Raw genomic sequence first — 225,422 nt, forward strand, 5'->3', positions numbered from 1 at the left:
TTCTCAAGGAACGGACGCTTCCTTCGGCCACCCTCTCGGGCTTCCTCCGGGCGCTTCCCTTCGGTCTTGCGTCTCCGACTCTATCAGACCCTTTCAGCCCCGATTTTCGCCGGTGCGATCCGGCCTTTCGGCTTTCTCGCGGTTCCAACCGTACCAGATCCGTTTCCGTCTCCGGCCCCCTGTTGGAGCAGGGTTCGGCCGCTTCGCTTTCGCTTTTCGACCTTTCCGACTTTATCAGATCCTTTTCGCTTCCAGCCCGTCTCTTGGCGAGGCGCTGCCGGCTCGAATTCGGTTCCGAGTTTTCGTCGGAGGGGTTTGCCTTTCGGCGTGTCCGCTACGTTAGCGGCATTTCCTGGCGGCTCATAATCGAACCGATCGGGCCAATGGACCGAAAGGCCGAATTTCGGCAACGCCGAAATAGACCCGTCAGGGAGTCGCGCTGAGTAGTGGTGATGGTGCCGCCTCGGGGTGCGCAGATAGCGCTGCCCGTGTCGAACGGCTCGGGCCACGTTAGGCGCTTGGCGGGGCCGAGTCAAGTAGCCGTGGTGGTGCGGCGGCGGGGGCTGTGGGGGCGGTAGGGGCTGACCGTGGGGTCGCCGTCGATCCAGTAGCGCCAGGGGTGGCCCGCGCCGTCGCCGCCGACGCCGGTACGGGGGCCGTTGCGCACCAGGGCACGGGGGGCCGGGGTGCCGTGGAGGATCGTGAGCGGGCTGTCGGTGGATGCGCAGACGTCGACGCCGTCCAGGGAGCGGTCGATGTCGAGGGCGGTGGCGAGGCGGGCCGGGCCCTTGGCCAGTTCGTCGGTGTTGCGGGCCTTGGGGCGGCGGCCGGCGGCCAGGGACCGGCCGGTCAGGATCTCGCCGGCGCGCAGCAGGACCGCGCTGGCCCTGTCCTCGGGGCCGCAGACCAGGTTGATGCTGAACCACATGCCGTAGATGAAGTAGACGTACGCGTGGCCGGGCGGGCCGTACATCGTGGCGTTGCGGGCGGTGCGGCCGCGGTAGGCGTGGGAGCCCGGGTCGCGCTCGCCGTCGTACGCCTCGACTTCGGTGAGGCGGAGCTCGATCGGGCCGTCGGGGCTGTGGCGCACCAGGGTGCGGCCCAGCAGGTCGGGGGCGACGTCCTGGACGGGGCGGTTGAAGAAGTCGCGCGGGAGGGGCATGCGGTCCGGTGCGTCGGTCATGGGTTCCGAGCGTAGTGGGGGTGGGTGGGGCGGTGGGTGGCTGTGGAGGAGGGGGCCGGTTGGTGCGAGGGGGTGCGGATCGGGCCATGATCGGATGGCTCTGCGGAGGGCGGGGCGTGACTGGGGAGGACCGGCATGGGGTTCAAGAAGGTGTTGGCGAGTCTGGGGGCCGGGGGCGCGTCCGTGGAGACGGTGCTGTTCGAGGAGAACGTGGTGCCCGGCGGGCTGGTGCAGGGCGAGGTGCGGATCCAGGGCGGGTCGGTGCCGCAGGCTATCCAGGGGCTGTCGGTCGGGCTGGCGGCGCGGGTCGAGGACGAGCCCGGCGGTGGCGGGGTGCCGCGGGACGTCGCGTTCGGCGGCCGGCGGCTGGGGGGCGCGTTCGAGGTGCAGCCGGGTGCTGTGCACACGGTGCCGTTCGGACTGGAGGTCCCGTGGGAGGCGCCGCTCACGGACCTCCTGGGGCAGGCGCTGTCCGGGGCGGGTACGGGGGTGACCACCCAGCTGGCGATCGCGCGGGCGGTGGACTCCCACGATCTCGATCCGGTGCGGGTGCATCCGGTGCCGGCGCAGCAGGCGGTCCTGGAGGCGCTCCGGCGGCTCGGGTTCCACTTCAGCGGCGCCGCTGTGGTGGCGGGGCAGATCCATGGAACGCGCCAACAGCTGCCGTTCCACCAGGAGTTCACGTTCGCGGCGCCGCCGCAGCACCGGGGGCTGGGCGAGGTCGCGTTGGCCTTCGTGGCCGACGGCCGGGAGATGGACGTGGTGTGGGAGATGGACAAGGGATCTCGGCCGTTCCACTCGGAGGCGGACAGCCACCGGTCGCGCACGGTGGGGATGGACGCGGTGGAGGGGACCGACTGGGCGGGTTGTCTGACCCACTGGCTGGCCGAGGTCGGCGGGCGGCGCAACTGGCTCTAACCTGGCCGGACAGAGTGTCAGCAAGCGACCAGGAGGTCCGAGGTGTCCGAGCTGAAGCGGCGGCCGCTCCCGCATGATTTCCATCCGCCGGTGGCGGAGTTCACGGTGGTGAGCGAGGAGGTGGAGCCGGGCGGGACGCTGCGGCCGGAGCAGGTCCACGCCGGGGGGAACCGTTCGCCGCAGCTGCGGTGGGAGGGCGCGCCCGCGGGGACCAAGAGCTACGCCGTCACCTGCTACGACCCGGACGCGCCGACCGGCAGCGGGTTCTGGCACTGGGTGCTCTTCGACATCCCGGCGTCGGTGACGGAGTTGCCGGCCGGGGCCGGTAGCGGCGCGATGAAGGGGCTTCCCCAGGGGGCGGTGCACGTCCGCAACGACTACGGGACGCGGGACTTCGGGGGTGCGGCGCCGCCGCCCGGGGACGGTCCGCACCGCTATGTGTTCACCGTCTACGCGGTGGACCAGGAGAAGCTGGGGCCGGATGCGGACGCCTCGCCCGCGGTGATCGGTTTCAACCTGCGGTTCCACGCGCTCGGGCGGGCCCAGTTGATCAGCGAGTACGAGGTGCCTGCCGCCGGCTAGCCCCTGTCGCCCGGCGCCCGCCGGTCCTCCGGCCCGCGGGAAATGCGTTGCGCCCCGGCGCCTCCGCTACGCACAGTGGTACGCGTACCGCCGCCTCCATGAGGCGGTGGGCAGCCGGTACCGCAGTGGCGGAGCGCCGGGGCGCTGGTGTGTGCGCCCCGTCTCCCCGTGCCTCCCGGGGCCCGGGGGGTGCTCTCGTCCGGGTTGTCCGTGCGCTCGGGGGCGTTCGGGCCGGCTGCCGTTCGCTCCGGGTTCCTTACGGGGGTCGGAACCCGGAGCGCACCCTTCTTCCGCGTCTTCCGCGCAGCCGCCGGGGCGGCTCCGCCCACGCTTCGGAACGCCTCCTCTTCATGCTGCCGTAACCCGTCATCTCCCTTGTGGCACACGGAAATTGCGTTGTCCGGGAATACCTGTCCCGGCACAGTGGAGCCACTTCGCCACGGCGGCGATCAGGGTCCGGGAGGTGGACGGGATGCGCGAGACGCTGGTGCTGAATGCGAGCTTCGAGCCGCTGGCGACGGTGTCGCTGCGGCGTGCGGTGGTGCTGGTGATGCAGGACAAGGCGGTCGTCGAGCACGTCCACCCGGGGATGCGGATCCGGGCGGCTTCGGTGGACGTGCCGGTGCCGCGGGTGATCAGGCTCAGCAGGTACGTACGGGTGCCGTTCCGAAGACAGGCGTCCTGGTCCCGGCGGGGCGTACTGGCGCGGGACCAGCACCGGTGCGCGTACTGCGGGAAGCGGGCGACGACCGTGGACCACGTGGTGCCGCGGTCGCACGGCGGCCGGGACACCTGGCTGAATACCGTCGCTTCGTGTGCGGAGGACAACCACCGCAAGGCGGACCGGACACCGGAGCAGGCGGGGATGCGGCTGCTGCGGCGCCCCTTCGCGCCGACGCCGGCGGATGTGCTGATGGCGGCCCTGGGCGGCTCCGTACGGGACGGGCTGCCGAGGGGGATTCCGCCCCTCGCCCTTTAGGCGACGCCTCGGACGGTCGGTGGCCGTCCGTCGACTCCCGTTATTTCAGGAGGAGTTGGATGATGGCCACCAGTCCGACCACGACGATCACGGCGCGCAGGGCGTTGGGCGGCAGTCGGCGGCCTATCCTCGCGCCGATCTGGCCGCCGAGTGCGGAGCCGACCGCGATGAGGAGCACCGCGGTCCAGTCGAAGTGGGCGACGAAGAGGAAGAAGACCGCCGCGACGGCGTTGACGAGGGCGGTGAGGACGTTCTTGAGGGCGTTGATCCGCTGGAGGTCGTCGCTGAGCAGGACGCCCATCAGGGAGAGGTAGATGATGCCCTGGGCGGCGCCGAAGTAGCCGCCGTAGACGCTGGCCAGCAGCAGGCCGGTGAACAGGGCGAGGCCGCCGTCGCGGTGGGCGGTGGTGCCGTTGCGGGCACGTCGGGCGCGGACCGCGGCGGCGAGCCGGGGCTGGACGACGACGAGCACCAGGGCGACGGCGATCAGGGCGGGGACGACCGCGTCGAAGGCGCTGGAGGGCAGTGCGAGCAGCAGGACCGCGCCGGCCAGTCCCCCGATGAGGGCGGCGGTCGCCAGGCGCAGCACCCGGCCGCGCTGACCGCGCAGTTCGCGGCGGTACCCTAGCGCGCCGCTGACCGAACCGGGCACCAGGCCGAGGGAGTTGGAGACGTTGGCGGTCACCGGCGGGAGGCCGACGGCGAGCAGGACGGGGAAGGTGATCAGGGTGCCGGAACCGACGATGGTGTTGATGGTGCCGGCACCCAGGCCGGCGGCGAAGACTGCGACTGCTTCCCAGGGGGACACACCCGGCTCCTCACGTGATCAGGGTTGCCACCCGCCGTGGAGGCCGGGGGCAACCCTGATCATGCACGAGGGACTCGACCGCGTCAGTCGATCGGGGGCGCCTGCCGCTCGGGACCGGCGGGCTTGGGGATCGAGACGCCGCCGCCCGCGGGGTTGAAGTTGCCGAGGGCGCCGCCGAGGCCCTTGAGCGCGTCGCCGATCTCGCTGGGGACGATCCAGAGCTTGTTGGCGTCGCCCTCGGCGATCTTCGGGAGCATCTGGAGGTACTGGTACGACAGCAGCTTCTGGTCGGGGTCGCCGGCGTGGATGGACTCGAAGACCACCCGGATCGCCTGGGCCTCACCCTCGGCGCGCAGCGCGGCGGCCTTGGCCTCACCCTCGGCGCGGAGGATCGCGGACTGCTTCTGGCCCTCGGCGGTGAGGATCTCGGACTGCCGGACACCCTCGGCCTGGAGGATCGCGGCGCGCTTGTCACGGTCGGCGCGCATCTGCTTCTCCATCGAGTCCTGGATGGAGGTCGGCGGCTCGATCGCCTTGAGCTCGACGCGGTTGACGCGGATGCCCCACTTGCCGGTGGCCTCGTCGAGGACGCCGCGGAGCGCCGCGTTGATCTCCTCGCGGGAGGTCAGGGTCCGTTCCAGGTCCATGCCGCCGATGATGTTGCGGAGGGTGGTGACGGTGAGCTGCTCGATCGCCTGGATGTAGCTGGCGACCTCGTAGGTGGCGGCGCGGGCGTCGGTGACCTGGTAGTAGATCACCGTGTCGATGTTGACGACGAGGTTGTCCTGGGTGATCACCGGCTGCGGCGGGAACGGCACGACCTGCTCGCGGAGGTCGATGCGGTTGCGGATGGTGTCGATGAACGGGACGACGATGTTCAGGCCGGCGTTCAGCGTGCGAGTGTAGCGGCCGAAGCGCTCGACGATGGCGGCGCTCGCCTGTGGAATGACCTGGATCGTTTTGATGAGTGCGATGAACACGAGCACCACCAGGATGATCAGGACGATGATGATCGGTGCCACAGCGACTCCCGGCCCTTCGTTGCTGGTCTTCCCGGCCAACGGCCGGCCTGTTGTTGATCAGTCTTTCAGAGGTGCGGGGCGTTGCGCACCGGGTTCGGTTCAGATGACGAGGGCGGTGGCGCCCTCGATGTCCACCACGTCGACCTGTTGGCCCGGTTCGTAGACCTTGTCACCGTCGAGGGCGCGGGCGGACCAGATCTCGCCGGCGAGTTTGATGCGGCCGCCGGCCCCGGCGTCGACCCGCTCCAGGACCGTGGCGGTCCTGCCCTTGAGGGCGTCGATACCGGAGGCGAGCCGGGGGGCCTGGCCGCGGTGGCGGTTGGCGATCGGCCGCACGACGGCGACCAGCGCGACCGACACCACCAGGAACACCAGGAATTGCACGACGGTGCCGCCACCGAGCGCTGCGGTGACGGCACCGGCGACGGCACCGACCGCGAACATCCCGAATTCGGGCATCGCAGTCATGACGAGCGGAATGCCCAGTCCCACGGCGGCGATCAGCCACCACACCCATGGATCCACGCGCACATGGTAGATCCGTCGGGTGCCCTTCGGACAGGGCGCGATCGGTCAGTGACGATCCGCTTCGACGGCGGAACTGTCAACGGCGGCCGGTCACTTGAGGGGAAGGCCCTGGGCGGTCCAGCGGTCGCTGCCGTTGCGCTCGACGACGAGCGGGAGGCCGAAGCAGTGCGAGAGGTTGCTGGAGGTCAGTTCCAGGTCGAGCGGACCGGCGGCCAGCACCTTGCCCTGGCGGATCATCAGGACGTGGGTGAAGCCCGGCGGGATCTCCTCGACGTGGTGGGTCACCATGATCATCGAGGGCGCGTAGGGGTCGCGGGCGAGGCGGCCCAGGCGGCGCACCAGGTCCTCGCGGCCGCCGAGGTCGAGGCCGGCGGCGGGCTCGTCCAGGAGGAGCAGCTCGGGGTCGGTCATCATGGCGCGGGCGATCAGGGTGCGCTTGCGCTCGCCCTCGGAGAGGGTGCCGAACTTCCGGTCCAGGAAGGCGTTCATCCCGAGGCGGTCGAGGAAGGCGCGGGCGCGCTGCTCGTCGATCTCGTCGTAGTTCTCGTGCCAGGTGGCGGTCATGCCGTAGGCGGCGGTGAGGACGGTCTGGAGCACCGTCTGGCTGCGCGGCAGCTTGTCGGCCAGGCCCATACCGGCGACGCCGATGCGCGGGCGCAGGTCGAAGACGTCGACGCGGCCCAGCTGCTCGCCGAGGATCCGGGCGGTGCCGGTGCTCGGGAAGAGGTAGCTGGAGGCGACGTTCAGCAGGGTGGTCTTGCCGGCGCCGTTGGGGCCGAGGATCACCCAGCGCTCCCCCTCCTTGACCGACCAGGAGACCTGGTCCACCAGAGCCCGTCCTTCGCGGACCACGGATACGTCCACCAGCTCCAGCACATCGCTCATGAGCGCACTGTCTCCCATTGCTTCTCGGTCGTCGTGTGCGCCGGTAGGCGCAGCCCCCCTGCAAACCTACGCCACTCGTTGTCGGTGCCGTTCCCTAGGCTGGGGACCATGCTCGATGAACCTCGCTCGGGACGGCTGGCGGCATGGGGAAATGCCCTTTTGGCCGGACTTGTCTCACCTGATGATGCCGCGCACCACATCGTGGACGACGACGCGGTGCACCGCGTCGCGGGCCTGCCCGGGGAGGACGCCCCGGTCGGCCTGACGCTCGCGCTGGGGCGGCTGCGGACGCTGGGGGCGGTCGGCCTGCGGGTGGCGCTGCCGGTGCCGGGGCATCCGCTGGGGCTCAGCGGCCCGCCGGAGCTCAACGCGCGGGCGCTGGAGGCCGGCGAGGCGGTGCTCGCGCACGGCGTCGCGCTGGGGCTGGTCCCGGAGGTGTTCGAGGCGGGTCCGCAGGGCGCCGCCGGTCCCGATGTGCACGTCGAGGTGGTCTGGCACTGCCTGCCGGCGCGCGAGGCGCCGCCGGCCGACGTGCCGTCGCTGGGCGAGGCCGAGCGGGAGCTGGCGGAGGCGCTGCGGGAGGCGACCGAGGTGCTCGCGCGGCTGGACGTGGCCGGGTCCGGCCCGGTGGCGGACGCCGCGCTGGCGGCGTACCGGGCGCGGGCGGAGGCCGGCCGGCAGGTGCTGGCGCCGGGCTATCCGCCGCGGGCGGTACGGGTGTTGGAGCTGGCGCAGCGGGTCGGCGCGCTGATCGACATCGCCCGGGGCGCGGGCGGCGACGGCCGGGAGCACGGCGCCGCGGTCAGTTCGTCCCAGATCGCGGCCCGCGCCGAGGCGTTGCGGCCGGTGGAGCGCACGGCCCGGCGGGCGCAGGTGGCGGCGTACAACTCCGCGGTGGAGGAGCAGGAGCGGCGCCGGGGGTGAACGGGAGGGCCCCGCCGGCCATGGGGCGGCCGGCGGGACCCGAGGAGAGCGCAAGGACCCAACGTCCCGCGTGGGCCCGGGTGTTGGCCCCGGGCCGGTGGCGTCAGAGGTTGGTGGCCAGGTTGCCGAAGGCGGAGTTCAGCACGCCGATGACGTTCACGCTGTTGCCGGAGACGTTCACCGGCACGTGCACCGGGACCTGAACGAGGTTGCCCGAGCCGACGCCCGGGGAGTTCACGGCCTTGCCGTCGGCGTGCGCACCGTCCACGGCGAACGCCGAACCGGCGGCGGCGCCGACGGCGAGACCGGTGGTGGCAAGGACAAGGGCGGCCTTTTTGACGGTGTTCATGGTGACGTGTTCCTCACGTGGTGGCACAGGGCCGAAAACGACGGTGATGGTGGAGGGCGGACCGGCCGCTCGGCCAGGGCTGGGCGGGGCCGGTCCTCAGTGACCCGCGCGGGCCGGTGCGTGGCCCGGCCTGGGGTCAGCTGCTCGGAGCGGGTGCTCCCACGGTCACTTGTTGAGGCAGGCGTTGCCGAAGACCGGGTTGAGCAGGCCGATCACGGAGACGGTGTTGCCGCAGACGTTCACGGGGACGTGGATCGGCGCCTGGATGACGTTGCCGGAGACGACGCCGGGGGACTGCACCGCGGCACCCTGGGCCTGCGGGCCGTCGTGCGCCGAGGCGACACCGGCGCCCGCCAGGGCGAGACCGGCCCCCGCGATCGTGATGGCCGCAACCCGCTTGATGTTCTTCACTTCTCTTGCTCCTCGTTGCCGATGCCGTGGCCAGCCGCCACGACTGCACTGGGAAACGGCCCGGCACGGAGCTGGGATACGCCAAACGGGCTACGTATACACGACAGTATGAATCTCTGACCCGCAGGGAGACGTTCGGCTAATCATTCTGGTAGGCCGTCAGCACCCGCCGCTCCCCCGTGCTGCGGGGCTCAGGCCCCGATGCCGTGCCGTACGGCCCACAGCGCCGCCTGGGTGCGGTCGGCGAGGTCGAGCTTCATCAGGATGTTGGAGACATGGGTCTTGACGGTCTTCTCCGACAGCACCAGCGCCCGGGCGATCTCGCGGTTGGAGCGGCCGTCCGCGATCAGGCCCAGCACCTCGCGCTCCCGCTCGGTGAGCGAACCGCCGCGCCCCTGGCCGCCGTTGCCGTCCTCCTGGGACAACAGCGCGCCGGCCACCTCGGGTTGGAGCAGCACATGCCCGGCGTGCACCGAGCGGATGGCGCCGGCGAGGGCGTCCGGGTCGATGTCCTTGTAGACGTAGCCGGCCGCGCCTGCGCGCAGGGCCGGGACGACGGTGCGCTGCTCGGTGAAGCTGGTGACGACCAGCACCCTGGCCGGGTTGTCGAGGGAGCGGAGCCTGCGGAGGGCCTCGATGCCGTCCATACCGGGCATCTTGATGTCCATCAGGACGACGTCCGGGCGCAGTTGCTCGGTGGCGGCGATGCCCTCGGCGCCGTCCGACGCCTCCCCCACCACCTCGATGTCGTCCTGGACCTCCAGGAACGTCCGCAGGCCGCGGCGGACGACCTGGTGGTCGTCGACGAGCAGCACACGGATCGCGCCGCCCTGGCCCGCGGCCCGTTCCGTACCGCCCTGCGGATGTTCAGCCACCGGGCACCTCCATCTCGACAGTGGTGCCCTTGCCGGGCTCCGATTCCACGGTGAGCGTGCCGCCCACCCCGCCGGCGCGGTCGTGCATCGACACCAGGCCCAGATGCCGGCCGGCCCGGCGGACGACATGGGTGTCGAAGCCCCGCCCGTCGTCGGCGACCCGCAGCAGGGCGCCCTGGCCGGCCCGGGTGAGGCTGACCTGGACCTGCCCGGCTCCGGAGTGGCGCAGCGCGTTGTGCAGCGCCTCCTGGGCGACGCGGAGCATTGCCTCCTCCTGGGCGGAGGGCAGGGCCCGCACGCCCTGGGCGGAGAAGGTGACGCGGGCGGCGTGGGCCCGGTCGAGGACCTGGACCTGGGAGCGGAGGGTGGCGACCAGCCCGTCCTCGTCCAGGGCCGCCGGGCGCAGCTCGACGACGGCGGCGCGCAGCTCGTCGGCGGCCTCGGCGGCCAGCGCGGCGACCTGGTGGAGCTCGTCCTTGGCGCGGGCCGGGTCGCGGTCGACCAGGGCGGTCGCGGCCTGGGCGGTGAGCCGGAGGGAGAAGAGCTTCTGGGCGACGGCGTCGTGCAGCTCGTGGGCGAGCCGGGCGCGCTCACCGGCGATGGTCAGCTCGCGGCTGCGCTCGTAGAGGCGGGCGTTGGTGAGGGCGATGGCGGCGTGCTGGGCCAGTATCCCCAGGAGGCGCTCGTCCTCCTCGGTGAAGCCGCAGCCGCCGGCGGGCTTGGGGCAGCGCTTGTTGGCCAGGAAGAGGGCGCCGAGGATCTCGTCGCCGTCGGCGACCGGGAGGCCGAGGAAGTCGGACATGTCCGGGTGGGCGTCGGGCCAGCCGCCGAAGCGGGGGTCCTGGCGGACGTCGGCGAGCCGCTCGGGGGTGGCGCTGTGCAGCATCGCGGCGAGGATGCCGTGCTGGCGGGGCAGCGGGCCGATGGCCTTCCACTGCTCGGCGCTGACGCCGTCCACGACGAACTGGGCGAAGCCCCCGTGGTCGTCCGGGACGCCGAGCGCGGCGTACTCGGCGTTCAGCAGCTCACGGGCCGAGGCGACGATCGTCTTGAGGACGTCGCGCACCTCCAGATGTCTGCTCATGGCCAGGATCGCGGTGCTCACCGCGGGGATGCCGGCCCCCGGTCCGTTGCTCATGGCTTCACCGTACCGGCGCGCCGCTCACCCCGTATCGGTCCGCCGACGCCCCGTGCCTAGACCCGCGGACCTAGGGCGAACGCCCCGCCCCGGGCCCCTGGACGCCGGATCCCGGCCACGTCGCCGGTCGAGGGCGTTCCGATTTATACCGCTATGCGTTGTTCGTGTCCCCTTATATAGAGGGGTCCCATAAGGAGGGGTCCGGTGGGTGGGATTCACGGGGAGGCGGGGCAGGGCGAGGCCCCGGGGAGTGCGCCTGGTCGAGGCAAATCAATCCTTGTCCCCTTATATAGGGACAGGTGGTGTGATGCGGGAGGGCGGCGGCGCAGCGTTCTCGCCGCGGACGCGGAGGGAATCGGCACGGATTCGGTGATCCACCTCGCAGGCCGCCGGTGCGGGCCCAGACTCATGGCATGCCCTCTTCCCCACAGGCGCACAGTGCGCCGACACCCCCGACGAAGCGTTGGACGCCGATCCACGGAGAGCCCTACCGGTCGGTGCCGTACCGGCCCGAGCGGATGCCCGCGGACGAGTCGCTGGCCCGCGCCGCCGCACTGCGGGAGCGGATGGACCGGCGGCGGACGGTGCGGCAGTTCGCCACCGACCCGGTGCCGGAGCAGGTGGTCCGGGACGCGCTCGCCTGCGCCGCCACCGCGCCGTCCGGGGCGCACCAGCAACCCTGGACGTTCGTCCTGGTCAAGGACCCCGAGGTGCGCCGCCGGATCCGGGCGGCCGCGGAGGCCGAGGAGCGCCGCTCCTACGAGGGGCGGCTGGGCGAGGAGTGGCTGGCGGCGCTGCGGCCGCTGGGCACGGTCAAGCCGCATCTGACCGACGCCCCGCATCTGATCGTGGTCTTCCAGCAGCGGCACTGGCTGGGCCCGGACGGCACCAAGCACAAGCACTACTACGTGGACGAGTCGGTGGGCATCGCGGTCGGCATGCTGCTGTCCGCACTGCATCTGTCAGGGTTGGCGGCGCTGGTGCACACGCCGAGCCCGATGCGGTTCCTCCAGGAGGTGCTGGGCCGGCCGGCCGACGAGAAGGCGTTCGCGGTGATCCCCGTCGGCTACCCGGCACCGGACTGCCAGGTGCCCGATCTGGTACGGAAGTCCCTTGACCAAGTGCTGGTCGAGGTCTGAGGGGACATAGCCCGCACACAGCGCACGCACAGGCTGTGCGATTGCAACTACTGCCGGCGAGATAAACCCCTACCCGATGTGACCCCGCGCATAGGGCACAGGTCACTTACGACCCTGGATAGTGGACCGGAGAACCCGCCACGAACTGGGAATATTCCCGGGCGGACGCGCTCGTGGCGGGCCCGGTCCCACTAACCGGGGTCGTACGTCACATCGTTGCTCGGCGAATTTTCGGCCGCTAAGAATGGCTCCCGTCGCTCGGCGCCGCGATCAGAACTCGGCGTTCTGCCGCCGCTCATTGGCCCGTGCGACGTCCCCCATCGGAAGAGGTCGTCCCGTCATGCCCAAGTCCGCCGTCTCCCGTCTGACCCCGACCCGGACCCACAAGCTCGCCGCCGCCGGTATCGCCGCCGCCGGTGCCGCTGCGCTGGTCTTCGCCGCCGTCCCGGGTGCGGACGCCGGCCAGGGCAAGACCCAGGCGGCCGCGGCCGGTCTGAACATCAAGCCGGTGGCCTTCAGCGCCGTCGACACCGCGGCCCGGGCCCAGCAGGCCACCATCGCCCAGCAGGCGGACGCCTCCGCCGCCCAGGGCAAGGCCGAGGCCGCCGCCGCCAAGCAGCAGGCCGAGGCCGTCGCCAAGGCCGAGGCGAAGGCGAAGGCCGAGAAGGAGCGCCAGGTCAAGGACGCGGTGAGCCGCGCCACCGTCCGCAAGGCGATCCCGGCCGCCGCCCCCAAGGCCGTGAAGACCTACCCGAACACCCTGGACGGCTGGATCCGCGAGTCGCTGGACGTCCTGGCCCAGCACAACATCCCGGGCAGCTACGACGGCATCTACCGCAACCTGATGCGCGAGTCCGCCGGCAACCCCAACGCCATCAACCTCTGGGACTCCAACGCCCAGGCGGGCATCCCCTCCAAGGGCCTGCTCCAGGTCATCGACCCGACGTTCCGCCAGTACCACGTCCCCGGTACCTCCTGGAACATCTACGACCCGGTCGCCAACATCACCGCCGCCTGCAACTACGCGGCCGACCGCTACGGCTCGATGGACAACGTCAACTCGGCCTACTGAGCCCGGCGTTCACCACGCGCCGCACCGACGCGCACAGCAGGAAGGGGCGGCACCCGAGTTCGGGTGCCGCCCCTTCCTGCTGTCGCGGTGCGTGCGCTAGTTGCGCATGACCTCCGGTTCGTGGCGGCGCAGCAGCCGTGCGACGACGAAGGCGAGCGCGACGCCGAGAGTGAGCAGGATGACCACGTCCATCACGTAGACGCCGGTCTGGTGCTTCCACAGCGGGTCGGGGTGGCCGATCTCCCACGGCAGCAGCACGTTCATGTCGGCCGTCGCGCCCAGCGCGGAGACGCCCCAGCGCGAGGGCATCAGCCAGGAGAACTGGGAGACGCCGACGGTGTCGAAGAGCTGGAAGAGGACGCCGGTGAAGACGACCTGGACGATGGCGAACATGACCAGCAGCGGCATGGTCTTCTCGGCGGTCCGGACCAGCGCGGAGATGATCAGGCCGACCATCATCGAGGTGAAGCCGAGGGCGATGATGGAGACGGTCATCTCGATGGCCGGCATCTTCGCGAAGATCAGGCCCTGGGACGGCATCGGCCGGGTGGAGAAGCCGATGGCCGCGAGGATCACGCCCTGGAAGGCGGTGACCACGCCCAGCACGAGGACCTTGGACATCAGGTACGCCGACCGCGACAGGCCGGTGGCCCGTTCGCGCTCGTAGATGACCCGCTCCTTGATCAGCTCACGGACCGAGTTGGCGGCGCCGGAGAAGCACATGCCGACCGCGAGGATCAGCATGATGGTGCTGGCGTCGCGGTTCGGCCGCATGCCGAACTTCTTCTCCGGCCCGTACCCGAGGCCGTAGTCGCTGGGGATCAGCAGCGAGACCACGCCGAGGACGGCCGGCAGGATCACCATCAGGGCGAGGAAGCCCCGGTCGGAGGCGAGCACCGAGACATAGCGCCGCATCAGGGTCCACAGCTGGGAGCCCCAACTCTGGGACTTCTGGATGCGGGCCGGCGGGGCCTGGACGCTGACCGACTGCGGCGGGGCGGCGTCCAGGTCCGCGGCGTACATCTGGTAGTGCGGGGAGCCGCGCCAGCGGCCCGCCCAGTCGTAGTCGCGGTAGTTCTCGAACGCCGAGAAGACGTCGGCCCAGGACTCGTACTGGAAGAAGTTCAGCGCCTCCTGCGGCGGGCCGAAGTAGGCCACCGAACCGCCCGGTGCCATCACCAACACCCGGTCGCACAGGGCGAGTTCGGCCACCGAGTGGGTGACGACCAGGACGGTGCGGCCGTCGTCGGCGAGGCTGCGCAGCAGCTGCATGACGTCGCGGTCCATGCCCGGGTCCAGGCCCGAGGTGGGCTCGTCCAGGAAGATCAGCGAGGGCTTGGTCAGCAGCTCCAGGGCGACCGAGACGCGCTTGCGCTGGCCGCCGGAGAGCGAGGTGACCTTCTTGTCCTTGTGGACGTCGAGCTTGAGCTCGCGCAGCACCTCGTCGATCCGGGCCTCGCGCTCGGACTCCGCGGTGTCGCCGGGGAAGCGGAGCTTGGCGGCGTAGCGGAGCGCCTTTTGGACCGTCAGTTCCTTGTGCAGGATGTCGTCCTGCGGGACCAGGCCGACGCGCTGGCGCAGCTCGGCGAAGTGCTTGTAGAGGTTCCGGTGGTCGTAGAGGACCTCGCCCTCGTTGGCCGGGCGGTAGCCGGTCAGCGCCTTGAGCAGCGTCGACTTGCCGGAGCCGGACGGGCCGATGACGCCCACCAGGGACTTCTCGGGGACGCCGAAGGAGACGTCCTTGAGTATCTGCTTGCCGCCGTCGACGGTGACGGTGAGGTGGCGGGCCGAGAAGGAGACCTCGCCGGTGTCGACGAACTCCTCCAGGCGGTCCTCGACCAACCGGAAGGTGGAGTGGCCGACGCCGACGATGTCGTGCGGACCCACCGGCGTGCTGCCGGACTTGGAGATCGGCTGGCCGTTGACGTAGGTGCCGTTGTGGCTGCCCAGGTCGCGGATCTCGAACCGGCCGTCGGGCGTGGCCCGGAACTCCGCGTGGTGGCGGGAGACCTGGAGGTCGGAGACGACCAGCTCGTTGTCGAGCGCACGACCGATCCGCATCACCCGGCCGCTGTCCAGGCGGTGGAAGGTGGTCGGGCTGCGGTCGCCGCCCTGGGCCTGCGGGGTCCGCCGCTCGGCCGGCGCGGACGCCTGCGCGGGGACGGCCTGCCGGGGCGCGCCCTGCTGCGGCCGCTGGGCCTGCGGCGGGGGCTGCCAGCCCTGGTGCGGCGCGACCGCGAAGGGCTGCGTCATGAGGGCGTCGTTCGAGGTCCCGGCAGGAGCCCCGGCGGGATCCCCGGCGGCGGACAGGGTCAGCCGCGGGCCGTCGGTGGCGTTGCCGAGGTGGACGGCGGTACCGGGGCCGATCTCCAGCTGCTGGATGCGCCGGCCCTGGACATAGGTGCCGTTGGTGCTGCCGTGGTCTTCCACGAGCCAGCTGTGGCCGGCCCACCGGACGGTGGCGTGCCGCCAGGAGACCCTGGCGTCGTCGAGCACCATGTCGCCCTGCGGGTCACGGCCCACGCTGTAGGACCTGGACGGATCCAGCGTCCAGGTCCTTCCGTTCAGTTCCAGTACGAGTTCAGGCACTCCATGCCCCATTACTTAGTCCCCCGAGTGACGCCCCCTGCGGGAGGTCTTGGGATGGCGAACATCGTGGGGAACTATTTCAGGCTCGGCGGGCGGACCGGAAACCGGGACGGGACCGGGCACGGGGCGCCACCGGCGGCATCCGGCGAACCCTCCCGGAGAGCCGGAATAGCCCGCTATGTCTGTGATGCCAGGAATGCTGGGCATTTGGCATACCCGATGAGGTACCGGATGCCCGCTTCGCACCCGAAAGCGCCATACCAAAAGGGGAGTTGGAGTGCCAGCCCGCTCCCCCGGACCGGTGCAATCGGGCGGCGGCGGACACGAGTCCATAACGATCGCCGCGGCCTGCGGTCCGGGCGCGCGGCCGCTGCGGCACCGGCCCGGTACCTCACAGCCCCCGGGGTCCGAACCCCGGACGCGCGTACGGTCACGGCGGCCCGCCGGTTACCGTAAAGGCACCATGAGCGCATCGCAGACCCCGCCTGCCTCCGCCGGACCAGGCGAAGACGTACCGACACTCCTCGTCAAGATCTTCGGGAAGGACCGGCCCGGCATCACCGCGGGCCTCTTCGACACCCTCGCCGCCTACGCCGTCGATGTCGTGGACATCGAGCAGGTGGTGACCCGTGGCCGCATCACGCTGTGCGTGCTGGTCTCCGCCCCCTCCCTGGGCCAGGGCGGCAGCGGGACCTCCGAGGGCGACCTCCGGGCCACCGTGCACAGCTGGGCCGAGTCGCTGAACCTCCAGGCCGAGATCATCTCCGGCCGCGGCGACAACCGTCCGCGCGGCCTGGGCCGCTCCCATGTCACCGTGCTGGGGCATCCGCTCACCGCGGAGTCGACGGCCGCCATCGCCGCCGCCATAACGGCCACCGGGGGCAACATCGACCGTATCTTCCGGCTCGCCAAGTACCCGGTGACGGCCGTGGAGTTCGCGGTCTCCGGCGCGGCCACCGAGGCGCTGCGCAGCGTGCTGGCGCCGGAGGCGGCGAAGCTGGGGGTGGACGTCGCGGTGGTCGCGGCCGGCCTCCAGCGCCGGGCGCAGCGGCTGGTGGTGATGGACGTCGACTCCACCCTCATCCAGGACGAGGTGATCGAGCTCTTCGCGGCGCACGCCGGGTGCGAGGCCGAGGTCGCCGAGGTGACCGCCGCCGCGATGCGCGGGGAGCTGGACTTCGAGCAGTCGCTGCACGCCCGGGTCGAGCTGCTGCGCGGACTGGACGCGTCCGTGGTGGACCTGGTCCGCAAGGAGGTGCGGCTGACGCCGGGGGCCCGCACCCTCGTCCGCACGCTGAAGCGGCTCGGCTACCAAGTCGGCGTGGTCTCGGGCGGTTTCACGCAGGTCACCGACGCTCTCCAGGAGGAGCTGGGGCTGGACTTCGCCGCCGCCAACACCCTGGAGATCGTCGACGGCAAGCTGACCGGGCGGGTCACCGGCGACATCGTGGACCGGGCCGGCAAGGCGCGGCTGCTGCGGCGGTTCGCGCACGAGGCGGGGGTGCCGCTGGCGCAGACCGTCGCGATCGGCGACGGCGCCAACGATCTGGACATGCTCAACACGGCGGGGCTGGGCGTCGCCTTCAACGCCAAGCCGGTGGTCCGGCAGGCCGCGCACACCGCGGTCAACGTGCCGTTCCTGGACACCGTGCTCTATCTGCTGGGAATCACCCGCGAAGAGGTCGAGGCGGCGAACACCCACGCCGAGTGAGCCGTCGGGAGAACGAGCCCGGTCCCGTCCCGGACGGCGAGGAGGCCCCGGTGCGCACGATGCGCACCGGGGCCTCCTCGTCGGTCGGCCCGGCCGTGGTGGGCGGCTCGCCGCCCCGGGCGGCTCCCGCTCCGGCCCGGGAGGGAGCCGGGTGGGACGGCCGGCCCACGGGCCGCGGGGGACTCAGGCGTGCGGCGACCAGAACGCGACGAGTCGGCCGACGCCGTGCTCGACCGCCTTCCAGGAGCCGTTGAAGGTCAGCACCGCCATCGCCGACGTCGGGAAGCCGCTGCGGTTCATCCGCGCCAGCAGATCGCCCTCGGCCTCGCCGGCCAGGGCGTCGGCGAGGGCGTGCACCCCGGGGTTGTGCCCGACGACCAGCAGGTCGCTCACCTCGTCGGAGGTCTCGTTCAGGATCGCGATGAGCTCGCCGAGAGAGGCCTCGTAGAGCCGCTCGTCGTAAACGGTCTTGGGGCGCTGCGGGAGCTCGGAGACGACCAGCTTCCAGGTCTCGCGGGTGCGGGCGGCCGTCGAGCAGAGGGCCAGGTCGGGGGCGACCCCGGCGCCGGCCAGCCAGCGGCCGGCGACCGGGGCGTCCTTGCGGCCGCGCTCGGCGAGCGGACGCTCATGGTCGCTGTCGTCGGACCATTCGGCCTTTGCGTGTCGGAGCAGGACAATCCGGCGGGGTGTATCGACGCTCATACGTCCCAGCTTCGCATGAAACCCGGCGCCCGGCGCGGGGTGTTGAGGCGCTCCGCTCGGCCGGGTGATGCGCTCTTGGACACCCGCGTACGGGGCTCGCGTCAGCCCCCGAGCCGGAGCACGCGGGCGAGGAACTCCAGCAGCGGCGCGAGGCTCTGCGAGGCCCGCGCCGCATCGGCCGCGCCGGCCTCGCCGGGATTGGCGACCAGCAGCATCAGGGCGGTGAAGGAGAGCACCGGCAGCACCAGTCCCCACCACGGCAGCGCCTTCCGCAGGCGGGACGCCTTCGCTGCGGACGGGTGGCTGAACGCGGTGGACATGGCGGTCTCCCGGAGAGGTCGCGGGCCGTGTGCGCCCGCGGAGCCGCGGCGCACCCACCGCCGTTCCGCGGTGTGACCATGACGCTACGGATCCCCGGCGGCCGTTCCCATCGGGGAAGCCACCCATTCATCCCTGAGACCGGCCCCCTAGGGGATGGGGGGACAACCCCACCCCGGGCCGGTGCCGCCGGTCATCGTGCGGCGATGCTCGCGATGACGGCGACGACGACGGTCACCCCGAGCATCAGGCCCAGGACTTGCAGCAGCTTCTTCTGGCCGCCTTGCGGATTCGGTTCGAGCACTGGCATGCGCCCAGTGTCGCACCCGCCCCCCGCACCTCCCCCGCCAGGGCTCGCGTTCGGGTGCGCGGGGCGGGGAACGGCGCCCTGACCGGCGGCCGCGCGCCCCCGGGCCGCGCGGCCGCCGGCCGTCACCGCTCGTCCTCGATGCGGCGGTTCCGGCCCGCCAGCACGCCCACCGCGATCTGCGGCACCATCAGCACGACCATCAGCCCGATCGGCAGCCCCCAGCCCCCGCTGTGCTGGTAGAGCGTGCCGACCAGCAGCGGCCCGGGAATGGAGATCAGGTACCCCACGCTCTGCGCGAAGGCGGACAGCTTGACCACCCCGGCCGGGCTGGCGGAGCGCATCCCGATCATCGTCAGGGCAAGCGGGAAGGCGCAGTTGGAGACGCCCATCAGCAGGGCCCAGACCCAGGCCCCGGCGGCCGGGGCCAGCCACAGGCCGGTGTAGCCGGCCAGTCCGCAGACACCGAGGGCGACCACCAGCGGCCCCTGGTGCCGCATCCGGGACGCCCACCGCGGCAGGACGAAGGAGAGCGGGACGCCGACCGCCATGGTGACGGCCAGCAGCACCCCCGCGGTGCCCGCCGAGACCCCGGCGTCGCGGAAGATCTGCGGCATCCACCCCATGGTGATGTAGGCGGCGGTCGCCTGGAGGCCGAAGAAGACGGCCAGCGCCCAGGCGGTCGGCGACGCGGTGATCCGGATGGCGGGCTCCGCGGCTCCCGGCGCGCCGCTTCCCGGTGCCGGTGCCGCGGCGGCGGGCCGCCTCCGGAGCACCGCCAGCCACGGCAGCACCGCGAGCGCGGCGAGCAGCGCCCATACGGTCAGCCCGGTGCGCCAACTGCCGCCCAGCGCGGCCGTCATGGGGACGGTGAGCGCCGCGGCGAGCGAGGTCCCCATGGCCAGCGCCATGGAGTACACCCCGGTCATCGCGCCGACCCGGTCGGGGAACCAGGTCTTGATGACCACCGGCAACAGGACGTTGCTGACCGCGATGCCGGCCAGCGCCAGCGCGCTGCCGGCCAGGAACCCGGGCGTACCGCCGGCGTACGGACGCACCGCGACGCCCACCGCGATCGCGGCCATACCGGCGCAGACGACCGCGCCGGGCCCCCAGCGGCGGGCGAGCCGGGGCGCGGCGAAGCCGAAGACCGCGAAGCACAGGGCCGGTACGGAGGTCAGCAGGCCGGCGGCCGTGCCGCTCATGCCGAGCCCTTCGCGGACCTCCTTCATGAGCGCGCCGAGGCTGGTGACGGCCGGGCGGAGGTTGAGCGCGGCGAGCACCAGGCCGGCGACCACGATCCGCGGCAGCCAGCGGCCGGCCGGGCCCGGCTCCGGCCCGCCCTCGGGTACGGCGCCCGCGGCGGGCCGGGCCGCACCGGTCCCTTCGGCGGGCGGAGCGGAGGAGGTCGTGGACCCGGCGGCCGGGCCGAGGGTGGCGAGGTCGTCGTCTGACATAGGGGCCACCATAGAATCATGGGATGAATACCTCCAGTCGTTATCGGTAGCCTCGACACAACCCCACGGCACCACGGACCCCGCCGGCCGGCCCGTGTCCGCCCCGCCGCCGTCCGTCCGGCCCACCGGCCCCAGCCCCCGGAGCCCCCCGATGCCCCTGACCTCGCCCCGCCGGTCCGCGCTGGCGGACCAGGTGATCGCGCAGCTGCGCGCCCAGATCACGTCCGGCGACTGGCCGGTGGGGTCCCGCATTCCGACCGAACCGGAGCTCGTCGAGCAACTCGGGGTGGCCCGCAACACCGTCCGCGAGGCCGTACGGGCACTGGCGCACAACGGCCTGCTCGACATCCGGCAGGGCTCGGGCACCTACGTCGCCGCCACCAGCGAGTTGGCCGGGGTGATGCACCGCCGGTTCGCCGACGCCGACCCCCGGCACGTCGCCGAACTGCGCTCCGCCCTGGAAACCGAGGCCGCCCGGCTCGCCGCGCGCCGCCGCACGGAGCAGGACCTGCGCCAGCTCGACGCGCTGCTGGAGCGCCGCGAGGGGGCCTGGGAGTCCGGCGCCGCCGAGGCGTTCGTGGACGCCGACGCCAGCCTGCACATGGCGGTGGTGGCCGCTTCCCACAACGACGTACTGGCCGCGATCTACGCCGATCTCGGCGGTGTGCTGCGCGAGTTCCTGCGGGCCGACGTCGGCACCGTCCTGCGCCCCGAGGCCCACATGGACCACTCCCGCCTGGTGGCGGCGATCCGTGCCGGGGACGGCGCACGGGCCGCCGCCGAGGCGAGCGCCCATCCCTTCGGGTGCCGGGGCCCGCTCACGGCCTGCGACTGACCTCGGGCCCCGGGCCCGTACCACGCGAAACTGCCCGCCCCGGGCAGTCCGGGACGGGCAGTTCGTCGAGCGCGACGGGCGTCAGGCGCCCATCATGTGCACGCCGCCGTCGACGTGGACGATCTCGCCGGTGGTCTTCGGGAAGAAGTCCGACAGCAGGGCCACGATGCCGCGGCCAGCCGGCTCCGGGTCGGCCATGTTCCACTGCAGCGGGGAGCGGGTGTTCCAGACCTCGGCCAGGTCGGAGAAGCCGGGGATGGACTTGGCGGCCATCGAACCGATCGGGCCCGCCGAGACGAGGTTGCAGCGCACGTTGCGCTCGCCGAGGTCACGCGCCAGGTAGCGGCTGGTGGCCTCCAGGGCGGCCTTGGCCGGGCCCATCCAGTCGTACTGCGGCCAGGCGAACTGGGCGTCGAAGGTCAGGCCGACCACCGCGCCGCCCTCCTCCGGCATCAGCGGGAGGCACGCCATGGTCAGCGACTTCAGGGAGAACGCCGAGACGTGCATGGCCGTGGCGACCGACTCGTAGGGCGTGTTGAGGAAGTTGCCGCCGAGCGCGTCCTGCGGGGCGAAGCCGATGGAGTGGACGACGCCGTCCAGACCGCCGAGCTCGTCGCGGACCAGGCCCTCCAGACGGTCCAGGTGCTCCTGGTTGGTCACGTCCAGCTCGATGACCTTGGCGGGCTTGGGGAGCTTCTTGGCGATGCGCTCGGTGAGCGTCGGCCGCGGGAACGCGGTCAGGATGACCTCGGCGCCCTGCTCCTGCGCGACCTTGGCCGCGTGGAAGGCGATCGAGGACTCCATCAGCACACCCGTGATCAGGATGCGCTTGCCGGCGAGGATTCCACTCATGCTGATCAGTGACCCATGCCCAATCCGCCGTCGACGGGAATGACGGCTCCAGTGATGTACGCGGCCTCGTCGGAGGCCAGGAAGCGGACCGAGGCGGCGACCTCCTCGGGCTGCGCGTAGCGCGCCAGCGGCACCTGCTTCACGATGCCCTCCCGCTGCTCGTCGCTGAGCACGCGGGTCATGTCGGTGTCGACGAAGCCGGGGGCGACCACGTTGACGGTGATGTTGCGGCTGCCCAGCTCACGGGCGAGCGAACGCGCGAAGCCGACCAGGGCGGCCTTGGAGGCGGCGTAGTTCGCCTGCCCCGGGGCGCCCATCAGGCCGACCACCGACGAGATCAGGACGATCCGCCCCTTGCGGGCCCGCAGCATCGCCCGGTTGGCGCGCTTGACCACCCGGAACGTGCCGGTCAGGTTGGTGTCCAGGACCGAGGTGAAGTCCTCCTCGGACATCCGCATCAGCAGCTGGTCGCGGGTGATGCCGGCGTTGGCCACCAGCACCTCGACCGGACCGTGCTTCTCCTCGATCTCCTTGTACGCCTGCTCGACCTGCTCGGCGTCCGTGATGTCGCACTTCACGGCCAAAAATCCCGCCGGAGGTTCGCCCGAGCGGTAGGTGATGGCGACCTTGTCGCCTGCCTCGGCGAAGGCACGGGCAATGGCCAGGCCGATGCCGCGGTTGCCTCCGGTGACCAGAACCGAGCGGCTCAAGAGATCACCCTTTCCGTGTCCTGTCCGTCTTGCGTTCGCTACGAAACTATCGGTCACGGGCCCCTTCCGAGGAATCGAGCCCACACAGGGGCGTGCCCCGGTTCACTGTCGGGTCTCCACAGAATCGCGGCCTGACGCGCCTCCCGGCCCGTCCGACGCCACCGGCCCCGGCCGCACGGTCCGCGGGGCGCGGCGGCGCCCCGGGCGTCGCCTCCGGCGCACGTCCGATCGCGGACGACGCGCCCCGGGCCGCCGCCCGGACGGTGGCGCAGGCCGTCGACAACCTCCTACCGGGGCGCGGGAGTTGGACCGCCCTCGACGCGGGGGCGGACGCCGCCGGGAAGGAGGGCGGAACGGGGCGGCGGCGGCCGCGCCCACCGGGCCACCGGATATCCCGGCGACCCCTTGGGACCGGCCTAATAGACTGTCGCCCTGTCCTCCCGTTTCGGGAACCACGATCGATCAGGGACGCCATGACACGCCTCGGCGAATCCGTCGCCCGCGCCAGCACACTGCTCTCCGCCGACCTCTCCTCGGACGACACCGTCCGGGAGCTGCTCCAGGAGACCCGTGAGCGGCGCTATCTGGACCTGACGGACCTGCCGGCCAAGGAGCAGGCCGAGCTGATCGCGTCCCGCACGGTCGAGGTGCTGCCGGGCGTGACGAAGCTGGCCGAGCGGATCGAGGAGCGCCGGGCCGCGGGCCAGGGCCTGCACATCAAGCTCGGGATCGACCCGACGGCCACCGACGTCCACCTCGGGCACGCGGTGCCGCTGATCGTCCTCAGCCGGTTCCAGCGCCTGGGCCACGCCGTCACCCTCATCATCGGCGACTTCACCGCCAAGATCGGCGACCCGTCGGGCCGTACGGCCGAGCGGCCGCCGCTGACCGACGAGGACATCGCGCACAACCTCGCCACCTACCGCGAGCAGGTCCGCCCCTTCTTCGACTTCGAGAAGGTCAGCTTCCGGCAGAACAGCGAGTGGCTGGCGCCGTACACCTTCCCGGAGCTGCTGGGGCTGCTCGCCCAGGTGCCGGCCTCGCAGCTGCTCCAGCGCGAGGACTTCCGCAACCGGCTCGCGGCCGGCTCGGGCCTGACCATGACCGAGCTGCTCTACCCGATCGCGCAGGGCCTGGACTCGGTGGCGCTGGAGTGCGATGTGGAGCTGGGCGGCTCCGACCAGCTGCTCAACCTCCAGATGGGCCGCAAGCTGATGGAGCTGCGCGGGCAGCGGCCGCAGCTGGTGGTGACCATGCCGCTGATCGAGGGCACGGACGGCACCGGCGCCAAGATGTCCAAGTCCAAGGGCAACTACGTCGGGTTGAGCGCGCCCGCCGACGACGTCTTCGGCAAGATCATGTCGGTGCCGGACCGGCTGATGGAGCCGTACCTCAAGGCGTGGACCGAGTGGACCGACGCCGAGATCACCCTCGTCCTGGGCCGGGTCGCCGAACGGTCGCTGCACCCGATGGACCTCAAGAAGGTCCTCGCCGGCGAGGTCGTCGCGGCGCTGTACGGGCTGGACGCGGCGATGGCGGCCCGGGCCGGTTTCGTGGCCCAGTTCTCCAAGAAGTCGTTCGCGGACGTGGAGTCGCTGCCGGTCGTGGACGCCGGTGAGCACGGTGCGCAGACCGTCGCTGCGGTACTGACCACGGTGCTGGAGTTCACCCCGAGCGCCTCGGCGGCGCGGCGCCTGGCGAAGCAGAACGCGCTGCGGCTGGTGATCGAGGGCGAGGGCGGCCAGTCCACGGTGGTGCTGGCGGAGGCCGACGCGGTGCGGCCGCTGGCCGAGGTGCTGGCGGAGAAGGCTGCCGACGTGACGGGCACCGCGTACCTCAAGGCCGGCCGCAAGCTGGCCCAGATCACCGGCCGTTAACGACCGTCACGGCGGGGTGTCCGGACCTACGACGTCTGCCGGACACCCCGTACGCCGTCGATACGACCCGGCCTCGTCGGGGCGGAGGGGGCGGCGTACCGTGGATTCTGACCGGAAATCGGGGAGAATCCGGCAGGACCGAGCAGGTGGTGGAACGTGATGCGGAAGCAGAGCGGCGGCGTCGAGGCCTTCCGGATCACGGGGGCCCGTCAGGGGCTGACCGAGGACGTGCGGGGCCGCCAGCGGCGGTATGTGATCTCGATGGCGGTGCGGACGGTGGCCGTGGTGCTCACCGCCGTGCTGTGGAACATCGAGCGCCCGATTGCCATCGCAACGCTCGTGATCGGCCTGGGGCTCCCGTACATCGCGGTGGTGATCGCCAACGCCGGCCGGGAGAACGTCCCCTCGCTGCCCTCGACGTTCGTCAAACCCACGCGGCAGATGCTGACTTCGGGCGACGCGGAATCCGTTGCGGAACGGCCGGCGGCGGACTCGACGGAGCCGCCCGGTGAACGCCGCTGAGCTTTGCTGAAGCCGATCGCCCAGCAAAGCTCAAGAAAAGCTCAGATCAATCGTGCGGTTCCGGTGCACCGCGCACCATCCCCCGTGACATACTGCGTACGCGCTCCGCATCCCCCGTCGGAGCGACGGACCGACGCCGGGCGGCTCCCCCCGTGGCTGCCCGGCGTCGCCATGTCCGCGACCGGGCCGGCGCCCCAGGGGCGCGAGGCCGGGACGTAGGGTTGAGGCGTGAACTCCCCGAACGCTCCCGAGAATGCCACCGTCTGTTCGGCCAAGGGCTGCCGCGCCGATGCGGTGTGGGTGGTGGCCTGGAACAACCCGAAGCTGCACACGCCGGACCGGCGCAAGACCTGGCTGGCGTGCGAGGCGCACCGGGAGCACCTGTCGCAGTTCCTCGCCGTGCGCGGATTCCTCAAGGACGTGGTGACGCTTGCGGAATGGGAGCGGCGGCCGTCAGCCTCCGATGGCTGACATGGGGCGCGCCGGCTGGAGGAAGGCCGGGTCGTCGAGACCGGAACCGGCCTTCTTGCCCCACATGGCGAGCTTCCAGATGCGGGCTATCTCCGCGTCGGGGGCGCCGGAGCGCAGCGCGGTGCGCAGGTCCGTCTCCTCGGTGGCGAACAGGCACGTGCGGATCTGGCCGTCGGCGGTGAGCCGGGTGCGGTCGCAGGCGCGGCAGAACGGGCGGGTCACCGAGGCGATCACGCCGACGCGGTGCGGGCCGCCGTCGACGATCCAGCGCTCGGCGGGCGCGGAGCCGCGCTCGTCCTGATCCTCGGGGGTGAGGGTGAAGCGGGTGCGCAGCGAGGCGAGGATGTCGCCTGCGGTGATCATGCCGTCGCGCTTCCAGCCGTGCTGGGCGTCCAGCGGCATCTGCTCGATGAAGCGCAGCTCGTAGGAGTTCTCGACGGCCCAGGCCAGCAGGTCGGGGGCCTCGTCGTCGTTGAGGCCGGGCATCAGGACGCTGTTGACCTTGACGGGGGTCAGGCCGGCGGCGCGGGCGGCTTCGAGTCCCTGGAGGACGTCGGCGTGCCGCTTGCGGCGGGTCAGTGCCTGGAACACGTCGGGCCGGAGGGTGTCGAGCGAGACGTTGACCCGGTCCAGGCCGGCGGCGCGCAGGGCGGCTGCGGTGCGCGCCAGGCCGATGCCGTTGCTGGTCAGCGACATCCGGGGGCGGGGGGTGAGCGTGGCGACCCGCTCGACGATGCCGACCAGGCCGGGGCGGAGCAGCGGCTCGCCGCCGGTGAAGCGGACCTCCTCGATGCCGAGGTCGCGGACGGCGATCCCGATCAGGCGGACGATCTCGTCGTCGGTCAGCAGATCGGGCTTGGCCAGCCACGCGAGGCCCTCTTCGGGCATGCAGTACGTGCACCGCAGATTGCACCGGTCGGTGAGCGAAACCCGCAGGTCAGTGGCGACTCGGCCATAAGTGTCGATGAGCACTGGGCCCCCTCCCCGAGAGTGTGGATCGGTCTGTCGATCAGTACATCGTCGAGCCTACGCGATGGGTCCGACAGTGAGGAGGCGTGAGAAGCACGAGGTGGGTGGGGCGCGGTCGTAGCTCCCTACGAGCGCACCCCGCCCGTGGACGGCTGGGGCGGCTCAGCGCCCGTGGGGGTGGCTCAATGGGCGCCGGTCCCGGTGAGCGAACGGACCTCCAGTTCGGCGTACTTCGCGGCGTCCGGTGCCTCCTTGGAGAGCAGGGAGCCGAGCCAGCCGAGGAAGAAGCCCAGCGGGATGGAGATCAGGCCCGGGTTCTCCAGGGGGAAGAAGGCGAAGTGGGCGCCGGGGAACATCGAGGTCTCCTTGCCCGAGACGACGGGCGAGAAGAGGACGAGGAGGACGGAGGAGAGCAGGCCGCCGTAGATGGACCACAGGGCGCCCTGGGTGGTGAAGCGCTTCCAGAAGAGGCTGTAGAGGAGGGTGGGGAGGTTGGCGGAGGCGGCGACGGCGAAGGCGAGCGCCACCAGTCCGGCGACGTTGAGGCTGCGGGCGAAGACGCCGAGGACGATGGCGACCGCGCCGATGCCGACGGTCGCCCAACGGGCCGCGGCGACCTCCTCCTTCTCGGTGGCCGCGCCCCTGCGGAGCACGTTGACGTAGAGGTCGTGGGCGAAGGAGGAGGACGAGGCGAGGGTGAGGCCGGCGACCACCGCGAGGATGGTGGCGAAGGCGACGGCGGAGATGACGGCCAGCAGGATGGCGCCGCCGGTGGAGCCCGCGCCGCCGCCGATCTCCTGGGCGAGCAGCGGGGCGGCGGTGTTGCCGGCCTTGTTGGAGCCGGTGATGGTGGCGGGCTTGAGGAGGGCCGCGGCGCCGAAGCCGAGCGCCAGGGTCATCAGGTAGAAGACGCCGATGATGCCGATCGCCCAATTCACCGATTTCCGGGCGGCCTTGGCGGTGGGGACGGTGTAGAAGCGGATGAGGATGTGCGGCAGGCCCGCGGTGCCCAGGACGAGCGCCAGGCCGAGGGAGATGAAGTCGATCTTCGAGGTGGCGGTGGCCCCGTATTTGAGGCCGGGCTCCAGGAAGGCCGCGCCCTTGCCGCTGTTCTCGGCGGCGGCGCCGAGCAGCGCGGAGGGGTTGAAGTGGAACCTCCAGGCCACCAGGAAGGTGATCAGCAGGGTGCCGGCGATCAGCAGGACGGCCTTGACCATCTGGACCCAGGTGGTGCCCTTCATGCCGCCGATGGTGACGTAGAGGATCATCACGATGCCGACCAGGATGACGACGAGGATCTTGCCGGCCTCGCTGGTGATGCCCAGGAGCAGGGTCACCAGGGCGCCGGCGCCGGCCATCTGGGCCAGCAGGTAGAAGATCGAGACGACGATGGTGGAGGTGCCGGCGGCGGTCCGGACCGGGCGCTGGCGCATCCGGTAGGCGAGGACGTCGCCCATGGTGAAGCGGCCGGAGTTGCGCAGCGGTTCGGCGACCAGGAGGAGCGCGACGAGCCAGGCGACGAGGAAGCCGATGGAGTACAGGAAGCCGTCGTAGCCGAAGAGGGCGATGGCGCCGGCGATGCCCAGGAAGGACGCGGCCGACATGTAGTCCCCGGAGATGGCCAGGCCGTTCTGGAAGCCGCTGAACTGCCGTCCGCCGGCGTAGAAGTCGTCCGCTCCCTTGGTCTGCCGGCCGGCCCAGACGGTGATGCCGAGGGTGGCGGCGACGAAGACCGCGAAGAGGGTGACGATCAGGGTGCGGTGCTCGCCGGCGCCGCCGGCGGCGAGGTGGTGGGTGAGGTTCATGCGCCGGCCCCCTGGACACCGGTCTGCTCGGGGCCGCCCTCCGGGGCGTCGGTCCGGGCCCCCGGGGAGGCGTCCGCCGGTGGGGCGGTGAGCGGGCCTTCCAGGCGGGCCTTGAGGGCCTCGGCCCGGGGGTCGAGGCGGGCGGCGGCGTGCCGGGAGTACCACCAGGCGATCAGGAAGGTGGTGGCGAACTGCGCGACGCCGAGCACCAGGGCGACGTTGAGATGGCCGGCGACCTTGGTGGCCATGAAGCCGCCGGCGTAGCTCGACAGCAGGACGTAGGCGAGGTACCAGAGGACGAAGGCCACGGTGAGCGGGAAGGCGAACGAGCGGTGTGCGCACCGGAGTTCGGCGAACTCCGGGCTCGACTGCACCTGGAGGTAGTCGGGCGGGGACTGGGGTCCCCGGTCGGCGTGGGGTGCGGTGGTCACGGAGTCTCCTGACGCTCGGCGAGCGGGTGCCGGGGCCGACGACAAGGCCCCGATAAGTGACGTGGGTCACGCATCGTAGGGCCGTCGGACGCAACGCGACAGACGGTGGTTGGTTGAATCCCCGAAGAAAATCGGAGGAACGGGCGCACCGGCCGCCACCGCCACGACAGCGCTTCGTTGGGCCGGTCATGACGCCGCCACCCCGACAGGACCCGCCGCCGCACACCCCTCGCCGACGCCCGTACGGGAGCGCCCGGCTGCCCGCGCCGATCGCCGTCCCGCCGTCGCGGCCGCGCCCGGGGGCGGACGCCCCGCGCTGGTACGGCCCGCGCGTCCCGCTGCCGCCGCTGAGCATGGGAACGCTGCGCCGCCAGACCTGACTACCCGTCACATCACCGCCCCGAAGGGGGTTTCCGTGCTCCCGCCGAGAGCCGCGTGAAGGTTCACATGGAGAGGCGCGCGGGGAGGCGCGCGGAGGTTCAACTGCACGGACGACGCCGGTCGGACCGCCGTCGTTGACGCGGCGGCCCGGGCCGCGAACCAGGCGCGGGAGATGCCGCGGTGCGGTCGGGCCCCGGGGTACGCGCCTCCGCCTTCAGGGCCCCGCGAGCGCAGGATCAGCCCGCGGAGTGCGCCACCGTCGTGCGCGCCCCCTGGGGAGCCGGGTCGGTCGGCTCGGCCGCCGCCGCCAACACCCCGACGGCCAGGGCGCATTGGGCGGCCGCGTAGGTGAACATGACCCAGAACTGGGGGGCGGGCAGCTGGGGCCAGCGGGCGATGCCGGTGGCGATCAGCGAGTCGGAGAGCAGGAAGAGCAGGCCGCCCGCGGCGGCCCAGAGGCCCGCCCGGAGCGCGCCGAACGCCATCGCGGTGAGCAGCAGGCTGTAGCCGGCCACCGGGACCCGCAGGTCGGCCGGCAAGTCGGGCCAGAGCAGCACCACGGTGGTGGCCAGGACGGCCGCGTACAGTCCGGCGGCCGCGGCGGTGCGCGACCTGCGGGGGCTGATCGGCCCGCCGTGCCGGGCGAACAGCACCAGGTAGCAGAGGTGTCCGGCCGCGAACGCGCCCATGCCGACCAGGAACGCGGTGCCGCCGCCGATCTGGAGGAGGGTGTCGCCGCCGCAGCCGAACAGCAGCGCCCCGACCAGCAGCGGCGGGCCGCCGCGGAGCAGGACGTACGCGGCGAGCAGCGGCATCAGGGCCGGCTTGGTGAGGTGGACGACGGTCTCCGCGAAGGCCGCGGGGCCGCTCCCGGGTGCGGCGGCGGTGTGTGCCACCAGGGCGACGAGGTGACCGGCGGCCAGGACGGCGAAGGCCGACAGCAGGACCCGTGCGGCGCGCGGCCGGGGCGTGAGCGGCCTCATGCGGCGGACTCCTTCGCGACCGGCTCCGCGACCAGATCGGCGGCGGGCTCCGCCGCCCCCGCCACCGCGGCGGCGCGGATCCGGGCCGGCTGCCAGCCCGGCCCGCGGAACACCCGCCCGGCGCGCTCGCTCCAGCTCTCCGCGCCCCGGATGTCGCGGGCGATGGCGGCGTACTCGTGGGTGGCGACCCGCAGCGGGTTGAAGCTGTCGATGTTCTTGGTGAGCCCGTAGACGGGCCGCTCGGCCTCGGGGACGAACGAGCCGAACATCCGGTCCCAGATGATCAGGATCCCGCCGAAGTTACGGTCCAGGTAGCCGCCTTGGGAGGCGTGGTGGACGCGGTGGTGCGAGGGCGTGTTGAACACGAACTCGACGGGGCGGGGCAGCGTGCCGATCCGCTCGGTGTGGACCCAGAACTGGTAGACGAGGTTGGCGCCGGAGGTGAAGGCGATCACGGCCGGGTGGACGCCCAGCGCGACCATCGGCACGTAGAACGGCCAGACCGTCCAGCTCGTCCACGGCTGCCGCAGCGCGGTGGTGAGGTTGAACTTCCGGCTGGAGTGGTGGACCACATGGCAGGCCCACAGCACGCGGATGACGTGGTGGCCGCGGTGCGACCAGTAGTAGAAGAAGTCCTGCGCCAGCAGCATCAGGAGCAGCGTCCACCACAGGACGGGGATGCGCAGCGGGGTCAGCTCGTAGACCGCGGCGTAGATCGCCACGATCGGGATCTTCCACAGCGCGTCGAAGACCAGGCTTCCCAGCCCCATGGTGACGCTGGTGACCGCGTCCTTCGCCGCGTACCCCTCGGCCTCCTCGTCGGGGTGCAGGCGGTAGCTCACCATCTCCACGACGGTGAGCAGGACGAAAGCGGGTACGGACCACAGCACGACATCGGGCAGGTGCGGCATGCCCCGCACCATAAGTGCGCCGACGGGCGTACCGCTAGGGGTAGTTACTCAGAAGTATGCGAGACACGGTGTCAGCTTCCGGGCGGGGCGTACCCGCGGTAGCCCCGTTCCCCCTCCGGGGTGGGCGTCGGCGGCGGTGCGTGGCGATCCGTCCGGTTCTGTCCCCCGGCGGTGCGGTGACTGTCAGCGGTGGCCCGTATCCTCAGTGACCATGCTCGAAGACCGCAGCGCAGCCGCCCCCTCGATCGCGCCGAAGATCGGCCGGCAGCCGGGCCCGCAGACGCCGCCGGCCGACTGGCCGGCCGCCTATCCCCAGGGATACGCGGTGGTCGACGTGGAGACCACCGGCCTGGCCCGCGACGACCGGATCATCTCCGCCGCCGTGTACCAACTCGACGCCCAGGGCGCGTTCCAGGACTCCTGGTACACCCTCGTCAATCCGCAGCGCGATCCCGGCCCGGTCTGGATCCACGGTCTGACGAGCGAGGTGCTGGCCGATGCGCCGCTCTTCCCGGAGGTGGTGCCGGAGCTGTCGGTGCGCCTGGCGGACCGGGTACTGGTGGCGCACAACGCCATGTTCGACTGGTCGATGCTGGCCCGGGAGTACGCCCGGGCCGCGGCGGTCGCGCCGGTGCGGCAGCGGCTGTGCACCATCGCGCTGTCCAAGGAGCTGGGCCTGCCGCTGCCCAACCACAAACTGGAGTCCCTCGCCGCGCACTACGGCGTCATACAGGAGCGCGCCCACCACGCCCTGGACGACGCCCGGGTGCTGGCCGAGACGTTCCGCCCCAGCCTCCAGCGGGCCGCGCAGCAGTGCCTGCGGCTGCCGCTGCTGAACTGCCAGCCCCTGACGGAGTGGTCGGACAGCCCGCCGTCCCGCCCGCGCGACACCGGCTCGTCGTACCGCCCGACGTCCTGGCGGCCGGCCCGCAAGCGCCCGGCCTGCCCGTACTCCAACCCGGGGCGCTACGAGCCCGGCGGCCGGCTGGTCCAGGGGATGCGGGTCGCCTTCTCCGGGGACACCTCCGTGGACCGCGATCTGCTGGAGGACCGGACGATCGAGGCCGGGCTGCACGTGGCGACCAGCGTGTCCCGGCTCACCAGCCTGCTGGTGACCAACGATCCCGACGCCCGGACGTCCAAGGCGGTCAAGGCCACCGCGTGCGGCACCCCGGTCATCGACGAGGCGGCGTTCATGCAGCTGCTCCAGGACGTGCAGCCGGCCGCACCGGCGTCCGGGTGAAGCCCGGCCAACACACCCGCCGGCGCCGCGCCCGGCGAGTGCCTCCGCCGCAGTCTGTGGCGCATGACACGTTGTGAGGTCTGCGGAAACGACTACGGCATGACGTTCGAGGTGCACGCCCAGGGCGCGGTGCACGTCTTCGACTGCTTCGCCTGCGCGATCCACCGCATGGCGCCGATCTGCGAGCACTGCCGGGTGCAGATCATCGGGCAGGGCGTGGAGGCCAACGGCCAGTGGTACTGCGGGGCGCACTGCGCCCGCTCGGCCGGGCAGGTGGGCATCGTCGACCGGGTCTGACGCCCGGTGCGGCCGCAGCGCGCGGTGGCCCTCGTCGTCCTCCGGCGGCGCCCCTCCTCGGGGTCGCTGCCGGGGACCCCGCGGGCCGGGCGCCCAGAGTCGCGAGGTACCGTCGCAGCCGTGTACCGCTTCCTGTTGTCCCGGCAGTGGGTGATCCTCACCCTCTTGGGCCTCGTCCTGATCCCCGTCATGATCAAGCTGGGGTTCTGGCAGTACCACCGCCATCAGCACAAGGTCGCGCAGAACGCGCAGATCGCGCACAACCTGACCGCTACCCCGGTGCCGGTCACCGACCTGGCCGCGGTCGGCCGGACCCTGCCGCACGGCGACATGTGGCGCCGGGTCACCGCCAGCGGAAGCTACGACACCGCGCACGAGGTCGTGGTCCGCCAGCGCACCGCCGCCGACGAGCAGTCCATCGGCTACTACGTCCTGACCCCGCTGGTCCTGGCGAACGGCGACGCCGTCGTGGTCAACCGCGGCTGGATCCCGGCCGGCAACGACCTCACCAAGTTCCCCAAGGTGCCGGCCGCCCCCAAGGGCACGGTCACGGTCACCGGCCGGATGATGGTCGACGAGACCACCGAGGCCAGCGGGATCAAGGACACCAAGGGCCTGCCGCCCCGCCAGGTCATGCTGATCAACAGCGAGCAGCAGGCGAAGCGGGTGGGCCGGCCGATGCTCGGTGGCTACATCGAGCAGACCGCGCCGGAGTCCAAGGACAACTCCCCGGAGCTGGTGCCCGAGCCGGACCACGACTCCATCGGCCCGCACATGGCGTACGCGATCCAGTGGTGGCTGTTCGCGGCGGCGGTGCCGGTCGGCTGGGTCGTCCTGGCCCGCCGGGAGCGCCGCGACCGGATGGCGGCCGCGGCCAAGGCCGCCGAACAGGCCGACGCGGAGGCCGACGGGCCCGCGGACGCGAAGACGGACGCGACCGCCGACGCGAAGGCGGACAGCACGGCGGAGGAGACCGCCGACGCGGAGCAGCCCGCGGCCGGCGAGCCGGTAGCCCGGACAGCCGCCCCCGCCGACTGACGCCCGCACCGCGTGGGAAGGGCCGCGGGGTGCACCCACGCATCGAGGACTACGCACTCATCGGCGACCTCCAGACCGCCGCGCTCGTCGGCCGGGACGGCTCCATCGACTGGCTGTGCCTGCCCCGCTTCGACTCCCCCGCCTGCTTCGCCGCCCTGGTCGGCGACAAGGACAACGGCCACTGGACGCTGGCCCCGCGGTCGCCGCAGGCCCGCGCCACCCGCGGCTACCGCGGGGACTCGCTGATCCTCGACACCGTCTGGGAGACCCCCGAGGGCAGCGTCCGGGTCACCGACTTCATGCCGCAGCGCGACCGCGCGCCCGATCTCGTCCGGGTCGTCGAGGGGCTGCGCGGCCGGGTCGAGATGCACGGGGTGCTGCGGCTGCGGTTCGACTACGGGCGGGTGGTGCCCTGGGTCCGTGCCGTCGAGGACAGCCGGGTCGCGGTCGCCGGCCCGGACTCCGTCTGGTTGCGCACCCCCGTCGGCGCCGTCACCTACGGCAAGGACTTCAGCACCCGCTCGGAGCTCACCGTCGCGGCCGGTGAGCGCACCGCGTTCGTCCTGACCTGGCACCCCTCGCACCGGCCCCGGCCCGAGCTGATCGACCCGTTCGCGGCGCTGGCGGACGCCACCGAGGACTGGCACGCCTGGGCCGCGCGGTGCCGCTACCAGGGCCGGTACCGTGCCGCGGTGATCCGCTCCCTGATCACCCTCAAGGGCCTCACCTACGCGCCCACCGGCGGGATCATCGCGGCCCTGACCACCTCGCTGCCCGAGGAGCCCGGCGGGGTGCGCAACTGGGACTACCGCTACTGCTGGCTGCGCGACGCCACCTTGACCCTGAACTCCCTGCTCACCGCCGGCTATCTGGAGGAGGCCGGGGCCTGGCGGGACTGGCTGCTGCGCGCGGTGGCCGGCTCCCCCGAGGACCTCCAGACCATGTACGGGCTGGCCGGTGAGCGGCGGCTGCCGGAGAGCGAGCTGCCCTGGCTGTCCGGTTACGACGGATCGCTGCCGGTGCGGATCGGCAACGCCGCCGTCGAGCAGTGGCAACTCGACGTCTACGGCGAGGTGTTGGACTCGTTCCACGCGGCGCGCGTCGCGGGGCTGCCGGCCGAACCGCACGCCTGGAGCATCCAACGGGCGCTGATGGACTACCTGGAGACCGCCTGGCGCAACCCCGACGAGGGCATCTGGGAGATCCGCGGCCCGCGCCGGGACTTCGTGCACTCCAAGGTCATGGCCTGGGTCGCGGCCGACCGCGCGGTCAAGGCGCTGCGGGCGCGCCCCCAGCTCGGCGGGGACGTGAACCGCTGGCGGGCGATGCGCGACGAGGTGCACCGGGAGGTCTGCACGCGCGGCTACAGCACCGAGCGGGGCGCCTTCACCCAGTCCTACGACTCCACCGAACTGGACGCCGCCACACTGCTGATCCCGCGGGTCGGCTTCCTCCCGGGCACCGACCCGCGGGTGGTCTCGACCGTCGACACGGTGCGCCGCGAGCTCTCCCTCCCCCATGGCCCCAAGGGCATGGGAGGTGCCCCCACCGGCCTGGTGCGCCGTTACCGCACCGAGGGGGCCGGCGTGGACGGCCTTGCGGGCAGCGAGGGCACGTTCCTGGTCTGCTCGTTCTGGCTGGCGGACGCGCTGCTGCTGACCGGGCGCCGGGCGGCGGCCCGGGCGCTGTTCGAGCGGCTGCTGACGCTGCGGAACGACGTGGGGCTGCTGGCCGAGGAGTACGACCCGGCCACCGGGCGGCAGTTGGGGAACTTCCCGCAGGCGTTCAGCCACGTCGGGCTGGTGGGGACCGCCTTCGCCCTGCACGACGAGGGGAGGGGGGCAGACTAGGTCCATGGATCTTGGACTCACCGACCGGACGTACCTCCTCACCGGCGCCACCCGCGGCCTGGGCTTCGCCACCGCCCGCGCACTGGTCGACGACGGCGCCAACGTCGTGCTCACCGGCCGCACCGAGGAGGCCGCCGCCGAGGCCGCCGCCTCCCTGGGCGAACGGGCCCTGGGCCTCGCCGCCGACAACTCCGACCCCGAGGCCCCGGCCCGCCTGGTGGCGGCCGCCCGGGAGCGCTTCGGGCGCTTCGACGGCGTCCTCATCAGCGTCGGCGGCCCGGCGCCCGGCACCACCGACACCACCACCGACGACCAGTGGCGGGCGGCCTTCGAGACGGTCTTCCTCGGCGCCGTCCGGCTCGCCCGCACCGCCGCCGCCGAACTGGACGAGAGCGGCGTCATCGGCTTCGTCCTCTCCGGCTCGGTGTACGAACCGATCGCCGGGCTCAGCATCTCCAACGGCCTGCGCCCCGGCCTCGCCGGCTTCGCCAAGTCCCTCGCCGACGAGCTGGGCCCGCGCGGCATCCGCGTCGTCGGCGTCCTCCCCGGCCGGATCGCCACCGACCGGATGACCCAGCTCGACGCGGCCTCCGGCGACCCCGAGGCGTCCCGCGCCCGCAACTGCGCCACCATCCCGCTGCGCCGCTACGGCGACCCGTCGGAGTTCGGCCGCGCCGCCGCCTTCCTGCTGTCCCCCGCCGCGTCCTATGTGACGGGGGTGATGGTCCCGGTGGACGGCGGGGCCCTGCGGAGTTTCTGAGCGCAGCGGGGCGCCACGGCCCCTCGGGCCCCGAACTCCGGCGCCCCTGCGGCCCGCGCGGTTCCTTCGCTCCGGGCCGGAACCTCGGGCGGAACCGCCTTCCCGAGAGGCCGCCTCCCCGCGGAAGGTGACATGACAAGATCGGACGGTCGATCTTGCGCGAGGAGACCCGAGAGTGAGCTACCCCCAGCAACCGCCGGCGTACGGTTACCCCGCCCCGGGCGGACCCCAGCAGCCCGTCCCGCCCCTTGGCCCGCAGCCTGCGGGAGGTGCCGTGCCACCGGGCGCCGGGCCGGGCGGGCCGGCCGGTTGGGGCGGCCCACCGGTCGCACCGCCCCCGCAGCGCAAGCGCAAGGGCGCGCTGATCGCCGTGCTGTCCGTGGTGGCCGTGCTCGTGATCGGCCTCGTGGTCGGTGGCCTGGCCTGGTCCCAGAAGAAGGACCAGGACAAGGAGATGGTGCCGTACACCCTCTCGCTCCCGCAGAAGATCCTGCGGGGCGACTACTACAAGAAGGGCGACGACTCCACCATCTGCACGGACTGCCTGACGTCCACCGACGGGATCGAGAAGCTGGGCATCCAGAAGGGGTTCCCCTTCGCCGCCCACTACGTGCAGAACCCGGCGAACGCACCGGCCGACACCAAGAGCCATCCGACGCTCAGCGTCCTCGGCATCGAAGGAAAGGTCACCAACCCGTCCGCCTCGGTGGAGGCGGCCCTGACGCGTATGCACAAGGACGACACGAAGAAGGCGAAGGACCTCGGGGTCAAGCTCACGGTCATCGAAGGGACGAAGGTGTCCGCCTACAAGGGCGACGGCTTCGACGGGACCATCATGAAGTGCGAGTCGTTCATGTTGCAGCCGAAGACCGGCCTCGACAACAACGTGATGGTCACCCGCTGCGTATGGGGCGATCCCAGTGCAGTGGGGATCGTGCAGCAACAGGGGACGGGTATCGCCTCCCACGTGATGGTGACGAACAATCTGACCGAGGCCACGCTCCTGATCCGGAGCGAGGTGCGGCACCCGAGCGCCTGACGCGGGCGCGGCACACCGCGTCCGGCGACTGAACAGCGGGGTGACACCGCGGTGTTGAGGGCGGCACCGTCCGCGGCGAGCGCCGCCGGCTCACCTCGCACACCGCGGGCGAACAGGTCCGCTAGCTCACTCGCTCCGCCCGATGCCGTACCGCCCGCAGCCGGACCTCCGTCGGCAGCTCTGCCAGGCCGGCCGAGGTGCGGGCGTGCACCACCACGTCTTCGGACAGCCGCAGCACCACGATCCCGGGGTCGGCGTGCGGGGCGAGGACCAGGAGGGCGCGCAGCTGCGGCGCGGTACGGCGGCCGGTCAGGGCGACGGCCGCGCGGTCGACGCCGTCCACCGCCGCGGCCTCGGCGGCCACGGCCGCCTCCAGCGCCCGACCGGTCACCACCGCGCCCTCCCCGTCGCCGCTGTCGACCAGCACCGTGCCGAGCCGGCGCCGCCGAAGCTGGGCCAGCAGCCACCACAGCAGCAACAGGACCAGTACGGCCAGTACGGCGATGACCGTCGGCCACCACCAGCCGCGGTCGGTGAAGCGGGTGCGGTCCGCGGCCGGGAGCGGCACCGCGTCCGGACGGGCCCAGGGCCAGCCGGCGGGCAGGGCGAGGTGCCGGCGGGCCGGCAGGCCGAGGCCGCCGAGCAGGACCAGTCCGCCGGTGCCGAACAGCAGCAGTCCGACCAGGCCGAGCAGCGCCCGGTTGACCGTCGCGCCAGCGGTGCGCATCGCGCCCTCACCTCCTCTTGGGGCGCCGGACCTCGACGGACAACCGCGGCCGGCACGTCAGACCGAGCTGTCGCAGGCCGTCGCCGAGCGCCACGGCGAGGTCGCCGCGGACCTCCTCCAGCTCCCGGAAGTGCACCACCGCCCGGGCCCGCGCCCGGTGGCGGCCGACGGTCATCCGCACGGACTGCACGCCGGAGACCTCCATGGCCCGGTCGCGCAGCACCAGCGCGGCGGCCGGCCGGTCGAGTCCGGCCCGGATGCCGGGGGTGGTGCGCCGCATCGGCAGCACCGTCCGCAGCCCCGGGGTGAGCGCCAGCACCAGCAGCCAGATCCCGAGGACCGCCGCGGCCGCCGCGGTGCCCAGCACCCAGGGGTCGTCGAGGTGACGGGTGGCCAGTTCGTGCGCCAGCCGGCGGCGCCAGGCCATCGCGGTGCGGCCGGCCCGCACCGCGGCCACGTCGTAGAGCAGCAGTCCCGTGGCGCCCAGCAGGACCAGCGCGACCAGGGCGGCCGGCACCCGGCGGGCCGACCAGAAGCGCCCGGCGGGCCCGCCGGCGACCGGTTCGGGGGCCACGGCGTCCAGTACCGACGCCGGCAACCCGCCCTCCGCACCCGGCCGTTCACCGGCCCCCGCCCCGCCCGCGCCGCGCCGCGCGCTCATCGCACCCGCTCCCGGCCCCGCGCCGTCAGCAGCGGCGAGTTCAGCCGCTCGACCCGCACCGCCACCTCGGCGACCGTCATGCCCGCCAACTCGGTGACGCGCTCGGTCACTTGACGGCGCACCTCGCCGCACTGCGCACCGATGGGGGCCGGGTAGCCCAGCTCCACGGCGATCCGCAGCCGGGCCTCGCCGAACGGCGGGTGGACCTCGCGGCGGGCCACCGTCACCGTGGCGTGGGCGTCGGTGGGCGCGCCCAGGGACACCGCACGCAGCGCCTCCCGGGCCGCCCGCGCGGCGATCTTGGCGACGACCCGGTCGGCGATCCGGGTCGCACCGCGCTCACCGGCCGGTACGTCGGCGGCAGCGGCGGACGGGGACACCGTCGCCATCCGGGCTCACCGCCGCCGGTCGTCGCGGTCGCCGGTCCGGGTACGGAAGAACTCCCCGCCCTCCAGGTCCCCGTCGAGGAACCTCCCGGCCATGAACCCGACGGCGCCCAGGGCCGCCACCAGGATGAAGGCCCCGAACCCGCCGAAGTACCCGGCGAAGCCCAGCGCCATCCCGGCCACGAGGCCGATCACGGCCATGCTCATCGTGCGCTCCTTCGCTTGCCGCTCCGGCCGGCCCGGTCACTGGATCCGCGGCTCCGCTGCCTCGTCCTCGTCGTCCTCGTCGGGCAGCTTCACATCGCTCACCGCGATGTTGACCTCGACGACCTCCAGACTGGTCATCCGCTCCACGGCGGCGATCACGTTCTCCCGGACCTCCCGGGCCACTTCCACGATGGCGAACCCGTAGTCGACCACGATCTCCAGGTCCAGCGCGGTCTGCACCTCACCGACCTCGGCGTTCACCCCGCGGGTGGCGCTGGACGCCCGCCCGCCGCCGGGCACCCGGTCGCGCACCGCGCCGAGGGTGCGGCTGAGCCCACTGCCCATCGCGTGCACGCCCACCACATCGCGGGCGGCGAGCCCGGCGATCTTCTCCACGACGTCGTCGGCGATGGTGGTCCGCCCACGGGTCGCGGGGTCGCCGCCGCCCCGCTTCACCGGCGGCTTCGGCGCCTCCCCGCCCGGCTGCTCCTCGGTCATCGCCGCACGCCCCTTCTGCCCCGCACCGCCGACCGGCCGCCTGACGGGGCGTCGGCGGGGCGCCCGCCCCGCACGGCGCCCATCGGCACACCCGAACCCACCGCGACGTTCGCACCCTTCAACCAACTCACCCCACTCGCACCGGACATCCCATTCGTCCCCTCGTTCCGCTCCCCACAGTAGGGGCGGTCGGCGGGGTGCGCTCCGGGGACGCGGCAGCGGAGTGCCGGCCTGCCGGGACGCACCGGCTGCGGCAGGCTGAGGAGGGGACCGGGAAGGGGTGACGCGGTGTCCGCGGACGAGGTGGCACGCGCCGTACGGGCACAGCTCGGCATCGGCCGGGTCCTGCCGCTCGGCGGCCCGGCGGACGGGGCGTGGATCACCGAAGGCGCGGCCCGCGCGGCGCTGCTGCGGGCCCCCGGCGCCCCACCGGGCGTCCGCCTGGGCACACTGCGGCTCTCCCTCGCCGCCCCCGACGACGCTCCCGCACCGGCCGTCCCCGCGCCGCCCAGCGCCCTGCCGCCGGGCCCGCTGCGCCTCACCGCGGACTTCGCCGCACCGCCCGGCCGCCCCCTGCCGGCGCTCGCCGCCCGGCTGCGCACGGCCCTGCTGGCCGCGGCGGAGGACGGCCTGGGGCTACGGGTGAGCGCGGTGGACCTCCGGGTCGGCGACCTGGTGGACGAGACGGCCGGGCCCGCCCCGGCGGACGTCGTGGAGGAGAGAGGGAGGGAGACCGGGGCAGGAACCGCCCCGGGCCGGGCCGGACGCCCGGGCGCGGAAGGCCCGGACGACCTCGCCGCCCGGGTGCTCGCCGTCCCCGGGGTGGCCCGTCTCGCCCCGGCCCCGGCCGGACGCTCCGGCCCGCTCACCCGCACCGGCGACGGGAGGCATGTCCTGGTCCAGCTGGTGACCGCCGGCGGTCACCGCCCCCTGGACGTGGCCCGCGCCGTCCGCCGGGCGGTGACCGGTCCGCCGCCGGCGCCAGCGTCGGCGGCGGTACTGGTCACGGCGGTGAGGAGCCGGTGACGTCCCGCGGGGATCAGTCCCCTATGCCGGCCAGGTCCCGCAGCCGGCGCGCCTGGGCGGCGCGCTCGGCCCGGCGCTGCTCCTCGTAGGTGCGGTCCACGGCACCGCCCAGCAGGGCCTTGGTCTCGATGACGGCGTCCCGGGGCGCGGCCAGCAGCGCCGCGGCCAAGTCGGCCACCGCGCCGTCGAGTTCGTCCCCGGGCACGACGACGTTGGCCAGGCCGATCCGCGCGGCCTCGTCGGCGTGCACGAAGCGCCCGGTGGCGCAGATCTCCAGCGCCCGGGCGTAGCCGACCAGTCCGACCAAGGGGTGGGTGCCGGCCAGGTCCGGGACCAGGCCGAGGCTCGTCTCGCGCATGGCGAACTGTGCGTCCTCGGCGGCGACCCGCAGGTCGCAGGCGAGGGCGAGCTGGAAGCCAGCGCCGATGGCGTGCCCCTGGACGGCGGCGATGGACACCAGGTCGGTCCGCCGCCACCAGGTGAACGCCTCCTGGTACTCGGCGATCGTGGCGTCCAGCGCTTCGTCCGTGCCGCGCGCCAGATCGAGGAACGACGGCTCGCCGTCGAACCCTTCGGGCGTGAACGCCTGGCGGTCCAGCCCCGCGGAGAAGGACCTGCCCTCGCCGCGCAGCACCACGATCCGCACGTTCCCCGGCAGCAGCGCGCCCGCCTCGACCAGCGCCCGCCACATGGCGGGGGTCTGTGCGTTGCGCTTCTCCGGATTGGCGAGGGTCACTGTGGCGATCGCATCGTCCACGGTGAGCCGCACACCGTGCTTGTCGAGCAGAGTCATGAGGGCGCCTCCGAGTCAGCCACCGCACCTTCGTGCGTAAGTGACTGAACGGTAACCTCCCGGCCGACTGCTCGGACGGCCGGGGGCACCGCAAGCACCCGGAGCCGCGGCCCTCAGACCGAGGCGGCCTTCTTGCCCCTCGTGGCTCCGCCGCGGCCGCGCAGGACCACACCGGATTCGGTGAGCATCCGGTGCACGAATCCGTAGGAGCGGCCGGTTTCCTCAGCCAGCGCCCGGATGCTCGCACCGGAGTCGTACTTCTTCTTCAGGTCTGCCGCGAGCTTCTCGCGCGCGGCGCCGGTTACCCGGCTGCCCTTCTTCAGAGTCTCGGCCACCCGTGCCTCCTCGTGGGAAGTGCGCTCTGGACTCTCATGATCACCCCTCCTCGGCTTCCTGGCCACCCATTCCGCAAGGTATGTGGGACTTCCTTTGCCGCCCCGCGGGCGCCCGGGGCGGTCCGCACTCCCTCTTCCGCGCGCCCCGGGACGCGCGGACGCGCCCTGGTGCGCGAGAAGTGCCAGGTCAGGTGGTATGTCGCGGAAAAGGCGACGGCCGGGCCCGAGGGGCCCGGCCGCATATTGCAGGCTCGCCGGTGTACGAGCCGTTCTCACTCAGATGATGGATCACCCGTGGGCCGAATGATCCAGCAGGCATGATCCGACCGGCGGCACCGGCGCCGCGGGGATCAGGCCAGCGCGACCAGGTCCGCGTAGTCCTGGCCCCACAGGTCCTCGACGCCGTCCGGCAGCAGGATGATCCGCTCCGGCGCCAGGGCGTCCACGGCGCCCTCGTCGTGCGTCACCAGCACCACCGCGCCCGTGAAGGTGCGCAGCGCGCCGAGGATCTCCTCGCGGCTGGCCGGGTCGAGGTTGTTGGTGGGCTCGTCGAGGAGGAGGACGTTGGCGGAGGAGACGACCAGGGTGGCCAGGGCCAGGCGGGTCTTCTCGCCGCCGGAGAGCACGCCGGCGGGCTTGTCGACGTCGTCGCCGGAGAACAGGAAGGAGCCCAGCACCTTGCGGACCTCGACGAGGTCCATGTCGGGGGCGGCGGAGCGCATGTTCTCCAGGACCGAGCGGTCCGGGTCCAGGGTCTCGTGCTCCTGGGCGTAGTAGCCGAGCTTGAGGCCGTGGCCGGGGCGGACCTCGCCGGTGTCGGGCGTCTCCACGCCCGCCAGCATCCGCAGCAGGGTGGTCTTGCCGGCGCCGTTGAGGCCCAGGATGACGACCCGGGAGCCCTTGTCGATGGCCAGGTCGACGTCGGTGAAGATCTCCAGGGAGCCGTAGGACTTGGAGAGGCCCTCGGCCGTCAGCGGGGTCTTGCCGCACGGCGCCGGGTTCGGGAAGCGCAGCTTGGCGACCTTGTCGGAGGCGCGCACCGCCTCCAGGCCGGCCAGCAGCTTGTCGGCGCGCTTGGCCATGTTCTGGGCGGCGACGGTCTTGGTGGCCTTGGCCCGCATCTTGTCGGCCTGGGAGTTGAGCGCCGCGGCCTTCTTCTCGGCGTTGGCGCGCTCGCGCTTGCGGCGCTTCTCGTCGGCCTCGCGCTGCTGCTGGTAGAGCTTCCAGCCCATGTTGTAGACGTCGATCTGGGAGCGGTTGGCGTCCAGGTAGAAGACCTTGTTGACGACCGTCTCGACCAGGTCGACGTCGTGGGAGATCACGATGAAGCCGCCGCGGTAGGTCTTGAGGTAGTCGCGCAGCCACGCGATGGAGTCGGCGTCGAGGTGGTTGGTGGGCTCGTCGAGCAGCAGGATGTCGGAGTCCGAGAAGAGGATCCGGGCCAGCTCGACGCGGCGCCGCTGACCGCCGGAGAGGGTGTGCAGCGGCTGGCTGAGGATGCGGTCGGGCAGGCCCAGGCTGGCGGCGATGGTCGCGGCCTCGGCCTCGGCGGCGTAGCCGCCCTTGGTGAGGAACTCCGTCTCCAGCCGCTCGTACTTCTTCATGGCCTTCTCGCGGGTGGCGCCCTGGCCGTTCGCCATCCGGTCCTCGTTCTCCCGCATCTTGCGCAGGACGGTGTCCAGGCCGCGGGCGGAGAGGATGCGGTCGCGGGCCAGGATGTCGAGGTCGCCGGTGCGCGGGTCCTGCGGGAGGTAGCCGACCTCGCCGGAGCGGGTGACCGAGCCGCTGGTCGGCATGCCCTCGCCGGCCAGGACCTTGGTGAGGGTGGTCTTGCCGGCGCCGTTGCGGCCGACCAGGCCGATGCGGTCGCCCTTGGCGATACGGAAGGAAGCGGACTCGATGAGGATGCGAGCGCCGGCGCGCAGCTCAAGGCCGGAAGCGGTGATCACGGAAAAACTCCAGGGCAGGAAGACGGCGGGTTGGACGGACGGTCCGAGAGCGGTCTACGCCGTCTAATGAACCCAGAGGAGAACTGCCATGCAGGCAAGTCTAACGGGACCGTGCAAGTAGTTTTCGGGCGTTGTCAGACCCCGCCGCGAGACTGTGAGGCAGGACACAGGAGTCCGGGCGGCGCGGCGCCGTCCGGCGGCGCGGGAGGGGTGGTGATCGACATGGCGGACGGGACGGCGACGGCCCCCGCACCGCTCCCGCGGGGCGCCCCGGGAGCCGTCCGGCAGGTGGCGGCGTCCGGACGCAGCGGCGGCGCGCGGTACGGCGGCCCGGAAGGGGCGGCGCGGCACGCCGAACTCGCCTACCGCGGCGGGGAGATGACGCCCGATCCGCAGCCCAAGGGCCCGGCGGCCCGTTCGGCGAGGCGGGGCGGCGGCGACGGGCCGCGCGGTGTGCGCGTCCTCGGCGACGGGCCCGAGGCGCACGGCGGGCGGACCCGGCGGGCCGAGGCGGAGCGCCTGGCGTCGCCTACGGGCCGGGAGCACGGTGCGCGACGCCGAGGGCGGCGTCCGGAGCTTCGGCGGCCACCGGCCGGGCGGGGCGGGGGCATGACCCGCCGGCGCCCGGCCGGGGTGCGCGGCGGCTTACGCGCCGCCGGTGTGGACCTGGAACGCCGCCCGGCGCACGGCCTTGGCGAGCGCCGGGTCCGGGTGGGCGGCGGCCAGCGCCACCAGCACCTGCACGGTCCGCGGGTGGCCGACCGCGCGGACCTCCTCCAGCAGCCGCGGCACCGAGCCCTGGACGGCCGAGTCCAGGTGCCGGACCAGCAGTTGGGTCTCGCCGTGGTCGGCGACGGCCGCCGCGGTGTCCACCCACAGCCAGGTCGACTCCTCGCGGGTGAGGACGTCCGGCGCGGTCTCGGGGTCGCCGCCCTCGTGCTCGAAGAGCCACAGCAGGGCGTAGGGCCGCAGCCCCGGCTCCTCGGCGATGGCGCGCACGGCCGGTTCGGCGGGCGCGCCGACCGCGCGCAGCGCCTCGAAGGCCAGCCCGCGCAGCAGCGCGTCCTCGCCGCGGGCGACGGTCAGGAGTTCCTCGACGGCGGCGCCGACGGAGCGGGCGGCGAGCCAGGCGCGGTATTCGGCGCGGGCCGGGCCCGGGGTGAGCCGGGCGCAGCCGCGCAGCATCGCCTCCGCGGACTGCTCGATATTGCCGGCCGGGCTCTGCGCGGCGACGCAGATCTGCTCCAGCTTGACCCACACCGACCAGTTGCCGAGCGGCGTCAGCTGCGCCTCCTGGCCGTGGTGGCGGCCCTCGTCGACGCCTGCGGGGGCGCCGTCCTGCGGCACCAGCGCGCCGACCGCGAGCAGTGCGCCCAGCGCCCAGTCCAGCAGCTCGGCGAGCGGCGCCCCCGCGGCGTCGCTCGCCGGTCCGCCGGCGGCGTCCGGGTCGGGCCCGTAGGGCACCTCGCAGCGTTCGGTGCGCAGTTCGGCGACGCGCTGGGTGAGCATGTCGAGCAGCACCGGCAGCCGCACCGGCCCGGCGGACAGGTGCAGCAGGGACAGCAGCTGCGGGACGGCCTCGACGACCTCGGCGACGGCCGACGGGCCGGCGTCGGCCGGGGCGGGCAGCGCCAGCGACCAGGCGTCGAAGAGCGCGACCCAGCCGCGCAGGGCGGCGATGTCGTCGCGGTCCCAGGCGCGCAGCCGCCAGCCGGGGCGGGCGAGGCCGTCGTGGAGCTCGACGAGCCCGGCGAGGCGGGCCCGGTCCCAGTCGGCGCGGACCTGGTGGGGCGTCAGGGCCAGGGCCTCGGCGGCGTCGGTGACGGCGGCCTGCGGGAGCGATCCGTCGGAACCGGCGCGGAGGCTGCCCGCGCGGTCGGCCCAGTGCGCGAGGCGGGCCGCGCCGGCCAGTGCGGCACGGGCCTGGCGGGCCAGTTCCGCGGGCGGCGGGGTGCCCTCGGGGGGCCTGGGCGCCGGGCGGGTGGCCCGGGTGCTCACCGCCCGGCGGGCGGCCGCAATCGGTTGTCGGGGGACGAGTCGGAGCCGGGAGTCGCGCGGTGTACGGGACGTCACAGGAGCAGTCTTGCTGCTGACGGCCCGAAAGCCCAATCGGAACCCTGCGTGCGGTCTGCCGGCCGCGCGCCATCCCGGTGTCCCGTCCCGGACAGGGGGAGTTGTCCGCCCGTACACCTCCCGGCCCGCGCGGCGTCGGCCGGCTCCGCCGTCCCGGCGTCACATCAGCGGGGTGAGGAAGCGGCGCAGGGTCTCCTCGTAGCGGTCGGGGGCGGCGTTCCACATCGCGGCGTGCGGGGCGTGCGGGACGGCCTGAAGCGTGATCAACTCCGGGCGGCGGGCGGCGAAGCGGCGGGAGGCGTCCCAGGGGGCGACGGTGTCCTCCGGGCCGTGGAAGAGGAGGACGGGCGCGTCGAGGGCGTCGGGGTCGACGGCGTCGGCGGGCCGGTCGACGGGCAGTCCGGTGTGGCCCTCGGCGGCGCGGACGGCCAGCGGGAGCAGGGCGCGCGGGATGCGCCGGGCGGCGGCCAGCGCGCGGACGGTGGCGTGCCGGTCGAGGACCGGGGAGTCCAGGACGAGGCCGGAGATGCGGTCCCGCAGCGAGGAGTTGACGGCGGCGCGCAGCGCCATGGTGGCGCCGGTGGACCAGCCGTGGAGGACGACCGCGCGGGCGCCGTAGCGGACGGCGTAGCGGATCGCGGCGTCCAGGTCGCGCCATTCGGTGTCGCCGAGGTGGTGCAGGCCGTCGGCGGTGCGGGGCGCGCCGGGGTCGTTGCGGTAGGCGAGGTCGAGGACGGGGAAGCGGTGGCGGTGCAGGAACGGCAGTACCACCATGGGGTGTTCGCGGGTGGTGCCCAGGCCGTGGACGGTGATGACCCAGGTGTCGCGGGCGCCGGGCACGAACCACGCGGGCAGCGCGCCGAGTTCGCCGGGGACGTCGACGTCCGCGGCGGTCAGGCCGAGCGCGTCGCGGGGGTTGCCGGCGTGCACCTGCGGGGTCAGCCGCATCCGGGAGCCGGGCCGCAGGGCGCCGTGGGTGACCCGCTCCAGGCGGCGGACGACGGCGTCGGCCGGGTGCGGGGTGCCGTGGACGACGGGGCCGACCACCGCATGGCAGCCGGCGCCGGTGAGGCCGTAGATGCCGGGTCTGAGGGAGGCCAGGCTGCGGGTGAGGACGATGTGGTCGCCGTCGGCGGAGTGGACGGTGAGCCGGGAGTCCCCGGGGAAGGGATGGCCCGGCGACGGTTTCAGGGCAACATCGCCGGCGTACCGGCCGGCCGCCACGGCCGCCGCCGCGGCACCGATCACGGTGGTGGCGGCCACCGCCGCCACGGTCCCCAGTCGCATCTCTCCAGTGTGCGCAGCGCCGCCGGACCCGGCCACCGGGCGCCGGGGCGGACGGCCGGACCAGCGGTGTTGTGCGGTGCCAAGGACCGTGCGGGGTGCGGGGACGGGGGCGTTCGGGGGCTACGCGGGGTCGTCACCGGGCTGGCCGTAACCGCGCAGCCGCTCCCCCGCGGCGGCGAGCTGGGCGGCCGACAGCAGGCTCGGGGTGTGGCCGGGCACGGAGACCGCGGTGAGCCAGACCCGGCACATCCACTCCAGTTGGGCGGTGCGGTCCAGCGCCTGGGCGAGGCCGGTGCCGTGGGCGATGGTGCCGTGGTTCTGGAGGAGCGCGGCCGAGCGGTCGCGGAGGGCCGCGGTCATGTTGGCGGCGAGTTCGTCGCTGCCGTAGAGGGCGTAGGGGGCGACGCGGACGGGGCCGCCGAGCGCGGCCGCCATGTAGTGGACGGGCGGGAGTTCGGTGACGAGGGTGGAGACGGCGGTGGCGTACGGGGCGTGGGTGTGCACGACGGCGGTGGCGGTGGTGTCGCGGTAGACCGCCAGGTGGAGCGGAAGTTCGCTGGTCGGGCGGAGCCTGCCGATGACCTGGCGGCCTTCGGGGTCGACCCCGGTGAGGTCGGCGGGGCCGAGCCGGTCGTAGGGGACGCCGCTGGGGGTGACGAGGATCAGGTCCTTGATGCGGACCGAGACGTTGCCCGAGGTGCCGACGACGAGGCCGTCGGCGACCGTCCGGCGGGCGGTGGCGACGAGCTCGCTCCAGGCGGCGGCGAGGTGGTCCGGGTGGTCCTTCATGGTCTCCTCCGGTGCGGCGCGGCGGGACGTGCGGATACGCACGAGGGCGGTGCACGACACCGTACGAGCAGGCCGGGGCACAGTACGCCCGGGCGTCATCTGCCAGGTATCCGCCATAGGGGGATACCTGCCCCCTGGGGGCGATTGGCCGGAGAACGACCGCCTTGCGTTGATCACCCATTAACGTCGTGTGAACTACACCCCTCACATGTCATCACCCAGGGGGACCCATGACCTGTGACCGCTCCACCCCCCGGACCAGGCTGGCGACCGCGATAGCGGTGGCGTCGCTGGCCGGCACCGCACTCGCCGAACACTCCGCCTGGGCCGCCGCGGGCGGCCGGCCGTTGGGGCACGACGTCTCCTCGTACCAGAAGCACATCGACTGGCGCGCGGCCCGCGCGAAGGGCGCCCGGTTCGTCTACGTCAAGGCCACCGAGTCGGACCGCTACCGCAACCCCTCCTTCTCCGTGCAGTACCGCGGCTCCCGGGCGGCCGGACTGCTGCACGGCGCCTACCACTTCGCGGTGCCCAACTCCTCGTCGGGCACCCGGCAGGCCCGCTACTTCCTCCAGCACGGCGGCCACTGGAAGCGGGACGGCTGGACGCTGCCGCCCGCCCTCGACCTCGAGCACAACCCGTACAACACCCGGCAGCCGTGCTTCGGGCTGAGCCGCGCGGCGCTGGTGCGCTGGATACGGGCGTTCAGCGACGAGGTGCGGCGCAGCACGGGCCGGCGGCCGGTGATCTACACCACGGCCCGCTGGTGGGAGCTCTGCACGGGCGGCAGCCGGGCCTTCGGCGCGACCCATCCGCTGTGGCTGGCGGACTATTCGGGGGCGGCGCGGCTGCCCGCGGGCTGGTCGGTCCTGAGCATCCGGCAGTACGCCGCGCACGGCCCGCTGCCGGGTGACCAGGACCGCTGGAACGGGACCCTGGCCCAGCTCAGGAGGTTTGCCAACGGATGAGACGGGTGTGGCGGCTGAGACGCCTCCGCGTGAACACTGCGGGGGTGTCACCGTGGCGCCCGGCCCAGTTCATCTTCCGTTCACCCGTCGTCCGTACGGTCCCGACGACACTGACCATCGAACGGATTGCCTGGGTGAATGGAACACATCACGCTTCTCATCGGGATCGTGATCGTCACGGCCTTGGTGTTCGACTTTACGAACGGCTTCCACGACACGGCCAACGCGATGGCCACCACCATCTCCACCGGGGCCCTGCGGCCCAAGACCGCGGTGGCGATGTCGGCGGTACTCAACCTCGTCGGGGCGTTCCTGTCCGTTGAGGTGGCCAAGACCATCTCCGGCGGCATCATCGACGAGAGCGCCGGCATCAGACCAGAAGTGATCTTCGCCGGCCTGGTCGGCGCCATCGTCTGGAACCTCGTGACCTGGCTCGCCGGCCTCCCCTCCAGTTCCTCGCACGCCCTCTTCGGTGGTCTCATCGGCGCGACCCTGGTGTCCGTCGGCACCGGCGGGGTGCACGGCGAGGCCGTCGTGATGAAGGTCCTGATCCCGGCGGTGGCCGCGCCGTTCGTCGCGGGTCTCGCCTCGATGGCGGCGACCCGGCTCACCTACCGGCTGGCCCGCGGCCGCGACGAGGCCGACACCGCCAAGGGCTACCGCGCCGGCCAGATCGCCTCGGCCGCGCTGGTCTCGCTGGCCCACGGCACCAACGACGCGCAGAAGACGATGGGTGTGATCACCCTCGCGCTGATCACCGGCGGCGTCGTCGCCCCGCATGCCGACCCGCCGATGTGGGTGATCGCCTCCGCGGGCCTGGCCATCGCGCTCGGTACCTACCTGGGCGGCTGGCGGATCATCCGCACCATGGGCAAGGGCATCACCGACATCCAGCCGCCGCAGGGCTTCGCCGCCCAGACCAGCGCCGCGGCCACCATCCTGGCCTCCTCCCACCTCGGCTTCGCGCTCTCCACCACCCAGGTCTGCTCCGGCGCCGTGATGGGCTCCGGGCTCGGCCGCAAGGGCGGCGTGGTGCGCTGGGCCACGGCCGGCCGGATGGTCGTGGCGTGGTTCCTGACGCTGCCGGCCGCGGCGCTGGTCTCCGCGGGGGCCGCGCTCCTCGTCGACCAGGGCACCTGGGGCGTGGCGGCCACCGCCGGCCTGGCGCTGGCGGTCTGCGGCGGCATCTGGGTCGCCTCCCGGCGCAAGCCGATCGACCACACCAACGTCAACGAGGGTCCGGCGGAGCCGGCCGGTGTCGTCACCGCCGCGCTCCAGACCGTCGCCCCGCCCCCGGCGGGTCCCCTCGCCCCGGCGGCCACCGAGGCGGCCGCGGCCACCGTGCCCGCCCAGGCCACCGCGGCCGTCATCCCCACCCAGCACGGCCCGGCCGACTCCCCCGCCCAGCCCGCGACGGCCTCCTCCTGACGGCCCGGCCGCACCGACCTTAAGGACAACGCAATGCACATCGACTGGGCAGCTCTCGGCGAGGTCTTCGGCGTCACCCTCGCGGTGACGGTGGGGCTCGTGGGCCTGTTCACCGTCGGCATCGTGGGCACCTCCCGCAAGCCGGCCGCGGACGGCGGGGCCTCGACCGCACCGGGCGCGGGCGCGCGGGCCGGGGCGCTGGTGGCCTTCGCGCTCTGCGCGGCGGCGGTGGCGTACGGGATCTATCTGATCGTCGCCGCCTGAGAACGACGCCGGCGAAGCCGGCGGGACGGGGCGTCCGGAGGGCGCGGCAGCAGCCGCGGCGCCGGGCGCCCCGTTCGTGCGCCGGGGCCCCTCTGTGGTCTTGGCCACAGGTCCCGCGGTGGCGCTGCGTCGCAGGTCAAGGGCGAGTTGACGGGCGTCGCGGGGCGTGGTGGACTGCCGGGGCCAATCGGCGACAGCAGAGGAAGTCCGGTGCGAATCCGGCGCGGTCCCGCCACTGTCACCGGGGAGCGCTCCTCCGACGAGGGCCACGGTCCGTACGTTTCCGTACGGGCGGGAAGGCCGGGGGAAGCGCCGATCCGGGAGCCAGGAGACTCTGGTCGCCGTCACGTCGAGCCAGGGCGCGGACCCTGAGTGAGGACATACCGCCATGCCCGGCTGCCCATCGAGAGCCTCTCTGCCCGTTGCCCACGGGCCCCTTCGGTGCCTGACGGCGGCCTGATCCGGTGCGCGGCGAACACGCGGGATACGCGTGCGGCGCGGTCCTGGGCTTCCTCGGTGATCTGATCGCGGCGGATCCGCGGCGCGGCCATCCGGTGGCCGCGTTCGGCCGGGCCGCGGCCGCCGTCGAACGCCGGCTGTGGCGCGACCACCGCGGCCACGGCGCGGCCCACGCGGTGCTGTGCGCGGGCGGCGCGGCCGCCGGCGCCGCGCTGCTGGAGCGTGCCGTGCGGCACCGCCCTGGCGCCCGGACCGCGTTGACCGCGGCCACGGTGTGGGCGGTCCTGGGCGGCACCTCGCTCGGCCGGGAGGCGCGGGCCGTGGGTGGTGCGCTGGCCGCCGGTGATCTGGAGGTGGCGCGGGAGCGGCTGCCGCATCTGTGCGGGCGCGATCCGCAGGCGCTGGACGGCCCGCAGATGGCCCGCGCGGTGGTGGAGTCGGTCGCCGAGAACACCTCGGACGCGGTGGTCGGCGCCCTGGTGTGGGGCGCGCTGGGCGGGGTGCCCGGACTGGTGGCGTTCCGCGCGGTGAACACCCTGGACGCGATGGTCGGTCACAAGTCGCCGCGCTACCGGCGGTTCGGCTGGGCCGCGGCCCGCCTCGACGACGTCGCCGGCTGGCCCGGCTCCCGGCTGACCGCCGCGCTGACGGTCCTGGCGGGCCCGGACCGGCGCGGTGCGCTGCGGGCCTGGCGGGCGGACGGCGGCGCGCACCCGAGCCCCAACGCGGGCCCGGTGGAAGCCTCGTTCGCCGGTGCGCTGGGCATCCGGCTGGGCGGCACCCTGGCGTACGGCGGGCGGGTGGAGCACCGGCCGGTGCTCAACGGTGGGGCGCGGCCCCCGAAGGTGTCCGATGTCGAACGGGCGGTGCGGCTCTCCCGGCGGGTGAGCGCGCTGGCGCTGGGCGTCACGGTTGCGGGACGGCTGGCGGCGGACGCCGTGCGGCGCGGGAAACTGAGCGGGAGGGGCGCGCGGTGAACGGGCGCGGGAAGACGGCCGGTGGGCTGCTGGTGGCCGGGACGACGTCCGACGCCGGCAAGAGCGTGGTGACGGCCGGGATCTGCCGCTGGCTGGTGCGGCAGGGCGTGAAGGTCGCGCCGTTCAAGGCGCAGAACATGTCGCTGAACTCGTTCGTGACCCGCGAGGGCGCGGAGATCGGCCGGGCGCAGGCGATGCAGGCGGCCGCGGCCCGGGTGGAGCCGACCGCGCTGATGAACCCGGTGCTGCTCAAGCCGGGCAGCGACCGCAGCAGCCAGGTGGTGCTGCTGGGGAAGCCGGTGGGCGAGTTGAGTGCGCGTGGCTACCACGCCGGCCGGCAGGAGCAGTTGCTCGGGACCGTGACCGACTGCCTGGCGGAGCTGCGGCGCACCCACGACGCGGTGATCTGCGAGGGCGCGGGCAGCCCCGCGGAGATCAACCTGCGGCGGACCGACCTGGTCAACATGGGCCTGGCCCGGGCGGCACGGATACCCGTGGTGGTGGTCGGCGACATCGACCGTGGCGGGGTCTTCGCGTCGTTCTTCGGGACCACCGCGCTGCTGGCGAAGGAGGACCAGGCGCTGATCGCCGGCTACCTCGTCAACAAGTTCCGCGGCGACGTGACGCTGCTGGAGCCGGGGTTGGAGATGCTGCGCTCGCTCACCGGGCGGCGCACCTACGGCGTGCTGCCGTTCGCGCACGGGCTCGGCATCGACGAGGAGGACGGAATGGGGGTCCCCCCTGCTCGAACGAAGTCGAGAGTTTGGGGGAGGGTCTCGCTGCGCGGGGCCGTACGGGAGTCGGTGGTGGCGCCGCCCGCGGGTGAGGACATCCTGCGGGTCGCGGTCTGCGCCGTCCCGCTGATGTCCAACTTCACCGACGTGGACGCGCTGGCCGCCGAACCGGGCGTGGTGGTGCGGTTCGTGGACCGGCCGGAGGAGCTGGCCGACGCGGACCTGGTGGTGCTGCCGGGGACCCGCGGCACGGTCCGGGCCCTGGAGTGGCTGCGCGAGCGCGGGCTGGCCGACGCGGTGGCCCGGCGGGCCGCCGAGGGCAGGCCGGTGCTGGGCATCTGCGGCGGTTACCAGATGCTGGGCGAACACATCGAGGACGAGGTCGAGTCGCGCGCGGGCGCGGTGGACGGGCTGGGGCTGCTGCCCGTACGGGTGCGGTTCGCCCGTGAGAAGACCCTCGCGAGGCCGGTGGGTCGAGCGCTGGGCGAGCGGGTGGAGGGCTACGAGATCCACCACGGGGTCGCCGAAGTGACCGGCGGGGACGAGGCGTTCCTCTGTGATGACCGAGGACAGAGCCTGGACGGCTGCCGGGTGGGCTCCGTATGGGGCACGCACTGGCACGGCTGCCTGGAGAGCGACGGTTTCCGGCGGGCGTTCCTGCGGGAGGTGGCGCGGGCGGCCGGCCGGCGCTTCGTCCCGGCGCCGGACACCAGCTTCGCCGCGCTGCGCGAGGAGCAGTTGGACCGGCTCGGCGATCTGATCGAGGAGCACGCCGACACCGGGGCGCTGCTGCGGCTGATCGAGGAAGGGGCGCCGGAGGGGCTGCCGTTCGTGCCTCCGGGGGCGCCGGACGTGCCGGGCGTCTCCGCGTGCGCGGAGCCGAAAGAGCCCGTACCGCCGCGCACTTGGCGGTCCCCGGAACAGCCCCGCGAAAGCAGAGCCGACGGCGAAACTGTTGCACAGCCTGCGGTCGGTGACGCATCTGATCACAGCGCCTCCTTCGAAAGGGGTACCCGTTAAATGGCCTCGGCCCCATACCCGTTCACCGCTGTTGTCGGCATGTCCGACATGCGGCTGAGCCTGCTGCTCAATGCCCTCTCGCCGGCCATCGGCGGCGTGCTCGTTCGCGGGGAGAAGGGCACCGCGAAATCGACGATCGTGCGCGGCCTCACGGCGCTGATGCCGCTCATCGACGTCGTCCCGGGCTGCCGCTTCGCCTGCGCCCCCGCCGACCCCGACCCCGGCTGCCCCGACGGCCCCCACGAAACGGGCGCCGCCGAGGACCGGCCCACGCGGATGGTCGAGTTGCCGGTGGGCGCGTCCGAGGACCGGCTGGTCGGTGCGCTCGACATCGAGCGGGCGCTCGCCGAGGGGGTGAAGGCGTTCGAGCCGGGACTGCTCGCGGCCGCCCACCGGGGAATCCTCTACGTCGACGAAGTCAACCTGCTCCATGATCATCTGGTCGACGTGCTGCTGGACGCCGCCGCCATGGGTGCCTCCTACGTGGAGCGGGAGGGCGTCTCCGTGCGGCACGCCGCGCGCTTCCTGCTCGTCGGGACGATGAACCCCGAAGAGGGCGAGCTGCGGCCGCAGTTGCTGGACCGGTTCGGGTTGACCGTGGAGGTCGCGGCGTCCCGGGACCCGGAGCAGCGGGTCGACGTGGTCCGCCGCCGGCTGGCGTACGACGACGACCCGGCGGGCTTCGCGGCGCGCTGGGCCGACGAGGAGCGGGAGCTGCGCGAACGGATCGCGGCGGCGCGGGAGTTGCTGCCGCAGGTGCGGCTCGGCGACAAGGCACTGCGGCAGATCGCGGCGACCTGTGCGGCGTTCGAGGTCGACGGGATGCGGGCGGACATCGTGATGGCCCGCACCGCGAGCGCGCTGGCGGCCTGGGCCGGGCGCACCGAGGTGCTGCCGGAGGACGTCCGGCAGGCGGCGCTGCTGGCGCTGCCGCACCGGCGCCGGCGGGCCCCGTTCGACGCGCCCGGGCTCGACGAGGACAAGCTGGACCAGGTGTTGGAGGAGTCCGGCGGGCAGGACCCCGAGGGCGACGACGATCCGGAGCCGGAGGGCCCGGACGGTGGTCCGGACGGGCCGGACGGCGGTCCGGAAGGGGGCCCCGGCGGCGGTCCCGGCGGGCTGCCGCCGCAGGAGCGCGGGCCGCAGGAGCAGTCGGGGGACGCCCCGCGCCCCGAAGTGCCTCAGCAGCAGGAGCCGGAGCGTCCGGCGCGGTCCGAGGAGTCCGAGCGGGCGCCGGAGGGCGAGCCCGCGACGTCCGGGCCGGCGCCGGAGCAGGCCGCGGTGGGCGCCACCGAGCCGTTCCGTACCCGGCGGCTGGACGTGCCGGGGCTGGGCGAGGGCGCGGACGGCCGGCGGTCGCGGGCGCGGACCGCGCACGGCCGCACCACCGGGGCGCGCCGGCCCCAAGGGGCCCTGGGCAAGCTGCACTTGGCGGCGACCGTGCAGGCCGCGGCGCCGCACCAGTGGGCCCGCGGGCGAAGCGGCCCGGGGCTGCTGGTGCGCCGGGACGATCTGCGGGAGGCGGTGCGCGAGGGGCGCGAGGGCAACCTGGTGCTGTTCGTGGTGGACGCGTCCGGGTCGATGGCGGCGCGGAAGCGGATGGGCGCGATCAAGGGGGCGGTGCTGTCGCTGCTGCTCGACGCGTACCAGCGGCGGGACAAGATCGGGATGATCACCTTCCGGGGTTCCGGCGCCGAGCTGGCGCTGCCGCCGACGTCGTCGGTGGAGGCCGGCGCGGCGCGGCTGGCGCAGTTGCCGACGGGCGGCCGGACGCCGCTGGCGGAGGGGCTGCTGCGGGCCCATGAGGTGCTGCGGGTGGAGCGGATGCGGGACCCGTCCCGGCGGCCGCTGCTGGTCGTGGTCACCGACGGGCGGGCCACGGGTGCATCGGCGGCGCGCAGCGCCGGGGACGATGGCCGGGCGACGGGCGGGCCGCTGCGGCGGGCGCACCGCGCGGCGGGGCTGCTGGCCGCCCAGGGCACCGCGTCGGTGGTGGTGGACTGCGAGGCGGGGCCGGTGCGGCTGGGGCTGGCCGGGGAGCTGGCCCGGGAGCTGGGCGGCACCGCCGTCACCCTCGACGAGCTGCGCGCGGACAGCGTCTCCGCGCTCGTACGGACCGTACAGGGCAGGCCCGTCCGCGGCGGCAGCGCCGACCGCGGCCGGGATCGACTGGATCGTCACAACAGGAAGGCCGCGTAATGCCGCAGGGACAGCCGTCCGTCGTCCCCGACGACGGGCTCACCACCCGCCAGCGCCGCAACCGCCCGCTGGTGCTGGTCCACACGGGCCAGGGCAAGGGCAAGTCGACCGCCGCCTTCGGGCTGGCGCTGCGGGCCTGGAACCAGGGCTGGCCGGTCGGGGTGTTCCAGTTCGTGAAGTCGGCGAAGTGGAAGGTCGGCGAGGAGCGGGCCCTGACGGTGCTCGGCGCCACCGGGGAGGGCGGCACCGTCGCCTGGCACAAGATGGGCGAGGGCTGGTCCTGGGTGCAGCGCGACTCCCAGTTCAGCAACGAGGAGGCGGCCCGGGAGGGTTGGGAGCAGATCAAGCGCGACCTGGCCGCGGAGACCTACAAGCTGCTGGTGCTGGACGAGTTCGCCTACCCGCTGAAGTGGGGCTGGGTGGACGTCGAGGAGGTGGTCTCCGTGCTGCGGGACCGCCCCGGCACCCAGCACGTCGTCATCACCGGGCGGGACGCGCCGGAGGCGCTGCGGGACTTCGCGGACCTGGTGACGGACATGACGAAGGTCAAGCACCCGATGGACGCGGGCCAGAAGGGCCAGCGGGGCATCGAATGGTGAGCACGTCGTGAGCGGTGGCACGGTCCCCCGGCTGGTGATCGCCGCGCCGTCCTCGGGCGCCGGGAAGACGACGGTGGCGACCGGTCTGATGGCGGCCTTCGCCGAGGCCGGCCTTGCCGTCTCCCCGCACAAGGTGGGGCCGGACTACATCGATCCGGGCTACCACGCGCTGGCCACCGGCCGGCCCGGCCGCAATCTGGACGCCTTCCTGTGCGGTACGGAGCGGATCGCACCGCTGTTCCTGCACGGGGCGGCCGGCGCGGACCTGGCGGTGGTCGAGGGCGTGATGGGGCTGTTCGACGGGGCGTCCGGAAGGGGCGAGCTGTCGTCGACCGCGCAGGTGGCGAAGGTGCTGCGGGCGCCGGTGGTGCTGGTGGTGGACGCCTCCTCGCAGTCCCGGTCGGTGGCGGCGCTGGTGCACGGCTTCGCGTCGTGGGACCCGGAGGTCCGGCTGGCCGGGGTGATCCTCAACAAGGTCGGTTCGGACCGGCACGAGGAGCTGCTGCGGGACGCCATGGAGTCCTCCGGGGTGCCGGTGCTCGGCGCGCTGCGCCGCACCGAGCAGGCCCGTACGCCCTCCCGGCACCTGGGTCTGGTGCCGGTCGCGGAGCGGCGTGCCGAGGCGGTCGCGTCGGTGCGGGCGCTGGCCGAACGGGTCCGCGCGGGCTGCGACCTGGAGGCGCTGCTGGCGCTGGCGCGGAACGTGCCGGAGCTGCCGGACCGGCCGTGGGACCCGGCCGAGGCGGTGGCGGCGGTGCCCGCCACCGGGGCCGGGCGGCCGGTGGTCGCGGTGGCCGGCGGGCCCGCCTTCACCTTCTCGTACGCCGAGCACACCGAGCTGCTGACCGCGGCGGGGGCCGAGGTGGTGCCGTTCGACCCGCTGCGGGACGAGCAACTGCCCTCCGGTACGCGGGGGTTGGTGATCGGCGGCGGTTTCCCCGAGGTGTACGCGCCGGAGTTGTCGGCGAACGCGCCGCTGCGGGCGGCGGTGGCGGCGCTGGCCGCGTCCGGGGCGCCGGTCTCGGCCGAGTGCGCCGGGCTGCTGTATCTCTCCCGTTCGCTCGACGGGCGGCCGATGTGCGGGGTACTGCCCGCCGACGGCCGGATGACGGAGCGGCTCACCCTCGGCTACCGGGAGGCGGTGGCGCTGACCGACAACGCGCTGGCGGCGGCCGGGACCCGGGTGCGCGGTCACGAGTTCCACCGCACGGTGCTGGAGCCGGGCGCGGGCGCGTCCCCGGCGTGGGGGGTGACGCACCCCCGGCGCGGTGTGGAGGGTTTCGTGTCGGGCGGGGTGCACGCCTCGTATCTGCATGTGCACTGGGCGGCCGAACCGTCGCTGGCCGGACGGCTGGTGGCGGGCGCGGTGCGGGACGCGGCGCCGGCCGCCGGCGGGGGCCGGTGAACAGGACGCCGGGCGGTGGGCGGCCGGGCGGGCCGACCGCGTGCACGGCGGAGCGGCACGGGCCGGTGCTCCTCGGCCGCGCGGCCGTCGCGGCATGACCGGTCCACGGCGGCCGGACACCGTCCTGGTCGCGGGGGTCGGGGCGCGGCGCGGTGTCGCGACGGCCGAGGTGGTGGCGCTGATCGGTGCGGCGCTGGCGGCGGCCGGGCGGCGGCCGGCGGCGCTGACCGGGCTGGCCACCGTGGCCGGCAAGGCCGCCGAGCCCGGACTGCTGGGCGCCGCGCGGCACTTCGGGGTTCCGCTGTGGTCGTTCCCGGCGGCGGCGCTGGCGGCGGTAGGGGTTCCGGCGCCGTCGGCCGCCGTGCGGGCCGCGGTCGGCACGCCGAGCGTCGCGGAGGCGGCGGCGCTGCTGGCCGCGGGGCCGGGTGCCCGTCTGGTCGCCGGCAAGCGGGTTTCGGCGCCGGAGGGCCGGCCGGGCGCGGCGACCTGCGCGCTGGCCGCCCCCGGCGATGCCGGCGGTGCGGCCGTGACCTCCGGTAAGGCCGACGCGGCCGCTGCCCCCGCGGCGGGGGTCGCTATCGTCGTCCCCTCCTCCGCCCCGTCCGGCCCGCCCCGGACCGACGCGCGGCGGAGTCCGGCGGCCGACGCCCCGACCAGCGCACATCCCGGTACCAAGGAGACGTTGTGACCACCCGTCCCGCACTGCTCATCGCCGGTCACGGCACCCGTCACGAGGGGGCGGCCGACGCGCTGCGCACGCTGGTGCGGCGGCTCGCCGAGCGGCACCCCGACGTGCCGGTCGCCGGCGGCTTCTTCGGCGCCCCGGCGTCGCCGCTGCCGCTGTCCGACGCGGTCGGCGACCTGGCGGCGCGAGGCGCGACCGACCTGGTCGCGGTGCCGCTGCTGATGGCGCCGACCGGGCCGATAGCGGAGGGCCTGCCGGACGCGATGGCCCGGGCGGCCGCCGCCCACCCCGGCCTCCGCTACGCCTGCGGGCCCGAACTGGGGCCGGATCCCCGGCTGTTGGGGGCGCTGGAGCGGCGGCTGGACGAGGCGCTGGGCGGCGGCGCGCGACGGCCCGAGGACCGGGTCCGCACCACGGTGCTGCTGGTGGGGCGGGGCGCGACCGCTCCGCACGCCAACGCCGAAGTGGCCCGGGCCGCCCGGCTGTTGTGGGAGGGCGGCGGTTTCGCGGGCGTGGAGAGCGCGTTCGTCACGCTGGCGGCGCCGGACGTACCGGCCGGGCTCGACCGGTGCCGGGTGCTGGCCGCCGCGGCGTCCGGTGGCGCGGGGCCGTGCCGGACCGTGGTCCTGCCGTACTTCTTCTTCGCCGGCGAGCTGCTGGAACGGCTGCGGATGCAGGCCGAGGGGTGGGCCGCGGCGCATCCGGGGACGGAGGTGCACTGCGCGGAACCGATCGGCGCGGCCCCGGAGTTGGCCGAGGTGGTCATGGCGCGCTACCGGGCGACGGTGGCGGACGGGGCGGCCTTCGGCGGACGGGCGGCGGACGCCTTGCCGGCGGCCTGCGCGACGGCCGGCGCGGGTGCGGGCGCGACGGACGCGGGGAGCCGGCGATGAGGGGCCCGACGCTGTCCACGCCCGGCACCGCTGCCGACTCCCCTGGTGTCACTGCCGGTTCCGCCGGCGCCGCCACCGGTTCCGAAGAGGTGGATCTGCGGCACCACGGGGACGCCGAGGTGCGCGGCGCGGATCTGACGGACCTGGCGGTCAACGTCCGCACCGGCACTCCCCCGGCCTGGCTCAAGGCCCGGATCGCCGCGTCGCTGGACGGCCTGGCCGCCTACCCCGACGGCCGTCCGGCGCGGGCGGCGGTCGCCGCCCGGCACGGGCTGCCGGCCGAGCGGGTGCTGCTGACGGCCGGCGCCGCGGAGGCGTTCGTACTGCTCGCGCGGGCGGTACGGGCCCGCCGGCCGGTGGTGGTGCACCCGCAGTTCACCGAGCCGGAGGCGGCGCTGCGGGACGCCGGGCACGAGGTCGGACGGGTGCTGCTGGCCGAGCGGGACGGTTTCCGACTGGACCCGGCGGCGGTGCCGGACGAGGCGGACCTGGTCGTCGTCGGCAACCCCACCAACCCCACCTCGGTGCTGCACCCGGCGGACGCCGTGGCCGCCCTGGCGCGGCCCGGCCGGACGCTGGTGGTGGACGAGGCGTTCATGGACGCGGTGCCCGGGGAGCGGGAGTCGCTGGCCGGGCGGGTGGGTGAACTGCCGGGGCTGGTGGTGCTGCGCAGCCTCACCAAGACCTGGGGGCTGGCCGGGCTGCGGATCGGCTATGTGCTGGCCGGTGCGGACACCCTCACGGAACTGGCGCGGGCGCAGCCGCTGTGGCCGGTCTCCTCGCCGGCGCTGGCCGCCGCCGAGGCGTGCTGTGCGCCGGCGGCACTGGCGGAGGCGGAGGCGGCGGCCGAGCAGATCGCCGCGGACCGGGCCCATCTGCTGGCCCGGCTGGGCGCGTTGCCGTCGGTGACGGTGGCCGGACCGGCGGCCGGACCGTTCGTGCTGGTGCGGCTGCCCGGTGCGGCGGCGGTCCGGACCGGGCTGCGGGCCCGCGGCTTCGCGGTCCGCCGCGGCGACACCTTCCCCGGCCTGGGCCCGGACTGGCTCCGGCTGGCCGTACGGGACCGGGCGACCACCGACCGGTTCACGGCCGCCCTGGCGGAGGTGCTCGGGGCGGCCCCCCGGTGACGACGGAACCCCTCGCCGGGGCGGCGCGCCGGGCCCCACACCCTGGCGGGCCCCGGCGAGGGGCGGGGTGCGCCGCGCGGGCCCACGCGGCGCACCCGGGCCGTACCCTCCGCCGGCGCCCCCACGGCACCGGTGGCGGGTACGGAGCCGGTCAGCCGCGCCCGTCCGGCGCGGCGTTGCGACGGCGGCGGGCGTAGACCAGCGCCCCGGCGCCGCCGGCGACCAACACGGCCGCGCCACCGGCGAGATACGGGGTCGCGGAGCTGCTGCCGGTCTCGGCGAGGTCGTGCCCGGCGGTCGAACGGGTGCCACCGGCGGTGGAGTTCACCTGGGTGCCGCCGGTCTGGCCGCCAGTGCCGGGCTGCTGGGGGTGCCCGGGTTGCGACGGGGTGCCGGGCTCACCGGGCCGGTCCGGGGTGCCGTGCGGGGTGGTGCAGGTGGCCTGGGCGAGCGTGACCTCGCCGTGCACCTGGGCCACGTTGAGTTTCAACGGATTGACGGAGACCCCCAGTCGGAGCGCGGTGGCGGCGGCGCTGTTCGAGGCGCTGTTCTTCCGCGACAGATCGAGCCGGACCTCCCCCACCCCGGGCACCTTGACCTCGGTGGTCCCGCCCGCGCGCAGCGCGACCCGCTTGCCCAGCACCACGACGTCGCCGAGCACCTGGGCCTCGGCCCGCGGCCGCCGGCCGGCGGCGCAGACGGCCCGGGCGGTGACCTGCTGGACCTCGACCAGCGGGGTCGCCGGGAGGCCGGGCAGCTGGACCCTGGCCCGGACGAGGTCGGCGTGGCCCTCGGCGGTCCGTCCGTCGGCGGTGGCGCGGGCGGTGGCGGCGTCGGCCCGCAGCAGGCTGACCGGTCGGCCCTGGTCGATGCCGTCCAGGCGGACGGTGAGCGCGGTCCGGTCGGCCGAGGCCGGGGCGTGGACCTCGTCGAGGACGGCCCGGACGGGGACGTCCAGGGTCTTGTCGAGCAGGCCGACGTCCAGGGCGGCGCGCAGCACCACCGCCCCCGAAGTGCCGTGGGTGCGGCCGTCGTTGCCGGTGGCGTGGGCGGCGGGCGCGGCGGCGAGGGCGACGGCGGGACCGGCCGTCAGGACGGCGGCGGCCAGGACGGCGCCGAGCCGTCCGGGCGCGCCGAAGGAGCCGGTGGAACTGGTGGGACTGGCGGACACGGGTGTGGAACCCCCACAGGAGAGATGGAGCCGCCGACCGCGCCAATGGGGGACATCACGCGGGCCGACGGCCTCGACCCGCACATCGTGTCCGTACGGAGGGTGAACGGTCAGCCACGTGCGGTCAGTTCACACCAAAGGGTGGTTTCCGTGCCCTTATTCGATTCCTTCCGGCTCCTCCGTCACGACGGCCACCGCACGCCCCGGCCGTACCGTTCCGACCGGGACCGGAACCCCGCGCGGGCCCCGTCGCTCGACCCAACGGCGCAGCGGCGCACGGCCGTTGGCGTCGTGGGCGGCACCGGCGCACGGGCCCGCCCGACCGGGGCGGCGGGCCCGCGCACGGCCCCCTTCGGGCCCCTGCGCCTCAGCCGACGACCTGCCCGCGCAGCATCACCAGCCGCGGCGCGGCCAGCACCCGGACATCGGCCCGCGGATCGGCCTCGTAGACGACCAGGTCCGCCGGGGCGCCCTCGGTGAGCCCCGGGCGGCCGAGCCACTCCCGGGCGCCCCAGGTCGTCGCGGAGAGCGCGGCCTCCACGGGCAGCCCGGCCTTCATCAGCTCGGCGACCTCGTCGGCGACCAGGCCGTGCGGCAGCGAGCCGCCGGCGTCGGTGCCGGCGTAGATCGGGACGCCGGCGTCGTAGGCGGCCCGCACGGTGTCGTAGCGGCGGGCGTGCAGCCGCCGCATGTGGTCGGCCCAGCGGGGGAACTTGGTGTCGCCGCCGGCCGCGAGCTGCGGGAAGGTCGCGATGTTGACCAGGGTGGGGACGATCGCGACCTGGCGCTCGGCGAAGAGCGGGATGGTGTCCTCGGTCAGCCCGGTGGCGTGCTCGATGCAGTCGATGCCGGCCTCGACCAGCGGGGCCAGGGACTCCTCGGCGAAGCAGTGCGCGGTGACCCGGGCGCCGAGCCGGTGCGCCTCGGCGATGGCGGCGGCCACCTCGCCGGGCGGCCAGCAGGCGGCCAGATCGCCGACCGAGCGGTCGATCCAGTCGCCGACGAGCTTGACCCAGCCGTCGCCGCGCCGGGCCTCCCGGGCGACATAGGCGACCAGGTCCGCCGGCTCGATCTCGTGCGCGTAGTTGCGGATATAGCGCCTGGTGCGGGCGATGTGGCGGCCGGCGCGGATGATCCGCGGCAGGTCGGGGCGGTCGTCGATCCAGCGGGTGTCCGAGGGCGAGCCGGCGTCCCGGATCAGGAGGGTGCCGGCGTCACGGTCGGTGAGCGCCTGCTTCTCGCTGGTCGCGGCGTCCACCGGGCCGTGCGCGTCCAGTCCGACGTGGCAGTGGGCGTCGACCAGGCCCGGCAGCACCCAGCCGGTCACCGTCCTGGCATCGCGTGCCAGGGTCGGCCGTTCGAAGGTGACCCGGCCGTCGATGACCCACAGCTCGTCGCGGACTTCGTCCGGCCCGACGAGGACCCTCCCCTTGAGGTGCAGCACCGCACCTTCACTCATGGACGTCATGTCCGCACTGTATGCGGGCGGCAAAGGCGGCGGCCACGGTGTGCGGACGGCCCGCCGCACACGGCCTTGCGGAGGGTTATACGAAATCCCCCCGCCGTATCCGGCGCCCCGTCTTACCGGACTTCCGCCATACCTTACGGTGCGCACTCCTCACACCTTCTCGCGCACCTTTAGCGAACTGCCTGCGGCATCTTCCGGCGGCAAATTCCAAATTCCCAAGAAGCACAGCTTCCCGTATCCGTATGCCCGCTCTCCCGATTCTCAAACGCCAAGATTTCGCTAGCGTCAAGACCCCTTATCCAGACGCCTCCAGTGAGCGTTATCGAGCTGTGACCGACTACACAGCGTGCCCGATTCGCCCCGAACTTCCGTGACGAATCGTGACATTCCCAAGCCATCTCGCGCGCTCGCGCGCCCCCGCGTGATAACACGAACGCGCTTCTCGCGTAACCCGGACCCGCGATGCAATTTGCTTTTCGCCTGGGTAAATTCAATTCCATGACCGCCGCACAAGCAGCCCATGCAGGTGCCCGAAGCGAAATCAGAGAAATACCGGAGGGCTACCGGCTCGACACCCCCCGGGCGGAGGACGGATCCGCGATCTGGCGCATCGCCCGCGACTCGAAGGTGCTGGACCTGAACTCGTCCTACAGCTACCTCCTGTGGTGTCGCGACTTCGCCGCCACCTCCGTCGTCGCCCGCGACGCGGCAGGCGAACCGGCCGCCTTCCTCACCGGCTACCTGCGCCCGGACCGCCCGGACACCCTCGTCGTCTGGCAGATAGCCGTCGACGCGGCGCACCGCGGACGGGGCCTGGCCGCCGCCCTGTTGGACGGGCTGACCACCCGTGCCGTCGACGAACTGGGCGTACGTCGCGTGGAGACCACGATCACGCCCGACAACACGGCCTCCAAGGCGCTGTTCACCTCCTTCGCCGAACGGCACTCGGTGCCGGTCGCGCACGAGGTCCTCTTCGACGCGGCGCTCTTCCCCGAACAGGGCCACGAACCCGAAGTCCTGCACCTGATCGGCCCGTTCGCGGCGCCGCCCGGCACCGGCCGCTGAGCCGGGTCGTGCGCGCGGCGCCCACCCCCAGACTTCTCCCCCTCCCGCACTCATCTCCCAGGAGCATGCTGTGACCATCACCCAGCCCGATCTGAGCGTCTTCGAAACCGTCGAGTCGGAGGTGCGCAGCTACTGCCGCGGCTGGCCCACCATCTTCGACCGCGCGCAGGGCAGCCGCCTGACCGACGAGGACGGCCACACCTACCTGGACTTCTTCGCCGGTGCCGGCTCGGTCAACTACGGGCACAACAACCCGGTCCTCAAGCGCGCCCTGATCGACTACATCGAGCGGGACGGCATCACCCACGGCCTGGACATGTCCACCACGGCCAAGCGGGCCTTCCTGGAGTCGTTCCAGAACATCGTCCTGCGGCCCCGCGACCTGCCCTACAAGGTCATGTTCCCGGGCCCGACGGGCGCCAACTCCGTCGAGGCCGCACTGAAGTTGGCCCGGAAGGTCAAGGGCCGGGAGGCGATCGTCTCCTTCACCAACGCCTTCCACGGCATGTCGCTGGGCGCGCTCGCGGTGACCGGCAACTCGATGAAGCGGGCCGGCGCCGGCATCCCGCTGGTGCACGGCACCCCGATGCCGTTCGACAACTACTTCGACGGCCAGGTCCCGGACTTCCTGTGGTTCGAGCGGCTGCTGGAGGACCAGGGCTCCGGCCTGAACAAGCCCGCGGCGGTGATCGTGGAGACCGTCCAGGGCGAGGGCGGCATCAACGTCGCCCGCGCCGAGTGGCTGCGCGCCCTGGCCGATCTGTGCGAGCGCCAGGACATGCTGCTGATCGTCGACGACATCCAGATGGGCTGCGGCCGCACCGGCGCCTTCTTCTCCTTCGAGGAGGCGGGCATCGTGCCGGACATCGTCACGCTCTCCAAGTCCATCAGCGGCTACGGCCTGCCGATGTCGCTCACCCTGTTCAAGCCGGAGCTGGACATCTGGGAGCCGGGCGAGCACAACGGCACCTTCCGCGGCAACAACCCGGCCTTCGTCACCGCGGCCGCCGCCCTGGACACGTACTGGGCCGACGGCCAGATGGAGAAGCAGACGCTGGCCCGCGGCGAGATCGTCGAGACGCATCTGAAGGCCCTGGTCGAGGAGCACCCCGGCACCTTCGTCGAGTACCGCGGCCGCGGACTGGTGTGGGGCCTGGAGTGCACCGACAAGAGCCTCGCCAACAAGATCGCCAAGCGCGCCTTCGAGCTGGGTCTGCTGATCGAGACCTCCGGCCCGGAGAGCGAGGTCGTCAAGCTGCTGCCGCCGCTGACGACCACCCCCGAGGAGCTGGACGAGGGGCTGCGGACCCTCGCCCGCGCGGTCCGCGACCACGTCTGACCGCTCCCCGCGTCCGTACACCGTTCCAGAGAAAGGCACCCGACGCACCATGATCGTCCGTTCGTTCCAGGACATCGAAGGCACCGACCGCCACGTCAAGGCCAAGACCGGCACGTGGGAGAGCAAGCGCATCGTCCTCGCCAAGGAGCGGGTCGGCTTCTCGCTCCACGAGACGATCCTCTACGCCGGCACCGAGACCTCGATGTGGTACGCCAACCACATCGAGGCGGTGGTCTGCGTCGAGGGCGTGGCCGAGCTGACCAACGAGGAGACCGGCGAGAAGCACACCATCACGCCCGGCGTGATGTACCTGCTGGACGGGCACGAGAAGCACACCATGCGGATCAAGGAGGACTTCCGCTGCCTGTGCGTCTTCAACCCGCCGGTCACCGGCCGCGAGGACCACGACGAGAACGGCGTCTACCCGCTGCTCACCGAGCCGGAGCCCGAGGCGGGCTGAGGTAACGGCGAGCAGATCCGGACCGCCGCGCGTCGTCACCGCGAGCCGCGAGGTGTTCCGTTCGAGAGGAGAGGAAGGCACCACCATGACCACCGCACCCGAGCGCACCGCCGACCTGTACCCGACCCGTGGGACCACCGAGGTCATCACCCCGCGGAAGGACCCGGTGGTGTGGTCGCAGCCCGGAGCGGAGGGGCCCTTCTCCGCCTCCGACCTGGGCGACTTCGAACGTGACGGCTTCTTCGCCATCCCGGAGCTGCTCACCGCGGAAGAGGTCGCGGTGTACCGCGCCGAGTTGGACCGGCTGGTGCACGACCCGGACACCCGCGCCGACCCGCGCTCGATCATCGAACCGCGGTCCCAGTCGGTCCGCTCGGTCTTCGAGATCCACCGGATCAGCGAGCTGTTCGCGCAGCTGGTCGCCGATCCGCGGGTGGTCGGCCGGGCCCGGCAGATCCTCGGCTCGGACGTCTACGTCCACCAGTCGCGGATCAACGTCAAGCCCGGTTTCGGTGCCTCCGGCTTCTACTGGCACTCGGACTTCGAGACCTGGCACGCGGAGGACGGACTGCCCGCCATGCGCACGGTGTCGGTCTCGATCGCGCTGACCGAGAACCACGACACCAACGGCGGCCTGATGATCATGCCCGGCTCGCACCGGCACTTCGTCGGCTGCGCGGGCGCCACCCCGAAGGACAACTACAAGAAGTCGCTCCAGATGCAGGACGCGGGCACGCCGTCGGACCAGGCGCTGACGACGATGGCGGACCGGCACGGCATCCGCCTGTTCACCGGCAGAGCCGGCTCGGCGACCTGGTTCGACTGCAACGCCATGCACGGCTCCGGCGACAACATCACGCCGTATCCGCGCAGCAACGTCTTCATCGTCTTCAACAGCATGGAGAACACCGCGGTGGAGCCGTTCGCGGCCCCGGTCCGGCGCCCGGAGTACATCGGGGCGCGCGCCCCGTTCGTCCCGGTCCGGTAGCGGCGCGCCGGTGCCCGGGCACCGGCGACGGTGGCGCGAGACGCATCGCGGCCGCCGCACGGCACCCTCTGCGGTGCGGTGCGGCGGCCGTCGCGTCTCCGCCGAGGCGACCTGACGCTACGTCAGTTGTCGGCCAGGGCCGGGTAGTCCAGGTAGCCTCTGTCGTCGCCGCCGTAGAAGCCGGCCCGGTCGGGGGTGTTGAACGGGCCGCCGGCCGCCAGTCGGCGGGGCAGGTCGGGGTTGGCGATGAACATCGCGCCGTAGACCAGCAGATCGGCCTCGCCCCGCTCGACCAGCGGCAGTTCCTCCAGGCCGGTGGGGCGGCCGTCGGTGACCGGGTTCAGCAGGAAGGTCCCGCCGAACCGCTTGCGCAGCCGGGCCAGCAGCTCCAGGTCGTGGACGTCGCAGGTGTGCAGGTAGGCCAGGCCCAGCGGGGCGAGTGCCTCGACCACCGCGGTGTAGGTGGCCTCCGGCGCGGGCTCGTCGATGTCGTTGAAGGTGTTGCCGGGCGAGAGCCGCAGACCGGTGCGGTACGCGCCGACCGCGTCGGCGACCGCCTTGACCACCTCGATCGCGAACCGTGCGCGGGCCTCGTCGGAGCCGCCCCACTCGTCGGTGCGCAGATTGGCGTTGGGGGCCAGGAACTGGTGGACCAGATAGCCGTTGCCGCCGTGGATCTCGACGCCGTCGAAGCCCGCCTCGATGGCGTTGCGGGCCGCGGCGGCGAAGCCCTCGATGGTCGCGCTGATCTCCTCGCCGGTCATCTCGCGCGGGGTGACGAAGTCCGTGGGGCCGTCCTGGGTGAAGCCCTGGCCGGCCGCCCTGACCGCGGACGGGCCGACCGGCACCAGCCCGTCGGGCAGCAGGGTCGGGTGGCCGATCCGGCCGCTGTGCCACAGCTGCGCGAAGATCCGGCCGCCGGCGGCGTGCACGGAGTCGGTCACCCGGCGCCAGCCGGCGATCTGCTCGGCGGTGTGCAGCCCGGGGGTGAGCGGGTAGCCGCGGCCGACCACCTCGGTCTGGGCGGCCTCGGTGATGATCAGGCCGGCCGAGGCCCGCTGGGTGTAGTAGGCGACCATCGAGTCGGTGGGGACGCCCGCGGCGGAGGCGCGGTTGCGGGTCATCGGCGCCATGACGAGGCGGTTGGCGAGCGGGATGCCGGCCAGGTCTATGGGGTCGAACGCAGTGGTCACTGACGGCCTTTCAGCGGGGTGTCACGGGGCATCAACTCGCCGGACGAGCTGAATCATTGGCCATTACATCAGCCGCCGTTTCCCGGGCCGCATGGCCCCCGGGCTGCGGAAACACCGCGGAAACCGCCCGGTCGTCGCACCGTCACGGAGCCAGCAGCGCCAGCGCCCGGGCCACGTCGTCGGAGGAGTTGTAGAGGTGGAACGCCGCCCGGAGCAGTCCGGCGCGGACGCTGACCCGCACCCCGGCCGCGGCCAGCCGCGGTTCGGCGTCCGCCAGCCCCGGGGCGGAGACGATCGCCGACCCGGGCGCGGTCCGCGGGGTGTGCCCGGCCGCCACCAGGCCGGCGCGGTACTGGTCGGCCAGTGCGACGTTGTGGGCGTGGACGGTCGCCACGCCGATCTCGGCGAGGAGTCCGAGGGAGTGCTCGGCGGCCACATAGCTGTAGTGGGCGTGCGGCTCGTCGTAGCGGCGGGCGGTGGCCGCCGGCCGGTCGACCGGCCCGTAGTTCGACTCCCCCGGGACCTCCCCGGCGGCCCACCCGGCGTGCACCGGCACCGGCCAGCCGGGGCCGCCGATGTCCCCCCGCTCCCCGCCGAAGACCATGAACGTCGTCCCGCGCGGGCACAGCAGCCACTTGAACGCCCCGCACACCACGTAGTCGAAGTCCGCGATCCGCAGCGGCAGCCACCCCGCGGCCTGGGTGACGTCGAGATACGTCCGCGCCCCGTGCGCCCGGGCGGCCTCCCGCACCGCGTCCAGATCGGCGATCCTGCCGTCGAGTGCGTGCACCGCGCTCACCGCGACCAGCGCCGTCTGCGGCCGGACCGCGTCGGCCAATGCCTCCCAGGGCACCGTCCGCACCGTGCACCCGGCCCGGGCCGCCAGCGGATTGACCAGCGAGCTGAAGTCCCCCTCGGTGACCAGCACTTCGGACCCCGGCGGCAGCGAGGCGGCGACGAAGGCGGACTGCACCGCGACCGAACTCCCCACCGCCACCCGCTCCTCGGGCACCCCCATCAGCCGCGCGAACGCCCCGCGGGCCCGGACCGCCGGCCCGAAGTAGTCGCGCCCCATCGTCCCGTGCGAGAACGACTCCTCCAGGGCAGCGCGGACCGCGGCGGCGCTCCGGGCAGGCAGCAGCCCACTGGACGCCGAGTTCAGATAGACCGTCTCGGGCGCGAACTCGTCCCCGCCCAACGCCGTGTGTCGCTGCATGGGCCCCACTCTGGCCGATCAACGGCCCCGCGTCCACGGGGAATCCGCCCCGGATGCGGGCCCGTTCCGGCCGGCGGCTCGGGGCCTGCCGGTCGTCACCTTCCCGTCTGCCGGACGGCAGACGGGAAGGTGACGACACCCCTAGTCCTGCGGGACGGCGCAGCCCCCGTCGCCGCAGACGTCCGCGTCGTCGGCGGCCAGCACCTGGACGGCCGAGTCGGCGTGGGCGCGCTCCAGGGCCTGGCGGAAGACGTCGGCGGGCTGGGCACCGGAGACGCCGTAGTGGCGGTCGATGACGAAGAAGGGGACGCCGGTCGCGCCGAGTTCGGCGGCGGCGCGCTCGTCGGCGCGGACGTCGTCGGCATGGGCGTCGGGGTCGGCCAGCACCCGCGCGACCTCGGCGGCCGGCAGCCCGGCGCCGACCGCGATGCCGGTCAGGACGTCGGGGTCGGCCAGCTGCCGGGCCTCGGCGAAGTTGGCGCGGTACAGCGCGGTGAGCAGCGCGTCCTGGACGCCGTGCGCCTTGGCCAGGTGGAGCAGCCGGTGCAGATCGAAGGTGTTGCCGTGGATCCGGTCCGACCGGTACCCGAGCCCCTCGCCGGCGGCCGCCTCGGCGACCCGGGCCTCCATCGCCTCCGCCTGCGCGCGGCTGACGCCGTACTTCGCGGCGAGCATGTCGAGGACCGGGACGTCGGTGGCCGCCGGCGCCTGCGGGTCCAGTTCGTAGGAGCGGTGGACCACCTCGACGTCCGCCCGCTGGGCGAACGCGGCCAGACCGGCCTCGAAGCGGGCCTTGCCGATGTAGCACCAGGGGCAGGCGATGTCCGACCAGATTTCGACGCGCATGGGGCTTGCTTGCTTTCCTCGGGGGTGGACCGACCGGGGGCCGGTCGGGGGTACGGAGGGGTGTAACGGTCGGGAGGGCGGGGTTATTCCGGCGGGCCCGGACGGTGCGCGGAGGTGGACCGGTCCGCTGCGCCGGTGGCGCGGGGGCCGCTGCGGGCGGCGGGCTTCGCGGTGCCGCGGGAGCGGCGGGGGACGGTGCCGCCCGTGGACGGCCGCACCGCCGGGCGGTTGCGGGTCATGACGCGGCGGAAGCCGGCCGGGGTGCCGGCGGGGCCAGCGTCAGGGTGAGCGCGAGGTGGGTGGCGTCGGGGGCCGGACGGCGGTCCGGGTCGGGGCACCAGCCCAGGCGCGTGTAGAAGGTGCGGGCGCGGTGGTTGTGCCAGAGCACGTCGAGGCCGGCCCGGGTGAAGCCGGCGGTGTGCCAGGCGCGCAGGCAGGCCGCGTGCAGGGCGCGGCCCACGCCGGTGCCCCAGTGGGCCGGATCGACGTGCAGTTGGTGGAGCGTGACGGTGGCGCCGGGCCCGCGCGCCGTCGAGGTGTGCGGGAGGTAGGCGGCGGCGCCGACCACGCGGTCGCACCGGATGGCGCAGAGCGCCGGGGTGCCGTCGCCGTGCAGGACGCGGGCCCAGGCCTCGCGCCGGCGGGCGTGCTCGGCTCGGGCGTCGAACGGCGCGTGCGGCACCCGGCCGCGGAGGTAGGCGGCGCGGGCGGCGGTGTGCAGGGCGGCGATCGGCTCCAGGTCGGCGGCGGTGGCGGGGCGGACCTGCGGGGTGGGGTGCGGATGGGGGTGGGGGTGGGGAGCGGTGGTGGTCACGGGCCGGGCTCCTCCCCCGCCGTCGGGGCGGCCGTGCGGGGTGCGGCCGGCGCCTCGGGCCGGTCGTCGACGCGGCGCGGCAGCCCCAGCGGATTCGCCTCGCGCAGCTCGGGCGGGAGGAGGACGGGCGGTGTGTCCTGGTAGACGACGGGGCGGAGCCAGCGCTCGACGGCGGTGCCGCCGACGGAGGTGGCGGTGGAGGTGGTGGCCGGGTAGGGGCCGCCGTGGTGCTGGGCGGGGGCGACCGCGACGCCGGTGGGCCAGCCGTCGACCACGACCCGGCCGGCGAGCGGGGTGACCGCGGCGAGCAGCCGGGCGCCGCGGCCCTCGGGGTCGGTACCGGCGCTCTCCGCCGCGGCGAGCTGGAGGGTGGCGGAGAGGGTGCCGGGCATCCGGGCGAGGACCGCGCCGGCCTCGTCCTCGCCGGCGTAGCGGGCCACGACGGTGACCGGTCCGAAGCACTCCTCCAGCAGGAGGTCGTGCGGGCCGGCGGCGGTCAGGCGGGCGGCGGGAACGGTGAGCACGGCGGCGTCGACGGTGTGCCCCTCCGCCTCCACGACGGGCGCCAACGGCAGCTGCACATCCGGCAGTTGGGCACGCTCGCGGACGCCGGCGAGGTAGCCGTCGCGCATCCGGTGGTCGAGCATCACGCCCGGCCCGGTGGCGCCGGCGGCCGCGGTGAGCGCCGCCAGCAGCCGGTCGCCGGCCGCGCCGTCGGGCAGCAGGACCAGGCCCGGCTTGACGCAGAACTGGCCGGTGCCCAGCGTCATCGAGCCGGCCAGCCCGGTGCCGATCTCCTCGGCGCGCTCGGCGGCCGCGGCCGCGGTGACCACCACGGGGTTGAGGCTGCCCAGTTCGCCGTGGAACGGGATGGGGCGCGGGCGGGCCGCGGCGGCGTCGTGCAGGGCGCGGCCGCCGCGGACCGAGCCGGTGAAGCCGGCCGCGGCGACCAGCGGGTGGCGGATCAGGTCCAGGCCGGCCTGGAAGCCGTGCACCAGGGTCACCGTGTCCGCCGGCAGTCCGGTGTCGGCGGCGGCCCGGCGCAGCAGGGCGGCGCACCGCTCGGAGGTGGCCGGGTGGTCCGGGTGGGCCTTGACGACGACCGGGCAGCCGGCCGCGAGAGCGCTGGCGGTGTCGCCGCCGGGGACGGAGAAGGCGAGCGGGAAGTTGCTGGCGGCGTAGACCGCGACCACGCCCAGCGGGATCTTGTAGCGGCGCAGGTCGGGACGGGGCGGGGTGAGCTCCGGGGCGCGGTGGTCGATCCGGACGTCGAGGAAGGCGCCCTCGTCGACGAGGTCCGCGAAGGACCGCAACTGATGGGCGGTGCGGGCGAGTTCGCCGGTGAGGCGGGCGGCGCCGAGCGCGGTCTCCGCGTCGGCGATGGCGAGGACGCCGTCGGCGTCGGCTTCGAGGAGGGCGGCGGCGCGGCGCAGCAGGGCGGCCCGCCGGCCGCGGTCGGCGAGCGGGCCACGGGCGGTATGGGCGGCGCGCACCGCGGCGTCCACCGCGTCCGCCGTGGCCTCCACGGCGACCCGCTCCCGGCGCTTCCCGGTTCGGGGGTCGAGGCTCCAGACTGGTGCTGCCACCGGTGCTGCTCCCGCTGCTGTCACCGTGCGTTCCTCCCGGGCGAGTTGGGGGCCGCGCGAACCGTGCCGCACACGGGGCGACGTTCTCTATGCTGAACGCTGTCCCAGGTGAGGAGCCCCTGGGACTCTAGGGCTGTCCGAACAGAGGGGTCAAGGGCGATGCCGGCTGCCGAGGGCGGAGGAGCACAGGTCAAGTCCGCGGTACGGACGGTGGAGTTGCTGGAGTACTTCGCGGGCCGTCCCGGCATGCACAGCCTCGCCTCCGTCCAGGAAGCCGTCGGCTACCCCAAGTCCAGCCTCTACATGCTGCTGCGCACCCTCGTCGACCTCGGCTGGGTGGAGACCGACGCCACCGGCACCCGCTACGGCATCGGCGTCCGCGCCCTGCTGGTCGGCACCTCCTACCTCGACGGCGACGAGGTGGTGGCCGCCGCCCGCCCCACCCTGGACCGGCTCTCCGACGACACCACCGAGACCATCCACCTCGCCCGGCTCGACGGCGTCGACGTGGTCTACCTCGCCACCCGCCAGTCGCAGCACTACCTGCGCCCGTTCACCCGGGTCGGCCGCCGGCTGCCCGCGCACTCCACGTCGCTGGGCAAGGCGCTGCTCGCCACGTACACCGACGACCAGGTGCGGGCGATGCTGCCGCCCACTCTGGCCGCGCTGACCGCGCACACGGTCACCGACCGCGAGCGGCTCATCGAGGAGCTGCACACGGTCCGCGCGCGGGGCTTCGCGGTGGACCGCGAGGAGAACACCCTGGGCCTGCGCTGCTTCGGCGTGGCCCTCCCCTACCGCAGCCCGGCCCGGGACGCGATCAGCTGCTCGGTGCCGGTGGCCCGGCTGACCCCCGGCCACGAACAGGCCATCAAGGACGCGCTGTTCGACGCCCGGGACCGGCTGGCACTGGCCACCCGGCGCCTGTGAGGCGCCCGGCGGCGCGGCCCCGTGCCCCGCACCGCCGGCCCGGGCACCGGCCGCTCCCCAGCGGCCGACACCGCGCGCCCCGCCGCCGGCGGGGCCGCCCGCCCGTTCACCCGATCACCGTAGGCCAGCAGGACCGCCCGGCCGCGGCGGGCTTACCTCGTGGGAGGAGGCGCGGAACTCCACGACTTCCCCAGTGGCGCACCGGTGCCACATCCGCGCTTCGCGGAGGTTGTTCCCATGCGTTCCACCCGACTGCTCACCGGCGCCGCACTGTCCGCCGCCGCCCTCGGCCTGGCCGCCACCGCGGCGTACGCCGGCGACTTCGGCACCATCGAGGTCTCCCCGGGCACGGCCACGGCCGGCTCGACGATCTCCCTCTCCACCACGGGGTGCGGCGCCAGCCGCTCGGCGAGCGTGGACACCACCGCCCTGGGAGGCGGCATGGTCGCCTTCGCCCCGGGCACCGCCAAGGGGGCACTGGAGGGCAAGGTGGCGGTCAAGTCCGGCACCAAGCCCGGCAGTTACGGGATCGGCGGCCACTGTGCCGACGGCACCCAGCTCGCCGGCACCGTCCGGGTCGGCGCGGGCGACGCGCCCGCCGACCCGAGCATGAGCCCCGGCGGCAAGAGCAGCGAGAGGGGGCACCCCGGCATGGGCCCGAGCGCGTCCCCCATGGCCCCCATGGAGAAGAGCGGCCCGGGCATGAAGGGCAAGGAGCACGCGGCCCCCACCATGCCGCCCAAGGGCAAGATGAAGACCGGTGAGGGCTCCACCAGCGAGGACGGCCTGAGCACCACCGAGATCGCGGCGGGCGCCGGTGTGGTGCTGGCCGCGGCCGCCGGCGGCGTCTGGCTGGTCCGTCGGCGCGGGGCCGGCGGCCGGTACTGACCCGGACCCCGCTCCCGGCCGGCCGTGCCCCCCGAGCACCCCGCAGCACCCGGTCCCCCGCCGCCGCCCGGCGGCGGGCGGCCGGCGCGGGCGGGCGCGGGACGGCGCGGCCCGGCGGGTGCGGGGCGCCGGCACCGGGTGGCGCTGGCCGGCGGGCTGCTGGCCGCCGCCACCGCCGCCGCCTGCGGCGCCGGGGCCTGGCTGATCGCCGACGGCAGCCGGGGCACCGCACCGCCCCAGCCGTCCGTCGCGCAGCGGTTCACCGGCCGGCCGCCGGACGCCGCACCGACCGCGCGACCGGCCGCGCCGCCCCTCCCGGCGGCCGCGCCGCTGCGGGTGGCGGTGACGTCACTGCGCATCGACGCACCGCTGACCCGCCTGGCGCTCGCCGCCGACGGCAGCCTCGCCCCGCCGCCGGCCGGCGACCGCAATCTGGCGGGCTGGTACGCCGAGGGCACCCCGCCGGGCGCCACCGGCACCGCGCTGATCGCCGGCCATGTCGACACCCGCGCCGGCCCCGCGGTCTTCTACCGCCTGGGCGCCCTGACGAAGGGGGACACCGTGCGGGTGCTGCGCGCGGACGGCCGGACCGCGGTCTTCACCGTCGACGCGGTGGAGGTCTACGACGGCCGGCACTTCCCCGACGAGAAGGTCTACGGCCGGGCCCACCGGCCCGAACTCCGCCTGATCACCTGCGGCGGCGGCTTCAGCCGGGCCCGGCAGGAGTACCTGGGGAACGTCGTGGTCTTCGCCCACCTGACCGGAAGTCAGCACGCGGCGGCCGGGTCCGCGCCGCTGCCCTGGGCCCGGCCGCCGGCCGACCGGTTCAGCGCCCGCAGCGCACCGCGCACCGCCGCCAGGTCCGCCGCGGTCGCCAACCCCGCGTGGTAGAGCCGCAGTTCGTCGGCGCCGAGCGCGGCCGCGTGCGCGGCGTCGGCGGCGAGGCGGTCGGGGGCGCCGCCCATCCCGGCGACCACGGTGAGGTTGGCGGCCACGGTCGTTCCCGCGGGGCGCGGCGCGAACGGGCCCAGTGCCGCGGCCCGCGCCGCCGCGTCCCCGGCGCAGCGCACCACCACCCCGTCCGCGAACGTCCAGACCGCCGCCGGGTCCACCCCGGCGTCGGGTCCGCACCGGTGCGGGGCGGGGTCGGCGTGCAGCAGCACCCGGAAGCCGTCCGGCGCGGCGTCCCGCACGGCGCGCACCACCGCGCGCTGCACCTCCCCCGCCGCCCGGTCCCGCCAGGCACGCACCGCGCCGGCGACGTCCGGGCCCAGCAGTTCCTCGACGGCGGCCCACTCCCCCGCCCGGCCACCGCCGTCCGGCACCGCCGCCCCGGCCCACACCGGCGCCAGCGCCCGCCGCACCGCGGCGGTCAACTCCGCGCCGTCCAGCCCCAGTTCCGCGTAGCCGTCCAGGCACACCCGGCAGCAGCACACCGACATCAGGTACTCCGCCGCGCCGCCCAGCCGCACCCCCGCGAGCTTGTCGTGGCCGTGCAGATGCGCCAGTCCGTACCACCCGCAGGACTCCAGTTCCACGCCGCGGGCGCCGGGCCGCACCGCCGCCTCGGCGGCGAGGCGGACGAGGTAGTCGCGCACCTCGGGGCGGGCGATGCAGGGCGCCCACGGGTACCGGTCGCCGTAGGCGTTGCGGACGACGGACGACGGGTGGTCCGCGCCCAGACGGGAGTTGTGGGCCAGCACGACCCAGCTGTGCACCTGGAGGCCGACCGCGGCGAGCGCCCGCGCGGCGGTGCCGAAGGGGTCCGGGTCCGCGACCCAGTCCTGGGCGTACGGGCGCAGGGCGCGGCCGGCCCAGCGGTCCGGGTCGGGCGGGTAGAGGGCCGCGGAGTGCCGGGCGGTGACGATGCGGTGGCGGGGGTGGCGCGGGGTGAGGGCGCGGGTGGAGTGGTAGGCGGCGGCCAACGTGACCTGCTGGACGCCCAGTTCGGCGAGGCGGGCGGGGGCGTCCGGGTCGCCGACCACGTCCCAGGGGTAGAGGAAGGCGGCGGCACGCATCAGGCGCCGCTCCCGGGCGCGGCCGCGGCCAGCGCCAGCCCCCGGTCGAGGAGGCGGGCCAGCTGTGCGACGTGCGCGGGCGCGGGGTCGGACAGCGGCGGCCGCACCCCGCCGACGGACGGCCCGCCGCGCAGCCCCACGCCCGCCTTGACCAGCGAGACGGCGTATCCCCTGCCCTGGTCGCGCAGTTCGACCAGCGGCCGGTAGAAGCCGTCCAGCAGCGCGGTGACGGTGGCGTCGTCGCCGGCGGCCAGCGCCCGGTGGAAGGCGCACGCGATCTCGGGGGCGAAGGCGAAGACGGCGGAGGAGTAGAGGCGGACGCCCAGGCCCCGGTAGGCGGGGGCGGTGAGTTCGGCGGTGGGCAGGCCGTTGACGTAGCAGAACGGCCGGCCGGGGGCCTCGGTGCGGACCGCGCTGATGATGCGCTGGAGGAGGTCCAGGTCGCCCAGGCCGTCCTTGAGGCCGAGGATGCCGGGGGTGGTGGCCAGGGCGGCGACGGTGTCCGGGGCGAAGACGGCGTTGTCGCGCTGGTAGACCATGACCGGCAGCGGGGTCGCGGCGGCGAGTGCGGTGTAGTGGCGGAGCAGGCCGGACTGGTCGGGCCGGACGAGGTAGGGCGGCAGGGCGAGCAGTCCGTCGGCGCCGGCGGTGTGCGCGAGGCGGGCGAACTCGGCGGCGAGCGCGGTGCCGTAGCCGGTGCCGGCGAGCACCGGGACCCGGCCGGCGGCCTCGTCCACCGCGACGGCGACGCAGGCGGCGTACTCGTCGGGGGCGAGCGCGGAGAACTCGCCGGTGCCGCAGCAGGGGAAGACGGCGCCCGCGCCGGCGTCGACACCGGCGCGCACATGGGCCCGGAAGGCGTCCAGGTCCAGCGCGCCGTCGGCGGCGTACGCGGTCACGGGGAAGAACAGCAGTCCGTCGAGGCGGTCGGCGAGCCGGGGGCGCGGCCCGTCGGCGGCCGGGGAAGGGGATGCGGCGGTCATGGGCTCTCCTTGGCATACGCGGGCGCGTGCTCATCTACGTGCATGACCGATGTCCAGGTGCCTGAACGGCGTCACGGTAGGGCCGCCGTCCCGGGTGGGTCAAGGGTCCCCGGCCGCCACCGCACAAGCCCTTTCGCGCACCCCGTCAACCGTCTTGACCGGCCGGGATCGGCCTCCCTAGCGTGGCCGGCCAGCTGAACCCGGATCGCGCACCCGACCCCACCGTCCCGCCCGAGGAGTACCGCCCATGACCGCACCCCGCACCGTTCTGCTCACCGGCGCCGCCGGCGGCGTCGGCACTCTGATGCGCACGCTGCTGCCGCCCCTCGGCTACCGGCTGCGGCTCTTCGACCAGCGGCCGGTCGAGGGCGAACCGGACGCCGTCACCGCGGAGTTGGCGGACGCCGAGGCGCTGCGCGCGGCGGTCCACGGGGTCGACGCCATCGTCCACCTCGCCGGCATCTCCCTGGAGTCGTCGTTCGAGAAGATCCTGCGGGCCAACATCGAGGGCACCTACCGGCTCTACGAGGCGGCCCGCGAGGCGGGCGTGCGCCGGGTGGTCTTCGCCTCCTCCAACCACGCCGTCGGCTTCGCCCCGCGCCCCCCGGACGGCTCCGCCGCCCTCCAGGCCGACACCCCGCACCGCCCCGACACCTTCTACGGCCTCTCCAAGTGCTTCGGCGAGGACCTCGCCGCCCTCTACTGGGAGCGGCACGGCATCGAGACCGTCTCGCTGCGCATCGGCTCCTGCTTCCCGGAGCCGACGACGGTGCGGATGCTCTCCCTCTGGCTGAGCCCGGCGGACTGCGCCCGGCTGCTGCACGCCGCGCTCACCGCCGAGGGCGTCGGCCACACCGTCGCCTACGCCTCCTCCGCCAACACCCGCCTGTGGTGGGACCTGTCCACCGCCCGCGCCCTCGGCTACGACCCGCAGGACGATTCCGAGCCCTACGCCGCGGCCCTGCTCGCCGCCCAGGGGGAACTCGCCCCGGACGACCCCGACCACGCCCATCTCGGCGGCACCTTCTGCACCAATCCGCCCATCTGGCCTCATTGACCCCGATACCGGGGCGAACCAGCCGAGCACGGAACCTCGCCAGGCCCTGTCGCGTCCTTGGGGAGACACCGCCTGTCCGACCCCGGTACACCGCGTTCGGGCAGGTCAGCACGGAACACGGAACGAGGTAACACACCATGGGCATCGTCAGCTGGCTCGTACTGGGTCTGGTCACGGGCCTGATCGCGAAGGTCCTGCTGCCCGGGCGGGACCCGGGCGGCCTGGTCGGCACCACCCTGATCGGCATCGCCGGCTCCTTCATCGGCGGTTGGCTCTCCACCCGCATCCTGGACCGCCCGATCCCGCGGGACTTCTACGACCCATCGATGTGGATCGCCGCGGTGGCCGGGTCCCTGGTCCTGCTGATCGCCTACCGGCTGCTCTTCGGCAGCTCCCGGGCGCGGCGCTGACCCGCCCGGGCACCCGCCGGAACCGCGCACACCCTCCTGGTCGTTAGGGCTGTCATGACCGCAATGACTCCTGGCTCGAACCTCCCGCTCACCGCCGCGCGGGTGGCGGTGACCGTCACCGCCCCCGCGCGGCTGGACGTGTCGGGCCTGCTGCTCACCGCCGGCGGCTCGGTGCGCTCCGACGACGACTTCGTCTTCTACAACCAGCCCACCGCGCCCGGCGTGAGCCACCACGCGGCGCCCGGCGGCGACACCATCACGGTGGACACCGCCGCGGTGCCGCCGGACATCGACAAGGTCGTGGTCACCGCGAGCCTGGACGCGCCCGGCACCACCTTCGCCGGCACCGAGCCGACCGGCACGGTCCGCGACGCGGACGGCGGCGGCGTCCTGGCCACCTTCACCCCGCCGCGGCTGGGCCCGGAGACCGCGCTGGTGGTCGTGGAGCTCTACCGCCGCGGCGGCGGCTGGAAGGTCCGCGCCGTCGGCCAGGGGTACGCGAACGGGCTCGCCGGCATCGCCACCGACTTCGGGGTGGACGTGGCCGAGCCCGCCCCCGCGCCCGGGCCGCCGGCCCCGCCGATGCCCGCGGCGCCCCCGGTCCCCCAGGCGCCCCCGGCGCCCGTGCCCCCGGCCCAGTGGGCACCGCCCACCGGTCCCCCCGCTCCGCTCGCCCCGCCGCCGGCGCCGCCGGGTCCCGCCCCGGTGCCCCCGCCGCCCGCGCCCGCGCCCGGCAAGGTCAACCTCGACAAGGGCCGGGTCAGCCTGCGGAAGAACGAGACCGTCTCGCTGGTCAAGGGCGGTCGCCCGCTGCTCACCGCGGTCCGGATGGGCCTGGGCTGGGAGCCCGCCCGGCGCGGCCGGAGCATCGACCTGGACGCCTCGGTCATCGCCTACGGCCCGGACCGCGGCAAGGTCGACAGCTGCTACTTCGGCAAACTCCTGATCCTGGACGGCGCCGTCCAGCACTCCGGCGACAACCTCACCGGGGACGGCGCCGGCGACGACGAGGTGATCACCGTGCACCTCGGCGGAATCCCCCCGCAGGTCACCGGCCTGGTCTTCACCGTCAACTCCTTCAGCGGCCAGAAGTTCTCCGACGTCGCCCAGGCGTACTGCCGGCTGACCGACGCCCAGACCGGCGAGGAACTGGTCCGCTTCGAGCTGACCGACTCCGAAGCGCGCACCGGCGTGCTGATGGCCAAGCTGATCCGCCGGCACTCCGGCGAGTGGGAGATGACCGCGCTGGGCAGCTTCGTCGACGCCCGCACCGTGCGCGGCATGGTCAAGCCCGCGGCCGCCGCGCTGTAACCGCAGGCAGGGGGTGCGGCGGGCCGCCCCGGCCCCTCGCACCCGCCGGCCCTGCTCCACGGCGCCCCGCACCGCCGCCGTCGGCCGGTTCCGTGCCCTGGTGCCGGAGCGCTCCAGGACCGAGAATTGTGTCGTCCGCATCGTCCAGCCCCCGCCCCGCGACACCCGCCCGCGTCCGGGACCCCGCCCCACGCCCCCTCGGTCCCTTCCTCCACGGCCAACGACGAGGAGCGTCCGATGACCCAGCAGCCGCCCCCGGCCGGCGGAAACGGCCGGCCCGCGCACCCGGACCACCCGGACGGCGCAGCCCGGCCGGACCTGCCCGACCGGGTCGCCGCCACCTACGGTCCGGAGGACCTCAGCACCGTCCCCGCGCTCACCGGCGGCTTCATCAACTTCGGCTACTGGGCCTGGCTGCCCGAGCCCGCTGACCGGCCGCTGACCGAGGAGGACCGGCTCCGCAGCGAGCAGGACCTCTACCGGCTGGTGCTGGACACCGTCGACCGGCCGCGCGGCCACACCGCCCTGGAGGTCGGCTGCGGGCGCGGCCTGGGCTGTGCGCTGGCTCTGCGGGAGTTCGACTTCGCCTCCGTGATCGGCCTGGACGCCCACCCGGACCAGATCGCCCGCGCCCTGGAGGCCAACGCCGCGCTGCTCGCCCACGGCGCCGGCCCCCGCCGGCTGGAGTTCGTGCTCGGCCCGGCCCAGCGGATGCCGCTGCCGGACGCCTGCGCCGACGTCGTCTACTCCGTCGAGGCCGCCCAGCACTTCCGCGATATGGCCGGCTTCGCCCGCGAGACGGTGCGGGTGCTGCGCCCGGGCGGCCACTTCGCACTGGCCACGTTCCTCGCCCGGGTCCCGGACGCGGTGCAGGTCCTGCCCGAGCTGCTGCCCCCGTACGCCGACGGGCTGGACGTGACGCACCTGGTGGACGACGTGGCCGCGACGTTCGACGCGGCCGGCCTGCGGGACATCGCGGTGACACCGATCGGCGACGGCGTCTGGGAGTCGTACGACCGCTATATGGCGCAGCGGGCAGAGCTGCGCGACAAGTGGCCCCGGCAATATCTGACGGCGTATCAAACGGGGCTGCTGGACTACTACTTGATCACCGCGACGGCCCCGGCCGGCTGACGCCGCGCCCGCGGGGGACGCGGCGCCGGCCGCCGCAGTGGAAGCGGCGCGCGCGCCCGGGGCTTCAGTCGGACTGCCGCGACCGCGCCTTGAACGCCGCCTTGCGCGCCTCCTTGGCGGCCTTCTTGTCCGGGTGCAGCTGCCCCATGGCCTCCAGCACATCGGCGGCGGCCGGGTGGTCCACCCGCCAGACCTCGTCGAAGAACCCGCTGTGCTGCTCGGTCAACCCCCGTACCAGCTCCTGGAGTTCGGCGGCGGCCTCGTCGTCGGGGTCGCCCAGCTGGGCCGCGATGGTGTCCACGGTCAGCCAGAAGACCATGTCCTGGGACGGCTCGGGGATGTCGGGCAGCCCGCGCTCGGCGAGCCAGACCCGGGCCAGTCCGCCCAGGTAGCGGTCGTCGAGCACCTCGCGCAGTGCCGGCTCGGCGTCGGGGGTGATCAGGGAGAGGGCCTGCTGGGCGGCGAGCCGGCGCAGCGGGCCGCGCTCGTCGTCACCGCGGGCGGCCGCGAGCAGGTCGCGGGCCGCGTCCAGCGGGGTGCGGGCGGCGAGCCACTGCTCGGACTCCGCCTGGGCCAGCACCTCGGGGTAGTCGGGCAGCGCCTCCAGCAGGGCGTCGGCGCTCTTGTCGGCGAGGTCGCCGACGGCCGGGGCGTCCACGCCGGCATCCAGCATCCGGGCGCGGACCGCCCAGACGCCGAGCGGGGTGAGCCGCACCATGCCGTAGCGGGCGACGTCCTCGTCCTGGAGCGGCTCGGCCGCCCGGACCGTCTCGCCGTCCTCGTCCAGCTCCTCGATGAGCGCCTCGTCGACCGGCCGGTAGGCGACCAGCCCGATCGGCTCCAGCACCCGGAACTGGTCGTCCAGCCGCATCATCGCCTCGGAGACCTCTTCGAGGATCTCGTCGGTGGGCTCGTCCATGTCGTCCGGGACGATCATGGAGGCGGCCAGTGCGGGCAGCGGGACGTCCTGGTCGGAGGCGTCGCTCAGGGCGCTGAGGAGGTAGAGGTTGCCGAGGATGCCGTCCAGCAGCTCGGCCTCCTCCTCCGGATTCCAGTCGAGGGCGTCCAGGTCCAGCTCGCCGCCCTCGGCGAGCTGGTCGGCGAGGTCGGAGAGGTCCGGGGCGACCGCGTCGGCGAGCACGGTCTCCATGCCGCCGAGCCAGATGTCCAGGATGTCCTGGGGGCTGCCGGAGCTGAGCAGAGCCAGCTCCTCGCCCGGGGTGGCGGTGCCGACCTGGGCGTCGTCGGGGAGGTCGTCGGCGTCCGCGTCCTCGGTCTCGGTGATCTCGACCAGTCCGGTGTCCACCGCCAGCTGCCACGCCTCGGCGGTGTAGGCGGGGCCGTCCTCGTCGGCGGCCAGGCCCAGGTGCTCGGTGGCGGCCGCGAGCGACTTCTCGACCAGCTCGCCGCCGACGGCGACCGGGACGCCGGAACCGGCCCAGCGGGCGAGCCCGGCGGCCCGGGCCATCAGCGGGGCGCTCAGCGCCTCGCGGGCCAGCTCCGCTTCGGAAGCCAGCCGCACCGGCGGCATGGTGGGGCGATCTGCGGACATCTGGCTCAGCTCCTCGGACGGACATCGGCTTGTGCGCCGCCCAAGCGTAGACGTAATCCTGCCCATCCCGGGCGGTTCACCTGCCCGTACGCCGCCGTCCACCCGGAGAACCTTGACAACTCCCTTGCGCGCACAAGAGATTGACGCGCGTAGCGCGGCGCCGGTTCCGGCCCGCCCCCCTCTTCTCCCCCCTTCTCCCGGAGGCATGGATGCCATCCCGTCGTACGCTCCGCAGACCGGCCCTCTACAGCGCGGTGGCCGTCGCCGCCCTCGCCGGCGGGCTGCTCAGCGTGCAGCCCGCCTCGGCGGCCGGCACCCGGATCCACGACATCCAGGGCACGACCCGGATATCCCCGCTGGCCGGGAAGCAGGTCGCCGACGTCCCCGGCACCGTCACCGCGATCCGGTCCTTCGGCTCGTCCCGCGGCTTCTGGGTGCAGGACCCGCACCCGGACGACGACCCCGCGACCAGCGAGGCGGTCTTCGTCTTCACCGGCACGGTGACGCCCCAGGTCGCGGTCGGCGACGCGATCGGCTTCAGCGGCACGGTCAGCGAGTACTACCCCGGCGGCAAGGACGCCGGCGGCCAGTCCGTCACCGAGATCACCGACGCCACCTGGACGGTCAGGGCGAGCAACCAGCCGCTGCCCGCCCCGGTCAGGCTCGACGCCTCCGCGATCCCGGCGGCCTACGCGCCCGACGCGGGCGGCCGGAGCATCGAGTCCCGCACCCTGCGACCCGCCAAGTACGCGCTGGACCGCCTGGAGTCGCTGGAGGGCATGCGGGTCGCCGTCTCCGACGCCCCGGTCGTCGGCCCCACCAACACCCACAACGAGCTGTGGGTGACCGCCACCCCGAACCACCACCGCACCGCCCGCGGCGGCACCCTCTACGGCGGGTACGCCGACCCCAACGGCGGCCGCGTCAAGGTGCAGTCGCTGGTCCCCTTCTCCCAGCGGCCGTTCCCCGTCGCCAACGTCGGCGACCGGCTGACCGGCACCACCGCCGGCCCGCTGGACTACGACAACTTCGGCGGCTACACCCTCCAGGCCACCGAGTTGGGCACGCTCACCGCCCGCACCCCGGCGCCCGAGGTCACCCGCAAGCAGACCGCCCACGAGCTGGCGGTGGCGACGTACAACGTCGAGAACCTCGCCCCGGACAACCCGCAGGCCAAGTTCGACCGGCTGGCCAAGGGGCTGGTGCACAACCTCGCCGCCCCCGACGTCGTCGCCCTGGAGGAGGTCCAGGACGACAGCGGTGCCAAGGACGACGGGACGGTCACCGCCGGGACCACCCTGACGAAGCTCACCGACGCCATCGAGGCGGCCGGCGGCCCGGCCTACCAGTGGCGCTCGATCGACCCGGAGAACGACCAGGACGGCGGGCAGCCCGGCGGCAACATCCGGGTGGCGTTCCTCTTCAACCCGCAGCGGGTGGCGTTCACCGACGTCAAGGGCGGCGACGCGACCACGCCGGTCAAGGTCGTCGACGACCACGGCCGGGCCGGGCTGTCCGCCTCGCCGGGCCGGATCGCGCCCACCGACGCGGCGTGGAAGACCAGCCGCAAGCCGCTGGTCGGCGCGTTCGCGCTGCGCGGCAAGCCCGGCAGCCGGGTCTTCGTGATCGCCAACCACTTCAACTCCAAGGGCGGCGACCAGGGCCTGGACAGCCGCTTCCAGCCGCCGGCCCGGACCTCGGAGGTCCAGCGCACCGCCCAGGCGAAGCTGGTCAACACCTTCGTCAAGGAGCTGCTGGCCAAGGACCCCAAGGCCGACGTGGTGGTGGCCGGAGACCTCAACGACTACCAGTTCTCGCCCGCGCTGAAGACCCTCACCAGCGGCGGCGTGCTCACCGACCAGGTCACCAAGCTGCCCCCGGCCGAGCGCTACAGCTACGTCTACCAGGGCAACTCCCAGGTGCTGGACCACCTGCTCACCAGCAGGGCGCTGACCCGCACCGACTACGACATCGTGCACATCAACGCCGAGTACGCGGACCAGACCAGCGACCACGACCCGCAGGTGCTGCGGATCAAGCCCTGAGCCGAGCCCCCTGCCTCACCCACGGTGAGCGACGCGTCACTCCACCGGCCCCTCCCCGGGCGCCGACCGGGCCCGGCGGTGCGGTACTGGGCTGGTAAGCACCGTTTCGGCGAGACAAAGGGAGTCATGATGCCGAAGTCGCAGAACCGTAAGTCGGGCAAGCAGGACCGGGCCGCCGAGCGGCGCTCCGAGCAGCACCGGCCGCAGTCGGAGGAGTCCGCCTCAGAGCGCACCCAGGACCTGAAGCCGCGGTCGCGCAAGGCTGACTGACGCGGGCAGAGCAGGGCAGGGCATGCTCGAACGGCCGCCGCACCTCAGGGTGCGGCGGCCGTTTCCGTCGTGTCGGGCGTGCGCGGGGTCGTGACGTGTGTGCGCGGGGCGCGGTCACCAGGAGGCCGGCACCGCCTGCTCCTCGGGCCCGGCCCCGTCCGCTGCGGCCGGCCCGGCGCCCGGACCGGCCGGCGCCACGTCCCGCACCAGCAGGGTGGCCCCGGCCACCGCACCGGGCATCAGCACCACCGCCGCGAAGGGGATCAGGAACAGCAGCACCAGCGGGGTCCCGAAGCCGATCGCCAGCCCCAGCCGCCCGCGCAGCAGCCGCAGCCGCGCCCGGACCGGGACGTCCCGGCGCTGCATCGCCGCCGTGGTCAGCTCGACGGTGAGGAAGAACCCCGAGACGCAGAAGCCGACGGCCGGGACGACGGTCTGCCCGACGACCGGCAGGAAGCCCAGCAGGAAGAGCAGCACCCCGAACCCGGCGGCCCGCAGCAGCACATGGGCCATGTCCCGCAGCGCGATGCCGATCTCCCGCCACAGCGGGCGGTCCGGGCCGGGCGGGCAGCCGCCCTCGCCCTCCTCGACGTGCTCCGACAGCGACTCGTAGAAGGGGTCGCCGATCAGCAGGGTGACGGCGGTGAACGTCAGCACCGACAGGGTCAGCCCGCCGGCCAGCAGCAGCGCCACGAACACCCCGCGCAGCAGCCCCTGCCAGGGCGAACCCCAGCCGTCGGCGAACGGCGTCGCCCAGGCGGCGAACTCGCCGGCCCCCAGGACCAGCGCGACCATCGCCCCGGCGTAGAGCACCAGCGCGATCAGGGCCGGGATCAGCCCGAACCCCCACCACCGGCCGTGCTGGGCGGCCCAGCGCACGCCCCGGCCCACGTACCGTATGCCCGCCACAAGATCACGCATGGCCGTCACCCTACCGGCGCCGGGCGGGAGTTGACCGGTTCGGGACCGGCCGCCCGATGGGTCCGGACGCGCGGGCGCCCCGGGCCCAGCGGGTCGGCCGGCCGGGCCCGGGGCGCCGGCTGCGCAGGCGCTGCCACTCAGTTGTGGCTGTGCAGGATCTCGTTCAGACCGCCCCAGACCGCCTTGTTCGGGCGGGCCTCGACCGTGCCGGTGGTCGAGTTGCGGCGGAAGAGGATGTTGTCGGCGCCGGACAGCTCCAGCGCCTTGACGATCTGGCCGTCGGGCAGCGTGACCCGGGTGCCGGCGGTGACGTACAGACCGGCCTCGACCACGCACTCGTCGCCGAGCGCGATGCCGATGCCGGACTCGGCGCCGAGCAGGCAGCGCTCACCGATCGAGATGACCTGCTTGCCGCCGCCGGAGAGGGTGCCCATCGTGGAGGCGCCGCCGCCGATGTCGGTGCCGTCGCCGATCACCACACCGGCGCTGATCCGGCCCTCGATCATGGAGGTGCCCAGCGTGCCGGCGTTGAAGTTGACGAAGCCCTCGTGCATGACGGTGGTGCCGGCGGCGAGGTGGGCGCCCAGCCGCACCCGGTCGGCGTCGGCGATCCGGACGCCGGCGGGCGCCACGTAGTCGGTCATCCGCGGGAACTTGTCGACGCTGGTGACCTGGAGGTGCAGGCCCTCGGCGCGGGCGTTGAGGCGGACCGTCTCCAGCTGGTCGACGGCCACCGGGCCGAGCGAGGTCCAGGCGACGTTGGCCAGCAGGCCGAAGACGCCCTCCAGGCTCTGGCCGTGCGGCTTGACCAGGCGGTGGCTGAGCAGGTGCAGACGCAGGTAGGCGTCGTGCGCGTCCAGCGGCTTGGCGTCCAGGGAGGCGATGACCGTGCGGACGGCCACGACCTCCACGCCGCGGACCGGGTCGGGGCCGACGGCCTTGCGGACGGCGTCGCCCAGCAGCTCGGCGGCGCGGTCGTCGGCCAGCTGCTCGGTGCCGGCCGGGCCGGGCGCGTCGACCAGCTGGGGCGCGGGGAACCAGGTGTCGAGAACGGTGCCGTCGGAGGCGACGGTGGCGAGCCCGGCGGCGACGGCGCCGGTGGTACGAAGAGTTGCAGCATCGGTCATGCTGGAAACCTAACCGGAGCCCGCCCGCCGAGGCGAACCGGTCCCCGGCCCCGGCCACCGGCCGCCCGGTCGCACGATCCGAACCGGCCGCCCCGCCCCGACCCGCCGGTCAGCGGCCGGCGCCCAGCACGCCCGCCAACCCCTCGCGCACCACGGCCGGTTGGAACGGCTGGCCGGTCAGCAGGTGCTGGAGCAGCAGCCCGTCGGTGACGGCCACCACCACCCGGGCGGTGGCCGCGTTGCCGATCCGCCGGCCGAGCAGCGCCACCATCTCGTCCTGGCACTCGGCCGCGATCGGCCGCACCGCCGCATGGCGCAGCGCGGCCAGATACAGCTCGTACTCCAACTCCACCCGCGCCCGGTCCCCGGCGAGGGTCTCGGCGACCAGCCGGGCCACCTCGTCGGCGAGCGGGACGGCGGGGTCGATACCGTCCACCCAGCGGGCGAAGTCCGAAAGCCACCGGCCGTTGGCCTGCCGCAGCGCGGCGACCAGCAGGTCGTCGAGGGTGGCGAAGTGGTACGTCGTCGAGCCCAGCGGGACGTCCGCCGCGGCGGCCACCGCGCGGTGGCTGAGCCCGGCGATGCCCCGCTCGCCGACCACCGCGAGGGCCGCGTCGATGATCCGCTGCCGTCGGTCCGGGTCGTAGCGCCGGGCCATCAGTGCGCACCGTCGAGGTTGAGCACCACCACGCCGGCGATGACCAGCAGCACCCCGAGGATCTTGAGCGTGCTGGTGCTCTCGCCCAGGAACACCATGCCGATCGCGGCGATCACCGCGGTGCCCGCACCGGACCAGATCGCATAGGCGGTGCCGATGCTCATGGACTTGAGCGTCTGGGCGAGCAGCGCGAAGGCGAGTACGTACCCGAACGCGGTGCCGAGCGAGGGCCACAGCTTGCTGAAGCCATGGCTGTACTTCATCGATGTGGTCGCGAGGATCTCGGAGAGGATCGCGCAGGCGAGCGTCACATAGGCCATGCGTACGAGCGTACACACCGATGCGTACGGGCGTACATAACGCCGGGCATGCCGGGCGGCGGACAACGGAAAACGGCCGTGCCCGCCGGGAGAACCGGCGGGCACGGCCGTGACATCGTGTGCGGCAGGGCCGCTGCGGGGTGCGTCAGACGTTGAACCCCAGTGCACGCAGCTGCTCGCGACCGTCGTCGGTGATCTTGTCGGGGCCCCACGGCGGCATCCAGACCCAGTTGATCTTCAGCTCGTTGACGATCCCGTCCGTGGCGGACTTCGCCTGGTCCTCGATGACGTCGGTCAGCGGGCAGGCCGCCGAGGTCAGCGTCATGTCGATGGTGGCGATGTTGGCATCGTCGACGTGAATGCCGTAGATCAGCCCGAGGTTGACGACGTCGATGCCGAGCTCGGGGTCGACGACGTCGTACAGCGCCTCGCGGACCTCTTCCTCCGAGGCCGGCTTGGTGGTGGTCGGGGTGTCGGTCATGCGGTCTTCGCCTCCTGGGAAAGGGCCTTGGCCGTGGCGTCCTTCCAGGCCATCCAGCTGAGCAGGGCGCACTTCACGCGCGCCGGGTACTTGGAGACGCCGGCGAACGCCACCGCGTCCTCCAGCACCTCCTCCATGGCGTCGTCCGGCTCCACCTGGCCCTTGGACTGCATCAGCTCCAGGAAGGTCTCCTGGATCTTCTGCGCCTCGCCGAGCTCCTTGCCGACCAGGAGGTCGTTGAGCACCGACGCACTGGCCTGGCTGATCGAGCAGCCCTGGCCCTCATAGGACACGTCCTCGACGGTGGTGCCGTCGAGCCGCACACGCAGCGTGATCTCGTCGCCGCACGTGGGGTTGACGTGGTGCACCTCGGCGTCGCCGTCCCGGAGCCCGCGCCCGTGGGGGTGCTTGTAGTGGTCCAGGATGACGTCCTGGTACATGGAATCCAGCTTCACGACTCAGTCAGTCCTCGTCCTCATCCGCTGTGTCTGCATGACCGCGGTACTCATCAACCGAAGAAGTTGCGGACGTGTTCCAGGCCCTCGACCAAGGCGTCGACCTCGGCCGGGGTGGAATACAGGTAGAACGACGCTCGCGTGGTCGCGGGAATTCCGTAGCGCAGGCAGACCGGACGCGCGCAGTGGTGCCCCACCCGGACGGCGATGCCCTGCTCGTCCAGCACCTGGCCGACGTCGTGCGGGTGGATGTCGCCGAGCGTGAAGGAGATCGTCGCACCGCGGTCCTCGGCCGTGCTCGGGCCGATGATCTTGAGGTCGGGGACCTCCAGCAGCCGCTTGACGGCGTACTCGGTGATCGCGTGCTCGTGGCGCTCGATGTTCTCCATGCCGATCGAGGTGAGGTAGTCCACCGCCGCACCGAGGCCGACGGCCTGGGCGATCGGGGGCGTACCGGCCTCGAACTTGTGCGGCGCGGGGGCGTAGGTAGAGGAGTGCATCGAGACGGTCTCGATCATCTCGCCGCCGCCGAGGAACGGCGGGAGGTCCTCCAGCAGTTCCTGACGGCCCCACAGCACGCCGATGCCGGTCGGACCGCACATCTTGTGGCCGGTGAAGGCCACGAAGTCGGCCTGGAGCGCCTGGACGTCCAGGACCATGTGCGGTGCGGCCTGCGAGGCGTCTATGACCACCAGCGCGCCGACTTCCTGGGCGCGCCGGACGATCGCCTCGACCGGGTTGACGGTGCCCAGGAGGTTGGACACCAGGGTGAAGGAGACCACCTTGGTGCGGTCGGTGATGACCTCGTCGATGTTCGTGAGGTCCAGCCGGCCGTCGTCGGTGAGACCGAACCACTTCAGCTTCGCGCCGGTGCGCTGCGAGAGCAGCTGCCACGGGACGATGTTGGAGTGGTGCTCCATCTCCGTGATGACGATCTCGGTGTCGCGGTCCACCCGGTAGGGCTCGTCGGCCCAACCGAGCATGTTCGCCACGAGGTTGAGCGACTCCGAGGCGTTCTTGGTGAAGATCACCTCGTCGCGGCTGGGCGCGTTGATGAAGGCGGCGACCTTGTCGCGGGCGCCTTCGTACAGCGCCGTGGCCTCCTCGGCGAGCACATGCACGCCGCGGTGGACGTTGGCGTTGTGACGTTCGTAGTAGGCGCTCAGGGCGTCGAGGACCTGGCGCGGCTTCTGGGACGTCGCCGCGTTGTCCAGGTACACGATCTTCTTCCCGTCGTGGACCTGACGGTCCAGGAGGGGGAAGTCCTTACGGATCGCCTCTGTGTCGAGGAGGCCCGGCAGCTGTGTCACGCGGTCGTACCACCCTTCACGTAAGCCTCGTAGCCCTCGGCCTCCAGCTTGTCCGCCAGCTCCGGGCCGCCGGACTCGGCGATCCGGCCGTTGGCGAAGACGTGGACGTGGTCGGGCTTGATGTAGCGCAGGATCCGCGTGTAGTGGGTGATGAGCAGGGTGCCCACCTGGCCGGTCTCGCGGATGCGGTTGACGCCCTCGGAGACGATCCGCAGCGCGTCGACGTCGAGGCCGGAGTCGGTCTCGTCGAGGATCGCGACGGCCGGCTTCAGCAGCTCCAGCTGGAGGATCTCGTGGCGCTTCTTCTCACCGCCGGAGAAGCCCTCGTTGACGTTGCGCTCGGCGAACGCCGGGTCCATCTGAAGGCGCTCCATGGCCTCCTTGACCTCCTTGACCCACAGCCGCAGCTTGGGGGCCTCACCGCGGATCGCGGTGGCGGAGGTGCGCAGGAAGTTGGAGACCGAGACACCGGGGACCTCGACCGGGTACTGCATGGCGAGGAAGACGCCGGCCCGGGCGCGCTCGTCGACGGACATCGCAAGGACGTCCTCGCCGTCGAGGGTCACGGTGCCGCCGGTGACGGTGTACTTCGGGTGACCCGCGAGGGAGTAGGCGAGAGTCGACTTGCCGGAGCCGTTGGGGCCCATGATGGCGTGCGTCTCGCCCTGCTTCACGGTCAGGTCGACGCCCTTCAGGATCTCGCGCGGACCGTTCTCGGCCTCGACGGAGACGTGCAGGTCGTGGATCTCAAGCGTTGCCATGGGTGACTCAGGACTCCTGGGTGACGGAGACGAGCACGTCGTCCCCTTCGATCTTTACGGGGTAAACGGGGACGGGGCGCGTCGCGGGAAGGCCGGACGGCTTGCCGGTGCGCAGGTCGAAGCTGGAGCCGTGCAGCCAGCACTCGATGGCGCAGTCCTCGACCTCGCCCTCGGCGAGCGAGACGTTCGCGTGCGAGCAGATGTCGTTGATCGCGAACACCTCGCCCTCGGTGCGCACCAGCGAGATGGGCGTGCCGTCGATCTCCACCCGCTTCGGGGTGTCCTCCTCCAGCTCGCTCAGTGCGGCGACGCGTACGTAACTCATGCCGCGGCCGCTTCCAACTCGGCTTCGACCTTGTTCATCAGGCGCTCCTCGACGTCCGGGAGGCCGATCTGCTGGACCAGTTCGGCGAAGAAGCCGCGCACGACCAGCCGGCGGGCCTCGTCGGCCGGGATGCCCCGGGCCATCAGGTAGAAGAGCTGCTCGTCGTCGAAGCGGCCGGTCGCCGAGGCGTGGCCGGCACCGACGATCTCGCCGGTCTCGATCTCCAGGTTGGGCACCGAGTCCACCCGCGCGCCGTCGGTGAGGACGAGGTTGCGGTTGAGCTCGTAGGTGTCGGTGCCGGTGGCGGCCGCCTGGATCAGGACGTCGCCGATCCAGACCGCGTGCGCGTCCTGGCCCTGGAGCGCGCCCTTGTACGTCACGTGCGAGCGGCAGTTGGGCGTGTCGTGGTCGACGAAGAGGCGGTGCTCCTGGTGCTGACCGGCCTCGGTGAAGTACAGGCCGTAGAGCTCGGCCTCGCCGCCGGGGCCGGCGTAGTCGATCCGCGGGTGCAGGCGGACCAGGTCGCCGCCGAAGGTGACGACCACGGACTTGAAGGAGGCGTCCCGGCCGACCAGGGCGTTGTGCTGGCCGCAGTGGACGGCGTCGTCGTCCCAGTCCTGGACGGAGACCACGGTCAGCTTGGCGCCGTCGCCGAGGAGGTAGTCGACGTTGGCGGCGAGCACACCGGAGCCGGTGTGGTCGATGACCACGACGGCCTCGGCGAACGCGCCGAGCTCGATGACCTGGTGGCCGAAGGCGGTGCCGCCCTCGCCGTGCACCTTGATCCGGATCGGCTCGCCGAGCACCGTCTCCTTCGGGACGGAGAGCACCGACGCCTTCTCGAAGGAGCTGTACGCCTGGGCGGCGATCCGGTCCACCGGCTTGCCGGCCTTGCCGACCCGCGGGTCGGCGCGGTCGACGAGCTCGTGGGTGACGCCCTCGGGCGCGGTGATGTCGACCTTCAGGTCGGGACCGCCGGCCGCGGCGGTGCCGTCGTGCAGGCCCTTGAGGCGGGCCAGCGGCGTGAACCGCCACTCCTCTTCGCGGCCGTGCGGCACCGGGAAGTCCGCCACGTCGTAGGACGGCGGGGCGCTCATCCGGGTGGCGACGGTGGACTCCGCGGCCACCGCGATGGAACCGGTGGTCGTGGAACCCGCCGGGATAGTCGTCTGAGCCTCAGCCATGGCTGTCGTCTAGCTCGCTTTCTGCGTTCTTGAGGGAGTCAGTCGCTGCGTGGGGACGCCGGTCAGCCGACCGCGCCTTCCATCTGCAGCTCGATCAGCCGGTTGAGCTCCAGCGCGTACTCCATCGGCAGCTCACGGGCGATCGGCTCGACGAAGCCGCGCACGATCATCGCCATCGCCTCGTCCTCGGACAGGCCGCGGGCCATCAGGTAGAAGAGCTGGTCCTCGCTGACCTTGGAGACCGTCGCCTCGTGGCCCATGGACACGTCGTCCTCGCGGACGTCCACGTAGGGGTAGGTGTCGGAGCGGGAGATGGTGTCCACCAGGAGCGCGTCGCACAGCACGTTGGACTTGGAGCCCGCGGCGCCCTCGCCGATCTCGACCAGACCGCGGTAGGAGGTCCGGCCGCCGCCCCGCGCCACCGACTTGGAGACGATGTTGGAGGAGGTGTTCGGCGCCATGTGGACCATCTTGGAGCCGGCGTCCTGGTGCTGGCCCTCGCCCGCGAAGGCGATGGACAGGGTCTCGCCCTTGGCGTGCTCGCCCATGAGGTAGACCGCCGGGTACTTCATCGTCACCTTGGAGCCGAGGTTGCCGTCGACCCACTCCATGGTCGCGCCCTCGTAGGCCACGGCGCGCTTGGTGACCAGGTTGTAGACGTTGTTCGACCAGTTCTGGATGGTCGTGTAGCGGCAGCGGCCGCCCTTCTTGACGATGATCTCGACGACCGCGGAGTGCAGCGAGTCGGACTTGTAGATCGGCGCCGTGCAGCCCTCGACGTAGTGGACGTAGGCGTCCTCGTCGACGATGATCAGCGTCCGCTCGAACTGGCCCATGTTCTCGGTGTTGATCCGGAAGTAGGCCTGGAGCGGGATGTCCACGTGGACGCCCTTGGGCACGTAGATGAACGAACCGCCGGACCAGACCGCGGTGTTCAGCGACGCGAACTTGTTGTCACCGACGGGGATGACGGTGCCGAAGTACTCCTGGAAGAGCTCCGGGTGCTCCTTCAGCGCGGTGTCGGTGTCGAGGAAGATGACGCCCTGCTTCTCCAGGTCCTCGCGGATCTGGTGGTACACGACCTCGGACTCGTACTGCGCGGCGACACCGGCGACCAGGCGCTGCTTCTCCGCCTCGGGGATGCCCAGCTTGTCGTAGGTGTTCTTGATGTCCTCGGGCAGCTCCTCCCAGGAGGCGGCCTGCTGCTCGGTGGAGCGGACGAAGTACTTGATGTTGTCGAAGTCGATGCCCGACAGGTCGGAGCCCCAGGTCGGCATGGGCTTCTTGTCGAAGAGCTTCAGCCCCTTGAGGCGCAGCTTGAGCATCCACTCCGGCTCGCTCTTCTTCGCCGAAATGTCGCGGACGACGGCCTCGGACAGGCCGCGCTTGGCGGCGGCACCGGCCGCGTCGGAGTCGGCCCAGCCATATTCGTAGTTGCCCAGGCCCTCAAGCTCAGGGTGAGCAGTCTCCGTGGGGAGCGTCATGCGGGGTTCCTCCCGGCCGTGCTTGCAGATGCTGTGGTGGTCTTGGTGGTGTGCTCACCCGTGCGGTGAGCGGCCTTGCCGGCGCCGGCCTTCGGGACGAAGGTCGTGCACACCCCGTCGCCGTGGGCGATGGTGGCGAGGCGCTGTACGTGGGTCCCGAGCAATCGGGAGAAGACTTCGGTCTCCGCCTCGCACAGCTGCGGGTACTGCTCGGCGACATGGACGACCGGGCAGTGGTGCTGGCAGAGCTGTTCACCGAGCTGTGGGTTGGGCGCACTGCGCGCCGTAGCAGCGTACCCGTCCGCGGTCAATGCCTTGGCCAGGGCCTGGGTGCGGGCGTCCGGCCCGGCGGCCTCGACCGCCTCGCGGTACCCCTCGGCCTGCGCGGCGAGCCGTGCGCGGGCGAACGCGGCGACCGCCGCCTCGCCCTCGGCGCCCCCGCCCGCGCTCTGCGCGATCCAGCGCAGCGCATCGGCGGCGAGGCCGTCGTAGGCCTGGTCGAAGGCGTCCCGGCCGCAGTCGGTGAGGGCGAAGGCCTTGGCCGGACGGCCGCGGCCGCGGGTGCCGTAGACCCGCTTCTCGCGGGGCTCCACGACGCCCTCGGCGACCAGCGCGTCCAGATGGCGGCGGACGGCGGCCGGGGTCAGCTCCAGGCGGAGGGCGAGATCGGCCGCGGTGGACGGGCCGTGGTCGAGGATGGAGCGGGCGACGCGGTTGCGCGTGCCGCGCTGCTCGTCGTGCGCGGGCGCGGAGGAGACCGGGCCGACGCCCTGCCGGGCGGCTGGCCCCTTCCGGCCCTCGCTCGCGTTTTTCACAACGCCATTGTTGCGTAATTCGTCAAAGCGATTCAAGCCTGTCCCATCTCGTGGACCGGTGGCCTCCATCACTAAGGGTTACCTAATTATCGGCGTGTCCGTCACGCTCCGGAACCACCGCCGGCCCGTCCGGAGCGCCTGCCCCGGATGCCCTCCGTAGAGGTTCCGGCCCCCGCTCCCGGCGCCCCGGCCCGCTCCGTAGACTTCCCGGCATGCCCAGCACCTCCCCCGGGGGCGACGCCCGCCCCTCCGGCCGCGAGCCCGCCGTCGAGGTCGTCGGCCTGGTGAAGCGGTACGGGACCAAGACCGCCGTGGACGGGCTCGACCTCACCGTCGCGCGCGGCACCGTGACCGCCGTCCTCGGCCCCAACGGCGCCGGCAAGACCACCACGGTCGAGACCTGCGAAGGCTATCGCCGCCCGGACGCCGGCACCGTCCGCGTCCTGGGTCTCGACCCGGTCGCCGACGCCGCCGCGCTGCGTCCCCGGATCGGCGTGATGCTCCAGTCCGGCGGTGTCTACGCCGGCGCCCGGGCCGCGGAGATGCTGCGGCACACCGCCACCCTGCACGCCCACCCCCTGGACGTCGACGCGCTGATCGACCGGCTCGGCCTGGGAAGCTGCGGGCGCACCCCCTACCGGCGGCTGTCCGGCGGCCAGCAGCAGCGGCTGGCCCTGGCGATGGCCGTGGTCGGCCGCCCCGAACTGGTCTTCCTCGACGAGCCGACGGCCGGACTCGACCCGCAGGCCCGCCGCGCCACCTGGGAGCTGGTGGAGGAACTCCGCGCCGACGGCGTCAGCGTGGTGCTGACCACCCACTTCATGGACGAGGCCGAGCGGCTCGCCGACGACGTCGCGATCATCGACGGCGGCAAGGTCATCACCCAGGGCAGCCCGGAGCAGCTGTGCAAGGGCGGCGCGGAGAACAGCCTGCGCTTCAGCGGCCGCCCCGGTCTGGACGTCGCCTCGCTCCTCAAGGCGCTGCCCACCGACAGCGCCGCCGCCGAACTGACCGCCGGCACCTACCGCGTCCAGGGCCGGATCGACCCGCAGCTGCTGGCCACCGTGGCCTCGTGGTGCGCCCAGAACGGGGTGATGCCCGACGCGATAGCCGTCGAGCGGCACACCCTGGAGGACGTCTTCTTGGAACTCACGGGCAGGGAGCTGCGCGCATGACCACCGCGACCGGTACGTTCGCCCCGCGGCCCGGGGCGGCCCCGCTGCCCCGGATGATCCGCGCGCAGGCCGCGCTGGAGACCAGGATGCTGCTGCGCAACGGCGAGCAGCTGCTGCTGACCGTCGTCATCCCGACGCTGCTGCTGGTGCTGTTCTCGGCCGTCCGCATCGTCGACACCGGCGCCGGCGAGCCGGTGGACTTCCTCACCCCGGGCATCCTGGGGCTGGCCGTGATGTCCACGGCGTTCACCGGGCAGGCCATCGCCACCGGCTTCGAGCGGCGCTACGGCGTGCTCAAGCGGCTGGCCGCCTCGCCGCTGCCGCGCTGGGGGCTGATGACCGCCAAGACCTGCGCGGTGCTGGTCACCGAGGTGTTCCAGGTCGTCCTGCTGACCGCGGTCGCGCTGGCGCTGGGCTGGTCCCCGCACGGCAACCCGCTCGCCGTCGTCCTGCTGCTCCTGCTGGGCACCGCCGCCTTCTCCGGGCTGGGCCTGCTGATGGCCGGCACCCTCAAGGCCGAGGCCACCCTCGCCGGCGCCAACCTGGTCTTCCTGCTGCTGCTCGTCGGCGGCGGGGTGATCGTCCCGCTGACGAAGTTCCCGGCCGCCGCCCAGCAGGTGCTCCAGTTCCTGCCGATCTCCGCACTCTCGGACGGCCTGCGGACGGTCCTCCAGCACGGCGCCGGGATGCCCTGGGGCGACCTGGGCATCCTCGCGGTGTGGGCGGTGCTCGGCCTGGGCGCCGCGGCGAAGTTCTTCCGGTGGGAGTGACCGCAGGTCAGGGCCGGACATCGGCCACCGGACCGCACGAACCGGACCCTCGTGAAAACGCGCACAAGCCGCCGCCTACGATGGCACCCGTGCCGAACACGCTGAATCCCCTTGAGCTGATCGCCCGCCGCTGGCAGCCCTCCGCGCGCCTGGTCGAGCGGGCGGCACTGGCCTCCGTCGTGATGGCCGTGATCATCGTCGTGACCGGCGGCGCGGTCCGGCTGACCGAGTCCGGACTGGGCTGCTCGACATGGCCCCAGTGCACGCCGGGCAGCCTCGCCCCGACCGCCGAGATGGGCATCCACGGCCTCATCGAGTTCGGCAACCGCCTGCTGACCTATGTCCTGTGCGCCTTCATCGGGCTGTTCATCGTGGCGGCACGGGCCCGCGCGCCGCGCCGCCGCTCGCTCACCCGGCTCGGCTGGGCGCAGTTCTGGATCGTGATGGGCAATGCGGTCTGGGGCGGCATCGTCGTGCTGACCGGCCTGAACCCGTACCTGGTCGCCGCGCACTTCCTGCTCACCACCGCCCTGCTCACGGTCGCCGTGCTGAGCTGGCAGCGCGCCAAGGAAGGCGACGACGCGCCGCGCGACGTGGTTCCCCGTCCGGTCCGGCAGCTGGCCTGGCTGCTCGTGGCGGCCACCGCCACGCTCACCCTGGTCGGCACGGCCGTCACCGGCTCCGGGCCGCACGCGGGCGATGCGCGCGAGGTCCACCGCATCCCGCTGGACTGGCAGGAGATCACCCAGCTCCACGTCGACTTCGTCTACATCGTGGTCGGGCTGAGCGTGGCCCTGTGGTTCGCGCTGCGCGCGGTCAAGGCCCCGGCCGCCCCGCGCCGGGCGGTACTGGCACTGTTCGGCAGCCTCGCCTTCCAGGGCGTCATCGGCTACACCCAGTACTTCATGGGCCTGCCCGAGATCGTCGTCGGTCTCCACATGCTCGGCTCGACCCTGGTGTGGATCGCCGTGCTGTACCTCGCCCTGTCGCTGCGCGACCGCGGTCCGCGCCCGGAGGACGCCCCCGGCACGCCGGCCGCCGACGAGGCCTCCGCGACTCAGGCGCCCCAGCCCGTCGCCTAGTCCGCCGCTGAAGTACCAGGAACAGGGCCCGTTTCAGGGGTCTGCGCGGGTCCGCGCAGGTCCGTCGGACGGGCCCTGGGTGCGTCCGCCACGAGCCGGTAGATCCGGCGGGCGGTGCCCGAGCCGACCAGCTCGGCGATCCGCCGCCCGTCGTCCGCGGCGCACAGCCCCTCGTCGGTCCACTCCCCCACGACGCGCGCCATCGCCCGCGTGAAGAGCCGGGCGGCGGTGACGTAGAGCTCGGGCAGCCCCCGCGCGCCCGAGGAGAACAGCAGCTTGCCGAACGGCGCCTGGCGCAGCGCCTCTTCGGGGTACGGACCGGTGTCCGCGTAGACATGGGCGTGCACGGCGGCGAGCTGCGCGGCCTGCCGGTGGTACGGCGGCCCGGGGAACAGGACGAGGTCGGCGCCGAGCCCGGTGGTCGCGCGCAGGAAGGCGGCGAGCGGTTGCGGGTCGGGGCAGTGGAGCTGGACCGGGAGGCCGGCGGCCACCGCGCTCCACAACAGGTGCCGGACCAGCACCGGTTCGCGCAGTCGCTGCCCGGGGCGGCGGCCGCGCAGCCAGCGGTCCGCGGCCCGCCGCACCTCGCCGGCGGCCGGCGCCCGCCCCTCGCAGTGGGCGGCGCCGGAGGCGAAGGCGGTGGCGTGCTGGGCGGCGGAGTAGAGCGCCTCGGCGGTGTATCCGAGGAACGCGTCGACGCTGCCCGAGGTGTCGGCGACCTGCTCGGCGAGCGGTTCCAGCCGGACGATCTCGTGGGCGGGGGCCGCAGCGGCGGCGGCGAGTTCGGCGGCCGAGGTGAGCTCGCCGGGCGCACCGGACTCCACCAGGAACGTGCCGATACCGGCACCGCGCAGCAGCATCCGGCCCGCGTGGAAGGCGCCCACCTCGCGCCGGCGGGCCAGATAGCGCACCGGTGGGCAGTGCGGCTCCAGTCCCAGCAGCGGGGGGCACCAGCGGCGTAGCGCCAGGCCGGTGCGGGTGTCGAAGTGGGTGGTGCCCGCGGGCGCCGGGCCCCGGGCGCCGAGCGCGCAGGCCAGATGGGTCTCGAAGGAGCCAAGGCCCAGTTCACCGTGGACGGCGCCGTGGCTGTGCTGGTCGATGAGCGGGGGGAGTGTGTCCATCCGCCTCTCCTCGCCGTCAGCCCGCCGGACGTGGCCGGTCCTTCGCGCCCGGTGAGCTTAACGGGTGGGCCGGTGGTGAGGTAGCGGACGCTGCGCCCCGGCGCAGCGCACCGGGGCGGGCGTCGGCGGTCAGGAGTTGGCCGGGCCGCCGATCTGGATGCCGGCCATCCGCGACCACTCGTAGCGGCCGGTGCGGACCTTCGCGGCCAACGCGCCGTCGAAGTCGTCCTGGAGGGAGAGGCCGGCCTGCTCGGCGGCCTTCTGGGCCGCGGGGTAGCTGTCGGCGACCAGATTGCCCCACTCGCCGTTGGCGCCGACCAGGGCGATCCGGGTCCGGCCGCGGCCGATGTGGGCGAGCTGGCCCTCGGCGCTGCCGCCGTGCGCGCTCGCGAAGGCCCGGATCTGCTTGGCGAGCCGGACCGCCTGCTTGTCGGCCCGCTGCTCCGCCTTCGTCGCGGCGGCGGAGCCCGCCGCCTGCTCGTCCGCCTGCTGGATGTCTGCCATGGTCAGCATGCTACCGACCGGTACGGCTGCTGTGGAGGTGATCCCCCACACCCCGTCAGCGCAGGAAGGGGTCCACCGCGACGGCGACGAACAGCAGCGACACGTAGGTGATGGACCAGTGGAACAGCCGCATCTCCTTGAGCTTCGCCCCGGTGATGCCGGCCTTGGCGCGGGCCTGGAGGGCGTGCGCCTCGCGGAGCCAGAAGGCGCCGCAGGCCAGGGCCACCGCGGTGTAGAACCAGCCGGTGTAGCCCAGCGGCTGGAGCAGCAGCGAGACCACGACCATCACCCAGCTGTAGACGACGATCTGCCGGGCGACGACCTTGTTGCCCGCGACGGCCGGCAGCATCGGCACGCCGACCCGCTTGTAGTCGTCGCTGACCTTCATCGACAGCGGCCAGTAGTGCGGCGGCGTCCAGAAGAAGATGACGAGGAAGAGGACGAAGGAGGCCCAGGAGACGGTGTTGGTCACCGAGGACCAGCCGATGAAGACCGGCATGCAGCCCGCGATGCCGCCCCAGACGATGTTCTGGGACGTCCGCCGCTTGAGGATCATGGTGTAGACCACGACGTAGAAGAGCAGCGCCCCGAGGGACAGCACCGCCGACAGCGGGTTGACCAGGTACCAGAACCACGCCGTGGAGCCGACCGTCAGGGCCGTCGCGAAGACCAGGCACTCGCGCGGCGAGACCATGCCCGTCACCAGCGGACGCTGGGCGGTGCGGTCCATCAACGCGTCGATGTCGCGGTCCAGGTACATGTTGTACGCGGCGGCGCCACCGGCGGAGAGGTAGCCGCCGATGCAGGTGGCCAGCACCAGCCGCAGGTTCGGCACCCCGCCGGCGGCCAGGAACATCACCGGCACCGTCGTCATCAGCAGCAGTTCGATGACCCGCGGCTTGGTCAGCGCGATGAACGCCTTGGTCCGGGCCCAGAACGGCCGGTTACCGGGACTCCCGGGGACCTGAGAGAGCCCCCCCGCAGGACGGGTTTCGACGGCCGTCACGCACACCCCTGGAAGTAACGTCAGCGGCCGCAGCCGCGGAGATAAGGCCAGCAAGCTCCGCCGGCAGTGAACACCCGGTCAAGGCTTGCGCTTACCACGCCACTTTAGACGTTGGCCATACGGCGGTTCTCGCGGGGGTGGGGTCGTGTTGGGCGCCCGGCCGCGGGGGCTCTCCCGGGGCGCCCCGCGACGGTTCGCCCGGGTCGTTCCCCGGCCGTCGGCCCGGCCTTCAGGAGGCGAACAGCCCGGGCGCCCGGCAGTCTGGTCCTAGGGCCTGTGGTCACCTTCCCGTCTTCCGGGCGGCGCCGCGGAATCCCGGGGCGCCGATCCGGTCGCGCCGAGCGACCGAACCGCCGTGAACGGACCGCCCGCCGAGTGAGCGCCGAACGCCCCGACTGAGCACCGACTGAGCGCTGAAATCGCCGACTGAGCGTCGAAAAGGAGGGCGCATTCACAGGGGTAGGCTCAACATCGCCTGGGCGGAAATTGCCGTCCGCGTTCGTCATGTGGAGAGGAGCCCTGACTCAGGGTGAGCACCAAGCCGACCACCACAGATTTCGAGTGGACCGAACTGGACCAGCGGGCTGTGGACACCGTCCGAGTCCTTGCCATGGATTCCGTGCAGAAGGTCGGTAACGGCCATCCGGGTACGGCCATGAGCCTGGCTCCCGCCGCCTATGTCCTGTTCCAGAAGCTGATGCGGCACGACCCCGCCGACGCGGACTGGACCGGGCGTGACCGGTTCGTGCTCTCCGCCGGCCACTCCAGCCTGACCCTCTACGTCCAGCTCTTCCTCGCCGGCTACGGCCTGGAGCTGGACGACCTGAAGAGCTTCCGCACGTGGGGCTCGAAGACCCCCGGCCACCCGGAGTACGGCCACACCACCGGTGTGGAGACCACCACCGGCCCGCTGGGCCAGGGCGTCGCCAACGCCGTGGGCATGGCGATGGCCGCCCGTTACGAGCGCGGCCTGTTCGACCCCGAGGCGGACCCGGGCACCTCGCCGTTCGACCACAGCGTCTACGTCATCGCCGGCGACGGCTGCCTCCAGGAGGGCATCGCGGCCGAGGCGTCCTCGCTCGCGGGCCACCAGAAGCTGGGCAACCTCGTCCTGCTGTGGGACGACAACCACATCTCGATCGAGGGCGACACCGAGACCGCGGTCTCCGAGGACACCCTCAAGCGCTACGAGTCCTACGGCTGGCACGTCCAGCGGGTCGAGCAGCTGCCCAATGGCGACCTGGACCCGGCCGGTCTGGCCGAGGCCCTCCAGGCCGCGAAGGCCGAGACCGAGCGCCCGTCGTTCATCGCGGCCCGCTCGATCATCGCCTGGCCGGCCCCCAACGCCCAGAACACCGAGGCCGCGCACGGCTCGGCGCTGGGCGACGAGGAGGTCGCGGCCACCAAGCGCGTGCTGGGCTTCGACCCGGAGCAGTCCTTCGAGGTCGCGGACGAGGTCCTGGCCCACACCCGCCAGGCGCTGGACCGCGGTCGCGAGGCCAAGGCCGAGTGGGAGAAGACGTTCGCCGCCTGGCGCACCGCCAACCCCGAGCGCGCCGCGGAGTTCGACCGGATCGCCGAGGGCGAGCTGCCGGCCGGCTGGGAGGAGCACCTCCCGGCGTTCGAGACCGGCAAGGCGGTGGCCACCCGTGCCGCTTCCGGCAAGGTGCTCCAGGCGCTGGGCGCCGTCGTCCCCGAGCTGTGGGGCGGCTCCGCCGACCTCGCGGGGTCGAACAACACCACGATCGACAAGACCTCGTCGTTCCTGCCGAAGGGCAACCCGCTGCCGGGCGCCGACCCCTACGGCCGGACCGTCCACTTCGGCATCCGCGAGCACTCCATGGCCGCGGAGATGAACGGCATCGCGCTGCACGGCAACACCCGCATCTACGGCGGCACCTTCCTGGTGTTCTCCGACTACATGCGCAACGCCGTCCGGCTGTCCGCGCTGATGCACCTGCCGGTGACGTACGTGTGGACGCACGACTCCATCGGCCTGGGCGAGGACGGCCCGACCCACCAGCCGGTCGAGCACCTGGCCTCGCTGCGCGCCATCCCGGGCCTGAACGTCGTGCGCCCGGCCGACGCCAACGAGACCGCCCTGGCCTGGCGCGAGATCATGCGCCGCTGGACCAAGGAGTACGGCGTGGGCGCCCCGCACGGTCTGGCGCTGACCCGTCAGGGCGTGCCGACGTACGAGGCCGACGAGAACACCGCGAAGGGCGGCTACGTCCGCTTCGAGGCCGACGGCGGCGCACCGCAGGTGGTGCTGATCGCCACCGGTTCCGAGGTGCAGCTGGCCGTCGAGGCCCGCGAGCAGCTCCAGGCCGAGGGCGTCCCGACCCGCGTGGTCTCGATGCCGTCGGTGGAGTGGTTCGAGGAGCAGGACCAGGCTTACAAGGACAGCGTGCTGCCGCCGTCCGTGAAGGCGCGGGTCGCCGTGGAGGCCGGCATCGGGCTGACCTGGTACCGCTACGTCGGCGACGCCGGCCGGATCATCTCGCTGGAGCACTTCGGCGCCTCGGCCGACGGCAAGTTCCTCTTCCGCGAGTACGGCTTCACCCCCGAAGCGGTGGCCGCCGCCGCCCGGGAATCGCTGGCCGCCGCGGCGCGCTGACGCACGTATACGAACACGTAGGAGATGCAGAACCCATGACGGACGCACTCAAGCGCCTTTCCGACGAAGGCGTCGCGATCTGGCTGGACGACCTGTCGCGCAAGCGCATCACGTCCGGCAACCTCGCCGAGCTGATCGACCAGCAGCACGTCGTCGGCGTCACCACCAACCCCTCGATCTTCCAGAAGGCGATCTCCGCGGGCGACGGCTACAGCCAGCAGCTGGCCGACCTGGCGACCCGCAAGGTCACCGTCGAGGAAGCCATCCGCATGATCACCACGGCGGACGTCCGGGACGCCGCCGACGTGCTGCGCCCGGTCTTCGACGCCACCGGCGGCCAGGACGGCCGGGTCTCCATCGAGGTGGACCCGCGGCTGGCGCACCACACCGCGGCGACCATCGCCGAGGCCAAGCAGCTCGCCTGGCTGGTGGACCGCCCGAACACGCTGATCAAGATTCCGGCCACCAAGGCGGGTCTGCCGGCCATCACCGAGGTGATCGGCCTGGGCATCAGCGTCAACGTCACGCTGATCTTCTCGCTGGAGCGCTACCGCGAGGTGATGGACGCCTACCTCGCGGGCCTGGAGAAGGCCAAGGCCGCCGGCCTGGACCTGTCCGAGATCCGCTCGGTGGCGTCGTTCTTCGTGTCCCGTGTGGACTCCGAGATCGACAAGCGCCTGGAGAAGCTGGGCACGGACGAGGCCAAGGCACTCAAGGGCAAGGCCGCCCTCGCCAACGCCCGGCTCGCGTACCAGGCGTTCGAGGAGGTCTTCTCCTCCGAGCGCTGGGCCGCCCTGGACAAGGCGGGCGCCCACAAGCAGCGCCCGCTGTGGGCCTCCACCGGCGTGAAGGACCCGGCGTACAAGGACACCCTGTACGTGGACGAACTGGTCGCCCCGGGCACGGTCAACACCATGCCGGAGGCCACCTTGGAGGCCACCGCCGCGCGCGGCCAGATCACCGGCGACACGGTGCGTGGTACCTACGCGTCGGCCCAGGCCGACCTCGACGCGCTCGCCGCCCTCGGGATCTCGTACGACGACGTCGTGCAGCTCCTGGAGGACGAGGGCGTGGAGAAGTTCGAGGCGTCCTGGAACGACCTGCTCAAGTCGACCGAGGCGGAGCTTGTGCGCCTCGCTCCTTCGGAGGGCTGATCCCTTGACCGCTGTTCATGGAGCCAATCCGCTCCGTGACGCCGCGGACCGGCGGCTCCCGCGCATCGCGGGGCCGTCGGGCCTGGTCATCTTCGGCGTCACGGGCGACTTGTCGCGCAAGAAGTTGATGCCCGCGGTCTACGACCTGGCCAACCGCGGCCTGCTCCCGCCGGGCTTCTCGCTGATCGGCTTCGCCCGCCGCGAGTGGGAGGACGAGGACTTCGCGCAGGTGGTGTACGAGGCTGTCAAGCAGCACTCCCGTACGCCGTTCCGCGAGGAGGTCTGGCAGCAGCTGGTCCAGGGCTGCCGCTTCGTCCAGGGCAACTTCGACGACGACGAAGCCTTCGAGACCCTCAAGGCCACCATCGAGGAGCTGGACAAGGCCCAGGGCACCGGCGGCAACTTCGCCTTCTACCTGTCCGTGCCGCCGAAGTTCTTCCCCAAGGTCGTCCAGCAGCTCAAGAAGCACGGGCTGGCCGAGCAGCGGGAAGGGTCCTGGCGCCGCGCGGTCATCGAGAAGCCGTTCGGCCACGACCTGGCCAGCGCCCAGGAGCTCAACCGGATCGTCCACGAGGTCTTCCCGCCCAACGAGGTCTTCCGGATCGACCACTACCTGGGCAAGGAGACGGTCCAGAACATCCTGGCGCTGCGGTTCGCCAACACCATGTTCGAGCCGCTGTGGAACCGCTCCTACGTCGACCACGTCCAGATCACGATGGCCGAGGACATCGGCATCGGCGGCCGGGCCGGCTACTACGACGGCATCGGCGCGGCCCGCGACGTCATCCAGAACCACCTCCTCCAGCTGCTCGCGCTGACCGCCATGGAGGAGCCCGCCTCCTTCGAGGCGGACGCGCTGGTGGCGGAGAAGTCCAAGGTGCTGGGCGCCGTCCGGCTGCCCAAGGACCTGGGCAAGGAGACCGTCCGCGGCCAGTACGCGGAGGGCTGGCAGGGCGGCGAGAAGGTCGTCGGCTACCTCCAGGAAGACGGTATCGACCCCAAGTCGAAGACCGACACCTACGCCGCGATCAAGCTGGGGATCGACAACCGCCGCTGGGCGGGCGTCCCGTTCTACCTGCGGACCGGCAAGCGCCTGGGCCGCCGGGTGACCGAGATCGCGGTGGTCTTCCAGCGCGCCCCGCACTCCCCCTTCGACCACACCGCCACCGAGGAGCTCGGGCAGAACGCCCTGGTCATCCGCGTCCAGCCGGACGAGGGCGTGACCGTGCGGTTCGGCTCCAAGGTGCCGGGCACCTCCATGGAGGTGCGCGATGTGTCGATGGACTTCGCCTACGGCGAGTCCTTCACCGAGTCCAGCCCCGAGGCGTACGAGCGGCTGATCCTCGACGTGCTGCTCGGTGACGCCAACCTCTTCCCGCGGCTGGAGGAGGTCGAGCTGTCCTGGAAGATCCTCGACCCGATCGAGGACTTCTGGGACCGGCACGGCAAGCCCGCGCAGTACCCGGCGGGCACCTGGGGTCCCGTGGAGGCGGACGAAATGCTCGCACGAGACGGACGGAGCTGGCGTCGGCCATGAAGATCGATCTGACGGAAACCACGGCCAGCGCGATCAACAAGGCGCTGGTCCAGGGCCGCCGCGCGGTCGGCACCCCGGCCATCGGCATGGTGCTCACCCTCGTCATCGTCACCGACGAGGAGAACGCCTACGACGCCCTGAAGGCGGCCAACGACGCCTCCCGCGAGCACCCCTCGCGGACCCTCGTCGTCATCAAGCGGGTCAGCCGGTCGCCGCGCGACCGCGCCAAGGCCCGGCTGGACGCCGAGGTGCGGGTGGGCACGGACGCCGGCACCGGCGAGACGGTGATCCTGCGGCTGTACGGCGAGGCGATCGACCACGCCCAGTCCGTGGTGCTGCCGCTGCTGCTGCCGGACGCCCCGGTCGTGGTCTGGTGGGCCGTCAACGCCCCGCTGAACCCGGCCAAGGACCCGCTCGGCGCGCTCGCCCAGCGCCGGGTCACCGACGCCTACGCCGCCGAGCAGCCCATCGAGGAGCTGACCGGCCGCGCCGACTCCTACACCCCCGGCGACACCGACCTGTCCTGGACCCGGATCACCCCCTGGCGTTCCATGCTGGCGGCGGCGCTCGACCAGGCGCCGTGCACGGTCACCTCGGCCGTGGTCGAGGGCGAGGAGTTCAACCCCAGCTGCGAGCTGCTGGGCATGTGGCTCGCCAGCCGGCTGGACGTGCCGGTCACCCGTACCGACTCGGCCGGCCCCGGGCTCACCGCGGTGCGGATGGAGTCCAGCGGCGGAACGATCGTCCTGGACCGCGCGGACGGTTCGCTGGCCACGCTCTCCATGCCGGGCCAGCCGGACCGCGCCGTGGCGCTCAAGCGGCGGGAGACCTCCGAGCTGCTCGCCGAGGAGCTGCGCCGGCTCGACCCGGACGACATCTACGCCGCCGCGCTGAAGTACGGCGTGGAGCGGTTGCAGGTAGCGGGCAAGGGGACGGCGGCCGCGGACGACAAGCCCGCTCCGGCGGGCGGCGAGGCCGCGGCCCAGGGCCAGGACGCTCCCGCCAAGCCGGCGGCGAAGAAGGCGGGCGCGAAGAAGGCGGCCGCCAAGTGAGCGCCCCCCAGGTCGTCGTCCACCGCGACAAGGAGCTGATGGCGAAGGCCGCCGCGGCCCGGCTGATCACCAAGATCGTCGATGCCCAGGCGGCCCGCGGCTCGGCCTCCGTCGTGCTGACCGGCGGGCGCAACGGCAACGGGCTGCTCGCGGCCCTGGCCGAGGCGCCCGCCCGGGACGCGATCGACTGGTCGCGGCTGGACCTGTGGTGGGGCGACGAGCGGTTCCTGCCGGACGGCGACCCGGAGCGCAACTACACCCAGGCCCGCGAGGCGCTGCTGGACAGCGTCCCGCTGGACCCGGCGCGGGTCCACCCGATGGCGCCCTCGGACGGCCCGTTCGGCCGTGACCCGGACGCCGCCGCCGAGGCGTACGCGGCCGAACTCGCCGCCGCGGCCGGCCCGGAGCACTATCGGTCGGCGGCCACCCCCGAGGGCCGCCCGGTGCCGTCCTTCGACGTCCTGCTGCTGGGCGTCGGCCCGGACACCCACGTCGCGTCGCTCTTCCCCGAGCTCCCCGGCGTCCGCGAGCAGGAGCAGACGGTGGTCGGGGTGCACGGTGCCCCCAAGCCGCCGCCCACCCGGATCTCGCTGACCCTGCCCGCGATCCGCGCGGCACGGGAGGTCTGGCTGCTGGCGGCGGGCGAGGACAAGGCCAACGCCGTGGCCATCGCGCTCTCCGGCGCGGGCGAGGTGCAGGCCCCGGCGGCCGGAGCGCGCGGGCGCAGCCGGACGCTGTGGCTGCTGGACGAGGCGGCCGCCGCCCAGCTGCCGCGCAGCCTCTACCCCCCGGCGTCCTCCTGAGCCGGGCGGCGCACCGTCACCACCGGAGCGCCGCGCAGACGCCGACGGCCCCACACCCCGCGCGGGGTGTGGGGCCGTCGGCGTACGGCATCAACGCCCGCGCAGCTCGCGGTACTTGGCGACCAGCCCGGCCGTCGAGGCGTCCAGGCCCGGGACCTCCGCGCCCTCGGTGAGCGCCGGCTCGACCCGCTTGGCGAGCACCTTGCCCAGCTCCACGCCCCACTGGTCGAAGGAGTTGATGTTCCACACCGCGCCCTGGACGAACACCTTGTGCTCGTAGAGCGCGATCAACTGGCCGAGCACCGACGGGCTGAGCTCCGACGCCAGGATCGTGGTGGTGGGGTGGTTGCCGCGGAACGTGCGGTGCGGCACCAGCTCCTCGGCGACGCCCTCGGCCCGCACCTCGTCCGCCGTCTTGCCGAACGCCAGCGCCTGGCCCTGGGCGAAGAGGTTGGCCATCAGCAGGTCGTGCTGGGCGACCAGACGCGGCTGGAGGTCGTCGACCGGGCGGGCGAAGCCGATCAGATCGGCCGGGATCATCTTGGTGCCCTGATGGAGCAACTGGTAGTAGGCGTGCTGGCCGTTGGTGCCGGGGGTGCCCCAGACGACCGGTCCGGTCTGCCAGTTGACCGGATTGCCCTGGCGGTCCACGGACTTGCCGTTGGACTCCATGTCCAACTGCTGGAGATAGGCGGTGAACTTGGAGAGGTAGTGGCTGTAGGGCAGCACGGCGTGCGACTGGGCGTCCCAGAAATTGCCGTACCAGATGCCCAACAGGCCCAGCAGCAGCGGGGCGTTCTCCTCCGGCGGGGCGGTGCGGAAGTGCTCGTCGACGAGGTGGAAACCGGCCAGCATCTCGCGGAACCGCTCCGGGCCGATCGCGACCATCAGCGACAGCCCGATGGCGGAGTCGTAGGAGTAGCGGCCGCCGACCCAGTCCCAGAACTCGAACATGTTGTCCGTGTCGATGCCGAACTCGGCGACCTTCTCGGCGTTGGTCGACAGCGCCACGAAGTGCTTGGCGACCGCTTCCGGCCCGGCCCCGAGACCGGCCAGCAGCCAGTCGCGGGCGGAGGTGGCGTTGGTGATCGTCTCGATGGTGGTGAACGTCTTCGAGGCGATGATGAACAGCGTCTCGGCCGGGTCCAGATCGCGGACCGCCTCGTGCAGGTCGGCGCCGTCCACGTTGGAGACGTAGCGGAACTGCATGTCCCGGTGGGTGTAGGCGCGCAGCGTCTCGTAGGCCATCGCGGGGCCGAGGTCGGAGCCGCCGATGCCGATGTTGACGACCGTCTTGATGCGCCGGCCGGTGTGGCCCTTCCAGTCGCCGGAGCGGACCCGGTCGGCGAAGATGCCCATCCTCGTCAGGACGTGCTGCACGGCGGGGACGACGTTCTCCCCGTCGGAGGTGATGACCGCCGAACCGGGCGCGCGCAGCGCGGTGTGCAGCACGGAGCGGTGCTCGGTGAGGTTGATCTTCTGGCCCCGGAACATCGCGTCCCGCAGCTCGGCCACCCCACTGGCCGCGGCCAGTTCGCGCAGCAGCCGCAGGGTCTCGTCGGTCACCAGGTGCTTGGAGTAGTCCAGGTGCAGATCGCCGACCTGGAGGGTGAGGCGCCCGGCGCGACCGGGATCCTTGGCGAACAGCTCGCGCAGATGCACCTCCCGCAGCTGCTCGCGGTGCTTGCTCAACGCGGTCCACGTAGGGCTCTGGTCGAGCCTGCTGCGGCCTTCTGCGTTCATTCGGACATCAGCCTTCTTCGTCTCGTAGCGACCCCGCCGCCCTCCAACTTAATTGATCAGGGCACGGTATGAGGTATCTGTCCGCTGTCGGGCGAAGCGCTGTCGCCGCTCCGTATGACCGGCAGCAGCGCCAGCGTGCCCAGCCCCAGGAGCACGGCGGCCACCAGTGCCGGGAAGTTGGGCCCCCAGGCCACGGCGGCCGCGCCGCCCAGCAGCGCGCCCAGCGGGACACCGGCGATCGAGACCGTGCGGAACGCGGAGCTGATCCGGCCCAGCAGCGCGGTCGGGGAGCGCTGCTGCACCACCGTGGTCTCCAGGACGTTCCACACCGTGCCGGCGAAGCCGAACAGGGCCAGCGCCAGGGCCGCGGGCCACAGCGCGCGCACCGTGCCGAACACCACCAGCACCGCGGTCTGCGCGAGGCCGGCCAGCAGCAGGGTCCGCAACTGCCCGCCGGCCGCGGCGATGACCCGCCCGGCCAGCAGCCCGCCGAGCACCGAACCGGCCCCGTACCCCGTCGTCACCACGACATAGCCGACGTCCCCGGCACCGAGCCAGTCCTTGACGACCACGACCAGCTCCGCGATCAGCGCCCCGATGCCGACGTTGCCCAACGCCACCGAGAGGCAGACCAGCCGCAGCACCCGGTCCTGCCACAACGCCCGTATGCCCTCGGCGATTTCGCGCCGCAGGGACCGCCCGGAGGCGGCCGGCGGCCGGGGCGGCGCGGCGGTGCGCAGCGCGGCCACCAGGGCCGCGGCGACCAGATACGTCGCGGCGTCGGCGGCGAACGGCAGCGCGGCGCTCACCCCGATGAGCACCGGCGCCACCGGCCCTCCGACGAACCGCCCGACGACCTCCTGCCCCGTCATCAGCCGGGCGTTGGCGGCCGTCAACGCCTCGCGGGGCACCACCGACGGAAGCAGCGTCGTGGCGGCGTTGTCGAACAGCGTCTGGAGGGTGGTGAGCGCGAAGGCCAGCGCCAGCACCAGCGCGATGTCCGCGGCACCGGCCGCCACCGCCACCGCGAAACCGGCCATCAGCAGCCCGCGCAGCAGATCGACCGCCCACATCGCCCGCCGCGCCTCGACCCGGTCGGCGACCGCGCCGCCGAGCAGCCCGAAGAGCAGCCATGGCGCGAAGCCGAAGGCGGTGACCAGCGCGATCAGCAGCGGATCGGCCGTCAGCGCCCGGGCGAGCAGCGGGAGCGCGGTGCCGCGCAGGGCGTCGCCGAAACGGGAGACCACCGCCGCGCTCCACAGCAGTCCGTACCCGCCGCGCCAGGCCGGCGCGCCGGCTCCCGCCGCACCGTCCGCTTCCGTCCGCGCCATGTCCGCCCCCGTACCGCGCGTCCCCGAGGACCCCCGAGCGGGATCCGCTCCTGTGCGCAACCGTACGGTCGGCCACTGACAACGGGCCTAGGGCAACCTCCCCATCCCTCCCCTCAGATCCCGCCGGGCGGGAAGTAAGCGACCGGCCCGGCGGGAGGGGATGTCCCTCCGGCCGGGCCGGTCGTGGTCAGCTGCGTGCGCGTGCGGCGCTTTGAGGTTCCGTCAGATCTCACCGCGGAGCTTGGCGAGCGCCTCGGCCAGGATCGCCTCGCCGTCGGCGTCGCTGCGGCGCTCCCGGACGTAGGCGAGGTGCGTCTTGTACGGCTCGGTACGCGGCGGGTCCGGCGGGCTGTCCCGGTCCTTGCCGGCCGGGAAACCACAGCGGGGGCAGTCCCAGGTGTCCGGCACCTGGGCGTCGCCGGCGAAGCTGGGCTGCGTCTCGTGCCCGTTGGAGCACCAGAAGGAGATGCGGATGCGCGGCGCGGACTCACCGCGCTCGGCCTCCCCCATCGGCCCCGCCCCGACCCGACTTCCTCGGATCGCGTTGCCACTTGCCACGGTCGTAACTCCCTGCGTAATGGTGCCGCGTGCCTCTCACAGCAACTGCGCTGCGGGCGCCCCAGTGTACGTAAGGCCCAACGCGCGTCCAGTGACACGAGTTACCGTCCCGGGACGCTGCCTTCATGATAGGCCGCGTACCCGACGGTATGTCAGCTGCCGAGCTTCATCAGGATTCCGAGCACCACGATGCAGGCGAACCAGAGCAGGCCGATCACGATGGTGATGCGGTCGAGGTTGCGCTCGGCTACGGAGGAACCGCCGACCGAGGACTGCATGCCGCCGCCGAACATGTCGGACAGGCCGCCACCCTTCCCCTTGTGCATGAGCACCAGCATCATCAGCAGCAGGCTGAAGACGATGAGGGCGATCGAGAACCCGATGACCACGGCTGGACCAACTCTCTGAGGACTGTCGGACGGAACATACCCGCCGGGCGGGGCCGGACGGAGCGGGGCCGGGCGGTGCGCACGACACCGGGCCCGGCCCCGACAGGGTACGACGGGCCGAGCCCGTCGTCATAGCTGCTACTGATCGCGGAAACGGACGATCTTGACGAATTCGTCGGAGTCCAGCGCCGCGCCGCCCACCAGGGCACCGTCGACGTCCGGCTGCGCCATGATCGCGGCGACGTTGCCCGACTTGACCGAGCCGCCGTACTGGATGCGGACCTTGTCGGCCAGCTCCTGGCTGTAGAGCTCGGCGAGCCGGCCGCGGATCGCCCCGCAGACCTCCTGCGCGTCCTCGGGGGTCGCGACCTCGCCGGTGCCGATGGCCCACACCGGCTCGTAGGCGATCACGATCGTCTCGGCCTGCTCGGCCGGGACGTCCTTGAGGCCGCCGTCGACCTGGGCGAGGGTGTGCGCGACCTGGTTGCCGGCCTTGCGGACGTCCAGGCCCTCGCCGACGCAGAGGATCGGGGTCAGGCCGTGCCGGAACGCGGCCTTGACCTTGGCGTTGCAGATCTCCTCGTCCTCGCCGTGGTACTGACGGCGCTCGCTGTGGCCGACGGCCACGTACGCGCACTTCAGCTTGGCCAGCATGGCGCCGGAGATCTCGCCGGTGTAGGCACCGGAGTCGTGCGCCGAGAGGTCCTGGGCGCCGTACTTGATCTTGAGCTTGTCGCCGTCGACCAGGGTCTGCACCGAGCGCAGGTCGGTGAAGGGCGGCAGCACCGCGACCTCCACCTGGTCGAAGTCCTTGTCGTCGAGGGCGAAGGCGAGCTTCTGGACGTGGGCGATGGCCTCGAGGTGGTTGAGGTTCATCTTCCAGTTGCCCGCCATCAGCGGGGTACGTGCACTCACGGTTGTTCAGTCCTCCAGAGCGGCGAGGCCGGGGAGCGTCTTGCCTTCGAGGTATTCGAGGCTGGCGCCGCCGCCGGTCGAGATGTGGCCGAAAGCATTCTCGTCGAAGCCGAGCAGGCGCACCGCGGCGGCCGAGTCACCGCCGCCGACGACGGTGAAGGCGTCGGAGTCCAGCAGCCCCTGGGCGACGGCCTTGGTGCCGTTCGCGTAGTCGGGGTGCTCGAAGACGCCCATCGGGCCGTTCCAGAAGACGGTGCCCGCGTCGGCGAGCTTCGCGGCGTAGAGCTCGCGGGCCTTCGGGCCGATGTCCAGGCCCTCCTGGTCGGCCGGGATGGCGTCCGAGGAGACGAGGTCCGGGTGGGCCGGGGCCTTGGTCTTCAGGTCCGGGAAATCGACCGAAACCAGTACGTCGACGGGGAGCACGAACTCCACGCCGCGCTTCTCGGCCTCGGCCAGGTACTCCAGGCAGACCGGGATCTGGTCCTTCTGGAGCAGGGAGATGCCGACCTCGTGCCCCTTGGCCGCGAGGAAGGTGTACGCCATGCCGCCGCCGATCAGGATGCGGTCGGCCTTCTTGAGCAGGTTGTCGATGACGCCGAGCTTGTCGGAGACCTTGGCGCCGCCGAGCACCACCACGTAGGGGCGCTTGACGTCCTCGGTGAGCTTCTTCAGGACGCCGACCTCGGTGGCGATCAGGTCGCCGGCGGCGTGCGGCAGCCGCTTGGGGAGGTCGAAGACCGAGGCGTGCTTGCGGTGCACGGCACCGAAGCCGTCGCCCACGTAGAGGTCGGCGAGCTCGGCGAGCTGGTCGGCGAAGGCACCGCGCTCGGCGTCGTCCTTGCTGGTCTCGCCCGCGTTGAAGCGGAGGTTCTCCAGCACGGCCACCTGGCCGTCGGTCAGCGCCGCGGTCACCGTACGGGCGGACTCGCCGACCGTGTCGGTGGCGAACGCCACGTCCTGGCCGAGGAGTTCACCGAGCCGCCGGGCCGCGGGGGCCAGCGAGAAGGCGGGGTCCGGGGTGCCCTTGGGACGGCCCAGGTGGGAGGCGACGATCACCTTGGCGCCGGCCGCGGCGAGCTTGGCGATGGTCGGCTGGACGGCGCGGATCCGGCCGTCGTCGGTGATGGTGGTGCCGTCCAGCGGGACGTTGAGATCGGCGCGGACGAAGACCCGCTTGCCGGCGACGCCGTCCTGGATCAGGTCGTCGATCGTCTTCATGTGAAGTGACTCCGTTGTAGTCCGTCATGGGACGGGGCTCGTAGGGCGCGTTGCCGCGCCCTACGAGCCCCGTCCGCACATTCCGGTGCCTTGGGTGACGTCAGGCGGAGATCAGAGCTGGCCGCCGACGAAGACGGTGAGGTCCACCAGACGGTTGGAGTAGCCCCACTCGTTGTCGTACCAGCCGACGATCTTGACCTGCTTGCCCTGGGCCATCGTAAGGGAGGAGTCGAAGGTGCAGGAGGCCGGCCAGTTGACGATGTCCGAGGAGACGATCGGGTCCTCGGTGTACTCCAGGATGCCCTTGAGCTGACCCTCGGAGGCCTTCTGGAAGGCGGCGTTGATCTCGTCCTTGCTGACCTCGCGGTCCAGCTCGACGACGAGGTCGGTGACCGAGCCGGTGGGGACCGGGACGCGCATGGCGATGCCGTCCAGCTTGCCCTTGAGCTGCGGGAGGACCAGGGCGGTGGCCTTGGCGGCACCGGTCGAGGTCGGGATGATGTTCTCCGCGGCGGCGCGGGCGCGGCGCAGGTCCTTGTGCGGGAAGTCCAGGATGCGCTGGTCGTTGGTGTACGCGTGGACCGTGGTCATCAGGCCCTTGACGATGCCGAAGCTCTCGTCGAGCACCTTCGCCATCGGCGCCACACAGTTGGTGGTGCAGGAGGCGTTGGAGATGACGTGGTGGTTGGCCGCGTCGTACTTGTCCTGGTTGACGCCCATCACGATGGTGATGTCCTCGCCCTTGGCGGGCGCGGAGATGATGACCTTCTTGGCGCCGGCGGCGAGGTGCTTGGCGGCGTCCTCGCGCTTGGTGAAGATGCCGGTCGACTCGATAACGATGTCAGCGCCCAGCTCGCCCCAGGGGAGCTTGGCGGGGTCACGCTCAGCCATCGTCTTGAAGGTCTGGTCGCCGACCGTGATGGTGTCGTCGGTGTGGCTGACGTCCTGCTTCAGGCGACCCAGGATGGTGTCGTACTTCAGCAGGTGGACCAGGGTGGCATTGTCGGTCAGGTCGTTGACACCGACGATCTCGATGTCCGCACCCTGCTCCAGGAGCGCGCGGAAGTAGTTGCGACCAATGCGGCCGAATCCGTTAATGCCTACGCGGATCGTCACGAACCGATCTCCTCGTTAGTACGCCGGTTTTGGTCACCGGCGAGCTGTATGGGCTGTCCCCGACCGACTACGACCCTACCCCCTGGAAGAGACGTACGTGACATTGACATCGGCGCCGAAAGGTGCTCAAGTGAGCGCCCCCGAGCCCCTCTGACGCCCTTTGAGCGGCACCCCTCTTGACAAGCGCACAGACAGCGCCCCCGGCACCTGAATTCGGGTGCCGGGGGCGCTGTGTGCACTGTGCGTGACGAAGGACCGGGGTGCGGTCAGCTGACCATGCCGTCGGCGAGCTCCTCGGTGAGGTTGGACTCGGTGCCCGGGATGCCCAGGTCCTGGGCCCGCTTGTCGGCCATCGCCAGCAGCCGGCGGATGCGGCCGGCGACCGCGTCCTTGGTCAGCGGTGGATCGGCCAGCGCGCCCAACTCCTCCAGGGACGCCTGCTTGTGCTCCATGCGCAGCCGGCCGGCCGCCGCGAGGTGCTCGGGGACCTCCTCGCCGAGGATCTCCAGGGCGCGCTGGACCCGGGCGCCGGCGGCGACCGCGGCCCGCGCCGAGCGGCGGAGGTTGGCGTCGTCGAAGTTGGCGAGGCGGTTGGCGGTGGCCCGCACCTCCCGGCGCATCCGCCGCTCCTCCCACGCCAGCACCGACTCATGGGCGCCGAGCCGCGTCAGCAGCGCGCCGATCGCATCACCGTCACGGACGACGACGCGGTCGACGCTGCGCACCTCGCGGGCCTTGGCGCCGATGCCGAGCCGGCGGGCCGCGCCGACCAGGGCGAGGGCGGCCTCGGGGCCGGGGCAGGTGACCTCCAGGGAGGACGAGCGGCCGGGCTCGGTCAGCGAACCGTGGGCCAGGAAGGCGCCGCGCCAGGCCGCCTCGGCGTCGCAGGTCGCGCCGGAGACCACCTGCGGGGGCAGGCCGCGGATGGGGCGGCCGCGGCCGTCGACCAGGCCGGTCTGGCGGGCCAGTTGATCGCCGCCGGCCACCACGCGGACCACGTAGCGGCTGCCGCGCCGCAGCCCGCCGGGCGCCATCACCACCAGGTCGGAGGAGTGCCCGAAGATCTCCAGGATGTCCTTGCGGAGCCGGCGGGCGGCGATGCCCGTGTCGAGCTCCGCCTCGATCACGATGCGGCCGCTGACCAGGTGCAGGCCACCAGCGAACCGCAGGATCGACGAGACCTCGGACTTCCGGCAGCAGGTCCGGGTGACGGGGAGCCGGGAGATCTCATCCTTCACCGCAGCCGTCATCGCCATGGGCCGATCCTTCCATGCATCCGAAAAATACGGTCGTACGCGGCTGCCAGCAGTTCCGGATCGTGCCGGTCGGGGGCTCCCCCGGCACCGGACCGGACGTCGTCTCCATGTGCGGCGACCGCCGCCAGCTCGACCTCGCTGCCCACCAGTTGCTTGGCGGCAACCGTCAGACCTTCGATGTCGGGCACCGCGGCCTCGTCGGCCAGCACCACGTCGAAGGCGAGTTTAGGGGCGTGTCGGGCCAAAACCTCCAAATGACGCTGCGGGGAGAAGCCCTCGGTTTCGCCCGGCTGGGGCGCGAGGTTGAGCGAGAGGACCTTGCGGGCCTGGGTCTCCTCCAGGGCTTCGCGCAGCTCGGGCACCAGCAGATGCGGGATGACGGAGGAGAACCACGAACCGGGGCCGAGCACCACCCAGTCGGCGTCGCGGACCGCGGCGACCGCCTCCGGGACGGCCGGCGGATCCTCGGGGACGATGTGCACGGACTGCACCTCGCCGGGGGTGAGCGCGACCGTGGCCTGGCCGCAGACGGTGCTGATCTCGTCCGGGTGAGCAGCGTCCAGCCCCTTGACCTGGGCCTGGAGTTCCAGCGGCACCGCCGACATGGGCAGCACCCGGCCGTGCGCGCCGAGCAGCTTGCCGACCAGGTCCAGCGCCTGGACGTGGTCGCCGAGCTGCTCCCACAGCGCGACGATCAGCAGATTGCCCACGGCGTGGTCGTGCAGCTCTCCCTCGCTGGTGAAGCGGTGCTGGATCACTCGGGACCAGGTCTGGCCCCAGTCGTCGTCACCGCACAGCGCGGCCAGCGCCTTGCGCAGGTCGCCGGGGGGCAGCACGCCGAGCTCGTCGCGGAGCCGGCCGCTGGAGCCGCCGTCGTCGGCGACGGTGACGACGGCGGTGAGGTCCCGGGTGATGCGGCGCAGCGCGGCGAGCGAGGCGGACAGGCCCATGCCGCCGCCGAGCGCCACCACCTTGGGGGTGGCGCCCTTCGTCGTGCGGCCGCCGGGGACGAGGCGGCGTACCCGGCGCAGCCGGGGCGTACGGGAGGTCACTCGCGCCCCATGTCCCGGTGCACGACGACCGTTTCGACACCGTCGGAGATCAGTCGGCGGGCCAGCTTCTCGGACATCGCGACGCTGCGGTGCTTGCCGCCGGTGCAGCCGACGGCGATGGTCACATAGCGCTTGCCCTCACGGCGGTAGCCCGTCGCGACCAGGCGCAGCAGCTCGGTGTAGCCGTCCAGGAACTCCTTGGTGCCGGGCTGGTCGAAGACGTAGTCGGAGACCTCTTCGTTCAGACCGGTGAAGGGGCGCAGCTCAGGGACCCAGTGCGGGTTGGGGATGAAGCGGCAGTCGACGACCATGTCGGCGTCGACCGGGAGGCCGTACTTGAAGCCGAAGGACATGACCGTGGCGCGCAGTTCGGGAACCTCCTCACCGGCGAACTGGGCGTCGAGCTTGGCGCGGAGCTCGTGGACGTTGAGGCTGGAGGTGTCGATGACCAGGTCGGCGTCGCCGCGCAGCTCGCGCAGCAGGTCGCGCTCGGCGGCGATGCCGTCGACGATCCGGCCGTCGCCCTGGAGGGGGTGCGGGCGGCGGACCGACTCGAAGCGGCGCACCAGGGCCTCGTCGGAGGACTCCAGGAAGACGATGCGGCGCTTGACGTTCTGCGCGTCGAGGGTGGCCAGCGACTCCTTGAGGTTGGCGAAGAAGCGGCGGCCGCGGACGTCGACGACCACGGCGATCTTGGCGACGTTGCCCTGGGAGCGGGCGCCCAGATCGACCATGGGCGGGATCAGCTCGGGCGGGATGTTGTCGACGACGAACCAGCCGAGGTCCTCCAGGCACTTCGCCGCCGTGCTGCGGCCGGCGCCGGACATGCCGGAGATGATCACCAGCTCGGGGATCGCGGCGCTCTCGCCCTGGTCGGCTTCGCGCATCGTGCCCGTACTCACCTGTGCACCGTCTCTCTCGGTTTCCTGCGTCTCGTTGCGTCTGCTGGTCATCGCTCCTGCCCCCGTTCTGCTGACAACGCGGCGGGCGGGGCCCCGTCATCCTCAATGATCTCTCCTGTGGCGGTGTTCACCGCGGGGGCGGGCGGGGCCGCGGCGGACAGCGCCGCGGCGACCGTCTCGGCGGTCTTCCGGCCGACGCCGGGGACCTGGCAGATCTCGTCGACCGTGGCGGCCCGCAGTTTCTTCAGCGAGCCGAAGTGTGTCAGGAGGGCCTGGCGGCGGGTCTCGCCGAGCCCGGGGACGGCGTCCAGCGGGGAGGCCTTCAGCCGCTTGCCGCGCTTGTTGCGCTGGTAGGCGATGGCGAAACGGTGCGCCTCGTCGCGGACCCGCTGGAGGAGGTAGAGCCCCTCGCTGCTGCGCGGCAGCACCACCGGGTCGTCCTCGCCGGGCAGCCAGACCTCCTCCAGGCGCTTGGCCAGGCCGCAGACCGCGACGTCGTCGATGCCCAGCTCGTCCATGGCCCGGCGGGCGGCCGCCACCTGGGGGGCGCCGCCGTCGACGACCACCAGCTGGGGCGGGTAGGCGAACCGCTTGGGGCGGCCGTCCTCGTCGGTGAGGTGGCCGGCGGGGTCGGTGGGGTCGGCGGTGGGCGCCGGGTCCGCGGCCTGTTCCGCGAGCGCGGACCCGGCCGGCTCCTCGCCCCACTCCCCGGACTTCTGCTTCTCCTGGAGGTAGCGCCTGAAGCGGCGGCCGATGACCTCGTGCATGGAGCGCACATCGTCCTGACCGGCGAAGCCCTTGATCTGGAAGCGGCGGTATTCGCTCTTCCGGGCCAGGCCGTCCTCGAACACCACCATGGAGGCGACGACGTCCTCGCCCTGGAGATGCGAGATGTCGAAGCACTCGATGCGCAGCGGGACCGCGTCCAGGTCGAGGGCCTGGGCGATCTCCTCCAGGGCACGGGAGCGGGTGGTCAGGTCGGAGGCGCGCTTGGTCTTGTGCAGGGCGAGCGCCTGCTGGGCGTTGCGCGCGACAGTGGCCATCAGGTCCTTCTTGTCGCCGCGCTGCGGGATGCGCAGCGAGACCTGGGAGCCGCGGCGGTCGGTGAGCCACTGGGCGACCGGCTCGGCGGGCTCGGGCAGCGCCGGGACCAGCACCTCCTTGGGGACCGCGTCACCGCGCTCCTCGCCGTAGAGCTGCTGGAGGGCGTGCTCGACCAGACCGCTGGTGGTGACCGCCTCGACCTTGTCGGTGACCCAGCCGCGCTGGCCGCGCACCCGGCCGCCGCGGACGTGGAAGATCTGGACCGCGGCTTCGAGTTCGTCCTCGGCGACGGCGATCAGGTCGGCGTCGGTGGCGTCGGCGAGCACCACCGCGTTCTTCTCCATGGCCCGCTTGAGGGCGCCTATGTCGTCCCGCAGCCGGGCGGCGCGCTCGTACTCCATCTCCTCGGCGGCCTCCTGCATCCGGCGCTCCAGCCGGCGGAGGTGGGCGCCGGTGCGGCCGGCCATGAAGTCGCAGAACTCCTCGGCCAGTTCGCGGTGCTCCTCGGGGGAGATCCGGCCGACGCAGGGGGCCGAGCACTTGCCGATGTAGCCGAGCAGGCAGGGGCGGCCGATCTGGGCGGAGCGCTTGAAGACGCCGGCGGAGCAGGTGCGCACGGGGAAGACCCGGAGCAGCAGGTCGACGGTCTCGCGGATGGCCCAGGCATGGGCGTACGGGCCGAAGTAGCGCACGCCCTTCTTCTTGGCGCCGCGCATCACTTGGACGCGCGGGAACTCCTCGCCCAGGGTCACCGCGAGGTACGGATAGCTCTTGTCGTCGCGGTACTTGACGTTGAACCGCGGGTCGAACTCCTTGATCCAGCTGTATTCCAGCTGGAGCGCCTCGACCTCGGTGGAGACCACCGTCCACTCCACGGAGGCGGCGGTGGTGACCATCGTGCGCGTGCGCGGGTGGAGACCGGCCAGATCCTGGAAGTAGTTGGCCAGGCGCTGGCGCAGGCTCTTGGCCTTGCCGACGTAGATGACCCGGCCGTGCTCGTCGCGGAACTTGTAGACCCCCGGCGAGTCGGGGATCTGTCCCGGCTTGGGTCGGTAGCTGCTGGGGTCTGCCATGCCCACCACCCTACTGACCGCCACCGACAATCACGCCCGTGGCGACGGAGCCCGCCCCGGTGCGGCCGGTGACGGCGCGACGGGACGGGCTCCGGTGGCGGCGCGGCCGCGGCGGTCAGCGGTTGCGGCGCCGGCGCACCGCCGCGGTGGCCGACAGCCCGAGCGCCAGCAGGGCGGCGGCAGCGGCCACCGACGAGGCCGCGGTCACCGGGAAGGCGTCGCCGGCCGTGGCGTCCGCGGCGACCGGGTGCGGTGCGCGGTCGGGGCCGGCGGCGGCCGTCCCGCCGGTGGGCCCGAAGCCGCCGGCCGCACCGCGCTTGTCGTACGCGGAGCCGGGGAGTTTGTCGCCGTACGCCGTGGTCACCCGCTTCCGGTAGGCGGCGACGGTGGTGCCGTGCGGGCCCACGGCCTTGCGGGCCGCGTCGTCCAGGGGCTCGATGCGGTCGCCGCGCTGGACGTACCAGGCGTCGATCTGCGGCTCGTGGAACACCGTTCCGGCACCGTGCGCGGCGCCGGCCGCGGCGTAGCGGGTCTCGTCGTCGCCGCTGGCGATGTTGACGACCTTCCAGGCCCCGCCCTGGTGGGCGGTCCATACGGACGCCTTGCGGCCGTCCGCGGCGACGGCCTTGGTGGCCATGAACTCCAGCCGGGCGACGGGGGCGTCGGCCCTGCCGCGCACGAAGTCGGGCGAGAGCTCGTAGACCGGGACGGTGGCGCCCTCGATGCGCGGGGCGGTCCGGGCCGGGGCGGCGAGGCCGGCGCCGCCCTTGGGCAGGGCCCCGTCCTCGGCCGGCGCGGCGGCGAAGAAGCGGGCCAGGGTGTCCAGGGTCGCCGGGGCGGCGGCCACGTCGTGGGCGGCGGACACACTGGCGCGGGCCGGCGCAGGCGGCGCGGGCGCGGCGGCCAGCGCCGCCTGCGGGGCGAGGCCGAGGAAGGCGGCGGCGAGGGTGCCCGTGGCGGCGGCGCGGACGGCGGTGCGCTTCGGCATGGCCTCAGGCTCCTATCCGGTAGAGGGAGTGCGTCCAGGAGAAGGAGCTGCCGTTCACGTAGTAGCCGAAGTCGCCCCAGTTGTAGCGGTTGTTGGTGGCCCAGGGGTCGCCCCAGTACACCCAGTTGCGAGAGGTGTCGTAACCGTAGAGAACGTGCATGTGGCCGCCGCCGGAGGCCCATTGGACGCGGGTCTCTATGGGGCGCCTGGCGTTGATCTCGTTCTGCACGGTGTCGTAGCGGAGCCAACCCGTCACATATGAGCCATGTGGCATACCCATCCAGTCAAATGCGGTCTGCACATTTCCCAGCGTGGCCTGGTTGTTGGGGCAGGTGGAGCCCTGCCGGCGGTTGAACGCGGCGTTGCAGAACTGGTTCTGGCTGTAGTTGCGGCCGTACCAGGTGGCGATGGTGTTGCCGGAGGCGGCCCAGCACCAGTTGGTCTCCTGCTGGGCCTGCATGGTGATGTCGAGGCGGTTGGCGCCCTGCGGCGCGGCGTCGGCGGTACCGGGCAGCGCGATGAGGGCCACTGCGGTCAGCGCCGCGGCCGACAGCCATCTGCGGCGCCGGCGCCGGGTGAAGGGAGCGTGAAGCATGGCGTTCCTCCCGTGAGGGGTGAAAGGTGAGAGGAGCGCATCCGGATGCTGCTGTGGAGCATCGGGTGTTGTCGCAGGCAGGTCAACACGCTTCAATGCGAGGTGACATGGGGGTGTGGACGAACGGGCCCGAATGTGAACGGCCGGTGCCCAACGTCCTGCAACGAACGAGCAGGGAGAGCGTGCGCCATGCGTTCCGGTTGTGAACATTCACCGCGCGCGCCGGAGGATTGAGGCAATGGCACAGAACATCCCCGACACCGCGCAAAACCCCTCGGTCCCGGCCGAGTTGGCCCAGCTGCTGCGGACCGGACCGTTCCACCTCGCCCTGCGCAGCGCCCTCACCGCACGCGGTCTGGCGCTCACCCGCGTCCAGCACAAACTCGCCCAGCGCGGCATCACCATCGGTGTCACCAGCCTGAGTTACTGGCAGCAGGGCGCCCGGAGACCGCAGCGCCCCGAGTCGCTGCGCGCGGTCCGCGCCCTGGAGGACGTCCTCGGGCTGCCCGACCGGTCACTGCACCGGCTCCTGGTGCCCGAGGGCGGCGCCCGCCCGGAGACCGAGCGGCCGCCGGCCCGCTCGTACCGCACCCTGGTGGCCCCGGCCGACTGCCTCCAGCAGCTCTTCACGGAGCTGGAGACCCCGGTGGACGGCGGGGTGCACACCGTCGGCCACCACGAGCGGGTACGGATCGGGTCCCGGCGCGAGCTGAGCGAACGGGAATCCCTCCAGGTGGTGCGCGCCCACCGGGACGGGGTGGACCGCTACATCGCCATCCACCGGGGCGATCCGGGCTGCGATCCCCACCGGGTGCGGGTGCGGGCCGCGGAGAACTGCCGGCTGGGGCGGGTGCGCGGGGACGCGGAGAACGGCGTGGTCGTGGCCGAGCTGCTCTTCGACACCCGGCTCCAGGTCGGCGACACCCATGTCTTCGGCTACGCCTTCGAGGACGGCAGCGGCGGCCCGAGCTCCGAGTACGTGCGCGGTTTCAGCTTCGCCGGAGGCCAGTACGTGCTCCAGGTGCGCTTCGACGAGGTGGCGCTGCCGGTGCGCTGCCGCCGCTTCACCCAGGCGTCGGCCGGCGCCCCGCGCAGCGGCCGTCAGGAGCTGACGCTGAGCGGGCGGCACCACGCGGTGCACGTGGTGGAGCAGGGGGTGCGGCCGGGAATCCTGGGGATCACCTGGGACTGGAGGTGAACGGGGCAGCGACTCAGCCCGCGATCAGCTTGCCGCCCTTGACCTTGATCGGGACCGACTCCAGCGGGACGGCCGCCGGACCCTGGGCGACCTTGCCGTCGGCCACCTGGAAGTGGCTGCCGTGCAGCGGGCAGATCGCCTGCCCCTTCTCGATCTTGTTCAGCACCGCGCCCATGTGCGTGCACACGCTGCTGAAGCACTTGAACTCGCCCTTGGCGGGCTGCGAGACCAGCAGCCGCTGCGCGGCGTAGAGCTTGGCGCCGCCGACCGGCACCTCCGTGGCCGGGCCCAGCTCGACCGGCGCGTCCGAGGACGGCCGGGCGCTCGTCCCCTGCTCGCCCCCGGCGCAGGCGGCGGCGCCGAAGCATGCGATACCGGCGAGCGCGGCCCCGCGCAGCACGGTCCGACGGTCCGGGGACGCGCTCATATGGCAACTCCTGATCAGTGGACGGCGTCGACTCCCGACGATACCGGGGCGGTCCGCCCGGACGGACGGCGGTCCACCCGCCGCGGGCCACGGCCCGTGGTCTCCGGCGCACCCCCTGGACGGAGAGGGAGCGCCGGCGGCGTCGGTGACGGCCGCGGGAGGGCGCCCGGTGCCGCCGCGGAGCGAGGAGAGTCGAACCCACCGGGACGTAAACGCTTGCGCAAGCGTTTACGCTTGCCCTTCCGCGGCCGTGCCGTGAGGGACCGCGGCGGACGGCCGGACGCGGGACCGCCCGTCCGGAGGCCGGGGCACGGTGCACCGGGGCGTCGGGAGGAAAGAGCCGGATGGCGACGATGGTGGACGTGGCACGGCGCGCGGGCGTCTCGGTCGCCACGGTCTCGCACGTGGTGAACGACACCCGGCCGGTGCGCCCCGACACCCGGGCCGCGGTGCTGGCCGCCATCGAGGAGCTCGGCTACACCCACAACACCCTCGCCCGCTCACTGGTCACCGCCCGCACCCGCTCCATCGGCCTGGCGGTCTCGGCGATCAGCAACCCCTACTTCACGGAGATCCTCCAGGGCGTCGAGGCCGCCGCGCTGGAGGCCGGGTACAGCCTGCTGATCGCCGATCCGCACGACGATCCGCGCCATGAGCGCAAGGTCGTCCAGCTGCTGCACGAGCGGCGGGTGGACGGCATGATCGTCGCCCCGTCCGCCGAACCCGCGGCGATGGCCGAATATTTGACGAGGCGTCATATACCTGTGGTCTTCCTCGACCGGTTGGTCGGCGACGGCTTCGACCAGGTGTGTGCGGAGAGCGCCGGTCCGGTGCGCCGGCTCGTCGAGCATCTGGCCGACCTGGGCCACACCCGGATCGGCCTGGTGGCGGGCGCGCCCGGGCTGAGCACCACCGCCGAGCGGGTCCAGGGCTACCGCGAGGGGCTGCAATCCCGCGGACTGCCGTTCGCGCCGGAGCTCCTGGCCGGCGGCGACTCCGAGGCGGCGGGCGCCCAGCACGCCACCCGGCGCCTGCTCGCCGCGCCGGAGCCGCCCACCGCGCTGATCACCGCCAACAACGCGATGACCATCGGCGCGCTCCAGGCGCTGCGCGCCCTGGGCCTGGAGGTCCCCCGGGACCTCGCCCTGGCCTGCTTCGACGACTTCTCCTGGGCGGACCTGTTCACCCCGCGGCTGACCGCGATCGCCCAGCCCAGCAAGGAACTCGGCGCGGCGGCGGTCCGTCTGCTCCTGGAACGGCTGGACGCGCCGGACCGGCCGCCCCGCACCGTCCGGCTGCCCTGCGCCTTTGTGCACCGCACCTCGTGCGGCTGCCCTGACCCCGCTCGGCCCCAGGTCCCGAACGGACCGCAGCCCGCAAGGCCCCGGCCTCTGTAGGAAAGGACCCGCATCCGTGATCGTCGTCGCCGGCGAGGCGCTGATCGACCTCGTCCCCAGCCAACAGCCCTCCCCCGACGGCCCGTTGCCGGCGCTGCTGCCGCGGCGCGGCGGCGGGCCGTACAACACCGCGCTGGCGCTGGGGCGGCTGGGCTCGCCCACCGCGTTCTGCTCCCGGGTCTCGACCGACGCCTTCGGCGCGTCGCTGCTGCGCGGCCTGCGCGACGGCGGGGTGGACACCTCGCTGGTGCAGCGCGGCCCGGAGCCGACCACCCTGGCGGTGGCGGACATCAGCCCGGACGGCTCGGCCGGTTACGGCTTCTACGCGGAGGGCACCGCCGACCGCCTCTTCACCCTTCCCCCGGCGCTGCCGGACGGGGTGCGCGCGCTGTCGCTGGGCACCTGCTCGCTGGTGCTGGAACCGGGCGCCGGCGCGTACGAGGCGCTGCTGCGACGGGAGGCCCGGCGCGGGGTGTTCACCGCGCTCGATCCCAACGTCCGCCCCGGGCTGATCCTCGATCCGGACGGCTACCGCGCCCGTTTCCGCTCCTGGCTGCCGGACCTGGCGCTGCTGAAGCTGTCCGAGGAGGACGCGCGGTGGCTGGCCGGGACGGGTTCGGAGCCGACGGGCGCCGCGGGCGCCGGCCGGGCGGCGGCGCTCGCGGCGGCCCGGGAGTGGCTGGCCGCGGGGCCGGCGGCGCTCGTCCTCACCCACGGCGGCGACGGGATGACGGTGCTCACCCGGGACGGCGGCGAGGTGGCGGTGCCCGGTGAGCAGGTCGCCGTGGTCGACACGATCGGCGCGGGCGACACCGTCAACGCGGCGCTGCTGCACCGCCTGGACGCCCACGGCGCGCTGTCGTACGCGGCGATCGCGGCGCTGACCGACGACGACTGGGCGGACATCCTCCGCTTCGCCGCCCGGGCGGCCGCGGTCACCTGCTCCCGAGCGGGCGCGGAACCGCCGTTCGCCGCCGAACTGGCGGCTTAGCCAGGGCCTGTCGTCACACTCCCGTGGACGGCCCGATGGGCAGGGTGGGCGGTGTCCGGTGCGTGCTCTCGGTCTGCCGGGTGAGGGCCCCTGCACTGGAGTGGTGGGGTCGTTGCCCGGTGCGGCGAGAGTGCGTGTCGAGCGCCGGACAGCAGATGGCAGACGGGAGTGGGACGGCAGGCCCTGGCTGGGCCCGGATACGCCACGGGGGCGGAGCCCCGAAAGGAGCTCCGCCCCCGCTGTAGGTGCGGCGATGCGGCGTCAGGAGGTCCCGCGGGCCCGCGTCGCCGTCTTCTTGGCCGGGGCCTTCTTGGCCGGGGCCTTCTTGGCCGGGGCCTTCTTGGCGGTGGCGGCGGTCTTCTTGGCCGCCGTCTTCGCGGTGGTCTTCTTCGCCGCGGTCTTCTTCGCCGTCGAGGCCGTCACCGTCGGCGTCCCGGCGGACGCGGCGGCCACCGCCTTCTTCGCGGTCCTCCGGGCGGCCGGCTTCCTGGGCGAGCCGCTCACCACCACCGCGTCGCTGACCCGGTCGCCGAGGATGTCCCGCAGGAACTTGCCGGTGTGGCTGGCGGGGATCGCCGCGACCTCCTCCGGGGTGCCCTCGGCGACGACCATGCCGCCGCCGCTGCCGCCCTCGGGGCCCATGTCGATGACCCAGTCCGCGGTCTTGATCACATCGAGGTTGTGCTCGATGACGATCACCGTGTTGCCCTTGTCGACCAGGCCGGACAGCACCTTGATCAGCTTGCTGATGTCCTCGAAGTGCAGGCCCGTGGTGGGCTCGTCGAGAACGTAGACGGTGCTGCCCGTGGAGCGCTTCTGGAGCTCGCTGGCCAGCTTGACGCGCTGCGCCTCACCGCCGGAGAGGGTCGGCGCGGACTGGCCGAGCCGGACGTAGCCGAGGCCGACCTCGTTGAGCGTCTTGAGGTGGCGGGCGATGGTGGGAACCGCCTCGAAGAAGCTCAGCGCCTCCTCGATCGGCATGTCCAGCACCTCGGCGATGGACTTGCCCTTGTAGTGGACCTCCAGCGTCTCGCGGTTGTAGCGCGCACCGTGGCAGACCTCGCACGGCACATAGACGTCCGGCAGGAAGTTCATCTCGATCTTGATCGTGCCGTCGCCGGAGCAGTTCTCACAGCGGCCGCCCTTGACGTTGAAGGAGAAGCGACCGGGCAGATAGCCGCGGACCTTGGCCTCCATCGTCTCCGCGAAGAGCTTGCGGACGTGGTCGAAGACGCCGGTGTAGGTGGCCGGGTTGGACCGCGGGGTGCGGCCGATCGGCGACTGGTCGACGTGCACCACCTTGTCGACGAGGTCGTCGCCGGCGACCCGGGTGTGCCGGCCGGGCACCGACTTGGCGCCGTTCAGCTCGCGGGCGAGGTGGGTGTAGAGGATGTCGTTGACCAGCGTCGACTTGCCGGAGCCGGAGACTCCGGTGACGGCGGAGAGCACCCCGAGCGGGAAGGAGACGTCGATGTCGCGGAGGTTGTTCTCCTTCGCGCCGTGGACGGTCAGACGGCGGGACGGGTCGGTGGGGCGGCGGACGTCGGGCGTCGCGATCGCCCTCTTGCCGGCGAGGTACTGGCCGGTGATCGATTCCTTGTTGGCCAGCAGCTGCTTCATCGGGCCGCTGTGCACGACCTTGCCGCCGTGCTCACCGGCGCCGGGGCCGATGTCGACGACCCAGTCGGCGACCTTGATGGTGTCCTCGTCGTGCTCCACCACGATCAGGGTGTTGCCCATGTCGCGCAGCCGCACCAGGGTCTCGATCAGCCGGTGGTTGTCGCGCTGGTGCAGACCGATCGACGGCTCGTCGAGGACGTAGAGCACGCCCACCAGACCGGAGCCGATCTGGGTGGCCAGGCGGATGCGCTGGGCCTCGCCGCCGGAGAGGGTGCCGGCCGCGCGGTTCAGCGAGAGGTAGTCCAGGCCGACGTCGACCAGGAACTTCAGCCGCTCGTTGACCTCCTTCAGGACCCGCTCGGCGATGGTCTTCTCGCGGGCGTTGAGCGTCATCGAGCGCAGGAATTCGGCGCAGTCGCTGATCGACATGGCCGCGACCTCGGCGATCGACTTCTCCTGGACCGTGACGGCGAGCACGATCGGCTTGAGCCGGGTGCCCTCACAGGTCGGGCAGGGCACCTCGCGCATATAGCCCTCGAAGCGCTCCCGGCTGCTGTCGCTCTCCGCCTCGCTGTGCCGCCGCTTGACGAACGGCACCGCGCCCTCGAAGGCGGTGGTGTAGGCCCGCTGGCGGCCGTAGCGGTTGCGGTAGCGGACCTCGATCTGGGTCTTGTGGCCGTAGAGCAGGGCCTTCTTGGCGCGCTGCGGCAGGCCGGCCCAGGGGATGTCCGTGCGGAAGCCGAGGGCGTCGGCGAGCGCGCCGACCAGGCGGCCGAAGTAGTCCTTGGTGTGGCCGCCGGACCAGGGGTGGATGGCGCCCTCGTCGAGGGAGCGCTCCTCGTCCGGGATGATCAGCTCGGGGTCGACCTCCATACGGGTGCCGATGCCGGTGCAGTCCGGGCAGGCGCCGAAGGGGGAGTTGAAGGAGAAGGAGCGGGGCTCCAACTCCTCGAAGGAGAGGTCGTCGTAGGCGCAGTAGAGGTGCTCGGAGTACATCCGCTCGCGCTGCGAGTCGTCCGGCTCCAGGTCGACGAAGTCGAGGATGACCATGCCGCCGGAGAGCCCGAGGGCGGTCTCCACGGAGTCGGTCAGCCGGCGCTTGGCGCTCTCCTTGACCGTGAGGCGGTCGATGACCACCTCGATGGTGTGCTTCTCCTGCTTCTTCAGCTTCGGCGGATCGGAGAGGTGGATGGTCTCCCCGTCGACCCGGGCGCGGCTGTAGCCCTTGGTCTGGAGGTCGGAGAAGAGGTCGACGAACTCGCCCTTGCGCTCGCGCACCAGCGGCGAGAGCACCTGGAAGCGGCTGCCCTCGGGGAGCTCCAGGACCTTGTCGACGATGGCCTGGGGCGACTGCCGGGCGATCGGCCGGCTGCACTCGGGGCAGTGCGGCTTGCCGATCCGGGCGAAGAGCAGGCGGAGGTAGTCGTAGACCTCGGTGATCGTGCCGACCGTCGAGCGCGGGTTGCGCGAGGTCGACTTCTGGTCGATCGAGACCGCGGGGGACAGGCCCTCGATGAAGTCCACATCGGGCTTGTCCATCTGCCCGAGGAACTGCCGGGCGTAGGAGGAGAGCGACTCGACGTAGCGGCGCTGCCCCTCGGCGAAGATGGTGTCGAAGGCGAGCGAGGACTTGCCCGACCCGGAGAGCCCCGTGAAGACGATGAGCGAGTCGCGGGGGAGGTCGAGCGAGACGTTGCGGAGGTTGTGCTCGCGAGCGCCACGAACGATGAGACGGTCGGCCACGCCGGTCGGCACCTTTCTTGGAGAGGGGCGGGAGCCACGGGGCTGCGCCCGCCGCGCGGTGAGAGAGCAGAGGCGGCGGAGCGGAGCGGGGTCCCCGACCAAGGGTATGGGGGCCGCCGCGGCAGCGTCTTTGGGATGCCACACACGAGCCTATAGCACGTGCATTCGATTTACGGGCCTCGCAAGCCCACTTCACCCAAACGTGTGGCGACCCCGCATCCTTCCCGCCGCGATGACCAGCCCTTACGCCGTTCGGCGCTCGGCAGCACTCCGCTCGCCCCCGCCTGGGCCCCTGTCCGGCAGCGCCCGCGCCGGCACGTCACATGTGCGCCGGATCACTGCTTCGCGGTCAACGGCGACCGCCTCCGCACAGTCACCCGCCGGCCGCCGGGCCGCGGCTTCGGCGACGGCCCGGGTCCGCGAGCGGGCGGGTGCGGGGCGGCTGCGGCGATCGGGCGCGGCCCCGACGGCGATCGACCGGGCGGCCTGGCCTGGCCGGGCCCCTGGCGCGGCGGGGCGACGGCACGACCCGCTCCCGCAACGCCCCTGCCCCTATGGGGAGTTGAACGCGTACTGCGTCGGCAGGCTCGGGGCGGCTGCCAGAAGCCGACCGCGACGGCCCGACCGGCGCCCTCCCGTCCACCGCCCGACCCCCGGCCCGTCCTCCCAGCCGGACGAAAGACGTCCGACAGCAAGCCTCCACGCACGCTGTCAACGGCCCCCAGCGCATTCCGGGGCGCAGACCGAGCGGGCGGCGCGGGAAGGCCTGCCGGCCCGTCCGCCCCGTCTGCGCCTGTGTGCACCACCCGTGCCACCGGCACCGCCCCCGCATCCGGCCGGAAGGTCTCCGTCCGCCTCCCGAACCCGGCCGCCCGGCGCTAGCGTCAGGGCATGACCATCGCTCCTGATTTCCCGCGCGACACGGCCGCCGTCCACGAGTCCACCGAGCGCCTGCTGGTCTCCCTGGGAAAGCTCGACGACGCCGCGGTCGGCGAGCCGTCGCTGCTCCCCGGATGGACCCGGGGCCACGTCCTGGCCCACCTGGCCCGCAATGCCGACGCCCTGGTCAATCTCCTGACCTGGGCCCGGACCGACGTCCGCACACCGATGTACGTCAGTACGGCGGCGCGTGACGGCGACATCGAGCGGGACGCCCACCGCCCGCTGGCGGCGCACCTGGAGGACCTCCAGGAGAGCGCGGCGCGCTTCGCGGCGGCGGCGCAGGCCCTGCCGGAGGACCGTCGGGCGTTCGAGGTCGAGATGCGCAACGGCGTCGTCGAACGCGCCGACCGGCTGGCGCTGCGCCGGCTGACCGAGGTCGAGCTGCACCACGTCGACCTGGGCGTCGGCTACACCGTCGAGCAGCTGTCGGCCGCCTTCGTGACCAGCGAGCTGGACTTCCTCACCGGGGTCAAGTTCGCCGGGCGCCCCGATCTGGCCGCCCTGGAGCTGCACGACGAGGAGGGCCGTCGGTGGCGTACCGGGCGGGAGGGCCCCGCCGACGGCGCTGCGGTCGCGCCGGTGGTGGTGCGCGGCCCGGCGAGGGACCTGGTCGGCTGGCTGACCGGGCGCGCGGACGGCGGCCGGCTGGCGACCCAGGACGGCCCCCTGCCGGTGATCCCTCCGCTCTAGAGTTGGTGCCATGACCTACAGCGGAGCAGTGAAGGTCGGCGGACCGGCCGACGTGCACGAGCTGACCGACCTGATGATCTCGAAGGTCGCCGTCGGCCCCATGGACAACAACGCGTATGTGCTGCGCTGCCGTGCGACCGACGAGCAGTTGCTGATCGACGCGGCCGCCGAGCCGCACACCCTCCTCACCCTGATCGGCGACAGCGGTCTGGCGTCCGTGGTCACCACGCACCAGCACGGCGACCACTGGGGCGCGCTGCGCGAGGTCGTCGACGCGACCGGCGCCCGCACGTACGCGGGGCGGCACGACGCCGAGGGCGTCCCCGTCCCCACCGACGTCCTGGTCGACGACGGCGACGTCCTCACGGTGGGGCGCGTCCGGCTGACCGCGCGCCATCTGAGCGGGCACACCCCGGGCAGCATCGCGCTGCTCTACGACGACCCGCACGGCCATCCGCACGTCTTCACCGGGGACTGCCTCTTCCCCGGCGGGATCGGCAACACCTGGGGGGACGCCGGGCGGTTCACCAGCCTGCTGGACGACGTACAGCGCAAGCTCTTCGACGAACTGCCGGACGAGACCTGGGTCTATCCGGGCCACGGTGCCGACACCACGCTGGGCGCCGAGCGGCCGCACGTCGCCGAGTGGCGGGCGCGCGGCTGGTAGGCACCGGGCGCCCGGTCGCGGGCCCGGTGGGCGGAGTTCCGTCCACCGGGCCCGCGCCGTTGTCGGCCGGCCGCCCTCACTCGTGGCGGTGCGCCCCTGCGGCGTCGGTCGTCCCCGCGGCCTCCTCGGCCGCCGCCAGGCGGCGCGCGGCCCGCAGGCTGGTCACCGTCGTGACGACCAGCACCGCGCAGATCACCCCCAACGAGACCGGGATGCTGATCTCCGGTACGGCCACCCCGGACTCGTGCAGGGCGTGCAACACCAGCTTCACGCCGATGAAGCCGAGTATCACCGACAGGCCGTAGGAGAGGTGGACCAGCTTCTTGACCAGCCCGCCGATCAGGAAGTACAGCTGCCGCAGTCCCATCAGAGCGAAGGCGTTGGCGGTGAAGACGATGTACGGGTCCTGGGTGAGGCCGAAGATCGCCGGGATCGAGTCCAGGGCGAACAGGACGTCGGTGGTGCCGATCGCCAGCATGACGATCAGCATCGGCGTCATCAGCCGCTGACCGTTCTCGACGATGAAGAGCCTGGTGCCGTGGTACTTGTCGGTGGACGGGACACGGCGCTTGACCGCCTTCAGGAAGCGGTTCTCCTCGAACTCCTCGTCCTCCGCTCCGGACCGCGCCTCCTGGATGAGCTTCCACGCGGTCCAGATGAGGAACGCGCCGAAGAGATAGAAGACCCAGAAGAAGTTGGCGACGATCGCGGCGCCCGCGGCGATGAATCCGGCGCGCAGCACCAGCGCGATCAGCACCCCGACCATCAGCACTCGCTGCTGGTAGGCGGCCGGGACCGCGAACTTGCCCATGATCAGGACGAATATGAAGAGGTTGTCGACACTCAGCGACTTCTCGGTGATGAAGCCGGCGAAGAACTCGCCCGCCGGCTCGGCGCCGGCGAAGAGCAGCAGGCCGATACCGAACAGCACGGCGAGCGCCACCCAGACGCCGGTCCAGATGCCGGCTTCCTTGAGAGACACCTCATGGGGCTTGCGCCCCCCGATGAAAAAGTCCAGGGCGATCAAGGCGATCAGACCGAGGACGGTCATCACCCACAGACCCAGGGAAACGTCCACTGCTCCTCCGGCAGTCTTGTACGGCACACACAGCGTCGTCGCTGCCGGAGGGACTTCGGTACCCCTCCACACAAGGAAGGGTAAAGGAAGTTCATGAATTGGCAAAGAGTTGGATAAAACTGCTGGTGGGAGGCGCCCCCGGGGCGGCTGACTCAGCATTCCCCGGGACGCGGGGCTCCTCCCCTGCCCACCCGCCGGCGGACGGGCAGGGGGACCCGGCCGTCACTTCAGCCCGGCCTCCTTCATCTGCCGCAGCTCCTTCTTCAGCTCGCCGACCTCGTCGCGCAGCCGGGCGGCGACCTCGAACTGCAACTCGGCGGCGGCCGCCCGCATCCGCTCCGTCAGCTCCTCGATCGTCTCGGCGAGTTCGGCGGCGGGACGGTCGGTCAGGGCCTCGCCGCCCTTCCCGCCCTTGCCCTTGCCCTTGGCGGCCTTGCCCGACGTGCCGGCCTTCCCGCCGAGGGCCGGGACCGGCGCCTTGGCCGGGCCGTCCTTGTCGCCGCGCTTGCGGTAACCGGTGTCCAGCAGCTCCTGGGTGTCGATCTCCTCGCGGGCGAGGCTGGCGACGATGTCGCCGATCTTCTTGCGGAGCGGCTGGGGGTCGATGCCGTTCGCCTTGTTGTACGCCAGCTGCTTCTCCCGGCGGCGGTTGGTCTCGTCAATGGCCTTCTCCATCGCCGGGGTGATCTTGTCGGCGTACATGTGCACCTGGCCGGAGACGTTACGGGCCGCGCGGCCGATGGTCTGGATCAGCGAGGTGCCGGAGCGCAGAAAGCCCTCCTTGTCCGCGTCCAGGATCGCCACCAGGGAGACCTCCGGCAGGTCCAGTCCCTCCCGGAGGAGGTTGATGCCGACGAGCACGTCGAACTCGCCCGCCCGCAGCTCGCGCAGCAGCTCCACGCGCCGCAGGGTGTCCACGTCGCTGTGCAGGTAGCGGACCTGGATACCGAGCTCCAGGAAGTAGTCGGTGAGGTCCTCGGCCATCTTCTTGGTGAGGGTGGTGACCAGGACGCGCTCGTCCTTCTCGGTGCGCTTGCGGATCTCGTGCACCAGGTCGTCGATCTGCCCCTCGGTGGGCTTGACCACCACCTCCGGGTCGACCAGACCGGTCGGCCGGATGATCTGCTCCACGAAGCCGTCGCCGCGGGACAGCTCGTACGGGCCGGGCGTCGCGGAGAGGTAGACGGTCTGACCGACCCGGCCCAGGAACTCCTCCCACTTCAGCGGGCGGTTGTCCAGCGCGGACGGGAGCCGGAAGCCGTGGTCGACGAGGGTGCGCTTACGGGAGGCGTCGCCCTCGTACATGGCGCCGATCTGCGGGACGGTGACGTGCGACTCGTCGATGACCAGCAGGAAGTCTTCCGGGAAGTAGTCGAGGAGGGTGTTGGGCGCCGTGCCCGGCTCGCGGTCGTCCAGGTGCATCGAGTAGTTCTCGATGCCCGAGCAGGAGCCGATCTGCCGCATCATCTCGATGTCGTAGGTGGTGCGCATGCGCAGCCGCTGGGCCTCCAGCAGCTTGCCCTGCTTCTCCAACGTGGCCAACCGGTCCGCCAGCTCGGCCTCGATCCCGGCGATCGCCTTCTCCAGGCGCTCGGGTCCGGCGATGTAGTGGCTGGCGGGGAAGACGTACAACTGCTGGTCGTCGCTGATCACCTCGCCGGTGAGCGGGTGCAGGGTGGACAGCGCCTCGATCTCGTCGCCGAACATCTCGATCCGGACGGCGAGCTCCTCGTAGACCGGGAAGATCTCGATGGTGTCGCCGCGGACCCGGAAGGTGCCCCGGGTGAACGCCACGTCGTTGCGGCTGTACTGGATGTCGACGAAGCGACGCAGCAGCTGGTCCCGGTCGATCTCGTCGCCGACCCTGAGGGGCACCATGCGGTCGACGTACTCCTGGGGCGTCCCCAGACCGTAGATGCAGGACACCGAGGCGACCACGATGACGTCCCGCCGGGTGAGGAGCGAGTTCGTCGCGGAGTGGCGCAGCCGCTCGACCTCCTCGTTGATGGAGGAGTCCTTCTCGATGTACGTATCGGACTGCGGGACGTACGCCTCGGGCTGGTAGTAGTCGTAGTAGGAGACGAAGTACTCGACGGCGTTGTTGGGCAGCAGCTCGCGGAACTCGTTGGCGAGCTGCGCCGCGAGGGTCTTGTTGGGCGCCATCACCAGCGTCGGGCGCTGTAGCTTCTCGATCATCCACGCGGTGGTCGCCGACTTGCCGGTGCCGGTCGCGCCCAGCAGGACGACGTCCTTCTCACCACCGCGGATGCGCCGGTCCAGCTCGGCGATGGCCGCCGGCTGGTCGCCGCTGGGCTGGTAGGGGCTGACGACCTCGAAGGGCGCCACCGTGCGTTCGATCTGTGAAACGGGCCGCATGGCATCCACCGTACGACCCGCCACTGACAATCGACGCCGCATCGGACCTGACCTGCGGTTTCCGCAGAGGGGCGGGGAGCCGCGGCGGGTGGCGGCGCCCGCGGCCGGTCCGCGGGCAACAGCGCGGCGGTCCGCAGCCGGCGCCGGACGAGGCGCGGCACGGCCGGGCGCTCCGACACTCCCCGCAAAACCAGTCAGCTGTACGAAGGGTGACTCACCGTCGGCCGAGATGCGCGGATGCCACGGCTCCGGCAAGTTGGACGGCGTCGAAGCGCACGCCTGCTGCACGCCCCCGCCGGGCATCCTGCAACTGCGGCGCTCCGCACGGAACACCGGCCTCTTGTCGTTCAGCGCCCGGCCACCGCACGTCCGCCTTCCCCTCCGGCCCGGCTGCGAGCCTCCGTCCGTCCGCCCCCGTTCACCTCACTTCACGTCCACGACGTCACGAGGAGTCCGTATGCGTATTCGCTCCGTCGCCCTCGCCGGTGCGCTCCTGGGTCTGTCCGCGCTCGCCCTCCCCACCACCGGGGCCCAGGCCGCCGCCCACGGGCGCTCCCCCCTGGTGGTCGGCCACCGCGGCGCCGCGGCGTACGCGCCCGAGAACACGCTCGCCTCGGTCGACGCGGCGCACCGGCGCGGGATCACCTGGGTCGAGAACGACGTCCAGCGCACCAAGGACGGAGAGCTGGTCGTCCTGCACGACACCTCACTGGCGCGCACGACCAACGTCAAGAAGGTCTTCCCGAACCGCTCCTCGTGGAACGTCGGCGACTTCACCCTCCGGGAGATCGAGAAGCTGGACGCGGGCAGCTGGTTCGGAGCGAAGTTCAAGGGGGAGCGGGTGCCCACCCTTGAGGAGTACCTGGACGAGGTCGAGCACAACGGGCAGAAGCTGCTGATGGAACTGAAGAACCCGGAGCTCTATCCCGGTATCGAGCGGCAGGCCCTCAGGGAGCTGTGGCACGACGGCTGGCTGGACAGCCCGCACCTCAAGAGCCGCCTGATCATCCAGAGCTTCAACGCCGACGCGATCAAGAAGGTGCACCGCATGAACCCGGCCGTCACGACGGGCTTCCTCGGGAGCCCCTCGGTGGCCGACCTGCCCGCGTACGCGGCGTACTGCGACCAGATCAACCCGCCCCACACGGCCGTCGCCCCTCGCTATGTGCGCGCCGTGCACGCCCTGAAGGGCCCGCACCGCAAGCGGCTGGCGCTGTACACCTGGACCGTCGACGACCCCAAGGCCGCGGTCGACGCCGCCGACCTGGGCGTCGACGGGGTCATCAGCAACAAGCCCGACGTGGTGCGCAAGGCGCTGCACCACGCCGGCTCCTGACCGTGCCGGTGCGGCGGGGAGCCGGTCCGGCGGCGGCCGTCGGTCCGTTCCCCGCCGCGTTGTCAGTGGTCGGCCCTACGCTGGGCATGTGACGGACGCAGAGCACGTTCCCGGACCGGCCACCGCGCCGGCCGTAGCACCGGCGGGGCGCCCGGCCCGCCGCGACTGGGGCTGGACGCGCATCGACAGCCCGATCGGCCCGCTGCTGCTGGCGGCGACCCGGGAGGGCCTGGTGTTGGTCGCCTTCCACGCCGACGAGCGGGTCACGCGACGGGCGCTGGCCCGTCTGGAGGGCGCCTTCGGCGGGCCCCCGCTGGCGGAGATACCGCATCTGGCGACGGCCGCAGCCGAGCTCGTCCGCTATTTCGCCGGTGAGCTGCGGGCCTTCACGGTCCCCCTGGACTGGTCGCTGTCCGCCGGCTTCAACGCCCGGGTGCTGCGCATCCTGGCCGACGGCGTCCCGTACGGCAGCGTGGTCGGCTACCAGGACCTCGCCGACCGGGTCGGGGAGCCGGGCGCGGCCCGGGCGGTGGGCGCGGCGATGGGCTCCAATCCGCTCCCCGTGGTCGTCCCCTGCCACCGGGTCGTGGCCAGCGACGGCGGGATCGGGGGCTTCGGCGGCGGCCTGGAGGCCAAGCGGCAGCTGCTCGCCCTGGAGGGCGTGCTGCCGGCTCCCCTGTTCTGAGCCGCGCCCGTCCGCTTCCCGTCCGTTCCCCGCCCGCGCCGCCGGAATCCGACCCACCGGCCGGCGCCGTCCATGGAGGGCCGCGCATGTCCCGTCAGATCGCCCTGCTCCGCGGTGTCAACGTCGGGGGCCACAACTCCTTCCCCAAGGCGTTGCAGTTGGAGCTGGCCCGCTCCCTGGGGTTCGCGGAGGTCTCCGTCCTCCTGCAGACGGGCAACCTCGTCTTCGCGGATCCGGGCACCCCGCCGGAGCGGACCGCCCGGCGGATCGAGGAGGGCATCCTGGCCGAGCTGGGCCTGACGGTGCCGGTGGTCGTGCGGACCCGGGACGAACTGGCCGCCGTGGTCGCGCAGAACCCGTTCCCGCTGGCCGTGCCGGAGCCCAAGTCCCTGCACGTGACGTTCCTGTCCGGGGAGCCGGCGGACACGTCCCGGTTGGACGCGCTCGATCAGGCCGCGTTCGCGCCGGACCGTTTCCAACTGGTCGGTCGCGAGCTGTACCTGTGGTGCCCGCAGGGCGCCGGGCGCTCCAAGCTCGCCGGGGCGGTCGGCCGCGCCCCGCTCGGGGTGACGGCCACCGCCCGCAACTGGAACACCGTCACCAAGCTCCTGGCGCTGGCCGACGCCTGACCGTCCGGCAGGCGCCCCGGGGGCGGTCTGCGGCCCCGGGGCGGTGACGGCGTCAGCGCCAACCGTGCAGTTCCCGCAGCCGGTTGGCGACGAGGTTGAAGCGGCCCCGGTCGAGCGCGCACGCCTCCCGCCGCATCCCGCCCGCGTGGACCCGCAGCACCCGGTCCACGGCGACCCAGGAATCGCGTCCCTCGCGGTCCCAGGGGCCCGCGCCGATCGCCACCCAGTCCCGCTCGTCGTGGCGCTTGCTCGTCAGCTGCACGGCCAGCACCGTCCCGGCCGCCTCCCGGGCCACGACCAGCACCGGCCGGTCCTTGCCGCGCCCGTCGTGCTCCTCGAAGGGGACCCAGGTCCAGACGATCTCGCCCGGGTCCGGGGCGCCGTCCGGGTCGGGCGCGTAGGACATCGTCAGGGCGCCCACGGAGCGCGGTGGGACCTCGACGGTCGCGGCGGGACCCTGGCTGCCGGGCAGGGGCTGGTGCGGTTCTGCTGCGTGGCACGAAGTAGTCATCTCCCGCACGCTACCGGCCGTGCCGAACGCGCTGGTCAGCGGCCCGCGTTCGGTCGGCCGCGGCCGATTGTCAGTGGTCGGCCGTACGGTTTTTTGCAGCGGGGGACGGTCGCTGGGACCGCCCGGAAGGGATCGCCATGTCCGAGACCACGACGTATCTGGAGCTGTCCCAAGACGGCGGCGGGGCCCACAAGTTCTACGAGGTCTCCGTGCAGGACACCGTCGTCGTCGTGCGCTACGGCCGGATCGGCGCGGCCGGGCAGCGGCAGACCTCGACGTTCCCGACGCGGGAGAAGGCGCAGGCCGCGGCGGCCAAGAAGATCGGCGAGAAGGTGCGCAAGGGGTACGCCCCGGCCGTCCAGGGCCGGCGCGCGCCGCGTGCGGTGACGCGACGCCAGACGGCCTCGGCGCCGTCGACCGCGCGGGCGGTGGCGCCGGTGCTGTGGCGCTTCCGCACGGACGCCGCGGCGTTCGGGATCCACATCGCCGAGGACCGCTGCTGGGTGGGCAATCAGAACGGCGAGGTCTTCACGCTCGGCCACGACGGCGAGGTGCTGGCCCGCTACCAGCTCCCGGACGGCGTCAAGTGCCTGGTGGCGGACGACTTCTGGATCTACGCCGGCTGCGACGACGGCATGGTCTACGACCTCTCCTCCAAGCTCCCGTTCGCCGCCTATGCCATCTCCCGGGACACCGACATCTTCTGGCTGGACATCCACGAGGGCGTCCTCAACGTCGCCGACCGCAACGGCACGCTGACCGTGATCGACCACGAGGACGAGTACCAGTGGTCGCGCCGCAGCAGCGGCACCCACGCCTGGATGGTGCGGCGCGACGACCGGGCCGTCTACCACGGCCACCACCAGGGCGTCACCGCCTACGCCGCCGACGGCAGCGGCGAGTTGTGGCACACCCCGACCCGGGGCGGGGTGCTGTTCGGCTGGCAGGAGGACGACGCGGTCTACGCCGGGACCGACCGGCGGGTGGTCCAGAAGCTGGCGAAGGGCAGCGGGGCGCTGGAGGCCACCTACGCCTGCGACACGGTCGTCTACTCCTGCGCCACGGCCCCGGGCGGCCGCTATGTCTTCGCCGGGGACTCGGCGTCCTCGGTGTACTGCTTCGCCGCGGACGGCACCCGGCTGTGGAAGCTGGGCACCGGCGGCGGATCGGCGCTGTCGATGCAGTACCTCGACGAGAAGCTGTACCTGGTCACCACCGACGGCTCGCTGGTGTGCGTGGACGCCGGCGAGGCCGCGGTCGCCGCCGCCCGCGCGGGCACGGTCCCGGTCGCCCGGGACGTGAAGTCGGCGGCCGCACTGCCCACGTACACCCCGGCCACCACGGTCCGCACGGTGGCGGGCGGCGCGGCCTCGGGGATCGTGGTGGAGTGCGTCCAGGAGGGCGGCCGGCTGCGGGTCCATGTGGTCTCCGACGGCTACGAGCCGTCGTGGAACGTCCAGTTCCCGCGCCAGATACGGGAGGTGGGGGCGCGGTACGTCGTCGAGGCGCTGGCGCCCTCCGCGGGCGGTTTCTACCGCGTCCGGGGCGAGATCCGGCGACTGGTCTGAGGACGGCGCGGCCCTCCCCGGGCCGCCGCGCCAGGCGGCCCGCGCTCCGGTGGCCCGTCCCGCTCAGGCGGCCGGTCCGCTCCAGGCCGGCCGGCGGGGATCGTCGGCCCGTACGACGACGTCCGCCGCCTCCTCGGGCCGGGTCTCGGCCTCGTAGCGGGCGAACGCCGGCAGCGTCCAGCGCTGGTCCTTCGGGGTGCGGCGGGCGAGGGCGGCCGGTGACAGCTTCAGGTGCACGGTGAGGTCGAAGGGAAAACCATGGCCGAGCAGCAGCGGCCCGTGCAGCAACAGCACGCCGCCGGGCGGCAGTTCCGCGTAGGCGCTGCGGGTCGCCCGGTCCGTCACCGGGTCCCGCAGGTCCGGAAGCACCCGGCCGGTGCCGCCCGGCTCCAGCGGTTGGAACACCTCGCGCCACAGGGCCTGCCGGTCGAACCACTCGTCGTGGTAGGCGTCCGGGTCCTCGCGGCCGTACTCCAGCCGCAGCGAGGCGGGCCGCAGAAAGCCGTGGACGCCGGCCTTGTGCACCGCCCGCCCCCGGAGCCGCAGTGCCTCGGCGAGCCGTCCGGCGAGGTCGCCGGGGGCGGCGGCGGGAGCTCCGTCCACCGCCACCCGCAGCCAGGGGCCGCCGTCGTGCGCTGTGAGCGCGTCGATGCGCGCGGCGAGCACGTCGGCGAGCCGTTCCCAGGTGATCGCTTCGAGCCGCACCCGGCCATTCTGCCCCGCCGACGGGCCCCGGGCGCCGGCGGTCAGCGGGAGTACCGTCCGCCGGGCTGCGGGCCTTGGTGGATTCCCCCGGAGACGAGCCCGACCTGGATCACCGGCGCGTTCGACACACCGCCGTTGATGGTGTTGTTGATGTCCCGCACGGCGCCCTGGTGCTGCGGGGGCGCCACCTCGTCGAGCAGCGCCCGCAGTTCGGCCGCCGCCTCCGGGTCGTCGGCCAGCAGGCGCCGCAGCCGGGTCCTCCAGACCACGGACACGCCCTGCGCGACGTCCTCGTCGCCTTCGTCCAAGGCCGCGATGACGTCCTCGCGCGCGCGGTCCAACTCGCCCTCGACCTCCGCCTCTTCCGGGCCGCCGCGGTGCCGGGCGAGCAGGGCCGCCATCCGCCGGCGGACCGCACCCCAGCCCTCGGTCGCCATCTGCTGCACCAGCGTCGTCGCCCCCGCCGCCGCGAGCGTCATCAGTTCCGCTTCCATCGGACCCCCTTGTACGTCGTGCCCGCGGTGCCGCGCGCATGGAGCCACGGTAGAGAGGCGGGCCGCCTCATGAACAGCCGCACGGCCGGGCGCCGCGGGCCGGGCTCAGGCGTCCGGTCCCGGCCGGGCCGCTCCGTGGCGGCTGAGTACGGCCGCCGCCTCCTTCGTCGCCTCGATGACGCCGTCGGGGGCCTGTGGCATCACGGACTTCTGCTTGAGCAGCAGCACCGCGCCCATGATGGAGCCGTCCCACATGATCGGCGCGGCACAGGAGTTCCAGCCGGCCATGCACTCCTCGTAGCCGAGCGCGTGGCCGAGGTCGCGGACCTCCGCCAGGGAGGCCAGCAGCGCGTCGTTGTCCCGGTAGACCCCGGGGCCGGCCTGTTCGGGGACGGGCTCGGCCAGGACGCGCTGCTGGAGCACGTCGGGCAGGTAGGCGAGGATGGTGCGCCCCGAGGCGCCGGTGCGCAGGGAACGGGTCACGGACAGCACATCGCGCGGGGTCATGCCCAGTTCGGCGAGGTCGGAGTCGCCGACGGCCATGTCGACGCACTGCCGCTGCGCGCCGGAGAACGGCGCCACCATATAGAGGAACACCAGCCCGTTGCCGGTGGCCTCGCGCAGGTCGCCGAGGACCGTCTGGGCGCCGTCGAGGCGGTGGTCGAGGGCGGTGAAGGCGAGTTGGGCGGCCGAGGTCCGCAACCGGTAGAGGCCGCGGTCCACCCGTTCGAAGATCCGCTGGTAGACGCCGGACTGGAGGATGCGGTAGACGACGGAGTCGTCCAGGCCGGTGAACTCGGCGATCTCACCGGGTCCGTGGGCGGATCCGCCGAGTTCGGCGAAGGCCGTCTGGACGAGGAAGACCCGCTCGGCATGGCCGGATCCGGACGCCCGGCTGCCGGTGGCGGCCGTGCTCCGGGCTGCCCGGCTGGTGCCCTGCGCGGCCTCCGGAGCCGTGGACTGCGACGCTGCGGTGCGATGGCCCATCGTGTGCTCTCTCCCCTGGCAGTGGTCCGCGCCCGAAGGCGCACGGCGTGTGCGGTGCGGGGTGTCCCGCCCTCGGTGCCCTCCGCGTCAGCGGGTCACGTCGAGGGCGAGTTTCCCGGTCGGGGTGCGGGCGGCGAGGTCACGATGGGCCAGCGCCGCCTCCCCGAGTGCGTAGGCGGCGCCGGTCAGCGTCCGGAGGGAGCCGTCGGCGACGGCGTCGAACAGCGCCCGCATGGACGTCGGCAGCGCCGTCCGGTCCGCGTAGAGCTGGGGCAGCCAGAAGCCGGCGACGGTGATCGAGCGCTCCATCAGCTCCCGGGTGGACACGCTCGCCAGCTCGCCGCCGGCGAAGCCGTAGACGGCGAGCCGGCCGCGCGGCGCGACGGCGGCCAGGGTCCGGGCGAAGGTGGCGCCGCCGGTCATCTCCAGCGCGGTCTCGACCGGGCCGCCGGCCGCGTCCAGGATGCGCTCGGTGAGGTCCTCGGCGGTGGAGTCGACGGCCGCGTGCGCGCCCAGATCCAGGGCCAGTCGGCGCTTGGCCGGGGAGCCGGCGAGAGCGACGACCTTCGCGCCGGCCCGCGCCGCGAGCTGCACGGCCAGCGAGCCGACCCCGCCCGCCGCGGCCGGGACGACGACGCTCTCGCCCTCGGTCAGGCGCAGCGCGGTGAACAGCAGGTGCCAGGCGCTGTTGCCCTGGAGGGCCAGCGCGACCGCCTGCTCGTCGCTGACGGCGTCCGGCACGTCCCAGGTGACGCGGCGGTGCAGCAGCGCCTGTTCCGCGTATCCGCCGCCGCGGGTGAGGCCGACGACCCGGCGTCCGCCGTCGAGCGTGCCCACGACCTCGTTGCCGGGAATGTAGGGCAGTTCGACGGGGGCGAGGTAGGTGTCCCCGCGGACGTGCACATCCGCGTAGTTGACGCCGGCGAGGGTGACGTCGACGCGGGCGTGCCCGGCGCGCGGCTCCGGCTCGGGGACGTCCTCCAGCCGGAGCACGTCCGGGCCGCCGAACTCTCGCATCACGATCGCGCGCACGTCTCTCCCTCGGGTTCTCCGGTGCGGTGTCCGCTCAGGGTAGGCATGGCGCTGCCCGCCCTGTCGTCTCCCGATCATTTCGCGCCAACCCTCCGGGCTTTCGGGTGGCGGCGGTCCCTTCCGCGCCCCCGATTCCCGGTGGATTTCTCGCGTCGCGAGAAAACTCCGATGCGTTTTCCACCCATTGACGCTTTTTGCCGCGGGTCTACCCAGTGGTATACGGCGGGTGGCTCCCACACATCCCTCACTCGCCTCCGGCTACCGGAAGTGATCGCCGCGGCCTACGATCCGGACGTGTGTCCGCCGTTGGCCAGAGGCGACGGCTGCGTTCTCAGGGGCAGGGCATGGCGTGCGAGGCAGCGGTGCCGGCCCGACCCGCCCGGTGAGCCGGGCGGGAAGTGGCGGAGGACGTGGCCGGTGCCGCGGCCGGGAGGGCACGGCCTGAGGGGGAGTCATGATGGGGAAAACGGGGGGCGGCAGGCCGGCGTTCGCGCCGGCCTGCCGGGATCTGCAACGCGCGCTGCCGCTTCCCCCCGCTCCCCTGCGCATGCTGCGGACCGCGTCCGCCTCCCTGCCGTCGCTGACAGCGCGGGTCACCGCCGCCACCGACGCCGTCATCTCCGCCGCGCGCCGCCACTCCCGGCCGTACGCCGCTCCGCCCTTTCTGGACGCGGCCCGGCCCCGCCGGGGATTCGCGCGCCACCGCCGAGAAAGGGACCGCCCATGAACGCGTCGAGCAGCACGAGCAGCGCCGAGCTCCAGTTCACGCACCCGTATCTCGCCGTGGTGCTCGGCGGCGGTTTCACGGGCATGCTCGCCGCCGCGGCACTGTCCGCGTACGCCGATGTGATCGTGGTCGAACGGGAGCGGCTGCCCCGGACCCCCGTGCTGCCCACCGACCTGCCGCAGCCCCGGCACACCCACCTGCTGGCGGTCGACGGCGCCCGGGTCGTGGAGGGCCTGCTGCCCGGCACGGTCGAGAGGTGGCTGGCCGCGGGCGCCCGCCGGCTCACCACGCCGTCGGAACCGTCCGGTCCGCTCCTGCCCGGCCGGCCGGCCCGCCGGGTCCGTACGCGGGAGGTGCTGGCCTGCTCCCGCGATCTGCTCGACCGGGTCGTCCGCGACCGGGTGCCGGCGCTCCCCGGGGTGTCGGTCCTCGACAGCACGGAGGCGGAGCACCTGACCGGCACCGCCGAGCACGTCACCGGGGTGTGGGTCCGGGACACCCTCAACGACGAGACGTACCGCCTGGACGCCGATCTGGTGGTCGACGCCACCGGCCGGGCCTCCACCACCCCGGGCCGGCTGGCGGCGCTGGGCCTGCCGCCCGTCCCCGAGGACGTCCGGGACTCCGGCATCGGCTGTGCCACCCGCCTCTTCCGCGCCCCGGCCGGCCAGGAGAACTGCCCGGTGCTCACGGCCCGTTCGGACCCCGGCACCGGGGGCGCCCCCGCGGCGGGCCCCTCTCGCCCGGCCGCCCAGACGGCGACGCTGGTGCCGATCGAGGGCGGACGCTGGCTGGTCACCCTCACCGGCAGCGGCACCGAGCGGCCGTCCGAACGTGCCGACCGGTTCGTGCCGTTCGCCCGCCGGATCCACGCGGTGATCGGTGATCTCATCGCCGACGCGGAGCCGCTGAGCGAGGTGCGGTTGACCCGCGACACCACAAGCCGCCGCCTTCGCTACGAGCAACTGCCCAACTGGCCCACCGGGTTCGTGGCCCTCGGCAGCGCGGTGGCCTCGGTCACTCCGGACTACGGCCAGGGGCTGTCCCTCGCCGCGTACGGCGCCACCGCGCTCCGCGAGGCCCTGCGGCGGTACGGGCTGGACGATCCCGCGCTGGCCCGCAGGGTGCAGCGCACCGTCGGACGCCTCGTCGAGGCACCGTGGGCGCTGGCCGCCGGCGAGGGCGTTCCGCCGGCCCCGCGTCCGGGCCTGCCCCGGCCGTCGCTGGCCACCCGCCTCGTACGCGGCGTGCTGAGCGGTGCGCTCGCCCCGGGCGCCGACCTGCCTCCGGTCTGTCGCGCCTACGTCGATGTGATCACGCCCACCGTGGCCGCGATCCGTCCGCGGCACGCGTTCGCCCCGCATCCGATGTCCGCCGCCGCGGCGTCCGCGGTACGGCCGGCGGGCGCCGACGCCGCGGAGGCGCCGTCCCCGCTGCCGTCCCGGTTCGGCACCTCGGCCACCGCCGCGCTCGCCGCAGCGCCGCCCCCGGCCGCGCCCGGCGCCACCGGCCCCGCCTCCGCGCAGGCACCCCGACGGCTCCCCCGCCCCCTCGGCTTCGGACCCGGCTCGCTGCGGTTGCGGCGGTTCAGCGGTGGGCGGCGGAAGCCCGGCGACACCTGAGGTCCGCCGCTGAACTACGGTGGGCGCCGGTGACACGTCCGGTCACCGGCGGAACGGCCGCCGGCAGTCGTACCACCAGGGGGTTGCGGAGAACGGTGCAGCGCGCTACCAGCAGCATGGCGACGAACCGCGAACCGCGAACCGCGAAGGGGAGTGGGAGCGGGGACGGGTGTGTCTGCGGATGCGTCCCCGCGTCGGCTGACACCACCCACGGGCTGCTGCCGCCGCTGCGGGTGCCCGTGGGCGAGGATCCCGAACGCTGGCAGACGTTCCCCGGCGAGCGGCTGGTCGTCGCCGTCGCCCGCACCGTCACCTCGACCGTGCGGGTCCTCGACGTCCTCCGCCCGGTGCTGCGCGACGACCCGCGAGTCCACCTGGTCTTCGCCTTCGACCCCACCTCGGCCTTCAACGACGGGGTGCACGCCCTGCTCCGCTCGGTCGGCGCCCGGGTGCTGCCCTGGCACCAGTTCGCGCGGTCCGACCCCCATCTGATCGTCACCGCGACCGAGAACGCCGATCTCACCGAGGCGCACCACGACTGCCCGGTACTGGTGCTGCCGCACGGCGTCGGCTTCCACAAGGTCGTCCCCGACTCCCGCAGCGACCGCGACCGGCTGGCCGGCGTCGTCCCGGACGCGCTGCTGCGCAGCGGCCGCGCCCGGCTCGCGATATCCCACCCGGACCAGGCGGCCCAACTCGCCGCCGCGCACCCCGCCACCGCGGGCCGCACCCTGCTCGTCGGCGACCCCTGCTACGACGCGCTCCTGGACGGGCGGGCCCTGCGCGCCCGTTACCGCCGGGCACTCGGCGTCCGGGACGAGCAACGGCTGATCATGCTCAGCTCGACCTGGCGCGACCATTCGGTCCTGGGCCGCGACGCCGCCCTCCCGGCCCGTCTGCTCGCCGAACTCCCGCTGGACGACTACGCGGTCGCCCTCGTCACCCACCCCAACATCACCTCCGCACACGGCGGTTACACCCTCCGCTCGCACCTCGACTCCGCACATGACGCCGGACTGCTGACCATTCCGCCGACCGCCGGCTGGCAGGCCACCCTGCTCGCCGCCGACCTGCTGATCGGAGACCACGGCTCGGTCACCTTCTACGGCGCGGCGCTCGGCACGCCCCTGCTGCTCGGCGCGTTCAGCGAGGACGAGGCCGTCGCCGGGACCCCCATGGCGGAGCTCGGCCGGATCGCCCCGCGACTCCGCCCGGACGCGCCGCTACGGCCGCAGGTCGAGCGGGCGTTGGGCCTGGGGCGGTCGGCCGGTGACGACGCCGCGGAGCGGCTGCGCAAGATCGGCGAGAGCGCCTTCGCCGCGCCGGGGCGCGCCCTGGAGCTCCTGCGCACCGCCGTGTACGACCTGTTGGACCTCCCCGAGCCGGTCGGCTCGCCACCTCCGCGCCGTGCACCGGAGCCGCCCGTTCCGCGGGATCGTCCGGAACCCGCCACCGCCTGCTTCGTCCACACCTCCCTCGCCGAGGAACCCGGCGGTCCCCGGATATCCGTCGAACGCGTGCCGGCCGCCGTGGCCGCCTTCTCGACCGTGGCCCAAGACGACGCCCCTGCCGGCCCGTTCCGCCATCTGTCCTGCGCCGACGACGAGTGGGACCGGCAGTGGCCGGAGAGCGCGTCCGCGCTGATCCGCCGCACCCCGGCCGGCACCGCGGTGAGCGCCGACCGGTGGATCGACGACACCCTCGCCCGCTACCCCGGCTGTCTGCTCGCCGTCACCACCGTCGCCGGCCGCGGCTGCCGGGCCGGGCTGCGCGACGGCCGGACGGTGGAGGTGTCCGCCACCGGCCTGCTGGCCGACGCCGCCGTCCTGGCCGCCGTCGTCTACACCTGCCTGCGCGCCCGGCGCCCCCTGGAGGGCTTCGTCACCCTCACCCTGGCCGACCGCACAGAAGACGTCGTGCTCCGCCCCACCCGGCGGACGGGCCGGCCGCAGCCGCCCGCCTGAGCCCTCCCCCAGGGCGAGCGGGCGGAGACGGAGCTCCCCAACGGCCCACGGCCCGGCAGGAGATGGGCATTCGCCCCACCATCGACGGGCTAGGCGCCCCCGGCCCCATCGCCTTCGGCGCCCTGCGGCCTGTGGGCGGGCTCCGTGGCGTCGGTACCCGCCAGCCTGCGGCGCAGTTCCGCGGCGCGCGGGCCGCCGCCCGCCTCGTATATCTCCAGGGCCCGCATCAGGCACCGCCGCTGTTGCTCACGGTCGCCGCGCTCCTCGGCCAGTTCCGCGAGCGTCTCGCACACCTGGGCCTCGTAGTGGACGGCACCGCGCTCGCGGAGCATGGCCGCCGCCTCCTCCAGGGCCGCCACGGCCTCCGCTACCTGCCCCAGGTCGCGGAGTACGCCGCCGAGGGCGGCCAGCGCGCGGGCGCCCATCCGCCGGTCGTCCAGGCCCATGAACGCGTCGTAGGCGTCCTGGAGAGCGGACTGCGCCTCGCCCGTGCGGCCGACGGCGTGCAGGGCGCAGCCCATGAAATAGCGGCCGATGGCGATACCGCGGTCGTCGCCCGCGGCACGGTAGAAGACCATCGCCTCCTCGTAGGTGGTCACGGCGCGGGCGGGGTCGCAGCGGTCCCAGTAACGGCCGTGGAACTCGCGGACGGAGGCACGCAGCAGGGTGTGCCCGGACTCGTCCGCCCGGGCGACGGCGGTCTCCAGTTCCCCCCGGGCCCGCCGCAGTTCGTCGCGGTCCATCAGAGGGCGGGACAGCAGTGCGCGCAGCCGGGCCTCGGCGGCGGGGTTGCCGTCCGCCGCGGCATGGCGGGCGCCCAGGTCGCCGCTGCGCACCCAGTCGTTGAGATACCGGCGGTTGAGGAACAGCGCGGTCAGCGCCTCGGCGAGCTCCCAGACCCTGCGGTGCCAGCCGTGCTCGGCCGCCGTCTGCTGGGCGGACAGCAGCTCGCCGCGCCAGGCGTCCAGCCAGTCCAGCGCCTCGCGCCGGCCGGGGAAGGCGGTGGCCCGGTCCGCCTCGCCCAGTCGGTCGGTGTACGCGCCGATGCGCATCCGGCCGCCCATGACGGCCAGGTCGGCCTGGGCGGCGCGGGTCAGCAGGTGGTCGACGATCCGGGCCGCGGCCGCCGTGCGCTCGTCCTCGTCGTCCTCCGAAGCGGCCTGTTCACGGGCGTGCAGCCGCACCAGGTCGTGGAACTCGTAGCGCCCGTCGGCGACCCTCGCGACCAGGCTCGCGGCCTCCAGGACGTCGAGTTGCTCGGCGGCGGCGTCAGGCGTCGTCCCGGCCGCGGCGGCGGCCGAGGCGGCGTCCCAGCGGCGGCCGGGGTGCAGGCCCAGCAGCCGGTACAGCCGGGCGGCCGGCCCGGACAGTCCCGCGTACGCCACTCCGAAAACAGCGGACACCGTGCGCTCCCCTCCCCGGCGCAGGGCATCCAGCCTGCGCCGGTCGTCGGCCAATTCATCGGCCAGCGCGGCGACCGGCAAACGTGGATGCATCACCAGCCGCGCGGCGGCGACCTGGAGGGCCACCGGCAGCCCGCCGCAGCTCGCCACGATCCGCTCGGCCGCGCCCTCGCCGCCCGCGTCGATGCGCTCCGCCCCGCACAGCCGGCGCAGCAGTTGCAGACCGTGCTCCGGCGACAGCGGCTCCAGCGGCATCAGGCGGGCGCCGTCGTCGAGCAGTTCCCCGAGCACCGACTGGCTGGTGGCGAGGACGACGCTGCCGGGAGCACCCGGGACCAGCGCGCGCACCTGCGCCGGCTCGGTCACGTCGTCGAGCACCATCAGCACCCGTTTGTCCGCGGTCATCGTGCGCAGCAGGCCGGTCAACTCGCCCAGGGATTCCGGCAGATAGCGGTCCTCGACGCCGAGCGCCCGCAGGCAGCGGCTCACCCCCGCGGACACATCGCCACCCGCCTGCGCCCGCAGCTCGGCGAAGTCGAGGTAGAACTCCCCGCCGGGAAAGCGGCCGCGCTCCCCCTGCGCCCATCTCCGTACGGTCGCGCTCTTGCCGACGCCCGGCAGACCGCTGAGCACCGCCATGCCGCCGCCGTCGCCCACCCAGCCGTCGATCTCCGCCAGCACCGGCTCCCGGTCGACGAACTGCGGGGACCCGGACGGCACTTGCCGCGGCACCGGCTGCTGCGGCCGGTGCGCCTCGATCCACACCCCGCCCTCGATCACCTCGGCCTGGATCACCGGCCCGTGCGCGGTCCCGCTGAAGACGTTCCGGACGCGCCCGGCATCCGCCGCGTTGTCCCCCACGCCGTGCTCCCCCCATCGGTCCGACTGCGACACCGGAAACGCTACTTGACGCCACTGACAACGCCGCGCGCGGTGAGCCGGCGAACCGGAACGGGACACGCCATGCCGGCTCTGCGCGTCACCGACGGGAGGCCCGTTCCGCGCCGTCCCGTACGGCGCGGAACGGGTCAGCTGCCGTCGTTCGGGGTGGCCTCCGGCGGGGCGGCCGGGAGGCCCAGGAGTCGATGGGCGAGGGCCAGCGGGGCGTGCGGATCACGGGTGGGACCGGGGGCCGCGGTGCGATGGCTGGGGAGCCGCTCGACGGTGGCGGTGCCCGCGTCGGACTCCAGGGTGGGGGCGTAACCCGCGGCGCGCAGCGCGTCCAGGGTGGCGGCCGGCGGGCGGTTGCTGACCAGGACGGTCGGGGCGAGGGCGCGCAGTCCCAACCCGTACAGCGCCCGGTGGGCGGCGAGTTCGGCGACCAGGGCCTCGTCGTCGGAGCGGATGCAGCAGGCGGCGGGCACGACCCGCATCCGGCCGTGGGTGCGGGCGGTGTCCTGGATGAGGTAGCCGAGGGGCTGCGGCAGGGCGCCGTTGGCCGAGGCGGCGGTGAGCGCCTCGTGGAGGGTGTCGGCGGTGTGGCCGGAGTCCAGTGCGCGGCGCACCGAACCAGGAGTGAAGCGCCAGGTCACCGCGTGTCCCTCGGACTCCCGGTCGGCGGCGGAGGCCAGGAGTCCGGCGAGCGCGGGGGCGGGGCGGCCGGGGACGACGGCGGTCAGGTCGGCCTGGAGGTGCGCCCGTTCGACCGGCGGCGGGAGCAGGTCGCGGAGCGGCTCGTCGAGGTCCGTCGGATCGGCGAGCAGGGCCCGGCCGAGCGGGGTGAGGGTGCCGTGGGCGGTGAGTCCGAGGAAATCGGCCTCGTGGAGGGTGTGGGCGGCACGTTCGTCGGCCATCGGCTGCTCGGCGACGGCGAGCGGACGGTGCCATTCCGCCGCGCGGAGGAGGCGTCGGAGGGGCGCGAGGGTGTCGTCGTCCGCCGGGGCGTCGGGGAGCGGCAGCGGCGGGGGGAGTGCGCCGGCGCCCGGCGGGACGTCGGCCAGGGCGGCGAGGAGGGCGTGCCGGAGGGCGGGGGCGTGCCGGTCGTGCCCCCGGACCAGGGCGGTCGGGGTCTCGCCGAACGGGGTGTGGGTGGGGATGTCCCACAGGGCGTACCAGGTGGCCAGTACGGGAGCGAGGCGGGCGCCGGGCGGCTTGGTGAGCCAGTCGTCGTAGGCGTGGGTGGGCAGTGCGGTGATGCCCGAGGGGCTGCGGGTCAGTGCGATCAGGCCGGCGGCCAGGGCGAGGTCGAGCAGGAGTCGGGCGTGCGGCTCCGTGGCGCCGGCCGCCTTGGCCAGGCGCTTGACCTCGCGGAGGGTGAGCCCGCCCGACTTGCGGAGGGTGGCGGGCTCGGTGGCCAGGGAGGCGAGCAGCCGCTCCAGGGTGGTGGCCAACTGCGTTGCGGCCGCCTGGGATTCGTCGTGGGGCGAGGTCCGCGGGGCGGGCGCGGTGGACGCTCCGGGGGATGCGGCGCCCCCTGAGGCGGGGGCCTGCGGTGTGAACGGGCCGAGGTCGTGGGCGGCGAGGAGCTGCGGGACGCGCGGTGGCACGACGACGGCGCCGTCCTCGGCGGGCGCGGCGAGGCCGGCGTCGCAGAGGGCTTCCAGGGCGGCTTCGGCGGCGGTCCGGGCCGGTCCGGGGGCGCTGGCGCCGAGCGCGGCGTAGACGTCCTCGGGTGGGACCGCTTCGCTGGCCAGCTGCGGGAAGGACAGCCGGTGGGCCATCAGCGACTGGTAGTCGGCGCCGGGGGCGGGGGCGGCGGGCGCGGCGGCTCCCTGGGCGGCCCGCTGCCGGCTGATGCGGGCGGTGGCGGCCAGCACCTGGAGCCGGGGGTGATCGAGGTGCAGCACCACGTGGTGGAGGGTTTCGTACGACCACAACGCACCGGCCAGGCCGCGGAGTTCGGTGGGCGCGGGTCGGCGGGCGAGCGGCTCGGCATGGCGGGTGAGGAGTGCGGCGAGCTGATCGGGGGTGCGCTGCGCGAGGGAGCGGGTGAGTGCGTCGAGACCTTCCACGGCCTTGAGGTTAGTCATCGTGCCACCAGGGTGGTCAGGGCGCCCACGGGGTCCGCGTCCGCGGGGCCGGCGGGCCACCAGTCCTCGGCGCCGGGCTCGGATTCGTACGGGTACCAGCGATGGTCGCGGCCGAAGCGCAGCTGGAGGCCGCGGCCGGTGTCGGTGAGGTGGTTGTGGTGCGGGCGCAGTGCCGGCAGTCCGGCGGCCAGGAGGGCGCTGCGGGCCCGGTCGAAGTCGCCGGCCGGGGGGTTCCAGGTGTGCTCCAGGAGGGCGAGTCCTTCGGGACCGCCCTGGCGCCAGGCGGCGACGGAGCGCGCGATGTCCGTGGGGGTGCGGCCCGTTCCCGCCGCGAGGTCGCGGTACAGCGCGCGGCTGGCGGCGGTCAGGCCGGCGGTGGGGTGGGCGGTCGCGGCCAGGCGGACGGCGTCCTCCCACGGCGGCAGCGTCGGGAACGGGTCGGCGCCGGCCGCACCGGGCCCGGCTCCCGTAAGGCAGCCGTGAGCACGGGCCGCGGCGTCGGCAGCCAGGAGTTCGAGCGTGGCGGCGTCGAACGGGAGCCCGTCGGCGTCCGGGAGGGTCGGCGGCCGACCGGGCCGCGGCGGCACCGCGACCGGCGGCGGGAGCGGCCGCCGGGGCCGGTCGGCGAGGGCCTCCCGAGCGAGGACGCCCCGGGGCGGGACCGCCGGGGCACCGGCCTCTGCGGTGCCCACCCGGACCGGCGCCGCAGCCTGCGCCGCGGAGCGCCCGACATCCTCGGATCCGGACGCGGAGGCGCCACCGGGACCGGGCACCGCGTGGGCGGCGGGCGCGGCGGACACCGAGGCCGGGCCGGCCGGCGACCCGGACGTGGACGCCGCCCCTCCGCTCCCGGACACCGCATCGGCCAGGGCCGCGGCCCGCCCCCGGCTCTCCCGTGCGCCATGGCCGGCGTTGCGGCGCGCGAGCGCGTCGAGGAGCTCCCGCTCGCCGCGGCCGCGGAGCAGCAGCAGGACGAAGGGGTCGGCGTCCAGCAACCGGGCCGCCTGGAAGCAGAGCGCGGCGGCGTGCTTGCAGGGCCACCCGCTGTCGGGGCAGGAGCACCGGGGCGTCAGCTCGCCCGGCGCCGGGAGGAGCCCCGCATCGTCCTCGGCCAGTGCGCGCGGCAACTCCTTGGCCAGCAGCGCGGTGAGCTGCTCGGGGTGGTCGGCGACGCCGTCCAGCAGGGCCTCCCACTCCCGGTCGGTGAGTGTCCTGACGCGCACCTCGGCGCTGTACGGGCGGGGCCGGCTGCCCCGTACGGTGGCGATCATCCGGCCCGGGGTGATGTTGATCGTGTCGACGTGGCCGGCGCGGGCGTAGGCCCGGCCGCGGGCGAGCCGGGCGCCGTCCAGCGCGCTGCTCTCCACCGCCTCCAGCCAGGCACCGCCCCACCAGGACGCGGCGCCCGCCCCGTCCGTGCCGTCGATGGCCGGCAGTGGCGGGAAGGTGCGCGAACGGTCGGCGCGGACCAGCCGCTCCTCGGCCGCGGCGCGCCCCGTGGTGGCGGGCCGGCGCAGATGTCCGGTGCTCATCCGGTCCTCCTCAAGGAGACGAGATCGGCGAGCTCGGCGTCGGTCAGCTCGGTGAACGCGCCCTCGCCGCCGGACAGCACCGCGTCGGCGAGTGCCTTCTTGGCCGTGAGGAGCTGGGCGATGTTGTCCTCCACGGTGCCCTCGGTGATCAGCCGGTGGACCTGGACGGGCTGGGTCTGGCCGATGCGGTAGGCGCGGTCGGTGGCCTGCTCCTCCACCGCCGGATTCCACCAGCGGTCGTAGTGGATGACGTGTCCGGCCCGGGTGAGGTTCAGGCCGGTGCCGGCCGCCTTCAAGGACAGCAGGAAGACCGGCGCACGGCCCGACTGGAAGCGGTCGACCATCCGCTCCCGTTCGGCCACCGGGGTTCCGCCGTGCAGGAGTTGGCTGGGGACGCCCCGTGCCGCGAGGTGCCGTTCCAGCAGCCGCGCCATACCGACGTACTGGGTGAAGACCAGGGTGGCACCGCCCTCCGCGAGGAGGGTGTCCAGGAGTTCGTCGAGGAGTTCGAGTTTCCCGGAACGCGCGGCGAGCCCCGGGGCGGTCTCCTTGAGGTACTGCGCGGGGTGGTTGCAGATCTGCTTGAGGGCCGTGAGCAGCTTCATCACCAGGCCGCGCCGCGCCATCCCCTCGGCGCCCTCGATCCGGGCGAGGGTCTCGCGCACCACCGCCTGGTACAGCGCGGCCTGTTCGCGCCCCAGCGGGACCGGATGGTCGGTCTCCGTCTTGGGCGGGAGCTCCGGCACGATCCCGGGGTCGGACTTCCTGCGGCGCAGGATGAACGGCCGCACCAGTCTGGCCAGCCGCTCCGCCGCCCGCGGATCCTCCCCGCCCTCGACCTCCCGGGCGTGCAGCGCCCGGAACGTCTTGAGCGGGCCGAGGAGCCCGGGGGTGGTCCAGTCCAGCAGCGCCCACAGCTCGGAGAGGTTGTTCTCCACGGGGGTCCCGGTGAGGGCGATCCGCGCCGGGGCCTTGATGCCGCGCAGCGCCCTGGCGGTCGAGGAGCGCGGGTTCTTCACGTGCTGCGCCTCGTCGGCGACGACCCAGGCCCAGGTGCGGCCGGCCAGTTCGGCGGCGCTGCTGCGCATCGTCCCGTAGGTCGTCAGCACGAAGCCGTGGTCCAAGCCGTCGAGGCTGCGGCCGGCGCCGTGGAAACGGCGTACCGGCGTACCGGGGGCGAAGCGTTCGATCTCGCGCTGCCAATTGCCGAGCAGGGAGGCGGGGCAGACGACGAGGACGGGGGCGGTGGGCCGCCGGTGGAGGTGGAGCGCGATGACGGTGAGGGTCTTTCCCAGGCCCATGTCGTCGGCCAGGCAGCCGCCCAGCCCGGTGGTGACCATGGTGTCGAGCCAGGCCATACCGCGCAGTTGGTAGTCGCGCAGGGTCGCCCGCAGCCCCGGGGGCTGGGGCAGCGGGCGCGCCCCGGTGGTGAGTCGCCCGCGCAGGGCGGCGAGGGCGCCCAGGGGCACCACCTCGACCTGTTCGCCGTCCACCTCCGCGGTGCCGTCGAGCGTGGCGGCGAGGGCCTGGACCGGGTCCAGGTAGCCCAGTTCGCGTTTGCGTGCCTTGCGGACCAGCGCGGGGTCGACCAGGACCCACTGGTCGCGCAGCCGGACCATGGGGCGGTGCGCCTCGGCGAGGGCGTCCATCTCCGCCTCGTCGAGCGGCACCCCGTCCATGGCCACCTGCCAGCGGAACTGCGCCAGTTGACCGGCGTCGAAGAAGCCGAAGCCGTCCGCCGCCGAGCCGGGGGCGGGCCGCAGCACCGCCGTCGCGGTCAGGCCGCGGGCCAGTTCCCTGGGCCAGTGGACGGCCACCCCGGCGGCGTCGAGGCGCCGCGCGGCCTCCCCCAGCAGCTCGTGCAACTCGTCCTCGCTGAGCGGGAGTACGTCGGGGACGGGGCGCTCCAGGAGGCGGCCCAGCGGGGGCCAGACGCGGGCCGCGCGACGCAGCGCGAGCAGCGCATCGGCACGGGAGCGGGCACCGAAGCGGTCCGGCGCTCCGCCCTCCCAGAGGTGGCGGGCGTCGGCCACCAGGGTCCGGTCGGTGAGGCTGTGGACCTGGAGGACGGCCGCCGCCGCGCGCCGTTCCTCCATGGCGCCGCCCAGAGGCGCCGCCCCCTCCCCGGCCCCGTCCTGCGTGCCGTCCTCCGAGGTCGCGTCCTCCTCCGAGGCGTCGAAGAGCTGGTGCGGGGCAAGATCGAGGCGGAGCGAGAGCCGCACTCCGGCGTCGGCACCGGCCGCCACTTCCTCGGCCCACTCCTGGGCGGCCGGGAGGTACTGCGGTGCCGTGGCGGCGAACGGGGCGCCGGCCACCAGCTCCGCAGCCGGAGTGCGCGGCAGGGTGTCGGCGACGGCGTCCACGAACTGCCGCACCAGGGCCACCGGATCGGGCACCTGGAGCGGCCGGACACCGGGAAGCGGTACCGCGTACGCCTCCCCCGGCATGGCGGCGGCGATGGCCCGGAGGTGCGCGATGTCGTCCGGATCGAGCGGGCCGGCCCGCCAGGCGTCGGTGTCCTGGTCGGTCAGACCGGGCAGCAGTCTGCCGCGGGCGGCGAGGTGCAGGGCGTGCAGGGTGGCCGCGCCCCAGCAGGCCGCGGCGGGGTGGGCATCGGGGGCGTGCCGGGCCAGGGCCAGGATCGGAACGGCGTCCGGCAGGGGCAGCAGGTGCGCGGGCACCGTCCGGCTCCGCGCTCCGTTGCCGTGCCGCCGGGCGACGGTCAGCCGCGTGCCGCCCGCACCCGACTCCGGCTCCGGACCGGTCTCTTCCTCGGCCGCGGCGCCGGGGAGCGGCCCGCCGTCCGGCCGCCAGAAGGCGATCACGCCGGCACGCGGCGTGCGGGCCGGCAGGAAGACGGCAGCGCACCTCACCAAGGCCGCTGCCACATCACCGGCCTCCTGCTCACCCGCGCGGGACGCATCGGAGACAGGGGTGATCGAGGGCCGGGGCGCCGCTCCCGGCGCCTCCTGCCACCTCGCCATGCCATCCCCCGCCGTCGGGTCGTTCCACGCCGTCAACGGCGCTCCCCGGGCCCGTCGTGCCCAGGTGCCTGCTGTTACGCCCCCGACCTGCGAGTCTACGGTCGTCCCCATATCGTCTCCCCCGTCTTCCTCCGGCGGCCGCGGCATTCCCTCAGCGCTCACGGCGCACTCCGTACCTTCCCGGGCCTCCCAGACCGCCCGATTCATCCCTCCCTCGCGCTCTCCCGACGTTCGCGGCCTTCGTCGCGCCGCTTCCGCCGTCGCTGCTCTGCGTGATGTCGAGGAAAGCAGACGGCACTGACAATCGGCGGGCTCCGGCCCCTCGCGCAGCACGCGCAGCACGCCGCGGCCTGCCCGGCACCGTCCGATCGCAAATGCCCTGACCTGCACAAAGATCCGTCAGTGATGATTCACAGAGGGCACGGCAAGCCCCTCGCAGCGAAGTTATCCACAGGCCGGATACAGACCGCCCACGCTCGCACCGAGTCGATTACATTCAGTGACGCAATCACTCACCGCGACTCACGCCAACTCACCGCGACTCACGAAAAATGCAGCACCGCACCCCGCCGCATCGCAACGCGAACCACCGCGATGCGCAGCGACTCACCACACGCCGCACCCCGCACCCCGTCAACGGAATCTCGCGAAGGAGCCCTCATGCACACCCCGACCCCCGAGCAGGCCGCCGCGGCCGAAGCCTTCCCCACCGGCGCCCACCTCGTCATCCAGGCCGGCGCAGGCACCGGAAAGACGACAACCCTCGCGATGCTGGCCCACACCGCCCGACGCCAGCGCCGCACCGGGCGCTACATCGCCTTCAACCGCACCGTCGCCCGCCACGCCGCCCGCACCTTCCCCGCCGAGGTGTCCTGCCGAACCGCACACGCCCTCGCGTACTCCGCGGTGGGCAGGCACTACCAGGCACGTCTGAACGCCCCACGCCAGGCGGGCTGGCGCACCGGCGCCGCCTTGGGAATCGAGGACGGCCTGTGCTTACGCATCGGCCCGCGCAAGGTCAACAACAAGGCCCTCTCCTACACCGTGCTGCGCACCGTCACCCGCTTCTGCCAGTCCGCGGACAAGGAGATCGCAGCCCGCCACGTCCCGCCGCTGCGCGGGGCGGAGGCCGAGCCGCTGCACGCTCAACTCGCCGGTCTCGTCCTGCCCTACGCCCGCAAAGCCTGGGCCGATCTACGGAATCCGGATCACGGCGTGGTCCGCTTCGAGCACGACCACTACCTCAAGATGTGGGCGTTGAGCGACCCCGTCATCCCGGCCGACTTCCTCCTCCTCGACGAGGCGCAGGACACCAACCCGGTCGTCGAGCAGGTCCTCACCGCACAGCGCACTCATGCCCAGTTGGTGCTGGTCGGGGATTCCGCCCAGGCGATCTACGGCTGGCGCGGCGCCCGCGATGTGATGACCGGCTTCGACGGCACCCACCTCAGCCTCTCCCGTTCCTTCCGCTTCGGCCCGGCCCTCGCGACCGAGGCCAACCGGTGGCTGGCGATCGTCGGTGTTCCCCTCCGGCTCACCGGGTCCCCCTTCCGGAAGTCCGGGCTCTGCCACCTCCCGGTCCCCGAGGCCATCCTGTGCCGGACGAACGTGGGCACCATGGTCGAGGTGATACGGCAGTTGGGGGCGAACCGCCGGGTCGCGCTCGCGGGCGGGGGCGAGCCCCTGAGCGCCCTGGCCCGTGCCGCGCACGATCTCGCGTCGGGCCGGCGCACCGCCCACCCCGAGCTGATGCTCTTCGAGACCTGGTCCGAGCTCCGCGAGTACGCGGAATTCGATCCGGCCGGACGCGACCTGCTACCGCTGGTGGAACTGATCGACGAGCACGGTTCGGACGCCGTACTGCGCGCCTTGGACCAGCTCTCGCCCGAGGACTCCGCCGAGGTGACGGTGTCCACGGCCCACCGCGCCAAGGGCCGCGAGTGGTCGAGCGTACGCATCGCGGACGACTTCACCGGCCCCGACGATCTGAATGAGCGCGACGAGGACGGCACGCCACTGCCGGGGCCGATCGACCTCGACGAGGCCCGCCTGGCCTATGTCGCGGTGACCCGCGCCCGGTCGCGGCTCGACATCGGCGGACTGTCCTGGATCAACACCCACCCGGCCGGCGATCCGCGCCCCGGGTCCGGCAACCAGAAACGGGCCGAGTGACCGCACGACCAGCCCCACCGCCCACCACCTCACCCCACCCCCACCCCCACAACCACCACCGACAGCACGCCCCACACGAAGTACCGGACGCCGAAAGGATCAGAGAGCGACGCCGGCCGACAACGAGACATCTCAGAGCGACGACCGCCCACGGGGAGACCGAGCCCTGCACCGTCAGGACGCGCAGCAGCACTCGCGATCACCACGCAGGGAACCACGGCGTGCAGGACCGCACAGGAGGAGGTGCAGGAAAAGTGGTGCAGGAAAGGCGGAGCACGGCACGTGACGGACGTATCGATCAGGAGGATGCTGGAGAGGTAGGAGATGGGTGTGATGCGCTCGGGTGATGAGCCTCTTCACGCGCGCAGCCCGCTGAGAATGCGGTGTGCGCTGGCCCTGTGGGGGCTGCTGTGGACCACCGCCGGTGCCGTGGCCTTCGTGTCGGCCGGCCGGCCCCAGTGGGCGGCCGCCTGCGCCGCGCTCGCCGCGCTGGCGGCCACCGACCTGGCCGTGGTGATCCGGCACATCCGCCAGGGTCCGCACTACCAGCCCGGCAGGGACATACCGCCGTACGAACCCGACCACGGCCGCAACGAGATACGTGACCCCGCCGGCCGGCGACGCGATTCCAGACCGTGATCACAGGCGTCGGCGGCCGGCGGGTGCGACGACTCTTCGACAGCGGTTACGCGGCGCCGTCCTGGGGGTCCGCCGCATAGCCGTCGTTGCCCCGGTCCGGTCCAAAACGGGCGGCCTCGAGGAAATCCGGGCGCGGTTCGAGGGCCGCCGCCAGGCGGAAGTGGCGCAGCGCCTCGTCCGGGCGAAGAGCACGCTCCAGAGTGCGGCCCAGTGCGAAGTGGGCGAAGGCGTTGTCCGGCTCGCGTTCCAGCACGATCTGGAACTCCAACTCCGCGGCACGGAGTTGGGCGGCGAGGAAGAAGGAGCGGGCGCGCAGCAGCCGCGCTGCGGTGTTCTCGGGGTGTGCGGCGATCACCGAATCCAGCAGCAGGATCGCGCCGCGCGGATCTCGGGCGTCCAGCAGCCGCTCCGCGGCGCGGTAGTCGATGACGTGTGTCTCGGGAGTGCGCTCGGGCACGGGCCGTCTCCTTCCGGGTGTCGTCGGGGCAGGCCGTGTCCGGCCCTGCTCCCGTACGGCGAAGTGCGCTGCACGACCGTCCGCGCTGCGTATCCGCTCGGTGCGGTGCAGCCGCCCTGGTCGGCGTGGCAACGACGACGTCAACACGCGGATCCGTCGCCGCATTCCCGGTCCGGCGGGAGCCCCGCCGGGGCCCGTTGCCGTAGGCGTGCCCCCGCACCGACGTCAGCCCCTCACGCCGACGCCGATGCACGTGCCACTAGAGGCTGATGTGGTACGCCTTGCGCAGCGTCTCGTGCACGGTCCATCGCGTCCGGTCGCCCTCGCGCAGGACGCAGGCGTCGCCCGGACCCACCTCCAGGACCTGGCCGCCCTCGACCTCGATGGTGGCGCGTCCGCTGACGACCACGAACAACTCGTTCGCCTCGGTGTCCGTGACCACCCCCGGTGTGATCTGCCAGATGCCCCGGATCTGGCGGCCGTCCGGTGACTCCCAGAGCACCTTGCCGGTCACCAACGGGTCGCCGGAGACGATCTGTTCGGGGTCGAGGGGCTCCGGCTCCAGCTCAGTGTCGGCGAGGCCGGGTACGTTGACCACGAACGACGCGGGAGCGGCCGCACCGGCGTCGGCGGCCGAGCCGGAGGCCTCGACGGTGGAGTCGGGCCCTGAGTCGGGGGACTTGGGGTCAAGATCGGTAGTTGTCATGGCGGTGAGGCTATCGCCCGGCCTCAGGCGCCACGCAGTCGCTCCCACACCGCGCGGACCTGGGGTTCCAGCGCCTCCAGCGGACCGTCGTTGTCAATCACCAGATCGGCGACGGCCAGTCGTTCCTCGCGGGTGGCCTGCGCCGCCATCCGCTGTGCCGCCTCGCCCTCCGCCATACCGCGCAGCCGCACCAGCCGGTCCAGCTGGGTCTGCGGTGCCGCGTCGACGACCACCACCAGGTCGTAGAGCGGTGCCAGGCCGTTCTCCGTCAGGAGCGGTACGTCGTGGACCACCACGGCGTCCGGCCCGGCCGATGCTTCGAGTTCGGCCGAGCGCGCGCCCACCAGCGGGTGCACGATCGCGTTGAGCGCCTTGAGCTTGTCCTGGTCGGAGAAGACCAGCGCGCCCAGCTTCGGGCGGTCCAGGGTGCCGTCCGGCGCGAGGATGCCCGCACCGAACTCCTCGACCACCGCCGCGAGTCCGGGCGTCCCGGGCTCCACGACCTCACGGGCGATCTTGTCCGCGTCCACGACCACCGCGCCGTACGACGCCAGCAGCCGCGAGACCTCACTCTTGCCGGCACCGATCCCGCCGGTCAGCCCCACCTTCACCATGGCCCCACGCTATACGGCCCGCGCCGCGGCGGGACGCCCGGGCGGTCGCCCCGCCCGGCCAGCCTCCGTAACTGCCGCCCCCGCAACGGCAGTCGAGACGGCAAGCAGTCCGGGCCTGGCCTCGGCGCGATCCGGGCGCGGTCCGGGGACTCGCGGCGCCTTTCCACCCGCTCCCCGACGCCTCCCGCCCCCACTGCCCGCCGTCCGCCGTCCGCAGCCGCCGTGCCCAGGCACTCAGCGACCCGCGGGCCTCAGAGCGCGCTCCCGCCCTCCTCGGCCTCGCGCTCCGCCAGGAAGCGTTCGAGTTCGCGGCCGATCTCGTCGGCCGAGGGGAGTTCCAGCGGCTCGGCGACGAGGCTGCCCCGGGACTCCGCCCCGGCCATCGCGTCGTACTGGTGCTCAAGACCGCTCACCATGGTGACCAGTTCCTCATCGCCCTCGGAGATCTGCCGTTCGATCTCCTCCTGCGTCCGCAGCGCCTCCGTGCGCAGGGCATGGGCGGCGTTCGGCAGCACCAGACCGGTGGCGGCGGTGACCGCCTCCAGGGCGGTGAGGGCTGCGTCCGGGTACGCGGAGCGGGCGATGTAGTGCGGCACGTGCGCCGCCACGCCCAGTACGTCGTGTCCCGCCTCGGCCAGTCGGAACTCGATCAGGGCCTCGGCGCTGCCGGGCACCTGGGCCTCGTCGAAGAAGCCGCTGTGCCCGGGCATCAGGTCCGTGCGGTTGCCGTGCGGGGTCAGCCCCACGGGCCGGGTGTGCGGGACGCCCATCGGGATGCCGTGGAAGTTGACCGACAGCCGGACGCCGAGCCGCTCCACCATCTGCCGGACCGCCGCGGCGAACCGCTCCCACTCCACGTCCGGTTCGGGCCCGGACAGCAGCAGGAAGGGCGCCCCGGTGGCGTCCTCGACCAGGTGGAGTTCGATGCGCGGGGTCTCGTACGCGGTCCAGCGGTGCCGCTCGAAGGTGAGCAGCGGACGGCGCGCGCGGTAGTCGACCAGCCGGTCGTGGTCGAAACGGGCCACGACCCGGTGCGGCAGTCCGTCCAGCAGCCTGCTCACGATCTGGTCGCCGGTCTCACCGGCGTCGATGTAGCCGTCGAAGTGGTACAGCAGCACCAGGCCGGCGGAATCCCTGGCGGTGAACGCCTCCACCGCCGCGAGCCCGCTCGGCTCCCATTCGTACAACCCCTGAGGATCCAACACAGTGACCGCTCCTCCTCGTGTCCATGAGCAAGAACGTCCCGGCAGGGCCCCGGCATTCCCGCCCCGGCACCCCGGTCGCTCCCCCGCGTCTCCCTGCTCACGTCAACGAACCACGTCACCTCCGGACCGAGTTGACGCGCCCCTGCACCGCACCTCGCGTCCCGCCCCGCCGGCGCTGACGCCCACGAGCCGGCGTCGTCCGCATCCGACCGCGGCAACTCCCCCACCGCCATGGCCACCACGTCCACCCCGCTGGGCAGCGCCACTGAACCGTCAGGAACGGGCAGTCACCGACACCGACGGCCGGGGCACCCCACCCGTCCGAGAGCCCGACCGGCCGTCCCCTCCCGGCCCCGCTCCACACCGCCGCACCGCGCCACAACATGACGAAGGCCCGCCCCCCGAAGGGAGCGGGCCTCGCGTCTTCAGCTACCTCAACCGGCTAGCGCTGACGGTGGAACCGTTCAGCTCTGGCCGCCGGCCAGCTTCTCGCGGAGCGCGGCAAGGGCCTCGTCCGACGCCAGGGCGCCGGAGTTGTCCGCCGACTCCGAGGAGTACGAGCCACCGGAGACGTTGCCGCCGCCGCCCTGGCCGCCGGCCGCCGGAGCGGCAGCACCCTCGGCCGCAGCCTGCTCGTCGGCCTCGCGGGACTTGATGACCTGGGCCTGGTGCTGCTCGAAGCGCTGCTGAGCCTCGGCGTACTGGTTCTCCCAGGCCTCGCGCTGCGTCTCGTAGCCCTCGAGCCAGTCGTTGGTCTCGGGGTCGAAGCCCTCGGGGTAGATGTAGTTGCCCTGGTCGTCGTAGGACGCGGCCATGCCGTACAGGGTCGGGTCGAACTCGACGGCCGTCGGGTCGGCGCCGAAGGACTCGTTGGCCTGCTTCAGCGAGAGGCTGATGCGGCGGCGCTCCAGGTCGATGTCGATGACCTTGACGAAGATCTCGTCGTTGACCTGGACGACCTGCTCCGGGATCTCCACGTGGCGCTCGGCCAGCTCGGAGATGTGGACCAGACCCTCGATGCCCTCGTCCACGCGGACGAACGCACCGAACGGCACCAGCTTCGTGACCTTACCGGGCACGACCTGGCCGATCTGGTGGGTGCGGGCGAACTGCTGCCACGGGTCTTCCTGGGTCGCCTTGAGCGACAGGGAGACGCGCTCGCGGTCCATGTCGACGTCCAGGACCTCGACCGTGACCTCCTGGCCGACCTCGACAACCTCGGACGGGTGGTCGATGTGCTTCCAGGACAGCTCGGAGACGTGGACGAGACCGTCGACGCCACCCAGGTCCACGAAGGCACCGAAGTTGACGATGGAGGAGACGACGCCGGAGCGCACCTGGCCCTTCTGGAGGGTGGTGAGGAAGGTCTGACGGACCTCGCTCTGGGTCTGCTCCAGCCAGGCGCGGCGGGACAGGACCACGTTGTTGCGGTTCTTGTCCAGCTCGATGATCTTGGCCTCGAGCTCCTTGCCCACGTAGGGCTGGAGGTCGCGGACACGACGCATCTCGACCAGGGAGGCCGGCAGGAAGCCACGGAGGCCGATGTCGAGGATGAGACCACCCTTGACGACCTCGATGACGGTACCGGTGACGATCCCGTCCTCTTCCTTGATCTTCTCGATGGTGCCCCAGGCACGCTCGTACTGGGCGCGCTTCTTCGAGAGGATCAGGCGGCCTTCCTTGTCCTCCTTCTGGAGAACAAGGGCCTCGATCTCGTCACCGACGGCGACGACCTCGTTGGGGTCGACGTCGTGCTTGATCGAGAGCTCACGGCTCGGGATGACGCCTTCGGTCTTGTAACCGATGTCGAGCAGGACCTCGTCCCGGTCGACCTTCACGATGACGCCGTCGACGATGTCGCCGTCGTTGAAGTACTTGATCGTCTCGTCGATCGCGGCGAGGAAAGCTTCCTCGTTACCGATGTCGTTGACCGCAACCTGCGGGGTGGTGGCGGTGGTCTCGGTGCTGCTCGTCATGTGGGAAAGGGCTCCGGTACGGACATTGAAGTCGTAGGTACTGCTACGCCGAGAGCCCGTATCGCCTCTGCATCAGACCGGACAGCGTCTAAGGCGCATTCTCCGGAGCCCCGCAAAAACCGGAGCGGTCCGAAACGCCTCACAACCGAGGGGACATTCATACAGATGCGAGCGCGGCCTGCTCCGTCCGAGGCACGCAGGCCCGCAGCGCAACTTGTAGCATACGGGGGCAGCCGGACAGGGTCAATGCGCGAAAGGCGCACACCCGGGACAGAACGCCCCATAACCGGCGCACGCGATGTTCCGCGAGGCCGTACGGCCTCACAGTCCCCCGCTGCGACAAGCACTGCGAAGACTACGACGACGGGCGCGATGAGCCAATACGCGAAGGACAACGAGCCGGAGGCGACCCGCCGCGACGCCTCGGAAACCGAGAGCAGCCGGGCCAGTCGCGGCTGGTGGGACCGCAACGCGGACGAGTACCAAAGGGAGCACGGCGCCTTCCTGGGGGACGACCGGTTCGTCTGGGGCCCGGAGGGGCTCGACGAGGCCGATGCCGCACTGCTGGGGCCGACCGCGGAGCTGAAGGGCCGGCGCGTCCTGGAGATCGGGGCCGGGGCGGCCCAGTGCTCCCGGTGGCTGGCGGCCCAGGGGGCGCTCCCGGTGGCGCTGGACCTCTCCCACCGGCAGCTCCAGCACGCACTGCGGATCGCCGACGACGCGAGCGACCCGGTCGAGCTGGTGGAGGCGGACGCGGGCGCGCTGCCGTTCCGCGACGGCAGCTTCGACCTGGCCTGCTCCGCCTACGGGGCGCTGCCGTTCGTCGCCGATCCGGTGCAGGTGCTGCGCGAGGTCCGACGGGTGCTGCGGCCGGGCGGGCGGTTCGTCTTCTCGGTGACCCACCCGATCCGCTGGGCGTTCCCCGACGAGCCGGGCCCCGAGGGCCTGTCGGTGGCGGCCTCCTACTTCGACCGCACGCCGTACGTGGAGCAGGACGAGAGCGGGCGCGCGGTGTATGTGGAGCACCACCGGACGGTGGGCGACCGGGTGCGGGACGTGGTGACGGCCGGATTCCGGCTGGTGGACCTCGTCGAACCGGAATGGCCGGAATGGAACACCCAGGAGTGGGGTGGCTGGTCGCCGCTGCGGGGGCAGCTGATCCCGGGCACGGCGATCTTCGTGTGCACCGCCGAGGAGGCGTAGCGGCCCCTGGGCGGAGCGCACCGGGCCGGGCGGTCGACGGGCGGCACCGGGGCGGCAGACTGGAGCGGTGAGCCTCACCCCTTCCCCGGCCGCCGGCACGCCCGGTGCCGCCCTCGCCGAACTGCCCGTCCGCAGTGCGCTGCCCGCGCTGCGCAGTGCCCTGGACACGGCCGGTGCCGCGGTGCTGTGCGCGCCGCCGGGCACCGGCAAGACGACCCTGGTGCCGCTGGAGCTCGCCGGGCTGACCGGTGACGGGCCGCGGCGGCGGGTGCTCGTCGCCGAGCCGCGGCGGATCGCGGCCCGCGCGGCGGCCCGGCGGATGGCCTGGCTGCTGGGCGAGCGGGTGGGCGGCAGCGTCGGCTTCACCGTGCGCGGGGAGCGGCGGGCCGGGCCCCGCACCGCGGTGGAGGTGGTGACCACCGGGGTGCTGCTGCAGCGGTTGCAGCGCGATCCGGAGCTGGCCGGGGTGGACGCCGTGGTGCTGGACGAGTGCCACGAGCGGCATCTGGACGCCGATACCTGTGCGGCCTTCCTGCTCGACGTGCGGGCGGCGCTGCGGCCGGAGCTGCGGTTGCTGGCGGCCTCGGCGACGACGGACGCGGAGGGGTGGGCGCGCCTGCTGGGCGGCGCCGGCGAACCGGCTCCCGTGATCGCGGCGGAAGGGGTCTCGCACCCGGTGGAGACGGTGTGGGCGCCACCGGAGCGGGCGGTCGCGCCGGCGCACGGGATGCGGGTGGATCCCGCGCTGCTGGCGCACGTCGCCGCCGTGGTGCGGCGGGCGCTGCGCGAGCAGACCGGTGACGTGCTGTGCTTCCTGCCCGGCGTCGGGGAGATCGCGCGGGTCGCCGGGCAACTGGCCGGCGTGGACGCCGAGTTGCTGCAGGTGCACGGGCGGGCGCCGGCCGAGGTGCAGGACGCGGTGCTGGCGGGCGGGGACGGGCGGCGCCGGGTCGTGCTGGCGACCTCGGTGGCGGAGTCCAGCCTGACCGTCCCGGGGGTGCGGGTGGTGGTGGACAGCGGGCTGGCACGGGTGCCGCGGATGGACCATGCGCGCGGGCTCAGCGCGCTGACGACCGTACGGGCCTCGCGGGCGGCCGCGCGGCAGCGGGCCGGCCGGGCCGGGCGGCAGGGGCCCGGCGTGGCCTACCGCTGCTGGGCCGAGGGGGAGGACGGGCGGCTGCCGCGCTTCCCGGACCCGGAGATCAAGGTCGCCGATCTGACCGCGTTCGCCCTCCAGACGGCCTGCTGGGGCGATCCGTCGGCCAGCGGGCTGGCGCTGCTCGACGCCCCGCCGGCCGGGGCGCTGGCCGCGGCCCGCGAGGTGCTGACCGCGATCGGAGCCGTGGACGAGGCGGGCCGGGCGACGGCGCGGGGCGTGCGGATGGCGCGGCTCGGGCTGCATCCACGGCTGGCCCGGGCGCTGCTGGACGGTGCGCCCGAGGTCGGGGTGCGGCGCGCCGCGGAGGTGGTGGCGCTGCTGAGCGAGGAGCCGCCGCGGTCCTACGGGGACGATCTGGCGGCGGCGTGGCGCACCGCGCGGCGCGGCGGCGACGCCTATGCCGGGCGCTGGCGGCAGGAGGCGCGGCGGCTCGCGGCGGCAGCCGGGGAACCGGCGCCGGAGCCCGCGGAGCACTCGGCGGCCGGCCCGGCCTCCGAGGACGCGGTGGCCGGGCTGATCGCGGCGCTGGCCTTCCCGGAGCGGGTGGCCAGGGCGCGCGGCGCCGGCAGCTATCTGATGGCGTCCGGGACCGGGGCCGATCTGGCCGGGGCGGGGGCCGGGGGCCGGGCCGGGGACGGATCGCGCCTGCGGGACGCGGCCTGGCTGGCGGTCGCGGTGGCGGACCGGCCGGTCGCGGCGGCGTCCGCGCGGATCCGGCTCGCGGCCGTGATCGACGAGGAGACCGCGCGCGCCGCGGCCGGGGCGCTGGCCTCCTCCGGTGCGGAGGTGCACTGGGCGGACGGGGAGGTGGTGGCCCGGCAGGTGAGCCGGCTGGGCGCGATCGAACTGGCGGCCCGGCCGCTGACCGCGCCGGACCCCGGACTGCTGCGGCACGCGGTCGTCGACGGCCTGCGGCGGGAAGGGCTCGGGCTGCTGCGCTGGACGCCCGGCGCGGGCGCGGTGCGGGAGCGGATGGCCTTCCTGCACCGGGAGTTGGGCGCGCCGTGGCCGGAGGTGTCGGACGCGGCGCTGCTGGCGCGCGTCGAGGACTGGCTGGGGCCGGAGTTGGGGCGGGCCCGGCGGCGGGCCGATCTGGCGCGGATCGACGCGGGGCAGGCGCTGACCCGGCTGCTGCCGTGGGCGACCGGTGAGGCGGTGCGCTTCGAGGAGCTGGCACCGGAGCGGATCGCGGTGCCCAGCGGCTCCCGGGTGCGCGTGGACTACGGCGGTGAACAGCCCGTACTGGCCGTCAAACTGCAGGAGTTGTTCGGGCTGCGGGAGTCGCCGCGGGTGGCGGGCGGGCGGGTGCCCGTGCTGGTGCACCTGCTGTCGCCGGCGGGGCGGCCGGCCGCGGTCACGGCGGATCTGGCCTCCTTCTGGCGGGAGGGCTACCGGGCCGTGCGCGCCGAGCTGCGCGGCCGCTACCCCAAGCACCCCTGGCCGGAGGACCCGTCCACGGCCGAGCCGACCCGGCACACCACGGCGCGGCTGCGACGGGGGTGAGGCCCCGCCGGGCGGGGCGGGCCCTCCGCGGCGCGGACGGGCCCGGGCGGGCGCTCCCCTCGGGGCGGCGGAATCCGTCAACTCCCGTGCGGGGAGGGCGCATCGGCGGTCTCGCGGTCGGTGCGTCGGCGTCATGTCTCCACGCTACGGGCCACCACTGACAACGCCACCGGCCGGCGGTGCCGGGACCGTACCGGGCCGCCTGCCGCGGGCTTCGAGGAGCAGGCCGGCGGCGAGGAGCGCGACACCGAGGGCCAGAAAGCCCCAGGGGAGGTAGGCGGTGAGCAGCAGGACGAGGGTGCGCTGGGAGGACACCAGGGCGACGGTGGCGTCGACGTAGTCGGCGCGCATCCTCACATGGCCGGCGAAGGCGGTGACCTTGCCGCCGCCGGGCAGCAGTCGGCCGCCGCGCAGCTCCTCCTTGTGGATCTCCTCGCCGTTGACCGGGGCGCCGGTGACCGGGTCGACCCAGAACATCCGCGTGGTGGAGTACCAGCGGGTGGTGCCGGTCTTCTCGACGGCCTGCGGGGTGAGGCCCTTGACCGGCATCTTCTTGGGCAGCGGGACCTCGGTCCAGGGGATGGTCTGCTCGAAGTAGTAGACCGCCAGGCCATGGAAGGTGCGGGTCCCCTTGAAGTGGATGGGGGCGGAGGTGCGGGTCTGGGCGTCGAAGTAGGCGTAGTCGCGCTTCTCGGTGAGGAAGGGCCACTTGTACTCGATGCCGGCGCGGCGCACCGGGTCGCCGTCGACCATCTCCCCGGCGGCGTGGACGGGTTCTTGGGAGTGGGCGTCGAAGACGTAGCGCTCGGGGATCTCGGAGACCATCTTGCCGTCGGGTCCGGCCACGTAGGAGAGGGCGTCCCAGACCACGACGTCGCGGCCGGTGCTCCGCCGGACCCGGTCGGCCTCGGCGACGTCGCCCTTGAGGGTCTGCACGATGGTGACCTTGGGGACCTGCCGGGCCTTCATGGTGCCGTAGTCGAGGAGGGTGGCGGGCCTGGCCTCCAGGACCATGTCCTGGTACTGGCTCGGCGGGATCTTGGCGAGGCGGGGGAAGGCGTACCACCGCATCAGCGGGGACAGCGCGGTGAAGAAGGCGGCCAGGCCGAGCAGGACGAGGCTTGCGGTGCGGCGCATCCCCCGCAGCGGCCTGGACGGACGGGCCCCGGTGCCGGGCGGTGTTCGGCGCATGGCGGTGGCGTCCCTCCCTCAGGGATGTGCGGGGACGGTGGTCAGCAGCGGCTTGGGGGAGGTGCGGCCCTCGGGGGCGCCGATCGCGGTGACGGTGAAGATCAGGGCGAGCGCCGCGGCCAGACCGATCGCGGCTGCTGTCAGGGCGCGCATGGCCGTCCTCCCGGAGAGCCGAGCTGATGCAGCGTCAGGGCGGGGGCACGGTAGCAACCGGCGGCCGAGATGAGAACACGTTTCACCGCCGTCCGGCCCGGGGGTACGGGCGGGACGGCGGTGGCGGTCGTCCGGTCGGGCCGGGCGGTCAGGAGGCGGCGGGCGCCGTCACGGTGAGGGTGAGGGTCAGGACGGCGCCGTCGGCGGTGGTCAGCCGGAGCCGGAAGGTGCCCTGGTGGGCGTCGGTGTAGATCTTCGGGAGGGTGAGCAGGCCGTGGGCGTCGGTGGTGAGGCCGGCCAGGGTGCGGACCGGCTGGTCCTTGGCGGCGCCGGTGGCCTCGGGGTCCTTGAAGTAGGGGCCCCGGTCGTTCTCGGCGGGCTTCTTGGCGTCGTCGGTGACCATGGTGGCGGTGACCGCGACCCCGGCCGCGGCCTTGCCCTGGTAGGTGGCCTTGACCTGGACGGCGTCGTCGGCGTAGGTGCCGCCGGTCCCGGTCGTCAGCCGGCCCTCGGAGGTCCGGGCGAGCGTGTCGGCCTTCGGTGCGGGCTTGGCCGTGACGCTGCCCTTGACGTCGACGGGCGGCACCGTGCGGCCGACGGCGGTGGCGCGGACGGTGAACGCACCGGGGGCGTCACCGGCGCGCAGCGTCGGGGCGGTGGCCAGGCCGTCCTTGTCGGTGGTGACGGTGGCTTCCGTGGCGCTGCCGGGGGCGGGGGCACCCCCTGGCCGCACGAACTTGAGACCTTGGGGGAGGGTGCCGGTGAGGGTGAAGCGGACGGCGGCGCCGGCCACCGGCCTGCCGTCGGCGTCCTTGGCGCGGACCCGTACGGCGGTGGCGAAGTCGGTGCCCGCGGTGGCCGTGAGGTCCTTGCCGTCCTTGGCGTCGACCGCTTCGAGGGCGGTGAGCGGGCCGGGCTTGGCGGGCGGCTTCGGCGTGGGGGTCGGGGTGGGGGTCGGCGTGGGGGCGGGCTTCGGGCCCTGGGTGGGCTTCGGGGACGGCGTGGGATCCGGGGTGCCGCCACCGTGCGAGGGACCCTTGGAGCCGCCGCTTCCGGACGAACCTCCGGGGGGCGTCGGCGCGTTGGGCTTCTTCTGGCCGGCCGTTCCGCCGGACGCCGAGGGCGTGTCCTTGGCATCGCCGCGCCCCTGCTTCCCGCCGCCACCGGGGGCCGCCGTACCGCCACCGCGCTGGACGGGGAGCGTGCCCTTGCCGTCCGGTACTTCGAACGTGCCCTTCCGGTAGAAGGCGTACCAGGACAGCACCGTCCGCAGGTACTCGGTGGAGTTGTTGTAGCCGAGGACGGCCCGGTCCAGGTCGGTCTGGTCCGCCAGGTCGCGGCCGTTGGCGCAGAGGTAGCGGCCGGCGGCGAGGGTGGCGTCGAAGACGTTGTTGGGGTCCTTGACGCCGTCCCCGTTGCCGTCGGCGCCCCAGCCCCGGCCGTCGGGGCCGCCCTGCGACCAGGTGGAGGGGATGAACTGCATCGGGCCGACGGCCCGGTCGTGGACGGGGTCGCCGTCGTAGCGGCCGCCGTCGGTGTCGGGTATCAGGGCGAAGCCGTTGCCGTCGAGCACGGGGCCGAGAATCGGCCGGAGGGTGGTGCCCTCGGCGTCCACCGCGCCGCCGCGGGCGTGGCCGGACTCCACCTCGCCGATCCCGGCGAGGAGTTGCCACGGCAGGTGGCACCCCGGGGTGGAGACGCCCAGCTCGGCCTCGGCCTTCTTGTAGGCGGCCAGGACGGTGGCCGGAATCCCCGCCTGGGAGGGCCCGTGGGCCTGACTGCCGGAACCGCCGGAGTGGCCTGAACTGTTCGGTGGAACGGGGCTCTTGAGGGGCGGCAGGTCGGTGTAGTAGGACGAGCCGCCGTCGATGGGCGAGTCGGCGGGCGGTACCGGAGTGCGGGTGGCGCGGGCTGCCGGGTGTTCGGCGGCACCGGGCGCCTGTGAGGCGGTCAGCGCGGCCAGCGCCGCCGCCGCCACGGCCGTCGAGGCCACTCCCCTTTGGAGTCGCCGCCGGAATGTGGCTGCCATACCTGGTGTCCCCTCGGTGTCGACCTGCTGCGTACGGGCCCGTCGCCGGTGCCCGGCCTTTCGCGCGTGACGTCGTACCGCGCTCCCCCAGCGCTCAACTCCGGCGACACTACGACAACTCGGGCCGCGCAGCCACCACTCCCACCGGCCACATAATGAACCGGATCGATCAAGGAGGGGAAGATGCCGTTCACCCTGAGCCATGCCGCCGCCGTGCTTCCGGCGATCCGCCGCACCGGCGCGGCACGCGGCCCCCTGATCGCCTCCGCACTGGTCGCCGGATCGTTCGCGCCTGATGTGACGTACTACGCGGACACCTTGGTTCCCGGCGGCATGGCGTTCGGCACCGTCACCCACTCCCTGCCCGGCGTGCTGACGGTGGACGTACTGCTCACCGCGGCACTCGTCGGCGGCTGGCTGCTGGTGCGCGAGCCGCTGCTGGAACTGCTGCCGCGGACCGGGTGGACGCGGCTTCGGGCGTTCGCCCGGGGCCGGCCCCAGCGCCCCCGCACGGCCCGCGAACGCGCCGCGCTGGCAGGCTGGTTCGGCATATCGGCGGTGCTCGGCTCCGTCTCCCACGTGGTCTGGGACGCCTTCACCCACCCCGGGCGCTGGGGCACCCGCCTGGTGCCCGCCCTCAACACGGTGGTGGGCGACCGGCCGCTCGCCATGTACCTCCAGTACGCGACCTCGGCACTGGCACTGGTGGGGATCGGGTGGTTCCTCCGCGCGGCGCTGCGGGAGGACCCCGCGGCCGGAACCGGCGACGCCGACCGCGCCGCCCCCGAACTGTCCGTAACGACACGGCTGTTGCTCACCGCCCCGATCGTCCTGGGCGTACTGCTCGGCGCCGGCTACCGCACGCTGCGGGCGTACGCCGTCCACGGGGCGACGGTGGGGTGGTTCGACTACCTGCCCGACCTGCTCTTCGGCGCGGGCGCCGGACTGGCACCCGGACTGCTGCTCTGCGCGGCGGGAACGCGGCTGCGCCGCCGGGCGCAGCACAGCCGCGCCGCAGCGGACGGGAGCGCACCGGCCCGGCCGGCCGACGCCGAGGCCTGACCGGCCCGGGGTGGGTGCGGTGCCGGCACCGCACCCACCCCGGGGCGGCGATCAGTGCGCCGCCGACTCCCAGTCCGCACCGGAGCCGACCGACACGTCCAGCGGGGCCCGGAGCTCGACGGCCGCGGCCATCTCCCTGCGGAGCAGCTCCTCGATCTGGGCGCGCTCCCCCGGGGCCACCTCGACCACGATTTCGTCGTGGACCTGGAGCAGCATCCGGGAGGACAGCCCCGCCGCCCTCATCGCGACGTCCACCCGCAGCATCGCGATCTTGACGATGTCGGCGGCGGTGCCCTGGATCGGGGCGTTCAGCGCCATCCGCTCGGCCATCTCGCGACGCTGGCGGTTGTCGCTGTTGAGGTCCGGCAGATAGCGGCGACGGCCCAGGATCGTCTCGGTGTACCCGGTGGCCCGGGCCTCCTCGACGACCCGCTGGAGGTAGTCCCGCACCCCGCCGAACCGCTCGAAGTAGGTGTCCATCAGCTTGCGGGCCTCATCGGGCTGGATGCCCAGCTGCTGGGAGAGACCGAACGCGGACAGCCCGTAGGCCAGGCCGTACGACATCGCCTTGATCTTGCGGCGCATCTCCGGATCGACCTCGCCCTTGGCCACCGAGAAGACCTGCGAGGCCACCGTGGTGTGCAGGTCCTCACCGGAGGTGAACGCCTCGATCAGGCCCTCGTCCTCGGAGAGATGGGCCATCACCCGCAGCTCGATCTGGCTGTAGTCCGCGGTCAGCAGCGACTCGAAGCCCTCACCGACCACGAAACCGCGGCGGATCGCCCGGCCCTCGTCCGTCCGCACCGGGATGTTCTGGAGGTTGGGGTCGGTGGAGGACAGCCGGCCGGTGGCCGCGACGGTCTGGTTGAAGGTGGTGTGGATCCGGCCGTCCGCCGCGATGGTCTTGATCAGGCCCTCGACCGTGACCCGCAGCTTGGCCTGCTCCCGGTGGCGAAGCATGATCACCGGGAGTTCGTTGTCGGTCTGCGTGGCCAGCCAGGCCAGCGCATCGGCATCGGTGGTGTAGCCGGTCTTGGTCTTCTTGGTCTTCGGCAGCCCCAGCTCCCCGAACAGCACCTCCTGGAGCTGCTTGGGCGAGCCGAGATTGAACTCATGGCCGGCCGCGGCATGCGCCTCCTTGACCGCCTGCTGCACCGCACCGGCGAACTGCTGCTCCATGCGCTCCAGCCACCCGCGGTCGGCGGCGATCCCGGCCCGCTCCATCCGGGCCAGCAGCTCACTGGTCGGCAGCTCCACCTCGCGCAGCAGATCGGCCGCACCGACCTCGGCCAGCTTCGTGGCGAAGGCCGTCCCCAGGTCCAGGACCGTGCGGGCCTGCGCCATCAGCGCCTCCGCCTCGGCCTCCTCGTCCGCACCGAACGCCAGCTGACCGTCCCCGGCAGCGGCCGGCGCCAGATCACGGCCCAGGTACTCGATCGAGAGGGCGTCCAGCGCGAAGGAACGGCGACCGGGCTTGACCAGATACGCGGCCAGCGCGGTGTCCATGGCGACACCGTCGATGCGCCAGCCGTGCTCACCGAAGACCCGCATCAGGCCCTTGGCGTTGTGCATCACCTTCGGCCGCGCCGCATCCGCGCTCCAGGCGGCGAAGGCGCGCTCGTCGGCCTCGTCCAGCTGCGCCGGGTCGAACCACGCCGCCGGCCCGTGCCCGGTGGCCAGCGCCACCTCCGCGACACTGCCGCTGCCCAGCGACCACGCGTCGACGGTGGCCACGCCCAGCGGACCGGCACCGTGCTCGGCCAGCCACCCGGCGAGCTCACCGGTGCCCAGGACCGTGCCGTCCACCTCGACGCCGGCGGCCGGCTCGGCGGCCTCCGCGCCCTCGTCGGCGCCCGGGTCCACCGCCAGGAGACGGTCCCGCAGGCCCTGGTTGCGGATCTCCAGGGCGTTCAGGAACACCTTCAGGGCCTCGCGGTCGTACGCCTCCCGCGTCAGCTCCGCCGGGCCGCAGGACAGCTCGACGTCGCGGACCATCTCGGTCAGCCGGCGGTTCAGCTTCACCGACTCCAGGTGATCGCGGAGATTCTGCCCCGCCTTGCCCTTGACCTCCTCGACACGCTCCACCAACTCGGCGAACGAACCGAACTGGTTGATCCACTTCGTCGCCGTCTTCTCACCGACGCCCGGGATACCGGGGAGGTTGTCCGACGGGTCGCCGCGCAGGGCCGCGAAGTCCGGGTACTGGGCAGGGGTCAGGCCGTACTTCTCGGCGACCTTCTCGGGCGTGAAGCGCGTCAGCTCCGAGACGCCCTTGGTCGGGTACAGAACCGTGACGTCCTCCGAGACCAGCTGGAAGGAATCGCGGTCACCGGTGACGATCGACACCTCGAAGCCCAGCGCCGTGGCCTGGGTGGCGAGCGTGGCGATCACGTCGTCGGCCTCGAAGCCCTCCACCGCGAAACGCTTGACGTGCATCGCGTCCAGCAGCTCGCCGATCAGCTCGACCTGGCCCTTGAACTCGTCGGGCGTCTTGGAGCGGTTCGCCTTGTACTCCGGGAACTCCTCCGAGCGCCACGTCTTGCGGGAGACGTCGAACGCCACCGCGAAGTGCGTGGGCGCCTCGTCACGCAGGGTGTTCGCGAGCATCGACGCGAACCCGTAGATCGCATTGGTCGGTTGCCCGGTCGCCGTCGTGAAATTCTCCACGGGCAGGGCGAAGAACGCCCGGTACGCCATGGAATGCCCGTCCATCAACAGCAGGCGCGGACGGCCGCCCGCCGCCTCGGTGCCGGTCGCTTCGCTCATCTTCACTGCCTTTCCTGCCACGCCCTCGATCCTGCCACGGACCACCGACAATCCCCGCCGCGGCAGAAGACCCCCGACCCCGACCACCGCCACCCCACCGGCCCGCGCCGCCCTTACCCACCCCTCCCGTCCATGACAGGATCGGCACCGCACCACTCACATGTGCACGGCACCGATCGGCCGCGCCCCGGCGATCCCTACCGGCACACGAACCCCAGGGAGAGCGCCATGGCAGGCAAGCCGCCCGCTTCGGATCCCGTCCAGGACGCGCCCGAGGTCAGCGCGCCCGAACACTCCGCCGTCGGCATCCCGGCCATCACCAACGCGCTGAAGATCTCCCAGCAGCAGATGGGCGTCCGCCGCACCGCCCTCACCCTCCTCCGCGTCAACCAGAAGAACGGCTTCGACTGCCCCGGCTGCGCCTGGCCCGAAGGCGACAAACGGCACACCGCCGAATTCTGCGAGAACGGCGCCAAGGCCGTCGCCGAAGAAGCCACCCTCCGCCGCGTCGCCCCCGACTTCTTCACCACCCACACCGTCGCGGACCTCGCCACCCGCAGCGGCTACTGGCTCGGCCAGCAAGGCCGCCTCACCCACCCCATGTACCTCCCCGAAGGCGCCGACCACTACGAACCGATCACCTGGGACCGCGCCTTCGACCTCATCGCCGAGGAGCTCACCGCCCTCGACTCCCCCGACGAAGCCGTCTTCTACACCTCCGGCCGCACCAGCAACGAAGCCGCCTTCCTCTACCAGCTCTTCGCCCGCGAGTTCGGCACCAACAACCTCCCCGACTGCTCCAACATGTGCCACGAGTCCTCCGGCTCCGCACTCACCGCGACCCTCGGCGTCGGCAAGGGCAGCGTCCTCCTGGAAGACCTCTACAAAGCCGACCTGATCATCGTCGCCGGGCAGAACCCCGGCACCAACCACCCCCGCATGCTCACCGCCCTGGAGAAGGCCAAGGCCGGCGGCACCAAGATCATCTCGATCAACCCGCTCCCCGAAGCCGGCCTGGAACGCTTCAAGAACCCCCAGACCCCCCGCGGACTGGCCGGCGGCGGCACCGCCCTCACCGACCTCTTCCTCCAAGTACGCCTCGGCGGCGACCAAGCCCTCTTCCGCGCCCTCAACCGCCGCATCCTGGCCACCGAAGGAGCCCTCGACGAGGACTTCATCAGCCAACACACCCACGGCTTCGAAGAGTTCGCCACCCTCCTGCGCGCCACCGGCGACGACACCGAAACCCTGCGCGCCACCGGCCTGGACCCTGAGGACATCGAACGCGCCCTCGCCATGGTGCTCGCCTCCGAGCGCACCATCGTCTGCTGGGCCATGGGCCTGACCCAGCACAAGCACTCCGTCCCCACCATCCAGGAAGTCGTCAACCTCCTCCTGCTCCGCGGCAACATCGGCCGCCCCGGAGCCGGCGTCTGCCCCGTACGCGGCCACAGCAACGTCCAAGGCGACCGCACCATGGGCATCTTCGAACGCCCCGCACCCGCCTTCCTCGACGCCCTGGAAAAGGAATTCGGCTTCGCCCCGCCCCGCGCACACGGCTACGACGTCGTCCGCGCCATCCGCGCCCTACGCGACGGCCACGCCAAGGTCTTCATCGCCATGGGCGGCAACTTCGTCTCCGCCACCCCCGACACCGACGTCACCGAAGCCGCCGTCCGCCGCGCCCGCCTCACCGTCCACGTCTCCACCAAACTCAACCGCTCCCACGCGGTCACCGGCGCCCGCGCCCTGATCCTCCCCACCCTCGGCCGCACCGAACGCGACCACCAGACCAGCGGCGACCAGTTCGTCACCGTCGAGGACTCCATGGGCATGGTCCACGCCTCCCGCGGCCGCCTCGAACCCGCCGGCCCCCACCTGCTCTCCGAACCCGCCATCGTCGCCCGCCTCGCCCGCCGCGCCCTCGGCACCCACAGCACCACCCCCTGGGAGCAGTTCGAGCAGGACTACGCCACCATCCGCGACCGCATCGCCCGCGTCATCCCCGGCTTCGAGGACTTCAACACCAAGGTCGCCCACCCCGGAGGCTTCACCCTCCCCCACGCCCCCAGGGACAGCCGCAGCTTCCCCACCACCACCGGGAAAGCCAACTTCACCGCCGCCCCCCTGGAATACCCCACCGCCCCCGAAGGACGACTCCTCCTCCAGACCCTCCGCTCCCACGACCAGTACAACACCACCATCTACGGCCTCGACGACCGCTACCGCGGCATCAAGAACGGCCGCCGCGTCGTCCTCGTCCACCCCGACGACGCCACCCAACTCGGCTTCCCCGACGGCACCTACGCCGACCTCGTCAGCGAATGGACCGACGGCAGCGAGCGCCGCGCCCCCGGCTTCCGCGTGGTCCACTACCCCACCGCCCGCGGCTGCGCCGCCGCCTACTACCCCGAGACCAACGTCCTGGTCCCCCTCGACCACACCGCCGACACCAGCAACACCCCCGCCTCCAAGTCCGTCGTCGTCCGTCTGGAAGCCACCCGGGAAGGCTGACCGGCCCGCGCACAGGGCGCCCGCCGGCCCGCAACGGCCACCCCGCGGCGGGCGCCCGCCCCGCGGCCTGATAGGAACAGGCGCAGATCGGCCATGATCATGGCCGCGATCAAGGGCGAGCGAAACGGAGAGTCCATGGGTGAGCAGCGCACGACCACGTTCCCGCAGGAGATCCTCGACCAGTGGTCCGGCATCGGAGTCGACCTGCCCGCCCTGTTCTCCGCCGGACACCTCGGCGAGCGGATGAGCGTCCAGGTCACCCACGCCGACCCCGAACGCGTCGTCGGCACCATGCCCGTCGAAGGCAACACCCAGCCCTACGGGCTCCTGCACGGCGGCGCCTCCGCCGTCCTGGCCGAAACCCTCGGCTCCGTCGGCGCCATGCTCCACGGCGGCCCCACCAAGGTCGCCGTCGGCGTCGACCTCAACTGCACCCACCACCGCGGCGCCCGCTCCGGACTGGTCACCGGCGTCGCCACCCCCGTACACCGCGGCCGCTCCACCACCACCTACGAGATCGCCATCACCGACGAACAGGACAAGCGGATCTGCACCGCCCGCCTGACCTGCCTGCTACGCGACGCCGACCCCGCGATATACCGGGCCTGACGCCGCACGCCGGCCACCTGGCCGGCGCCCCGGCGCCCGCCACGACGGCCCCGCTCCCGAACACCGGAAGCGGGGCCGTCCGTCGTCCGCTGTCCGCTGTCCGCTGTCCGCTGTCCGGGCAGCAGAACGCCGGTGGCGCCCCCACGGGCACCACCGGCGCGCAACGAACCGAAGACCGGGCCCTACTGGCCCTTCTCCTGCTCCCGCTTCTGCTGACGCTCCGACGCGTCCTCGATGACCGCCTCGGCCACCTGATGCATCGACAGCCGACGGTCCATCGACGTCTTCTGGATCCACCGGAAGGCGGCCGGCTCGGTCAGCCCGTACTCGGTCTGCAGCACGCTCTTCGCCCGGTCCACCAGCTTCCGCGTCTCCAGCCGCTGAGTGAGGTCGGCGACCTCCTTCTCCAGCGTCCGCAGCTCGGTGAACCGGCTCACCGCCATCTCGATCGCCGGCACCACGTCGCTCTTGCTGAACGGCTTGACCAGGTACGCCATCGCACCCGCGTCCCTGGCCCGCTCCACCAGCTCGCGCTGCGAGAAAGCGGTCAGCATCAGGACCGGCGCGATGCTCTCCTCGGCGATCTTCTCGGCCGCCGAGATACCGTCCAGGACCGGCATCTTCACGTCCAGGATCACCAGATCGGGACGGTGCTCGCGGGCCAGTTCCACGGCCCGCTGGCCGTCTCCAGCCTCACCGACGACGGTGTATCCCTCTTCCTCCAGCATCTCCTTGAGGTCGAGGCGGATCAGCGCCTCGTCCTCGGCGATCACGACGCGCGTGGTGAGCGGCGGGACGTGTGACTGGTCGCCATCGGCAACGGGCTGCTGGGGCTCGGCGGCGCTCAAGGGGACTCCTCGTTCCAGGCAGGTGGTGCCCCACGAGCCTACCTATCTCCTGTATGTTTGATGCACAGAGGGTTTCCGGGTACCTTGGTTTCCAAGGTAAGCCCTGGTAGCCCAGCGGTAGAGGCACGGTGCTCAAACCACCGACAGCGTGGGTTCGAATCCCACCCAGGGCACTTCACCTTAGTTTCTAAGGTACAGCGCCGGATTGGCGATCTTCACTCATCTCGGTGAACGCTTCTTCGATTCACCGTGACAGAGCGCACCTCGCGTCAGGCTCGCCTCTATGTACGACCGCGCAACCCGCGAACGAGCCCTCGCCCTCGTCGCCCAAGGCCGCAGTCTCAACTCCGTCAGCAAGCAGACCGGAATATCGCGCCATGCGATCCGGGCGTGGACGACCCGGATCGAGCCGCTCTCGCGCAAGGCGGAATGCCCGCGCTGCGAACAGGAACCGCGCCTGCCCGACGCGACCGGTTCCTACGCCTACCTGCTCGGCCTCTACCTCGGTGACGGCTGCATCAGCCGTCAGCCCAGGGGCGGATACGCGCTGCGCATCGCGTGCGCGGACGCCTGGCCCGGACTGATCACGGCGTGCCGGGAGGCGATGCGGACGGTGCGCCCGATGAACAGCGTGTGCGTGGTGCAGAAGCAGGGTTGCGTCATGGTGACCAGCTCCAGCCGGCACTGGCCGTGCCTCTTCCCCCAGCACGGTCCCGGCAGGAAGCACGAGCGGACGATCGTTCTCGAAGCGTGGCAGCAGGCGATCGTGGACGACCATCGCTGGGAGTTCCTCCGCGGGCTCGTCCATTCCGACGGCTGCCGGATCATCAACTGGACGACGCGAACGGTCGGCGGGGAGCGTAAGCGCTACGAATACCCGCGGTACTTCTTCACGAACTTGTCCTCCGACATCCTGCGGCTCTACACCGACGCCCTCGACAAGGTCGGCGTCGAATGGAAGCCCTCGCGGCAATCCCGTAAGGCCGAGAACATCTCCGTCGCCAAGCGCGCCTCCGTGGCGCTCATGGACCAACACATCGGGCCGAAGTCCTGACGGGGACGGCAGTCAGGTACCTCGGCCCAGTTCTTCGTGGTGCGGGGTGGGGCGGCCGGTCAGGGCGCCTGGAGCAGGTCGGCCTCGCCGATGCGGTGGACGCGGACGAGGTTGGTGGAGCCGGGGACTCCGGGCGGGGAGCCGGCGGTGATGATGACGAGGTCGCCCTTGCGGCAGCGGCCGATCTTGAGGAGTTGCTCGTCGACCTGGGCGACCATCTCGTCGGTGGAGTTGACGGTGGGGCCGAGGAAGGTCTCCACGCCCCAGGTGAGGTTGAGTTGGGAGCGGGTGGCGGGGTCGGGGGTGAAGGCGAGGAGGGGGATGGGCGAGCGGTAGCGGGAGAGGCGGCGGACGGTGTCGCCGGACTGGGTGAAGGCGACGAGGAACTTGGCGCCGAGGAAGTCGCCCATTTCGGCGGCGGCTCGGGCGACGGCGCCGCCCTGGGTGCGGGGCTTGCTGCGTTCGGTCAGCGGCGGGAGCCCCTTGGCGAGGATGTCCTCCTCGGCGGCCTCGACGATGCGGCTCATGGTGCGGACGGTCTCGGTGGGGAACTTTCCGACGCTGGTCTCGCCGGAGAGCATCACGGCGTCGGTGCCGTCGATGACGGCGTTGGCGACGTCGCTGGCCTCGGCCCTGGTGGGGCGGGAGTTGTCGATCATCGAGTCGAGCATCTGGGTGGCGACGATGACCGGCTTGGCGTTGCGCTTGGCGAGTTTGACCGCGCGCTTCTGGACGATCGGGACGGTTTCCAGGGGCATTTCGACGCCGAGGTCGCCGCGGGCGACCATGATGCCGTCGAAGGCGGCGACGATGTCGTCGATGTTGTCGACGGCCTGGGGCTTTTCGACCTTGGCGATGACGGGCAGGAAGCGGTTCTCCTCGCGCATGATGCGGTGGACGTCGTGGATGTCGCGGCCGCTGCGGACGAAGGAGAGGGCGATGACGTCGGCTCCGTAGCGCAGGGCCCAGCGGAGGTCGTCCTGGTCCTTCTCGGAGAGGGCGGGGACGGAGACGGCGACGCCGGGGAGGTTGAGGCCCTTGTGGTCGGAGACCATGCCGCCTTCGATGACGGTGGTGTGGACGCGGGGGCCGTCGACGGCGGTGACTTCGAGGGTGACCTTGCCGTCGTCGACGAGGATGCGTTCGCCGGGGGTGACGTCGGCGGCGAGGCCGGCGTAGGTGGTGCCGCAGGTCTGGCGGTCGCCCTCGATGCCGTCCTCGACGGTGATGGTGAAGGTGTCGTCGCGTTCGAGAAGTACGGGGCCTTCGCGGAAGCGGCCCATGCGGATCTTCGGGCCTTGAAGGTCGGCGAGGATACCGACGCTGCGGTGGGACTCCTCGGATGCTTTGCGGACCCGGTCGAAGCGCGCTTCGTGGTCGGCGTAGGTGCCGTGGCTGAGGTTGAAGCGGGCGATGTCCATTCCGGCGTCGACGAGTGCCTTGATCTGCTCGTACGAGTCGGTGGCGGGTCCCAGTGTGCAGACGATTTTTGCTCGGCGCATGGTGCGACCCTATGACCTACCCGACGGTAGGGACCTGTGGCGACATGACTGGCCAACGACCGCTTGGTGAAAGGCTGTTGACAAGTATTGGAATGGGCGCGACGCCGCTCCGATGAGCGGTCGGGCGGGTGTGCGCGGGGGGCCTTCAGAGTGCGGGGCGGGTCATGGTGAAGCGGGCGTTGACGGCGGCGTGGACGGTCTGCCGGCGGGGTTCGAGGTCGAGGGCCGCGACGGGTTCGGCGGGGGCGCTGCGGGCGGCCAGGGCGTAGCTCTGCTGCTGGGGCCGGTCGTCGGCGCCGAGGTCGGCGATTTCGAGGAGGGCGTCGAGGCGGGCGCCGAGGGCTTCGGCGTATTCGCGGGCGCGTTGGACGGCTTCGCGGACGGCCTGGGTGCGGGCGGTGCGGTGGGCGGGTGAGTCGGGGCGCAGGGCCCACCAGGGGCCGTCGACGCGGGTGAGTTCGAGGTCGGCGAGGCGGGTGGTGAGTTCGCCGAGGGCAGTGAAGTCGTTGAGGGTGGCGGTGAGGGTGACGCGTCCGTGGTAGGCGCGGATGCGTTCGTGGCGTCCCTTGTCCGTGAGTTGGGGGGTGAGGGTGAAGCTGCTGGTCTCCAGGTTCTCGACGGCGTCGCCGTAGCTCTTGAGGAGGGTGAGGGCGAGGTCGTTGCGGTGGGTGAGGTCGGTGAGGGCGGTTTGGCGGTCGGTGCCGCGGGCGCTGACGGTGACGGTGATGCGGGCGATTTCGGGGTCGACGTCGAGGCGGGCTTCGCCGCGGACGGCGAGGCGGGGGGCGTCGGGGGTGCCGTAGGGCAGGGCGGGGGTGGTGGGGGGTGCGGGGTGGTCGGTCATGGTGGTGGGGTCCTTCCGTGGTGGTGGGTCCGGGGTCCGGGGTCCGGGGTCCGGGGTCCGGGGTCCGGGGTTGCAGGGTGGCACAGGGGGCGGGGCAGGGGTTGGTCATCGGATCGCAACCTGCGGGGGGTGTTGCGCGGTGGGTGGCTGCGCCAGAATCTACGCGCGTTGCCCGGGTCCGAGGCCCGGGACCGTGGTGCGCTGCATGGGCATGCGCCGTGTCTTTTCTGGGAGTTGGGATGGGGTTCGACCGGAGGAAGTTCCTGGGTGGTTCCGTGGTGGCGGGGGCGGGGGTGGCGCTCGCGGGGGCGGGTGCGCCCGCCGCGTCCGCCGCGCCGGCCGGGAGGGACGGTGCCGGCCGGGGGCGGGACCGGTACGCGTTCACGGTCATGGGGACGACGGATCTGCACGGGAACGTCTTCAACTGGGACTACGCCACCGATGCGGAGTTCGACGATCCGGACCACAACGACGTGGGGCTGGCGAAGATCTCCACGCTGGTGGACGAGGTGCGGCGCGAGCGGGGGCGGGAGAACACCCTGCTGATCGACGCCGGTGACACCATCCAGGGCACGCAGTTGGCGTACTACTACGCGAAGGTGGAGCCGATCACGGGTCCGCACGGCCCGGTGCATCCGATGGCGCGGGCGATGAACGCGATCGGCTATGACGCGGCGGCGCTGGGGAACCACGAGTTCAACTACGGGATTCCGGTGCTGCGGAAGTTCGAGGAGAGCTGCCGTTTTCCGCTGCTGGGGGCGAACGCGCTGGATGCGAAGACGCTGCGGCCGGCGTTCCGGCCGTATGTGATCAAGCGGCTGCGGACGCCGCGGGGGCGGGATGTGCGGGTGGCGGTGCTGGGGCTGACGAATCCGGGCATCGCGATCTGGGACAAGGCGAACGTGCAGGGGAAGTTGGCGTTCCCGGGTCTGGTGGAGCAGGCGGCGCGGTGGGTGCCGAAGTTGCGGTCGATGGGTGCCGATGTGGTGCTCGTGGCGGCGCATTCGGGGGCCAGCGGCACGTCGTCGTACGGGGACCAGTTGCCGTATGTGGAGAACGCGGCGGCGCTGGTGGCGGAGCAGGTGCCGGGGATCGACGCGATCCTGGTGGGGCACGCGCATGTGGAGATCCCGGAGCGGCGGGTGGTGAACAAGACGACGGGCCGTGAGGTGGTGTTGTCGGAGCCGTTGAAGTGGGGGCAGCGGCTGACGTTGTTCGATGTGGAGGTGGAGTGGCGCCGGGGCCGCTGGGAGGTCGCTTCGGTGGCGTCGAAGGTGCTGAACTCCAACGCCGTGGCGGAGGACCGGCGGATCACCGCGATGCTGCGGGCGGAGCAGCGCAAGGTGGTGGCGTATGTGAACCGGGTGATCGGGAAGTCGACGGTGGAGATGTCGGCGCAGGAGGCGCCGGTGAAGGACACGCCGATCCTGGACTTCATCGCGTTCGTGCAGGCGGAGGTGGTGCGCAAGGCGCTGGCCGGGTCGGCGCAGGCGTCGTTGCCGGTGTTGTCGCAGGCGTCGTGTTTCTCGCGGACGGCGAAGGTGCCGGCGGGGGAGGTGTCGATCCGGTCGATGGCGGCGCTGTATCCGTTCGACAACACGCTGGAGGCGCGGGTGCTGACGGGGAAGCAGCTGCGGGAGTACCTGGAGTTCTCGGCGCGCTATTACGTGCAGACGGCGCCGGGTGGTCCGGTGGATCCGGCGCGGATCACCAATGCGGACGGTACGCCGGATTACAACTACGACGCGGTGAGCGGGGTCTCGTATGAGATCGACATCGCGAAGCCGGTGGGTCAGCGGATCGGGAAGCTGACGTTCGACGGGAAGCCGGTGGCGGATGCGGCGCGGTTCGTGGTGGCGGTGAACAACTACCGGGCGAGCGGCGGGGGCGGTTTCCCGCATGTGGCGTCGGCGGAGCAGGTGTGGTCGACGTCGGAGGAGATCCGGAATCTGATCATTGCGTGGGTGGAGGCGAGCAAGGTGATCGATCCGGCGGGGTTCGCTTCGGTGGAGTGGAAGCTGACGCGGGACGGGGTGCCGGTGTTCTAGAGCGTGTCGCCGCCCCTCTCCCCCGGTCCGGGTGCGGGTGGGGTGGGAGGGGCGGTGGCGTTCAGTGGCGGGGGACGAGGGTGGAGTTCTGGCGGGGGACGGCGCCGGGGCGGCGGGCCGGGGGGCGGCTGAGGCCGAAGGTGGTGAAGGCGGTGCGGGTGGGGAGGGGGTAAGTGGACTGGTCGGTGAGGGAGTTGAGGATGGTGGCGCTGCGCCAGGCGGCGAGGCCGAGGTCGGGGGTGCCGACGCCGTGGGTGTGGCGTTCGGCGTTCTGGACGTAGACGGCGCCGGTGACGGCGGGGTCGAGGACGAGGCGGTGGTGCTCGTCGATGCGGGGGCGGTCGGAGGCGTCGCGGCGGAGGTAGGGGCCGAGGGCGGCGAGGAGGGTGTCGAGGCGGCGTTCGCGGTAGCCGGTGGCGAGGACGACGGCGTCGGTGGTGAGGCGGGAGCGGCTGCCTTGTTGGGCGTGTTCGAGGTGGAGTTCGACCTTGGTGGTGCCGACCCGGCCGGCGGTGCGGACCTCGACGCCGGGGGTGAGGACGGCGCCTGGCCAGCCGCCGTCGAGGGTGCGGTGGTAGAGCTCGTCGTGGATGGCGGCGAGGGTGTCGTGGTCGATGCCCTTGTAGAGCTGCCATTGGGCGGGCAGGAGCGCGTCGCGGACGCGTTCGGGGAGGGCGTGGAAGTAGCGGGTGTAGTCGGGGGTGAAGTGCTCCAGGCCGAGTTTGCTGTATTCCATGGGCGCGAACGCCTGGGTGCGGGCGAGCCAGTGGAGGTTCTCCTGGCCGGCGGGGCGGGCGCGGAGCTGGTCGAGGAAGATCTCCGCGCCTGACTGGCCGGCGCCGATGACGGTGAGGTGGTCGGCGGCCAGGAGGCGTTCGCGGTGGTCGAGGTAGTCGGCGGCGTGGACGACGGGGACGGTGGGTGCCTCGGCGAGGGGGCGCAGCGGGATGGGGATGTGGGGGGCGGTGCCGATGCCGAGGACGAGGTTGCGGGCGTAGGTGCGGCCGAGGGCTTCGGCTTCGCCGTCGGCGTCGAGTTGGGTGAAGTCGACTTCGAAGAGGCGGCGTTCGTGGTTCCAGCGGACGGCGTCGATCTGGTGGCCGAAGTGGAGGGCGGGGAGGTTTTCGCTGACCCAGCGGCAGTAGGCGTCGTATTCGGCGCGGTGGATGTGGAAGCGCTCGGCGAAGTAGAAGGGGAAGAGGCGTTCGCGGGTTTTGAGGTAGTTGAGGAAGGTCCAGGGGCTGGCGGGGTCGGCGAGGGTGACGAGGTCGGCGAGGAAGGGGACTTGGAGGGTGGCGCCGTCGATGAGGAGGCCGGGGTGCCAGTGGAAGGCGGGGTGCTGGTCGTAGAAGGCGGTGCGGAGCTCGGTGAGGGGGTGGGCCAGGGCGGCGAGGGAGAGGTTGAACGGGCCGATGCCGATGCCGGCGAGGTCGAGGGGTTCGTCGGGGCCGGGGGTGTCGGTGGCGGTGCCGGGCTCACTGTGTGGGGTGTTCATCGCGGCGTGTGGCCTTCCACGAGTTTGAGGAGGGTGGCGAGGTCTCCGGGTTGGGTGTGGGGGTTGAGGAGGGTGGCTTTGAGCCAGAGGCCGGTGGGGGTGGTGGCGCGGCCGAGGACGGCGTGGCCTTCGGCGAGGAGGGAGCGGCGGATGGCGGCGAGGGTGGTGTCGTCGGCGCCGTGGGGGCGGAAGAGGACGGTGGTGAGGGTGGGGCGGGAGTGGAGTTCGTAGTCGGGGTGGTCCTCGATGAGGTCGGCGAGGATCCGGGCGGCGGCGAGGGTGCGGTCGACGAGGTCGCCGAGGCCTTGGCGGCCGAGGGCCTTGAGGGTGACGGCGATCTTGAGGATGTCGGGGCGGCGGGTGGTGCGCAGGGAGCGGCCGAGGAGGTCGGGGAGGCCGGCTTCGGTGTCGTCGTCGGCGTTGAGGTAGTCGGCCCGGTGGGCGAGGGGGGTGAGGGTGGCCGGGGCGGGGACCGCGAGGAGGCCGGCGGCGACTGGTTGCCAGCCGAGTTTGTGCAGGTCGAGGGTGACCGTGTGGGCGCGGTCGAGGCCGGTCAGGGCGCTGCGGTGGGCGTCGCTGAAGAGGAGCGGGCCGCCGTAGGCGGCGTCGACGTGGAAGCGGGCGCCGTGCTGCTCGGCGAGGTCGGCGAGGGCCGGGAGGGGGTCGATGGCGCCGGCGTCGGTGGTGCCGGCGGTGGCGGTGAGGAGGACGGGCCCGGCGCTTGCGGTGAGTTCGGTGAGGCAGGTGTGGACGGCGGTGGGGTCGAGGGTGCCGTCGGGGGTGGGGAGGGTGAGGGGTTCGGGGAGGCCGAGGAGCCAGGCGGCGCGGTGGATGCTGTGGTGGGCGTTGGCGCCGCAGACGATCCGGAGGGGGTCGGCGGGGTGCGCGGGGCGGGGGGCCTCGCGGGCGAGGAGGACGGCGAGTTGGTTGGACTCGGTGCCGCCGGTGGTGACCAGGGCGTCGGGTGCGGTGGCCGCGGGGTAGACGAGGGCGGCGAGGGCGCGGGTGGTGAGGGCTTCGAGCTCGGAGGCGGCGGGGGCCTGGTCCCAGGAGTCCATCGAGGGGTTGAGGGCGCCGGCGGCGAGGTCGGCGGCGGTGGCCAGGGCCAGTGGGGGGCAGTGCAGGTGGGCGGCGCAGTGCGGGTCGGCGGGGTCGGCGGCACCGGTGGCGAGGGTGTGGACGAGGGCGCGCAGGGCGGTGTGCGGGCCGGCGCCCTCCTCGGGGAGGAGGGGGAGGCAGGCGTCGCGTACGGCTCGGGCGACGGCGTCGGGGCCGCCGGGCGGGAGGGGGCCGCAGCGGTCCTGGGCGCCGGTGGTGAGGGCGTCGAGGACGGTGTCAAGGAAGGGGCGGAGCGCGCGGGGGCCGTCGGTGCCGCCTGCGAGGGCGGTGCCGGCAGGGGCGACTGACATCAAGGGGCTCTTTTTCAGGGGGAGTTGGGAGGAGGGGGCGCCTGGTATAAGGCCGCCCTAAGTTACTGGGCCGGTCCGGCGGGTATCCACCCGTTGCGCCCGGATCACTCGTTCGTGGGACAGGTGTCCCGCAGGTGTTCGGTTGCCTGCGGTCTTGCGCACCGTCGGCGCGTCGAGGAACGGGCGCCGGCGGCGAGCGGCGCACACGACGCGGGTGCCGTCCGGCGGCCCCTCCGCCCGACGGCACCCGCGTCGCCTCCGCTGGGTCCGGCCGGCTACCGCAGTCCGGCCGCGCGGACGCGCAACGCCCGGCGCAGATCGTCCAGTTGGTCGTCGAGGGCGCGCCGCAGGGCCGGGGTCGGGTCGCCGCCGGCCAGGCAGTCCTCGCCGTGGCGGAGGGTGGCCTCCTCGACGAGGACGGCGGGGAAGGCGTGCCGTCCGGCGGCGCCGGCCAGCGCGGGGCCGCGGCGGGCGGCGAGGGCGGGGGCGGCGGTGAAGTAGCGGGCGACGTAGGGGCGGAGCAGGTCCTGCTGCTCGGCGGACCAGAAGCCGCTGGCGGTGGCGGTGAAGAGGTAGTTGGAGAGCTCGGCCGCCGGGTCGGTGGTGAACAGGGCGTCCCAGGCGGCCTGTTTGGCGGCCGGGTCGGGCAGCGCGGCGCGGCAGCGGGCGGCGCCCTCGCGGCCGGTGGCGCTCTGGTCGCGGGCGAGTTCGGCGTCGATGGCCGCCGGGGTGGTGGCGCCGAGGGTGGCGAGGCGGCCCAGGATGCGCCAGCGCAGTGCGTGGTCGAGGGCGGGGCCGCCGGGGACGCTGCTGTCGTCGAGCCAGCCCTGGAGGGTTTCGGGGGTGGTGGCGCTGTCGATGAGGGTGCGGACGGCGGTCAGCCGCAGCCCGGCCTGGGGGCCGTGGCCGGGGCCTTCGGTGTGGCGCAGGATCTCGCGGCCGACGGCGGTGAGGGTGGCCAGGGCGGTGGGCCGGGCCTCCGGGGGGAGGTAGCGGTCGGCGATCTGGGTGCGGGCGAAGGTCAGGACGCCCTGGACGACGGCGAGGTCGGCCTCCCGGGGGAGGTGGTCGCGGGCCGCGTCCAGGTAGGCGGTGGGCGGGAGTTGGCCGTCGCGGACCAGGTCGCGGGCGGCGTTCCAGACGACCGCGCGGGTCAGCGGGTCGGGCAGGCCGGACAGGGTGCGGGCGGCGGTCTGCCAGGAGGTGGGGTCGAAGCGGACCTTGGCGTAGGTGAGGTCGCCGTCGTTGAGGACGACGAGGGCGGGGGCGGCCTTGGGGAAGGTGCGTCGTTCGGGATGGCCGTCCGCCGGGATGTCCACCTCGAAGCGGTCGCGCAGCGCCAGCCGGTCGGGGTGGCCGGGGTCCGGGTCGTAGGCGCCGACGGTGACGCGGTGCGGGCGGCTGCCGGTGTGCGCGAGGTCCAGGTGCCAGGCGCCGGGCTCCTCGGTGACGGTCGGGGTGAGGGTGTCGACGCCGGTGGTGCGCAGCCAGCGCTCGGCCCAGGCGTGGACGTCGCGGTCGGTGGCGCGGGCCAGGGAGTCGATGAAGTCGGCGAGGGTGGCGTTGCCGAAGCGGTGCCGGGCGAAGTGGTCGTTGATGCCGGCGAGGAAGTCCTTCTCCCCCAGCCAGGCGACGAGTTGGCGCAGGGCGGAGGCGCCCTTGGCGTAGGAGATGCCGTCGTAGTTGAGGAGGGCGGAGGCGGTGTCGGGGACCTCGTCGGGGAGCGGGGCGACCGGGTGGGTGGAGGGGCGCTGGTCGGCGTCGTAGCCCCAGCCCTTGCGGGCGATGGCGAACTCGGTCCAGGCGCCGGTGAAGCGGGTGGCCTCGGAGAGGACGTGGTAGCCCATGTACTCGGCGAACGACTCGTTGAGCCAGATGTCGTCCCACCAGCGGAGGGTGACCAGGTCGCCGAACCACATGTGGGCCATCTCGTGGGCGATGACCATGCCGCGGGTCTGGCGTTCGGTGTCGGTGACGGCGGAGCGGAAGACGAACTCGTCGCGGAAGGTGACCAGGCCCGGGTTCTCCATCGCACCGGCGTTGAACTCCGGGACGAACGCCTGGTCGTAGGAGTCGAAGGGGTAGGGCTCGTCGAAGAGCTGGTGGTAGCGGTCGTAGCAGCGGCGGGTGAGGTCGAAGAGCTCCTCGGTGTCGGCGTCGAGGTGGGGGGCGAGGGAGCGGCGGCAGTGCAGGCCGAAGGGGAGGCCGGCGTGCTCGGTGCGGACGGAGTGCCAGGGGCCGGCGGCGACGGCGACGAGGTAGGTGCTGATGCGGGGGGTGGCGGTGGCCCGCCAGGTGCCGTCGGGGAGCTGCTCGGTGCGGCCGTTGGCGAGCACGGTCCAGGTGGGCGGGGCGGTGACGGTCAGCTCGAAGACGGCCTTGAGGTCGGGCTGGTCGAACGCGCCGAAGACGCGCTGGATGTCGTCCAGGTACAGCTGGGTGTAGACGTAGCTCTCGCCGTCGGCGGGGTCGGTGAAGCGGTGCATGCCCTCGCCGGTGCGGGAGTAGCGCATCGTGGCGTGCAGGCGCAGTTCGTGGGGGCCGGCGGTCAGGCCGGTGAGGGGCAGGCGGTTGTCGTCGAGGGCCGCGGGGTCCAGGGGGTGGCCGTCGAGGGTGGCGCTGTGGAGCGTGGCGGGCTTGAGCTCGACGAAGGTGTCGCCCGGTTCGCGGGCGGTGAAGTGGAGGGTGGTGCGGGAGGTGAACTCCACGTCGCCGTGGGTGAGATCGAGGGCGATCTCGTAGCGGTGGACGTCGAGCAGGCGGGCGCGGGCTTCGGCTTCGGAGCGTTGCAGTAGGGGCATGGGGGGCAGCCTCCCACGCCGGGGTCGGCCTCCCACGGTGCGGTGGTGGCTCGGGTGGTCCGCCGGGGCCTGGTGGTCGGTCGTCGGGCCGACGGGGGCCGGGGTCAGTCGATGCGGGGTGGGGCGGAAGGGTCGGGGACCTGGGTGGACCAGCCGCCGGGGACGGCGTGGACCTGGCGGGCGCGGAAGCGGGCGGGGGCCAGGCCGACGCGGCGGGTGAAGAGGCGGCTGAAGTAGGCGGGGTCGTCGTAGCCGACGCGGCGGGCGACGGCGGCGACGGGGAGTTCGGTGGTGACGAGGAGTTCCTTGGCGCGGCCCAGGCGGATGGCGAGGAGGTAGTCCTTGGGGCTGCAACCGGCGCCGCGGCGTACCGCGGTGCGGAGTTCGGCGGGGGTCATGCCGTGCCGGGCGGCGTGCTCGGCGATCGAGAGGCGGCGGAACGCGTCGCGGGCCAGGGCGGCCAGGACCGGTTGGCCGTCGGGGTCGGTGTCGGCGCGGGCGCGGCGCAGTGCGACGAGGAGTTCGTGGACGGCGGCGGCGGTCTCGACCTCCAGGAGGGGGTTGCCGCGGCGGGCGGCGCGGGCGATGCGGCCGACCGCCGCGCGGGCCGGCCCGGCGTCGGAGAGCGGGACGAGGGGGTGCTGCGGCTCGATGTAGCCGAGTTCGGTGTAGGTGTCGGTGGCGGGTCCGGTGAAGTCGACGAAGGCCTCGTCCCAGCCGGTGCCGGGGTCGGCGCCGTAGTGGTGGGGGACGCCGGGGAGGAGCCAGAGCAGGGCGGGGGCGGTGACGGTGCGGCGGCGCCCGTCGGGGGCGGTGAACCAGCCGCGGCCGGCGCTGACGACGACGGCGACGTGGTGGTCGAGGGTGCGCGGGCCGACGGGCGGGAGGGTGCCGTGCTGGAGGCCGACGCCGAGGCAGACCAGGCCGAGCCGGTGGTGGAGCGGGCTCGGGGTGAAGTAGCGCATCCAGGTGTGGTACATGCCGGCCGGTCCGCCCCTCGCCGTGTGCCCTGCTCCCCCGCTCCGTCCATACAGCGTCGATCTTTGTCCATGGACCGGCGGGCCGCCAGAGGGCGAGGGTGGGGGCGTCCGGGAACGACGAGGTGGGAGGCGTGCGGTGCGGTTTGCCGTTGGGGAGCGGGACTTCGAGGTGGACGGGCGGCCGGTGCGGCTGCTGTCGGGGGCGCTGCACTACTTCCGGGTGCACGAGGCGCAGTGGGGGCACCGGCTGGCGATGCTGCGGGCGATGGGGCTGAACTGCGTGGAGACGTATGTGCCGTGGAACTGGCACGCGCCGCGGCCGGACGAGGTGCGGGACGTGGGGGCGCTGGGGCGGTTCCTGGACGCGGTGGCGGCGGCGGGGCTGATGGCGATCGTGCGGCCGGGTCCGTACATCTGCGGGGAGTGGGAGAACGGGGGGCTGCCGTGGTGGGTGACGGGGGCGCTGGGGCGGCGGGTGCGGACCCGGGACGCGGCGTTCCTGCGGGCGGTGGACGCGTGGTGGGAGGCGGTGCTGCCGCAGGTGGTGGCGCGGCAGTGCGACCGGGGTGGGCCGGTGGTGCTGGTGCAGGTGGAGAACGAGTACGGGTCCTACGGGTCGGATGCGGAGTATCTGGGGTACTTGGCGCGGCGGTTGCGGGAGTTGGGGGTGTCGGTGCCGCTGTGCACGTCGGACGGGGCGGAGGACCACATGCTGACCGGGGGCAGCGTGCCGGGGGTGCTCGCGACGGTGAACTTCGGGTCGCGGGCGCGGGAGGCGTTCGCGACGCTGCGCCGGCATCGGGCGCGGGGGCCGCTGATGTGCATGGAGTTCTGGTGCGGGTGGTTCGCGCACTGGGGGGAGGAGGCGGAGCCGCGGGGGGCGCAGGACGCGGCGGAGGCGTTGCGGGAGGTGCTGGAGTGCGGGGCGTCGGTGAATGTGTACATGGCGCACGGGGGGACGAGTTTCGGTGGGTGGGCGGGGGCGAACCGCGCGGGTGAGGTGCAGGACGGGGCGTTGCTGCCGACGGTGACCTCGTACGACTACGGGGCGCCGGTGGACGAGCGGGGGCGGCCGACGGAGAAGTTCTGGCGGATGCGGGAGGTGCTGGCGCCGTTCGCGGAGGGGCCGTTGCCGGGGGTGCCGGAGCCGGAGCCGGTGGTGGCGGGGCCGTTGGAGGCGGCGTTGTCGGGGTGGGTGGCGCTGGATGCGGTGGTGGAGGCGTTGGGAGGTGCGGAGGTGTGCGCGGGGGTGCCGCCGACGTTCGAGGAGGTGGGGGTGGAGCGGGGGTTGGTGCGGTACCGGGTGGCGGTGCCGGGGCCGCGGGAGCCGTATGCGTTGCGGGTGGCGGGGTTGCGGGACCGGGCGGTGACGGTGGTGGACGGCGTGCGGGGGCCGGTGTTGGAGGAGGGGTCCGAGGTACTGGGGAGGGTGCCGGGGCCGGCGGAGGCGGAGTTGTGGGTGGAGTCGTTGGGACGGGTCAACTACGGGCCGCGGCTGGGTGAGGCGAAGGGGATCACCGGCGGGGTGCTGCACGAGCGGCAGTATCTGCACGGGGTGCGGGCGCGGGGGTTGTCCTTGGACGCGGTGGAGGGCGCGGCGGGGGCGGCGGCGGTGGCCGGGTTGGCGTTCGGCGGGCCGCGGCCGGGGGCACGGGGGTTGCACCGGGGCACGGTGACGGTGCCGGAGGGTGGGGTGGGGGATGCGGTGGTGGAGTTGCCGGGGTGGACGCGGGGGTTTGTGTGGGTGGGGGGCTTTCCGGTGGGGCGGTATTGGTCGGTGGGGCCGCAGCGGGGGTTGTTCGTGCCGGGCCCTGTGCTGCGGGAGGGGGAGAACGAGGTGCTGGTGCTGGAGTTGGAGGGGCCGGACGGGGCCGACGGAGCGGCGGGGGCGCCGCGGCTGGTGCCGTGAGGCGGGCCGGGTGCCGGGGTTCCGTGCCCCGGCACCCGGCCCGTCAGGGGGTCGTCACGCCTCGGTGACCTGGAAGGCGTCGAGGGCGAATTCTGCGGTGTCGTCGCTGCCGGTCTTGCGCAGTCCGACCCACGCCTCGCCGTCTTCCGGTGCGGTGAACTCGTAGGCGAAGGTGGTCGGTCGGGTGGCGGCGGGCAGCGGCCGGCGGGTGAGTTCGCGGGCGGCGGGGGCGTCGACGGCGGTGATCCAGGCGTACTGGTCGGCCTTCTCGTTCTCGTAGCGGAAGGTGACGCGGTAGCGGCGGCCGGGGGTGAAGCGGACGGTGTGCGGGACGGTGCGGTAGACCAGGCCGGGGTGCTCGCCGCGGGACTTCAGGGACTGGGTGCCGTCGATGACGTCGTCGATGGCCTTGCCGTTCCAGCCGCGCTGGGTGAAGGGGGCGTGGCGTTGGGCGAGGTGGGTGCGGGGGTCGGTGGAGCCGCCGGCGTCGCCCTTGACGAAGGGGCCCCAGCCCTGCGGGACGTGCTCGAAGTCCTCGAAGACCAGGGTGCCCGGTCGGCCGGTGCGGGGCGCGGGGACGATGCGGACGTTGTCGAAGCGGACGCGGGCCCGGCCGGGGTCGGCGGTCAGGGCGAGAGTGGCGGGGCCGCCGCCGTCGGGGACGGTGAAGCGGGTGGTCATGCGCTGGAAGCGGGTGCCGGTCTTGCGGTCGGCGGCGACGTAGTTGGCGGCGGTGGAGGTCTCGGTCCAGTTGGTGGCGGTGACGCCGTCGGGGGTGCGGACCGTCAGCGCCGCCCGGCGCCGCTCCCCCGGTGCGGCGCCGACCTCGACCTGGACGGAGGCGGCGTAGTCGCCGGGGGCGAGGCGGGCCAGGCGCTGGGCGACGGTGGCGGCGGCGCCGGGGCCGATGACCAGCTCGTAGTCGCCGCGGTCGCTGAGCTGGACGGTGGCGGGTCCGGTGGTCTGCCAGGCGTCGAGGGTGCCGGCGTGGAAGCCGGGGTCGGTCAGCGGGGTGCCCTCGCCCCAGTGCGGGTCGGGCTGGGCGGGGGCCGGGGTGCGGTAGACGACGTAGGCGGTGCCGGGGCGGGCGGTGAGGGTGATCCGGCCGCCGGTGACGGGGATCCGGGTCGCGTCGGCGCGGCCCTGGTCGGTGAGCCGGTAGACGTGGACCGCGGGGGCGCCCGCCCAGCCGCGCGGAAGCTGCCAACTGCTCTGCCCGCCACGGGGGTTGTAGTGGTAGAGCTTGGCGGGGTCGGTGGCGCGGCGGGGTTCCCAGGGCAGGAGGTAGCGGCCGCCGTCGTAGACGAGGCGGCCGTCGGTGGTGATGCGCCGGGTGCCCCCGGTGTCGGTGACGGCGGTGCGAGTGGGGCCCTCGAAGGTGATCTCGTGGGTGTCCCAGGTGCGGATGGGGTACGCCTGGAGGTATTTGGCCGGCAGGGCGTCGTTCCAGACGATGGTGTGGAAGGCGTGCCAGTCGTTCTTGCCGGTCCAGCCCTCGAAGTTGCCCATGCGGGGCGCGCCGAGGAGGGTCGGCCACTTGTCGGCGAAGACGTCTTTTTGGTGGTTGCGGAGGAAGCGGATGAGCTGGGAGTTCAGGCCGCGGGAGGTGTCGGGGCCGTAGTCGGTCTCGTTGGCCCAGTGGGTCCACAGGGCGGAGCGTTCCAGGCCGTTGCTGAATTCGGTGGCGACCTGCCAGCCCTGGTCGCGCAGATGGCGTTGGAGGCGGTCGGAGTTCCAGCCGGATTCGCGGAAGACGTCGAGGTAGAGGGTGTTCAGGGCGGGGTCGGTCTCCTTGCGGAGCCGGGCGAAGCGGGCCGCGATGTCGCCGGAGACCAGGTCGCGGCGGGCGTCGATGCGGTAGGACTGGTCGAGCCAGTCCCACTGCTTGTCGTCCTTGTTGACGAGCGTCTCGGAGAAGGCGTGCGCGACGGGGTAGGACTCGGTGGCGTTGACGTGCACCGCGAAGTCGCTGTGCCACTTCTTCCCGGCGCGCAGCAGGGTGTTGAGGTCGGCCAGGCCGCCGGCGCGCCGGTTGTAGTTGCCGCCGTAGTCGGGGTGGGCGGAGTCGTGGCCTTCGGACTGGTAGCCCTTGAGGAGGGTGAACTGGCGCAGGCCGTCGGTGGCCAGGGCGATCCGTTTGACGTTGTCGAGGGTGGCGAGGAACGGGTTGGTCGCCTGGCTGGCGAAGTTGAAGGGGATGTGCGGGACGACGCGCAGGTGCTGGGTGTCGGCGCCGAGCGGGTTCACCATGATGTCGCGCAGCGCGATGGCGGCGTCCTGCCAGTCGGTGCGGCCGTCGCCGTTGCGGTCCCGGGTGAGGACGACGGTGGCGTACGGGAGGGGTTCGGTGGCGCCGGTGGGTTGGCGGGCGGCGCGGTGGGTCCACTGGCCGGGCGCGAGTTGCGCCTTGACGTAGCCGTCGCCGCGCAGGGTGTGGCGCCAGAGGCGGCCGTTCTCCCAGGTGGTGTCGCCGGTGGGGGTGTCGTAGACGGTGTTGGTCTCGATGGCGGCGGCGAGCTGGTCGGTGGCGACGACGGCATAGGCGCAGCCGGTGGGGGCGGGCTCGGTGGGGGTGCTCGGGGTGACCTCGATCAGGGTGTCGCCGCTTTGCGCCTTGTCGAGTTGGAGGCGGGCGGCGAGGAGGTGGGCGCCGGGCTGGTCGCTGCGGACGCTGAGCAGCGCGAGGTCGGGTATCTGGAGGGTGCCGACGCGGAGTTCGGGGGTGTCGGTGAGGTCGGTGACGCGCCAGGTGACCTGCCAGTCGTCGACGGTGATCTCGACGGTGAGGGTGGTGCCGCCGTCGAGGGCGAGGGTGTAGGCGGCGCGGTCGGCGCGGGCGCGGTGGGTGACGCGGGGGGTGTGCGGGGTGCCGTCGATGAGGACCTGGGTGACGGGGGTCTCCTGGCCGTGCAGGACGGCGCCGGTGGCGCGGTCGGTGTAGGAGACGATGCGCGGGAAGGCGGGGTCGAGACGGACCTCCAGCGCGGTGGAGCGCAGGACCGTCGTGGCGGTGCGGGGCGCGGCGGCCGCGGTGCGGGTGCCGAGCGGGAGGGCGGTGGCGACGCCGGCGAGCGCGGTGGCGGCGACGAGTTGTCTGCGGCTGGGTCCTGGCTGTGCGGTCACGCGCGTCCTCCTCGGTGGCGGTGCGGCCTGCGGCCATTCCGGCGGACAGCGTGCGGGGCGGGCGGGGCGCAGGCCCATGGACTGAGGGGCGCCAGGTGTTGGACAGAAGTGACCGGCGGGGCGGCCGAGTCCGCCGGCCGCCGCGGCCCGCGTGCCGCGGCGGCGGCCGGCACGACGGGCAGGGGCCCGCGCGATGGCCGGGCCCCTGCCGCCGGTGGTGCGGGTGCGTCAGCCGAGCTGGCCGGCGCCCTTGGCGATGTCGGCCGCGAAGGTGCTCACCTCGGTGTAGACACCGGGCTTGCCCGGCCGGGCGCAGCCCTCGCCCCAGGAGACGATGCCGACCTGGATCAGCTCGCCGGCGTCGTCCTTGCGGAACATCGGGCCGCCGGAGTCGCCCTGGCAGGTGTCGACGCCGCCGGTGTCGAGCTTGCCGGCGCATATCTCCTCGCCGGGCGTGAGGGAGTCGCCGTACGCCTTCTGGCAGGTGGCGTCGTCGATGAACGGGACGGTGGCCTTGAGGAGGTAGCGCTGCTGGTCGCCGCCCTCCTTGTCGGCGCCCCAGCCGGCGATGGTGAAGTCGCCGTTGTTGTAGGTGTCCTTGTCGGCGATCTTCAGGGTGGGCTGGTCGATCGGCTTGGCCAGCTTGATGAGGGCCCAGTCCTTGCCCTTGCCGTCGTAGCCGGGGGCCTGGAGGACCTCGGTGGAGTTGACCTTGACGGCGGCGGAGTCCTCCAGGTCGACGGCGCCGCCGGTGACGGTGATGGAGGTGTTGGGGCCGCTGCCGTCGACGCAGTGCGCGGCGGTGAGCACGATGTCCTTGGCGTAGAGGGCGCCGCCGCAGCCCATCGACAGCCGGACCATGAAGGGGAACTCGCCCTGGTCGGCGCGGGTGCCGCCGACGACGTGGGAGTGCACGGAGCCGCTGGGCGCGGGGGCGGGCGCGGCGTGGGCGGCGACCGGCTGGAGGCTGGCGGCGGCCAGGGCGACGGCGCCGGCGGCGAGGGTTCTCTTGAGGTGCTTCCGGGAGCTGCGCAAGGTGCTTCCTTCCGTGGGGGGTCGAGAAACGAAGCGTCATGACAGGCCCATGCCAAACCCGCACCGGGCATGGCCGCGGCAAAAGCCGTGTGGCCAACGGCCGTACACCACACGACTTTCCGGGGTCTGGGCAATGAACCCGTAAAGCGCCCTGTGATTATGTGGAGCGGGGGAACAGAGTGACAAGGGTCAACATCCGGCCAACTCCCTTACGCCCTCTGCCCCGTAGACGCCCGCGGCAGCCGTACAGTGGGCCGATGACCACCGGCGACAGCGGGATCGCGCATGGATTCCCTCATCTCGACACGGTCCGCGCCGCCCTCACGGCGCTCTTCCGCCGGGTCTCCTACGACACCGTGAGTACGTTCCCCACCAGCGTCCTGCCGGTCGACGTCGCCTTCGACGACGCCGAGGACCTCCATCTGGGCGCCCAGCGGGTGGCCCACGCCCTCGTCCGCCAACTGCACCTGCCGGACGCCCGGATCGTGATCACCTTCCGCGAGATGGAGCATGCCGCGACCGTCGAACTGACCGCGGGCCCCGAGTACTTCGTCGAGCTCAACGACCGCTTCCGCCGGCACCGCAAGGACATCGGCGCCGCCCTGGCCCACGAGGTGACCCATGTCTGGCTGCACCGGCTGGACCTGTCCTTCCCCGGCACCCGCGACAACGAGATCCTCACCGACACCGTCGCCGCCTACCTCGGCGCCGGCTGGCTGCTGCTGGACGCCTACCGCGAGCACGGCCCGTTCTCGCAGAAGCTGGGCTATCTGACGCCCGAGGAGTTCGGCTACGTCCTGGCCAAGCGGGCGGACTTCTTCGGCGAGGACCCCGCGCCGTGGTTCACCAGCCCGCAGGCGTACGACGCCTACACCGCGGGGCGGGCCCGGTCCCAGAAGGACGCCCACCGGCCGCCGCTCGCCGGCGCCGGCTGGACCGCCCGGCTCCGCTACGCCAGGGACCGCCGCGCGGCCCAGGACCCGCACCGCGCCGCCCCGTCCGCCCCCGGCGACGGCTACGCCTTCGAGCCCGCCCCGGGGACCGGCGCGCCGCTGCGGGTCTCCTTCCCCTGCCCGGCCTGCTGCCAGCGGATCCGGGTGCCGGTGCGCGGCCGCCTCCAGGCCCGCTGCGGCCTGTGCAAGACCCTGCTGGACTGCGACACCTGACGAGGCATCACCTCGTGTGCGTCAGATCCAGCCCGCCAGCCCGGCCAGAAACCCCGCCGGATCGTCCCGGTGGACGGTGTGCCCGGCGCCGGGCACGGTCCGGACCGTGAAACCGCGGCTGACCAGCTCCTTCGCCGCCTCCTCGGTGAACAGGAAGCCCTTCCCCGCGATCTGCACCAGCGACGGCACCACCGGCCGCGCCGGCGTCCGGTCCCGCAGATGGCCGCCGGACAGGGCCAGTGCCGTCGCGGTGTCCCAGTCCGCGAGCGTGGCCAGTTCGACGTCGACGTCGGCATCGTCCCAGCGCGGGCTGAAGGCCCGCACCCGCGCCCGGTCGGCGTTCTTGAACGTCACGAACACCGCCGGGTCGACCGCCTGCCCCACGCCCGCGAGCGACCACGCCGGTTCGCAGTAGACCGCGCGGCGCGGCCGCAGCCGCTCGACGGCCAGGGCCAGCGCCAGCCCGCCCAGCGAGTGGCCGAGGGCGACCTCGGCACCGGTCGGCAGGGTGTCCACGAGGTCCTCGGCGAAGAGTTCGGGCGCGTAGTCGCCGCGCGGACTGCGGCCGTGGCCGCGCAGATCGACGGCGAGGACGCGGTAGCCGCGGGCGGCCAGGGCCGGACCGACCCGGTGCCAGGTGCGGTGGTCGGACATGATCCCGTGGACCAGCACCGCGATCCGGTCCCCGGCGCCCCACTCATGGGTGTGCAGCTGCATGCCGTGCCCTCTTCCGCTCTGCCCGCTCGTCTCCCGCCCGCTCCGGGGCGCCCTGCGCCGCGCACCGGGGCCCGGGGGCGGGCCGGCACGGCCACCCGGCCGAAGGTACCCGCGCGCGCCGCGCGGAGGACGGAAGCGGAGCCCGCGCCCGGCCTCCCGCTCCCCCGGCGCCACGGCCGGTCCGTCTCCGCGACGGCCCTCGCGGGCGCCGGAACGGATCGGCACGCCGTACCGAACGCGGACCGGGCCGACGCCGCCGTGAACGGACCGAACACACGGCGAGGCGGGCGCGGCCCGCGGTTCGCCCTGGTCAGCCGGGGTGGAACCCGTCGCGTCCCTGACACGTCCCATCCGCGACCGACCCGAGGAGACATCTCATGCAGTACACCGCCCCCCGCTCCCGCACCCGCGTGACCGCCCTGGTCGTCGGCCTCGCCGCGGCCGGCACCCTCGCGCTCTCCGGCTGCGGCAAGGCCACGCAGACGGTGGAGAGTTCGGCGCCGCAGCACCGCGCGGACGCCTTCGAGCAGCGGGCCGCGCAGATCGTGCGGGACTGGCCGAAGGTCACGCCGGTCACCGGGCAGCACGAGGCGCTGCTGCCGCTGGCCGGTGCCGAGCACCCCACGGCCAAGGACGCCCGGGAGCTCACGGTGACCGTCGGCCACGGCGCCTGCGACGCCGACTACGGCGCCCGCGTCCTGGAGTCCAAGGACCTGATCGTGGTCTCCGGTTGGGGCAAGAAGAAGAACCCCAAGGGCATGTGCACCGACCAGTTGGCCACCCACCCGGCGAAGGTGCAGCTGAAGAGCCCGCTGGCGGACCGCAAGGTGGTGGACGCGGTCACCGGCAAGCAGCTGCTGAAGGGCTGACCGGCGGGACGGGGCCGCGCCCCGGGCGGCGGCCGTCCGCAGACGCCCCGCATGCGGACGCCCCTCCGCCTCGCGATGCAGCTCGGCATCCAGAGGACCAAGGCCGGAGCCGAGACGGAGCGAGCGCAGCGAGTGCGGTGCATCCGACGCCGCGCGCTGATCCGCCACGGATTACGGGACGCCCCTTAGGCTCGCGTCCATGAGTCCTGCCATCGCCACCACCACCCGTGTCGACCTGCCCGAGCTGCTGGAGTTCGTCCGCCCCCGGCACCGCGCGATCCTGCTCACCCGCCGCTCCGACGGCACCCCGCAGGGTTCGCCGCTGACCTGCGGGGTGGACGACTCCGGCCGGCTGGTGATGTCGACGTATCCGGAGCGGGCCAAGGTCCGCAACATCCGCCGGGTCGCGTCGGTCAGCGTGCTGGTGCTGTCCGACGAGTGGACCGGCCCGTGGGTGCAGGTCGACGGCGAGGCCGAGGTGATCGACACCCCGGACTCCATCGAGCCGCTGGTCGAGTACTACCGCAACATCGCCGGCGAGCACCCGGACTGGGACGAGTACCGCGCGGCGATGCGCAAGCAGGGCAAGTCCCTGGTCCGGGTGACGCCGCGGCGCTGGGGCCCGATCGCGACCGGCGGCTTCCCGGCCCGGCTGATCGAGGGCGACGGCGCCTGACGGGCGTCAACGGGTGGTGTGGGCGCCCCCGTTGACGTTCAGCACCTGTCCGGTGATGTGCCGGGCCGCCGGGGACGCCAGGAAGGCGACCGCGCCGGTGATGTCGTCCGGGCCCCCGGGGCGGCCGGTGGCGGTGTCCGCGATCAGGCGCTCCCGGCGCTCGTCGGCGAGCTGGTCCCGGAAGAACTCGGTGCCGGCGATATAGCCGGGCGAGACCACGTTGGCGGTGATCCCGCGCGGGCCGAGGGTCCGGGCCAGCTCGACGTTCCAGGAGGCGAGCCCGGCCTTGGCCGCCCCGTAGGAACCGGAACCCTGGTCGGCGGCGATGGACCCGATGTGGACGACCGCGCCGCCGGCCGCCAGCCGGTCCGCCACGGCCCGGGTGGTCAGCGCGGCGCTGACGAGGTTGGCGTCGAGGTTGGCGCGGAAGTCCCGGGCGTAGGAGGCCAGATCGGTGGCGCCGTCGGCGTCGAAGTCGGTCTGGCCGCCGGCGTTGTTGACCAGGACGTCGAGGCGCTCGGGCAGCGCGGCGGCGAGGGCGAGGAGCGCCGCGGGGTCGGTGTGGTCGCAGACCAGGGCCGTCACCCCGTCGAGGGCGTCGGCGGTCTCCTTGAGCGGGCCGGGGCGCCGGCCGGTGATGTGGACCCGGTCGCCGCGGGCCGCGAAGTGCTCGGCGAGGGCCCGGCCGATGCCGGTGCCGCCGCCGGTGACCAGGATGGTGCGTGTCATGTGCTGGACTCCGTCCGTGACGTTTAGACCTAAACACATTGGGGTGGTGACACCCTTCGTTCAGAGCTAAATTTAGACCTGAACATAACACTCCCCGGAGGCCCCGTGGCAAGCACCGCCAAGACACCGGACGGCAACGGCCGTTCCACGCCCCGCACTTCGGCCCACCTCGTGGACGAGATCGCCGCCGCCTGGCAGCGCGAGCGGCCCGGCACGCCGGTCTCCTCCATCGGGATCGTCACCCCCCTGTGGCGGCTGGCGAAGCTGCTGGGCGACGACCGGCGCCGGGTCCTGGGCGCCGCCGGCGTGGACACCGCCACCCTCGACCTGCTGAGCGTGCTGCGCCGCGGCGGCCCGCCGTACACCCTGAGCACCCGGGAGCTGAGCCGGCGCTCCCTGATCACCGCCGGGGCGATCTCCCAACGGGTGGCCCGCGCCGAACGCGAGGGCCTGGTCGTCCGCCGCCCCGGCGAGGGCCGCCCGCGCACCGTCCTGGTCGAGCTGACCCCCGCCGGCCACGACCTCGTCGAGTCCACCGTCGACCAAGTACTGGGCCGCGAGGCGGAGTTGCTCCAGTCGCTCTCCCCCGAGCAGCAGGAGCAGCTGGCCGGGCTGCTGCGGCTGCTCCTGAAGGACGCCCAGCACCGGCTGGGCGACGACCGGATCAGCCACGTCGGCGAGGACTGACCTCACGTCCGGTCGCCCGGCAGCACCACCGCCGGGGCGGGCGTGAGCACCTCGGCGGGCAGCCCCAGCCGGCTCCGGAAGGCGGTCCGGCCGGCCTCGGTGACCGCGAGGATCCGGCTGGCCGGGGCCCGGACGACCCAGCGGCGCTCCACCGCGTGCCGGTAGAGGGCGGCGCCGACCGCCCCGGAGAGGTGCGGGCGGCGCGAGGTCCAGTCCCGGCAGGTGCGCACATGCGCCCGGTGGGCCGGTGCCTGGCCGGCCTCCGGGATGCCCAGGGCGGCCAGCCACTCGGCGCCCGCGACGGTCAGCTCCGGTCCGTGCTCCCGCAGCAGCAGACCGCGTTCGGCCATCGCCTCGGCGATGGCCACGCCGAGCGCCCCGGCGATGTGGTCGTAGCAGACCCGGGCGTGGTGCAGGGCCCGGCGGTGGTTGGCCTCGGCCAGCGAGCGGACCCGCACCCGGCGGTACGGGGCGAGCCCGGCGAGGTTCTCCAGGGTCTCCGCGGTGTCCGGTCCGGCCAGCCGGACGCAGCGCCGGCGCCCCTGCCGCCGCTCGGTCAACAGACCGCCGGCGACCAGGAGGTTGAGGTGTTCGGTCGCGGTGGACGGGGCCACCCCCGCATACTCGGCCAGTTCGCCGGCGGACCAGGTGCCGCCGTCGAGCAGGGCGATGCAGATGGCGGCGCGGGTACGGTCCGCGAGCAGCGCCGCCAGGGCGGCCAGATCGGGGGTTTCGGCGGTGCTTACGTGATCGGCGTCCCATCGAATCATGTGCAGAGCGTAATCACATATAACACTTCGGTGAGCACCGAATCGTCCGGCTTCTATCCTCGGGGGCATGAAATCCGCGCTGGAGAAGAGCGGTTGGGTCGTGCCGGCGCTGCTGTCCACGGAGAACGACGACGGGACGTTCGTCGTGGTCGCGCTGCGGATCCGGTGGGAACTCGGCCCGGTGGTGAGCCTCTGGCTGCCCGCCCGCGGCCGCACCGCGCAGAATCTCGCGGTGCGCCCGGACGTCGTCTTCAACCTGCCGCCCCGGGGGACGGCGGCCGAGGAGGGGACGGCCCCCGGCCCCGAGGCGGAGGCACCGTGGACCGAGCCCTCCGAGCTGGTCCGGCCGCCCCGACTGGCGCACTGCCCGGTGCAGTTGGAGGCGCGCCGGGTCGGCGAGCGGACGGTGACCGACGGCGCCTGGACCCATGTCGAGGCGCAGGTGCTGCGGGTGCACGCGGACCCGCGCTGGGTGCTTCCGCTGGGCGACGGCTCGCTCGACGTCTCGGCCTGGCAGGCACCGGTGCACGACTTCCGCCCGCCGGCCGCTCCCCCGCCGCGGGCCGTACCGGCGCCCGCCCGGGACATGGCCCGGCAGTTGGGGCGACGCTTCCCCGCCCAACGGGACGGCTAGTGCCGCGGCGGGCGACGTTCGCCCGTCAAGGAGCGGCGTCCGGTGCGTGCTCTCGGCGTGCTGGACGGAAGTCCTCGTACGGGACGTACGTGGGCTTTCGGCCGGTGCGGCGAGAGTGCGTGCCGGGCGTCGCGACGGGGCGAACGTCGCCTGCTGCGGCACTGGCGCCGCGCGTTGAGTGAACGGCCGCCCGGAACGACAGTGCGGCGCCTGCCCTCCGGTCGGGGTGGAGGAGGCAGGCGCCGCTGTACGGGGGCCGGGCTCTCACCCGGTCCCCGTGCCTCCGTACGACGCTGTACGGGACATCCGGTGACGGACCCTCACACCGTCAGGGCGCGGTCCGTCGGCTTGATCGGGGCCGGCAGGGCGCTGGCTCCGGTGAGGTGGCGGTCCACACCGCGGGCGGCGGAGCGGCCCTCGGCGATGGCCCACACGATCAGCGACTGGCCGCGGCCGGCGTCGCCCGCGACGAAGACGCCGGGGACGTTGGTTTCGAAGTCCGCGTCGCGGGCGACGTTGCCGCGCGCGTCCAGCTCCAGACCGAACTGCTCGACCAGGCCGTTCTTCTGGTCGGTGCCGGTGAAGCCCATGGCCAGGGTGACCAGTTGGGCCGGGATCCTCCGCTCGGTGCCGGGCTTCTGCTCCAGCTTGCCGTCCGTGAACTCCACCTCGATCAGGTGCAGCCACTGGACGTTGCCGTCCTCGTCGCCCTCGAAGTGGGTGGTGGAGACGGAGTAGACCCGCTCGCCGCCCTCCTCGTGCGCGGAGGTGACCTTGTAGAGCATGGGGAAGGTGGGCCAGGGCTGGCCCTCGTTCCGCTCCTCGCCCGGCTTGGGCATGATCTCCAGCTGGGTCACCGACGCCGCGCCCTGGCGGTGCGCGGTGCCGACGCAGTCCGCGCCGGTGTCGCCGCCGCCGATGACGACCACATGCTTGCCCTCGGCGCTGATCGGGGCGACGGTCAGGTCGCCCTCCTGCACCTTGTTGGCCAGCGGCAGGTACTCCATCGCGAAGTGGATGCCGTTCAGCTCCCGGCCGGGCACCGGCAGATCGCGGGAGGTGGTGGCGCCGGCCGCGATGACCACCGCGTCATAGCGCTTGCGCAGCTTGGCCGCGTCGATGTCGCGGCCGATCTCCACCTCGGTGCGGAACTTGGTGCCCTCCGCGCGCATCTGCTCGATGCGGCGGTTGATGTGCCGCTTCTCCATCTTGAACTCGGGGATGCCGTAGCGGAGCAGGCCGCCGATGCGGTCCGCGCGCTCGTACACGGCCACGGTGTGGCCGGCCCGGGTCAGCTGCTGGGCGGCGGCCAGGCCGGCCGGGCCCGAGCCGATGACGGCGACGGTCTTGCCGGAGAGCCGCTCGGGCGGCTGCGGGGTGACGTCACCGGCGTCCCACGCCTTGTCGATGATGGAGACCTCGACGTTCTTGATGGTGACCGGCTGCTGGTTGATGCCCAGCACACAGGCCGCCTCGCAGGGCGCGGGGCACAGCCGGCCGGTGAACTCCGGGAAGTTGTTGGTGGCGTGCAGCCGCTCGCTGGCCGCCGTCCAGTCCTCGCGGTAGGCGTAGTCGTTCCACTCGGGGATGAGGTTCCCCAGCGGACAGCCGTTGTGGCAGAACGGGATGCCGCAGTCCATGCAGCGCGACGCCTGCTTGGTGATGATCGGCAGCAGGGCGCCGGGCCGGTAGACCTCGTTCCAGTCCTTGACGCGCTCCTCGACGGGGCGGGTCTGGGCGTGCTCGCGCTCGTGGCTCAGAAAGCCCTTGGGGTCAGCCATGGGTCGCCGCCTCCATCATCTTCTCGTGGGTCGCGGACTCGGAGAGCCCGGCCTGCTCGGCGGCTTCCTTGGCGGCGAGCACTGCCTGGTACGTGGGCGGGACGACCTTGGAGAAGCGCGCGGCGGCGGCATCCCACTCGGCGAGGAGCCTGGCGGCCACGGTGGAGCCGGTCTCCTCCTGGTGGCGGCGCACCACGTCGTGCAGCCACTGCTTGTCGTTGCCGTCCAACGGGGCGACGGCGCCGGCCAGTTCCTTGTTGACGTTGGCCGGGTCGAGGTCGATGACGTAGGCGGAGCCGCCCGACATGCCGGCCGCGAAGTTGCGGCCGGTCTCGCCCAGGACGACGGCGGCGCCGCCGGTCATGTACTCGCAGCCGTGGTCGCCGACGCCCTCGGAGACCACCGTGGCACCGGAGTTGCGGACGCAGAACCGCTCGCCGACCCGGCCGCGCAGGAACAGCTCGCCGCCGGTGGCGCCGTAGGCGAGGGTGTTGCCGGCGATGGTGGAGAACTCGGCGAGGTGGTCCGCGCCGCGGTCCGGGCGGACCACGATCCGGCCGCCGGACAGGCCCTTGCCGACGTAGTCGTTGGCGTCGCCCTCCAGGCGCAGGGTGATGCCGCTGGGCAGGAACGCGCCGAACGACTGGCCGGCCGAGCCGGTGAAGGTGAGGTCGATGGTGTCGTCGGGCAGGCCCGCGCCGCCGAACTTCTTGGTGACCTCGTGGCCGAGCATGGTGCCGACGGTGCGGTTGATGTTGCGGATCGGGACCTGGGCGCGGACCGGCTGGGCGGACTCGGCGGTGTCCGCGGCCAGCGCGTCGGCGGCGAGTTCGATCAGCTCGTTGTCCAGCGCCTTCGCCAGACCGTGGTCCTGGACGGTGCTCTGGTGGCGGACCGCACCGTCGGGCAGGTCGGGGACGTGCAGCAGCGGGGCGAGGTCCAGGCCCTGGGCCTTCCAGTGGTCCACGGCCCGGGCGACGTTGAGCACCTCGGCATGGCCGACGGCCTCGTCCAGGGTGCGGAAGCCCAGCTCGGCGAGGAGCTCGCGGACCTCCTCGGCGATGAACTCGAAGAAGTTGACGACGAATTCGGGCTTGCCGCCGAACCGCTCGCGCAGCACCGGGTTCTGGGTGGCGATGCCGACCGGGCAGGTGTCCAGGTGGCACACCCGCATCATCACGCAGCCGGAGACCACCAGCGGCGCGGTGGCGAAGCCGAACTCCTCGGCGCCCAGCAGCGCGGCGATGACCACGTCGCGGCCGGTCTTGAGCTGGCCGTCGGTCTGCACCACGATCCGGTCCCGCAGGCCGTTGAGCAGCAGCGTCTGCTGGGTCTCCGCCAGGCCCAACTCCCAGGGGCCGCCGGCGTGCTTGAGCGAGGTGAGCGGGGACGCGCCCGTACCGCCGTCGTGGCCGGAGATCAGGACCACGTCCGCGTGCGCCTTGGAGACGCCCGCGGCGACCGTGCCGACGCCGACCTCGGAGACCAGCTTCACGTGGATGCGGGCGGCCGGGTTGGCGTTCTTCAGGTCGTGGATGAGCTGGGCGAGGTCCTCGATGGAGTAGATGTCGTGGTGCGGCGGCGGGGAGATCAGGCCGACGCCGGGGGTGGAGTGCCGGGTCTTGGCAACCCACGGGTAGACCTTGTGGCCGGGCAGCTGGCCGCCCTCGCCGGGCTTGGCGCCCTGGGCCATCTTGATCTGGATGTCGTCGGCGTTGACGAGGTACTCGGAGGTCACGCCGAACCGGCCGGAGGCGACCTGCTTGATGCTGGAGCGGCGCGCCGGGTCGTAGAGGCGCTCGGGGTCCTCGCCGCCCTCGCCGGTGTTGGACTTGGCGCCGAGCTGGTTCATGGCGATGGCGAGGGTCTCGTGGGCCTCGCGGGAGATCGAGCCGTAGGACATCGCGCCGGTGGAGAACCGCTTGACGATCTCGGAGGCCGGCTCGACCTCGTCCAGGGGGACGGCCGGGCGGCCGGAGGCGAAGGAGAACAGGCCGCGCAGCGTCATCAGCCGCTCCGCCTGCTCATTCACTCGTTCGGTGTACTTCTTGAAGATGTCGAACCGACGCGTACGGGTGGCGTGCTGGAGCCGGAAGACGGTCTCCGGGTCGAAGAGGTGCGGTTCGCCCTCGCGGCGCCACTGGTACTCGCCGCCGATCTCCAGGGCGCGGTGGGTGGCGGTGATGCCGGACGCCGGGTACGCCTTGGCGTGCCGGGCCGCGACCTCCTGGGCGACGACGTCCAGACCGGCGCCGCCGATCTTGGTGGCGGTGCCCTGGAAGTACGTGGCGACGAACTCCTCGTCCAGGCCGACCGCTTCGAAGACCTGCGCGCCGCGGTAGGAGGCGACGGTGGAGATGCCCATCTTGGACATCACCTTCAGCACGCCCTTGCCGAGCGCCTTGATGAGGTTCCCGATGGCGGTGTCGGTGTCCAGGCCGGGCACCTCCTGGAAGAACGTGCCGGCCCGGACCAGGTCCTCGACGGACTCCATCGCGAGGTAGGGGTTGACCGCGGCGGCGCCGTAGCCGATGAGCAGCGCGATGTGGTGCACCTCGCGGACGTCGCCGGCCTCGACCAGCAGCCCGACCTGGGTGCGGGTCTTGGTGGCGATGAGGTGGTGGTGGACCGCGGCGGTCAGCAGCAGCGACGGGATCGGCGCGTGCTCGGCGTCGGAGTGCCGGTCGGAGAGCACGATCAGCCGGGCGCCGTCGGCGATGGCGGCGTCGGCCTCGGCGCGGATCTCCTCGATCCGGGCGGCCAGCTCCTGGCCGCCGCCGGAGACCCGGTAGAGGCCGGAGAGGGTCACGGCCTTCATGCCGGGCATGTCGCCGTCGGCGTTGATGTGGACGAGCTTGGCCAGCTCGTCGTTGTCGATGACCGGGAACGGCAGCGTCACGCTGCGGCAGGAGGCCGCGGTGGGCGCGAGGAGGTTGCCCTGCGGGCCGAGGGAGGAGATCAGGGAGGTGACCAGCTCCTCCCGGATGGCGTCCAGCGGCGGGTTGGTGACCTGCGCGAACAGCTGGGTGAAGTAGTCGAAGAGCAGCCGGGGGCGCTCGGAGAGCGCGGCGATCGGCGAGTCGGTGCCCATGGAGCCGATCGGCTCGGCGCCGGTCTTGGCCATCGGGGCGAGGATGACCCGCAGCTCCTCCTCGGTGTAGCCGAAGGTCTGCTGGCGGCGGGTGACCGAGGCGTGGGTGTGCACGATGTGCTCGCGCTCGGGCAGGTCGGCCAGGCCGATCAGGCCCGCGTCCAGCCACTCCTGGTAGGGGTGCTCGGCGGCGAGCCGGGCCTTGATCTCGTCGTCCTCGATGATGCGGTGCTCGGCGGTGTCGACGAGGAACATCCGGCCGGGCTGGAGGCGGCCCTTGCGGACGACCCTGGCGGGGTCGATGTCCAGGACGCCGACCTCGGAGGAGAGCACGACCAGGCCGTCGTCGGTGACCCAGTAGCGGCCTGGGCGCAGCCCGTTGCGGTCCAGCACCGCGCCGACCTGGGTGCCGTCGGTGAAGGTGACGCAGGCCGGGCCGTCCCAGGGCTCCATCATCGTGGAGTGGTACTGGTAGAACGCCCGCCGGGCCGGGTCCATGGCGGTGGCGTTCTCCCACGCCTCGGGGACCATCATCAGCACCGCGTGCGGCAGCGGACGCCCGCCGAGGTGGAGCAGCTCCAGGACCTCGTCGAACGAGGCGGAGTCGGAGGCGCCCGGGGTGCAGACCGGGAACAGCCGGTCGAGGTTCTCGGCGTCCCCGTCGCCGAACAGCCCGCTGGCCAGCTGCGACTCGCGGGCCCGCATCCAGTTGCGGTTGCCCTGGACGGTGTTGATCTCGCCGTTGTGCGCGACGAAGCGGTACGGGTGGGCCAGCGGCCAGCTCGGGAAGGTGTTGGTGGAGAACCGCGAGTGGACCAGGGCGATGGCGGTGGCGAACCGGCGGTCGGACAGGTCCGGGAAGAAGGGCTCCAGCTGGCCGGTGGTCAGCATGCCCTTGTAGACGATCGTGCGGGCGGACAGCGAGGGAAAGTAGACCCCGGCCTCCCGCTCGGCCCGCTTGCGCAGCGCGAACGCCTTGCGGTCCAGCGCCAGCCCGGTGCTCCTCCGGTCGGTGACGAACAGCTGGGAGAAGGCCGGCATGGTGGCGCGGGCGCCGTTGCCCAGCAGCTGCGGGGCGACCGGGACGACCCGCCAGCCGAGGACCTCCAGGCCCTCCTCCACGGCGATCGTCTCGATCCGCGAGACGGCCGCGGCCGCTTCGTGGGCGTCGTACGGCAGGAAGGCGATGCCGACGGCGTAGGCGCCGGCCTCGGGGAGCTCGAAGGTGACGTTCTCGCGCAGGAACGCGTCCGGGATCTGGAGCAGGATGCCGGCGCCGTCGCCCGAGTCGGGCTCGGAGCCGGTGGCCCCGCGGTGCTCCAGATTGGTCAGCACGGTCAGGGCCTGTTCGACCAGGGCGTGACTGGCCTCGCCGGTGAGGGTGGCCACGAAGCCGACGCCGCAGGCATCGTGCTCGTCGCGGGGGTCGTACATGCCCTGCCGGGCGGGGCGGCCGTCCATGGGCGACCAAGCGGCGGCGGCGCTGCTGGTGGTCGCGGAGTGCGTGGACGCGTGGCGCATCGGCTCTCCCAACGTCGTCGTGGCATAGGTAGTGCCGAGGGACGACGTTGGCCCTCCGCGAAAGTTCGTGCAGGTTACAGGATGGCCCGCTTCCCGAAAAGCGAAAGATGCCTTCCAATATGCGGACACCGCACCGGCGGTGAGACGGAATCTCTGGGAACGCGGACGGAAACGGGCCGCCCTCTGCGGCGGCGTCCGGCGAGCGACATTGCCCGCGACGCCAGGCGGTTATGCCCGGTCGTCAAGAAAACGAAACCGCCGAGTAACGCGGCCATGATGCGATCACCCGAATGGGACGTCAACCCACCACCGTTCCGAACAGCGCGCCCAGCCCGTACGTCACGCCCGCCGCGGCGGCGCCCAGACCCAGCTGACGCAGCCCGCTGAACCACCAGGAACGGGCCGTCACCCGCGCCACCACGGCACCGCAGCCGAAGAGTCCGAGCAGCGCCAGCAGCACCGCGGGCCAGAGCGCACTGGCGCCCAGCAGGAAGGGAAGGACAGGCAGAAGCGCGCCCAGCGCAAAGGATCCGAAGGAGGAAACGGCCGCAACGATGGGCGAAGGAAGGTCCGACGGATCGATGCCCAGCTCCTCGCGAGCGTGGATCTCCAGCGCCTGCTCGGGGTCGCGGGAGAGCTGTTCGGCGACCCGCCGGGCGAGCTCGGGCTCCACTCCGCGCGACTCGTAGAGGGCGGCCAGCTCCGCCTGCTCGTCCTTGGGGTGCTTGCGCAACTGGGCCCGCTCGACGTCCAGCTCCGCGACGACCAGTTCACGCTGCGAAGCCACCGAGGTGTACTCCCCCGCGGCCATCGAGAAGGCGCCGGCCGCCAGCCCCGCCAGACCGGTGATCACGATCGTCTGGTGCGAGACCGCCCCGCCGGCCACACCCGTCATCAGCGCGAAGTTGGACACCAGGCCGTCCATCGCACCGAAGACGGCGGGGCGGAGCCAGCCCCCGTTGACATCCCGGTGGGTGTGGTTGTCGCGGTGCGCCACGTGCGTCGTCGCGGCGGCATCCATGATCTCCATGACCGACATATCAGGTCCTGCTCCTTGCTCTGCGGGGCGTGGGCCGAGGGCGGCACTTTCCCCTTCAACCCCTCGAAGCTATGCGCGAATTGCCCTGCTCCGCTAGCAAGGAAGGCCGTACTTACCCCGCTGACCTGCGGTTTTATCGAGATAGGGAGACCGTGATCCGGCTCACAAGGCGCTGGGGGGCCTCCGGCGACGTCCGACCACAGAGGTCAACCGGGCGCTCCCGACGTCCAGTTGGCGAACCGTCGGCTCGACGCGGGGCGTGCGGGGACGGTCCACCCCGCACGCCCCGCGTCGACCGCCCGCGGAGACAGCGAAGCGCCGGGCGGTCCCGCGGTGAGCGGGTCCGCCCGGCGCTCCGGTCGGAGGGTGGCCGGTTGCGGCGTCAGGACGTCGTGCCGCCGGAACTCCCGGCGGTCTTGGCGGAGCCGGACGCGGAGCCCTCGGGCTCGTCGTCCGCGGCCCTCGCCCCCGCCTCTTCACTCTCGGTGCCCTTGGCCGACTCGGCGTCCTTCGCGCCCTTGGCGGCCTCCGCCCCCTCGGCGGTCCCGGCACCGTCCTGGGCGCCCTCGCCGAGCTGCCACTCCGGCTCGACGATCTCCTCGCGCCCCGGGGCCTTCTTCGCGGAGACGACCATGTAGACGACGGCCAGGATGAAGACGAACAGCGAGACCCAGTCGTTCAGCCGCAGGCCCAGGATGTGGTGCGCCTCGTCGACGCGCATGTACTCGATCCAGGCGCGGCCGGCGCAGTAGGCGGCGACATAGAGCGCGAACACCCGGCCGTGGCCCAGCCGGAAACGCTTGTCCGCCCAGATCACCAGCGCCGCGACGCCCAGGCACCACAGCGACTCGTAGAGGAACGTGGGGTGGTAGGTGCCGCCGATGCGCCCGATGGCCGGGTCCGGGTTGATCTTCAGCGCCCACGGGACGTCGGTGGCCTTGCCGTAGAGCTCCTGGTTGAACCAGTTGCCCCAGCGGCCGATCGCCTGGCCGATGGCGAGGCCGGGCGCCAGCGCGTCGGCGTAGGCCGGCATCGGGATACCGCGGCGGCGGCAGCCGATCCAGGCGCCGAGCGCGCCCAGCGCCACCGCGCCCCAGATGCCGAGGCCCCCCTGCCACACCTTGAAGGCGTCGAGCGGGTGGCCGTTCTCGCCGAAGTACGGCTCGTACGTCGTGATGACGTGGTACAGACGCCCGCCGACCAGGCCGAAGGGCACCGCCCACACGGCGATGTCGGCAACGGTGCCGGAGCGGCCGCCGCGCTGTACCCAGCGCTTGTTGCCGAGCCAGACGCCGACGAATACGCCGATGATGATGCAGAACGCGTAGCCGCGCAGCGGGATCGGGCCGAGATGGACGACACCGGTCGGCGGGCTGGGAATGAATGCGAGGTCCATGGCAGGACCGACGCTACCGCGCCGGGCCGGGTTGACCACAACCCAGCCCGGCAACGGCTGCGTAACAGCCCCGCTCGGGCGACGGCCCGTACCGGCCGCGCCCGGCGGGTCAGCCCTGACCGGGCCGCTTGCCCTTGTTGGCGTCCAGGACCATCTTCTTCAGGTCGGCGGGGGTGAGCCGGCCGCCCTTGACCTGGGCCAGGTCCTTGCCGTTGAGCAGCACCGTCGGCGTGCCGCGGAAGCCCGCGTTCGCGAAGGCGGCGTTGGACTTGCGGACGAAGCCGTCGTACCGGCCCTTCTTGACGCAGCTGGTGAAGGTGTCGGTCACCAGGCCCGGGACCTTGCCGGCCAGTTGGATCAGGTACTTCTTGTCGCCGAAGCGGTCCTGCTGCTCGGGCGGCTGGTGGGAGTAGAGGACGTCGTGGAGCTCGCGGAACTTCCCGGCGTCCTGGGCGCACAGGGCGGCGTTGGCGGCGTTCAGCGATCCGGTGCCGCCGGCGTTGCCGTCGATGAGGGTGGCGAGGTGGTATTCGGTCCGCAGCTGGCCGGAGTTCTGGAGCTCGTGGATCACCGGGCGGAAGCCGGTCTCGAACTGCTGGCAGGCCGGGCAGCGGAAGTCCTCCCAGACGGTGAGGGTGGAGGGGGCGCCGGCCGCGCCCACCGGGACGGCGGGCTTGTCGCCGTCGCTGGCCTGCTTGGGGAGGGCGATCTCGTTGTCGGCGGTGCTGCCGGAGCCGCCTCCGGAGGACACCCAGACGGCGATCCCGCCGGCCACCGCGAGCGCCGCCACCACCGCTCCGCCGACGACCGCCTGGCGGACCCGCCGGGTGCGGGTCTTCTCCTTGTCACGCTGTGCCTGCAGCCGCTCGCGGGCGCTGCTCTTTCCGTCATGGTTCTTCTGGTTCACGCCCGTGGACAACGAAGCGGAGGGGCGCAGCCGCACCCCTCCGCTCCGAGGTTCGCTCTATCGAGCTATCCGGTGGGTCAGTCGCGCGCGGCGCCGTGCCGGCGCACCCCGTCGCCCAGTCGGCCGGCCAGCGCCCGGACCTCGGTGAGCCCGGTGTCAAGGTCGCCGTCGGCCGCCAGCAGGCACTTGACGAACGCCGAGCCGACGATCACGCCGTCGGCGAAGCGGGCCACCTCGGCGGCCTGCTCCGCGTTGGAGACCCCGAGCCCGACGCACACCGGCAGATCGGTGGTGGCGCGGGTGCGGGCCACCAGGTCCTCCGCCTCCCGGCCGACGGACTCGCGGGTGCCGGTGACACCCATCAGGGAGGCGGCGTAGACGAAGCCGCTGCCGGCCGCGGTGATCTTGGCGAGCCGCTCGTCCCGGCTGCTCGGCGCGACCACGAAGACGGTGGCCAGGCCGTGCTGTTCGGCGGCCTTCCGCCAGACCTCGGACTCCTCGACCGGGAGGTCCGGCAGGATGCAGCCGGCGCCGCCGGCCTCGGCCAGGTCGGCGGCGAACCGCTCGACGCCGTAGCGGTCGACCGGGTTCCAGTACGTCATGCAGAGCACCGGGGCGCCGGTGGCGGCGTGCACCTCGCGGACCGTGCGGATCACATCGGTGATCCGGATGCCGGCGCGCAGCGCGATGTCGTCGGCGGTCTGGATGACCGGACCGTCCAGGACCGGGTCGCTGTGCGGCAGCCCGACCTCGACGATGTCGCAGCCGCCGTCGAGCATCTCGGTCATCGCGCGGATGCCGCCCTCGACGGTGGGGAAGCCGGCCGGCAGGTAGCCGACCAGCGCCGCCCGGTCCTCCGCCTTGGCCTGGGCCAGCACGGATGCCAGCAGTTCGATGTTGCCCGCGTTGTCCGCCATCACTTGTCCCCCTCGCCGGTCCCGGACGCCTCGTCCGCGGTGTCGTACAGCCCGAAGTAGCGGGCGGCGGTGTCCATGTCCTTGTCGCCGCGCCCGGAGAGATTCACCAACAGCAGGCCGTCGGGGCCCAGTTCCCGGCCGACCTCCAGGGCGCCGGCCAGCGCGTGGGCGCTCTCGATGGCCGGGATGATGCCCTCGGTCCGCGACAGCAGCCGCAGCGCCTGCATCGCCGCGTCGTCGGTGACCGCGCGGTACTCGGCGCGGCCGACGTCCTTGAGGTAGGCGTGCTCGGGGCCGATGCCCGGGTAGTCCAGGCCGGCCGAGATCGAGTACGGCTCGGTGATCTGGCCGTCCTCGTCCTGGAGGACGTAGGAGCGGGAGCCGTGCAGGATGCCGGGGGTGCCCTCGGTGAGGGTGGCGGCGTGCTCGCCGGTCTCGATGCCGTGGCCGCCGGGCTCGCAGCCGATCAGGCGGACGTCGGCGTCGGGCAGGAAGGCGTGGAAGAGGCCGATGGCGTTGGAGCCGCCGCCGACGCAGGCGACGGCGGCGTCCGGCAGCCGGCCGGCGCGCTCGATGATCTGGCGGCGGGCCTCGACGCCGATGACCCGGTGGAAGTCGCGGACCAGGGCCGGGAAGGGGTGCGGGCCGGCGACCGTGCCGAAGAGGTAGTGGGTCCGGTCGACGTTGGCGACCCAGTCGCGGAACGCCTCGTTGATGGCGTCCTTGAGGGTCCGGCTGCCGGACTTCACGGCGATGACCTCGGCGCCGAGCATCCGCATCCGGGCGACGTTGAGCGCCTGGCGCTTGGTGTCGACCTCGCCCATGTAGATGGTGCATTCGAGGCCGAAGAGGGCGCAGGCGGTGGCGGTGGCCACGCCGTGCTGGCCGGCGCCGGTCTCGGCGATGACCCGGGTCTTGCCCATGCGCTTGGTGAGCAGCGCCTGGCCCAGCACGTTGTTGATCTTGTGTGAGCCGGTGTGGTTGAGGTCCTCGCGCTTGAGGAACACCCGGGCCCCGCCGGCGTGTTCGGCGAACCGCGGCACCTCGGTGAGCGCGCTGGGCCGCCCGGTGTAGTTGACCATCAGGTCGTCGAGCTCGGCGGCGAACGCCGGGTCGGACTTGGCCTTCTCGTACTCGGCGGCGACCTCGTCCACCGCGGCGACCAGCGCCTCGGGGATGAACTTGCCGCCGAACGCGCCGAAGTAGCCCTCGGCGCTGGGGACTTGGCCTTCCTCGTCGGGAAGGAAGAAACGGGAACGTTCGGAGGACATCTGGGCACTCCTCGACCGGGGCATACCGCCCCGGAGGTCCGGTGATGCGGGGATGACGATGACGTGAGCCGCTGCGCGCAGTGCCCGCGTACGCCGCCGGATGACGGGGACGCGTCAGCGCGCGGTCCCCGGACGCCATCGCATCCCGTTGATCTGCCCCGGCTCGGAGCCGATGTGGTACCGGACCCGGCGTCCCCGGACGCGCCGGGCCGGGGCCCGGCAGCCGCGGTGCCACGAGGGCAGCGCGGAGAGCCGGGCCTCGGGGCGGCGGGGGACGGCGGTCATGTCGGTGTGTGCCCTGTCGTCAGAGGGATCCGGTGGTCAGTCCCGGCCGTGCCGGATCGCCGGGTGCGAGCCGGCCGCGACCAGGTCGGCGACCGCGGTCCTGGGGTCCTTGCCGGTGACCAGCGACTCGCCCACCAGGACGGCGTCGGCACCGTCGTTGGCGTATGCGATCAGGTCGTGCGGGCCGCGCACGCCGGACTCGGCGACCTTGACGATGTGGTCGGGGATCTCGGGGGCGACCCGGGTGAAGGTGCCGCGGTCGACCTCCAGGGTCTTGAGGTCGCGGGCGTTGACCCCGATGATCCGGGCGCCGGCGGCCACCGCGCGGGCGACCTCGTCCTCGTCGTGCGCCTCGACCAGCGGCGTCAGCCCGATCGACTCGGCCCGCTCGATCAGCGAGACCAGGGCCTCCTGCTCCAGCGCGGCGACGATCAGCAGGGCGAGGTCGGCGCCGTAGGCACGGGCCTCCCAGAGCTGGTAGGCGGTGACGATGAAGTCCTTGCGCAGGACCGGGATGTCGACCTTGGCGCGGACCGCTTCCAGGTCGGCGAGCGAGCCGCCGAACCGGCGCTGCTCGGTGAGCACGGAGATCACCGAGGCGCCGCCCGCCTCGTAGTCGGCGGCCAGGCCGGCGGGGTCGGCGATCGCGGCCAGCGCGCCCTTGGAGGGGCTGGAGCGCTTGACCTCGCAGATCACGCGGACGCCGTCGCCCTTCAGCGCGGCGGCACCGTCCTTGGCGGGGCGCGCCTTGCGGGCCCGCTCCTTGAGCTCGTCGAGGCTGACGCGCGCCTGCCGCTCGGCGAGGTCGGCGCGGACTCCGTCGATGATCTCATCGAGCACGCTCACCCGAGCGGCCTCCTTCTTGGACGGTGGAGGTGGACACCGGCGGGTGGGATCTCACCGAAATCCCGACCGGTACTCCGATGGTATCCGCCACTGGGTGGAGGTCCCGCATCCGGTTGACCGCGGTCCCACGACCTGGACATCTCCGGGATACCCGACGGATCGCCCGCGGGGCGGTGGCGGGGTCCGGCCGCGGCCTCGGTCACGGCCGCAGTCCGGCGCCGAGGGGGAGGTTGCGGACGAGCGTGAAGGCCAGCAGCAGGGCGCCGAGCGCCCACCAGTGGACCGGCCGGGGGCGCGGTCCCGCGGTGGGCAGACCGCGCGCCGCACGGGTCAGCCAGACCAGCCAGAAGAGCGCGAACGCGGCGTAGCCGGCCACCGCGGGGGCGTTGGCGGTCAGCGCCGCGGCGAGGTCGCCGTGCGCGACGGCGTGCGCGCTGCGCAGTCCGCCGCAGGCCGGGCAGAGCAGGCCGGTGAGGTGCAGCAGCGGGCAGACCGGGTAGTGGCCCGGTTCGCCGGGGTCGACGAGGCCGACCCAGGTGAAGGCGGCGGCCACCGCGGCCAGGGTGCCGACCGGTGCGGCCAGGCGGCGCAGCGGGCCGGTCGGTCGGGCCGGGCCCCGGGCGGGAGCGGGGCGGCCGGGCCCGGGTGCGTCCGGTCGCAGCGGGAGCACGGGATCACTCACGGTGCCGATGGTGCTACCGGACGGGAGAAGGCGCAGCTTCTCGGCCACCGTACGGGGCGGGAAGCGGCGCCTTCGAGGCTTCTCGGCGAGCGGGGCTCAGCCTTCCTGCGGCTGGACCGTGGCCGGGACGGGCTTGGCGGAGCGCTTGGGCTCCTGGCCGAGACCGGCAGCGCGCATCAGGCCACCCACGAGGGCACCAGCCAAGATCAGCACGATGCCCGCCCAGAAACCGGCCACGTTGGCCAACACCATGAAGGCACCGGCCACACAGAAGCCGATGAACGCGATGATGACGCCGGTCCAGGCGGCGGGGGTGTGTCCGTGGCCACTGCTCGACATGGAGTGCTCCTCGTAGCTGAAGTCGCGCCGGGGTCCGAGCGCGGGAGTAAGTCGTCGTCCATTGTCACCGATGCCGGGCGGAACCCTTTTACCGGGTGGGGTCCTCACCGCGGTCCAGGGACTTCCAGATCTCCTCCGGGCGGTCCAGGTCCGGCGCCGCCGGGGCGCGCCGCGGCCCGCGGGCGCCGGCGGGGGTGCGCTCGTAGCGGCCCGACATCCCAGGCCAGGAGCGGCCGAACACCAGGGCCAGCACCCCGGCGAGGAACAGCAGCAGACCGCCGGCGGCGGCCACCCAGGGCCAGCCGGTGTGGGTGACGTGATGCACATCGGCGCCGGCCAGGCCGACCGCGTCGGCGGCCTTCTCGCGCAGCGCGGTGTTGTCGGCGTTGCCGAGCGCGGCGGCGACGGCGACGCCCAGGCCGCTGAGGGCGAGCAGTGCGGCGACCACGATCCGGCCGGCCCGGCGGACCGCGAAGACGGCGACCAGGGCGGCCAGCCCGACCACCGCCAGCGCGCCGGGCACCCCGGTCACATCGCTGCCGGTCACGGTGCGCGGCAGCTCGCCCTGGGCGAGCAGCGCGGTGCCCGTGGCCCAGATGCGGCCGGAGGCCAGCAGCGCCAGGCTGGCGCCGACGGCGCCGAGCAGCAGCGCCAGGGCGAGGGAGCGCATGGCGCTGCGCGCGGGCCGGGCCGGGGCGGCGGCCGGCGCGGTGTCGGTACGGGGCTGGGGTGCGGCACTCACGCACACCACTATCGCCCACCGGCCCCGGCGGACCGGCGGGCGGGGGTGCGGCGGGTCATTTCCCGAGGTGGTTGGCGGTGTGGACGGCGCGGAGGACGGCGGCGGCCTTGTTGCGGCACTCGGTGTCCTCGGCGGCCGGGTCGGAGTCGGCGACGATGCCCGCGCCGGCCTGGACGTAGGCGGTGCCGTCCCGCAGCAGGGCGGTGCGGATGGCGATGGCGGTGTCGGAGTCGCCGGCGAAGTCCAGATAGCCCACGCAGCCGCCGTAGAGGCCGCGCCGGGTCGGCTCCAGCTCCTCGATGATCTGCAGGGCGCGCGGCTTGGGGGCGCCGGAGAGGGTGCCGGCGGGGAAGCAGGCGGTGAGCACGTCGAAGGCGGTGCGGCCCTCGGCGACCGTGCCGGTGACCGTGGAGACGATGTGCATCACGTGGCTGTAGCGCTCGACGGACATGAAGTCGACCACCTCGACGCTGCCCGGCTCGCAGACCCGGCCCAGGTCGTTGCGGCCCAGGTCCACCAGCATCAGGTGCTCGGCGCGCTCCTTGGGGTCGGCCATCAGCTCGTCGGCGAGCGCCTGGTCCTCCTGGACGGTCGCCCCGCGCGGGCGGGTGCCGGCGATCGGGTGCACCATGGCCCGGCCGTTCTCGACCTTCACCAGCGCCTCGGGGCTGGAGCCGACCACGTCGAAGGGGCGGCCGTCGTCGCCCTCGAAGCGGAAGAGGTACATGTAGGGGCTGGGGTTGGTCGCCCGCAGCACCCGGTAGACGTCCAACGCGCTTGCCGTGCACGGGGTTTCGAACCGCTGCGAGGGCACCACCTGGAACGCCTCGCCGGCCCGGATGCGCTCCTTGACGTCCTCGACGGCGGCCATGAAGGACTCCGCGCCCCACTTGCCGGTGTACGGGGGCACCGCGGACGGCGGGAGCGCGGCCGCACTGGCGGGGGCGGGGCGGGCGAGGTCCTCGGCCATGGCGTCCAGGCGGGCCACCGCGTCCGCGTAGGCCTCGTCGACGCCGGACTCCAGGTCGTTGCGGTTGATCGCGTTGGCGATCAGCAGGACCGTGCCGCTCCAGTGGTCCAGGACCGCGAGGTCGGAGGTGAGCAGCATGGTGAGTTCGGGCAGGCCGAGGTCGTCGGTGGCGTGCTCGCCGACCTTCTCCAGGCGGCGCACGACGTCGTAGCCGAGGTAGCCGACCATGCCGCCGGTGAACGGGGGCAGCCCCTCGCCCTCGACGAGGTCATGGGGGGTGTGCAGGGCCTCGACGGTGGCGCGCAGCGCGGCGAGCGGGTCGCCGTCGGTGGGGACGCCGACCGGCGGGGTGCCGAGCCAGTGCGCCTGCCCGTCGCGGGTGGTCAGGGTGGCGGCGCTGCGGACGCCGATGAAGGAGTACCGCGACCACGTACGGCCGTTCTCGGCGGATTCCAGCAGGAAGGTGCCGGGGCGCTCGGCGGCGAGCTTGCGGTAGAGGCCGACGGGGGTGTCGCCGTCCGCCAGGAGGCGCCGGGTGACGGGGATGACCCGTCGGTCCTTGGCGAGCGTGCGGAAGCTGTCGAGGTCCGGTGCTGCGGTGCCGGTGGTTCCCGTGGTCATGGCAGCGGAGCCTACTGGTCGGCGCTGGGCCCGATCACCAGAACGTCGGCATCGAAGCAGGTGCGGGTGCCGGTGTGGCAGGCGGCGCCGACCTGGTCGACCTTGACCAGGACGGTGTCGGCGTCGCAGTCCAGGGCGACCGACTTGACGTGCTGGACGTGCCCGGAGGTGTCGCCCTTGACCCAGTACTCCTGGCGGCTGCGGGACCAGTAGGTGCAGCGGCCGGTGGTGAGGGTGCGGTGCAGCGCCTCGTCGTCCATCCATCCGAGCATCAGCACCTCGCCGGTGTCGTACTGCTGGGCGATGGCCGGGAACAGGCCGTCGGCGTCGCGCTTGAGGCGGGCGGCGACGGCCGGGTCCAGGGCGGAGGAAGAGGAGCGGGGCTCGGTGACGCGGCTGCTGGTCATGGGTCCATTGTGCCGTGCGGCATGCTGCTGGGATGGACCAGCAGCCGCCGCCGGACGCACGCACCGGCTCCACCGCGACGCCCCCTGCCGCGCCCCCGCCGCCGGCCCCGGACCAGGTGGCGCGGGTCGCGGTGCGGGTGATGGTGGCGGTGTTCGCGGCGGCGCTGGTGGCCGCGGTGGTGGTGGCGCTGATGGTGCTGCGGGGCTGAGGGCGGCGCCCGCGCCGTGGCGGGGCGTGCGGGGCGGTCGTAGGCTGGCGGTATGTCGACCCATGCGAAGCGTGAACGGCTCCTTCTGGCGGACTTGTTGGAGAGCGCGGGCCCCGAGGCACCGACGCTCTGCGAGGGCTGGACGACGCGGGATCTGGCCGCGCACGTGGTGGTCCGCGAGCGGCGGACCGACGCGTCCGCGGGGATCGTGCTCAAGCCACTGGCGGCGCGGCTGGAGCGGGTGCAGGCGGAGTTCGCGGCGAAGCCGTACGAGGAGCTGATCCAGCTGATCAGGTCGGGGCCGCCGAAGATGTCGCCGTTCGCGTTGAAGCAGGTGGACGAGGCGTCCAACACCGTGGAGTTCTACGTCCACGCCGAGGACGTGCGGCGGGCCCAGCCGGACTGGACGCCGCGCGAGCTGGACGCGGTGTTCGCGGACGCGCTGTGGGTGCGGCTGGAGCGGGCGGCCCGGGTGCTGGGGCGGAAGGCGCCGGTGGGAGTGGTGCTGCGGCGGCCGGACGGGCAGACCGTGGTGGCGCATCGGGGCGCTCCGGTGGTGACGGTCACCGGTGAGCCGGGCGAGCTGACGCTGTTCGCCTGCGGCCGGCAGGACGTGGCCAAGGTGGAGCTGGACGGCGACGAGGACGCGGTGGCGAAGCTGCGGGCGGCGTCGCTGGGGGTGTGACCGAGGAGCTGCGGCTCCCCTGGGACCGGCGCCGGTACCGGCGCCGGTCAGCGCGCGCCGTCGGCCAGGTGCGCGCGCAGGATGCGGTCCAGTTCGCGGGCGGCGCGCGGGGGTGAGACGTCGCCGCGGTGCGCGACCGAGACCACCCGGTGCATGGCGGGGGTGGCGAACGGGGTGACGCGCAGGCCGGAGCGGGCGGCGACCATGCTGGGGACGACGGCGATGCCGAGTCCGGCGCGGACGAAGCCGAGGACCGCGTCCATCTCGCCGCCCTCGACGGTGAAGGTGGGCTCGAAGCCGGCCGCGCGGCAGGCCGCGGTGGTGAACTCCCGCAGGTCGTAGCCGCGGCGGAACATCGCCAGCGGCCGCCCGCGCAGGTCCTCGACGCGGATCCGGGTACGCCGGCCGGTCACCGGTGCCGGGCGGTCGGGGGCGGAGACCACCACCAGTTCCTCGCGCAGCAGCTCCGCGGTGGCCAGCGCCGGGGCCTGGCCGGGCAGCGGCGTGATGATCAGCGCGAGGTCCAGGGCGCCGTCGGCCAGGGCCCGGACGAGGTCCTGGGAGCCGTCCTCGGTGACGATCAGCTCGACGCCGGGGTAGGCCGCGTGGAAGGCGCTCAGCACGTCGGGGACGAGGCTGGCGCAGAGGCTGGGCGGGGCGCCGAGGCGGAGCCGGCCGCGGCGCAGCTGGGCGACCTCCTGGACCTCGCGGCGGGCGGTCTCGGTGTCGGCGAGGATCCGGCGGGCCAGCGGCAGCAGGGTCTCGCCGGCGTCGGTGAGGGTGATGTGGCCGCGGGCGCGGTGGAAGAGCTCGGCGCCCAACTCCCGTTCCAGGGAGCGGATCTGCTGGGAGAGCGAGGGCTGGGCGACGTGTTCGCGCTCGGCGGCGCGGGTGAAGTGGCGGGTGTCGGCGACGGCCGTGAAGTAGCGGAGCTGCTGCAGCTGCATGGGCCGACTATAGAGCCACGATAGGACCAGCCTATCGAGATCAGCCGGACCATGTCTTGGACCGATCGGGTCCTTCGGCCCTAGCGTCTGGAGCCATGGCACTGGCAACGCGGACGGACCGACGGCCGCCCAAGAAGAACAGCGCACGCCCGCGCTCCGTCGGCGGCGGCGGCCGGGCGCCGGGCGGGCGCGCCCTGTGGGACTCCACCGTCGGCAAGAAGACGGTGATGGCGGCCAGCGGCGTGCTCATGCTGCTGTACCTGGTCGCCCACGTGATCGGCAACCTGAAGATCTTCTTCGGGCCCGAGGAGTTCAACCGCTACGGGCACTGGCTGCGCACCGTCGGCGAGCCCTTCATGCACTACGAGTGGACGCTGTGGCTGGTCCGCGTCGTCCTGGTCGCCGCGGTCCTCGCGCACGCGGTCTCCGCGTACCAGCTCAGCCGCCGCGACATCCGGGCCCGCCCGACCGCGTATGTGCACAAGAAGCGGCGGGCGAGCTACGCCACCCGCACCATGCGCTGGGGCGGGATCATCCTCGGCCTGTTCATCGTCTGGCACATCCTGGACCTGACGACCGGCACCGTGCACCCGGGCGGATTCCAGGAGGGCCACCCGTACCAGAACGTCGTGGACACCTTCTCCACCTGGTACGGCAACGTCATCTACCTCGTCGCGATGCTCGCCCTCGGGCTGCACGTCCGGCACGGCTTCTGGAGCGCCGCGCAGACCCTCGGCGTCGGCAGCCGCACCCGCGACCGCCTCCTGAAGACGCTGGCCGACGTGCTCGCGCTGGTGCTGACCCTGGGCTTCATCGCCGTCCCCGTGGGCGTCATGACCGGATTGGTGCGCTGACCATGACCTACACCGACTTCACGACCGGGGAACCGGTCGTCGACAGCAAGGCCCCCGCCGGCCCCGTCGCCGAGCGCTGGGACACCCGCCGCTTCGAGGCCAAGCTGGTCAACCCGGCCAACCGCCGCAAGCACACGGTGATCGTCGTCGGCACCGGACTGGCCGGCGGCTCGGCCGGCGCCACCCTCGCCGAACAGGGCTACCACGTCGTCCAGTTCTGCTACCAGGACTCCCCGCGCCGGGCCCACTCCATCGCCGCGCAGGGCGGTATCAACGCGGCGAAGAACTACCGCAACGACGGCGACTCCGTCCACCGCCTCTTCTACGACACCGTCAAGGGCGGCGACTTCCGCGCCCGGGAGTCCAACGTCCACCGGCTGGCCCAGATATCCGTCGAGATCATCGACCAGTGCGTCGCCCAGGGCGTCCCGTTCGCCCGCGAGTACGGCGGGCTGCTCGACACCCGCTCCTTCGGCGGCGTGCAGGTCTCCCGCACCTTCTACGCCCGCGGCCAGACGGGCCAGCAGCTGCTGCTCGGCGCCTACCAGGCGCTGTCCCGGCAGATCGCGGCCGGCACCGTCGAGCTGCACCCGCGCACCGAGATGCTCGATCTGATCGTCGTCGACGGGCGGGCCCGCGGCATCGTCGCCCGCGACCTGATCACCGGGAAGGTCACCCCCTACTTCGCGGACGCGGTGGTGCTCGCCTCCGGCGGCTACGGCAACGTCTTCTACCTGTCGACCAACGCCATGAACTCCAACGCCACCGCGGTCTGGCGGGCGCACCGCCGCGGCGCCTACTTCGCCAACCCCTGCTTCACCCAGATCCACCCGACCTGCATCCCGCGCACCGGCGACCACCAGTCCAAGCTGACGCTGATGAGCGAGTCGCTGCGCAACGACGGCCGGATCTGGGTGCCGAAGGCGAAGGGGGACGCCCGCCCGCCGAGCGAGATCCCCGAGGACGAGCGCGACTACTACCTGGAGCGCAGCTACCCCTCGTTCGGCAACCTGGTGCCCCGGGACATCGCCTCCCGGGCCGCGAAGAACGTCTGCGACGAGGGCCGCGGCGTCGGCCCCGGCGGCCAGGGCGTGTACCTGGACTTCGCCGACGCGATCGAGCGCCTGGGGCGCGAGGCCGTCGAGGCCAAGTACGGCAACCTCTTCGACATGTACCAGCGGATCACCGACGAGGATCCGTACCGGGTGCCGATGCGGATCTACCCGGCCGTGCACTACACGATGGGCGGCCTGTGGGTCGACTACGACCTCCAGACCACCGTCCCGGGCCTGTTCGCGATCGGCGAGGCCAACTTCTCCGACCACGGCGCCAACCGCCTGGGCGCCAGCGCGCTGATGCAGGGCCTGGCCGACGGCTACTTCGTGCTGCCCGCCACGGTCAACGACTACCTGGCGCGCAATCCGCACCGGGAGCGGGTGGGCGCCGAACACCCCGTCGTCCAGGAGGTGTTGGCCCAGACCGAGGACCGGCTGCACCTGCTGCTCGCCGTCGACGGCGACCGCACCCCCGACTCCTTCCACCGCGAGATCGGCGAACTCATGTGGGAGTACTGCGGGATGGCCCGCACCGAGGAGGGGCTGCGCAAGGCGCTGGACCGGATCCCGCAGATCCGCGAGGAGTTCTGGCGGCGCATCAAGGTCCCCGGCACCGGCCAGGAGTTCAACCAGTCGCTGGAGAAGGCCAACCGGATCGTCGACTACCTGGAGCTCGCCGAGCTGATGTGCCTGGACGCGCTGCACCGCGCCGAGTCCTGCGGCGGCCACTTCCGCGAGGAGTCGCAGACCCCGGACGGCGAGGCCGCCCGCCGGGACGAGGCGTTCTCCTACGTCGCCGCCTGGGAGTATCCGGGCTCCGGGGACCGTCCCCCGGGTGAGCGCAGTGCCGGCGCCGCCCCCACCCTGCACAAGGAAGACCTGGTCTTCGAGTACGTCCACCCCACCCAGCGGAGCTACACATGAGGCTCACCCTGCGCGTCTGGCGGCAACGGCACGCCGACGCCGACGGCGCCATGTCCACCTACGAGGTGGACGGCATCTCCCCGGACATGTCCTTCCTGGAGATGCTCGACACCCTCAACGAGGAGCTGATCCTCAACGGCGAGGACCCGGTCGCCTTCGACCACGACTGCCGCGAGGGCATCTGCGGCGCCTGCTCGCTCGTCATCAACGGCGAGGCGCACGGCCCGGAGCGGACCACCACCTGCCAGCTGCACATGCGGTCCTTCCAGGACGGCGACACCATCGACGTCGAACCGTGGCGGGCGGCGGCCTTCCCGGTCGTGAAGGACCTCGTCGTCGACCGCTCGGCCTTCGACCGGATCATCCAGGCCGGCGGCTACATCACCGCGCCGACCGGCGCCGCCCCCGAGGCGCACGCCACGCCGGTGCCGAAGCCGGACGCCGACTTCGCCTTCG

200 protein-coding genes, 1 tRNA gene, 1 pseudogene and 1 riboswitch (1 of these 203 running past the window's edge) are annotated in these 225,422 nt (G+C 73.1%); of the genes and pseudogenes, 83 read left to right on the forward strand and 119 right to left on the reverse strand.

What is annotated here, in order from left to right:
* Window positions 1-532: 532 nt before the first annotated feature.
* Entirely contained in the window at window positions 533-1,183 is a 651-nt protein-coding gene (locus tag ACIQE0_RS18500; protein WP_402333273.1) for a DNA-3-methyladenine glycosylase, read from the reverse strand.
* A gap of 135 nt (window positions 1,184-1,318) precedes the next feature.
* Between ACIQE0_RS18500 and ACIQE0_RS18505 the strand changes: the two genes are divergently transcribed.
* The 3 genes from ACIQE0_RS18505 (at window position 1,319) to ACIQE0_RS18515 (ending at window position 3,662) form a co-directional block, all read left to right on the forward strand.
* The gene (locus tag ACIQE0_RS18505; protein WP_402333276.1) at window positions 1,319-2,101 is read left to right on the forward strand and encodes a sporulation protein; all 783 of its coding nucleotides are present in this window, start codon (window positions 1,319-1,321) and stop codon (window positions 2,099-2,101) included.
* 42 nt (window positions 2,102-2,143) lie between these two features.
* Window positions 2,144-2,683, forward strand: a complete 540-nt coding sequence (locus ACIQE0_RS18510) for a YbhB/YbcL family Raf kinase inhibitor-like protein (RefSeq protein WP_402333279.1) — start codon at window positions 2,144-2,146, stop codon at window positions 2,681-2,683.
* Window positions 2,684-3,155: 472 nt separating this feature from the next.
* Window positions 3,156-3,662 carry an HNH endonuclease gene (locus tag ACIQE0_RS18515; RefSeq protein WP_402333282.1) on the forward strand — a complete coding sequence of 169 codons (507 nt, stop codon included), beginning with the start codon at window positions 3,156-3,158 and terminating at the stop codon, window positions 3,660-3,662.
* 40 nt (window positions 3,663-3,702) lie between these two features.
* Here ACIQE0_RS18515 and ACIQE0_RS18520 read toward each other — a convergent pair whose 3' ends face one another.
* From ACIQE0_RS18520 to ACIQE0_RS18535, 4 genes are all read right to left on the reverse strand, one after another.
* Complete coding sequence (locus ACIQE0_RS18520) at window positions 3,703-4,470, reverse strand: sulfite exporter TauE/SafE family protein (RefSeq protein WP_402333285.1); 768 nt, start codon at window positions 4,468-4,470, stop codon at window positions 3,703-3,705.
* An 83-nt stretch (window positions 4,471-4,553) separates the two neighbouring features.
* Window positions 4,554-5,492: an SPFH domain-containing protein gene (locus tag ACIQE0_RS18525; RefSeq protein ID WP_366337477.1), complete on the reverse strand. Its 939-nt coding sequence runs from the start codon at window positions 5,490-5,492 to the stop codon at window positions 4,554-4,556.
* Between the two features lie 99 nt (window positions 5,493-5,591).
* A complete protein-coding gene (locus ACIQE0_RS18530; RefSeq protein ID WP_366337491.1) occupies window positions 5,592-6,005 on the reverse strand; it encodes an NfeD family protein in 414 nt (137 codons plus the stop codon).
* Between the two features lie 105 nt (window positions 6,006-6,110).
* Window positions 6,111-6,905, reverse strand: a complete 795-nt coding sequence (locus ACIQE0_RS18535; protein WP_384103838.1) for an ABC transporter ATP-binding protein — start codon at window positions 6,903-6,905, stop codon at window positions 6,111-6,113.
* Window positions 6,906-7,013: 108 nt separating this feature from the next.
* Here ACIQE0_RS18535 and ACIQE0_RS18540 point away from each other — a divergent pair, with 108 nt between their 5' ends.
* Window positions 7,014-7,829 (forward strand): hypothetical protein, encoded by an 816-nt coding sequence (locus tag ACIQE0_RS18540; protein WP_384103836.1) that lies wholly within the window; start codon window positions 7,014-7,016, stop codon window positions 7,827-7,829.
* A gap of 103 nt (window positions 7,830-7,932) precedes the next feature.
* Here the strand turns inward: ACIQE0_RS18540 and ACIQE0_RS18545 are convergent, their stop codons facing one another.
* From ACIQE0_RS18545 to ACIQE0_RS18560, 4 genes are all read right to left on the reverse strand, one after another.
* On the reverse strand, window positions 7,933-8,178 hold the full coding sequence (locus ACIQE0_RS18545; protein ID WP_366337472.1) for a chaplin: 246 nt from the start codon (window positions 8,176-8,178) through the stop codon (window positions 7,933-7,935).
* A 165-nt stretch (window positions 8,179-8,343) separates the two neighbouring features.
* A complete protein-coding gene (locus tag ACIQE0_RS18550; RefSeq protein ID WP_366337470.1) occupies window positions 8,344-8,589 on the reverse strand; it encodes a chaplin in 246 nt (81 codons plus the stop codon).
* Between the two features lie 191 nt (window positions 8,590-8,780).
* Complete coding sequence (locus tag ACIQE0_RS18555; RefSeq protein WP_402333292.1) at window positions 8,781-9,464, reverse strand: response regulator; 684 nt, start codon at window positions 9,462-9,464, stop codon at window positions 8,781-8,783.
* Window positions 9,457-10,602 carry a GAF domain-containing sensor histidine kinase gene (locus tag ACIQE0_RS18560; RefSeq protein WP_366337466.1) on the reverse strand — a complete coding sequence of 382 codons (1,146 nt, stop codon included), beginning with the start codon at window positions 10,600-10,602 and terminating at the stop codon, window positions 9,457-9,459. The genes ACIQE0_RS18555 and ACIQE0_RS18560 overlap by 8 nt, the downstream gene beginning before the upstream one ends.
* Window positions 10,603-11,015: 413 nt before the next feature.
* Here ACIQE0_RS18560 and ACIQE0_RS18565 point away from each other — a divergent pair, with 413 nt between their 5' ends.
* Both ACIQE0_RS18565 and ACIQE0_RS18570 read left to right on the forward strand, forming a co-directional pair.
* Window positions 11,016-11,741: a nitroreductase family protein gene (locus ACIQE0_RS18565; RefSeq protein WP_402333296.1), complete on the forward strand. Its 726-nt coding sequence runs from the start codon at window positions 11,016-11,018 to the stop codon at window positions 11,739-11,741.
* Between the two features lie 340 nt (window positions 11,742-12,081).
* Window positions 12,082-12,813, forward strand: a complete 732-nt coding sequence (locus ACIQE0_RS18570) for a transglycosylase SLT domain-containing protein (protein ID WP_366337463.1) — start codon at window positions 12,082-12,084, stop codon at window positions 12,811-12,813.
* Between the two features lie 96 nt (window positions 12,814-12,909).
* Here the strand turns inward: ACIQE0_RS18570 and ACIQE0_RS18575 are convergent, their stop codons facing one another.
* Window positions 12,910-15,414 carry an FHA domain-containing protein gene (locus ACIQE0_RS18575; RefSeq protein ID WP_402333300.1) on the reverse strand — a complete coding sequence of 835 codons (2,505 nt, stop codon included), beginning with the start codon at window positions 15,412-15,414 and terminating at the stop codon, window positions 12,910-12,912.
* Window positions 15,415-15,865: 451 nt separating this feature from the next.
* On the opposite strand from ACIQE0_RS18575, the gene serB reads away from it, so the two are divergent.
* Window positions 15,866-17,113, forward strand: coding sequence for a phosphoserine phosphatase SerB (serB, locus tag ACIQE0_RS18580; RefSeq protein WP_366337459.1), 1,248 nt, complete (start codon window positions 15,866-15,868; stop codon window positions 17,111-17,113).
* 183 nt (window positions 17,114-17,296) lie between these two features.
* Here the strand turns inward: serB and ACIQE0_RS18585 are convergent, their stop codons facing one another.
* From ACIQE0_RS18585 to ACIQE0_RS18600, 4 genes are all read right to left on the reverse strand, one after another.
* Window positions 17,297-17,815 carry a histidine phosphatase family protein gene (locus ACIQE0_RS18585; protein ID WP_366337457.1) on the reverse strand — a complete coding sequence of 173 codons (519 nt, stop codon included), beginning with the start codon at window positions 17,813-17,815 and terminating at the stop codon, window positions 17,297-17,299.
* Between the two features lie 101 nt (window positions 17,816-17,916).
* Window positions 17,917-18,135 carry a hypothetical protein gene (locus tag ACIQE0_RS18590; protein WP_384103806.1) on the reverse strand — a complete coding sequence of 73 codons (219 nt, stop codon included), beginning with the start codon at window positions 18,133-18,135 and terminating at the stop codon, window positions 17,917-17,919.
* Window positions 18,136-18,326: 191 nt separating this feature from the next.
* Window positions 18,327-18,443: an SGM_5486 family transporter-associated protein gene (locus tag ACIQE0_RS18595; RefSeq protein ID WP_366337453.1), complete on the reverse strand. Its 117-nt coding sequence runs from the start codon at window positions 18,441-18,443 to the stop codon at window positions 18,327-18,329.
* 122 nt (window positions 18,444-18,565) lie between these two features.
* Window positions 18,566-19,897 carry a CynX/NimT family MFS transporter gene (locus ACIQE0_RS18600; RefSeq protein WP_402333306.1) on the reverse strand — a complete coding sequence of 444 codons (1,332 nt, stop codon included), beginning with the start codon at window positions 19,895-19,897 and terminating at the stop codon, window positions 18,566-18,568.
* 151 nt (window positions 19,898-20,048) lie between these two features.
* Between ACIQE0_RS18600 and ACIQE0_RS18605 the strand changes: the two genes are divergently transcribed.
* Window positions 20,049-20,732 carry a FadR/GntR family transcriptional regulator gene (locus ACIQE0_RS18605; RefSeq protein WP_402333309.1) on the forward strand — a complete coding sequence of 228 codons (684 nt, stop codon included), beginning with the start codon at window positions 20,049-20,051 and terminating at the stop codon, window positions 20,730-20,732.
* Between the two features lie 81 nt (window positions 20,733-20,813).
* Here the strand turns inward: ACIQE0_RS18605 and fabI are convergent, their stop codons facing one another.
* Window positions 20,814-21,584, reverse strand: coding sequence for an enoyl-ACP reductase FabI (gene fabI / locus ACIQE0_RS18610; protein ID WP_366337448.1), 771 nt, complete (start codon window positions 21,582-21,584; stop codon window positions 20,814-20,816).
* Between the two features lie 5 nt (window positions 21,585-21,589).
* Complete coding sequence (fabG, locus tag ACIQE0_RS18615; protein WP_366337446.1) at window positions 21,590-22,294, reverse strand: 3-oxoacyl-[acyl-carrier-protein] reductase; 705 nt, start codon at window positions 22,292-22,294, stop codon at window positions 21,590-21,592.
* A gap of 473 nt (window positions 22,295-22,767) precedes the next feature.
* Here fabG and tyrS point away from each other — a divergent pair, with 473 nt between their 5' ends.
* The 3 genes from tyrS to ACIQE0_RS18630 all read left to right on the forward strand — a co-directional run bounded on the left by tyrS (window position 22,768) and on the right by ACIQE0_RS18630 (window position 25,164).
* Window positions 22,768-24,171 carry a tyrosine--tRNA ligase gene (gene tyrS / locus ACIQE0_RS18620; RefSeq protein WP_366337444.1) on the forward strand — a complete coding sequence of 468 codons (1,404 nt, stop codon included), beginning with the start codon at window positions 22,768-22,770 and terminating at the stop codon, window positions 24,169-24,171.
* A 159-nt stretch (window positions 24,172-24,330) separates the two neighbouring features.
* Window positions 24,331-24,693, forward strand: coding sequence for a DUF3099 domain-containing protein (locus ACIQE0_RS18625; protein WP_366337442.1), 363 nt, complete (start codon window positions 24,331-24,333; stop codon window positions 24,691-24,693).
* A gap of 228 nt (window positions 24,694-24,921) precedes the next feature.
* Window positions 24,922-25,164: a hypothetical protein gene (locus tag ACIQE0_RS18630; RefSeq protein WP_366337440.1), complete on the forward strand. Its 243-nt coding sequence runs from the start codon at window positions 24,922-24,924 to the stop codon at window positions 25,162-25,164.
* Here the strand turns inward: ACIQE0_RS18630 and moaA are convergent.
* The 3 genes from moaA to ACIQE0_RS18645 all read right to left on the reverse strand — a co-directional run bounded on the left by moaA (window position 25,147) and on the right by ACIQE0_RS18645 (window position 28,369).
* Window positions 25,147-26,136 (reverse strand): GTP 3',8-cyclase MoaA, encoded by a 990-nt coding sequence (gene moaA / locus ACIQE0_RS18635; RefSeq protein ID WP_402333315.1) that lies wholly within the window; start codon window positions 26,134-26,136, stop codon window positions 25,147-25,149. The genes ACIQE0_RS18630 and moaA overlap by 18 nt on opposite strands.
* Before the next feature lie 179 nt (window positions 26,137-26,315).
* Entirely contained in the window at window positions 26,316-27,938 is a 1,623-nt protein-coding gene (locus ACIQE0_RS18640) for a cation acetate symporter (RefSeq protein WP_402333317.1), read from the reverse strand.
* Window positions 27,935-28,369 carry a DUF485 domain-containing protein gene (locus ACIQE0_RS18645; protein WP_366337434.1) on the reverse strand — a complete coding sequence of 145 codons (435 nt, stop codon included), beginning with the start codon at window positions 28,367-28,369 and terminating at the stop codon, window positions 27,935-27,937. Before ACIQE0_RS18645 ends, ACIQE0_RS18640 begins: the two co-directional genes overlap by 4 nt.
* A gap of 188 nt (window positions 28,370-28,557) precedes the next feature.
* Between ACIQE0_RS18645 and ACIQE0_RS18650 the strand changes: the two genes are divergently transcribed.
* The gene (locus ACIQE0_RS18650; RefSeq protein WP_402333322.1) at window positions 28,558-28,749 is read left to right on the forward strand and encodes a hypothetical protein; all 192 of its coding nucleotides are present in this window, start codon (window positions 28,558-28,560) and stop codon (window positions 28,747-28,749) included.
* 237 nt (window positions 28,750-28,986) lie between these two features.
* Here ACIQE0_RS18650 and ACIQE0_RS18655 read toward each other — a convergent pair whose 3' ends face one another.
* Together ACIQE0_RS18655 and ACIQE0_RS18660 are read right to left on the reverse strand one after the other, a co-directional pair.
* Complete coding sequence (locus ACIQE0_RS18655) at window positions 28,987-29,733, reverse strand: lysoplasmalogenase (protein WP_366337430.1); 747 nt, start codon at window positions 29,731-29,733, stop codon at window positions 28,987-28,989.
* Window positions 29,730-30,644, reverse strand: coding sequence for a sterol desaturase family protein (locus tag ACIQE0_RS18660; protein ID WP_402333325.1), 915 nt, complete (start codon window positions 30,642-30,644; stop codon window positions 29,730-29,732). The genes ACIQE0_RS18655 and ACIQE0_RS18660 overlap by 4 nt, the downstream gene beginning before the upstream one ends.
* 211 nt (window positions 30,645-30,855) lie before the next feature.
* Between ACIQE0_RS18660 and ACIQE0_RS18665 the strand changes: the two genes are divergently transcribed.
* The 6 genes from ACIQE0_RS18665 (at window position 30,856) to ACIQE0_RS18690 (ending at window position 36,871) form a co-directional block, all read left to right on the forward strand.
* The gene (locus ACIQE0_RS18665) at window positions 30,856-31,887 is read left to right on the forward strand and encodes a DEDDh family exonuclease (protein ID WP_366337426.1); all 1,032 of its coding nucleotides are present in this window, start codon (window positions 30,856-30,858) and stop codon (window positions 31,885-31,887) included.
* Window positions 31,888-31,950: 63 nt separating this feature from the next.
* On the forward strand, window positions 31,951-32,184 hold the full coding sequence (locus tag ACIQE0_RS18670; protein WP_274916394.1) for a hypothetical protein: 234 nt from the start codon (window positions 31,951-31,953) through the stop codon (window positions 32,182-32,184).
* 120 nt (window positions 32,185-32,304) lie between these two features.
* A complete protein-coding gene (locus ACIQE0_RS18675; protein ID WP_402333328.1) occupies window positions 32,305-33,222 on the forward strand; it encodes an SURF1 family protein in 918 nt (305 codons plus the stop codon).
* Window positions 33,223-33,251: 29 nt separating this feature from the next.
* The gene (locus tag ACIQE0_RS18680) at window positions 33,252-35,072 is read left to right on the forward strand and encodes a glycoside hydrolase family 15 protein (protein ID WP_402333330.1); all 1,821 of its coding nucleotides are present in this window, start codon (window positions 33,252-33,254) and stop codon (window positions 35,070-35,072) included.
* A gap of 4 nt (window positions 35,073-35,076) precedes the next feature.
* Complete coding sequence (locus ACIQE0_RS18685; protein ID WP_402333333.1) at window positions 35,077-35,832, forward strand: SDR family oxidoreductase; 756 nt, start codon at window positions 35,077-35,079, stop codon at window positions 35,830-35,832.
* 274 nt (window positions 35,833-36,106) lie between these two features.
* Window positions 36,107-36,871: a hypothetical protein gene (locus ACIQE0_RS18690; protein WP_402333335.1), complete on the forward strand. Its 765-nt coding sequence runs from the start codon at window positions 36,107-36,109 to the stop codon at window positions 36,869-36,871.
* Window positions 36,872-36,992: 121 nt separating this feature from the next.
* On the opposite strand, the gene amaP is transcribed toward ACIQE0_RS18690, so the two are convergent.
* From amaP to ACIQE0_RS18715, 5 genes are read right to left on the reverse strand one after another with little or no spacing between them, the layout of a single operon-like run.
* Entirely contained in the window at window positions 36,993-37,598 is a 606-nt protein-coding gene (gene amaP, locus ACIQE0_RS18695) for an alkaline shock response membrane anchor protein AmaP (RefSeq protein WP_402333338.1), read from the reverse strand.
* A 7-nt stretch (window positions 37,599-37,605) separates the two neighbouring features.
* Window positions 37,606-38,259, reverse strand: a complete 654-nt coding sequence (locus ACIQE0_RS18700; protein ID WP_402333341.1) for a DUF6286 domain-containing protein — start codon at window positions 38,257-38,259, stop codon at window positions 37,606-37,608.
* Entirely contained in the window at window positions 38,256-38,648 is a 393-nt protein-coding gene (locus tag ACIQE0_RS18705) for an Asp23/Gls24 family envelope stress response protein (protein ID WP_402333344.1), read from the reverse strand. The genes ACIQE0_RS18700 and ACIQE0_RS18705 overlap by 4 nt, the downstream gene beginning before the upstream one ends.
* A 6-nt stretch (window positions 38,649-38,654) precedes the next feature.
* Complete coding sequence (locus tag ACIQE0_RS18710) at window positions 38,655-38,852, reverse strand: hypothetical protein (protein ID WP_366337410.1); 198 nt, start codon at window positions 38,850-38,852, stop codon at window positions 38,655-38,657.
* Window positions 38,853-38,888: 36 nt separating this feature from the next.
* Complete coding sequence (locus ACIQE0_RS18715; protein ID WP_366337408.1) at window positions 38,889-39,350, reverse strand: Asp23/Gls24 family envelope stress response protein; 462 nt, start codon at window positions 39,348-39,350, stop codon at window positions 38,889-38,891.
* A 288-nt stretch (window positions 39,351-39,638) separates the two neighbouring features.
* Here ACIQE0_RS18715 and ACIQE0_RS18720 point away from each other — a divergent pair, with 288 nt between their 5' ends.
* Window positions 39,639-40,376, forward strand: coding sequence for a hypothetical protein (locus ACIQE0_RS18720; RefSeq protein WP_402333348.1), 738 nt, complete (start codon window positions 39,639-39,641; stop codon window positions 40,374-40,376).
* 13 nt (window positions 40,377-40,389) lie between these two features.
* On the opposite strand, the gene ACIQE0_RS18725 is transcribed toward ACIQE0_RS18720, so the two are convergent.
* The 6 genes from ACIQE0_RS18725 to ACIQE0_RS18750 form a co-directional block, all read right to left on the reverse strand.
* Window positions 40,390-41,169: an enoyl-CoA hydratase/isomerase family protein gene (locus tag ACIQE0_RS18725; protein WP_384103746.1), complete on the reverse strand. Its 780-nt coding sequence runs from the start codon at window positions 41,167-41,169 to the stop codon at window positions 40,390-40,392.
* Between the two features lie 113 nt (window positions 41,170-41,282).
* Window positions 41,283-41,504: a helix-turn-helix domain-containing protein gene (locus tag ACIQE0_RS18730; protein ID WP_066977790.1), complete on the reverse strand. Its 222-nt coding sequence runs from the start codon at window positions 41,502-41,504 to the stop codon at window positions 41,283-41,285.
* 350 nt (window positions 41,505-41,854) lie between these two features.
* Window positions 41,855-43,453, reverse strand: coding sequence for a ribosomal protection-like ABC-F family protein (abc-f, locus tag ACIQE0_RS18735; RefSeq protein ID WP_402333351.1), 1,599 nt, complete (start codon window positions 43,451-43,453; stop codon window positions 41,855-41,857).
* 645 nt (window positions 43,454-44,098) lie between these two features.
* Window positions 44,099-45,526 carry a hypothetical protein gene (locus tag ACIQE0_RS18740; protein ID WP_402333354.1) on the reverse strand — a complete coding sequence of 476 codons (1,428 nt, stop codon included), beginning with the start codon at window positions 45,524-45,526 and terminating at the stop codon, window positions 44,099-44,101.
* Between the two features lie 159 nt (window positions 45,527-45,685).
* The gene (locus tag ACIQE0_RS18745) at window positions 45,686-46,813 is read right to left on the reverse strand and encodes a hypothetical protein (protein ID WP_366337398.1); all 1,128 of its coding nucleotides are present in this window, start codon (window positions 46,811-46,813) and stop codon (window positions 45,686-45,688) included.
* 120 nt (window positions 46,814-46,933) lie between these two features.
* Window positions 46,934-47,602, reverse strand: coding sequence for a class II aldolase/adducin family protein (locus ACIQE0_RS18750; RefSeq protein WP_366337489.1), 669 nt, complete (start codon window positions 47,600-47,602; stop codon window positions 46,934-46,936).
* 230 nt (window positions 47,603-47,832) lie between these two features.
* On the opposite strand from ACIQE0_RS18750, the gene ACIQE0_RS18755 reads away from it, so the two are divergent.
* The 11 genes from ACIQE0_RS18755 (at window position 47,833) to cobC (ending at window position 60,360) form a co-directional block, all read left to right on the forward strand.
* Entirely contained in the window at window positions 47,833-48,570 is a 738-nt protein-coding gene (locus tag ACIQE0_RS18755) for a GH25 family lysozyme (protein ID WP_402333356.1), read from the forward strand.
* 138 nt (window positions 48,571-48,708) lie between these two features.
* Window positions 48,709-49,998 carry an anion permease gene (locus tag ACIQE0_RS18760; protein WP_402333359.1) on the forward strand — a complete coding sequence of 430 codons (1,290 nt, stop codon included), beginning with the start codon at window positions 48,709-48,711 and terminating at the stop codon, window positions 49,996-49,998.
* A gap of 33 nt (window positions 49,999-50,031) precedes the next feature.
* A complete protein-coding gene (locus tag ACIQE0_RS18765) occupies window positions 50,032-50,262 on the forward strand; it encodes a hypothetical protein (protein ID WP_366337392.1) in 231 nt (76 codons plus the stop codon).
* A gap of 198 nt (window positions 50,263-50,460) precedes the next feature.
* Window positions 50,461-50,597: riboswitch (cobalamin riboswitch) on the forward strand.
* 129 nt (window positions 50,598-50,726) lie between these two features.
* On the forward strand, window positions 50,727-51,698 hold the full coding sequence (locus ACIQE0_RS18770) for a cobalamin biosynthesis protein (protein ID WP_366337390.1): 972 nt from the start codon (window positions 50,727-50,729) through the stop codon (window positions 51,696-51,698).
* Complete coding sequence (locus ACIQE0_RS18775) at window positions 51,695-53,452, forward strand: cobyric acid synthase (protein WP_402333363.1); 1,758 nt, start codon at window positions 51,695-51,697, stop codon at window positions 53,450-53,452. Before ACIQE0_RS18770 ends, ACIQE0_RS18775 begins: the two co-directional genes overlap by 4 nt.
* On the forward strand, window positions 53,453-55,651 hold the full coding sequence (locus tag ACIQE0_RS18780) for a putative cobaltochelatase (RefSeq protein WP_402333366.1): 2,199 nt from the start codon (window positions 53,453-53,455) through the stop codon (window positions 55,649-55,651).
* Window positions 55,651-56,250, forward strand: a complete 600-nt coding sequence (gene cobO / locus ACIQE0_RS18785) for a cob(I)yrinic acid a,c-diamide adenosyltransferase (RefSeq protein ID WP_366337385.1) — start codon at window positions 55,651-55,653, stop codon at window positions 56,248-56,250. Before ACIQE0_RS18780 ends, cobO begins: the two co-directional genes overlap by 1 nt.
* Window positions 56,251-56,257: 7 nt before the next feature.
* Window positions 56,258-57,655, forward strand: a complete 1,398-nt coding sequence (locus ACIQE0_RS18790) for a cobyrinate a,c-diamide synthase (RefSeq protein WP_402333369.1) — start codon at window positions 56,258-56,260, stop codon at window positions 57,653-57,655.
* Window positions 57,656-57,749: 94 nt separating this feature from the next.
* Window positions 57,750-58,343 carry a cobalamin biosynthesis protein gene (locus ACIQE0_RS18795; RefSeq protein WP_402333372.1) on the forward strand — a complete coding sequence of 198 codons (594 nt, stop codon included), beginning with the start codon at window positions 57,750-57,752 and terminating at the stop codon, window positions 58,341-58,343.
* Window positions 58,340-59,233, forward strand: coding sequence for a sirohydrochlorin chelatase (locus tag ACIQE0_RS18800; protein WP_402333375.1), 894 nt, complete (start codon window positions 58,340-58,342; stop codon window positions 59,231-59,233). The genes ACIQE0_RS18795 and ACIQE0_RS18800 overlap by 4 nt, the downstream gene beginning before the upstream one ends.
* A complete protein-coding gene (gene cobC / locus ACIQE0_RS18805; RefSeq protein ID WP_402333378.1) occupies window positions 59,230-60,360 on the forward strand; it encodes an Rv2231c family pyridoxal phosphate-dependent protein CobC in 1,131 nt (376 codons plus the stop codon). The genes ACIQE0_RS18800 and cobC overlap by 4 nt, the downstream gene beginning before the upstream one ends.
* Window positions 60,361-60,511: 151 nt before the next feature.
* On the opposite strand, the gene ACIQE0_RS18810 is transcribed toward cobC, so the two are convergent.
* Both ACIQE0_RS18810 and ACIQE0_RS18815 read right to left on the reverse strand, forming a co-directional pair.
* Complete coding sequence (locus ACIQE0_RS18810; protein ID WP_402333381.1) at window positions 60,512-61,531, reverse strand: SCO1860 family LAETG-anchored protein; 1,020 nt, start codon at window positions 61,529-61,531, stop codon at window positions 60,512-60,514.
* Window positions 61,532-61,898: 367 nt separating this feature from the next.
* Window positions 61,899-62,990, reverse strand: a complete 1,092-nt coding sequence (locus ACIQE0_RS18815) for an amidohydrolase family protein (protein WP_402333768.1) — start codon at window positions 62,988-62,990, stop codon at window positions 61,899-61,901.
* 507 nt (window positions 62,991-63,497) lie between these two features.
* Here ACIQE0_RS18815 and ectA point away from each other — a divergent pair.
* The 4 genes from ectA to thpD all read left to right on the forward strand — a co-directional run bounded on the left by ectA (window position 63,498) and on the right by thpD (window position 66,851).
* A complete protein-coding gene (gene ectA, locus ACIQE0_RS18820; protein ID WP_402333384.1) occupies window positions 63,498-64,064 on the forward strand; it encodes a diaminobutyrate acetyltransferase in 567 nt (188 codons plus the stop codon).
* A gap of 70 nt (window positions 64,065-64,134) precedes the next feature.
* Window positions 64,135-65,403, forward strand: a complete 1,269-nt coding sequence (gene ectB, locus ACIQE0_RS18825) for a diaminobutyrate--2-oxoglutarate transaminase (protein WP_366339529.1) — start codon at window positions 64,135-64,137, stop codon at window positions 65,401-65,403.
* 49 nt (window positions 65,404-65,452) lie between these two features.
* The gene (locus ACIQE0_RS18830; RefSeq protein ID WP_366339527.1) at window positions 65,453-65,863 is read left to right on the forward strand and encodes an ectoine synthase; all 411 of its coding nucleotides are present in this window, start codon (window positions 65,453-65,455) and stop codon (window positions 65,861-65,863) included.
* An 85-nt stretch (window positions 65,864-65,948) separates the two neighbouring features.
* Complete coding sequence (gene thpD, locus ACIQE0_RS18835) at window positions 65,949-66,851, forward strand: ectoine hydroxylase (protein ID WP_402333387.1); 903 nt, start codon at window positions 65,949-65,951, stop codon at window positions 66,849-66,851.
* A gap of 122 nt (window positions 66,852-66,973) precedes the next feature.
* Here the strand turns inward: thpD and ACIQE0_RS18840 are convergent, their stop codons facing one another.
* The 5 genes from ACIQE0_RS18840 to ACIQE0_RS18860 all read right to left on the reverse strand — a co-directional run bounded on the left by ACIQE0_RS18840 (window position 66,974) and on the right by ACIQE0_RS18860 (window position 72,506).
* Window positions 66,974-68,044 carry an alkene reductase gene (locus tag ACIQE0_RS18840; RefSeq protein WP_402333390.1) on the reverse strand — a complete coding sequence of 357 codons (1,071 nt, stop codon included), beginning with the start codon at window positions 68,042-68,044 and terminating at the stop codon, window positions 66,974-66,976.
* 142 nt (window positions 68,045-68,186) lie between these two features.
* A complete protein-coding gene (locus tag ACIQE0_RS18845) occupies window positions 68,187-69,260 on the reverse strand; it encodes an aminotransferase class V-fold PLP-dependent enzyme (RefSeq protein WP_366339521.1) in 1,074 nt (357 codons plus the stop codon).
* A 141-nt stretch (window positions 69,261-69,401) separates the two neighbouring features.
* Entirely contained in the window at window positions 69,402-70,106 is a 705-nt protein-coding gene (locus ACIQE0_RS18850; protein ID WP_402333393.1) for a DsbA family oxidoreductase, read from the reverse strand.
* A gap of 235 nt (window positions 70,107-70,341) precedes the next feature.
* Window positions 70,342-70,920 (reverse strand): GNAT family N-acetyltransferase, encoded by a 579-nt coding sequence (locus ACIQE0_RS18855; protein ID WP_402333396.1) that lies wholly within the window; start codon window positions 70,918-70,920, stop codon window positions 70,342-70,344.
* Entirely contained in the window at window positions 70,917-72,506 is a 1,590-nt protein-coding gene (locus ACIQE0_RS18860) for an aldehyde dehydrogenase family protein (RefSeq protein ID WP_402333399.1), read from the reverse strand. The genes ACIQE0_RS18855 and ACIQE0_RS18860 overlap by 4 nt, the downstream gene beginning before the upstream one ends.
* A 159-nt stretch (window positions 72,507-72,665) precedes the next feature.
* Between ACIQE0_RS18860 and ACIQE0_RS18865 the strand changes: the two genes are divergently transcribed.
* The 3 genes and pseudogenes from ACIQE0_RS18865 to ACIQE0_RS18875 form a co-directional block, all read left to right on the forward strand.
* Window positions 72,666-73,436, forward strand: a complete 771-nt coding sequence (locus tag ACIQE0_RS18865; RefSeq protein ID WP_366339511.1) for an IclR family transcriptional regulator — start codon at window positions 72,666-72,668, stop codon at window positions 73,434-73,436.
* A gap of 237 nt (window positions 73,437-73,673) precedes the next feature.
* On the forward strand, window positions 73,674-74,324 hold the full coding sequence (locus ACIQE0_RS18870; RefSeq protein WP_402333403.1) for a hypothetical protein: 651 nt from the start codon (window positions 73,674-73,676) through the stop codon (window positions 74,322-74,324).
* A 138-nt stretch (window positions 74,325-74,462) separates the two neighbouring features.
* Window positions 74,463-75,095: pseudogene (locus ACIQE0_RS18875) on the forward strand (class F sortase); the annotation flags it as partial.
* On the opposite strand, the gene ACIQE0_RS18880 reads toward ACIQE0_RS18875, so the two are convergent.
* Together ACIQE0_RS18880 and ACIQE0_RS18885 are read right to left on the reverse strand one after the other, a co-directional pair.
* Window positions 75,092-76,342: a hypothetical protein gene (locus ACIQE0_RS18880; RefSeq protein WP_402333406.1), complete on the reverse strand. Its 1,251-nt coding sequence runs from the start codon at window positions 76,340-76,342 to the stop codon at window positions 75,092-75,094. The pseudogene ACIQE0_RS18875 and the gene ACIQE0_RS18880 overlap by 4 nt on opposite strands.
* Complete coding sequence (locus ACIQE0_RS18885) at window positions 76,342-77,325, reverse strand: 5-dehydro-4-deoxyglucarate dehydratase (RefSeq protein WP_402333409.1); 984 nt, start codon at window positions 77,323-77,325, stop codon at window positions 76,342-76,344. The genes ACIQE0_RS18880 and ACIQE0_RS18885 overlap by 1 nt, the downstream gene beginning before the upstream one ends.
* 247 nt (window positions 77,326-77,572) lie before the next feature.
* Between ACIQE0_RS18885 and ACIQE0_RS18890 the strand changes: the two genes are divergently transcribed.
* The 4 genes from ACIQE0_RS18890 to ACIQE0_RS18905 all read left to right on the forward strand — a co-directional run bounded on the left by ACIQE0_RS18890 (window position 77,573) and on the right by ACIQE0_RS18905 (window position 81,237).
* Window positions 77,573-78,382, forward strand: a complete 810-nt coding sequence (locus ACIQE0_RS18890) for an NAD-dependent epimerase/dehydratase family protein (protein WP_402333412.1) — start codon at window positions 77,573-77,575, stop codon at window positions 78,380-78,382.
* 137 nt (window positions 78,383-78,519) lie between these two features.
* Window positions 78,520-78,792 carry a GlsB/YeaQ/YmgE family stress response membrane protein gene (locus ACIQE0_RS18895; RefSeq protein ID WP_402333415.1) on the forward strand — a complete coding sequence of 91 codons (273 nt, stop codon included), beginning with the start codon at window positions 78,520-78,522 and terminating at the stop codon, window positions 78,790-78,792.
* Between the two features lie 63 nt (window positions 78,793-78,855).
* Window positions 78,856-80,103, forward strand: coding sequence for a TerD family protein (locus ACIQE0_RS18900; protein ID WP_402333417.1), 1,248 nt, complete (start codon window positions 78,856-78,858; stop codon window positions 80,101-80,103).
* A gap of 237 nt (window positions 80,104-80,340) precedes the next feature.
* Window positions 80,341-81,237 (forward strand): methyltransferase domain-containing protein, encoded by an 897-nt coding sequence (locus ACIQE0_RS18905; protein WP_402333420.1) that lies wholly within the window; start codon window positions 80,341-80,343, stop codon window positions 81,235-81,237.
* A 64-nt stretch (window positions 81,238-81,301) separates the two neighbouring features.
* Here the strand turns inward: ACIQE0_RS18905 and ACIQE0_RS18910 are convergent, their stop codons facing one another.
* The gene (locus tag ACIQE0_RS18910) at window positions 81,302-82,789 is read right to left on the reverse strand and encodes a hypothetical protein (RefSeq protein WP_402333423.1); all 1,488 of its coding nucleotides are present in this window, start codon (window positions 82,787-82,789) and stop codon (window positions 81,302-81,304) included.
* A 209-nt stretch (window positions 82,790-82,998) separates the two neighbouring features.
* Between ACIQE0_RS18910 and ACIQE0_RS18915 the strand changes: the two genes are divergently transcribed.
* Complete coding sequence (locus ACIQE0_RS18915) at window positions 82,999-84,834, forward strand: endonuclease/exonuclease/phosphatase family protein (protein ID WP_402333426.1); 1,836 nt, start codon at window positions 82,999-83,001, stop codon at window positions 84,832-84,834.
* Between the two features lie 129 nt (window positions 84,835-84,963).
* Window positions 84,964-85,104, forward strand: a complete 141-nt coding sequence (locus ACIQE0_RS18920) for a hypothetical protein (protein ID WP_402333429.1) — start codon at window positions 84,964-84,966, stop codon at window positions 85,102-85,104.
* A gap of 114 nt (window positions 85,105-85,218) precedes the next feature.
* On the opposite strand, the gene ACIQE0_RS18925 is transcribed toward ACIQE0_RS18920, so the two are convergent.
* From ACIQE0_RS18925 to ACIQE0_RS18980, 12 genes are all read right to left on the reverse strand, one after another.
* Entirely contained in the window at window positions 85,219-86,025 is an 807-nt protein-coding gene (locus tag ACIQE0_RS18925) for an EI24 domain-containing protein (protein ID WP_402333432.1), read from the reverse strand.
* A 137-nt stretch (window positions 86,026-86,162) separates the two neighbouring features.
* Entirely contained in the window at window positions 86,163-87,152 is a 990-nt protein-coding gene (dapD, locus tag ACIQE0_RS18930) for a 2,3,4,5-tetrahydropyridine-2,6-dicarboxylate N-succinyltransferase (RefSeq protein ID WP_402333435.1), read from the reverse strand.
* A gap of 109 nt (window positions 87,153-87,261) precedes the next feature.
* Window positions 87,262-87,810: a TetR/AcrR family transcriptional regulator gene (locus ACIQE0_RS18935; protein ID WP_402333438.1), complete on the reverse strand. Its 549-nt coding sequence runs from the start codon at window positions 87,808-87,810 to the stop codon at window positions 87,262-87,264.
* Window positions 87,810-88,196: a multidrug efflux SMR transporter gene (locus ACIQE0_RS18940; RefSeq protein WP_366339533.1), complete on the reverse strand. Its 387-nt coding sequence runs from the start codon at window positions 88,194-88,196 to the stop codon at window positions 87,810-87,812. The genes ACIQE0_RS18935 and ACIQE0_RS18940 overlap by 1 nt, the downstream gene beginning before the upstream one ends.
* Before the next feature lie 79 nt (window positions 88,197-88,275).
* Complete coding sequence (locus ACIQE0_RS18945) at window positions 88,276-88,611, reverse strand: metal-sulfur cluster assembly factor (RefSeq protein WP_086718002.1); 336 nt, start codon at window positions 88,609-88,611, stop codon at window positions 88,276-88,278.
* A complete protein-coding gene (gene sufU / locus ACIQE0_RS18950; RefSeq protein WP_366339899.1) occupies window positions 88,608-89,066 on the reverse strand; it encodes a Fe-S cluster assembly sulfur transfer protein SufU in 459 nt (152 codons plus the stop codon). The genes ACIQE0_RS18945 and sufU overlap by 4 nt, the downstream gene beginning before the upstream one ends.
* A gap of 53 nt (window positions 89,067-89,119) precedes the next feature.
* Window positions 89,120-90,376, reverse strand: coding sequence for a cysteine desulfurase (locus ACIQE0_RS18955; protein WP_402333443.1), 1,257 nt, complete (start codon window positions 90,374-90,376; stop codon window positions 89,120-89,122).
* On the reverse strand, window positions 90,373-91,137 hold the full coding sequence (gene sufC, locus ACIQE0_RS18960; RefSeq protein ID WP_366339903.1) for a Fe-S cluster assembly ATPase SufC: 765 nt from the start codon (window positions 91,135-91,137) through the stop codon (window positions 90,373-90,375). The genes ACIQE0_RS18955 and sufC overlap by 4 nt, the downstream gene beginning before the upstream one ends.
* 7 nt (window positions 91,138-91,144) lie before the next feature.
* Complete coding sequence (locus ACIQE0_RS18965; RefSeq protein WP_366339905.1) at window positions 91,145-91,462, reverse strand: non-heme iron oxygenase ferredoxin subunit; 318 nt, start codon at window positions 91,460-91,462, stop codon at window positions 91,145-91,147.
* Window positions 91,459-92,646: a Fe-S cluster assembly protein SufD gene (sufD, locus tag ACIQE0_RS18970; protein WP_366339907.1), complete on the reverse strand. Its 1,188-nt coding sequence runs from the start codon at window positions 92,644-92,646 to the stop codon at window positions 91,459-91,461. The genes ACIQE0_RS18965 and sufD overlap by 4 nt, the downstream gene beginning before the upstream one ends.
* A gap of 62 nt (window positions 92,647-92,708) precedes the next feature.
* Window positions 92,709-94,130 carry a Fe-S cluster assembly protein SufB gene (gene sufB / locus ACIQE0_RS18975; RefSeq protein WP_366339909.1) on the reverse strand — a complete coding sequence of 474 codons (1,422 nt, stop codon included), beginning with the start codon at window positions 94,128-94,130 and terminating at the stop codon, window positions 92,709-92,711.
* Entirely contained in the window at window positions 94,127-94,945 is an 819-nt protein-coding gene (locus ACIQE0_RS18980) for an ArsR family transcriptional regulator (protein ID WP_366339911.1), read from the reverse strand. Before ACIQE0_RS18980 ends, sufB begins: the two co-directional genes overlap by 4 nt.
* A gap of 212 nt (window positions 94,946-95,157) precedes the next feature.
* Between ACIQE0_RS18980 and ACIQE0_RS18985 the strand changes: the two genes are divergently transcribed.
* The 3 genes from ACIQE0_RS18985 to ACIQE0_RS18995 all read left to right on the forward strand — a co-directional run bounded on the left by ACIQE0_RS18985 (window position 95,158) and on the right by ACIQE0_RS18995 (window position 97,972).
* A complete protein-coding gene (locus ACIQE0_RS18985; protein ID WP_366339913.1) occupies window positions 95,158-96,120 on the forward strand; it encodes an ABC transporter ATP-binding protein in 963 nt (320 codons plus the stop codon).
* Window positions 96,117-96,890, forward strand: a complete 774-nt coding sequence (locus ACIQE0_RS18990; RefSeq protein WP_402333450.1) for an ABC transporter permease — start codon at window positions 96,117-96,119, stop codon at window positions 96,888-96,890. The genes ACIQE0_RS18985 and ACIQE0_RS18990 overlap by 4 nt, the downstream gene beginning before the upstream one ends.
* An 89-nt stretch (window positions 96,891-96,979) precedes the next feature.
* Window positions 96,980-97,972, forward strand: a complete 993-nt coding sequence (locus ACIQE0_RS18995) for a heme A synthase (RefSeq protein WP_402333453.1) — start codon at window positions 96,980-96,982, stop codon at window positions 97,970-97,972.
* Here the strand turns inward: ACIQE0_RS18995 and ACIQE0_RS19000 are convergent.
* The 3 genes from ACIQE0_RS19000 to ACIQE0_RS19010 all read right to left on the reverse strand — a co-directional run bounded on the left by ACIQE0_RS19000 (window position 97,969) and on the right by ACIQE0_RS19010 (window position 100,603).
* The gene (locus tag ACIQE0_RS19000) at window positions 97,969-99,093 is read right to left on the reverse strand and encodes an amidohydrolase (protein ID WP_402333456.1); all 1,125 of its coding nucleotides are present in this window, start codon (window positions 99,091-99,093) and stop codon (window positions 97,969-97,971) included. The two genes, ACIQE0_RS18995 and ACIQE0_RS19000, sit on opposite strands and share 4 nt — an antisense overlap.
* Before the next feature lie 129 nt (window positions 99,094-99,222).
* Window positions 99,223-99,606 (reverse strand): hypothetical protein, encoded by a 384-nt coding sequence (locus ACIQE0_RS19005; RefSeq protein ID WP_402333459.1) that lies wholly within the window; start codon window positions 99,604-99,606, stop codon window positions 99,223-99,225.
* Between the two features lie 46 nt (window positions 99,607-99,652).
* Window positions 99,653-100,603, reverse strand: coding sequence for a heme o synthase (locus ACIQE0_RS19010; RefSeq protein ID WP_366339924.1), 951 nt, complete (start codon window positions 100,601-100,603; stop codon window positions 99,653-99,655).
* A gap of 529 nt (window positions 100,604-101,132) precedes the next feature.
* On the opposite strand from ACIQE0_RS19010, the gene tkt reads away from it, so the two are divergent.
* From tkt to pgl, 5 genes are read left to right on the forward strand one after another with little or no spacing between them, the layout of a single operon-like run.
* On the forward strand, window positions 101,133-103,220 hold the full coding sequence (gene tkt / locus ACIQE0_RS19015; protein WP_402333462.1) for a transketolase: 2,088 nt from the start codon (window positions 101,133-101,135) through the stop codon (window positions 103,218-103,220).
* Window positions 103,221-103,255: 35 nt separating this feature from the next.
* Window positions 103,256-104,374: a transaldolase gene (gene tal, locus ACIQE0_RS19020; protein ID WP_366339928.1), complete on the forward strand. Its 1,119-nt coding sequence runs from the start codon at window positions 103,256-103,258 to the stop codon at window positions 104,372-104,374.
* 4 nt (window positions 104,375-104,378) lie between these two features.
* Window positions 104,379-105,911, forward strand: a complete 1,533-nt coding sequence (gene zwf, locus ACIQE0_RS19025; protein WP_366339930.1) for a glucose-6-phosphate dehydrogenase — start codon at window positions 104,379-104,381, stop codon at window positions 105,909-105,911.
* Entirely contained in the window at window positions 105,908-106,963 is a 1,056-nt protein-coding gene (gene opcA, locus ACIQE0_RS19030) for a glucose-6-phosphate dehydrogenase assembly protein OpcA (RefSeq protein ID WP_402333466.1), read from the forward strand. Before zwf ends, opcA begins: the two co-directional genes overlap by 4 nt.
* The gene (gene pgl, locus ACIQE0_RS19035; protein WP_402333469.1) at window positions 106,960-107,766 is read left to right on the forward strand and encodes a 6-phosphogluconolactonase; all 807 of its coding nucleotides are present in this window, start codon (window positions 106,960-106,962) and stop codon (window positions 107,764-107,766) included. The genes opcA and pgl overlap by 4 nt, the downstream gene beginning before the upstream one ends.
* Before the next feature lie 90 nt (window positions 107,767-107,856).
* On the opposite strand, the gene pgi is transcribed toward pgl, so the two are convergent.
* The 13 genes from pgi to ACIQE0_RS19100 all read right to left on the reverse strand — a co-directional run bounded on the left by pgi (window position 107,857) and on the right by ACIQE0_RS19100 (window position 121,946).
* Window positions 107,857-109,509 carry a glucose-6-phosphate isomerase gene (gene pgi / locus ACIQE0_RS19040; RefSeq protein ID WP_366339754.1) on the reverse strand — a complete coding sequence of 551 codons (1,653 nt, stop codon included), beginning with the start codon at window positions 109,507-109,509 and terminating at the stop codon, window positions 107,857-107,859.
* A 56-nt stretch (window positions 109,510-109,565) separates the two neighbouring features.
* Entirely contained in the window at window positions 109,566-110,840 is a 1,275-nt protein-coding gene (locus ACIQE0_RS19045) for an MFS transporter (RefSeq protein ID WP_402333473.1), read from the reverse strand.
* Between the two features lie 222 nt (window positions 110,841-111,062).
* Window positions 111,063-111,398 (reverse strand): RNA polymerase-binding protein RbpA, encoded by a 336-nt coding sequence (locus tag ACIQE0_RS19050; RefSeq protein WP_016578660.1) that lies wholly within the window; start codon window positions 111,396-111,398, stop codon window positions 111,063-111,065.
* A gap of 152 nt (window positions 111,399-111,550) precedes the next feature.
* Entirely contained in the window at window positions 111,551-111,787 is a 237-nt protein-coding gene (gene secG / locus ACIQE0_RS19055; protein ID WP_030086299.1) for a preprotein translocase subunit SecG, read from the reverse strand.
* A 138-nt stretch (window positions 111,788-111,925) separates the two neighbouring features.
* The gene (gene tpiA / locus ACIQE0_RS19060; protein ID WP_366339749.1) at window positions 111,926-112,702 is read right to left on the reverse strand and encodes a triose-phosphate isomerase; all 777 of its coding nucleotides are present in this window, start codon (window positions 112,700-112,702) and stop codon (window positions 111,926-111,928) included.
* Window positions 112,703-112,708: 6 nt separating this feature from the next.
* On the reverse strand, window positions 112,709-113,920 hold the full coding sequence (locus ACIQE0_RS19065) for a phosphoglycerate kinase (protein WP_402333478.1): 1,212 nt from the start codon (window positions 113,918-113,920) through the stop codon (window positions 112,709-112,711).
* 111 nt (window positions 113,921-114,031) lie between these two features.
* On the reverse strand, window positions 114,032-115,036 hold the full coding sequence (gene gap, locus ACIQE0_RS19070; RefSeq protein WP_366339745.1) for a type I glyceraldehyde-3-phosphate dehydrogenase: 1,005 nt from the start codon (window positions 115,034-115,036) through the stop codon (window positions 114,032-114,034).
* A 266-nt stretch (window positions 115,037-115,302) separates the two neighbouring features.
* Complete coding sequence (gene whiA / locus ACIQE0_RS19075) at window positions 115,303-116,292, reverse strand: DNA-binding protein WhiA (protein WP_018536829.1); 990 nt, start codon at window positions 116,290-116,292, stop codon at window positions 115,303-115,305.
* Window positions 116,283-117,344 (reverse strand): uridine diphosphate-N-acetylglucosamine-binding protein YvcK, encoded by a 1,062-nt coding sequence (gene yvcK / locus ACIQE0_RS19080; RefSeq protein WP_366339742.1) that lies wholly within the window; start codon window positions 117,342-117,344, stop codon window positions 116,283-116,285. The genes whiA and yvcK overlap by 10 nt, the downstream gene beginning before the upstream one ends.
* Complete coding sequence (gene rapZ / locus ACIQE0_RS19085) at window positions 117,341-118,297, reverse strand: RNase adapter RapZ (RefSeq protein WP_366339740.1); 957 nt, start codon at window positions 118,295-118,297, stop codon at window positions 117,341-117,343. Before rapZ ends, yvcK begins: the two co-directional genes overlap by 4 nt.
* Window positions 118,294-120,363, reverse strand: coding sequence for an excinuclease ABC subunit UvrC (gene uvrC / locus ACIQE0_RS19090; protein ID WP_402333482.1), 2,070 nt, complete (start codon window positions 120,361-120,363; stop codon window positions 118,294-118,296). The genes rapZ and uvrC overlap by 4 nt, the downstream gene beginning before the upstream one ends.
* Window positions 120,364-120,478: 115 nt before the next feature.
* Window positions 120,479-121,351 carry a hypothetical protein gene (locus tag ACIQE0_RS19095; protein ID WP_402333485.1) on the reverse strand — a complete coding sequence of 291 codons (873 nt, stop codon included), beginning with the start codon at window positions 121,349-121,351 and terminating at the stop codon, window positions 120,479-120,481.
* Window positions 121,352-121,355: 4 nt separating this feature from the next.
* On the reverse strand, window positions 121,356-121,946 hold the full coding sequence (locus tag ACIQE0_RS19100) for a papain-like cysteine protease family protein (protein ID WP_366339734.1): 591 nt from the start codon (window positions 121,944-121,946) through the stop codon (window positions 121,356-121,358).
* 238 nt (window positions 121,947-122,184) lie between these two features.
* Here ACIQE0_RS19100 and ACIQE0_RS19105 point away from each other — a divergent pair, with 238 nt between their 5' ends.
* Complete coding sequence (locus ACIQE0_RS19105; RefSeq protein WP_402333488.1) at window positions 122,185-123,144, forward strand: hypothetical protein; 960 nt, start codon at window positions 122,185-122,187, stop codon at window positions 123,142-123,144.
* Between the two features lie 13 nt (window positions 123,145-123,157).
* On the opposite strand, the gene ACIQE0_RS19110 is transcribed toward ACIQE0_RS19105, so the two are convergent.
* Window positions 123,158-123,571 (reverse strand): Rieske (2Fe-2S) protein, encoded by a 414-nt coding sequence (locus ACIQE0_RS19110; RefSeq protein WP_366339730.1) that lies wholly within the window; start codon window positions 123,569-123,571, stop codon window positions 123,158-123,160.
* Window positions 123,572-123,915: 344 nt separating this feature from the next.
* Here ACIQE0_RS19110 and ACIQE0_RS19115 point away from each other — a divergent pair, with 344 nt between their 5' ends.
* Both ACIQE0_RS19115 and ACIQE0_RS19120 read left to right on the forward strand, forming a co-directional pair.
* On the forward strand, window positions 123,916-124,968 hold the full coding sequence (locus ACIQE0_RS19115; protein ID WP_402333492.1) for a LacI family DNA-binding transcriptional regulator: 1,053 nt from the start codon (window positions 123,916-123,918) through the stop codon (window positions 124,966-124,968).
* A gap of 16 nt (window positions 124,969-124,984) precedes the next feature.
* Window positions 124,985-125,959, forward strand: a complete 975-nt coding sequence (locus ACIQE0_RS19120; protein WP_402333495.1) for a carbohydrate kinase — start codon at window positions 124,985-124,987, stop codon at window positions 125,957-125,959.
* A gap of 261 nt (window positions 125,960-126,220) precedes the next feature.
* Here the strand turns inward: ACIQE0_RS19120 and uvrA are convergent, their stop codons facing one another.
* Window positions 126,221-129,322 carry an excinuclease ABC subunit UvrA gene (gene uvrA / locus ACIQE0_RS19125; RefSeq protein ID WP_402333499.1) on the reverse strand — a complete coding sequence of 1,034 codons (3,102 nt, stop codon included), beginning with the start codon at window positions 129,320-129,322 and terminating at the stop codon, window positions 126,221-126,223.
* Window positions 129,323-130,213: 891 nt separating this feature from the next.
* Here uvrA and ACIQE0_RS19130 point away from each other — a divergent pair.
* Both ACIQE0_RS19130 and ACIQE0_RS19135 read left to right on the forward strand, forming a co-directional pair.
* The gene (locus ACIQE0_RS19130) at window positions 130,214-130,954 is read left to right on the forward strand and encodes a maleylpyruvate isomerase family mycothiol-dependent enzyme (protein WP_402333502.1); all 741 of its coding nucleotides are present in this window, start codon (window positions 130,214-130,216) and stop codon (window positions 130,952-130,954) included.
* Window positions 130,955-130,964: 10 nt separating this feature from the next.
* Window positions 130,965-131,621 (forward strand): MBL fold metallo-hydrolase, encoded by a 657-nt coding sequence (locus ACIQE0_RS19135; protein ID WP_402333505.1) that lies wholly within the window; start codon window positions 130,965-130,967, stop codon window positions 131,619-131,621.
* Window positions 131,622-131,697: 76 nt separating this feature from the next.
* On the opposite strand, the gene ACIQE0_RS19140 is transcribed toward ACIQE0_RS19135, so the two are convergent.
* Together ACIQE0_RS19140 and uvrB are read right to left on the reverse strand one after the other, a co-directional pair.
* Window positions 131,698-132,699, reverse strand: coding sequence for a TerC family protein (locus tag ACIQE0_RS19140; protein ID WP_402333508.1), 1,002 nt, complete (start codon window positions 132,697-132,699; stop codon window positions 131,698-131,700).
* Between the two features lie 222 nt (window positions 132,700-132,921).
* The gene (gene uvrB / locus ACIQE0_RS19145) at window positions 132,922-135,075 is read right to left on the reverse strand and encodes an excinuclease ABC subunit UvrB (protein ID WP_402333511.1); all 2,154 of its coding nucleotides are present in this window, start codon (window positions 135,073-135,075) and stop codon (window positions 132,922-132,924) included.
* Window positions 135,076-135,532: 457 nt separating this feature from the next.
* Here uvrB and ACIQE0_RS19150 point away from each other — a divergent pair, with 457 nt between their 5' ends.
* The 3 genes from ACIQE0_RS19150 (at window position 135,533) to ACIQE0_RS19160 (ending at window position 137,725) form a co-directional block, all read left to right on the forward strand.
* Window positions 135,533-136,411, forward strand: a complete 879-nt coding sequence (locus ACIQE0_RS19150; protein WP_366331845.1) for a glycerophosphodiester phosphodiesterase family protein — start codon at window positions 135,533-135,535, stop codon at window positions 136,409-136,411.
* Between the two features lie 88 nt (window positions 136,412-136,499).
* On the forward strand, window positions 136,500-137,096 hold the full coding sequence (locus ACIQE0_RS19155; RefSeq protein ID WP_402333514.1) for a methylated-DNA--[protein]-cysteine S-methyltransferase: 597 nt from the start codon (window positions 136,500-136,502) through the stop codon (window positions 137,094-137,096).
* An 86-nt stretch (window positions 137,097-137,182) separates the two neighbouring features.
* Window positions 137,183-137,725 (forward strand): DUF1697 domain-containing protein, encoded by a 543-nt coding sequence (locus ACIQE0_RS19160; protein WP_402333517.1) that lies wholly within the window; start codon window positions 137,183-137,185, stop codon window positions 137,723-137,725.
* Window positions 137,726-137,777: 52 nt separating this feature from the next.
* Here ACIQE0_RS19160 and ACIQE0_RS19165 read toward each other — a convergent pair whose 3' ends face one another.
* A complete protein-coding gene (locus ACIQE0_RS19165) occupies window positions 137,778-138,236 on the reverse strand; it encodes a type II toxin-antitoxin system PemK/MazF family toxin (protein ID WP_402333520.1) in 459 nt (152 codons plus the stop codon).
* 137 nt (window positions 138,237-138,373) lie between these two features.
* Between ACIQE0_RS19165 and ACIQE0_RS19170 the strand changes: the two genes are divergently transcribed.
* Window positions 138,374-139,804, forward strand: coding sequence for a WGR domain-containing protein (locus ACIQE0_RS19170; protein WP_402333523.1), 1,431 nt, complete (start codon window positions 138,374-138,376; stop codon window positions 139,802-139,804).
* 63 nt (window positions 139,805-139,867) lie between these two features.
* On the opposite strand, the gene ACIQE0_RS19175 is transcribed toward ACIQE0_RS19170, so the two are convergent.
* The 4 genes from ACIQE0_RS19175 to ACIQE0_RS19190 form a co-directional block, all read right to left on the reverse strand.
* Complete coding sequence (locus ACIQE0_RS19175; RefSeq protein ID WP_402333526.1) at window positions 139,868-140,509, reverse strand: uridine kinase; 642 nt, start codon at window positions 140,507-140,509, stop codon at window positions 139,868-139,870.
* Between the two features lie 41 nt (window positions 140,510-140,550).
* On the reverse strand, window positions 140,551-141,003 hold the full coding sequence (locus ACIQE0_RS19180; protein ID WP_366331839.1) for a hypothetical protein: 453 nt from the start codon (window positions 141,001-141,003) through the stop codon (window positions 140,551-140,553).
* A 105-nt stretch (window positions 141,004-141,108) separates the two neighbouring features.
* Window positions 141,109-141,990 carry an IclR family transcriptional regulator C-terminal domain-containing protein gene (locus ACIQE0_RS19185; RefSeq protein ID WP_402333529.1) on the reverse strand — a complete coding sequence of 294 codons (882 nt, stop codon included), beginning with the start codon at window positions 141,988-141,990 and terminating at the stop codon, window positions 141,109-141,111.
* 87 nt (window positions 141,991-142,077) lie between these two features.
* Window positions 142,078-143,022: a zinc-binding alcohol dehydrogenase family protein gene (locus tag ACIQE0_RS19190; protein ID WP_402333532.1), complete on the reverse strand. Its 945-nt coding sequence runs from the start codon at window positions 143,020-143,022 to the stop codon at window positions 142,078-142,080.
* Between the two features lie 723 nt (window positions 143,023-143,745).
* On the opposite strand from ACIQE0_RS19190, the gene ACIQE0_RS19195 reads away from it, so the two are divergent.
* Complete coding sequence (locus ACIQE0_RS19195; protein ID WP_402333535.1) at window positions 143,746-145,371, forward strand: FAD-dependent monooxygenase; 1,626 nt, start codon at window positions 143,746-143,748, stop codon at window positions 145,369-145,371.
* 239 nt (window positions 145,372-145,610) lie between these two features.
* Window positions 145,611-147,335 carry a CDP-glycerol glycerophosphotransferase family protein gene (locus ACIQE0_RS19200; protein WP_402333538.1) on the forward strand — a complete coding sequence of 575 codons (1,725 nt, stop codon included), beginning with the start codon at window positions 145,611-145,613 and terminating at the stop codon, window positions 147,333-147,335.
* 89 nt (window positions 147,336-147,424) lie between these two features.
* Here the strand turns inward: ACIQE0_RS19200 and ACIQE0_RS19205 are convergent, their stop codons facing one another.
* The 4 genes from ACIQE0_RS19205 to ACIQE0_RS19220 form a co-directional block, all read right to left on the reverse strand.
* Window positions 147,425-149,599, reverse strand: coding sequence for an NB-ARC domain-containing protein (locus tag ACIQE0_RS19205; RefSeq protein WP_402333540.1), 2,175 nt, complete (start codon window positions 149,597-149,599; stop codon window positions 147,425-147,427).
* A gap of 167 nt (window positions 149,600-149,766) precedes the next feature.
* Window positions 149,767-151,707 carry a helicase-associated domain-containing protein gene (locus ACIQE0_RS19210; RefSeq protein WP_402333543.1) on the reverse strand — a complete coding sequence of 647 codons (1,941 nt, stop codon included), beginning with the start codon at window positions 151,705-151,707 and terminating at the stop codon, window positions 149,767-149,769.
* Complete coding sequence (locus tag ACIQE0_RS19215) at window positions 151,704-153,239, reverse strand: SWIM zinc finger family protein (protein ID WP_402333546.1); 1,536 nt, start codon at window positions 153,237-153,239, stop codon at window positions 151,704-151,706. The genes ACIQE0_RS19210 and ACIQE0_RS19215 overlap by 4 nt, the downstream gene beginning before the upstream one ends.
* Window positions 153,236-156,127: a DEAD/DEAH box helicase gene (locus tag ACIQE0_RS19220; RefSeq protein ID WP_402333549.1), complete on the reverse strand. Its 2,892-nt coding sequence runs from the start codon at window positions 156,125-156,127 to the stop codon at window positions 153,236-153,238. Before ACIQE0_RS19220 ends, ACIQE0_RS19215 begins: the two co-directional genes overlap by 4 nt.
* Window positions 156,128-156,883: 756 nt before the next feature.
* On the opposite strand from ACIQE0_RS19220, the gene ACIQE0_RS19225 reads away from it, so the two are divergent.
* Complete coding sequence (locus tag ACIQE0_RS19225) at window positions 156,884-158,395, forward strand: UvrD-helicase domain-containing protein (RefSeq protein WP_402333552.1); 1,512 nt, start codon at window positions 156,884-156,886, stop codon at window positions 158,393-158,395.
* Window positions 158,396-158,728: 333 nt separating this feature from the next.
* On the forward strand, window positions 158,729-159,034 hold the full coding sequence (locus tag ACIQE0_RS19230) for a DUF6343 family protein (protein ID WP_402333555.1): 306 nt from the start codon (window positions 158,729-158,731) through the stop codon (window positions 159,032-159,034).
* Between the two features lie 46 nt (window positions 159,035-159,080).
* On the opposite strand, the gene ACIQE0_RS19235 is transcribed toward ACIQE0_RS19230, so the two are convergent.
* The 5 genes from ACIQE0_RS19235 to rpsA form a co-directional block, all read right to left on the reverse strand.
* Window positions 159,081-159,491, reverse strand: coding sequence for a tetratricopeptide repeat protein (locus tag ACIQE0_RS19235; RefSeq protein ID WP_366331828.1), 411 nt, complete (start codon window positions 159,489-159,491; stop codon window positions 159,081-159,083).
* A gap of 259 nt (window positions 159,492-159,750) precedes the next feature.
* Complete coding sequence (locus tag ACIQE0_RS19240; RefSeq protein WP_366331827.1) at window positions 159,751-160,197, reverse strand: cupin domain-containing protein; 447 nt, start codon at window positions 160,195-160,197, stop codon at window positions 159,751-159,753.
* Between the two features lie 23 nt (window positions 160,198-160,220).
* Window positions 160,221-160,811, reverse strand: coding sequence for a dephospho-CoA kinase (gene coaE / locus ACIQE0_RS19245; RefSeq protein ID WP_402333558.1), 591 nt, complete (start codon window positions 160,809-160,811; stop codon window positions 160,221-160,223).
* A gap of 251 nt (window positions 160,812-161,062) precedes the next feature.
* Window positions 161,063-162,016: a PAC2 family protein gene (locus tag ACIQE0_RS19250; protein ID WP_402333562.1), complete on the reverse strand. Its 954-nt coding sequence runs from the start codon at window positions 162,014-162,016 to the stop codon at window positions 161,063-161,065.
* A gap of 464 nt (window positions 162,017-162,480) precedes the next feature.
* Complete coding sequence (gene rpsA, locus ACIQE0_RS19255; protein WP_366331824.1) at window positions 162,481-163,992, reverse strand: 30S ribosomal protein S1; 1,512 nt, start codon at window positions 163,990-163,992, stop codon at window positions 162,481-162,483.
* A gap of 372 nt (window positions 163,993-164,364) precedes the next feature.
* On the opposite strand from rpsA, the gene ACIQE0_RS19260 reads away from it, so the two are divergent.
* Window positions 164,365-165,195, forward strand: a complete 831-nt coding sequence (locus tag ACIQE0_RS19260) for a class I SAM-dependent methyltransferase (protein WP_402333565.1) — start codon at window positions 164,365-164,367, stop codon at window positions 165,193-165,195.
* Between the two features lie 67 nt (window positions 165,196-165,262).
* The gene (gene hrpB / locus ACIQE0_RS19265; RefSeq protein ID WP_402333568.1) at window positions 165,263-167,857 is read left to right on the forward strand and encodes an ATP-dependent helicase HrpB; all 2,595 of its coding nucleotides are present in this window, start codon (window positions 165,263-165,265) and stop codon (window positions 167,855-167,857) included.
* Window positions 167,858-168,001: 144 nt separating this feature from the next.
* Here hrpB and ACIQE0_RS19270 read toward each other — a convergent pair whose 3' ends face one another.
* The 3 genes from ACIQE0_RS19270 to ACIQE0_RS19280 form a co-directional block, all read right to left on the reverse strand.
* Window positions 168,002-168,994, reverse strand: coding sequence for a DUF3068 domain-containing protein (locus ACIQE0_RS19270; protein WP_402333570.1), 993 nt, complete (start codon window positions 168,992-168,994; stop codon window positions 168,002-168,004).
* Window positions 168,995-169,066: 72 nt separating this feature from the next.
* On the reverse strand, window positions 169,067-169,201 hold the full coding sequence (locus tag ACIQE0_RS19275) for an SPW_0924 family protein (RefSeq protein ID WP_366331820.1): 135 nt from the start codon (window positions 169,199-169,201) through the stop codon (window positions 169,067-169,069).
* 148 nt (window positions 169,202-169,349) lie between these two features.
* Window positions 169,350-171,230 (reverse strand): lytic transglycosylase, encoded by a 1,881-nt coding sequence (locus ACIQE0_RS19280; RefSeq protein ID WP_402333573.1) that lies wholly within the window; start codon window positions 171,228-171,230, stop codon window positions 169,350-169,352.
* Window positions 171,231-171,413: 183 nt separating this feature from the next.
* Between ACIQE0_RS19280 and ACIQE0_RS19285 the strand changes: the two genes are divergently transcribed.
* Window positions 171,414-172,292 carry a DUF4184 family protein gene (locus ACIQE0_RS19285; RefSeq protein WP_402333576.1) on the forward strand — a complete coding sequence of 293 codons (879 nt, stop codon included), beginning with the start codon at window positions 171,414-171,416 and terminating at the stop codon, window positions 172,290-172,292.
* A 51-nt stretch (window positions 172,293-172,343) separates the two neighbouring features.
* On the opposite strand, the gene polA is transcribed toward ACIQE0_RS19285, so the two are convergent.
* Entirely contained in the window at window positions 172,344-175,058 is a 2,715-nt protein-coding gene (gene polA / locus ACIQE0_RS19290) for a DNA polymerase I (RefSeq protein WP_366331817.1), read from the reverse strand.
* A 228-nt stretch (window positions 175,059-175,286) separates the two neighbouring features.
* Here polA and ACIQE0_RS19295 point away from each other — a divergent pair, with 228 nt between their 5' ends.
* Window positions 175,287-177,572: an FdhF/YdeP family oxidoreductase gene (locus ACIQE0_RS19295; protein WP_402333579.1), complete on the forward strand. Its 2,286-nt coding sequence runs from the start codon at window positions 175,287-175,289 to the stop codon at window positions 177,570-177,572.
* A gap of 135 nt (window positions 177,573-177,707) precedes the next feature.
* The gene (locus tag ACIQE0_RS19300; protein ID WP_402333581.1) at window positions 177,708-178,181 is read left to right on the forward strand and encodes a PaaI family thioesterase; all 474 of its coding nucleotides are present in this window, start codon (window positions 177,708-177,710) and stop codon (window positions 178,179-178,181) included.
* Window positions 178,182-178,363: 182 nt separating this feature from the next.
* Here ACIQE0_RS19300 and ACIQE0_RS19305 read toward each other — a convergent pair whose 3' ends face one another.
* Window positions 178,364-179,029, reverse strand: coding sequence for a response regulator (locus tag ACIQE0_RS19305; protein WP_366331814.1), 666 nt, complete (start codon window positions 179,027-179,029; stop codon window positions 178,364-178,366).
* A gap of 100 nt (window positions 179,030-179,129) precedes the next feature.
* On the opposite strand from ACIQE0_RS19305, the gene ACIQE0_RS19310 reads away from it, so the two are divergent.
* Window positions 179,130-179,202: transfer RNA gene (locus tag ACIQE0_RS19310), tRNA-Leu, on the forward strand.
* A gap of 110 nt (window positions 179,203-179,312) precedes the next feature.
* Window positions 179,313-180,083, forward strand: a complete 771-nt coding sequence (locus ACIQE0_RS19315) for a transcriptional regulator (protein ID WP_402333585.1) — start codon at window positions 179,313-179,315, stop codon at window positions 180,081-180,083.
* A gap of 59 nt (window positions 180,084-180,142) precedes the next feature.
* Here the strand turns inward: ACIQE0_RS19315 and pyk are convergent, their stop codons facing one another.
* Both pyk and ACIQE0_RS19325 read right to left on the reverse strand, forming a co-directional pair.
* On the reverse strand, window positions 180,143-181,585 hold the full coding sequence (gene pyk, locus ACIQE0_RS19320) for a pyruvate kinase (RefSeq protein ID WP_402333588.1): 1,443 nt from the start codon (window positions 181,583-181,585) through the stop codon (window positions 180,143-180,145).
* Between the two features lie 145 nt (window positions 181,586-181,730).
* Window positions 181,731-182,429 (reverse strand): SIMPL domain-containing protein, encoded by a 699-nt coding sequence (locus tag ACIQE0_RS19325; protein WP_402333590.1) that lies wholly within the window; start codon window positions 182,427-182,429, stop codon window positions 181,731-181,733.
* A gap of 239 nt (window positions 182,430-182,668) precedes the next feature.
* Here ACIQE0_RS19325 and ACIQE0_RS19330 point away from each other — a divergent pair, with 239 nt between their 5' ends.
* Window positions 182,669-184,477 (forward strand): bifunctional metallophosphatase/5'-nucleotidase, encoded by a 1,809-nt coding sequence (locus ACIQE0_RS19330; protein ID WP_402333593.1) that lies wholly within the window; start codon window positions 182,669-182,671, stop codon window positions 184,475-184,477.
* A 61-nt stretch (window positions 184,478-184,538) separates the two neighbouring features.
* Here the strand turns inward: ACIQE0_RS19330 and ACIQE0_RS19335 are convergent, their stop codons facing one another.
* The 4 genes from ACIQE0_RS19335 to ACIQE0_RS19350 all read right to left on the reverse strand — a co-directional run bounded on the left by ACIQE0_RS19335 (window position 184,539) and on the right by ACIQE0_RS19350 (window position 191,162).
* Window positions 184,539-185,972, reverse strand: coding sequence for a lysine N(6)-hydroxylase/L-ornithine N(5)-oxygenase family protein (locus ACIQE0_RS19335; protein WP_402333595.1), 1,434 nt, complete (start codon window positions 185,970-185,972; stop codon window positions 184,539-184,541).
* On the reverse strand, window positions 185,969-187,381 hold the full coding sequence (locus ACIQE0_RS19340; protein WP_402333598.1) for a pyridoxal phosphate-dependent decarboxylase family protein: 1,413 nt from the start codon (window positions 187,379-187,381) through the stop codon (window positions 185,969-185,971). Before ACIQE0_RS19340 ends, ACIQE0_RS19335 begins: the two co-directional genes overlap by 4 nt.
* A 275-nt stretch (window positions 187,382-187,656) precedes the next feature.
* Window positions 187,657-190,182: an aminopeptidase N gene (gene pepN, locus ACIQE0_RS19345; RefSeq protein WP_402333601.1), complete on the reverse strand. Its 2,526-nt coding sequence runs from the start codon at window positions 190,180-190,182 to the stop codon at window positions 187,657-187,659.
* A 104-nt stretch (window positions 190,183-190,286) separates the two neighbouring features.
* Window positions 190,287-191,162 (reverse strand): helix-turn-helix domain-containing protein, encoded by an 876-nt coding sequence (locus ACIQE0_RS19350; RefSeq protein WP_402333604.1) that lies wholly within the window; start codon window positions 191,160-191,162, stop codon window positions 190,287-190,289.
* 136 nt (window positions 191,163-191,298) lie between these two features.
* Between ACIQE0_RS19350 and ACIQE0_RS19355 the strand changes: the two genes are divergently transcribed.
* Window positions 191,299-193,071 (forward strand): beta-galactosidase family protein, encoded by a 1,773-nt coding sequence (locus tag ACIQE0_RS19355; RefSeq protein ID WP_402333607.1) that lies wholly within the window; start codon window positions 191,299-191,301, stop codon window positions 193,069-193,071.
* 54 nt (window positions 193,072-193,125) lie between these two features.
* Here ACIQE0_RS19355 and ACIQE0_RS19360 read toward each other — a convergent pair whose 3' ends face one another.
* A complete protein-coding gene (locus ACIQE0_RS19360) occupies window positions 193,126-196,194 on the reverse strand; it encodes an endo-alpha-N-acetylgalactosaminidase family protein (RefSeq protein ID WP_402333610.1) in 3,069 nt (1,022 codons plus the stop codon).
* Window positions 196,195-196,422: 228 nt separating this feature from the next.
* Complete coding sequence (locus tag ACIQE0_RS19365; protein ID WP_402333613.1) at window positions 196,423-197,229, reverse strand: S1 family peptidase; 807 nt, start codon at window positions 197,227-197,229, stop codon at window positions 196,423-196,425.
* A 257-nt stretch (window positions 197,230-197,486) separates the two neighbouring features.
* Here ACIQE0_RS19365 and ACIQE0_RS19370 point away from each other — a divergent pair, with 257 nt between their 5' ends.
* A complete protein-coding gene (locus tag ACIQE0_RS19370; RefSeq protein WP_402333616.1) occupies window positions 197,487-198,395 on the forward strand; it encodes a hypothetical protein in 909 nt (302 codons plus the stop codon).
* Between the two features lie 21 nt (window positions 198,396-198,416).
* Here ACIQE0_RS19370 and ACIQE0_RS19375 read toward each other — a convergent pair whose 3' ends face one another.
* Window positions 198,417-199,112 carry an alpha/beta fold hydrolase gene (locus tag ACIQE0_RS19375; protein ID WP_402333619.1) on the reverse strand — a complete coding sequence of 232 codons (696 nt, stop codon included), beginning with the start codon at window positions 199,110-199,112 and terminating at the stop codon, window positions 198,417-198,419.
* A 377-nt stretch (window positions 199,113-199,489) separates the two neighbouring features.
* Here ACIQE0_RS19375 and ACIQE0_RS19380 point away from each other — a divergent pair, with 377 nt between their 5' ends.
* Together ACIQE0_RS19380 and ACIQE0_RS19385 are read left to right on the forward strand one after the other, a co-directional pair.
* On the forward strand, window positions 199,490-199,981 hold the full coding sequence (locus ACIQE0_RS19380; RefSeq protein WP_366331801.1) for a hypothetical protein: 492 nt from the start codon (window positions 199,490-199,492) through the stop codon (window positions 199,979-199,981).
* 199 nt (window positions 199,982-200,180) lie between these two features.
* Window positions 200,181-200,657: a PPOX class F420-dependent oxidoreductase gene (locus tag ACIQE0_RS19385; RefSeq protein ID WP_366331800.1), complete on the forward strand. Its 477-nt coding sequence runs from the start codon at window positions 200,181-200,183 to the stop codon at window positions 200,655-200,657.
* A gap of 6 nt (window positions 200,658-200,663) precedes the next feature.
* Here ACIQE0_RS19385 and ACIQE0_RS19390 read toward each other — a convergent pair whose 3' ends face one another.
* Window positions 200,664-201,386: an SDR family oxidoreductase gene (locus ACIQE0_RS19390; RefSeq protein ID WP_366331799.1), complete on the reverse strand. Its 723-nt coding sequence runs from the start codon at window positions 201,384-201,386 to the stop codon at window positions 200,664-200,666.
* A gap of 105 nt (window positions 201,387-201,491) precedes the next feature.
* On the opposite strand from ACIQE0_RS19390, the gene ACIQE0_RS19395 reads away from it, so the two are divergent.
* Complete coding sequence (locus ACIQE0_RS19395; protein WP_402333624.1) at window positions 201,492-202,073, forward strand: MarR family winged helix-turn-helix transcriptional regulator; 582 nt, start codon at window positions 201,492-201,494, stop codon at window positions 202,071-202,073.
* Window positions 202,074-202,075: 2 nt separating this feature from the next.
* Here the strand turns inward: ACIQE0_RS19395 and ACIQE0_RS19400 are convergent, their stop codons facing one another.
* Complete coding sequence (locus ACIQE0_RS19400) at window positions 202,076-202,843, reverse strand: winged helix-turn-helix domain-containing protein (RefSeq protein WP_402333626.1); 768 nt, start codon at window positions 202,841-202,843, stop codon at window positions 202,076-202,078.
* 67 nt (window positions 202,844-202,910) lie between these two features.
* Here ACIQE0_RS19400 and ACIQE0_RS19405 point away from each other — a divergent pair, with 67 nt between their 5' ends.
* Window positions 202,911-203,477 carry a hypothetical protein gene (locus ACIQE0_RS19405; RefSeq protein WP_366331797.1) on the forward strand — a complete coding sequence of 189 codons (567 nt, stop codon included), beginning with the start codon at window positions 202,911-202,913 and terminating at the stop codon, window positions 203,475-203,477.
* A gap of 320 nt (window positions 203,478-203,797) precedes the next feature.
* Here the strand turns inward: ACIQE0_RS19405 and ACIQE0_RS19410 are convergent, their stop codons facing one another.
* The 14 genes from ACIQE0_RS19410 to hisI form a co-directional block, all read right to left on the reverse strand.
* Window positions 203,798-205,258 carry a glutamate synthase subunit beta gene (locus ACIQE0_RS19410; protein WP_366331796.1) on the reverse strand — a complete coding sequence of 487 codons (1,461 nt, stop codon included), beginning with the start codon at window positions 205,256-205,258 and terminating at the stop codon, window positions 203,798-203,800.
* Window positions 205,251-209,870 (reverse strand): glutamate synthase large subunit, encoded by a 4,620-nt coding sequence (gltB, locus tag ACIQE0_RS19415; protein WP_402333631.1) that lies wholly within the window; start codon window positions 209,868-209,870, stop codon window positions 205,251-205,253. Before gltB ends, ACIQE0_RS19410 begins: the two co-directional genes overlap by 8 nt.
* Window positions 209,871-210,168: 298 nt before the next feature.
* On the reverse strand, window positions 210,169-210,900 hold the full coding sequence (locus ACIQE0_RS19420; RefSeq protein ID WP_366331854.1) for a VIT1/CCC1 transporter family protein: 732 nt from the start codon (window positions 210,898-210,900) through the stop codon (window positions 210,169-210,171).
* Window positions 210,901-211,291: 391 nt separating this feature from the next.
* Window positions 211,292-212,305: a prolipoprotein diacylglyceryl transferase gene (gene lgt / locus ACIQE0_RS19425; protein ID WP_402333634.1), complete on the reverse strand. Its 1,014-nt coding sequence runs from the start codon at window positions 212,303-212,305 to the stop codon at window positions 211,292-211,294.
* 109 nt (window positions 212,306-212,414) lie between these two features.
* Window positions 212,415-213,212 carry a thioredoxin domain-containing protein gene (locus ACIQE0_RS19430; RefSeq protein WP_366331793.1) on the reverse strand — a complete coding sequence of 266 codons (798 nt, stop codon included), beginning with the start codon at window positions 213,210-213,212 and terminating at the stop codon, window positions 212,415-212,417.
* Window positions 213,213-213,289: 77 nt separating this feature from the next.
* A complete protein-coding gene (trpA, locus tag ACIQE0_RS19435; protein ID WP_402333637.1) occupies window positions 213,290-214,129 on the reverse strand; it encodes a tryptophan synthase subunit alpha in 840 nt (279 codons plus the stop codon).
* Complete coding sequence (trpB, locus tag ACIQE0_RS19440) at window positions 214,129-215,400, reverse strand: tryptophan synthase subunit beta (protein WP_366331791.1); 1,272 nt, start codon at window positions 215,398-215,400, stop codon at window positions 214,129-214,131. The genes trpA and trpB overlap by 1 nt, the downstream gene beginning before the upstream one ends.
* A gap of 114 nt (window positions 215,401-215,514) precedes the next feature.
* Window positions 215,515-215,685: a tryptophan biosynthesis modulator TrpM gene (trpM, locus tag ACIQE0_RS19445; RefSeq protein WP_384098930.1), complete on the reverse strand. Its 171-nt coding sequence runs from the start codon at window positions 215,683-215,685 to the stop codon at window positions 215,515-215,517.
* A 36-nt stretch (window positions 215,686-215,721) separates the two neighbouring features.
* Window positions 215,722-216,531 carry an indole-3-glycerol phosphate synthase TrpC gene (gene trpC / locus ACIQE0_RS19450; protein ID WP_366331790.1) on the reverse strand — a complete coding sequence of 270 codons (810 nt, stop codon included), beginning with the start codon at window positions 216,529-216,531 and terminating at the stop codon, window positions 215,722-215,724.
* 199 nt (window positions 216,532-216,730) lie between these two features.
* Window positions 216,731-217,213: a DUF2752 domain-containing protein gene (locus tag ACIQE0_RS19455; RefSeq protein ID WP_402333641.1), complete on the reverse strand. Its 483-nt coding sequence runs from the start codon at window positions 217,211-217,213 to the stop codon at window positions 216,731-216,733.
* A gap of 96 nt (window positions 217,214-217,309) precedes the next feature.
* On the reverse strand, window positions 217,310-217,552 hold the full coding sequence (locus ACIQE0_RS19460; protein WP_366331789.1) for an HGxxPAAW family protein: 243 nt from the start codon (window positions 217,550-217,552) through the stop codon (window positions 217,310-217,312).
* A gap of 88 nt (window positions 217,553-217,640) precedes the next feature.
* The gene (locus ACIQE0_RS19465) at window positions 217,641-218,294 is read right to left on the reverse strand and encodes a TIGR02234 family membrane protein (protein ID WP_402333644.1); all 654 of its coding nucleotides are present in this window, start codon (window positions 218,292-218,294) and stop codon (window positions 217,641-217,643) included.
* A 55-nt stretch (window positions 218,295-218,349) separates the two neighbouring features.
* Entirely contained in the window at window positions 218,350-219,885 is a 1,536-nt protein-coding gene (locus ACIQE0_RS19470; RefSeq protein ID WP_402333647.1) for an anthranilate synthase component I, read from the reverse strand.
* Window positions 219,886-219,896: 11 nt separating this feature from the next.
* Entirely contained in the window at window positions 219,897-220,292 is a 396-nt protein-coding gene (gene hisI / locus ACIQE0_RS19475) for a phosphoribosyl-AMP cyclohydrolase (protein ID WP_402333650.1), read from the reverse strand.
* Window positions 220,293-220,324: 32 nt separating this feature from the next.
* Between hisI and ACIQE0_RS19480 the strand changes: the two genes are divergently transcribed.
* Both ACIQE0_RS19480 and ACIQE0_RS19485 read left to right on the forward strand, forming a co-directional pair.
* A complete protein-coding gene (locus ACIQE0_RS19480; protein ID WP_402333653.1) occupies window positions 220,325-220,501 on the forward strand; it encodes a hypothetical protein in 177 nt (58 codons plus the stop codon).
* A 52-nt stretch (window positions 220,502-220,553) separates the two neighbouring features.
* Window positions 220,554-221,186, forward strand: coding sequence for a TIGR03085 family metal-binding protein (locus ACIQE0_RS19485; protein ID WP_366331784.1), 633 nt, complete (start codon window positions 220,554-220,556; stop codon window positions 221,184-221,186).
* Between the two features lie 47 nt (window positions 221,187-221,233).
* Here the strand turns inward: ACIQE0_RS19485 and ACIQE0_RS19490 are convergent, their stop codons facing one another.
* Window positions 221,234-222,133, reverse strand: coding sequence for a LysR family transcriptional regulator (locus tag ACIQE0_RS19490; RefSeq protein WP_384098914.1), 900 nt, complete (start codon window positions 222,131-222,133; stop codon window positions 221,234-221,236).
* Between the two features lie 95 nt (window positions 222,134-222,228).
* Here ACIQE0_RS19490 and ACIQE0_RS19495 point away from each other — a divergent pair, with 95 nt between their 5' ends.
* The 3 genes in view from ACIQE0_RS19495 to ACIQE0_RS19505 are tightly spaced (at most 2 nt apart) and all read left to right on the forward strand, a layout consistent with a single transcriptional unit that may run on beyond the window.
* Window positions 222,229-222,987 (forward strand): succinate dehydrogenase, encoded by a 759-nt coding sequence (locus ACIQE0_RS19495; protein WP_402333657.1) that lies wholly within the window; start codon window positions 222,229-222,231, stop codon window positions 222,985-222,987.
* 2 nt (window positions 222,988-222,989) lie between these two features.
* Window positions 222,990-224,966, forward strand: a complete 1,977-nt coding sequence (locus tag ACIQE0_RS19500) for a fumarate reductase/succinate dehydrogenase flavoprotein subunit (RefSeq protein WP_402333660.1) — start codon at window positions 222,990-222,992, stop codon at window positions 224,964-224,966.
* A protein-coding gene (locus tag ACIQE0_RS19505; RefSeq protein WP_366331780.1) for a succinate dehydrogenase/fumarate reductase iron-sulfur subunit crosses the window boundary here: on the forward strand, window positions 224,963-225,422 show its 5' portion. It continues 284 nt past the right edge of the window; the window shows 460 of its 744 coding nt (coding positions 1-460); the start codon lies at window positions 224,963-224,965; its stop codon lies off the right edge, out of view. Before ACIQE0_RS19500 ends, ACIQE0_RS19505 begins: the two co-directional genes overlap by 4 nt.

It is taken from the genome of Streptomyces sp. NPDC093097 (assembly GCF_044754325.1).
Lineage (GTDB): Bacteria > Actinomycetota > Actinomycetes > Streptomycetales > Streptomycetaceae > Streptomyces.

What these genes read in the sequence shown, in the direction of transcription:
- ACIQE0_RS18500 (WP_402333273.1), bottom strand. Translation starts at nt 1,183, where the DNA reads ATGACCGACGCACCGGACCGCATGCCCCTCCCGCGCGACTTCTTCAAC.
- ACIQE0_RS18505 (WP_402333276.1), top strand. Translation starts at nt 1,319, where the DNA reads ATGGGGTTCAAGAAGGTGTTGGCGAGTCTGGGGGCCGGGGGCGCGTCC.
- ACIQE0_RS18515 (WP_402333282.1), top strand. Translation starts at nt 3,156, where the DNA reads ATGCGCGAGACGCTGGTGCTGAATGCGAGCTTCGAGCCGCTGGCGACG.
- ACIQE0_RS18535 (WP_384103838.1), bottom strand. Translation starts at nt 6,905, where the DNA reads ATGAGCGATGTGCTGGAGCTGGTGGACGTATCCGTGGTCCGCGAAGGA.
- ACIQE0_RS18540 (WP_384103836.1), top strand. Translation starts at nt 7,014, where the DNA reads ATGCTCGATGAACCTCGCTCGGGACGGCTGGCGGCATGGGGAAATGCC.
- ACIQE0_RS18545 (WP_366337472.1), bottom strand. Translation starts at nt 8,178, where the DNA reads ATGAACACCGTCAAAAAGGCCGCCCTTGTCCTTGCCACCACCGGTCTC.
- ACIQE0_RS18560 (WP_366337466.1), bottom strand. Translation starts at nt 10,602, where the DNA reads ATGAGCAACGGACCGGGGGCCGGCATCCCCGCGGTGAGCACCGCGATC.
- ACIQE0_RS18565 (WP_402333296.1), top strand. Translation starts at nt 11,016, where the DNA reads ATGCCCTCTTCCCCACAGGCGCACAGTGCGCCGACACCCCCGACGAAG.
- ACIQE0_RS18570 (WP_366337463.1), top strand. Translation starts at nt 12,082, where the DNA reads ATGCCCAAGTCCGCCGTCTCCCGTCTGACCCCGACCCGGACCCACAAG.
- ACIQE0_RS18575 (WP_402333300.1), bottom strand. Translation starts at nt 15,414, where the DNA reads ATGGGGCATGGAGTGCCTGAACTCGTACTGGAACTGAACGGAAGGACC.
- serB (WP_366337459.1), top strand. Translation starts at nt 15,866, where the DNA reads ATGAGCGCATCGCAGACCCCGCCTGCCTCCGCCGGACCAGGCGAAGAC.
- ACIQE0_RS18585 (WP_366337457.1), bottom strand. Translation starts at nt 17,815, where the DNA reads ATGAGCGTCGATACACCCCGCCGGATTGTCCTGCTCCGACACGCAAAG.
- ACIQE0_RS18590 (WP_384103806.1), bottom strand. Translation starts at nt 18,135, where the DNA reads ATGTCCACCGCGTTCAGCCACCCGTCCGCAGCGAAGGCGTCCCGCCTG.
- ACIQE0_RS18595 (WP_366337453.1), bottom strand. Translation starts at nt 18,443, where the DNA reads ATGCCAGTGCTCGAACCGAATCCGCAAGGCGGCCAGAAGAAGCTGCTG.
- ACIQE0_RS18600 (WP_402333306.1), bottom strand. Translation starts at nt 19,897, where the DNA reads ATGTCAGACGACGACCTCGCCACCCTCGGCCCGGCCGCCGGGTCCACG.
- ACIQE0_RS18605 (WP_402333309.1), top strand. Translation starts at nt 20,049, where the DNA reads ATGCCCCTGACCTCGCCCCGCCGGTCCGCGCTGGCGGACCAGGTGATC.
- fabI (WP_366337448.1), bottom strand. Translation starts at nt 21,584, where the DNA reads ATGAGTGGAATCCTCGCCGGCAAGCGCATCCTGATCACGGGTGTGCTG.
- tyrS (WP_366337444.1), top strand. Translation starts at nt 22,768, where the DNA reads ATGACACGCCTCGGCGAATCCGTCGCCCGCGCCAGCACACTGCTCTCC.
- ACIQE0_RS18625 (WP_366337442.1), top strand. Translation starts at nt 24,331, where the DNA reads ATGCGGAAGCAGAGCGGCGGCGTCGAGGCCTTCCGGATCACGGGGGCC.
- ACIQE0_RS18640 (WP_402333317.1), bottom strand. Translation starts at nt 27,938, where the DNA reads ATGAACCTCACCCACCACCTCGCCGCCGGCGGCGCCGGCGAGCACCGC.
- ACIQE0_RS18650 (WP_402333322.1), top strand. Translation starts at nt 28,558, where the DNA reads ATGACGCCGCCACCCCGACAGGACCCGCCGCCGCACACCCCTCGCCGA.
- ACIQE0_RS18655 (WP_366337430.1), bottom strand. Translation starts at nt 29,733, where the DNA reads ATGAGGCCGCTCACGCCCCGGCCGCGCGCCGCACGGGTCCTGCTGTCG.
- ACIQE0_RS18660 (WP_402333325.1), bottom strand. Translation starts at nt 30,644, where the DNA reads ATGCCGCACCTGCCCGATGTCGTGCTGTGGTCCGTACCCGCTTTCGTC.
- ACIQE0_RS18665 (WP_366337426.1), top strand. Translation starts at nt 30,856, where the DNA reads ATGCTCGAAGACCGCAGCGCAGCCGCCCCCTCGATCGCGCCGAAGATC.
- ACIQE0_RS18670 (WP_274916394.1), top strand. Translation starts at nt 31,951, where the DNA reads ATGACACGTTGTGAGGTCTGCGGAAACGACTACGGCATGACGTTCGAG.
- ACIQE0_RS18685 (WP_402333333.1), top strand. Translation starts at nt 35,077, where the DNA reads ATGGATCTTGGACTCACCGACCGGACGTACCTCCTCACCGGCGCCACC.
- amaP (WP_402333338.1), bottom strand. Translation starts at nt 37,598, where the DNA reads ATGCGCACCGCTGGCGCGACGGTCAACCGGGCGCTGCTCGGCCTGGTC.
- ACIQE0_RS18700 (WP_402333341.1), bottom strand. Translation starts at nt 38,259, where the DNA reads ATGAGCGCGCGGCGCGGCGCGGGCGGGGCGGGGGCCGGTGAACGGCCG.
- ACIQE0_RS18705 (WP_402333344.1), bottom strand. Translation starts at nt 38,648, where the DNA reads ATGGCGACGGTGTCCCCGTCCGCCGCTGCCGCCGACGTACCGGCCGGT.
- ACIQE0_RS18710 (WP_366337410.1), bottom strand. Translation starts at nt 38,852, where the DNA reads ATGAGCATGGCCGTGATCGGCCTCGTGGCCGGGATGGCGCTGGGCTTC.
- ACIQE0_RS18715 (WP_366337408.1), bottom strand. Translation starts at nt 39,350, where the DNA reads ATGACCGAGGAGCAGCCGGGCGGGGAGGCGCCGAAGCCGCCGGTGAAG.
- ACIQE0_RS18725 (WP_384103746.1), bottom strand. Translation starts at nt 41,169, where the DNA reads ATGACTCTGCTCGACAAGCACGGTGTGCGGCTCACCGTGGACGATGCG.
- ACIQE0_RS18745 (WP_366337398.1), bottom strand. Translation starts at nt 46,813, where the DNA reads ATGCGACTGGGGACCGTGGCGGCGGTGGCCGCCACCACCGTGATCGGT.
- ACIQE0_RS18750 (WP_366337489.1), bottom strand. Translation starts at nt 47,602, where the DNA reads ATGAAGGACCACCCGGACCACCTCGCCGCCGCCTGGAGCGAGCTCGTC.
- ACIQE0_RS18755 (WP_402333356.1), top strand. Translation starts at nt 47,833, where the DNA reads ATGACCTGTGACCGCTCCACCCCCCGGACCAGGCTGGCGACCGCGATA.
- ACIQE0_RS18760 (WP_402333359.1), top strand. Translation starts at nt 48,709, where the DNA reads ATGGAACACATCACGCTTCTCATCGGGATCGTGATCGTCACGGCCTTG.
- ACIQE0_RS18765 (WP_366337392.1), top strand. Translation starts at nt 50,032, where the DNA reads ATGCACATCGACTGGGCAGCTCTCGGCGAGGTCTTCGGCGTCACCCTC.
- ACIQE0_RS18780 (WP_402333366.1), top strand. Translation starts at nt 53,453, where the DNA reads ATGGCCTCGGCCCCATACCCGTTCACCGCTGTTGTCGGCATGTCCGAC.
- cobO (WP_366337385.1), top strand. Translation starts at nt 55,651, where the DNA reads ATGCCGCAGGGACAGCCGTCCGTCGTCCCCGACGACGGGCTCACCACC.
- ACIQE0_RS18795 (WP_402333372.1), top strand. Translation starts at nt 57,750, where the DNA reads ATGACCGGTCCACGGCGGCCGGACACCGTCCTGGTCGCGGGGGTCGGG.
- cobC (WP_402333378.1), top strand. Translation starts at nt 59,230, where the DNA reads ATGAGGGGCCCGACGCTGTCCACGCCCGGCACCGCTGCCGACTCCCCT.
- ACIQE0_RS18815 (WP_402333768.1), bottom strand. Translation starts at nt 62,990, where the DNA reads ATGAGTGAAGGTGCGGTGCTGCACCTCAAGGGGAGGGTCCTCGTCGGG.
- ectA (WP_402333384.1), top strand. Translation starts at nt 63,498, where the DNA reads ATGACCGCCGCACAAGCAGCCCATGCAGGTGCCCGAAGCGAAATCAGA.
- ACIQE0_RS18830 (WP_366339527.1), top strand. Translation starts at nt 65,453, where the DNA reads ATGATCGTCCGTTCGTTCCAGGACATCGAAGGCACCGACCGCCACGTC.
- thpD (WP_402333387.1), top strand. Translation starts at nt 65,949, where the DNA reads ATGACCACCGCACCCGAGCGCACCGCCGACCTGTACCCGACCCGTGGG.
- ACIQE0_RS18845 (WP_366339521.1), bottom strand. Translation starts at nt 69,260, where the DNA reads ATGCAGCGACACACGGCGTTGGGCGGGGACGAGTTCGCGCCCGAGACG.
- ACIQE0_RS18850 (WP_402333393.1), bottom strand. Translation starts at nt 70,106, where the DNA reads ATGCGCGTCGAAATCTGGTCGGACATCGCCTGCCCCTGGTGCTACATC.
- ACIQE0_RS18865 (WP_366339511.1), top strand. Translation starts at nt 72,666, where the DNA reads ATGCCGGCTGCCGAGGGCGGAGGAGCACAGGTCAAGTCCGCGGTACGG.
- ACIQE0_RS18870 (WP_402333403.1), top strand. Translation starts at nt 73,674, where the DNA reads ATGCGTTCCACCCGACTGCTCACCGGCGCCGCACTGTCCGCCGCCGCC.
- ACIQE0_RS18880 (WP_402333406.1), bottom strand. Translation starts at nt 76,342, where the DNA reads ATGCGTGCCGCCGCCTTCCTCTACCCCTGGGACGTGGTCGGCGACCCG.
- ACIQE0_RS18885 (WP_402333409.1), bottom strand. Translation starts at nt 77,325, where the DNA reads ATGACCGCCGCATCCCCTTCCCCGGCCGCCGACGGGCCGCGCCCCCGG.
- ACIQE0_RS18890 (WP_402333412.1), top strand. Translation starts at nt 77,573, where the DNA reads ATGACCGCACCCCGCACCGTTCTGCTCACCGGCGCCGCCGGCGGCGTC.
- ACIQE0_RS18895 (WP_402333415.1), top strand. Translation starts at nt 78,520, where the DNA reads ATGGGCATCGTCAGCTGGCTCGTACTGGGTCTGGTCACGGGCCTGATC.
- ACIQE0_RS18900 (WP_402333417.1), top strand. Translation starts at nt 78,856, where the DNA reads ATGACTCCTGGCTCGAACCTCCCGCTCACCGCCGCGCGGGTGGCGGTG.
- ACIQE0_RS18905 (WP_402333420.1), top strand. Translation starts at nt 80,341, where the DNA reads ATGACCCAGCAGCCGCCCCCGGCCGGCGGAAACGGCCGGCCCGCGCAC.
- ACIQE0_RS18910 (WP_402333423.1), bottom strand. Translation starts at nt 82,789, where the DNA reads ATGTCCGCAGATCGCCCCACCATGCCGCCGGTGCGGCTGGCTTCCGAA.
- ACIQE0_RS18915 (WP_402333426.1), top strand. Translation starts at nt 82,999, where the DNA reads ATGCCATCCCGTCGTACGCTCCGCAGACCGGCCCTCTACAGCGCGGTG.
- ACIQE0_RS18920 (WP_402333429.1), top strand. Translation starts at nt 84,964, where the DNA reads ATGCCGAAGTCGCAGAACCGTAAGTCGGGCAAGCAGGACCGGGCCGCC.
- ACIQE0_RS18925 (WP_402333432.1), bottom strand. Translation starts at nt 86,025, where the DNA reads ATGCGTGATCTTGTGGCGGGCATACGGTACGTGGGCCGGGGCGTGCGC.
- dapD (WP_402333435.1), bottom strand. Translation starts at nt 87,152, where the DNA reads ATGACCGATGCTGCAACTCTTCGTACCACCGGCGCCGTCGCCGCCGGG.
- ACIQE0_RS18935 (WP_402333438.1), bottom strand. Translation starts at nt 87,810, where the DNA reads ATGGCCCGGCGCTACGACCCGGACCGACGGCAGCGGATCATCGACGCG.
- ACIQE0_RS18945 (WP_086718002.1), bottom strand. Translation starts at nt 88,611, where the DNA reads ATGACCGACACCCCGACCACCACCAAGCCGGCCTCGGAGGAAGAGGTC.
- sufC (WP_366339903.1), bottom strand. Translation starts at nt 91,137, where the DNA reads ATGGCAACGCTTGAGATCCACGACCTGCACGTCTCCGTCGAGGCCGAG.
- ACIQE0_RS18965 (WP_366339905.1), bottom strand. Translation starts at nt 91,462, where the DNA reads ATGAGTTACGTACGCGTCGCCGCACTGAGCGAGCTGGAGGAGGACACC.
- sufD (WP_366339907.1), bottom strand. Translation starts at nt 92,646, where the DNA reads ATGGCTGAGGCTCAGACGACTATCCCGGCGGGTTCCACGACCACCGGT.
- sufB (WP_366339909.1), bottom strand. Translation starts at nt 94,130, where the DNA reads ATGACGCTCCCCACGGAGACTGCTCACCCTGAGCTTGAGGGCCTGGGC.
- ACIQE0_RS18985 (WP_366339913.1), top strand. Translation starts at nt 95,158, where the DNA reads ATGCCCAGCACCTCCCCCGGGGGCGACGCCCGCCCCTCCGGCCGCGAG.
- ACIQE0_RS18990 (WP_402333450.1), top strand. Translation starts at nt 96,117, where the DNA reads ATGACCACCGCGACCGGTACGTTCGCCCCGCGGCCCGGGGCGGCCCCG.
- ACIQE0_RS19000 (WP_402333456.1), bottom strand. Translation starts at nt 99,093, where the DNA reads ATGGACACACTCCCCCCGCTCATCGACCAGCACAGCCACGGCGCCGTC.
- ACIQE0_RS19005 (WP_402333459.1), bottom strand. Translation starts at nt 99,606, where the DNA reads ATGCTGACCATGGCAGACATCCAGCAGGCGGACGAGCAGGCGGCGGGC.
- tal (WP_366339928.1), top strand. Translation starts at nt 103,256, where the DNA reads ATGACGGACGCACTCAAGCGCCTTTCCGACGAAGGCGTCGCGATCTGG.
- opcA (WP_402333466.1), top strand. Translation starts at nt 105,908, where the DNA reads ATGAAGATCGATCTGACGGAAACCACGGCCAGCGCGATCAACAAGGCG.
- pgi (WP_366339754.1), bottom strand. Translation starts at nt 109,509, where the DNA reads ATGAACGCAGAAGGCCGCAGCAGGCTCGACCAGAGCCCTACGTGGACC.
- ACIQE0_RS19045 (WP_402333473.1), bottom strand. Translation starts at nt 110,840, where the DNA reads ATGGCGCGGACGGAAGCGGACGGTGCGGCGGGAGCCGGCGCGCCGGCC.
- ACIQE0_RS19065 (WP_402333478.1), bottom strand. Translation starts at nt 113,920, where the DNA reads ATGAAGACGATCGACGACCTGATCCAGGACGGCGTCGCCGGCAAGCGG.
- whiA (WP_018536829.1), bottom strand. Translation starts at nt 116,292, where the DNA reads ATGGCGATGACGGCTGCGGTGAAGGATGAGATCTCCCGGCTCCCCGTC.
- rapZ (WP_366339740.1), bottom strand. Translation starts at nt 118,297, where the DNA reads ATGACCAGCAGACGCAACGAGACGCAGGAAACCGAGAGAGACGGTGCA.
- uvrC (WP_402333482.1), bottom strand. Translation starts at nt 120,363, where the DNA reads ATGGCAGACCCCAGCAGCTACCGACCCAAGCCGGGACAGATCCCCGAC.
- ACIQE0_RS19095 (WP_402333485.1), bottom strand. Translation starts at nt 121,351, where the DNA reads ATGCCGAAGCGCACCGCCGTCCGCGCCGCCGCCACGGGCACCCTCGCC.
- ACIQE0_RS19100 (WP_366339734.1), bottom strand. Translation starts at nt 121,946, where the DNA reads ATGCTTCACGCTCCCTTCACCCGGCGCCGGCGCCGCAGATGGCTGTCG.
- ACIQE0_RS19105 (WP_402333488.1), top strand. Translation starts at nt 122,185, where the DNA reads ATGGCACAGAACATCCCCGACACCGCGCAAAACCCCTCGGTCCCGGCC.
- ACIQE0_RS19110 (WP_366339730.1), bottom strand. Translation starts at nt 123,571, where the DNA reads ATGAGCGCGTCCCCGGACCGTCGGACCGTGCTGCGCGGGGCCGCGCTC.
- ACIQE0_RS19115 (WP_402333492.1), top strand. Translation starts at nt 123,916, where the DNA reads ATGGCGACGATGGTGGACGTGGCACGGCGCGCGGGCGTCTCGGTCGCC.
- ACIQE0_RS19130 (WP_402333502.1), top strand. Translation starts at nt 130,214, where the DNA reads ATGACCATCGCTCCTGATTTCCCGCGCGACACGGCCGCCGTCCACGAG.
- ACIQE0_RS19135 (WP_402333505.1), top strand. Translation starts at nt 130,965, where the DNA reads ATGACCTACAGCGGAGCAGTGAAGGTCGGCGGACCGGCCGACGTGCAC.
- uvrB (WP_402333511.1), bottom strand. Translation starts at nt 135,075, where the DNA reads ATGCGGCCCGTTTCACAGATCGAACGCACGGTGGCGCCCTTCGAGGTC.
- ACIQE0_RS19150 (WP_366331845.1), top strand. Translation starts at nt 135,533, where the DNA reads ATGCGTATTCGCTCCGTCGCCCTCGCCGGTGCGCTCCTGGGTCTGTCC.
- ACIQE0_RS19160 (WP_402333517.1), top strand. Translation starts at nt 137,183, where the DNA reads ATGTCCCGTCAGATCGCCCTGCTCCGCGGTGTCAACGTCGGGGGCCAC.
- ACIQE0_RS19165 (WP_402333520.1), bottom strand. Translation starts at nt 138,236, where the DNA reads ATGACTACTTCGTGCCACGCAGCAGAACCGCACCAGCCCCTGCCCGGC.
- ACIQE0_RS19170 (WP_402333523.1), top strand. Translation starts at nt 138,374, where the DNA reads ATGTCCGAGACCACGACGTATCTGGAGCTGTCCCAAGACGGCGGCGGG.
- ACIQE0_RS19180 (WP_366331839.1), bottom strand. Translation starts at nt 141,003, where the DNA reads ATGGAAGCGGAACTGATGACGCTCGCGGCGGCGGGGGCGACGACGCTG.
- ACIQE0_RS19185 (WP_402333529.1), bottom strand. Translation starts at nt 141,990, where the DNA reads ATGGGCCATCGCACCGCAGCGTCGCAGTCCACGGCTCCGGAGGCCGCG.
- ACIQE0_RS19195 (WP_402333535.1), top strand. Translation starts at nt 143,746, where the DNA reads ATGAACGCGTCGAGCAGCACGAGCAGCGCCGAGCTCCAGTTCACGCAC.
- ACIQE0_RS19210 (WP_402333543.1), bottom strand. Translation starts at nt 151,707, where the DNA reads ATGACTAACCTCAAGGCCGTGGAAGGTCTCGACGCACTCACCCGCTCC.
- ACIQE0_RS19215 (WP_402333546.1), bottom strand. Translation starts at nt 153,239, where the DNA reads ATGAGCACCGGACATCTGCGCCGGCCCGCCACCACGGGGCGCGCCGCG.
- ACIQE0_RS19225 (WP_402333552.1), top strand. Translation starts at nt 156,884, where the DNA reads ATGCACACCCCGACCCCCGAGCAGGCCGCCGCGGCCGAAGCCTTCCCC.
- ACIQE0_RS19230 (WP_402333555.1), top strand. Translation starts at nt 158,729, where the DNA reads ATGCGCTCGGGTGATGAGCCTCTTCACGCGCGCAGCCCGCTGAGAATG.
- ACIQE0_RS19240 (WP_366331827.1), bottom strand. Translation starts at nt 160,197, where the DNA reads ATGACAACTACCGATCTTGACCCCAAGTCCCCCGACTCAGGGCCCGAC.
- coaE (WP_402333558.1), bottom strand. Translation starts at nt 160,811, where the DNA reads ATGGTGAAGGTGGGGCTGACCGGCGGGATCGGTGCCGGCAAGAGTGAG.
- rpsA (WP_366331824.1), bottom strand. Translation starts at nt 163,992, where the DNA reads ATGACGAGCAGCACCGAGACCACCGCCACCACCCCGCAGGTTGCGGTC.
- ACIQE0_RS19260 (WP_402333565.1), top strand. Translation starts at nt 164,365, where the DNA reads ATGAGCCAATACGCGAAGGACAACGAGCCGGAGGCGACCCGCCGCGAC.
- ACIQE0_RS19270 (WP_402333570.1), bottom strand. Translation starts at nt 168,994, where the DNA reads ATGCGCCGCACCGCAAGCCTCGTCCTGCTCGGCCTGGCCGCCTTCTTC.
- ACIQE0_RS19275 (WP_366331820.1), bottom strand. Translation starts at nt 169,201, where the DNA reads ATGCGCGCCCTGACAGCAGCCGCGATCGGTCTGGCCGCGGCGCTCGCC.
- ACIQE0_RS19280 (WP_402333573.1), bottom strand. Translation starts at nt 171,230, where the DNA reads ATGGCAGCCACATTCCGGCGGCGACTCCAAAGGGGAGTGGCCTCGACG.
- ACIQE0_RS19285 (WP_402333576.1), top strand. Translation starts at nt 171,414, where the DNA reads ATGCCGTTCACCCTGAGCCATGCCGCCGCCGTGCTTCCGGCGATCCGC.
- polA (WP_366331817.1), bottom strand. Translation starts at nt 175,058, where the DNA reads ATGAGCGAAGCGACCGGCACCGAGGCGGCGGGCGGCCGTCCGCGCCTG.
- ACIQE0_RS19295 (WP_402333579.1), top strand. Translation starts at nt 175,287, where the DNA reads ATGGCAGGCAAGCCGCCCGCTTCGGATCCCGTCCAGGACGCGCCCGAG.
- ACIQE0_RS19300 (WP_402333581.1), top strand. Translation starts at nt 177,708, where the DNA reads ATGGGTGAGCAGCGCACGACCACGTTCCCGCAGGAGATCCTCGACCAG.
- ACIQE0_RS19315 (WP_402333585.1), top strand. Translation starts at nt 179,313, where the DNA reads ATGTACGACCGCGCAACCCGCGAACGAGCCCTCGCCCTCGTCGCCCAA.
- pyk (WP_402333588.1), bottom strand. Translation starts at nt 181,585, where the DNA reads ATGCGCCGAGCAAAAATCGTCTGCACACTGGGACCCGCCACCGACTCG.
- ACIQE0_RS19325 (WP_402333590.1), bottom strand. Translation starts at nt 182,429, where the DNA reads ATGACCGACCACCCCGCACCCCCCACCACCCCCGCCCTGCCCTACGGC.
- ACIQE0_RS19330 (WP_402333593.1), top strand. Translation starts at nt 182,669, where the DNA reads ATGGGGTTCGACCGGAGGAAGTTCCTGGGTGGTTCCGTGGTGGCGGGG.
- ACIQE0_RS19335 (WP_402333595.1), bottom strand. Translation starts at nt 185,972, where the DNA reads ATGAACACCCCACACAGTGAGCCCGGCACCGCCACCGACACCCCCGGC.
- ACIQE0_RS19340 (WP_402333598.1), bottom strand. Translation starts at nt 187,381, where the DNA reads ATGTCAGTCGCCCCTGCCGGCACCGCCCTCGCAGGCGGCACCGACGGC.
- pepN (WP_402333601.1), bottom strand. Translation starts at nt 190,182, where the DNA reads ATGCCCCTACTGCAACGCTCCGAAGCCGAAGCCCGCGCCCGCCTGCTC.
- ACIQE0_RS19350 (WP_402333604.1), bottom strand. Translation starts at nt 191,162, where the DNA reads ATGTACCACACCTGGATGCGCTACTTCACCCCGAGCCCGCTCCACCAC.
- ACIQE0_RS19370 (WP_402333616.1), top strand. Translation starts at nt 197,487, where the DNA reads ATGACCACCGGCGACAGCGGGATCGCGCATGGATTCCCTCATCTCGAC.
- ACIQE0_RS19375 (WP_402333619.1), bottom strand. Translation starts at nt 199,112, where the DNA reads ATGCAGCTGCACACCCATGAGTGGGGCGCCGGGGACCGGATCGCGGTG.
- ACIQE0_RS19380 (WP_366331801.1), top strand. Translation starts at nt 199,490, where the DNA reads ATGCAGTACACCGCCCCCCGCTCCCGCACCCGCGTGACCGCCCTGGTC.
- ACIQE0_RS19385 (WP_366331800.1), top strand. Translation starts at nt 200,181, where the DNA reads ATGAGTCCTGCCATCGCCACCACCACCCGTGTCGACCTGCCCGAGCTG.
- ACIQE0_RS19390 (WP_366331799.1), bottom strand. Translation starts at nt 201,386, where the DNA reads ATGACACGCACCATCCTGGTCACCGGCGGCGGCACCGGCATCGGCCGG.
- ACIQE0_RS19400 (WP_402333626.1), bottom strand. Translation starts at nt 202,843, where the DNA reads ATGATTCGATGGGACGCCGATCACGTAAGCACCGCCGAAACCCCCGAT.
- ACIQE0_RS19405 (WP_366331797.1), top strand. Translation starts at nt 202,911, where the DNA reads ATGAAATCCGCGCTGGAGAAGAGCGGTTGGGTCGTGCCGGCGCTGCTG.
- ACIQE0_RS19410 (WP_366331796.1), bottom strand. Translation starts at nt 205,258, where the DNA reads ATGGCTGACCCCAAGGGCTTTCTGAGCCACGAGCGCGAGCACGCCCAG.
- gltB (WP_402333631.1), bottom strand. Translation starts at nt 209,870, where the DNA reads ATGCGCCACGCGTCCACGCACTCCGCGACCACCAGCAGCGCCGCCGCC.
- ACIQE0_RS19420 (WP_366331854.1), bottom strand. Translation starts at nt 210,900, where the DNA reads ATGGAGATCATGGATGCCGCCGCGACGACGCACGTGGCGCACCGCGAC.
- lgt (WP_402333634.1), bottom strand. Translation starts at nt 212,305, where the DNA reads ATGGACCTCGCATTCATTCCCAGCCCGCCGACCGGTGTCGTCCATCTC.
- trpA (WP_402333637.1), bottom strand. Translation starts at nt 214,129, where the DNA reads ATGGCGGACAACGCGGGCAACATCGAACTGCTGGCATCCGTGCTGGCC.
- trpB (WP_366331791.1), bottom strand. Translation starts at nt 215,400, where the DNA reads ATGTCCTCCGAACGTTCCCGTTTCTTCCTTCCCGACGAGGAAGGCCAA.
- trpM (WP_384098930.1), bottom strand. Translation starts at nt 215,685, where the DNA reads ATGACCGCCGTCCCCCGCCGCCCCGAGGCCCGGCTCTCCGCGCTGCCC.
- ACIQE0_RS19460 (WP_366331789.1), bottom strand. Translation starts at nt 217,552, where the DNA reads ATGTCGAGCAGTGGCCACGGACACACCCCCGCCGCCTGGACCGGCGTC.
- ACIQE0_RS19470 (WP_402333647.1), bottom strand. Translation starts at nt 219,885, where the DNA reads ATGACCACGGGAACCACCGGCACCGCAGCACCGGACCTCGACAGCTTC.
- hisI (WP_402333650.1), bottom strand. Translation starts at nt 220,292, where the DNA reads ATGACCAGCAGCCGCGTCACCGAGCCCCGCTCCTCTTCCTCCGCCCTG.
- ACIQE0_RS19480 (WP_402333653.1), top strand. Translation starts at nt 220,325, where the DNA reads ATGGACCAGCAGCCGCCGCCGGACGCACGCACCGGCTCCACCGCGACG.
- ACIQE0_RS19485 (WP_366331784.1), top strand. Translation starts at nt 220,554, where the DNA reads ATGTCGACCCATGCGAAGCGTGAACGGCTCCTTCTGGCGGACTTGTTG.
- ACIQE0_RS19490 (WP_384098914.1), bottom strand. Translation starts at nt 222,133, where the DNA reads ATGCAGCTGCAGCAGCTCCGCTACTTCACGGCCGTCGCCGACACCCGC.
- ACIQE0_RS19495 (WP_402333657.1), top strand. Translation starts at nt 222,229, where the DNA reads ATGGCACTGGCAACGCGGACGGACCGACGGCCGCCCAAGAAGAACAGC.
- ACIQE0_RS19500 (WP_402333660.1), top strand. Translation starts at nt 222,990, where the DNA reads ATGACCTACACCGACTTCACGACCGGGGAACCGGTCGTCGACAGCAAG.